This is a genomic window from Pseudomonas sp. GB2N2 (genome assembly GCF_054897705.1).
This window is the reverse complement of sequence record NZ_CM142701.1, coordinates 2,587,415-2,818,100: the sequence shown is the minus strand read 5'-3', so window position 1 is coordinate 2,818,100 and position 230,686 is coordinate 2,587,415. Positions and strand designations below refer to the sequence as shown.

Sequence of the window (230,686 nt, the reverse complement as noted above, 5' to 3'; positions counted from 1 at the left end):
GTCAGCAAGGCGACCCACAACCATTCACTGGCAAACCGGGTGGTCACGCGCGCCAGATCACCCCAGGCGCCAATCGAACACGCCGCCAAAGCGCCGAGCAGCGGCAGCACCAGCGCCGAGCGGGTGGTGCGCACGCGTCCGCCAAGCATCAGGGTGCCGAGGAAAATCACCCCGCCGACTGCCAGCCATTGCGCCCAATACGGCACATTCGACACCGGCCCGGCCAGCACGCCCTTGTCCTGACGGTCCGCATCAAACAGGCCCCAGTAACCACCGACTGCCCCTTCGCTGGCACGTTTCCACGGTTGGTCGAAGGCTTCGATCAGGTTGTAGTGCCAGCCTTCCTGCTCGGCCATGATCACAAAGGCGCGAATGAACTTGGCTTCATTGACCCGGCTCGGCAACGCGGTTTCGCGCTGACGGCCTTCGCTCGGCCAGCCGGTCTCGCCAATCATCACGTCCTTGGGCGCAAATTTGTTGCCGAACACCTGACGCACGTCGCGAACGTGCTGCAGCGCAGCGTCGATGTTCGACGGGTCATCTTCCCAATACGGCAGCAAATGGATGGTCAGGAAGTCCACCGCCGGAGCGATTTCCGGGTGCTTGAGCCAGAACTCCCAGACGTCGGCATAAGTGACAGGCTGCTTGACCTGACTTTTAACCTTGGTGATCAGCTTGGCCAACTGCGCGCCAGTGACTTCTTTGCGCAGCAGCGACTCGTTGCCGACGATCACCGCAGTCACCACGTCCGGGTTGGCGTTGGCCGAGGCGATCAGCATGTCGACTTCTTTGTCGGTGTCCACCGGGTTGCTGTTGACCCAGGCGCCGATCATCAGCTTCAAGCCATGTTTGCGCGCCAGCTCGGGCAGTGCTTCGAGGCCGGTCATGGAGTAAGTGCGAATGCATTTGAAGCGGGTGGCCAGCAGCGCGAGGTCGGCGTCCATACGCTCGGGGCGCAACTTGAACGGCTGATCGAACGGCGACTGGTCTTTGTCGAACGGGGTGTAGGAGGCGCACTGCAACTTGGGTTTATGCGTTGCGTTGGCCACGTCCGCGAGAATTACCGGTTTGCCGAGGCCGTACCAGAAACCGCCAAGGGCAAATAGCCCCAGCAGGCAGGCGAATAAATAAGCAAAAAAAGGAAAGCGCGATGTCGCGGGCATGATCAGGCCGTCTAGAAGCAAAGGCGCGCATGTTACCTGCATTTGCCCCGCGCTTGGTGGCCGGCACGATTTTGACATGCAAAGTTCGGGCGGATTGGCGGAGCTGTTTGAGGTGGTCGCAGTTAATGGCGTTCTGATGTCGTTTCTCGGTGCCTTGAGGTCGCTGACAGCACAGGTTCCGGTTGGCGTCAGGTTGATTATCGAAGCGTCAGTTGCCCCGTTGATAAATCGCGCTGATGATCGAACGAGTTTGCGGTGAGGCGTGGTGGGGGCGCTGAGCACCAAAACAATACGTTGACGCGACTCGGCATCCGCCGGGCGCAGCACTTTCGGGGAAGTAACGATGAAGATGCGACGACTTTTAGGCGCAGGTGCCGCTCTGGTGCTTGCGATGGGTTCCACGATGGCCAGCGCCGAGAGCAAAACCCTGAGCATCGGTTACGTTGACGGCTGGTCCGACAGCGTCGCGACCACCCACGTGGCCGCCGAAGTGATCAAGCAGAAGCTGGGTTATGACGTGAAGCTGCAAGCCGTCGCGACCGGGATCATGTGGCAGGGTGTGGCCACTGGCAAACTCGACGCCATGCTCTCCGCCTGGCTGCCGGTCACTCACGGCGAATACTGGACCAAGAACAAGGATCAGGTCGTCGACTACGGCCCGAACTTCAAGGACGCGAAAATCGGCCTGATCGTGCCGGAGTACGTCAAGGCTAAAACCATTGACGATCTGAAGACCGATGACAGCTTCAAAAAACGCATCGTCGGGATCGACGCCGGTTCGGGAGTGATGCTCAAGACCGATCAGGCAATCAAGGATTACGACCTGACCGGCTATCAACTCAAGGCCAGTTCCGGCGCCGGCATGATTGCCGAACTGACCCGTGCCGAGAAGAAAAACGAATCCATTGCCGTCACCGGTTGGGTGCCGCACTGGATGTTCGCCAAATGGAAACTGCGCTTCCTGGACGACCCGAAAGGCGTGTATGGCGCGGCTGAAACCGTGAATAGCATCGGTAGCAAAGAGCTGGCAACAAAAGCACCGGAAGTGGCCAAGTTCCTGAAGAACTTCCAGTGGGCGTCGAAAGACGAAATTGGCGAAGTCATGCTGGCCATTCAGGATGGTGCCAAGCCTGAAGCCGCTGCGAAGGACTGGGTCGCCAAGCACCCTGAGCGCGTTGCAGACTGGATCAAATGATGTGAGTTGACACGTTTGGTCAGAACTTCTCAAAGCCCCTTGGCTCAACGGCCAAGGGGCTTTTTGTTTTCCCGTAGGCGCCAGGTTTGCCAGCGAAGGTGATGGTGATTACGCCTTCGCCGGCGAGCCTGGCCCCTGCAGAAGTTGGGCTATGCTGGGAATTGGCGATTCTGTCATGTCGTTCTAATACTAAGGTCGTCTGGAACCTGGCCCCCAGCCGCATACAGTGGCTATTGTTCCAACAATAATCTGTGCTGCGAGGATAAAAACAATGAACGACAGCATTTACCTCTCGATTCAAAACAGCCCGCGCTTCAAGGAGCTGGTTAGCAAGCGAGAAAAGTTCGCCTGGATTCTTTCGGCGATCATGCTAGGGCTTTACTCCGGATTCATCCTTTTGATCGCTTACGGGCCGCATATTCTGGGCGCGAAAATCAGCCCTGAGTCTTCGATTACCTGGGGCATTCCCATCGGTGTCGGCCTGATTCTTTCGGCCTTCGTCCTGACCGCGATCTACGTACGACGCGCCAATGGCGAATTCGACGACCTGAACAATGCGATTCTCAAGGAGGCTCAGCAATGATCCGGCGTCTAATGGCTCTGTTGAGCATCGCAGCGTTTGCACCCGGTGCCTGGGCGGCTGAAGCCCTGACCGGCGCCGTGCAGAAACAACCGCTGAACATCGCCGCGATCCTGATGTTTGTGGCGTTCGTTGGCGCAACGTTGTACATCACCTACTGGGCCTCGAAGAAAAACAACTCGGCAGCCGACTACTATGCGGCTGGCGGCAAGATCACCGGCTTCCAGAACGGTCTGGCGATTGCCGGCGACTACATGTCCGCGGCGTCCTTCCTGGGTATTTCCGCCCTGGTGTTCACCTCCGGCTACGATGGCTTGATCTACTCGATCGGCTTCCTGGTGGGCTGGCCGATCATTCTGTTCCTGATCGCCGAGCGTTTGCGCAACCTGGGTAAATATACCTTTGCCGACGTGGCGTCCTACCGCCTCGGGCAAGCCCAGATTCGCTCGCTGTCTGCCTGCGGTTCGCTGGTAGTGGTCGCGTTTTACCTGATCGCGCAAATGGTGGGTGCCGGCAAGCTGATCCAGCTGCTGTTCGGTCTCGACTACCACGTTGCGGTCATCCTCGTCGGTATCCTGATGTGCATGTATGTGCTGTTCGGCGGCATGCTGGCGACCACTTGGGTGCAGATCATCAAGGCGGTGCTATTGCTGTCCGGTGCCTCGTTCATGGCGTTGATGGTGATGAAGCACGTCAACTTCGACTTCAACGCACTGTTTTCCGAGGCGATCAAGGTTCACCCTAAGGGTGAGGCGATCATGAGCCCGGGCGGTCTGGTAAAAGATCCGGTTTCCGCGTTCTCACTGGGTCTGGCACTGATGTTTGGTACCGCTGGCCTGCCGCACATCCTGATGCGCTTCTTCACCGTGAGTGACGCAAAAGAAGCTCGCAAGAGCGTGCTGTACGCAACCGGTTTCATTGGTTACTTCTACATCCTGACCTTCATCATCGGCTTCGGCGCGATCCTGCTGGTCAGCACCAACCCGGCGTTCAAAGATGCGGCTGGCGCGCTGCTGGGCGGCAACAACATGGCGGCGGTGCACCTGGCCAACGCGGTGGGTGGCAGTATTTTCCTCGGCTTCATCTCGGCGGTAGCGTTCGCAACCATCCTGGCAGTGGTTGCCGGCCTGACCCTGGCCGGTGCTTCGGCGGTGTCTCATGACCTGTATGCCAGTGTGATCAAGAAAGGCAAGGCCAACGAGAAGGACGAGATTCGCGTCTCGAAAATCACCACCATTGCCCTGGCGGTGCTGGCGATCGGTCTGGGCATTCTGTTCGAAAGCCAGAACATCGCATTCATGGTGGGCTTGGCGTTCTCCATCGCGGCGAGCTGTAACTTCCCGGTGCTGCTGCTTTCCATGTACTGGAAGAAGCTGACCACGCGCGGTGCGATGATTGGTGGCTGGTTGGGTCTGATCAGTGCTGTTGGCTTGATGGTCCTCGGGCCAACCATCTGGGTGCAGATTCTGCATCACGAGAAGGCGATCTTCCCGTATGAATACCCGGCGCTGTTCTCGATGATCATTGCGTTTGTGGGGATCTGGTTCTTCTCGATCACTGACAAGTCGGCAGCTGCGGAAAAAGAGCGGGCATTGTTCTACCCGCAGTTTGTTCGTTCGCAGACGGGTTTGGGGGCGAGTGGGGCGGTTAGTCATTAAGGTAGCTTCAAGCTTCAAGCTTCAAGCTAGAAGCAACTCCGTAAAGAGAAATACCTCTGCTGAAATGCAGGGGTATTTTTTGCTTGAGGCTTATTACTTGAAGCTTGAAGCTCACTAAATCCCAGCCAAAAAAAACGGCCTCAACAAGAGGCCGTTTTTATTGGCTGGGATTTAGTGCCGATCTTCCAGCTTGGTGATGTCGCGCGACTCGTAGCCGGTGTACAGCTGGCGCGGACGGCCAATCTTGTACGGGCTGGAGAGCATTTCTTTCCAGTGGGAGATCCAGCCCACAGTCCGCGCCAGAGCGAAGATCACCGTGAACATGCTGGTTGGAATGCCGATCGCCTTGAGGATGATCCCCGAATAGAAGTCGACGTTCGGGTACAGCGAGCGTTCGATGAAGTACGGGTCGGTCAGGGCGATCTCTTCCAGGCGCATGGCCAGTTCGAGTTGCGGATCATTGTTGATGCCCAGCTCTTTCAGCACTTCGTCGCAGGTCTGCTTCATGACGGTGGCGCGTGGGTCGCGGTTTTTGTAAACCCGGTGACCGAAGCCCATCAGCTTGAACGGATCGTTCTTGTCCTTGGCCTTGGCGATGAACTTGTCGATGTTCGAGACATCGCCAATTTCATCCAGCATGGTCAGAACGGCTTCGTTCGCGCCGCCGTGGGCAGGGCCCCACAGTGCAGCGATGCCAGCGGCGATACAGGCGAACGGGTTGGCACCCGACGAGCCAGCCAGACGTACGGTCGAAGTCGATGCGTTCTGCTCGTGGTCGGCATGGAGGATGAAGATCCGGTCCATGGCCTTGGCGAGCACCGGGCTGATCGGTTTGATCTCGCACGGGGTGTTGAACATCATGTGCAGGAAGTTTTCCGCGTACGTCAGGTCGTTGCGCGGGTACATCATGGGTTGGCCCATGGAGTACTTGTAAACCATCGCCGCCAGGGTCGGCATCTTGGCAACCAGGCGGATCGCGGAAATTTCGCGATGCTGCGGGTTATTGATGTCCAGGGAGTCGTGATAGAAGGCCGAGAGGGCGCCGACTACGCCGCACATGACGGCCATTGGGTGGGCGTCGCGACGGAAACCGTTGAAGAACGTCTTCAGCTGCTCGTGAACCATGGTGTGGTTTTTCACGGTGCTGACGAACTGGGCCTTCTGTTCTGCCGTCGGCAGTTCGCCGTTGAGCAGCAGATAGCAGGTTTCCAGGTAGTCCGACTTTTCAGCCAGCTGTTCGATCGGGTAGCCGCGGTGCAGCAGAATGCCGTTGTCGCCGTCGATATAGGTGATCTTCGACTCGCAGGAAGCTGTCGACATGAAACCAGGGTCAAAGGTGAAACGGCCCGTGGCCGTCAGGCCCCGAACGTCGATAACATCGGGACCAACGGTGCCGGTTAAAATGGGCAGCTCGACGGGGGCTGCGCCCTCGATGATCAACTGCGCTTTTTTGTCAGCCATGTGGCCTCCTATTTATGCTTGAAATCATCAGACAGACCCCCCACGCAGGGCCCGCACCACTATAGTGAGATAAATCCGAATGTCAATTTGCCTAAAGTCTTGCTCAGCAAGGCTTTAACCGGACTTTTTCCTCGAAATTGACTGCCGTTTACGCCTTTTATCCAACTTGTGCAATGCGCTATTAGGGGAAGGTGAACGCGTTGTCATTAGTAGCCTAACTGTCTATACTCGGCCTCCGACCGCCAGGGGCTTTTGGGCCTGCTTTACTGGGGGTCGCACTCCCTGGGTGGTGGGTACCTGACCAGTGCACTCCCCAACAACTTTGCCCTGATTGTTAGGGGCTCTTCAGTGTGAAAAAAAGCCGTGAATAGCCAACGACCTGTAAACCTAGACCTAAGGACCATCAAACTCCCAGTCACTGCTTACACGTCCATTCTTCACCGAATTTCCGGAGTCATCCTCTTTGTCAGCCTGGCCATCATGCTTTATGCATTGGACAAGTCGCTCGACTCGGAAGAAGGCTTCGCTCAGGTGAAAGCGTGTCTGACCAGTCCGCTAGCCAAGCTAGTGATTTGGGGCATCCTGTCCGCCTTGCTGTATCACCTGGTTGCCGGTGTGCGCCATTTGATCATGGACATGGGCATCGGCGAGTCGCTTGAAGGCGGCAAACTGGGCTCGAAAATCGTTATCGCCGTTTCCGTGGTGGTAATCGTTCTGGCAGGAGTCTGGATATGGTAACTAACGTCACGAATCTGTCGCGTTCGGGCCTCTATGACTGGATGGCACAACGTGTGTCTGCGGTCGTTCTCGCGGCTTACTTCATTTTCCTGATTGGATACGTCGTTGCCCATCCCGGCATCGGCTACGCCCAATGGCACGAACTGTTCGCAAGCAACTGGATGCGTATCTTCAGTCTCCTGGCTCTCGTTGCCCTCGGCGCTCACGCCTGGGTCGGCATGTGGACCATCGCGACCGACTATCTGACGCCAATGGCGTTCGGCAAGTCCGCGACTGCGATACGTTTCCTCTTCCAGGCAGTATGCGGCGTCGCGATGTTCGCCTACTTCGTCTGGGGTGTGCAGATTCTTTGGGGTATCTGATTCATGTCTACTACAGTTAATACGCTTTCGTTCGACGCCATCATTATTGGCGGCGGCGGTGCTGGCATGCGCGCTGCGCTGCAGCTGGCACAGGGCGGTCACAAGACTGCCGTTATCACCAAGGTTTTCCCGACTCGTTCGCACACCGTATCTGCCCAGGGCGGCATCACCTGCGCCATCGCGTCCGCCGATCCAAACGATGACTGGCGCTGGCACATGTACGATACCGTCAAGGGTTCCGACTACATCGGTGACCAGGACGCTATCGAATACATGTGTTCCGTCGGCCCGGAAGCGGTCTTCGAACTTGAGCACATGGGGCTGCCGTTCTCCCGTACCGAACAGGGTCGCATCTATCAGCGTCCGTTCGGCGGTCAGTCGAAAGACTTCGGTAAAGGTGGCCAGGCTGCACGTACCTGCGCCGCTGCCGACCGTACCGGTCACGCACTGCTGCACACCCTGTACCAGGCCAACTTGAAAGCCGGCACCGTATTCCTCAACGAATACTATGGCGTCGACCTGGTGAAGAACGAAGACGGTGCCTTTGTCGGCATGATCGTCATCTGCATCGAAACCGGCGAAACCTCCTACGTCCGGGCTAACGCCACCGTATTGGCGACCGGCGGTGCAGGCCGTATCTACTCGTCCACCACCAACGCCCTGATCAACACCGGTGACGGCGTCGGCATGGCTCTGCGTGCTGGCGTGCCTGTACAAGACATTGAAATGTGGCAGTTCCACCCGACCGGCATCGCTGGCGCTGGTGTACTGGTCACTGAAGGTTGCCGCGGTGAAGGCGGTTACCTGATCAACAAGCACGGCGAGCGTTTCATGGAGCGTTATGCTCCGAACGCCAAAGACCTGGCGGGTCGTGACGTGGTTGCCCGTTCGATGGTTAAAGAAATCATCGCCGGCAATGGTTGCGGTCCGGATGGCGACCACGTCATGCTGAAACTCGATCACCTCGGTGAAGAAGTTCTGCACAGCCGTCTGCCAGGCATCATGGAACTGTCCAAGACCTTCGCTCACGTCGATCCAGCCGTGGCGCCGATTCCGGTCGTTCCAACCTGCCACTATATGATGGGCGGCGTGCCGACCAACATTCATGGTCAGGCAATCACCCAGGACGCTGAAGGCGTCGACCAGATCATCCCGGGCCTGTTCGCTGTAGGCGAAGTGGCTTGCGTATCGGTTCACGGTGCCAACCGTCTGGGCGGCAACTCGCTGCTCGACCTGGTGGTGTTCGGTCGCGCCGCGGGTCTGTTCCTTGAGCAGACCCTGAAAGAAGGCGTTGATTACGCCCGTCCTCGCCAGTCTGACATCGACGCTGCCCTGGCACGTCTCGATGGCCTGAACTCGCGCACCGATGGCGAAGACGTCGCTACCCTGCGCAAAGAACTGCAAAGCTGCATGCAGAACTACTTCGGGGTATTCCGTACCGGCGAATACATGCTGAAGGGTATTGCCCAGCTGGCTGACCTGCGTGGCCGTATCGCCAACGTCAAGATCAACGACAAGAGCCAGGCGTTCAACACCGCTCGAATCGAAGCCCTTGAACTGCAAAACCTGCTGGAAGTGGCCGAAGCCACCGCCATCGCCGCAGAAATCCGCAAAGAGTCCCGCGGCGCTCACGCCCGTGAAGACTTCGAAGACCGCGACGACGAAAACTGGCTGTGCCACACCCTGTACTTCCCGGGTGACAAGCGCGTGACCAAGCGTGCCGTGAACTTCTCGCCGAAAACTGTTCCGACTTTTGAACCTAAGATTCGGACTTATTAAGGGTGGCTGCCATGTTGCAAGTCAGTGTTTATCGCTACAACCCTGATCAGGACGCTGCGCCGTTCATGCAGGAATTCCAGGTCGATACCGGTGGTAAAGACCTGATGGTGCTGGACGTGCTGGCCCTGATTAAAGAGCAGGACGAAGGTTTCTCCTATCGTCGCTCTTGCCGTGAAGGTGTTTGCGGTTCCGACGGCATGAACATCAACGGCAAAAACGGCCTGGCGTGCGTGACGCCGCTGTCTTCTGTCGTAAAAGGTAACAAGTTGATCGTTCGTCCGCTGCCAGGCTTGCCGGTTATCCGTGACCTGGTCGTCGATATGAGCATCTTCTACAAGCAATACGAGAAGGTGAAGCCATTCCTGCAGAACGACACGCCGGCTCCGGCCATCGAGCGTCTGCAGACTCCGGAAGAGCGTGAAAAGCTTGACGGTCTCTACGAGTGCATCCTGTGCGCTTGCTGCTCGACCTCTTGCCCGTCCTTCTGGTGGAACCCGGACAAGTTCCTGGGTCCAGCTGCTCTGCTGCAAGCTTACCGCTTCCTGGCAGACAGCCGCGACACCAAGACTGCCGAGCGTCTGGCTTCGCTGGATGACCCGTTCAGCGTATTCCGCTGCCGCGGGATCATGAACTGCGTCAACGTCTGCCCGAAAGGCCTGAACCCGACTAAGGCCATCGGTCACGTACGTAACATGCTGCTGCAAAGCGGCGTGTGATTCAGCTGCTGTACCCGTAGATGCTACGGCGCAGGCTTCAACCGGCGCCGTAGTTTTAACCTGAGCAGTAGCCCATAAGGCTGCCGCTCTTATTTTGAAGAAATGAGACAAGCAGGGGCATCCGGGCTGGTACCCGGACTATCAGCGTGATCCTAAGTGGCTTGTTTTAGTCGCTGCATTCGGACTTCTGCAAGTGTGCTCGGTGTCGACGCCGGTGGTGTTCCCCTAACCGAGGGTGACCAAGCATGCAAGAAAGCGTGATGCAGCGCATGTGGAACAGCGCCTACCTGTCCGGTAGTAACGCTGCCTATGTGGAAGAGCTCTACGAGCTCTACCTGCACGACCCTAACGCTGTGCCAGAAGAGTGGCGCACCTACTTCCAGAAGTTGCCTGCTGACGGCAACACTGCCACCGATGTTTCGCACTCCACAATTCGCGATCATTTCGTCTTGCTGGCAAAGAACCAGCGCCGCGCACAACCGGTTTCCGCCGGCAGCGTGAGCAGTGAGCACGAGAAGAAGCAAGTTGAAGTGCTGCGATTGATCCAGGCCTACCGTATGCGTGGCCACCAGGCAGCCCAGCTTGACCCGCTGGGGCTGTGGCAGCGTCCTGCACCTGCAGACCTGTCGATCAATCATTACGGCTTGACCAATGCCGATCTTGATACGACCTTCCGTGCCGGCGACCTGTTCATCGGCAAAGAGGAAGCGAGCCTACGCGAAATTCACGAAGCGTTGCAGCAGACATATTGCCGCACCATCGGCGCTGAATTCACGCACATCACCGATTCCGAGCAGCGCCAGTGGTTCCAGCAGCGTCTGGAAAGCGTACGCGGCCGTCCGACGTACTCTGCCGATATCAAGAGCCATCTGCTTGAGCGCGTTACCGCCGCTGAAGGCCTGGAAAAATACCTGGGCACCAAATACCCGGGCACCAAGCGTTTCGGTCTGGAAGGTGGTGAAAGCCTTATTCCGATGCTCGACGAGCTGATCCAGCGTTCCGGTTCCTACGGCACCAAGGAAATCGTTATCGGCATGGCCCACCGTGGCCGTCTGAACGTGCTGGTCAATACCTTCGGCAAGAACCCGCGCGAGTTGTTCGACGAGTTCGAAGGCAAGAAGAAGGTCGAGCTGGGTTCCGGTGACGTTAAATATCACCAGGGCTTCTCGTCCAACGTGATGACCACCGGCGGTGAAGTCCACCTGGCCATGGCGTTCAACCCGTCCCACCTGGAAATCGTATCGCCAGTGGTCGAGGGGTCGGTTCGCGCCCGTCAGGATCGCCGCAACGATCCTACCGGTGAGAAGGTTCTGCCGATCTCCCTCCACGGTGACGCGGCATTCGCCGGTCAGGGCGTGGTAATGGAAACCTTCCAGATGTCGCAGACCCGCGGTTTCAAGACCGGCGGTACCGTGCACATCGTGATCAACAACCAGGTTGGTTTCACCATCAGCAACCCGCTGGACTCGCGTTCCACCGAGTACGCGACCGACGTTGCGAAGATGATCCAGGCGCCGATCCTCCATGTGAATGGTGATGATCCGGAAGCCGTATTGTTCGTGACCCAGCTCGCCATCGACTACCGCATGCAGTTCAAGCGTGACGTGGTGATCGATCTGGTCTGCTACCGTCGTCGCGGCCACAACGAAGCTGACGAACCAAGCGGCACCCAACCGCTGATGTATCAGCAGATCGCCAAGCAGCGCACCACCCGTGAGCTGTACGCCGATCGCCTGACCCAGGCCGGTGTGCTGGACGTAGAGCGTGTTCAGGCGAAAATCGACGAATACCGCAATGCGCTGGACAACGGTCTGCATGTTGTAAAAAGCCTGGTCAAAGAGCCGAACAAAGAGTTGTTCGTGGACTGGCGTCCGTATCTGGGCCATGCCTGGACTGCACGTCACGACACGCGTTTCGATCTGAAAACCTTGCAGGAACTGTCCGCCAAGCTGCTGGAAATTCCGGAAGGCTTCGTGGTCCAGCGCCAGGTCTCGAAAATCTACGAAGACCGTCAGAAAATGCAAGTTGGCGGCCTGCCGATCAACTGGGGTTACGCCGAAACCATGGCGTACGCGACCCTGGCGTTCGAAGGTCACCCGATCCGCATGACGGGTCAGGACATCGGTCGCGGTACGTTCTCGCACCGTCACGCTGTCTTGCACAATCAGAAAGACGCGGGCAGCTACATCCCGTTGCAGAACCTGTACAAGGGCCAGCCACGTTTCGACCTGTACGACTCGTTCCTGTCCGAAGAAGCCGTACTGGCGTTCGAATACGGTTACTCGACCACCACGCCTGAAGCGCTGGTGATCTGGGAAGCCCAGTTCGGCGACTTCGCCAACGGTGCCCAGGTGGTTATCGACCAGTTCATCACCAGTGGCGAGCACAAGTGGGGCCGTCTCTGCGGTCTGACCATGCTGCTGCCGCACGGTTATGAAGGTCAGGGCCCGGAGCATTCGTCGGCTCGTCTGGAGCGTTACCTGCAACTGTGCGCCGAGCACAACATTCAGGTAGCGGTACCGACTACGCCTGCGCAGATCTACCACTTGCTGCGTCGTCAGGTGATTCGTCCCTTGCGCAAGCCGTTGATCGTGCTGACTCCGAAGTCGTTATTGCGTCACAAACTGGCCGTATCGACCCTCGAAGATCTGGCCGAAGGTTCGTTCCAGACCGTGATCCCGGAAATCGATGTTCAAGACCCGAAAAAGGTCGAGCGCATTGTTCTGTGTAGCGGCAAGGTCTATTACGACCTGCTGGAAAAACGCCGTGCCGAAGGTCGTGATGACATCGCCATCGTGCGTATCGAGCAGCTGTATCCGTTCCCTGAGGACGACTTGAACGAAGTCCTGGCTCCGTACACCAACCTCAAACATATCGTTTGGTGTCAGGAAGAGCCGATGAACCAGGGTGCCTGGTACTGCAGCCAGCATCACATGCGCCGCATCGTTGGCAATCACATGAAGTCGCTCGTACTCGAGTACGCCGGCCGTGATGCTTCTGCTGCACCTGCTTGTGGTTATGCATCGATGCACGCTGAGCAGCAGGAAAAACTGCTGCAAGACGCCTTTACTGTTTAACGCCTTCGCGCACCTGAAACCGAATTTAAGGACCCACAGATAATGGCTATCGAAATCAAAGCCCCCACTTTCCCGGAATCGGTTGCCGATGGCACCGTTGCCACCTGGCACAAACAACCAGGCGACGCTGTAAAGCGTGACGACCTGATTGTCGACATCGAAACCGACAAGGTTGTGCTGGAAGTGTTGGCCACCGCCGACGGCGTGCTGGGCGCTATCGTCAAGAACGAAGGCGACACCGTTCTGTCCGACGAAGTCCTGGGCTCCATCGAAGCGGGCGGCGCTGCTGCCGCTCCAGCCGCTGCCGCTGCTCCGGCCGCTGCACACGCTGCTGCTCCAGCCGCTGAAGGCGAAGACGATCCTGTTGCTGCACCGGCTGCTCGCAAGCTGGCTGAAGAAAACGGTATCAACATCGCTTCCGTTGCCGGTACTGGCAAAGGCGGTCGTGTGACCAAGGAAGACGTGGTAGCTGCTGTTGCTGCCAAGAAAGCCGCTCCGGCTGCCGCGCCTGCCAAGGCTGCTGCGCCGGCTGCCGCTGCTCCTGTGTTCGCCGCTGGCGACCGCATCGAGAAGCGCGTTCCTATGACCCGCGTTCGCGCTACCGTCGCCAAGCGTCTGGTAGAAGCTCAGTCGAACATGGCGATGCTGACCACGTTCAACGAAGTTGACATGACTGAAGTCATGGCGCTGCGTTCGAAGTACAAGGACCTGTTCGAGAAGTCCCACAACGGCGTACGCCTGGGCTTCATGTCGTTCTTCGTCAAGGCTGCCACCGAAGCGCTGAAACGCTACCCGGCGGTCAACGCTTCGATCGACGGCGCCGACATCGTTTACCACGGCTATGCCGACGTTGGTGTTGCAGTGTCCAGCGACCGCGGCCTGGTTGTACCGGTTCTGCGTAACGCCGAACTGATGAGCCTGGCTGAAATCGAAGGCGGCATCGCCGCTTTCGGCAAAAAGGCGCGTGACGGCAAACTGTCGATGGACGAGATGACCGGCGGTACGTTCACCATCACCAACGGTGGTACCTTCGGTTCGATGATGTCGACCCCGATCGTCAACCCGCCGCAAGCGGCTATCCTGGGCATGCACAACATTCTGCAGCGTCCTATGGCGATCAACGGTCAGGTGGTTATCCGTCCGATGATGTACCTGGCTCTGTCCTACGATCACCGTCTGATCGATGGCAAAGAAGCTGTGACCTTCCTGGTTACCATCAAGAACCTGCTGGAAGACCCGGCTCGTTTGCTGCTGGATATCTGATAGAAGCAGCTGAAAGCTTCAAGTGACAAGCTGCAGGAACAGGCAGCTTGGCTTGAAGCTTTTGGCTTGAAGCTTTTCGCTTAAAGAGGACTTTTGAATGTCGCAGAAATTTGACGTAGTAGTGATTGGCGCGGGCCCTGGCGGTTATGTGGCTGCCATCAAAGCAGCGCAGCTGGGTCTGTCGACTGCCTGCATCGAGAAATACACTGACGGGGAAGGCAAACTGGCCCTTGGCGGTACTTGCCTGAACGTTGGCTGCATTCCTTCCAAGGCGCTGCTCGACAGCTCCTGGAAATACAAGGAAGCCAAAGAAGGGTTCGCGATCCACGGTATCAATCACGCCGGCGTGACCATGGACGTGGCGGCAATGGTTGGCCGTAAAGCCAACATCGTCAAAGGCCTGACCTCTGGCGTTGCTACTCTGTTCAAGGCGAATGGCGTCACTTCTCTGCAAGGCCACGGCAAACTGCTGGCCGGCAAGAAAGTCGAGCTGACCAAGCCAGACGGCAGCGTTGAAATCATCGAAGCCGAGAACGTGATTTTGGCGTCGGGCTCGCGTCCTATCGACATTCCACCCGCTCCGGTTGACCAGAAAGTGATCGTCGATTCGACTGGCGCTCTGGAATTCCAATCCGTGCCTAAGCGTCTGGGCGTGATCGGCGCTGGCGTGATCGGTCTGGAACTGGGTTCGGTATGGTCGCGCCTGGGCGCTGAAGTGGTTGTTCTCGAAGCGCTGGAGAAATTCCTCCCGGCTGCTGACGACGTCGTTTCCAAAGAAGCCTACAAAACCCTGACCAAACAAGGTCTGGACATCAAGCTGGGCGCTCGCGTTACCGGTTCCAAAGTGAACGGCGACGAAGTCGTGGTGAACTACACCGATGCCAACGGCGAACAGAACATCACGTTCGACAAACTGATCGTTGCCGTTGGTCGCCGTCCAGTGACCACCGAACTGTTGGCTGCCGACAGCGGTGTGAATATCGACGAGCGCGGTTTCGTATTCGTTGACGACCAGTGCGCGACCAGCGTACCGGGCGTTTACGCGATCGGTGACGTGGTTCGCGGCATGATGCTGGCGCACAAGGCGTCCGAAGAAGGCATCATGGTGGTTGAGCGCATCAAGGGCCACAAAGCCCAAATCAACTATGACCTGATCCCTTCTGTTATTTATACTCACCCGGAAATCGCATGGGTCGGCAAAACCGAGCAGACCTTGAAGGCTGAAGGCGTTGAAGTTAACGTTGGCACCTTCCCGTTCGCAGCCAGCGGCCGTGCCATGGCAGCCAACGACACCGGTGGTTTCGTCAAAGTCATCGCCGATGCCAAGACTGACCGCGTATTGGGCGTCCACGTGATTGGCCCGAGCGCTGCAGAACTGGTGCAACAGGGCGCGATCGGTATGGAATTCGGCACCAGCGCTGAAGACCTGGGCATGATGGTTTTCTCCCATCCGACCCTGTCCGAAGCCTTGCACGAAGCAGCTCTGGCAGTGAATGGCGGCGCCATTCACATCGCCAACCGCAAGAAGCGTTAAGACAATAAGAAACCACGGCGGAATGGCCCGTCGTGAGCCTTGCATGCAAGACTCACCGCGGAATATCCGCTGGACGCAGCCTTGCGTAGCTGCACCGGTTGTCCGGAAAGGCTACGCAAGCAGCAGTCACAGGTGGTGCGGCACTTGAACAAGTGCAGCACCGAATGCGCAGTACCTAACGAAGACGGTAATAAGCATGAATCTTCACGAGTATCAGGGTAAGCAGCTGTTCGCTGAATACGGCCTGCCAGTATCCCAGGGTTTCGCCGTAGACACCCCGGAAGCAGCAGCAGAAGCTTGCGACAAGATCGGCGGCACCGAGTGGGTTGTCAAAGCCCAGGTCCACGCTGGTGGTCGCGGTAAAGCGGGCGGCGTAAAGCTGGTTCGCAGCAAAGAAGACGCCAAGGCCTTCGCACAGCAGTGGCTGGGCAAGCGTCTGGTGACTTACCAGACTGACGCAAATGGCCAGCCAGTCACCAAGATCCTGGTTGAATCGTGCACTGATATCGCTAAAGAGCTGTACCTGGGCGCTGTCGTTGACCGTTCGAGCCGTCGCATCGTGTTCATGGCTTCCACCGAAGGTGGCGTGGACATCGAGAAAATCGCTCACGACACCCCTGAGAAAATCCTCAAGGCCACAATCGATCCACTGGTTGGCGCTCAGCCATTCCAGGGTCGCGAGCTGGCATTCCAGCTGGGCCTGGAAGGCAAGCAAGTTGCTCAGTTCGCCAAGATCTTCGTAGGTCTGGCCAAGCTGTTCAAGGATCACGACCTGGCCCTGCTGGAAGTGAACCCGCTGGTGATCAAGGCTGACGGCGATCTGCATTGCCTCGACGCCAAGATCAACATCGACGCCAACGCCATGTACCGTCAGCCTAAGCTGAAGACTTTCCACGATCCGTCGCAAGACGATCCGCGCGAAGCGCACGCTGCCAAGTTCGAACTGAACTATGTAGCGCTGGAAGGCAACATCGGTTGCATGGTCAACGGTGCTGGCCTGGCCATGGGCACCATGGACATCGTCAACCTGCATGGCGGCAAACCAGCCAACTTCCTCGACGTGGGCGGCGGTGCTACCAAAGAACGCGTTACCGAAGCGTTCAAGATCATTCTGTCCGACACTAACGTCGCTGCAGTACTGGTCAACATCTTCGGCGGCATCGTTCGTTGCGACATGATTGCCGAAGGCATCATCGGTGCAGTGAAAGAAGTCGGCGTGAAAATCCCGGTGGTTGTTCGCCTTGAAGGCAACAACGCTGAACTGGGCGCTAAAGTACTGGCAGAAAGCGGTTTGAACATCATCGCTGCAACCAGCCTGACCGACGCTGCTCAACAAGTCGTTAAAGCTGCGGAGGGCAAATAATGAGCGTCCTGATCAATAAAGACACCAAAGTTATCTGCCAGGGTATTACCGGTTCGCAAGGTAGTTTCCACACCCAGCAAGCCATCGAATACGGCACCAAGATGGTCGGTGGCGTAACTCCGGGCAAAGGCGGCACCGAGCACCTGGGCCTGCCAGTGTTCAACACCGTGAAAGACGCTGTAGCAGCCACTGGCGCCACCGCCAGCGTGATCTACGTTCCAGCACCTTTCTGCAAGGACTCCATCCTGGAAGCAGCTTTCGGCGGCATCAAGCTGATCGTTTGCATCACTGAAGGCATTCCTACCCTGGACATGCTGGATGCCAAAGTAGTGTGCGACGAGCTGGGCATTGTCCTGATCGGTCCTAACTGCCCTGGCGTGATCACTCCAGGCGAATGTAAGATCGGCATCATGCCAGGTCACATTCACTTGCCAGGCAAGGTCGGTATCGTTTCCCGTTCCGGCACCCTGACCTACGAAGCTGTGAAGCAGACCACTGACGCCGGTTTCGGTCAGTCGACTTGCGTCGGCATCGGCGGTGACCCGATCCCGGGTTCGAACTTCATCGACATCCTGAAGCTGTTCCAGGAAGACCCGAAGACCGAAGCGATCGTGATGATCGGCGAGATCGGCGGTTCGGCTGAAGAAGAAGCGGCTGCCTACATCAAGGCACACGTGACCAAGCCGGTTGTTTCCTACATCGCAGGTGTGACTGCTCCTCCGGGCAAGCGCATGGGCCATGCTGGCGCAATCATCTCTGGCGGCAAAGGCACTGCAGACGAGAAATTCGCTGCGCTGCAAGACGCCGGTGTTAAAACCGTGCGTTCGCTGGCAGACATCGGCAAGGCCTTGGCCGAGCTGACCGGTTGGGCTGTCAAGTAAGCCTCGCGCTTAGCTGACGCTTCACCAGACAAAGGCCACCTTCGGGTGGCCTTTGTTGTTTCCGCGGTTTGTACTGTCAGTGAAGGCCTGCTCGCGATTACTGACATAGACACGCAACCGACAACATGCAGAAACGCGACATAGAGATGTCGTAGATCGGAATGTTCGCCCTCTAACAGTGCGTTTTCTGCGCAAATTCGTTAGGCTAGCCGCCATTTTTGCGTCCGCGTCCCACAAGGAAGCTTCGCGCTAAAGGGTCTGTCCTACATGGGCTGACAGCATTTCCCTCACACCTCAGGGAAATCCCTCTCTAAATTCCGATTCAGTAGTGTGGTATTTCCTTAATGAAAGTGTTGAAAGGCCAGGACATCCTGGCACTTGGTTTTATGACGTTTGCCCTGTTTGTCGGGGCTGGCAACATCATCTTCCCGCCTATCGTCGGTTTACAGTCCGGTCCTCACGTCTGGATGGCAGCGTTGGGCTTTCTGATCACTGCGGTCGGCCTGCCGGTGATCACAGTCGTCGCCCTGGCCAAGGTGGGCGGCGCCATGGATGCCTTGAGCAGCCCGATCGGCAAGGTCGCCGGTGGCGTACTGGCCGCGGCGTGCTATCTCGCTGTTGGCCCGTTGTTCGCGACGCCGCGCACTGCGACTGTTTCGTTCGAAGTCGGCCTGGCGCCGCTGACCGGCGAAAGCCCGCTGGCACTGTTCCTCTACAGCTCGGTGTATTTCCTGCTGGTGTTCTTCATCTCGCTCTACCCGGGCCGTTTGCTGGACACCGTAGGACGTTTCCTCGCGCCGCTGAAGATCATCGCCCTGGCCGCACTTGGCATTGCCGCGTTCGCGCTGCCGGCCGGTGATATCGGCTTAGCGACGCCTGAGTATGTCGCGGCACCGTTTTCCCAAGGCTTCATCAATGGTTACCTGACCATGGATACCCTGGGTGCGCTGGTGTTCGGCATCGTCATCGTCAACGCCATTCGCTCCCGCGGTGTAGAGTCGCCTGCGTTGATCACCCGTTACGCGATCATTGCCGGGCTGATTGCCGGCGTCGGCCTGGCGCTGGTGTATGTCAGCCTGTTCCGTCTCGGCTCCGGCAGTCATGAAGTGGCCGCGGGTGCGACCAACGGCGCGGCGGTGTTGCATGCTTACGTTCAACACACCTTTGGTTCGCTGGGCAGTGGTTTCCTCGCGGTGCTGATCTCGTTGGCGTGCCTGGTGACGGCGGTCGGTCTGACGTGTGCCTGTGCCGAATACTTCAGCCGCGTGCTGCCACTGTCCTACAAGACGCTGGTCATCATCCTCGCCGCATTCTCCCTGTTGGTGTCCAACCTGGGCCTCACCAAGCTGATTGCGTTCTCGATCCCGGTACTGACGGCGATCTATCCGCCGTGCATCGTCCTGGTGGCGCTGAGCTTCTGTAAGGATTTCTGGAATGAACAACATCGCATCGTCGGCCCGGTGATGCTGGTGTCGTTCATCATTGGCCTGGTCGATGCGCTCAAGGGTGCAGGGCTGGCAGGCTGGATGCCGTCGCCACTGACGACATTGCCGCTGAGCGAACAAGGTCTGGCGTGGCTGGTGCCGTCGGTCATGACGCTGGTCTTCGTTGCCGCCTGTGACCGCGCGATGGGTAAACGCCGCGCCGCGATCGCGTAAGTCGCTTCGCCCGCCACAAACAGGTGTGAGCAATATAGAAATGCCCCGTATCAATCGATACGGGGCATTTTTTATGGGCATCAGGCAGTGTCTTTTCTCCTGCGCTAACGTCGAACCATTGCAAATCTCCCACAAGGGCTCGGTTTTCCTGCAAACACATCACAAGGACCTGCATGTCGTTCATCCACGCCAATCTGATCCACATTCTCGCCGCCGTATGGTTCGTCATTTGCTGGGGTGGCTACACCCGCTACGCGACGTGGAAGGGCCGCGACACCGCCTGCCTGGCCAGTGTGTTGCACCTGTATCGCGAAGACTGGATGCGCCGGATGCTGCTGCGGGACAATCGCATCGCCGACGCCAGTGTGATCGGCAATCTGGAGCGCAACGCGTCTTTCTTCGCCTCCAGCACGCTGATTATCCTGGCCGGCATTCTCACGGTGCTCGGCGCGTCGGAGCGGGCGGTGTCGTTGCTGGCGGATATCCCGATGGTGCAACAAGCCTCCCAAGGTATGTCGGAAATCAAGTTGCTGTGCCTGGCGCTGGTGTTTGTCTATGCATTCTTCACGTTCAGCTGGTGCATGCGTCAATACAACTTCGCAGCAATTCTGGTGGGTTCGGCGCCGATGGTCGGCGAGCGGCATGTCTCGGAGCAGGAACGCAAAGCCTTCGCTGCCCGCGCGGCGCGCGTCATCTCGATGGCGGCTAACCAGTTCAACTTCGGTCTGCGTTCCTATTACTTCGGCATGACCATGCTCGCCTGGTTTGTCAGCCCCTGGTTGTTCATGTTGATGAGCACCGGCGTGGTGCTGGTGCTCTATCGCCGGAAATTTCACTCTGACGTTCTCGATGTCATGGTCTATACCCCTACAGAGGCGCCATTGCCCGAAACCAATAGAGAGGCTGCTTGATGAGTATTCCGTTCTGGTGCGTGTTTATCAGTGCCGTGTTGATCTACGTGGCCCGCATGCCGGTGGCCAGGGCCATGAAAGAGCAGGGCGGTTACAACAATCACCTGCCACGCCAGCAACAGGCACAACTGACCGGTTTGGGCGCCCGGGCGTTGGCCGCCCATCAGAACAGCATTGAAGCGTTCATCCTTTTTGCGGTTGGGGTATTGATGGCGCACACCACGCAGACGGCGGGATGGCTGATTGATTCGCTGGCAATCATCTTCGTGATTGCGCGAGTCATCTACTTAGTGTGCTATCTGCGCGATCTCCCCTCGCTGCGGAGTCTGGTGTGGTTGGTAGGATTAGTGTGTTCGCTACTTTTGATGATTAGTCCGACTTTTAGAACAATTTTGCTCTAGCGAGACAAAACGACAGACAAAAGAAAACCCGCACTTGGCGGGTTTTCTTTATCACGCTAAAAACCGATTAGTTTTTAGGTGCTTCTTTTGCAGCGGCTGCGTTCGATTCAGCCTGAGCTTTGGCAGCATCGGCATTTTCTTTCGCAGCGTCGTTCACTTTATCCTGAGCTTTGTTCATGTCCTGCTGAGCTTGCTCAGCGTGTTTGTCGGCTTCTTGAGCTTTGTCCTCGGATTTTTTATCGCAGGCAGCGAGACCGAGGGAAGCGGTCAACATCAAGGCAATAGCTAAAGTCTTACGCATGGGGTGTTTCTCCTTATGGAATATATCTACTGGCCTTTCGAGCACAGCCGTCAGGGTTAAGTTCCTCAAATCGTTCAGATATATAAGATTAATCCCAACGGAACTTTTGCCGTCTATGACTAGTGCAAAGCCCGGAGACTAAGAAGAGTTTTTATAGAATGGCCGAAAACCCCGTTTTTGAGCGTGCGACGCGATTCTTGTCGGCACTGCGACATTGTCAGGTCCTCGGGCTGCGTGTTCACAGCGCCGGGAACGAAGGGCTCACCGTGATTCTGCCGTACAGCCCACAGATCGTCGGCAACCCGCAAACCGGTGTGATCCACGGCGGTGCATTGACCACGCTGATGGACACCGCCTGCGGTATGGCGACGCTCTGTGTGCTGCCCGAATTTGAAGTCTGCCCGACCCTCGACCTGCGCATCGACTACATGCACGCCGCCGAGCCGCATAAAGATGTATACGGCTTTGCCCAATGCTACCGGGTCACCACTGACGTGATCTTCGCCCGCGGTTTTGCCTATCAGGACGATCCAGAACAACCCATCGCCCACGTCGTGGGTACCTTCATGCGCATGGGCAAAGGCGTCAAAGGTACCAAGGGCTTTGGTGGTGTCATTGCGGGGGCGTCGACATGACCGACGATTTCAAGCAGCAACTGCAACAGGCCCATGAGCAGGGCGATTACGCCTCGCTGCTGCACCTTATCCCCTACGCCAAATTGATCGGTGTCGAGTGTTCGCGGGTCGGCGATGAGCTGTTGTTTCGCCTACCGGCGAACAAGTACAACATTGGTAACCCTTTATTGCCGGCGATTCATGGCGGCGTGATTGCCGGGTTCATGGAGCTGTCCGCTGCCCTGCATTTGCTGATTCTCACCGGTTCGCCGGGGGTGCCGAAGATCATCGACTTCTCCCTCGATTATCTGCGCGCCGGGCAGTTTCGCGATACCTGGGCACGATGCCAGGTCTGCCGTCAGGGGCGGCGCGTCGCCAATGTGGCGGTAACGGCCTGGCAAAGTACCGAAGCCGAGCCGATTGCCACGGCTCGCGCCCACTTCAAAATCGATGAGCCCTTGAAATCCTGAACTCAGCCCCCAACTTTGATGACAACCCGCCGTCGACCCTCTTGGTCGCGGCCACTGCCATCTGATTGGAGTTTGATGACCATGAGTGTGGAAACTCAAAAGGAAACCCTGGGCTTCCAGACCGAGGTGAAGCAACTGCTGCACCTCATGATCCATTCGCTGTATTCCAACAAGGAAATCTTCCTTCGCGAATTGATCTCGAACGCCTCTGACGCTGTCGACAAATTACGTTTCGAAGCCCTGTCCAAGCCTGAGTTGCTGGAAGGTGGCGCCGAGCTGAAAATCCGTGTGAGCTTCGACAAGGACGCTAAAACCGTCACCCTCGACGACAACGGTATCGGCATGAGCCGTGAAGACGCGATCACCCATCTGGGTACCATCGCCAAATCCGGCACCGCCGATTTCATGAAGCACCTGTCGGGTGACCAGAAGAAAGATTCGCACCTGATCGGTCAGTTTGGTGTCGGTTTCTACTCCGCCTTCATCGTCGCTGACAAAGTCGACGTGTTCAGCCGTCGTGCCGGTGCAGCCGCCAGCGAAGGCATGCACTGGTCGTCGAAAGGCGAAGGCGATTTTGAAGTTGCCACTGTCGAGAAAGCCGACCGCGGCACTCGCATCGTCCTGCACCTGAAGTCCGCTGAAGACGAATTCGCCGATGGCTGGCGTCTGCGCAACATCATCAAGAAGTACTCCGACCACATCGCTTTGCCGATCGAGCTGCCAAAAGAAGTGGCAGCCGTTGAGGGTGAAGAGGCGCCAGCCGTTGAATGGGAAACCGTCAACCGTGCCAGCGCCTTGTGGACTCGCTCGCGCACTGAAGTGAAGGACGAGGAATACCAGGAGTTCTACAAGCACATCGCTCACGATTACGAAAATCCGCTGAGCTGGAGCCACAACAAGGTCGAAGGCAAGCTCGAATACAGCTCGCTGCTTTACGTACCGACCCGTGCGCCGTTCGATCTGTACCAGCGTGAAGCGCCGAAAGGCCTGAAGCTTTACGTGCAACGCGTGTTCGTCATGGATCAGGCCGAGTCGTTCCTGCCGCTGTACCTGCGCTTCATCAAGGGCGTGGTCGATTCCAACGACCTGTCGCTGAACGTATCGCGGGAAATCCTGCAGAAAGACCCGATCATCGATTCGATGAAGTCGGCGCTGACCAAGCGCGTTCTGGACATGCTGGAAAAATTGGCGAAGAACGAGCCGGAGCAATACAAAGGCTTCTGGAAGAATTTCGGTCAGGTCATGAAAGAAGGCCCGGCAGAAGACTTCGCCAACAAAGAGAAAATCGCTGGCCTGCTGCGTTTCGCTTCTACTCAGGGCGAAGAAGGCGAGCAAATCGAGGGTCTGGCCGACTACCTGGCACGCGCCAAGGAAGGTCAGGACAAGATTTATTACCTCACCGGCGAAACCTACGCGCAAGTCAAAAACAGCCCGCACCTGGAAGTCTTCCGCAAGAAAGGCATCGAAGTGCTGCTGCTGACCGACCGCATCGACGAGTGGTTGATGAGCTACCTGAGCGACTTCGAAGGCAAGAGCTTTGTCGACGTGGCGCGCGGCGACCTGGACCTGGGCAACCTGGACTCGGAAGAGGATAAGAAAGCTGCGGAAGAAGTCGCCAAGTCGAAAGAAGGCCTGGTTGAGCGACTGAAAGCGGCACTGGGTGATTCGGTTGCTGAAGTGCGGGTTTCGCACCGTTTGACCGATTCCCCGGCGATTCTGGCCATCGGCGAACAGGACCTGGGCTTGCAGATGCGGCAGATCCTCGAAGCCAGCGGGCAGAAGGTGCCGGATTCGAAGCCAATCTTCGAATTCAACCCGGCTCACCCGCTGATCGAGAAGCTCGACAAGGAACAGAGCGACGAGCGCTTCGCCGACCTCTCGCACATCCTCTTCGATCAGGCGGCCCTGGCGGCCGGCGACAGCTTGAAAGATCCGGCCGCGTATGTGCGCCGCCTCAACAAGCTGCTGGTTGAACTGTCGGTTTAACTGCGTTGTACAAAAAAACCCGCTTCGGCGGGTTTTTTTTCTTAACCTGTCAGGCGGTAAAAAACTAAGGCAGTTCGATCCGCTCAACTTCCCCCGGCACCTTCGGCCAATCCCCAGCCGCCCAGCGCCGCCGTGCTTCATCAATGGCCGCCGGATCGCTCGCCACAAAATTCCAGTTGATCCGTCGCGGCCCATCCAGCGGCGCGCCGCCGAATAACACCGCATGACAGTCGCTCGCGGCGAACAATGTCATTTCTTCCCCCACCGGCAACACCACCAGCGAATGCAGTTCCAGCGGTTCGCCATCCAGTTGCGCATCACCGCTCAGCACATACAGCGCCCGCTCTTCATGCTCGGTTGGAATCAGCAGCGTAGTCGCCGTCTGCAGGTTTAATTCCGCGTACAGCGTAGGAGAAAGCACCGGCACCGGCGATTCCAGGCAAAAGCCTGACCCGGCAATCATGCGAATCTTCACCCCAAGGTTATCGCTGACCGGCAATGTGGCTGCCGGGTGATGGCTGTAGTGTCCCGGACCCTGTTCGTGGTTCTTCGGCGACGCCAGCCAGATCTGCAAGCCGTGCATCGTGAAACCAGCGGCCTTCATTGCTTCCGGCGTGCGCTCGACGTGGGCAATGGCGCTGCCGGCGGTCATCCAGCTGACATCGCCCGCCTCCACCACCTGATCGGAACCGAGGCTGTCCTTGTGCTGGATTTTGCCTTCGAACAGGTAGGTAAGGGTCGACAGACCAATGTGCGGATGCTGACGGATATTCATACCTTTGCCCGCCGGATAACGGGTTTGCAACATGTGGTCGAAAAACACAAAGGGCCCGACGCTGCGACATTTGGTTGAGGGCAGTGGGCGAAGAATCGGCTGGCCTTCGACATCTTCGGCGCGGGGGCGGATCACGAGCGGTGTGTTCATGGTGCATTCCAGGCTGAGCGAGTGACGCATGGAGCATAACCCGCTTGCCCGACGCTTGCCGCTATTGGCTGAAGGCACCTTCGGACAGATGGGTTTCGATGCTGACGTCCGTGGTGGTCATCAGCTTGTGCACGGGGCAGCGGTCGGCCACGCGGTGCAACTCGTCGCGCTGGGCGTCGGTGAGCACACCCTTGAGCGTGAGTTTGACGTGCAGTGCGTATTTGCCTTTTTGTTCTTCACTGTTGTCGCGTTTGACCTCGACCGTGACGCCGGTCAGCGGGATGTTTTTCTTTTTCGCATACAGCTTCAGGGTCAGGGCCTTGCACGCACCGAGGGCGGCATCGAAGTAGTCGTGCGGCTCCGGCGCCGAGCCTTCACCGCCGGCGGACGTCGGCACATCGGCAAAGAGTTCATGTTCATCGATTTGTACGCTGTGGCGAAAACCTTCAGCGGAAACGGTATTGACGGTGACGGTCATGAGGAACCTCGGCAGTAGGAAGAATCATTCGATCAAAAAAGACCTCGAAGTTATAGAGCATTGTGCAGTTTGTGCGTTCCACCTTTGTTTTTTGATTAAAAAAAAGCCCCGCAATAGCGGGGCTCTTCGTGTCGGTTTAAATCAGCTGCCTTTAACGGCCTTGCCGTTGACCGTGCCGTCGAGGAGCATGATGTTGTACTCCTTGCCGTCGGTTTCGACTTGTTGCAGGCGGACCAGCAGGTAATCCCAGTCCTTGGCGAACCACAGCACGGTGGTGCGCTTGCTTTGCGTCGGGTCGCGTACGCGCTCGACCTTGATCGCGTCGATCTGGCCAGCCTTGGTGTCGACCTTTTCCGAACCCAGCACGCGGAAGTCATAGGTATCGACTTCACCATCATCGACCACCTGATAGCTCATGCTTTTCTTGCCGGCGGCCACGTCGTGTTGCAGGGCCAGCTGGTAAGTGGATTTGTCGACCATGCCGCGGTTTAGCGGGATCTTGACCGCGTCGCCGCGATCGGTGCCGGTGACCATTTTGGTGGTCCAGTCGAAATCCAGATCAGCCTTCTTGGCTTTGCCCAGACCGCCACGTTCGAAGTGGTAGGACTGCGGCAGCATGGTGTCTTTGTCGAGGGTCAGGGTACTTTCTTCGGTCAGGCTGGCAATCATCATCGATGCCTTGAAGCTGAGCTTCCAGACGCCGTTGGCTTCCTTGACCAGGCTGCGCTCGGCGGTCCCGCTCATGGGCAGCTGCTTCCAGTCAGCGGTGTAGCTGGCGGAGAAAGGTTGAAGTTCCGTTGCCTGTGCCAAAGGCAGGGCAAGCAGAGCGCAAGCGAAGAGCAGGGCGCGACGCATAAAATCTCCTAGGTTCGAATCAAGTGGCCGCTGGCCGCGAGTAACGTGCCATCCAGTAAAGCACCTTGTTCGCCGAGAGATAAACGACCTTCGGCAAACCAGCGTACAGCCATCGGGTAGATCAGGTATTCCTGGGTGTGGACTCGCTGCGCCAGACTCTGCGGCGAATCGTGCAACTCTACCGGTATTACTGCCTGTACGACCAGTGGTCCGCCATCGAGTTCCTCGGTGACAAAGTGCACGGAGCAGCCATGTTCGGTGTCGCCAGCCTCCAGCGCGCGCTGATGAGTGTGTAACCCTTTGTATTTGGGTAGCAGCGACGGATGGATATTGAGCAGGCGACCCGCGTAATGGCGCACGAAGTCAGCGCTGAGGATGCGCATGAAACCGGCCAGGATCACGAGTTTGGGAGTGAAGGCGTCGATCAGTTCGATCAGCGCGGCGTCGAAGGCTTCGCGGCCTTCGAAAGTCTTGTGATCCAGGGAGCGGGTGTCGATACCCGCATCCCTGGCGCGTTGCAGGCCGTACGCGTCGGTGCGGTTGGAAATCACCGCAGCAATGCGAACCGGGCTGTCGCCGGTCCGCGTGCTGTCGATCAAGGCCTGCAAGTTACTGCCGGTGCCGGACAGCAGCACCACGACATCACAGGTGGCAGACATTAGTGCGCCTTAAGGTTCTTCAGTTCAACCTGAGCCGCGCCTTCGGCAGCTGTCGAGATCTGGCCGATGACCCAAGGTTGCTCGCCGGCTTCACGCAAAACGTTCAACGCGGTTTCAACGTGCTCCTGAGCCACGCAGATAACCATGCCGACGCCGCAGTTCAGTACGCGGTGCATTTCGTTTTCGTCGACGTTGCCTTGCTCTTGCAGCCAGTCGAACACCGCAGGGCGGGTCCAGCTTGCAACGTCAACCACCGCTTGCGCGCCTTTTGGCAGGACGCGCGGGATGTTGTCGAGCAGGCCGCCACCGGTGATGTGGGCCATGGCTTTGACCGCGCCGGTGTCTTTTATCAGCTTGAGCAGTGGCTTGACGTAGATACGGGTCGGGGCCATCAGCAGGTCGGTCAGCGGCTTGCCGTCGAGCTGGATGTTTTCGATGTCGGCACCGGACACTTCGATGATCTTGCGGATCAGCGAGTAGCCGTTGGAGTGCGGGCCGGAAGACGGCAGGGCGAGCAGGGCATCGCCGGCCGCAACTTTCGAACCGTCGATGATTTCGGATTTTTCCACGACGCCAACGCAGAAGCCGGCGAGGTCGTAGTCTTCGCCTTCGTACATGCCTGGCATTTCAGCGGTTTCGCCCCCGACCAGGGAGCAACCGGACAGTTCGCAGCCAGCGCCGATACCGGTGACCACCTGGGTCGCGGTTTCAACGTTGAGTTTGCCGGTGGCGTAGTAGTCGAGAAAGAACAGCGGCTCGGCGCCGCACACCACCAGGTCGTTGACGCACATGGCGACCAGGTCGATGCCGATGCTGTCGTGCTTGTTCAGGTTCAGCGCCAGACGCAGCTTGGTGCCCACGCCGTCGGTGCCGGAAACCAGTACAGGCTGCTTGTAGCCGGCCGGGATTTCGCAGAGGGCGCCGAAACCGCCCAGGCCGCCCATGACTTCCGGGCGCGCAGTGCGCTTGGCGACGCTCTTGATGCGTTCGACCAATGCTTCGCCGGCGTCGATGTCTACACCGGCGTCCTTGTAGCTCAGGGAGGGTTGCTTGCTCATGATCCAGGCCTTTAGGGGGGATTCAGGGGTAACGACCGATCCAGCGGGACCGCCGGAACAGACGAAGGCGAGTGCCATGCGCGCTATTCCGACACTGCCCGGCTGTTGCCGGTCTGCGAAGGCGCGCGATTTTATCAGGCTTGAGGGGCAGCGGCCATCCTCAGGCCGACAGCAGGGGCATATCCATACAAAAAAACCGATATTGCCAGTTTGGGGTGCCTCCCGCATGGCTGTATAAGGTATCGCGATTAACCGTCTATCGTTATGGCAGTGTGAAAAACTTAATCGGGGCGTGTGAATGTTTTGCGTCGGGCGATGGTCACAGCCTTGCTCGGTTGTCTTCATGCGGTCAGTTCCAGCCGCTCTTGTCGTCAGGAATCTTCCATGCGTTTTTTCAGAACATTGTTTGTCGGTTGTTTGTCCCTGGTCAGTCTGGCAAGTCAGGCCGAATCGGTCAAAAGCCTTTATCAGGTGCGCGAGCCTGTCAGCAGCCAGGCGCCGGAAGAGCGCGATCAAGCTACCCAGCGCGCGCTCGACACGCTGGTGCTGCGTCTGACCGGCGATCCCAAGGCCGCGCAAAATCCGGGATTGGCGGCGATTCGCAAAGACCCGCAGCAGATTATCAGTCAATACGGTTTTGATGCCGGTCCGCCGGAAGTGCTCAAGGTCGATTTCGACCCGGCCAGCACCGAGCAGGCGTTGCGCCGGGCCGGGCTGTCGTTGTGGGGCGCAAACCGACCGTCAATCCTCGCCTGGTGGCTGAACGACTCCGCCGAAGGTTCGAGCCTGGTCGGTGATGGCCAGGCCAGTGCTGCGCCGTTGCGGCGCGCGGCGCAACACCGTGGCTTGCCGCTGCGTCTGCCGCTGGCGGACCTGAGCGAGCAACTGGTCGCCACGGCGCCGAATCTTGAAGGAGCGGACGCCGCGCCTTTGCGCGCGGCCTCGGAGCGTTACAACGCAGACGCCTTGCTGGCGGTGCATGCCCACGAAGAGGGTGGCCAGTGGCAGGCCAAATGGCATTTATGGCTCGGCGATCAGAAAGAGGCGGGCAGCGTGCAGGGCGGCGATCAGGCCGCCGTGGCCGACGCGGTGTTGCTGGCGGTCAGTCAGCGCCTGGCGCCGCGCTTTGCGGTCAAGCCGGGTGCCTCGGGCGAGCAGTTGCTGGAAGTGCAGGGCATGAACCTGGAACGTTACGCGACGCTCGGGCGTTTGCTCGAACCGTTTGGCGGGCGCCTGCAAAGTGTCGACGCTGACCGGATTCTCTATCGGGTCAACGGCAGCGCCGAGCAGTTGCGTTCGCAGTTGTCGCTGGCGAAGTTGCAGGAGGTGCCGGCGGGTGAGGCGCCAGCACCGGCGGCGCCTGTGCAGCCGGTGGCGGAGGGATCGGCACCGGCTGTTGCACCTGCGCCGGCCCTGGTGCCGCAGTTGCGTTTCCGTTGGTAGGGTTTTCTTTCTTTATATAGAAGCATATGGAGTTGTTCATGGCCGATACGCGGCGTTGGTTCTGGTTGGGTGGAGTGGTTCTGCTCTGCGCGTTTATCTGGCTGTTGCATCCGATTCTGACGCCGTTTCTAGTGGCGCTGCTGTTGGCGTATCTGTTCGATCCGCTGGTGGATCGGCTGGAAAAGGCCGGTCTGTCGCGAACCTGGGGCGTAGTCGCAGTTTTCGCGCTGTTCACTTTGATTTTCACCACGCTGCTGTTGGTGTTGGTGCCGTTGCTCGCCAAACAGCTGTTTCGCCTATATGAGCTGGCGCCACAGATGCTCGACTGGTTGCAGCACAGCGCGTTGCCATGGGCGCAGTCGAAGTTCGGCCTGTCGGATGGCTTCTGGAAATTCGACAAGCTGAAGGCGGCCATCAGCGAACACATGGGTCAGACCACCGACATCGTCGGCGTGGTGCTGAGTCAGGCGACCGCTTCCAGCCTGGCGTTGATCGGCTGGCTGGCCAACCTGGTGCTGATCCCGGTGGTGAGTTTTTACTTGCTGCGCGACTGGGACATCATGATGGCCAAGATCCGCAGCTTGCTGCCACGCGATCGTGAAGAACGCGTGGTGACGCTGGCGGGCGAATGCCATGAAGTGCTCGGTGCGTTTGTGCGCGGGCAGTTACTGGTGATGGTGGCGCTCGGCGTAATCTACGCAGCGGGGCTGATGCTGGTCGGGCTGGAGCTGGGGTTGTTGATCGGCGTGATAGCCGGTCTGGCGGCGATCGTGCCCTACATGGGATTCGTCATCGGGATTGGCGCCGCGTTGATTGCGGGTCTGTTCCAGTTTGGCGGCGACCTTTACCCAATGCTGGGCATCGTCGCGGTGTTCATGGTGGGTCAGGCGCTGGAAGGCATGGTGCTGACGCCGTTGCTGGTGGGAGACCGGATCGGGCTACACCCGGTGGCCGTGATCTTCGCGATTCTCGCCGGTGGCGAGCTGTTCGGTTTTACGGGCGTGCTGCTGGCGCTGCCGGTGGCGGCGGTGATCATGGTGCTGGTGCGCCATGTGCATGATTTGTATAAGGATTCAGATATCTACAGTGGTGCTGACGAACCCGAGTTGTAAGGTTCGCAGATAGCACCTTGCGGGCGGCCGGTTTTATTGCCGGGCCGGCCCGTATCCCTTGCGCTGCTCTGCGCAAAAAACTGTCACAAAACCGGTGTGATAACGCAAACCTTTGATTTTGCTTATGGTCCGCCGCATTGTGCGGTCAGCGTCACGGGTATAAACTTCGCAAACTTTACACAGAGGCCACTAACGGTTCCTTGGGAACTGTTCAGTCAGCATGAAACCGATTCAGCTGCCCCTAGGTGTGCGTCTGCGTGACGACGCTACCTTTATCAATTACTACCCAGGCGCCAACGCCGCTGCACTCGGCTATGTCGAGCGGCTGTGCGAAGCCGACGCCGGCTGGACCGAGAGCCTGATTTATCTCTGGGGCAAGGACGGGGTAGGGCGCACGCACCTGCTGCAAGCCGCCTGCCTGCGATTTGAACAGCAGGGCGAGCCGGCGGTGTATCTGCCGTTGGCCGAACTGCTGGATCGCGGCACCGAAATCCTCGACAACCTAGAACAGTACGAACTGGTCTGCCTGGACGATCTGCAGGCGGTTGCTGGCCGAGCGGATTGGGAAGAAGCGTTGTTTCACCTGTTCAACCGTCTGCGCGACAGCGGTCGGCGTCTGCTGATTGCCGCGTCGACTTCACCGCGCGAATTGCCGGTAAAGCTGGCGGACCTGAAATCGCGCCTGACCCTGGCACTGATTTTCCAGATGCGACCGCTGTCCGACGAAGACAAACTGCGTGCCTTGCAACTGCGCGCCTCCCGTCGCGGCCTGCACCTGACCGACGAAGTCGGGCATTTTATTCTGACTCGCGGTACTCGCAGCATGAGCGCGTTGTTCGAGTTGCTTGAGCGCCTCGATCAAGCTTCCCTCCAAGCTCAGCGCAAGTTGACTATCCCCTTCCTCAAAGAGACGTTAGGTTGGTGAAGCCCCCGTTTTTCGGGGGCTTCGGCATATTTCAGGCGTCAGAAAATCCGCTTTCCTGCGAGGTGCAGGCCGCGCGAACGTCTAAATGGGGCTTAAGCGCTTAGATGTCAGCGCGAAACCGGGAAGTCACATTAAGTTCGATTGAATTTGCAAATCAGACCGATAGTGGGCATAGTCTCGGCTTCTTTATAACTAACAGCCACGGTCGTGCCCATGCTAAAGCGCTTCGCACCCCTCGTGCCTCTCGCACTCGTCACCCTGTTGTTCGGTTGCGCTGCCCACTCTCCAGTGTCCGAGCAAGCGCCGCAACAGCAGGCTAAAAATTCAGTTACCGCTCAATCCTCTTCCATTCTTTTCCAGGAAGAGCTCGCTACTGACAAGGAACTGGCTGACTTCGCCGACGGCAAGTCGTACCAGCTTCCGGTTCTGGCCGACAGCATCCTTGAACGTGGCATGTCCCTGATCGGTACCCGTTACCGTTTCGGCGGTACCTCCGAGGCAGGCTTCGATTGCAGCGGCTTCATCGGTTACCTGTTCCGTGAAGAGGCCGGCATGAACCTGCCGCGCTCCACACGCGAAATGATCAACGTTGACGCACCGCTGGTCGCTCGCAGTGCGCTCAAGCCGGGCGATCTGCTGTTCTTCGCCACCAATGGTCGCCGCGGTCGTGTCAGTCACGCCGGGATCTACCTTGGCGACAACCAGTTCATCCACTCCAGCAGCCGCAAAAGCGGTGGTGTCCGGGTTGATAGCCTGGGTGACAGCTACTGGAACAAAACCTTCATCGAAGCCAAGCGCGCACTCGCAATGGCCCCGACCGTGGTCACAGCACGCAAGTAAATGTTCTGCAGTCGTCACCTCAGTGGCGACAATCGCCGGCGCTGCAACGGAGTAGGCGGACAATTTGTAAGGCGAACTTAAAGTCTTACTTGAAGTTTGGCGTATAGCCGCTAGAATCCTGTCTATTATTGATGGCAAACCGCCTGCGTGCTGCGCAGGCGGTTTTCTTTTCTGTCCTTTCGACGGGAAAAAAGCCGCAGCCAGATCAGGATGTTCTGCAGATGACGATGTCGGCCCGCCTCGCACTCATGTTTTTCGCAGCATTGCTCAGCGCTTGCGCCAGTCGCCCACCGCCGCCTGCGTCGGTGGTCCGCGCGCCGATTGTCTTCAGTTCTTCGCAACCCTTTTCGCCCGAGGCGGAAGACGTGCTGTTTCGCGCGTTGGGCCTTGTTGGCACGCCTTATCGCTGGGGCGGCAACACGCCGGATTCAGGATTCGATTGCAGCGGCCTGATCGGTTATGTCTACCGCGACGTCGCCGGCATCGCCTTGCCGCGCACCACCCGCGAAATGATTAGCATGCAGGCGGCCGACGTCGGTAAAGAAGGCTTGCAAACCGGCGACCTGATTTTCTTCGCCACCAATGGCGGCTCCCAGGTCAGCCACGCGGGGATTTATGTCGGCGAAGGCCGCTTCGTGCACGCGCCGGCGACTGGCGGCACGGTGAAGCTCGACAGCCTGTCCAAGGCGTATTGGCAGAAAGCCTACCTCAGCGCCAAGCGTGTCCTGCAACCTGAACATCTGGCGCGCAATCCTTAGTTCCTGGCGGTCATCGGGCGCTGGCGTTAAACCCCTGTGGGAGCGGGCAACCCCGCTCCCACATTTTTTATGTCTTGAAAGTCGGATCTACTTCACCGCTGACACCCGCCACACCTTGTTCCCCACATCATCCGCCACCAGCAAGTCCCCCTGTTGATCGATCACCACACCCACCGGCCGGCCCATGGCGTCTTCGTCTTTATTGAGGAACCCGGTCAGCACATCCACCGGGGTCCCGGTCGGTTTGCCCGCCTTGAACGGCACGAAAATCACTTTGTAACCACTGTGCGGCTTGCGGTTCCACGACCCGTGCTGGCCGATGAATGCGCCTTCCTTGAATTGCGCGGGCAGCGAATTGCCTTCAGCAAACGTCAGGCCCAGCGACGCCGTATGCGGGCCGACCGCGTAGTCCGGTGCAATGGCCTTGGCCACCAGGTCCGGGTTTTGCGGGTCGACGCGAATGTCTACGTGCTGACCGTAATAACTGAACGGCCAACCGTAGAATGCGCCGTCCTTGACCGAGGTGATGTAGTCCGGCACCAGGTCGCTGCCGATTTCATCCCGCTCGTTGACCGCCGTCCACAGCGCGCCACTCTGCGGCTCCCAGGCCATGCCGTTCGGGTTACGCAAGCCTGACGCGAAGATCCGGTGGTTACCGCTAGCGCGATCGACTTCCCAGATCGCCGCGCGACCTTCTTCCTTGTCCAGACCGTTTTCAGCGACGTTGCTGTTGGAGCCGACGGTGACGTACAGCTTGCTCCCGTCCTTGCTGGCGATGACGTTTTTGGTCCAGTGGTGATTCAGAGGGCCGCCCGGCAGATCGACGACTTTGATCGGTTGCGACTTGATCGCCGTATCGCCGTCTTCATAGTGGAATCGCATCAAACGATCGGTATCGGCGACATACAGGTCGTTGCCGACCAGGGTCATGCCGAAAGGCGAATTGAGGTTTTCCAGGAACACCGTTCGGGTTTCGGCGATGCCGTCGTGGTCCTTGTCCCGTAGCAGCGTGATCCGGTTCGGGCTTGGGACGCCAGCACCGGCGCGGCCCATGACTTTCTTCATGACCCAGCCTTTGATGCCTTTGCCGTCATCGGGTTTCGGTGGCGCGTTGGTTTCGGCGACCAGCACGTCGCCGTTGGGCAGTACGTACAGCCAGCGCGGGTGATCGAGACCTTCGGCAAACGCGGCGACCTGGGTGCCCGCGGCGGCGGTGGGTTTTGCGCCATCGGGCCAGCCGATGGCCGGAGCGATGTTCACCGTCGGGATCAGGGTCTTGTTCGGTTCTGGCAGTTTGGGCGACGGGCCGGTGCCGTCGGAGACTTGCAGGCTGGAGGTTTCACCGCAGGCGGCGAGCCCTCCGGCGAGGGCGATGACGAGAACGAGCTGGGGCTTGCGCATGCTGAACTTCCCTATAAATGCAGTGACCTGATCAGTAGAGAAGCGCAAACCCGCGATGGTTCAACCGGTTAGCCGCGAGCCTCCTTGAGGAGCACGGCAATACCCGGGTGATAGTTGCCGGCTTCGTTGCGCAATTTGCGGTAGGCGTAGGGGAAATACCAGGCGACGGCGCAGGAATGTTCCTTTTGCAGGTCGTCCACCATGTCCTGGAGTTCTTCCGGCGTCGCGCTTTGCTGGGCCTTTTGTGGGGCAACGAACAGGCAGCCGAGCTTCAGGTCGCTGGAGTAGCTGATGCGTTTTGCTTCGCTGGTGATGTCCAGCAACGCCTGAGTCAGGTTCAGGCTATTGACCCGTGGCCAGCGTTGCGTGGTTTGCAGATAAGCGCGTTCTTCGGGAGAAGCGATAAACAGATCGGCGCGACCGTTGCGTTCGCCTTCTTCATTCTGTTTGCGCGTGGGTGTTTGCTGCAGCGTGACCATTTCCGCCATCCAGGCCGCGGCGGAGAGCAAGCCGAGGTTGGCTTTTTCGTCGTACCAGTAAGGGGTGTCGTTATCGCCGCGCACGGCGTTGTAGCGGTCAATACAGTCAAACCACCGTTCCAGCACCGGGCGCAGGAATTCCAGCTTCGGATTGCTGATGATCATGCCTTGCATACGGCTTACCCTTGTTCTTGTGATGTGGGGTTGTGGCTATTTGATATCACTGCTGAGAGTGTGGCACAAAGATTATCATCAGTTAGTTGATCGACGGCAGTTATTCGCCCGGCGGCGCCCCGGCTTTAATTGACGCTCCACCCCCAACCCTCTAACCTTCGCGGCTTGTTTCAGGTGCTCTGTGGCCTCGGTCGACAGAGTGAAACAGGGAAGCCGGTGAGTGCGTTGGTTCAACTGATGAACCGCCACGATCCCGGCGCTGCCCCCGCAACGGTAAATGAGTGAAAACTGCGCCTTGAGCCACTGTGTTTTTATCGACATGGGAAGGCGCGCAGTCCGGCGAAAAGCCGCTCATGAGCCCGGAGACCGGCCTGATCCATCCAGCGGCATCACGGTGGGCGATGCCAGGCTTTTTGCCGTCTATTCTTGTGCCTGCCCGCCGTTATCCAGTCTCAACGGAGAGCTCCCCCATGACTGATACCCCCGATCGTGACGAACGCCACCTGGCGCGCATGCTGCGCAAAAAAGCCGTGATCGACGAGCGCATCGCCAACTCGCCGAACGAATGCGGGCTGCTGCTGGTGCTGACCGGCAATGGCAAAGGCAAAAGCAGCTCGGCGTTCGGCATGCTCGCGCGCTCCATGGGCCATGGCATGCAATGCGGCGTGGTGCAGTTCATCAAGGGCCGTCACAGCACCGGTGAAGAGTTGTTCTTCCGGCGTTTCCCGGAGCAGGTAAGGTTCCATGTGATGGGCGAGGGCTTTACCTGGGAAACCCAGGACCGTCAGCGCGACATCGCCGCCGCGGAAGCGGCCTGGGCGGTTACCCGCGAACTGCTGCGCGATCCGTCGATCGGCCTGGTGGTGCTCGACGAATTGAACATCGCCCTCAAGCACGGATACCTCGACCTCGATCAGGTACTCAGCGACTTGCAGGCCCGTCCACCGATGCAGCACGTGGTGGTCACCGGCCGCGGCGCCAAGCCGGAAATGATCGAACTGGCCGACACCGTCACCGAAATGGGCGTGATCAAGCATGCGTTCCAGGCCGGGATCAAAGCGCAGAAGGGCGTTGAGCTGTGAGTACTATTTTATGAAAAGCCTGCGTCATTGCCCGGCGGTCCTGATCGCCGCGCCGGCCTCAGGCCAGGGCAAGACCACCGTCACTGCCGCGCTGGCCCGTTTGCATCGCAATCAGGGACGCAAGGTTCGCGTGTTCAAATGCGGCCCGGACTTTCTCGACCCGATGATCCTCGAGCGCGCCAGCGGTGCGCCGGTGTATCAACTGGACATGTGGATGGTCGGCGAGCAGGAAAGTCGTCGGTTGTTGTGGGAAGCTGCCGGTGAAGCGGATCTGATCCTGATCGAAGGCGTCATGGGCCTGTTCGACGGCACGCCGTCGAGCGCCGACCTGGCGCGGCACTTCGGCGTGCCGGTGCTCGGAGTGATCGACGGTACGGCAATGGCGCAGACCTTCGGCGCGCTGGCGTTGGGCCTGGCGAAGTATCAGCCGGATTTGCCGTTCGCCGGGGTGCTGGCCAACCGTGTGGGCACCTTGCGCCATGCTCAGTTGCTCGAAGGCAGCCTGACCGAAGGTATGCGCTGGTACGGCGCATTGTCCCGGGAAACCGGGATTGAATTGCCGAGCCGGCACCTTGGTCTGGTGCAGGCCAGCGAGTTGAATGACCTCGATCTGCGTCTCGATGCGGCGGCTGAATCACTGGCCAGCAGCTGCGACGTTGCGCTGCCGCCACCGGTGCAATTCGCTGCGCCCGAAATGATCGCCGCCGAACCGTTGCTGGACGGTGTTCGCATTGCGGTGGCCCGTGACGAAGCCTTTGCGTTTACTTACGGCGCGAGTCTGGATTTGCTGCGGGCGATGGGCGCTGAACTGTCGTTCTTTTCGCCGATTCGTGACACCCAGTTGCCGGAAGCTGACAGCCTCTATCTGCCGGGCGGTTACCCGGAATTGCACCATGTGGCGCTGTCGCAAAATACGTCGATGCTCGACGCCATCCGCGCGCATCACGCGGCGGGCAAACCGTTGCTGGCCGAATGTGGCGGCATGTTGTACCTGCTCGATTCGCTGACCGATATCGAGGGCTCGCGCGCGGAACTGGTCGGTTTGCTCGCGGGTGATGCGGTGATGCAGAAAAAGCTGGCGGCGCTGGCCTTGCAAGCGGTGGAGTTGCCGGAAGGTTCGCTGCGCGGGCATACCTATCACCATTCGTTGACCAGCACCGAACTAGAGCCGATTGCCCGTGGCCTGAGCCCGAATGGCGGGCGCGGGGCGGAGGCGGTTTATCGCGAGGGGCGGATGACGGCTTCCTACGTACACTTTTATTTTCCGTCGAATCCGACCGCGATTGCCGCGTTGTTTGCGCCTGGACATGAGGTCGCCATCGCGAGCAGGCTCACTCCTACATTGGATAGCGCTTTACCTGAAGAAATGCGGTCAACTGTAGGAGCGAGCCTGCTCGCGAAGAGGCCATGACCGACAACGCATTCACTGAAGGCGAACGCGCAGCGGTTTACCGCGCCATCGCCGAGCGCCGCGACATGCGCCACTTCACCGGTGGCACCGTCGAGCCCGAGCTACTTCTGCGTCTGCTAGAAGCCGCCCACCAAGCCCCGAGCGTCGGCCTGATGCAGCCCTGGCGGTTCATCCGCATCAGCGACCGGGACTTGCGCGGCCAGATCCAGTTACTGGTGGAAGACGAACGCATCCGCACCGCCGAAGCCCTCGGCGAACGCACTGATGAATTCATGAAGCTAAAAGTCGAAGGCATCAACGACTGCGCGGAAGTGCTGGTCGCCGCCTTGATGGACGATCGCGAGCGGCACATTTTCGGCCGCCGCACCTTGCCGGAAATGGACATGGCCTCGCTGTCCTGCGCAATCCAGAACTTGTGGCTGGCGTCCCGTGCCGAAGGACTCGGCATGGGCTGGGTGTCATTGTTCGAACCGCAAGCCCTGGCCGACTTGCTCGGTTTGCCAGTCGGGGCCAAGCCCTTGGCGATTCTTTGCCTGGGGTCGGTCAAGGAATTCTATCCGGCGCCGATGCTGGTACTCGAAGGCTGGGCGCAGGCGCGTTCACTCAGCGAGTTGCTGTATGAAAATTATTGGGGAGTGAGTCAATGAGTGTGGCGTTATTGAGTGTCGCCGCAGTTGCGCTGGATGCGCTGCTGGGTGAACCCAAACGCTGGCATCCGCTGGTGGCGTTCGGCCGTTTTGCCGACCGCATCGAACAACGGTTCAATGGCGGCGGTCGCGGCTGGCGCAGTCACGGCGTCACGGCCTGGGTAATCGCGGTGCTGCCGCTGACGTTGCTCGCCACGGCGTTTTCCTGGGCGCCTTATGTCGGCTGGATCGTCGAGATTCTCGCACTGTATTGCGCCCTCGGTTTGCGCAGTCTGGGTGAGCACGTCGGGCCGGTCGCGAAGGCGCTGCGCAGCGATGATCTGGAGGAAGCGCGCAAGCGTGTCGGCTATCTGGTCAGTCGCCAGACCAGTGAGCTGGACGAGACCGAAGTCGCCCGCGCCGCCACCGAATCGGTATTGGAGAATGGCAGCGACGCGGTATTTGCCGCGCTGTTCTGGTTTGTCGTGGCCGGCGCGCCCGGGGTGGTGCTCTACCGATTGAGCAATACGCTGGATGCGATGTGGGGCTATCGCAACGAACGCTTCGAACGGTTTGGCTGGGCGGCGGCTAAGATCGATGACGTCCTCAACTACATTCCCGCGCGACTGGTGGCGTTGACCTACGCGCTGCTGGGAAAAACCCGACTCGCGCTCAAGTGCTGGCGCAGCCAGGGCCCGACCTGGGACAGCCCGAACGCCGGTCCGGTGATGGCGGCGGGTGCCGGTGCGCTGGGTGTCGAATTGGGCGGGGCGGCGATTTATCACGGTGAACTGCATCAACGTCCGCCGCTGGGCGAAGGCGTGCCGGCGGACGCCGACTCCATCGACCGCGGCTGGCAATTGGTCCAGCGCGGGGTATGGTTATGGCTGCTGATTCTCTGCGTGGGGGCTGAATTTTATGCTTGAACACGGTGGGCGCTTGCGTAAGGTAGCGCTCGAATACGGCATCGCCGAAACCGAATGGCTCGACCTGTCCAGCGGCCTCGCGCCCTGGCCGTTTCCGGTCCCGGACATTCCATTGCGCGCATGGGCGCGATTGCCGGAAACCGATGACGGGCTGGAACAGGCCGCCTGCGATTATTACGGCGCGGCGCATGTGCTGCCGGTGGCCGGTTCGCAAATGGCCATCCAGTTGCTGCCACGTTTGCGCCGGGTCGGCAAGGTCGGCGTATTGTCGCCGTGCTACGCCGAGCACGCCGAAGCCTGGCGACGCAACGGCTACATTGTGCGCGAAGTGCTGGAGCAGGAAGTCGACTTCTTCCTCGACAGCCTCGATGTGCTGGTGGTGGTCAACCCGAACAATCCTACCGGCCTGAGCCTGACCCCGAGCCGTTTGCTCGCCTGGCATTCCAGGCTCGCCCAGCGCGGCGGCTGGCTGGTGGTGGACGAGGCGTTCATGGACAACACGCCGCAGCTGAGCCTGGCGCCGTGTGCGCATCAGGTCGGCTTGATTGTGCTGCGTTCCTTTGGCAAGTTTTTTGGTCTGGCCGGGGTGCGGCTGGGGTTCGTGCTGGCGGAGCGCAAGTTGCTCAAATTGCTCGCCGAGCAAGTCGGGCCGTGGGGCGTCAGCGGACCGACGCGAGTGGTCGGGCAAGCCTGTTTGCGGGATACCGAGGGGCACGCCAGGCAACGTGTACGCACCGAACAGGCCCGCGAACGTTTGGCGTTGTTGCTTGAGGTGAATGGTTTCAAACCTCAGGGCGGTTGCGCGTTGTTTCAATGGGTGGTGACCGAGCTCGCGCCAGAGCTGCACAAGTTCATGGCCCGGCGCGGCATTCTATTGCGGCTGTTCACGCACACCACCAGCCTGCGTTTCGGCCTGCCCGGCGAAGAAGCCGATTGGGCTCGACTTGAGCAAGCGCTCGACGCCTTTGCCAAGGAAACCCGATGACCACGTTGATGGTGCAGGGCACGACCTCGGATGCGGGTAAAAGCACGCTGGTGACGGCGCTGTGTCGCTGGGTCATCCGCCAAGGCGTGCGCGTCGTGCCGTTCAAGCCGCAGAACATGGCACTCAACAGTGCCGTGACCACCGACGGCGGCGAGATCGGTCGCGCACAAGCGGTGCAGGCCCAGGCCGCCAAACTTGAACCGCACACCGACATGAACCCGGTGCTGCTCAAACCCAACAGCGACACCGGCGCCCAAGTGATCATTCACGGGCGCGCCGTCACCACGATGAACGCCGTCGCCTATCACGACTACAAAGTCATCGCCATGCAAGCAGTGCTGGCTTCCCACGCACGGCTGAGCGCGGCTTATCCCGTGGTCATGGTCGAAGGCGCGGGTTCGCCGGCGGAGATCAATCTGCGTGCCGGCGACATTGCCAACATGGGATTTGCCGAGGCGGTGGATTGCCCGGTGGTGCTGATCGCCGACATCAATCGCGGCGGGGTCTTCGCGCATTTGGTGGGCACGCTGGAACTGCTGTCGCCGAGCGAGCAGGCGCGGGTCAAAGGTTTCATCATCAACCGTTTTCGAGGCGACATTGCCCTGCTGCAACCGGGCCTCGACTGGCTTGAAGCGCGCACCGGCAAACCGGTGATCGGCGTGTTGCCCTATGTGATGGACCTGCATCTGGAGGCCGAGGACGGCATCGATCAGCGTCAGATCGACAAGGCCGATCAGGTGCTGAAAGTCGTAGTGCCGGTGTTGCCGCGCATCAGCAACCACACCGATTTCGATCCGCTGCGCCTGCACCCGCAAGTGGACCTGCAATTCATCGGTCCCGGCCAGGAGATTGCGCCGGCCGACCTGATCATTCTGCCTGGCTCGAAAAGCGTGCGCAGCGATCTCGCGTACTTGCGTGCCAATGGCTGGGAAACCGCCATCGCCCGCCATCTGCGTTACGGCGGCAAAGTGCTGGGGATTTGCGGCGGCCTGCAAATGCTCGGCGAGCAGGTGCACGACCCGCTGGGCCTCGAAGGCGCGCCGGGTTCCAGCGCCGGGCTCGGTTTGCTGGCGTTCACCACGCAACTAGAGGAAGAAAAGCAACTGCGCAATGTACGCGGGCGCCTGGCGCTGGAAGATGCGGCCGTCAGCGGTTATGAAATCCATGCCGGCGTGACGAGCGGGCCGGCGTTGGAAAACGCCGCCGTGCAACTGGACGATGGCCGTTGCGACGGTGCGCAAAGTCTCGATGGGCAGATTTTCGGCACTTACCTGCATGGTCTGTTTGAATCGCCGGCGGCGTGCAGTGCGCTGTTGCGTTGGGCGGGATTGCAGGACGTGCAGGAGGTGGATTACCACGGGTTGCGCGAGCGTGATATCGAGCGGTTGGCGGATCTGGTGGAGAAACATCTGGATACCCGGCTGTTGCGTGAACTCTGCGGGATTTGAGCTGACTGTGCCGCCCCCTTCGCGAGCCGGCTCGCGAAGGCGTCAGTCCTCACACCGCCAATTAAAAGGTCATGACCCATGTTGCAACTAATCCTCGGCGGCGCCCGTTCCGGTAAAAGTCGACTGGCCGAAAAACTGGCGACAGACAGCCAATTGCAAGTCACCTACATCGCCACCAGCCAACCTCTGGACGGTGAAATGAATGAACGAATCGCCCATCACCGCAGCCGCCGCCCCGCCGAATGGGCGCTGATCGAAGAACCGCTGGAACTCGCCCGCGTCCTGCGCGAAACCGCCGCGGCCGATCGTTGCCTGCTGGTGGATTGCCTGACCCTTTGGATCACCAATCTGCTGATGCTCGACGACACCGCGCGCCTGAGCGCCGAACGCGAAGCCCTGCTGGACTGCCTGGCTGACCTGCCGGGTGAAATCATTTTTGTCAGCAACGAGACCGGAATGGGTGTCGTGCCGCTGGGCGAATTGACTCGCCGCTACGTCGATGAAGCCGGTTGGCTGCATCAAGCCTTGGCCGAGCGCTGTCAGCGAGTCGTCCTGACCGTCGCCGGCCTGCCCCTGACTTTGAAAGGAACTGCGTTATGACTCAATCCTGGTGGCTGAACCCGTGCAAACCGATCGATGCCCAAGCCGTCGAACAGGCGCAAGCGCGTCAACAGCAGCTGACCAAACCCCCCGGCTCCCTCGGTCAGCTCGAATCGGTGGCGGTGCAATTGGCCGGGTTGCAGGGGCAAGTGAAACCGAGCCTGAATAATCTGTGGATCGCGATTTTTGCCGGTGACCATGGCGTCGTTGCCGAAGGCGTGTCGGCGTTTCCTCAGGAAGTTACCGGGCAGATGTTGCACAACTTCGTCAGCGGTGGCGCGGCGATCAGCGTGTTGGCGCGCCAGCTCGGCGCTTCCCTGGAAGTCGTCGACCTCGGCACCGTGACGCCCTCGCTGAATCTGCCGGGGGTACGCCACTTGAACATCGGGGCGGGCACCGCGAATTTTGTCGAAGGCCCGGCCATGACTCACGCCCAGGGCGAGCTTGCCTTGCAGGCTGGTCGCGACAGCGTGCAACGCGCCCAAGCGGGTGGGGCGCAGTTGTTCATCGGCGGCGAGATGGGCATCGGCAACACCACCGCGGCCAGCGCGTTGGCCTGCGCATTGCTGGAGTGCCCGGTGGCGCACCTGGCCGGGCCAGGTACTGGCCTGAACGCGGCGGGTGTCAGCCATAAAGCTCAAGTCATTGAACGCGCATTGGCACTGCACAGTGCACAACGCGGCGATGCGCTGCAAACCCTGTTCAACCTCGGCGGTTTTGAAATCGCGGCGTTGGTCGGGGCGTATTTGGCGTGTGCTCAGGACGGTGTTGCGGTGTTGGTGGACGGGTTCATATGCAGCGTCGCCGCATTGGTCGCGGTGCGGTTGAATTCCGAGTGTCGTCCGTGGCTGTTGTTCGGCCATCGCGGCGCCGAACCGGGGCATCGTCATGTGCTGGAAGCCTTGAGTGCCGAACCGTTGCTGGACCTCGGTTTGCGATTGGGCGAGGGCAGCGGTGCCGCGTTGGCCGTGCCGTTGTTGCGTCTGGCCTGCGACCTTCACGGGCAAATGGCGACATTCGCCGAAGCGGCCGTGGCGGATCGTCCGGCATGACGTTGCATCTGGACCTGCTGCGTCACGGCGAAACCGAACTCGGCGGCGGCCTGCGCGGCAGCTTAGACGATGCGTTGACCGACAAGGGCTGGGCGCAGATGCGTGCGGCGGTGATCGAGCAGGGACCTTGGGATCGGCTGGTCAGTTCGCCATTGCAACGCTGCGCACGGTTTGCCGAAGAACTCGGGTCGCAACTAGGGTTGCCGGTGCAGTTGGACAAGGATCTGCAGGAACTGCATTTCGGTGCCTGGGAAGGACGCAGCGCGGCAGCGTTGATGGAAACCGATGCCGAGGCGTTGGGCCTGTTCTGGGCCGACCCCTATTCGTTCACGCCGCCTCAGGGTGAAACCGTGACCGATTTTTCGGCGCGTGTACTGGCGGCGGTTGGGCGTCTGCAAGTTGCCTGTGCGGGGGAGCGAGTGTTGTTGATCAGCCATGGCGGCGTCATGCGTTTATTGCTGGCGCAGGCGCGGGGATTGCCGCGGGAACAGTTGCTCAACGTAGAAGTCGGCCATGGTGCGCTGTTTTCTTTGCGTGTCGAAGCCGGCGTCGTTCTCACAGAGGCGCACTGATCATGTTGCCGTTCCGGATCGCCCTGCAATTTCTCAGCAGCCTGCCGGTTCGTCTACCGGGCATGCCGGCGCCTGAGGCAATGGGCCGTTCATTGCTGTTCTATCCGTTGGTGGGTTTGCTGTTCGGCGCGATGTTGTGGGCGTTGAACTGGCTGTTGCTCGGTACGCCGCTGCTGTTGCACGCGGCGCTGTTGCTGAGCGCCTGGGTGTTACTCAGCGGCGCCTTGCACCTGGATGGCCTGGCCGACAGTGCCGATGCGTGGCTCGGTGGTTTCGGCGATCGCGAGCGCACGCTGAGGATCATGAAGGACCCGCGCAGCGGTCCGATTGCGGTAGTGACGCTGGTGCTGGTGTTGCTGCTCAAATTCGCCGCGTTGCTGGCGTTGATCGAGCAACAGCACGCCGTGGTTCTGATCATCGTGCCATTGATTGGCCGCGCTGCATTGTTGGGATTGTTTTTGACTACGCCGTATGTGCGGGCCGGTGGGTTGGGGCAGGCGCTGGCAGATCATCTGCCGCGTGTGGCGGGGAAGTGGGTGCTGCTGCTGAGTGCACTGGGCTGCCTGTTGATCGCCGGTCTCAGTGGTGTTTTGGCTGTGGTGCTCGCGGCGCTAATTTTTGTCTGGCTGCGGCAGTTGATGATGCGGCGATTGGGCGGGGCGACGGGCGATACCGCTGGGGCTTTGCTGGAGTTGCTGGAGGTGGCGGTGCTGGTGGGGTTGGCGTTGGTCTAAAGTTTTTTGAAGTCTACTGGCCTCATCGCGAGCAGGCTCGCTCCTACAAGTGAGCGCATTCCAATGTGGGAGCGTGCTCGCGATAACGGCCTCAAAAACACATGTAACTTGATTTAACACACTCGCGGGTATATACACGCACCATGCTCGACTCCCAATGTTTATGCATCAACCTGCGTCGCGCCGCCCGTGGCGTCAGCAGGCATTACGACGGCGCTCTCGACGGCTTCGGGATCAACGTTGCCCAGTATTCTCTGTTGTGTAATCTGCAGCGCCTCAATGAACCGAGTATTTCCACCTTGGCGGAAGCCATGGGCCTGGACCGCAGCACCCTCGGGCGCAATCTGCGGGTGCTGGAGGGCGAAGGCTTGGTCATGCTGATCGAGGGCGAAGACATGCGCAATCGCATCGTCAAACTCACTGAGGCCGGTGCGCAGCGGCTGACAGCGGCATTGCCGGCGTGGGAAGCAGCGCAACAACGCTTGGCCGACCGCTTGGGCGCCGAAAAACGTGAACTCTTGCTGAAGTTGCTGGACGAACTGGCCTGACGCCGGTTTTTCCGATTTTAAGCGGGTATATACCCGCTACCGGAGAATAAAAATGACATCGATGTGGCGAACTTGCGGTTGGATTCTGGTGGGGAGTGCGCTGATCCTCGCGTTGTCTCTGGGTGTGCGCCATGGATTCGGGTTGTTCCTGGCGCCGATGAGCGCCGAATTCGGCTGGGGGCGCGAGACGTTTGCGTTCGCGATTGCCTTGCAGAACCTGATCTGGGGCCTGGCCCAGCCATTCACCGGCGCGCTGGCCGACCGCTTCGGCGCGGCGAAAGTGGTGCTGGTGGGTGGCGTGCTCTACGCGCTGGGCCTGGTGTTCATGGGCTTGTCCGACTCGGCGGTGACCCTGTCCCTGAGCGCCGGTCTGTTGATCGGTCTAGGGCTATCGGGCACGTCGTTCTCGGTGATCCTCGGCGTGGTGGGCCGCGCAGTGCCGCCGGAGAAACGCAGCATGGGCATGGGCATCGCCAGTGCTGCCGGCTCGTTCGGTCAGTTCGCGATGCTTCCCGGTACGCTGGGGCTGATCGGCTGGCTCGGCTGGTCGGCGGCATTGCTGGTGTTGGGGCTGCTGGTCGCGCTGATCGTGCCGCTGGTGAGCATGCTCAAGGACAAACCGTTGCCCGTCCTCGGCCATGATCAGACCTTGTCGGAAGCCTTGCGCGAAGCCTGTTCCCATTCAGGATTCTGGCTGCTGGCGTTCGGATTTTTTGTCTGCGGTTTCCAGGTTGTTTTCATCGGCGTGCACCTGCCGGCGTATCTGGTGGATCAACACCTGCCTGCCACCGTGGGTACCACCGTGCTGGCGCTGATCGGCTTGTTCAACATCTTCGGTACCTACACCGCAGGTTGGCTCGGCGGGCGGATGTCCAAGCCGCGCTTGCTCACCGGTTTGTACTTGCTGCGAGCAGTGGTGATTTCGCTGTTCCTGTGGGCACCGGTCACGACCACCACAGCGTACCTGTTCGGCATGGCGATGGGCTTCCTGTGGCTGTCGACCGTGCCCTTGACCAATGGCACCGTGGCGACCTTGTTTGGCGTACGCAATCTGTCCATGCTCGGCGGAATTGTTTTCCTGTTCCACCAGCTTGGATCGTTCCTTGGCGGCTGGTTGGGCGGGGTGGTGTATGACCGAACCGGGAGCTATGACTTGATCTGGCAAGTTGCAATTCTCTTGAGTGTGTTGGCTGCAGCCCTGAACTGGCCGGTGCGTGAGCAGCCGGTGGCGCGTCTGCAAACCCAACTGAGTGCGACATGAGCAGTTTGTGGCCACGAATTGCCGTGGCTGCCGGCGGCTTTTTGCTGCTGGCCCTGGCCTGGTGGGGTTGGCATCAGGGTGGGCTGGCGTTGATGCAATTGGGCATGGGCGCTTGCTAGCAAAGTGGCTGGGCGAGTAAGTTGGTTTCTGACGACTTCTCAAGGATGCATGGACATGCTGATGCGCTGGCTTGCTGTTCCCGCGTTACTGGTGGCGATTACCGGATTGGCGCAAGCCGCCGAGTGCCCGGAGCTGTTGCAAGGCTCTTTGCCCAAGTTGCGCGCCAAGGAATCCATCGACTTGTGCCAGCGCTTCGCCGGTAAACCGCTGGTGGTGGTCAATACCGCGAGTTTTTGCGGTTTCGCCCCGCAGTTCAAAAGCCTGGAGGCGCTGAACCAGCATTACAAGGCGCAAGGGCTGGAGGTCATTGGCGTGCCCTCCAACGACTTCAAGCAGGAGTCCAAGGACGGCGAGGAAACCGCCAAGGTGTGTTACGTGAACTACGGCGTGACCTTCACCATGACCGAGCCGCAGAAAGTTCACGGAGACGACGCGACTCACCTGTTTCAGGTCCTCGCTGCGCAGAGTGCTGCGCCAAAGTGGAATTTCTACAAATACGTGGTCGATCGCAAGGGCAAGGTGATCGCCAATTTCTCCAGTCTGACCAAACCCGACGATCCTGAGTTTATCGCCGCGGTGGAAAAAGCCCTGGCTTCGCAACCCTGATCGACGCCCATGAAAAAGCCCCGCCTCTGTGCAAGAGAGCGGGGCTTTTTTGATTCATGCGGCGAGGGGTTGAGGCTCGCCGCCGTCATCAGAAGCGGTAAGTTGCGCCGACGCCGAAACCGTTCGCCGAGTTTTCATACTTGGCACTGTAGGTCTGGCGACCGTTGTTGTCGTTGACCTTGACCGACTCTTCGACCAGGTACGAATACGCCAAGTCGATAGTCAGGTCGTCCGTCGGGCTCCAGCCAGCGCCCAGGCTGAAAATCTTGCGATCGCCAGTCGGAATGCGTGGGGAACGGTTTTCGTTGTTGGTCGGCGCCTGATCCACCGAGAAACCGGTGCGCAGGACCCACTGCTTGTTCACCTGGTAGGCGGCGCCGATGGCGTGAGCCCAGGTGTCGTGCCAGTTTTGCTCTTCGCTGATGGTGCCAAAACGGCTGTTCAGTGCAGCAGGAACGCCGCTGTTCTCAACGCTGATTTCTTTCAGACGGCTCCAGCGAGTCCAGGTGCTGCCTGCGTACAGCGTCCACTGGTCATCCAGCTGGTGAGTGACCGAAAAGTCGACCGACTCAGGCGTGGTGATGTCCAGCGAGGCGTCGTACTTCTGGTTCGGGTTTTGACCCAGGCCGGCGAGCACGCTGTAGTTGACCTTGGTGTTGCCTTCGAGCTTGTATTTCACTTTCGAGTGGTAAGTCAGACCGACGCGAGTGCTGTCGGTGGCTTGCACCAGGATGCCGACGTTGTAACCCAGTGCGGTGTCGTCACCCTTGATTTTGACTTGACCGTCCGGCGCGAGCGGACTAGGCGAAATGTTAAGGTTCGATTCCAGCTTGCCGTCAATGCGGTTGATGGTTGGACCGAAACCGATCGACACCTTGTCGTTGAAGGCATAGCTGACGGTAGGCTGAAGTGTGACGATTTTGACTTCGCTCTTGCTGCCAAAGTAACGGCCGGCGAAGTTGTTTTCATAATCGGTCACAAGGCCAAACGGGGCGTATACACCAACACCGAATGCCCAATTGTCGTCGATTGGCTTGACGTAGTAACCCATTGGAACGGCAATGAACGGGACCATGTCGCCGTCATTGCTGCCACCACGGCTGCCGCGTGCGTCGCTGATATCGGTATGTGCATCGAGAAATGCAGCGCCGCCGGTGACTTGTTCGCGCTTGAGGCGAGCCATGCCGGCAGGGTTGCCAAAAATTGTGCTTGCGTCATCGGCAGATGAAGATCGCCCGGCAAAACCTGTACCCATCCCGCTGATGCTTTGTTCGTTGATGGCAAAGCCACTCGCGAAAATCTGGGTGGATGCCAAGGTCACGGCGAGGCTAAGGGTGGTTTTGAGCATTACTTTTTTCATTATTAGAACTCCTGGTGATCACCGGGGCGAAAATTACCAACATTTTCGTCCCAGCGCTATAGGCCGTATGCGTTGATTTAGAGCGGTTTTGTAGGACAATCCGACCGAGTTCGCGGCGGTTGCGCGATCTTTGCAAGCGGGCGTGTCAGCAGGCGACCTGATTCAGCGGTGAAACACAGGTTTGCCAAGCGTAGGTGAAGTCCCTCAGGCGTCCTTGAGGCTGGAAGGTCTGGCGCCAGATACGGGCCATTCCCAGTAGGTCGTCTGCTTCGGGGAGCGGGGTGTTTTGTTCTTCCACCAGCAGCCAGGCGATGGCTGTGGCATAGCGCAGGTTGACGGTGAGTTCGAGGTGCGGACCACTCAGAAAAGCATGTTGGCTGGCCAGGCCGCGGACCAGGCTGGCGCGTTCCGGGTCAAGTGCCAGGTAATGGTCCCAGAGTGCCTGGTGGCGGGGTTCGGCGATTCGGTACAAGCCGTGGCCGCGGCGGTCATGCAAGGCAGAACCAAGGGCTGACTGACTGGCGGCAATGCCCAGCAGCAGGGTTTCGGCGGTTGCGCTATGGCGCCCCAGGTAAATCAATGTCGGGCGGATCACATAACGGCACAGTTCGCTGGCAGCGATACCCATAACACCCTCGGAACATGAAGTGGTCGGCGAGTCCTGAAGGTAGCGTTGGCAGCGGTGGATCGACTCAGGCTCGCCGGAAGCGGATCAAGCCGCTTGAGTTGAAGTGTAGTGTCATATTCGCGCTGTAAAGGTCTGTTTTTAAAATATTTCTGGCGAGCAGTTATAACTGTTATATCGGTTGGTGCTTACGCGCCGACGGCGAAAAGTGAAATATCGGGCAATAAAAAGCCCCGCTATGAAGCGAGGCTTTTGAGGTTTTCAGCGTTTCTGGCGTGTCAGGCAACCAGTGCCTGACGGGTACGCTCGATCACGGCCTGCAGCGGTTCGGCGCTGGAGTACTGATCGGGGTAAAGGCGTTCGCTGTGACGAGCGATGCCGTGTTCGTTGACCAGGGTGAAGCTGAAGCAGCCTTTGCGAGCGGCCATGATCAGGCAGTTCATTGGTGCAAAAGCGTTGGTAAGGGTGCGAATGGCATCCTGAGTGTGGATTTGAGTAGTCATTAAAGGTGTTCCTACAAGCGACACGGATAAGAGCCGTGCAAAATTAAAACGTTCCAGTGACGACGACCACCATTGGTCGAACGAAGAACCCGACTGGAACAAAGCAGCCAGTTTGAAGCGCTGATTAAATTGGCGCGCTTGGGCTGGCAGGTAGGTACTTAGGAGGGCAGGCAACACATCAAGGGCAAAGGTTCTGGGCCCGGGGTGAAGATCCTGATCAATTTGCAGGCTGGTTCGGTCAGAGTAAGTGAGCTTCGCAACACCCTTTGCATTCAATTCAAAGGCAGTGTTGACGCAAGGTTTACCTGGAAACCATCGAGGTGGTCGATCCCGCTTGTTCGGTTGAAGCTTCCTGTGGGAAGGCAGACCGGGGGGAGTTGTTCGACCAGAATTGACTTTCAGCTTGGTACTAACGCCGCGGATACTAACGGATTGAATTGCAGAAGGGAAGTGTGTTAGCCAAAAACATCGTCCGGATGCCGTTATTCAAGCGTGCGTACGTGGCCTTGAGCGCCCGCAACGCACTGCAAAGGTACGAAATCCGACGGTCGGTCGGTGACGTTCATCGGACCGTGAGCGGCCTTCACCAACGATTAGCCACGGTTTATCCCCAGGCTGGGTAACAAAACGCGCCGAAAAAGCACGTCGATATAACGGCTAAGAAGGTAGTTGTACACATTAGTTGCGAGGACTGTCACCCCGTTGTCATCTGACGTCCAGGTACAGTGGGTGCCTGCAACCAAAATTTAAGTCAATGAAAAACATCGCTTTTTTTAACTGGTGAAAAAATCGTCAGTTTGACTGCGAGCCCCATTCCATACGGCTTTGCGAGAGTTCAAGGGCGGTTGTCCACTGACTTATCCACAGCTTCTGTGGATTGTCCCGAGCGCTTGCTCTAGGACGGGCGTGCCGGGATTTTTGAGCTTTACCTGTAAGAAAAAAAGAGTAGAGTGGCGCGCCTTCCGATCTGCCCCACAGTGCTTTATGAAGTTTCGCTCAGTACCCGTTTCTGTTACCTCTACTTCCCCAAGTGTTACCCCTCCCAAGCGTTTCTCGATGCGCGTGGCCGAGTGGCTGTTGGACAGCCCGCGGCTGCGTGAAATCACCAACGTCAAACATTTCGCCGGGCGTTTGCTCAAGCAACCGGCTCGCGAAGGTGTGGTTGCTGCGCAAAGCCGGCTCGGTCAGCTGATGTGTCGCGAATGCGGAAATGCGCGCGACCGTCGTATCGGCCAGGATCTTTTGCGTCAGGCGGCGCGGGCCGGGGATCGACGCGCCCAACAGGAACTGGGTCTGGTCAAAGACTGAGCTGTCCAAGACCTGACGCCTTGGTTAACCTTCAAGCTTTAACGAATGGGCAGGAAAGCCGATGGCTATGGACTTGACCAGCATATTGCTCGGTCTGGCAGGTGCTGCACTGCCTTTGTTAGTACTGGCTTGGCAGCTTCAGCGTCGGGCGAGCGCCGCGCAGTCGGACGTTGCGCTGCTGGAAGAGCGTCTGGCCATGGCTCATCTGGCCCAGGATGGCTTGAACGCCCAACTTGACGCGTGTCGCGATGAAATCGCTGATCTGGGGCAAGCCAACGGTGCCAAGCAGGCGGACCTCGCGGCGGTTCGCCGCGAAGTCGAATTGCTGCAGATCGAACGCGATGACGCCCGCGACGCTTCCCACGCCTGGAACATCGAGCGTGCCGGCAAAGAGGCTGAATTGCGTCGCCTCGACGCGCTGGCCGCCTCCCTCAACGCCGAACTGCGCGAGCAACAGGAAAGCCATCAGCAACGCCTCCGCGACCTGCAAGGCTCGCGTGATGAATTGCGCGCCCAGTTCGCCGAGCTGGCCGGTAAAATCTTTGACGAGCGCGAGCAGCGCTTCGCCGAAACAAGTCAGAAGAGCCTGGGACAGTTACTTGATCCTTTGAAGGAACGCATCCAGTCGTTTGAAAAGCGCGTCGAGGAAAGTTATCAGGCCGAGGCCCGTGAACGTTTTTCGCTGGCCAAGGAACTGGAGCGCCTGCAACAGTTGAACCTGCGCCTGAGCGACGAAGCCACCAACCTGACCCGCGCCTTGAAGGGGCAGAAAACCCAAGGTAACTGGGGCGAGCTGATTCTTGAGCGGGTGCTTGAGCACGCCGGGCTGGAGAAGGGCCGCGAGTACCAGACTCAGGTCAATCTCAAAGGTCCGGACGGCGAGCGGTTCCAGCCGGACGTGATCATTTATCTGCCGGGCGACAAGCAGGTGGTGGTCGACTCCAAAGTCAGCCTGACGGCCTATCAGCAATACGTGGCGGCAGAAGACGATGCCATCGGCCAGATCGCCATCAAGCAGCACGTCCTGTCGCTGCGCACGCACGTCAAAGGCCTGGCCGGCAAGGATTACAAGCGACTCGACGGCCTGCACAGCCTGGATTTCGTCTTGCTGTTCGTGCCGATCGAAGCGGCATTTTCTGCAGCGTTGCAGGCTGAGCCGAGCCTGTTTCAGGAAGCCTTCGACCGCAACATCGTTATCGTCAGCCCGACCACGTTGCTGGCGACCCTGCGTGTGATCGACAGCCTGTGGAAGCAGGAGCGCCAGAGTCAGAACGCCCGCGAAATTGCCGAGCGGGCAGGGTGGCTGTACGACAAGTTCGTGCTGTTCATTCAGGACCTGGACGAAGTCGGCAATCGCTTGCAGCAATTGGACAAGGCCTACAGCTCGGCGCGGAACAAGCTGACAGAAGGCCGCGGCAATCTGGTCAGCCGTAGCGAGCAGCTAAAGTTGCTGGGTGCGCGGGCGAGCAAGAGTTTGCCGGCAGACCTGCTGGAGCGGGCGATGACCGATGTTGATGGCTTGGCCGAGTTACCGGAGTAAGCCGAAAAACATCGTCGGCAAACCGGCTCCTGCAAGAGGTCGGTCAACCGTAGGAGCCGGCTTGCCGGCGATGGCGTCCGTCAAAACAGTGCCGTGCTAAAAATCTGCCGGCCTACAACGGCAAATACCGACTCAACAACGCCCTCAACGCTGCCGGCTTCACCGGTTTCGCCAGATAATCCAGCCCCGCCGCATGCACCTGCGCCACCGTCTCCGGATGCCCGTCAGCGCTGATCACCACGCCCGGCACCGGCTCACCCAGACGAGTTCGCAACCACGCCATCAACTCGGTCCCGGTCTCGCCATCGTCGAGGTGGTAATCCACCAGCGCCAGATGCGGGCGCACGCCATTGCTCAGCAACGCCGCGCATTCATCGCGGTTGCGCGCGGTCCAGACCTGACAGCCCCAGCGGGTCAGCAGGCTATTCATGCCGATCAGGATGCTGTCCTCATTGTCGATGCACAGTACTTGCGCGCCGTTCAACAGTTTGCCATTGAGCTCCGTCACGTTGGTTGGCGCGGCGATTTGCGCATTGGTCAACGGCACGCTGACGCTGAATACACTGCCGCGTCCCGGCCACGAACGCACTTGCAAGGTGTGGCCGAGGACGCGACACAGCCCGTCCGCAATTGCGAGGCCCAGCCCCAGACCCTTTTCGGCGCGGGTCTGGTGGCTGTCGAGGCGTTTGAACTCTTCGAAAATCACTTTCTGCTTGTCTTCCGCAATTCCCGGGCCACGGTCCCAGACTTCCAGGCACAGTTCACCCTGACGGCGACGAACGCCAAGCAACACTGGCCCCTTGGCGTAGCGGAAAGCATTGGTCAGGAAATTCTGCAGAATCCTGCGCAACAGTTTGATGTCGCTGTTGACCCGCAAAGTGCTGCCCCGAACCCTGAATTTGAGCCGTTGGTCACGGGCAAGGGCCTTGAATTCCGCACCGAGGGTGTCGAACAGCTCATTGAGTGCGAATGGCTTTGGATCGGGATTGATCTTGCCGTTTTCCAGGCGGGAAATGTCCAGCAGGTCGCTGATCAGGTCCTCTGCCGAGCGCAGTGACGAATCGAGGTGATGCACCAGTTTCTGCGCTTCGCCGGACAAGCCATCGTCCTGATGGGAAAGGGCCGCGGAAAACAGCCGCGCGGCGTTCAGTGGTTGCATCAGGTCATGGCTGACCGCCGCGAGGAAACGTGTTTTTGACTGGTTGGCCGACTCGGCGGTGCCCTTGGCTTCAGTGAGGGCGACGTTGAGTTGCGACAGCTCGTGGGTGCGCTCGGTCACCCGTTGCTCCAGGCCTTCATTGGCTTCGGTCAGCGCCTGCTCGGCCTGTCGAAACGCGGTGATGTCGGTAAAACTCATGACGAAACCGCCGCCCGGCATCGGGTTGCCGATCAGCTCGATCACACGGCCATTGGGGAAAAGTCGTTCAGAGGTGTGGGCACGTCCCTGACGCATCCAGTGCAAACGGCGGGCAACGTGCACTTCCGCTTCGCCGGGGCCACACAAACCGCGCTCGGCGTTGTAGCGAATGATGTCGGCAATCGGCCGGCCGACGCTGATCAGGCCGTCCGGGTAATTGAACAGCTCCAGATAACGCCGGTTCCACGCCACCAGTCGCAATGACTGGTCGACCACGCTGATGCCCTGCGTGATGTTCTCGATCGCACCTTGGAGCAACGCCCGATTGAACTGCAAAACCTCCGAGGCTTCGTCAGCGATTCGGACCACGTCCTCGAGCTGCATTTCCCGACCTTCGATTGCGGCTTTTACCACTGCACGTGTCGAAGAAGCGCCCAGCACACCTGCGAGCAAACGTTCAGTGTGGGCGATCCACTCACCGTCGGCGTTCTGGTTCGGGTTGAAGCCTTTGCCCTGGCGATACGCGAAGCGGATAAAACTCTGACGGGCGCGTTCTTCACCGACGAACCGTGCCGCCAATTGCAGCAGATCGTCGATCTGCACCGACAGCATTGAGCGGGCACTCGGGCGGGCGCTGATTTCCTGGCCGATGAAACGGCCAGCCTGCCAGTGTTCCGACACCCGCGTCCGCGACAGCACCGACACCCAGGCGAACAGCGTGAAGTTGGCCGCGAGGGACAGCATCACGCCTTGGGTCAGCGGGGTCAGCGGCAGGTTCAACGGATTGCTGTGCAGCCAGGCCAACCCGGGGAAAGTGTTCAATGACACGCCGAGACTGTGCGCGGCAATCGGCAGAATCAGCGTGTAGAACCATAGGAAGGTCCCGGCGGCGAGGCCGGCGAAAACACCGCGACGGTTGGCTTGTTTCCAGTACAGCGCGCCGAGCATCGCTGGGGCCAGTTGCGTCACGGCGGCGAAAGCAATCTGGCCGATAGTTGCGAGGCTTGCAGTGGAACCGAGCAGGCGATAACTGACATAGGCCAGCAGCAAAATCACCACGATGCTGACGCGGCGTACCGAGAGCATCCACTGGCGGAACACTTCGAACGGCCGCTCGGCGTTGTTGCGGCGTAGCAACCACGGCAACAGCATGTCGTTGGAAACCATGGTCGACAGCGCCACACTGGCGACTATCACCATGCCGGTCGCCGCCGAAGCGCCACCGATAAACGCCAGCATCGCCAGTGCCGGATGGGCCTGAGCCAGCGGGAGGCTGATGACAAACGAGTCCGGCAGCACCGAACTGGGCAGCAGCATCTGACCGGCTAATGCGATCGGGACTACAAACAGTGCCGCCAAAGCGAGGTAGGCGGGGAACACCCACTTGGCCAGGCGCAGATCCTGCGGGTCTATGTTTTCCACCACGGTCACATGAAACTGGCGGGGCAGGCAGATGATCGCCATCATCGCCACACCGGTCTGCACCACCATCGACGGCCAGTTGATGGTTTCTTTCCAGTATTCTTCGAGGCGCGGGGCGAGCATCGCCTGGTTGAACAGGTCGTCAAAACCATCGTACAGGCCATAGGTCACGAACACGCCGACCGCGAGAAACGCAAACAGCTTGACCAGCGCCTCAAACGCAATCGCCAGCACCATGCCGCGGTGGTGCTCCGTGGCGTCGAGGTTGCGGGTACCAAACACGATGGTGAACAGGGCCAGCACCAGCGACACGATCAACGCCGTGTCCTGGGCGCGAGTGCCTATGGCGTCGGCGCTGGCACCGATCAACAGATTCACGCCGAGCACGATGCCCTTGAGTTGCAGCGCGATGTAGGGCAGCACGCCGACCAGGCAGATCAGCGCCACGACAATCGCCAGTGACTGGGATTTGCCATAACGGGCGGCGATGAAGTCGGCAATGGAGGTGATGTTCTCCTGCTTGCTGATCATTACCATTTTTTGCAGAACCCATGGCGCGCACACTAGCAGCAGGATCGGCCCGAGGTAGATCGGCAGGAACGACCAGAGTTGTTCGGCCGCCTGGCCGACGGCGCCAAAGAAGGTCCAGCTGGTGCAATAGACGGCGAGCGACAGGCTGTACACCCACGCGCGCACTCGCGGCGGCAACGGCGCGCTGCGTCGGTCCCCGTAGAAGGCGATGGCGAACATGATGGCCATATAGGCCAGGGCGACGGCGGCGATCAGCCCGCTGGACAGCGACATGGGAACTCCAGACAAAAGACACCCGGGACTCCAGCCCGGTCAGACAGTCTCGCACGAGCGTCTGCGTTAGTCAGTGTCGACCAAGGTCGGGGCCCAAGGTCGCGGCCCAAGGTCGCGGCGCCGTGGGGTGTCACTGACTGAACGCAATCTCGATCAGCCGATGTAACGCCTCAACCTCAAGCGGTGCCGGCGAAAACAGAATGCGGAACACCGAAGGCGCGGCCACCAGATTGATCAACTGATCAACGCTCGGGCTGGGCTGGTCCGGATAGCGATCCAGAATCACCTGCAACTGCCCGCCAATGAGTGTCACGCACAGGCCGGGCGTGGGGCTCGATTGCACATCGCGCAGCATATTGCGCCCAGGCTCGGAGCTCATCTCGTCGAGATACTGCTCCGCCCAAGCGTGCACATCCCCGCGCAGGCTGCCGGTATTGGCCGGCTCAGTGTCGGGCTGCATGCGCGCGAGGGCTACATCCGCCAGCAACGCGGACAGATCGCCCCAGCGTCGATAGATGGTCGACGGCGTAACTCCCGCGCGCGCGGCGATTTGCGGGACGGTCACGCTGGATCGGTCCTGTTCTTCGAGGAGTGCGCGGACAGCCGAATGAATCGACTCTTGCACCCGGGCACTGCGGCCGCCGGGGCGTAAACCTTCTTTAATAGCCATGAGTCGGACCTTAACACAAAGAATTTGCTTTAAGCGCAGTCGAGTAGCACACTCCGCAAAAGCAAAAAGTTAGCTTTTGCGGAGTGTGCACATGTCGAATTCAACTTCAAGCCGTTCAATCCTGTGGTTTCTGGCGATCACTCTACTGAGTTTTTTGGCCGCATCCACGGCGCCGACGCCGCTGTATCACCTGTATCAGGAGCAGCTGCACTTCTCGGCAGCGACCCTGACCGTGATTTTCGGCATCTACGCCATCAGTTTGCTGGTGGCGCTGCTGACGGTCGGTTCGCTCTCGGATTACCTGGGACGCAAACCGGTGATTTTCACCGCGGTGATACTGAACATGCTGGCGATGCTGCTATTCATCAATGCCGACAGCGTCGCGTGGCTCATCGGTGCGCGGGCGCTTCAGGGATTTGCGACCGGGATGGCCACGGCGGTTCTGAGTGCCGCGTTGCTGGACACCGATCGCCAGCAGGGGCCGTTGATCAACAGTGTTGCGCCGCTGCTCGGCATGGCATTGGGCGGTATGGGTTGCGGCCTGTTGGCCGAATTTGCGCCGCTGCCGTTGCAGCTGACTTATTGGGTGCTGCTTGCGATGTTTGCGATGCAAGCGCTGTACGTCTGGCGTCTTCCGGAAAGCGTCAGCCCGCAGCCGGGTGCATGGTCTTCACTGCGCCCGACACTGCACGTACCGACTCAGGCGCGCGCCACCTTGTGGCGAGTGTTGCCGCTTAACACGGCAACGTGGGCGCTCGGCGGTTTTTACGCTTCGCTCGCGCCGTCGCTGGTGCGCACCGCCACGGGCTCCACCTCAAACCTGGTCGGCGGTTCGACCGTCGCGGCATTGACGGTGACCGGCGCACTGATGATCTTCACCTTGCGCAATCGGCCCGCCGCCACCGCGCTTTTGTTGGGTGCAACGCTGCTGCCAACGGGGATACTGGTGTTTTTAGCCGGCGTGCACAGCGCCAGCCTGACCTTGTTTTTCCTCGGCACGTTAGTCGCCGGTTGCGGTTTCGGCGCCGGTTTCCTCGGGGCGGTGCGCAGTCTGGTGCCGCTGGCGCAACCCCATGAGCGGGCAGGGTTGATGTCGGCGTTTTTTGTCCTGAGTTACCTGGCGTTCTGTTTGCCGTCGCTGCTGGCAGGCAATCTGGCGCGCACCTTTGGCCTGGTGGCGACCACCGACGGCTATGGCGCGGTGCTGATTATCCTGGCGGTCGGTGCGTTACTGGCGTTGCTGCGCCAGCGACCCCTGCCAGTGTGCAGCGCGACCGGACGCCCATAAAAAAACGGCGCATTTGCGGGCGCCGTTTTTGTGTACGCAGATCAGATCTGCGCGAATCCGCCGTCAACGAACAGCTCGATGCCGTTGATGAAACTGCTGTCATCCGACGCCAGGAACACTGCCGCTTTGCCAACTTCGGAAGGTGTGCCAAGGCGGCCGATCGGCACCTGGCTGGCCAGGTAATCCAGCAGTCCCTGTTGTTGATCTTCGGGCGCAAGTTCAGTCAGGCCCGGTGTGTGGATTGGACCGGGGCTGATGACATTGACGCGAATCCGCCGCGTTTTCAAATCCAGCAACCATGAGCGAGCAAAGTTGCGCACTGCGGCTTTGCTGGCGCTGTAGACGCTGAAATTTTCCGTGCCTTTGGTGGCCGTGGTGGATGCGGTCAGGATCACCGAGCCGCCGTCCTTGAGCAGGGTCAGGGATTTTTGCACGGTAAACAGCAAACCTTTGACGTTGACGCTGAAAATCCGGTCGAAGTGTTCTTCGGTAATCGCGCCGAGTGCCAGCATATCTCCGCCGCCCGCATTGGCGAATACGATGTCCAGATGACCGGCTTGTGCCTTGATCACTTCAAAGATTCGGTCCAGATCGCCAAGGTTCGAGACGTCGCCCTGAATCCCGGTGATATTACGTCCGATGGCGCTGACGGCGGCATCGAGTTCTGCTTGACGACGGCCGGTGATGAACACTGTTGCGCCTTGGTCGACGAAGGCCTGGGCCGACGCGAAGCCGATGCCGGTGGTGCCGCCAGTGATCAGTGCAACCTTGCCTTTGAGGGTGCTGCTCATGAGATGAATCTCCGCTGAGTTATTTAGGACGTTCTTGGCGATGTGTGCGCCGTTGAACAAACTGTATGCCGGAAGATTCAACGGAAAAATCGTCAGAATAGATTTTGTTTGTACATGGCTGTGGATAATACTCAGCGCTCGTCACTTGAGAGCGTCGTCATGAATCAATTACTGGCTATGCGAGTCTTTGCCCGCGTCGTGCAGGCCGGTTCGTTCACCAGGGCCGCCGACTCGTTGAACCTGCCAAAAACTTCGGTCAGCAAACTGGTGGCTGAACTGGAGGAACATCTCGGCGCCCGCTTGTTGCAGCGCACCACCCGCCGCCTCACAGTCACCGCGGACGGAGTGGCCTACTACGAACGCGCTTTGCAACTTATGGTTGAACTGGACGATCTGGACAACAGTTTTGCCAATGCCCAAGGTCATCCGCGTGGCAAGATTCGCGTCGATGTCGGCGGCTCGGTGGCGACCATCCTGATCATCCCTGCGTTGCCGGATTTCTACGCGCGATATCCAGACATCCACATCGAGTTGGGTGTCAGTGATCGACAGGCGGATCTGATCAGCGACAACGTGGATTGCGTGATTCGCGGCGGACCTTTGACCGAACTGTCCATGGCCGCAAGGCCGCTGGGGTTGTCGTCGTGGACCACGTGCGCGACTCCGGCGTATCTCCAGCGATTCGGCACGCCAACCGATCCGCGCGACCTGGAGAATAACCATCGCATGATCAGCTACCAGTCGGCCCGCAGTGGGCGGGTGATGCCGGCGCAATTCGAACGCAACGGAGAAAAACTCGAGATTCGGGGACAGGGGATATTCAGCGTTAACGAAAGTAACGCGCACCTGGCTTCCGGATTGGCCGGGCTGGGTGTCATCCACACCTTCACCTATACCGTGCAATCGCACATCGAGCGTGGAGAACTGGTGCCGATCCTTCAGGACTGGCGACCGGCCCGTTATCCCTTCCATGTGCTGTACCCGCCGAACCGGCACCTGAGCAACCGGGTCCGAGTATTTATCGACTGGCTGGCGCAGTTGTTCGCCAGTATGGGTTAGCCTTGGCACCGCCCTCCCTTTCGACGGACCGCCCCATGAAAGTCATCCGCAGCAAATCCTTCACCGCTGACCGTGCCTGGGGTGCGTTGGACATCGCCAACATGAATGGCATCACCACGCGTTTGCACTGGACGGATAAACCCTATAAATGGCACGTGAATGACGGCCAGGAAGTGTTCGTCGTCCTCGATGGCCAAGTACAAATGCGCTATCGCGACGCAGGCCTGGAAAAAGAAGTGGTGTTGGAGGTCGGTGATATTTTTTACGCCTCGGAGGGCACCGAACACGTGGCTCATCCGTTGGGGGTCGCGAGAATTCTGGTGATTGAATCGGAAGGCAGCGTCTGATTTATATCTACAAAACAGATAACTGTTAGAGATATTACCCGTTATATAGATATTCGATTCGGATCTATCATGGCTTCCACCTCATAGGAGGACTGGAGTTTGCCATGACATGCCCCAACGCCAAACACGCTTTCAAACCCTTCAGCCATTTGCAGCATCCCCGTGAAGTCATCCGCCAGTTCACTCCGAACTGGTTTGCCGCGACCATGGGCACCGGTGTCCTGGCATTGGCGCTGGCGCAGTTGCCCATCGCCAGCCGCGGTTTGCACGCGTTCGCCGAAGCATTGTGGCTGTTCAACATAGTGCTTTTCATGTTGTTCACCGCGTTGTACGCGGCACGTTGGGTGCTGTTTTTCGACGAGGCGCGGCGAATCTTCGGCCACTCCACGGTATCGATGTTTTTCGGCACCATTCCCATGGGCCTGGCGACCATCATAAATGGGTTCCTGGTATTCGGCCTGCCACGCTGGGACGACGGCGTGGTTCGTCTGGCCGAAGTCCTATGGTGGCTGGACGTGGCAATGTCGCTGGCCTGCGGTGTGTTGATCCCTTTCATGATGTTCACTCGCCAGGAACACAGCATTGACCAGATGACCGCGATCTGGCTGTTGCCGGTGGTGGCGGCGGAAGTGGCGGCCGCCAGTGGTGGCCTGCTGGCGCCGCACCTGACCGATGCCCATTCGCAACTGGTGGTGCTGGTCACCAGCTATGTGCTTTGGGCGTTTTCGCTGCCGGTGGCGTTCAGCTTCCTGACAATCCTGTTGCTGCGCATGGCGCTGCACAAACTGCCCCATGAAAATATGGCTGCTTCGAGCTGGCTGGCACTCGGGCCGATCGGCACCGGTGCGTTGGGCATGCTGCTGCTGGGGGCCGACGCGCCAGCAATCTTTGCCGCTAACAGTTTGCCGGGCATCGGCGAAATCGCCGCCGGGCTGGGGCTGGTGGCCGGCATGACGTTGTGGGGTTTTGGCTTGTGGTGGATGTTGATCGCGCTGCTGATTACCGTTCGTTACCTGCGTGCCGGTATTCCATTCAACCTCGGCTGGTGGGGGTTCACGTTTCCGTTGGGCGTCTATTCTCTGGCAACCTTGAAACTCGCCAGCACCTTGAACCTGACGTTTTTCAGTGCTTTTGGCTGTGTGCTGGTGGCGTTGCTGACGGTAATGTGGCTGATCGTTGCCAAACGCACGGTGCAGGGGGCGTGGCGTGGCGAGTTATTTGTTTCTCCGTGTATTGCAGGATTAAACAAATAAGCTGCCAGGATTAGGTAATGTGTGGCCTGGATCGACGCCAGAAACTCCAATAACAGAATCCACGCCACTCCTCATCAATATCAGGGACACACGGAATGAGTCACCCCTCACAGTTCAACTTGCTTCGCACTCGGCGCTTCCTGCCATTTTTCGTGACCCAGTCCCTCGGGGCGTTCAACGACAACGTGTTCAAGCAGTCGTTGATCCTCGCCATTTTGTACAAATTGACCATCGAGGGTGATCGTTCGATCTGGGTCAATCTGTGTGCGTTGCTGTTTATCCTGCCGTTCTTTCTGTTTTCCGCATTGGCCGGGCAGTTTGGCGAGAAGTACGCCAAAGACGCGCTGATTCGCCTGATCAAACTCGGCGAGATCGCGATCATGGCGGTCGGTGCGGTCGGGTTTGTCTTCGATCACTTGGCGCTGATGCTGGTGGCGCTGTTCGCCATGGGCACGCACTCGGCGCTGTTCGGGCCGGTGAAGTACTCGATCCTACCCCAGGCATTGCATGAAGAAGAGTTGGTCGGCGGCAACGGCCTGGTGGAAATGGGCACGTTTCTGGCGATTCTCGCCGGGACCATCGGCGCCGGGGTCATGATGTCGTCCGCGCACTACGCACCGATTGTGGCCACGGCGATCGTCGGCATTGCCGTGCTGGGTTATTTGGCCAGTCGCAGTATTCCACGGGCGGCGGCCTCGTCGCCGCAAATGCGCCTGAATTGGAACATCTTCAGCCAATCCTGGGCCACCTTGAAACTGGGTCTCGGACAAACGCCCGCGGTGTCGCGCTCGATTGTCGGCAACTCGTGGTTCTGGTTTGTCGGGGCGATTTATCTGACGCAGATTCCGGCGTATGCCAAGGAGTGGATGCACGGCGACGAAACCGTAGTAACGCTGATTCTCACCGTGTTTTCGGTGGGTATCGCCCTCGGCTCATTGCTGTGCGAAAAACTTTCCGGGCGCAAAGTCGAGATCGGTCTGGTGCCGTTCGGCTCATTCGGCCTGACCGTGTTTGGTTTGCTGCTGTGGTGGCATTCCGACGGGATTCCCGACAGCGTCACCGGCCATGGCTGGATCGAAATCCTCGGCTTTGGTCACACCTGGCTGGTGTTGTTCGACATTCTTGGGTTGGGAGTTTTCGGCGGTTTCTATATTGTTCCGCTGTACGCGTTGATTCAGTCACGCACCGCGGAGAACGAGCGGGCGCGGGTGATTGCCGCCAACAACATTCTCAACGCGCTGTTCATGGTGGTCTCGGCGATTGTGTCAATCGTGTTGCTGAGCCTGGCCAAGCTGTCGATCCCGCACGTGTTCCTGGTTGTGTCGCTGCTGAACATTGGCGTCAACGCCTACATCTTCAGCATCGTCCCCGAGTTCAGCATGCGTTTCATGATCTGGCTGCTCAGCCATTCCATGTACCGTGTAGAGCATCGCAATCTGGAGGCGATTCCGGATGCAGGCGCGGCTTTGCTGGTGTGTAACCACGTGTCCTTCGTCGACGCGTTACTGATTGGCGGCGCGGTGCGTAGGCCGATTCGCTTTGTGATGTATTACAAGATCTACAACTTGCCGGTACTGAACTTCATCTTCCGCACGGCGGGCGCTATTCCGATCGCGGGACGCCATGAAGATATTCAGATCTACGAAAAGGCCTTCACGCGCATCGCCCACTATTTGAAGGACGGCGAACTGGTGTGCATCTTCCCTGAAGGCAAGTTGACCGCCGACGGCGAGATCAACGAATTCAAGAGCGGGCTGACGCGGATTCTCGAGGAGACGCCGGTGCCGGTGATTCCGTTGGCGTTGCAGGGGTTGTGGGGAAGTTTCTTCAGTCGCGATCCCGACAAAGGCGTGTTCCGTCGGTTGTGGTCGCGAGTGACCCTGGTGGCAGGGCCGGCAGTAGCGGTAGAGGCGGCAGAACCGGCCACGTTGCAAGGTTTGGTCGGGGCATTGCGCGGTGATGCCCGCTAACGAGTGACATCGCGGGCCGCACCTGCGGCGGGCCCGCGCTGGCGCGCTCAGCCCGCCATTGCCAAACGATTGCGTCCTTCACGTTTGGCCACGTAGAGCGCACTGTCGGCGCGACGCACCAGGCTTTCTACGGATTCACCGGGTAACAGGGTCGAACAGCCGAGGCTGACGGTCAGCTCGATCGGCTTGCCATCGGCCGTAAAATCGTTTGCCTGCGCTGCAAAACGCAGGCGTTCACCGACCAATGCCGCCGCTTCACGCCCGGTGTTGGACAGCAGAATCAGGAATTCTTCGCCACCATAACGGAACACCATGTCGACATTGCGTAACTGACTTTTGATCGAGGCTGCAACGGCCTTGAGCACGTCATCGCCGGCACTGTGGCCATGGCTGTCGTTGATGTTCTTGAAGTGATCGATGTCGAGCATCAGCAGCGAGAGAGGTTGCAGATGCCGACGCGACATCTCGATTTCCCGTTGCAGTGTCTGATCCATGGCGATGCGATTGCCGGTGTCCGTGAGCGGATCACGCAAGGCACTCTGGGTCGCCGCGCGGTAGAGCAGAGCGTTGCGCACCGGGTACAGCAACGCGGACATCAACGACTCGAGATGACCTAGTTCCGATTCAGTGAAGCGCTGATTGCGGCGCAACACCAGTTCACCCAAGTGCTCGCCTTCATGGGTGAGGGTGTAGCTGACGGAGTGATGGCCGCGCAGACCGAACTCCAGGCGCAAGTCGCTGGCTTTGTGCTGATAGCTCAGGGCGTCGAGTGGCACGAGTCGGTGAATTTCCCGGAAGAAGATCCCGAGAATGCGTTGTGGCTCAAGACTGGTTTGCAGCTGCTGACTCAGTTGCTGGCGCACCTGCGCAAGACTGACCGACCTTTTCAGAAGCGGGGGCTGTTGACCAAAGCCCAGGCGTTGCAATTTGGCACTGTCGAAGTCAATTGCGTTGGTCTGGGAAGGTGTTTTCATATGGCGGGCCCCCTTAAGCGGTAAGACAGTCTTACAGGCTGGGTGAGAGCGGCTTTGGGCTGCGCGTCGTACTGATCCATCAGTCCCGTAGGACATTTGACGCAAGTCTAGTCTGCTTTACAGAAGATTAGTAACCTATCGACTCGAGAGTCGGCCCGTCTGCTTTCACACGGCGTGTCTGAGCAAATTTAGAGCGAAAGTCGTGCCATTCGGTTCAGTCGATTTAAAAGGCTTGTAAATCAATAGATTGATCAAGGTTCTACACCGCGTCGCGTATTTCATGCCATTTGTTTGACAGAAATCATGCGCAGTTACGACGCTATTTTAGTGCCGCGACGGAAGTTCGCCACGGCACAATTGCGACGCACGGCTTACTGGGCGTTGAATGCCTGGCCGTTGATCCCGGTGCTGTCCGGACCCATCAGGTACAGGTAGACCGGCATGATCTCCTCGGGCGTTGGGTTATGCAGCGGGTTTTCGCCGGGATAGGCCTGCGCGCGCATGCTGGTGCGGGTGGCTCCGGGGTTGATGCTGTTGGAGCGCACCGGGGCCACGGTATCGACTTCGTCAGCCAGGGTTTGCATCAAGCCTTCGGTGGCGAACTTGGAGACGCCGTAAGCACCCCAATACGCACGTCCCTTGCGGCCGACGCTGCTGGAAGTGAACACCACGGATGCGTCTTGCGACAGCTTGAGCAGCGGCAACAGCGTGCTGGTCAGCATGAACATCGCGTTGACGTTCACATGCATGACGCGCATGAAGTTTTCGCCCGACAACTGCTCAATTGGCGTGCGCGGGCCAATGATTGACGCGTTGTGCAGCAAGCCGTCGAGGTGGCCGAATTCGGTTTCGATCATCGCCGCCAATTCATCGTATTGATGGGGGAGGGCGGTTTCCAGGTTGAACGGAATCACGGCCGGTTGCAGATGGCCGGCGGCCTCGATGTCGTCATAGACCTGAGTCAGGTTGGCTTCGGTCTTGCCCAGCAATAGCACGGTGGCTCCGTGGGCAGCGAAAGTTTTCGCAGCGGCAGCGCCGATGCCGCGACCGGCACCGGTGACCAGGATGACCCGATCCTTGAGCAATTCAGGACGGGCGGAATAATCAAACATAAGAAACCTCAAAAAGTCAGACGCGGTCCCTGTAGGAGCGAGCCTGCTCGCGATGGTCGTCAACGATAACGCGACAAACCTGACACCCCGCAGCGTTCTCGGGTTTTTCGCGAGCAAGCTCGCTCTTACAAAAAAAACAGTTCTCAGCAACTGCAAAGTGCGCTATCGAGCACCTTGCGCAACTCCAGCGGATGATCAACCACCACGTCTGCGCCCCAATGCCTTGGGTTATCGTCCGGATGAATGTAGCCATAGGTCACGGCGGCCGTCCTGGTGCCGGCGTCGCGGCCAGATTCGATGTCACGCAGATCATCACCCACGAACAACACACTGGCCGGATCGAGGTCGAGCATCTTGCACGCCAGGATCAACGGCTCCGGGTCGGGTTTGCTGTTCTTCACATGATCCGGGCAGATCAGCAGCGCCGAACGCTCGGCCAATCCCAGCTGCTGCATGATCGGCTCGGCAAACCGCAAAGGCTTGTTGGTGACCACGCCCCAGATCAGGTTGGCTTTTTCGATGTCGGCCAACAGTTCGCCCATGCCGTCGAACAGCTTGCTGTGAACCGCGCAACCGGCGAGGTAGCGCTCCAGAAACTCCAGGCGCAGCGCTTCGAAGCCAGGCGATTCCGGGTCCATGGAGAATGTCACGGCGACCATCGCCTTGGCGCCGCCGGAGATCTCGTCGCGAATGTGCTTGTCATTCACCGGTGGCAAGCCACGCTCGGCACGCATTGCCTGACAAATAGCAATGAAGTCCGGCGCGGTGTCGAGCAGCGTGCCGTCCATGTCGAAAAGGACTGCTCTGATACGCATCGGCTTACTCCTCGCGCAAGGTCTGGATCATGTAGTTGACGTCCACGTCGGAGGCCAGTTTGTAGTGCTTGGTCAGCGGGTTGTACGTCAGGCCGATGATGTCCTTGACGGAGAGGCCGGCCATGCGGCTCCACGCGCCGAGCTCGGAAGGGCGGATGAATTTCTTGAAGTCGTGGGTGCCGCGCGGCAACAGCTTCATGATGTATTCGGCGCCGACGATGGCGAACAGGTACGCTTTCGGGTTGCGGTTGATCGTGGAGAAGAACACTTGGCCACCCGGCTTGACCATTTTGAAACAGGCGCGGATTACCGACGACGGATCTGGCACGTGTTCAAGCATTTCCAGGCACGTGACCACATCGAATTGCTCAGGCATTTCCTCAGCCAGGGCTTCAGCGGTGATCTGACGGTATTCGACGCTCACGCCGGATTCCAGCTGATGCAGTTGCGCAACGGCCAGCGGCGCTTCGCCCATGTCGATGCCCATCACGGTCGCGCCGCGCTGGGCCATGGCTTCACTGAGAATGCCGCCGCCGCAACCGACGTCGAGGACCTTCTTGCCGGCCAGGTTGACCCGTTCGTCAATCCAGTTGACCCGCAGCGGGTTGATGTCGTGCAGCGGTTTGAATTCGCTTTCGCGATCCCACCAGCGATGGGCCAGGGCTTCGAATTTGGCGATTTCGGCGTAGTCGACGTTACTCATGGTTCATCCTCTAAAACTTGAAAAATCCTGTTGCCCCGACGGTGAGTCCGGGGTGCTTACGATTCGGTGTGGCCGCTGATGCGCTGGCCCCAGGCTTTGGCGGTGGCGCTGAGCTGTTGTTCATCGAGACGGGTCAGGCGCCGGTCGTCCAGCAACTGCTTGCCGCCGACCCACAGGTGCTTTACGCAATCCCGGCCGGTGGCATATATAAGCTGCGACACCGGATCGTAGACCGGTTGCTGCGCCAGTCCCGAAAGGTCGAAAGCGACGATGTCCGCGGCTTTGCCGACTTCCAGCGAGCCGACTTCGGCCTCGATGCCCATGGCGCGAGCACCGTTCAGCGTGGCCATGCGCAGCGCGCGATGGGCGTCCAGCGCGGTGGCCGAACCGGCGACGGCTTTGGCCAGCAACGCTGCAGTGCGTGTTTCGCCGAGCAAATCGAGGTCATTGTTGCTGGCGGCGCCATCGGTGCCGACGGCGACGTTGACGCCCGCCTGCCATAAACGCTCTACCGGGCAGAAACCGCTGGCCAGCTTCAGGTTCGACTCAGGGCAATGGATCACGGTGGTGTTGCTTTCTACCAGTAACGCCAGGTCTTCATCGCTGATCTGGGTCATGTGAACGGCCTGGAAGCGCGGCCCCAGAAGGCCCAGTCGCGCAAGGCGGGCCAACGGGCGTTCACCACGCTGCTCCACCGACTGCTGCACTTCGAAGGCTGTTTCATGCACGTGCATGTGAATCGACGCGTCCAGCTCTTCGGCGATCACGCGGATTTTTTCCAGGTTTTCGTCGCCCACGGTGTAGGGCGCGTGGGGGCCGAAGGTGACTTTGATGCGCTCGTGGTGCTTGAGGTCGTTGAACAGTTCGACGCCCTGACGAATGGCTTCGTCTGCGGTGCTGGCGCCCGGAATCGGGAAGTCAAGGATCGGAATGGCGATCTGCGCGCGTATGCCGCTGTTATGTACGCGCTCGCTGGCAACCTTCGGGAAGAAATACATGTCAGAGAAGCACGTGATGCCACCTTTGATCTGTTCGGCGATGGCAAGGTCGGTGCCGTCGCGTACAAAGGCTTCATCGACCCACTTGGCTTCGGCCGGCCAGATGTGGTTTTCCAGCCAGGTCATCAGCGGCAGATCATCGGCCAGGCCGCGAAACAGGGTCATCGCCGCGTGCCCATGGGCATTGATCAAGCCGGGGCTGAGCAACATGTCCGGCAGTTCGCGGACGTCGGTTGCTTCAAGCTTCAGCGCTGCGGCGCGGGGGCCGATGAACACGATGCGCCCGTCGCGGATGCCCACGCCATGCTCTTTGAGGACAACGCCAGCGGGTTCGACGGGTACCAGCCAGGTCGGCAGCAATAACAGGTCGAGCGCAGCGGCAGTGTTCGGCATCGAGGGTCGGTTCCAGTGCTTTTATAAAGGATGGCGAAGTATACCCGAGCGTCTTCGCGGGGGGATCGCTATAATCGGCGGCTTTGTGACTGAGTACGGGGTGTGGGATGCGCGATCGACTGTTGGCTGCGGAGAAGGTGAAGGCCATCGATTGGCGTGATGGCGCCCTGTATCTGCTGGATCAGCGTGTTTTGCCGTTCGAGGAAACCTGGATTGCCTACACCAGCGCTGCCGGCGTAGCCGAGGCTATTCGCTCGATGGTCGTGCGTGGAGCACCGGCGATCGGCATCAGCGCTGCGTATGCCATGGTGTTGTCAGCCCGCGCCCGTATCGCCGAGGGCGGTGACTGGCAGGCGGAATGGGAAGAGGATTATGCTTTATTGGCCGATTCCCGTCCGACAGCGGTGAACCTGTTCTGGGCCTTGAGCCGCATGCGTGACCGCCTCGATCGCCTCAAGGGCTCTGCCGACCCGCTGGCGGCGCTGGAGGCGGAGGCCATTGCCATTCATGAAAGTGATCGCGAAGCCAACCTGACCATGGCGCAGTTGGGCGTCGACCTGATTCGCAAGCATCAGGGCAACGCTCAGACGATCCTGACCCACTGCAACACCGGCGCCCTGGCCACCGGCGGCTTCGGCACCGCGCTGGGGGTGATTCGCGGGGCGTTCATTGAAGGCATGGTCGAGCGCGTCTACGCCGATGAAACCCGTCCGTGGCTGCAAGGTTCGCGGCTGACCGCGTGGGAACTGGCTAACGAAGGCATTCCCGTGACGCTCAATGCCGACTCCGCTGCGGCCCACATCATGAAGACCAAAGGCATCACCTGGGTCATCGTCGGCGCCGACCGGATTACCGCCAATGGCGACGTGGCCAACAAGATCGGCACCTATCAGCTGGCGGTCAACGCGATGCACCACGGCGTGCGCTTCATGGTGGTGGCGCCGAGTTCGACCATCGACATGAATCTGGCCAGCGGCGACGACATTCCAATCGAGGAGCGTGATGGCCGCGAGTTGCTGGAAGTCGGCGGCAAGCGGGTCGGGGCGGACGTCGATGCGTTCAACCCGGTGTTTGACGTGACCCCGGCGGATTTGATCGACGCGATCGTGACCGAGAAGGGCATCGTCGAGCGGCCGGATACGGCGAAGATGGCGCAGTTGATGTGCCGCAAGCGGTTGCATTGATGACTTGTTGGGCCTGATAGATAGCTATCGCGAGCAGGCTCACGCCTACAGGGGGATTTGTGAGCCACAGATCCCGTGTAGGCGTGAGCCTGCTCGCGATAAGGCCTTCAAAGTCAACAAATCCCTTCAAATCAGACCCAAATTTTACATTCAGCACAGCTCTAAGCCTCTCTCGTCCCCTATAAGCCTGCCACCAGTCAACTAACTACACTCCATGCGCATCTGGGGGATAGGTGCGTGGCGGCTCTTGTGATAACATTCGGCAGTTTCCAAGGTGGCCCGATGTGGCTGTCTTTACTGCGCAGATCCATGGCATAACTTGTTGATTTGTCGTAAGTCGGTGCATTGGCAATCAGCCTGCATCGGCGAGCTTCGTTCGTCCCATATGGATGTGACGAGGTTTCACCAGAAAAAGGAATCAGGCTTCTCATGGGCGAACTGGCCAAAGAAATCCTCCCGGTCAATATCGAAGACGAGCTGAAGCAGTCCTACCTCGACTACGCGATGAGCGTAATTGTCGGGCGGGCACTGCCGGATGCGCGCGATGGCTTGAAGCCCGTGCACCGGCGTGTGCTGTTCGCGATGAGCGAGCTGGGCAACGACTTCAACAAGCCGTACAAGAAATCTGCCCGTGTTGTCGGTGACGTGATCGGTAAGTACCACCCGCACGGTGATACCGCGGTGTACGACACCATCGTTCGGATGGCGCAGCCATTCTCGCTGCGCTACCTGCTGGTAGACGGTCAGGGCAACTTCGGTTCGGTGGACGGTGACAACGCCGCGGCCATGCGATACACCGAAGTGCGCATGACCAAGCTGGCGCACGAGCTGCTGGCTGACCTGCACAAGGAAACCGTGGACTGGGTGCCGAACTACGACGGCACCGAAATGATCCCCGCGGTCATGCCGACCCGTATTCCCAACCTGTTGGTCAACGGCTCCAGCGGTATCGCCGTGGGCATGGCGACCAACATCCCGCCGCACAACCTCGGTGAAGTTATCGACGGTTGCCTGGCCCTCATCGACAACCCTGAGTTGACCATCGATGAGCTGATGCAATACATCCCCGGTCCGGACTTCCCGACCGCCGCGATCATCAACGGTCGCGCCGGCATCATCGAAGCCTACCGCACCGGTCGCGGACGCATTTACATGCGTGCCCGCTCAATGATCGAAGACATCGACAAGGTCGGTGGTCGCCAGCAGATCGTCATCACCGAACTCCCTTACCAGCTGAACAAGGCGCGTCTGATCGAGAAGATCGCCGAGCTGGTTAAAGAGAAGAAGCTGGAAGGCATCACCGAGCTGCGCGACGAGTCCGACAAAGACGGTATGCGCGTCGTGATCGAACTGCGTCGCGGCGAAGTGCCTGAGGTGATCCTCAACAACCTCTACGCCCAGACCCAGCTGCAAGCAGTGTTCGGTATCAACATCGTCGCGCTGATCGACGGCCGTCCGCGAATCCTTAATCTCAAGGACCTGCTGGAAGCCTTCGTTCGTCACCGTCGCGAAGTTGTTACCCGTCGCACCGTGTTCGAGCTGCGCAAAGCCCGCGAACGCGGGCACATCCTGGAAGGTCAAGCCGTTGCCCTGTCGAACATCGACCCGGTCATCGCACTGATCAAGGCTTCGCCGACGCCGTCGGAAGCCAAGGAAGCGCTGATCAAGACCGCGTGGGAATCCTCCGCCGTGGTCGCGATGGTCGAACGCGCCGGTGCCGACTCTTGCCGTCCAGAGACCTTGGACCCGCAATACGGTCTGCGCGAAGGCAAGTACTTTCTCTCACCGGAACAGGCACAAGCGATTCTTGAACTGCGTCTGCACCGTCTGACCGGTCTGGAACACGAGAAGCTGCTAGCCGAGTATCAAGAGATCCTCAACCAGATCGGCGAACTGATCCGCATCCTCAGCAGCGCCACGCGCCTGATGGAAGTGATCCGCGAAGAGCTGGAAGTGATCCGCGCCGAATACGGCGATGTGCGTCGCACCGAGATTCTCGATGCCCGTCTCGACCTGACCCTGGGTGACATGATCCCGGAAGAAGAGCGCGTCGTGACCATTTCCCACGGTGGCTACGCCAAGACCCAGCCGTTGGCTGCGTACCAGGCTCAGCGTCGTGGCGGTAAAGGCAAATCGGCTACCGGCGTGAAGGACGAGGACTACATCGCTCACCTGCTGGTTGCCAACAGCCACACCACGCTGCTGCTGTTCTCCAGCAAAGGCAAGGTGTACTGGCTGAAAACCTACGAAATTCCGGAAGCGTCCCGCGCTGCCCGCGGTCGTCCGCTGGTCAACCTGCTGCCGCTGGACAGTGATGAATACATCACCACCATGCTGCCGGTCGAGGAATACACCGAAGGTCACTTCATCTTCATGGCCACCGCCAAAGGCACCGTGAAGAAGACCCCGCTGGAATCCTTCAGCCGTCAGCGCAGCGTTGGTCTGATCGCGCTGGAGCTGGACGAAGGTGACGTACTGATTTCTGCCGCCATTACCGATGGCGAGCGCGAAGTCATGCTGTTCTCCGACGGCGGCAAGGTCACCCGCTTCAAGGAAACCGACGTTCGCGCCATGGGCCGTACCGCTCGCGGTGTGCGCGGCATGCGTCTGCCGGAAGGCCAGAAGCTGATTTCCATGCTGATCCCGGAAGAAAACAGCGAGATCCTCACCGCTTCTGCCCGTGGTTACGGCAAGCGTACGGCGATCAGCGAGTTCCCTGAATACAAGCGTGGCGGTCAGGGCGTTATCGCCATGGTCAGCAACGACCGTAACGGCCGTCTTGTCGGCGCGGTCCAGGTGCTTGACGGCGAGGAAATCATGCTGATTTCCGACCAAGGCACACTGGTTCGTACCCGCGTCGACGAAGTGTCCAGCCTGGGTCGTAACACCCAAGGCGTGACCCTGATCAAGCTGGCCAGCGATGAAACGCTGGTAGGCCTGGAGCGGGTTCAGGAACCGTCGGAAGTCGAAGGCGAAGAGCTGGAAGGTGAGGAAGGTGAAGAGCGTGCGGTGTTCGAGGGCGAAGTCGTGATCGACGACGTGGTTGAAGACCAGCAGCTCGACGCTGCCGCTGACGAAGAACCGCAAGAGTAAGGGGACAAATCAGGGGGCGGATGAAAATTCGCCCCCTTGTTGTTTGTCCGAACGGAAATATCGACGCCCACATTGGATCGGTGTCGACTGATATGTGATACCACCAAATCAGAGCGAGATTGGATGTGAGCAAGAGAGCCTATAACTTCTGTGCCGGTCCTGCGGCACTTCCCGAAGCTGTCCTGCAGCGCGCCCAGGGTGAACTCCTTGATTGGCACGGCAAGGGCCTGTCGGTCATGGAAATGAGCCATCGCAGCGATGAGTTCGTCTCCATTGCGACCAAGGCCGAGCAGGATCTGCGTGATCTGCTGAATATCCCTTCAAACTACAAAGTGCTGTTTCTGCAGGGTGGCGCGAGCCAGCAATTTGCTCAGATTCCTCTGAACCTGTTGCCGGAAAGCGGCACCGCTGACTATATCGACACCGGTATCTGGTCGCAGAAAGCCATCGAAGAAGCGTCGCGCTACGGTCACGTCAACGTCGCCGCCACCGCCAAGCCTTACGACTATTTCGCCATCCCCGGTCAGAACGAATGGAAGCTGTCGAAGGACGCGGCCTACGTTCACTACGCGCCAAACGAAACCATCGGCGGCCTGGAATTCCAGTGGATTCCGGAAACCGGTGACGTTCCGCTGGTCGCCGACATGTCTTCGGACATCCTCTCGCGCCCGGTCGATGTTTCGCGCTTCGGCATGATCTACGCCGGCGCGCAGAAAAACATCGGCCCGAGCGGCATCGTCGTCAACATCGTGCGTGAAGACTTGCTGGGCAACGCCCGCTCGTTTTGCCCGACCATGCTCAACTACAAGGTCGCGGCTGATAATGGCTCGATGTACAACACCCCGCCAACGTTGGCCTGGTATTTGTCCGGCCTGGTGTTCGAGTGGCTCAAAGAGCAGGGGGGTGTTGAAGCCATCGGCAAGCTCAACGACGTGAAACAGCGCACGCTGTATGACTTCATTGATGCCAGTGGCCTCTACAGCAACCCGATCAATATCTCGGACCGCTCGTGGATGAACGTGCCGTTCCGTCTGGCCGACGATCGCCTGGACAAGCCATTCCTGGCCGGTGCCGACGAGCGTGGCCTGCTGAACCTCAAGGGTCACCGCTCGGTGGGCGGCATGCGCGCCTCCATCTATAACGCCGTCGACATCGTTGCGGTCAACGCACTGGTTTCGTACATGGCAGAGTTCGAGAAGGAACACGGCTAATGTCTGAGCAAGAACTCAAGGCACTGCGCGTTCGCATTGACGCCCTGGACACTAAAGTCCTGGAGCTGATCAGCGAGCGTGCACGCTGCGCCCAGGAAGTTGCGCGGGTAAAGATGGCCTCGCTGGCCGAAGGCGAAGTGCCGGTGTTCTATCGTCCTGAGCGTGAAGCTCAGGTGCTCAAGCGTGTGATGGAGCGCAACCAGGGGCCGCTGGGCAACGAAGAGATGGCGCGACTGTTCCGCGAAATCATGTCCTCCTGCCTGGCGCTTGAACAACCGCTGAAAGTGGCTTACCTCGGTCCTGAAGGCACCTTCACCCAAGCGGCGGCCATGAAACACTTCGGTCACGCCGTGATCAGCAAGCCGATGGCGGCGATCGATGAAGTGTTCCGTGAAGTGGCGGCCGGTGCGGTGAATTTTGGCGTGGTCCCGGTGGAAAACTCCACCGAGGGCGCAGTCAACCACACCCTCGACAGCTTTCTCGAACACGACATGGTCATCTGTGGCGAGGTCGAGTTGCGCATTCACCACCACTTGTTGGTCGGTGAAAACACCAAGACCGACAGCATCAGCCGCATTTACTCCCATGCCCAATCGCTGGCCCAGTGCCGCAAGTGGCTGGATGCACATTATCCGAACGTCGAGCGCGTCGCGGTGTCGAGCAACGCCGAAGCCGCCAAACGGGTCAAGGGTGAGTGGAACTCGGCGGCGATTGCCGGTGACATGGCCGCCGGCTTGTACGGGCTGATCCGTCTGGCCGAGAAAATCGAGGATCGTCCGGACAACTCCACGCGATTCCTGATGATCGGCAGCCAGGAAGTGCCGCCGACCGGCGACGACAAGACGTCGATCATCGTTTCCATGAGCAACAAGCCCGGCGCGCTTCACGAGTTGCTGGTGCCATTCCACGACAATGGTATAGATCTGACACGCATCGAGACGCGTCCTTCGCGCAGCGGTAAATGGACCTACGTGTTTTTTATCGACTTCGTCGGCCATCACCGCGATCCGTTGATCAAGGGTGTGCTGGAAAAGATCAGTCAGGAAGCAGTAGCACTCAAAGTGCTGGGTTCCTACCCGAAAGCCGTCCTTTAAGGGGTAGCAAATGAGTGGCAACTTCCTCGCTCTGGCGCAGCCGGGCGTGCAACAACTTTCGCCTTACGTTCCGGGCAAACCCGTGGACGAACTGGCGCGCGAGCTGAACATTGATCCCGCCAGCATCGTCAAACTGGCGAGTAACGAAAACCCGCTGGGCGCCAGTCCAAAGGCGCTGGCAGCTATTCGCGACGAACTGGCCGAGCTGACCCGTTATCCGGACGGCAACGGTTTTGCGCTCAAGACCCTGCTGGCAGACCAGTGCCGCGTCGAGTTGAATCAGGTGACGCTGGGCAATGGTTCCAACGACATTCTCGAACTGGTTGCCCGTGCCTATCTGGCGCCGGGCCTGAATGCCGTGTTCAGCGAGCACGCGTTTGCGGTCTATCCGATCGTTACGCAAGCCGTCGGCGCGACGGCCAAAGTGATTCCGGCCAAAGACTGGGGCCATGATCTGTCGGCCATGCTGACGGCAATCGATTCCGAGACCCGCGTGGTCTTCATCGCCAACCCGAACAACCCGACCGGCACCTGGTTCGACGCGCAAGCGCTGGACGAATTTTTGCAGGATGTTCCGGAGCACGTGCTGGTGGTGCTGGACGAGGCCTACATCGAATACGCCGAAGGCAGTGAATTGCCGGACGGTCTCGACTTTCTGGCCGCTTATCCGAACCTGCTGGTTTCTCGCACATTCTCCAAAGCCTACGGTTTGGCGGCGCTGCGGGTCGGCTATGGCTTGTCCACCGCGGTCGTTGCCGATGTGCTGAATCGCGTGCGGCAGCCGTTCAACGTCAACAGCCTGGCGCTGGCCGCTGCCTGTGCGGCGCTGCAAGACGCCCAGTACCTGGCCGAAAGCCGTCGCCTGAACGAGGCTGGCATGCAGCAGCTGGAAGCGGGCTTCCGGGCGCTGGGGCTGAGCTGGATTCCGTCCAAGGGCAACTTTATCTGCGTCAATCTGGGTCGCGTTGCTGCCCCGGTGTTTCAGGGATTGCTGCTCGAAGGCGTGATCGTGCGTCCGGTGGCCAATTACGGCATGCCGAACCACCTGCGCATCACCATTGGTTTACCGGCCGAAAACAACCGCTTCCTTGAGGCGCTGACCAAGGTTCTGGCTCGTGGTTGATGTCACCGTGCTGCAACCTGCTGAACCTATGATCGGTCGCCTGGTGGTGGTCGGTCTGGGGTTGATCGGCGGTTCGTTTGCGAAAGGTTTGCGCGAAAGTGGCCTGTGCCGCGAAGTGGTCGGTGTCGATCTCGATCCGCAGTCGCGCAAAATGGCGGTTGAGCTAGGTGTGGTGGATCGCTGTGAAGAAGACCTGGCGCTCGCTTGCCAAGGCGCTGACGTGATTCAGTTGGCCGTGCCGATCCTGGCCATGGAAAAGATGCTGGTGCGCCTGGCCGCCATGGAGCTCGGTTCGGCAATCCTGACCGACGTCGGCAGTGCCAAGGGCAATGTCGTGCGCGCCGCGACCACAGCGTTTGGCGGGATGCCGCCGCGTTTCGTGCCGGGACATCCGATCGCCGGTTCCGAGCAGAGCGGTGTGGAAGCGTCGAATGCCGAGCTCTTCTGTCGCCATAAAGTGATTCTGACGCCGCTGGATCGAACTGATCCGGCCGCGCTGGCAGTGATCGACCTTTTGTGGCGCGAATTGGGTGCCGATGTCGAGCATATGCAGGTCGAGCGCCACGACGAAGTGTTGGCGGCGACCAGCCATTTGCCGCACCTGCTGGCGTTCGGTCTGGTCGATTCGTTGGCCAAGCGCAATGAAAACCTTGAGATCTTCCGTTACGCTGCCGGCGGGTTCCGCGATTTCACAAGAATCGCGGGGAGCGACCCGGTCATGTGGCACGACATCTTCCTCGCAAACCGCGAAGCTGTCCTGCGCACACTCGATACATTTCGCAGCGACCTCGACGCCTTGCGCGACGCGGTCGATGCAGGGGATGGGCACCAATTGTTGGGCGTGTTCACGCGCGCCCGGGTTGCCCGCGAACATTTCAGTAAAATCCTGGCTCGCCGGGCTTATGTGGACGCTATGAACTCCAACGACCTGATTTTCCTGGGACAACCTGGTGGCCGCCTGACTGGGCGGATTCGTGTACCGGGCGACAAATCGATTTCCCACCGTTCGATCATGCTCGGCTCCCTGGCCGAAGGCGTCACTGAAGTCGAAGGTTTCCTTGAGGGCGAAGACGCCCTGGCGACCTTGCAAGCCTTCCGTGACATGGGTGTCGTGATCGAAGGTCCGCACCATGGTCGCGTGACTATCCACGGCGTCGGCCTGCATGGCTTGAAACCAGCGCCGGGCCCGATCTATCTGGGCAACTCCGGCACCTCGATGCGTCTGCTGTCCGGCCTGTTGGCCGCGCAGAACTTCGACAGCACCCTGACCGGCGACGCTTCCCTGTCCAAGCGCCCGATGAACCGCGTGGCCAATCCCCTGCGGGAAATGGGTGCTGTGATCGAGACCGCTGCCGAAGGTCGTCCGCCGATGACTATTCGTGGCGGCAACAAGCTCAAAGGCCTGACCTACACCATGCCGATGGCCAGTGCCCAGGTTAAATCCTGCCTGCTGCTGGCCGGGCTGTATGCCGAAGGCGAGACCACCGTCACCGAACCGGCTCCGACTCGCGACCACACCGAACGCATGCTGCGTGGCTTCGGCTACCCGGTCACCGTCGATGGCGCCACCGCGTCGGTCCAATCCGGGCACAAGTTGACCGCGACCCACATAGAAGTGCCGGGCGATATTTCGTCTTCCGCGTTCTTCCTCGTCGCTGCGTCGATCGCCGAAGGTTCGGAACTGGTGCTTGAACACGTCGGCATCAACCCGACCCGTACCGGCGTGATCGATATCCTGCGCCTGATGGGCGCGGACATCACCCTTGAAAACCCGCGTGAAGTCGGCGGCGAACCGGTAGCAGACCTGCGCGTGCGTGCAGCTAAGCTTAAAGGTATCGAGATTCCCGAAGCGCTGGTGCCGCTGGCCATCGATGAGTTCCCGGTGTTGTTCGTGGCGGCGGCGTGTGCCGAAGGGCGCACCATCCTGCGCGGCGCCGAAGAGCTGCGAGTCAAAGAGTCGGACCGGATCCATGTCATGGCCGATGGCTTGTTGGCACTGGGCGTCAAATGCGAGCCAACCCCGGACGGCATCATCATTGACGGCGGCCTGATCGGCGGCGGCGAAGTGCACGGTCACGGCGATCACCGGATTGCCATGGCCTTCAGCGTTGCTTCATTGCGCGCAACTGCACCGATCCGCATCCATGATTGCGCGAACGTCGCGACCTCGTTCCCGAACTTCCTGGCGCTGTGCGCTCAGGTCGGTATCCGCGTTGCACAAGAGGCTCAGTCGTGAATATCAAGCCACCGGTCATCACCATCGACGGGCCGAGCGGGTCGGGCAAAGGCACTATCGCCGGTATCCTGGCCAAGCGCCTGGGCTGGTGCCTGCTGGATTCCGGCGCGCTGTACCGACTGCTTGCCTTTGCCGCGCGCAACCATGGCGTCGACCTGACCAATGAAGAGTCGCTGAAGCTCCTCGCTGCGCATCTGGACGTGCAGTTCGTCGGAGCGACGGAAGGTCATCCGCAGCGAATCATCCTCGAAGGCGACGATGTCACCGACGATTTGCGCAATGAACAAGTCGGCGCATGGGCCTCGCAAGTGGCCGCTCTGCCGGCCGTGCGCGATGCGCTGTTGCAGCGCCAGCGGGCGTTCCAGGAGCCTCCGGGCCTGGTGGCTGATGGTCGCGATATGGGCACCGTGGTTTTCCCGGATGCACCGCTGAAGATATTCCTCACTGCCAGTGCCGAGGAGCGTGCGCGCCGTCGGTACTTGCAGTTGAAGGGCAAAGTCGATGGTGTTAGTCTGTCGAGTCTGCTAGATGAGATACGTGTTCGCGATGAGCGTGACACCCAGCGAGCGGTAGCCCCGCTCAAGCCGGCGGCTGACGCCATTCAGCTGGATTCCACGGAATTATCCATCGATCAGGTGCTGCAACGCATCATGAGCGAGATCGCCATTCGCGATATCGCCGGGTGACCAAGAAGTTTCGCAGGGGACCAGTCAAAGTCTTGCGCAGCTTCTTTAAATGAACGTAACCCACGTCGTCTGGGATGTGGAGATGGGCGTATTCTTCGCCCTTATACTCAGGAATTAAAATGAGCGAAAGCTTTGCGGAACTCTTTGAAGAAAGCCTAAAAACCCTGAACCTTCAGGCAGGCTCCATCATCACCGGTCTGATCGTTGATATCGATTACCAAGCTCGCTGGGTAACCGTTCACGCTGGCCTGAAGTCTGAAGCACTCATCCCGCTTGAGCAGTTCTACAACGACGCTGGCGAACTGACTATCAACGTCGGTGACGAAGTTCACGTTGCTCTGGACTCGGTTGAAGACGGCTTTGGTGAAACCAAGCTGTCCCGTGAAAAAGCCAAGCGCGCTGAGTGCTGGATTGTTCTGGAAGCTGCCTTCGCAGCCGAGGAAGTGGTCAAGGGCGTTATCAACGGTAAGGTTAAAGGCGGCTTCACAGTCGACGTTAACGGCATCCGTGCGTTCCTGCCAGGTTCCCTGGTTGACGTCCGTCCTGTGCGCGATACTACGCACCTGGAAGGCAAAGAGCTGGAATTCAAGGTCATCAAGCTCGACCAGAAACGCAACAACGTTGTCGTTTCCCGTCGTAGCGTCCTCGAAGCCGAGAACTCCGCCGAGCGTGAAGCTCTGCTGGAATCCCTGCAGGAAGGTCAACAAGTCAAAGGTATCGTCAAGAACCTCACCGATTACGGCGCATTCGTCGATCTGGGTGGCGTCGATGGCTTGCTGCACATTACCGACATGGCTTGGAAGCGTATCAAGCATCCTTCCGAAATCGTCAACGTTGGCGACGAGATCGATGTCAAGGTTCTGAAGTACGATCGCGAACGCAATCGTGTTTCCTTGGGCCTGAAGCAACTGGGCGAAGATCCATGGGTTGCTATCAAAGCCCGTTACCCAGAAAGCACTCGTGTTACCGCTCGTGTAACCAACCTGACCGACTACGGCTGCTTCGCTGAGCTGGAAGAAGGCGTTGAAGGCCTGGTACACGTTTCCGAAATGGACTGGACCAACAAGAACATCCACCCTTCGAAAGTCGTACAAGTCGGCGACGAAGTGGAAGTTATGGTTCTGGACATCGACGAAGAGCGTCGTCGTATCTCCCTTGGCATCAAGCAGTGCAAATCTAACCCATGGGAAGATTTCTCTGGCCAGTTCAACAAGGGCGATAAAATCTCCGGCACCATCAAGTCGATCACCGATTTCGGTATCTTCATTGGTCTGGACGGCGGCATCGACGGTCTGGTTCACCTGTCCGACATCTCCTGGAACGAAGTGGGCGAAGAAGCCGTTCGCCGCTTCAAGAAGGGCGACGAGCTGGACACCGTTATCCTGTCGGTTGACCCAGAGCGCGAGCGCATCTCCCTGGGTATCAAGCAACTGGAAAGCGATCCGTTCTCCGAGTACGTTCAAGAGAACGACAAAGGCGCAATCGTTAAAGGCATCGTGAAAGAAGTTGACGCTAAAGGCGCCATCATCACTCTGGCCGACGATATCGAAGCGACTCTGAAAGCCTCCGAAATCAGCCGTGACCGCGTTGAAGACGCGCGCAACGTTCTGAAAGAAGGCCAGGAAGTAGAAGCCAAGATCATCAGCGTCGACCGCAAGAGCCGCGTAATCCAGCTCTCCATCAAGTCGAAAGACGATGCTGAAGAGAAAGAAGCAATCCAGAGCCTGCGCGACAAGCCAGCTTCGGATGCTCCTGCTGCTGGTCCTACCACTCTGGGCGACCTGTTGCGTGCACAAATGGAAAAACAGAACTAAGTTCTGTCAGACCATAGAAAAAGGGCGACTTCGGTCGCCCTTTTTTGTGGGCGCGATTTGATGGGGACGAAACCAATGGCTTCAGTAGGCTGTCTCTTTCTTTAATCGGATCAATCGTTTATTTACGACTAGTCTTAGCCGGAAGCGAACGACCGTCGGGCGGGGCGCCTGGTATAAGGAGGCGAATGAACAAGCTCATAATCGTCTTGTTAGCATTGGCACTGGCGGGTTGTACCACGAGTGCAAAGACCCACGCGGTGCGAGGTGTAAGCGGTATCGAGGTTGATTGCTCGGGACTGGGTTCGGGATGGGAGAAATGTCGCAAGCGAGCCACCAAAGAGTGCAAGGGGAGCGGCTATAAAGTGGTGGCAAGGTCCGATGAAGTGAAAGACGAAGACCAATATCCCTTCGGTTTCAATCCGGCGGGATATTTGACACGCACCATGCTAGTTATCTGCAGGTGAGTGCATACCGTAATGGGATGCTGTGTCTTGAAATCGGGCGACTAGCGGTCGAGAAGATACTTCGAACCTCGGGCTGTTCAAATTTCCTCGGGCATGCTAAAACCTGTGAAGCGCTTTTCCTAGCTGCTTGAAAAAGAAGGGAAAAATATGACGAAGTCGGAGTTGATCGAACGAATAGTCACCCATCAAGGGCTGCTCTCATCCAAGGATGTGGAGTTGGCTATCAAGACTATGCTTGAACAGATGTCCCAATGTTTGGCGACAGGCGACCGGATTGAGATTCGGGGGTTTGGGAGCTTTTCTTTGCATTACCGGGCGCCGCGGGTCGGGCGGAATCCGAAGACGGGGCAGTCGGTTAGTCTGGAAGGGAAGTTTGTGCCGCATTTCAAGCCGGGGAAGGAGCTTAGGGATCGGGTGAATGAAGATGAAGAGGAGGGGGTTTAAAAACCTACTTTCTAAGGAGTAGTTTCATGGGACGTATCAAGCGCCTGGTTCTCATGCTCGTGATGCTGCTATTTATGTTAGTGGTGTTGATTTTTGTGCTTGAAAACCAGCAATCAGTGACTTTGCTGTTTCTTGGCTGGACCGGGCCGCAATTATCTGTATCTGTTGTTGCGGTAAGTGCATTGCTGGTAGGGATGACAGTCGGGCCGCTAATGAGTTGGTTGTGTTCGGGCATCGTGCGAGCGAAACGTAAGCGATTAATATAATCTGATCGAGTACGATTTTTGTATCGTCATATGCGCAAGAACGGACTTCTCTGTGCGCCTGATGGCGTTTTAGTCCTAAATGACGTACTTTCGGCCGTTTAGCCACTGTAACTATTGCTGCCAAGCAAGCTTCCGTTGGTGTTGTAATTAGACTTTAGGAAATGAAACGCTGGAATTCGTCTTCCCTACCGGCAGATGCCAGAGACTAAAGTTTTATTGGCTCAAGCTTCGCTTGGGCTAGAAGACGCTTCCATGCGCCCTTTCTCCTGATGGTTCGCTCCAGGTTTTAGCGAAGAGGTGTCTGCTTGCGAGCAAAGCAGCGAATCAAGGCAATGATCACGCCAATCAGCCCACCAAAAATAATACCAATCGCAATGATGAAGGAGCTTCGTGCCTTGATAGGGCCAAGTGATTCGATTTGTCCTGCCTGTGTGAAGACCGTGAAGTCTTGCGGTTGTACATTGATCGAGGTTAGAAATTCTTTTTGGAATAGGGATTCACGAACCTTGTCGATATACGGGTCGTCATTGGTGCGAGCCTGCAAGCTTGATATCTCGGCTTTTAAAGCACGTGTCCCGCGCAGATAGGCCAGGTTTCCGATTTGGTCAGAGGGTATGAAAGTCGAAATTTTTTCAATGTTAAGGATTTCTGCTATTTTTAAGGCGTCCTGCAAACGAGTGATCAGATCTAATCGTTTGGTCTTTGATAATTCTCGACTTGCATTGATTTCATAATCGTATCGTTGAACTGCAGATTTAACTTCGAACCTCAAGCTGTCTAACATCTTTTGCTTCGCGCTATCGCTGGCTTGTTGCAAAAGACCTTGAAGATACTTCGGTAGTTCGGCAGGCGCCGAGCCCTGAATCGCAATGGTAAAACGACCGGGCGCAGTTTCCACAACAGTAACGTTGCCAGAGAGTTCACCAGCGGAAGTATAAATAGTAGATGGGTGGTCGGCCACGGTTGGCAGATACACATCATTGTAAAGATCTACACGCACGCGGTCCGATTGCAATTCTCGAGTAAACAGTAAATAAACTTCATTGGGTGCGAACTGTTTTAGCCCTGAATAATTGAGTGCAGTCACTTCATTGATTGCTGGTGCGTCGAGGTTGATCCTGGCTACATAGACTGATTTACTGAAGTGGGCATACAGTGCGGCAGCAAGGGCAAAAATGAGAGTGATCGATAAGATAAGTATTTTTTGCTGCCACAAAATTTTCATCAAATCAACGAGATCGACTTCGTTTGCAGGGTTGTGCGGGGTGCCGGAAGTATGGTCGTTCACTAATCAGGTCTACCTTAAAGTTGGACGGCCGAAATAGGCCCCTGTCTTATTGCGGTCTTTTTGTTTGGGTGAAATTCGTTCTGGAAGATCCGAGGCAACGGCAATCGTACTGATTGGCCATTTAGCTATCAAGCACAAAAATTGCAGGAGTTAGCGAAAAACTGTTTATTTGCCCCGATGGTCATTTTTTAGTCGGTGGCAGGGCGCAATCCGCAGTGGAGCGAGCAGTATCGTCTCTCCGCGACGGCCAAGGGTAGCGCTTGAGAGGGAGAAAGCCTGCGCGGATGCTGCGATGTAGCAGATGCGAGTTGCCTTCCGGATCATATATACTGATCGACTTTGTGAGAGGTCCGGCGGAGATGCTGATCTTTAGGGCTCCATGGCGTGCCGATACTGAGGGCAGCAGGTGGCAACCGATTAATGGTCAGCAGCGTTGGCATGGGGCGGTAGTGAGATTGAGCAGCGAATTGGTCCGTTTTGCCAGTGTATTGCCTATTTCCAGCGCAGGCAGGAACTGGCTTTAGCGGGTAGCGTCTGTGCCTTTGAGCTGTACAGAACGGCTCGATTTCGCCATGCTAAGACGTTAGGCCATTTGGACTCGACCTGTTCTCAGGGCTGCACGTTCGAGTATTTTGGCAGCAAAGGTAGTCCAATGTCTCTAGAGTGCTTAAGAGCTTTCACGCATGGAAGAAAAGCCACGCTTTTTTCGCACTTGGGGCAGATGAGTAATTTTATGCCCAGGTCAGCGTCGTATCTTAGTAGGAATTATCAGGAATGATCGAGCAACGAATAGCAACTGGACTGGCAATAGGCTCGATGGTTGCCGGTTGTGGATTTTTGCTTTTAAATCCCCTAAGGCTCGCATTTATTGCCAATACCTTTGTTCCATTTCTTCTATTTAATCTAATGGTGATGTTTCTCTGTGGCGGACTTTTTCTTTTAAGGTCCAACAAAATACAAATACGGCCTGTTGAATTCGTTTTGTGTCTGTTGGTAATAAGTACCGCATTAATGACAAATTACATTGGCCGTAATCCGACTGACATTTTGACCGATTTACTTCGACCTATTCTATTTTTGGCTGTGGTCATATTTTTTAGAAACTATACAGATGTGGATAAATTTAGTGCTTCCAAAGGTGTGCGTTTTTGGTTAAAAGCCACTGGCTGGGTAACCGTGGCGGTAGTGGTGGCGAGTTGGCTGGTAAGTCGATATATCATATCATTGTATCCCGCTTATTCGAGCGTTGATTCTATTTTTGGGATGGGTTGGTTGTTGGCGACCGGGAATATTTTTTTACAAATAGGCTACCTGCTCGTACTGGTTCTTTCGGGCAAGCGTGGGGTGTATTTAGCGGCCTTTCTTGCTTTGCTGATATGCTACAGATATAAAAAATTGTCCTTGCCTTACTGGATATCACTCATAGCTATCGCGAGCTTCATTTGCTTGGCTGCCATCTTGAACCTGGACAAATTGGCAGCATTGTTTTTGAAGAGTAGTACCAGCATACCGTCAGATGTGTCAGGAATTATCAACTTGTTGAGTGGGGGGCGTATAGAAGAGCTTCGTGGTGCCTTGGCCGCCATTCATACTCCGCTTGAATATTTTTTTGGGGCCGGACTAGGTTTTGCGTTCAAGGTTGAAGGCTTTGAGGACGCTTCCGGACTGCATCGAAATCTTCATTTCACACCTGCGAACCTCGCGATATATTATGGCATTCCATTTGTCATGGTCATGATCTATTACTTCGCCGGTTTTTTCCGGGATGCATTGAGCCTCATACAGAAAAACAGTAATCCGGTAATATACAGTTATGCCGTTTACTGCATTGCTTCAATGTTTTTTCTGTTCACCGAATTTAGTGTTTTCGCGTACGTAAATTTTGCAATTAGCTGCGGCATCGTTTCCGGTGCAGCGAACGCACAGCGACTACAAGTTCGAGTCGTAGAAAGTAGCACTCAGCTATCAAATTGATATTTTCTCGTTCTGAGAATCGGACGAGTATGGCATTAGAGAATAAAAGGGGGTTTTTGTGTGCGGTCTTTTCGGTGCTTTGATATATAACCAGGCTACAAATCGTCAGGAATTGTTAGAGCGAATTGAGAAAGCCCAACTAGTGCAAGCTCATCGCGGCCCAGATATGTATGGGCATAAGTTTTATGACTTAAACGATGTTACGGTTGTTTTGGCTCACCAACGGTTGTCAATCCTGGACTTGTCGGACAATGGTCGTCAGCCGATGAGGTCCTCAGGATGTGAACACGAGATCGTGTTTAATGGTGAAGTCTACAATTATAAAGAGATAGCAGTGTCACAGAAGATGACTGATCTTCGTAGCGGCACCGACACTGAAGTAATTTTGGAGTCATTGTCTGGCGGGAACTATGCCGAAGCGTTGGCGGAGTTCAATGGGATGTGGGCCATTGCGCTCCTCGATCTAAAAAATCAGACACTCATGCTTAGCAGGGATCGGGCAGGCGTTAAGCCGTTGTACTATACGGTACGCGATGGAAACTTGTATTTTGCATCCGAAATCAAAACCCTGTTGGTACTAAGCGGTGGCAAATATAGGTTGAACCTCGGCGTTGTCGGCAAATATATTGAGCAGTCGCTGCAGGACGATTCTACCGATACTTTCTTTGAAGGCATACACAGCCTAGAGTCCGGGGAGTTTGTTGTACTTGATTTGAATAAGAAAGACCTCAATATTTTGAGTACGTCGTATTGGACACCTTTCGCTGCTGCAAAGGCATATGACTACGTGAGTCCGGAATCTCAATTTCGCAGTATCTTTGATGACGCTGTCAAATTAAGGCTTAGAGCAGACGTTCCAGTTGGCGTCACCTTGTCTGGTGGCCTCGACTCTTCCTTGATTTGCCAAGCCGTAAAAAGTCAACTTGGGCACAGTGATTTTTTCGTTCTCTCTGCGGTCTCTCCCGGAAAAAAAGGCGATGAGTCGCCTTTCATTGATATCGTGGCCGATCATTTTAATCTCGACGTACATAAGGTGGATCTGGCTTGGTCTGTCAGCGAAACTCTCGCGTTGATGCACAAGGCAACATGGTACAACGACGCCCCTCTTGGGAGTTTGTCTAACGTCGCATTTTATTTGCTGATGTCCCAGGCTAACAAGCTTAATGTAAAGGTCATTTTGAGCGGGCAGGGCGCGGACGAAATACTGTGCGGATACAAAAAATATTTAGGTTTTTACATCAAACATTTGATTAAGAATAAAAAATATATAACCGCGGCCAAGGTACTTTTCTCCTTCGCCCGTACCGGCACGATATTGAATCAATTCGGCTTTGCCGAGGCCAAGCGTTATCTTGAAGGTAAAGGCGTAAGCGCGACCAGCATCATGTCCGATGCGGTAAAAAAGCAGTTTAAGAAAGCCCCTATTGGCGCAATCGGCAAATCCCTCGAAGAGCGTCAGTGGCTCGATTACAAAAAATATTCGGTGCCGTATCTGACTCACTATGAAGACCGAATGTCGATGGCGTTTGCTCGGGAGATTCGATTGCCCTTCCTGGATTACAGGCTGGTCGAGTTTATGCTTAACGCGCCGGCACACCTCAAACTGTTCAAGGGGTGGACAAAATATCTGCTCCGCTCTGCTTATCAGGAATTTTTGCCTAAAAGCATTACGTGGCGTAAGGATAAGCAGGGTTTCACCAGCCCGCAGGATGAGTGGCTGAAACGTGAGCTCAAGCCTGCGATCGAATCCTACTTCTCCTCGTCTGCGTTGATTTATAAATATGATCTCGTGGATCAGCAAAAGTTGTCCGATAAATACAAAGCTTATTGCGCAGGAAACCGGAACGTTTGGTATCGGGAGATCTTTAATCCGTTAGGATTGGAAGTCTGGCTGCGTGAATTTGAAGCCTATATTCGGGCGGACTAAGCGTGATGTTATCTGCTTTTGTGAGCCGCATTGGGCGAAGTCGACTTATGTTGAAATTATTATTAGTCTGGCGTTTGGGTCTGATTAATATATTTAGGGTCGTTCGTCATCGATTGCGCCTCCGCAATAAATTCTACGAAAAAGCCCTGCCGGTAGGCGAGGCTCCGGTTGATGCCGATTTTTGGGTTCCTAGAAATACCTTGGTCCATCCGGCCACTCAATCGCCATTGCAGACGGTCTCAGCGGAACGCGCAGACGAGATCGTCGCTGGATGGTTTCGTCGCTTCGAAGATGAAAAAATTTACGAAGGGAGCCAGCCTCAATGGCACAAGCTCGACTATGTCAATTCGCGGACCGAGCATTTTTCAACGGTGGAAATCAACAAGCGTCCCGGCGTTGATGTGAAACTGTGTTGGGACCTTTCTCGATTCAAGTGGGTCACCCAGTTGGCGGTTGCTGCGGCGCTAGCGACGGAAGAAAACGAACGCCTGCGCTATCAGGAAAGATGCGAGGAATTGTTGCGTTCGTGGGTGATTGATAATGGTTATCACAAGGGCGTGAATTGGGCGTGCGGTCAGGAAGTCTCCATTCGGGGGCTCCACTTGATGGTCAGCACGTTCCTTTTCGAATCGCACTGCGGTAGGCGCCCCGGCGAAGGATTGTTGGCTTTACTCAAGGCTTCCTATGATCGAGTGAAACTGACTATCGACTATTCTTTGGCGCAGGACAACAATCACAGTTTGACTGAAAGCCTGTTTCTCTATTTCTCTTCTCATTTTCTGGAAAGTTACGGAATCAGTGTTGCCAGCCCCTTGGAAAACACGAGTAACTTACGGCGTCTTAATCGCGTGATGAAGCGGTTGATCCAACAGGATGGGTCATTCGCCATGTATTCGGTCAACTACCACCGTGCGGTCTGCGATATTCTGTCCTTATCAAAGGTAATTGATGTTGCTCTGGATCTCGGCTTTTGGCTATCCGCAGAAAATATGCGCCATGTACAAGGGATGCACGCATTCCTGTCGATGTTGGTCGACGGAGCTTCCGGGGGAGCCCCTAATATAGGACACAATGATGGTTCGCTGCATGCAGTTCAATATTCCCCATTCGGCGATTTCTCGCCCTCGGTCGTTTTTATGGGGGCGGTGTTTTCGCTAGATGTTGATGAGATGTTCGAGTCGGCGCGTGGAAAGGTCTTCTGTTTCAGTCGTGAAGTGGAATTTAAGAAATTAGAAAGACCGGGCTTTTCGCAATACGATTCTTTTGGTTTGATCGCTGTGTCAACACCATCATATAGAGCGTTTTTCAAATATCCCGTCAATAAGTTCAGACCTCAGCAGCAGGATTTTTTACACTTTGACCTGTGGGTTAACGGTGCCAACCTTCTACGCGACTCGGGCACCTATAGCTATAACCCCGACGATAACTCGCTGATTGATTATTTCGACGATGCCACGGCGCATAACGTTCCTTTTTTGCACAAGGAAAGATTTGTCGACCGGGTTAGCCGTTTTCTCTATCTCGAATGGCCGAATGCGACCGTTACAGTGTCCAGACGCGGGCGCGACGATGAAGTATTGGCTCGTATAGCTAACGCCAAAGGTCAGACTTTTCTACGTAAGTTGTTGTTTTCAGAAAAAGGCGTATTGATTAAAGACCAAGGGCCTAAGGATTGTGACTGGGCAGTTGTTTATAATCTGGGAGGCACCACGGTCAGAGCAGACTCTGGCGTTACGATTGCGCCTGGCGTCCTGCTGGAATTTGACGTTCCCGTAGAAGATGTGAGCTCGTTGTACTCAATACGCTATCTGGACAAGCAAGTAGGTGCGCGGCTTATTGCCAATGCGAGAGGACGCACTGCGTTGACTACAAAAGTGAGCATACAGGATCTACTATGAAAGTACTCTATTTTCACCAGCACTTCTCAACGCCGAAAGGAGCTGTCGGAATCAGGTCCTATGAAATGGCTCGTAGGCTGATTGCCCGGGGGCATGAAGTTACGATGGTTTGTGGTAGTTACAGTGGTGGTCAGACAGGCTTGAGTGTTGGTTTTGTCTCGGGCAAGCGCAGTGGCATGGTCGACGGCATCAAAGTCATTGAGCTGGACCTCGCATATTCCAACAGCCAAGGGCTCGTCGCGCGTGCCGTGAGTTTTTTAAAATTCGCCTCACGCAGTGTTGGGATTGCATTAACCGAAAAGTACGATCTGGTGTTTGCGACCACTACGCCATTGACGGCTGGAATTCCGGGCGTTTTCGCCCGCTGGCTCCGGAACAAACCTTTTGTTTTTGAAGTGAGGGATCTTTGGCCAGAATTGCCAAAAGCCATGGGCGTCATCCGTCACCCGCTTATTCTTGGCGCGCTGTCAGCGCTGGAATGGGTAAGTTATCGCTCGGCTCACCGGTTGATTGGCCTCTCTCCCGGGATCGTTGAGGGAATTGCACACCGAGGTGTAGCTCGTGAAAAAATTGCTATGGTTCCAAATGGATGTGACCTGGAAATATTCAATACACCCGCGGATCCTTGGCTGCCGGAGGGGGTTGCCCCCCACCACTTGCTGGCGGTATTTGCCGGAACTCACGGGGTTGCCAATAAATTGGACGCTGTGCTCGACGCCGCGCTAGAACTGAAGTCACGACGGCGTGATGACATTCGGTTCGTCTTGGTGGGGCAGGGCAAGCTCAAGCCCGGGCTCATGGAACGAGCTCGCAAGTTGAACCTGGACAATGTCATTTTTCATGAGCCAGTCAACAAAGCGCGGCTGTCCGGCCTCATGGTCTCCGCCGATATAGGTCTTCAGATATTGGCAAACGTTCCCGCTTTCTACTACGGGACCTCACCCAATAAGTTTTTTGACTATATCGCCTCCGGTCTTCCAGTGTTGAATAACTACCCGGGGTGGCTTGCTGAGATGATCAAAGCGGAGGACTGCGGCTATGTCGTTGCCCCCGAAGATCCCAAAGCGTTCGCAGATGCGCTGGAGCAAGCGGCCGATGATCGGGTTGGTCTAAAATCTAAAGGGCTGAAGGGTCGCGAATTGGCGATAAGAGAGTTCGATCGAAAAGTATTGGCTGATCAGTTTGTTGATTGGCTTGAACGTATTCCTCACTGAGGATGCGCGGAACTTGCGAGGCGCCATTCCCATTCAATCAACATTCGGGCTCATCAATGTTCAAACGGTTCATCGACATCATTGCATCTTCATGCGCGCTCATTCTATTGGCGCCGGTCATGGCGATTGTGGCCTGGAAAATCCGTCAAAAACTCGGTTCTCCCGTACTTTTCAAGCAGACCCGCCCTGGCTACTGCGGCAAGCCGTTCCAGATGGTGAAATTTCGGACGATGCGCGACGCTGTCGATGACCAGGGGAATGTCTTGGCAGACGCGGAGCGCATGACCCCGTTTGGGCACACTCTGCGAGCCAGTAGCCTGGATGAACTGCCGGAACTGTGGAATGTGCTTCGAGGTGAAATGAGCCTGGTTGGCCCCCGCCCACTGTTGATGGAATATTTGCCGCTATACAGCGCTGAGCAAAATCGCCGTCATGATCTCCGCCCTGGTGTCACCGGTTGGGCGCAAGTGAACGGGCGAAATGCCCTAAGCTGGGAGGAAAAATTCAAGCTGGACGTTTGGTACGTCGAGAACCAGTCGTTTTGGCTTGACGTCAAGATCATTTTCATGACGCTGAAGAAAGTGTTAGTCCAGGAAGGTATCAGCGCAGAAGGCGAGGTCACGATGACCAAATTCACAGGTAATAAGCGATGAGAACACTGGCAATACTCGGGGCCAGTGGACACGGGAAGGTTGTTGCCGATACCGCGCAATGTTGTGGCTGGGACTTCGTAGAGTTCTTTGATGATGCGTGGCCGGCCCGGACGGAAATTGGCAACTGGTCAATAGTGGGAGATTCGGCAGCGTTACTCGGTCGACTGACGCGCTATGACGGTGTGATTGTGGCAATCGGCAACAATGCCATTCGGTCCGTCAAGCTCGCGGCGCTGATCGGCGCCGGCGCTCCTGTGGTGTCATTGATTCATCCAATGGCGTTCGTAAGCCAGTACGCTAACCTTGGAATTGGTTCCGTGGTATTTGCAGCGGCAGTGGTGAATGCCGATGCGAATATCGGACTCGGGGCGATCCTCAATACAGGTTGCAGTGTTGACCATGATTGCTTGTTGGGTGACGCTGTACATATCAGTCCCGGTGCCAGGCTTGCTGGCGGTGTCAGCATAGCCGACCGAACCTGGGTTGGCATTGGCGCCAGTGTAAGGCAACTGGTGACAATCGGTTGCGGGGTCGTTGTCGGGGCGGGTGCATCGGTGGTGAGCGATCTGCCGGATGATGTATTGGCCGTCGGCATACCTGCAAAGGTTGTTTCAAAGGGTTAAGCGTTGATTAGCTACCACCCTTCAAAGTACGAATCGGATGTACGCGGGTGGTGTTTCTTAATTGTCATTTTGAAAACAATGGATATGAGCTGTGCTGAATTCTCCTTTTTCTCCTTGGCCTTCTTTTTCTGAAGAAGAAGCCAGTGCGGTGCGTGACGTCATTCTTTCCAACAAGGTCAATTACTGGACTGGGCAGGAATGCCGTGAGTTCGAGAAGGAGTTTGCCGTTTGGACCGGCACCCGTTATGCCATCGCCTTGGCAAATGGTACGGTTGCTCTCGACCTTGCGTTTCGGGCGTTAGACATTGGCGCGGGGGATGAGGTCATTGTGACCTCCAGGACCTTCCTTGCATCCGTGTCGAGCATCGTCAACGCCGGAGCGACGCCCGTTTTCGCCGACGTCGACCGTGATTCGCAGAATATTACGGCCGATACAATCGCCGCGGTGTTAACGCCTCGTACTCGGGCGGTCGTTTGTGTGCATCTGGCGGGATGGCCCTGCGACATGGACCCGATCATGACCTTGGCGCACGAGCATGATCTGAAGGTGATAGAGGACTGCGCGCAAGCTCACGGGGCGAAATACAAAGGACGATCGGTTGGCTCGATCGGACATGTAGGCGCATGGTCTTTCTGCCAGGACAAGATTATGACCACTGGCGGTGAAGGAGGCATGGTTACGACCAACGATCGTGATTTGTGGTCGGACATGTGGTCCTACAAAGATCATGGCAAAAGCTGGGAGGCGGTCTACGAGCGAGAACATGCGCCCGGTTTCCGTTGGTTGCATGAAAGCTTTGGGACCAACTGGCGTATGTTGGAAACGCAGGGGGTGTTAGGTCGAATCCAGCTGCGCCGCATGCAGCAATGGCAAGACGTTCGCTTGGCCAATTCACGTAAGATTTGGGAAGCAGCTCAACAGTTGGCTGGTTTGCGAGTGCCCGTTATACCAGCTGAATACTTGCACGCGGCATACAAGTGCTATGTATTTATTGAACCGGACACTTTGAAGCCCGATTGGAGCAGAGACCGGGTTCTCAACGAAATCGCTGCACGAGGGGTTCCGTGTTTCTCCGGCTCTTGCTCGGAAGTTTACCTTGAGAAGGCCTTTGATAATACGGAATGGCGCCCCCTTGAGCGTCTGCGGGTTGCCCAGGAACTCGGTGAAACAAGTTTGATGTTCATGGTGCATCCAACGCTGGCTGCTGTCGAAATCGATAAGACGTGCCGGGTGCTGGGCGAAGTCATGAATGAAGCGATTGCAGATTAATCATGCAATCGCGAATTTGCCATTCTTCCCGTCCGTCGTCGATATACTGATTGTTTCGAATGGATGAAGGCAGAGCCCCATGGCGCAGGTTGTCTTCATGCGTCCTGGGGTTAATGGCTCGCTAGCGCTGACGGCCAGTAGGACTCGCAGGATTAATGTTTAATCCCTTCTACGGGCTGCAGCGCTTCCCTCTTGATGCGAAGCAGCCTCGTTCGGGAGGGTGTAATTAGTTTTGTGTAAACGGTCATTTGGCAGGAAACTGCCTACCCCAAGGAAATCCAATGACCGAGCCAAAACCCAAGCGCGCCAAACGAGTCAAGCCTGATCCTGAACTGGTCAAACTGGCCGACAGTCTGCTGGCCAATTACAAAAAGCCCGAAGATCTCATCGGCGAAAACGGCCTGCTCAAACAGCTGACCAAAATGCTGGTCGAACGTAAGCGATCCACGAACTACACCTACCTCCATATGAGGTAGTCGTTTACCGTGGCATCTCTGGCGAGCAGTTCCATGGCAGCAAGGCTTCGTAGTCCCCAACCGATTGTGCCTGCGGCAGTCTTTCCAGTACGTGGCGCAGCCACGTATAAGGCTCCTGGCCGTTGACCTTGGCGGTCTCGACCAAACTGTAGATCTGCGCACTGGCGGTGGCACCCTTGGGCGTGTCGCTGAACAACCGTAAGCGCTCCATAAACCCCACCCACCTTGAAGTAGGTGGGGTTTATGGAGCGCTTACCGTCGGTGGCGTCAGGCGATGTTTTGAATCGTTCGGACTCGAGGCGCTTGAGCCAAAGGCAGAAGCCGTTGCGCTCCCAATATAAAATCTTCACTCGGTTGCGGGGCTTGTTGAGGAAGACGAAAAGCACGGGGTCGAATACTGCGACTTTAATATCCAGCTCGACCAGCGCAGCCAAGCCGTCGATGGATTTTCGGAAGTCGACCGGCTTGGGGTACAGATACACTTTTTCGACTTTGGCATCGGGTCGCATCATGGCGAGCTGGCTCCTGAGGGAATCGGGAGCACAGCATCCGGGATCAGCTAAGCGCTTTGAATGTGGGGTTCATGGAGCGCTTACTTTTATCTGGCGCTGAACAACATCAGCAAGAAGTGGACAATGCCGATCCGGGACTGGAAAGCGGCCTTGAATCGCTTCAGTATCCAGTTCGAAGATCGGCTGTTGACGGTTTAATAGAAATCCCGTTTACACAAAATCAGGGACACCCTCTCGGCCGGGTGGTACTTATGCTGCTTGGCGATGCATATCTCACACGATTATGACAACCGTATCGCTCTGTAGTCTGTAGACGTACGCCCTACAACTCTGGCGGGTATTCCGACTACAATCGAATTGTCAGGCACATCCGTCAATACAACCGCCGAAGCACCAATCTGGCAGTTGTTCCCTATTTTGATGTCCCCAATTATTTTCGCCCCTGCACCGATGTAGCAGTTGTCTCCTATCACAGGGCACTTATTGACCTCATTGGATACGTATCCTTCCGCTGCGCCGATTGTGATGCCCTGGCCCAGGACGCACCCACTGCCAACCCGTGCATTGGCATGGACTACGACGCCAATCGCGCCATAGGCGAAAACCGAGCCTTTGCCAATGGTCGCAGAAACCGGGATATATGAATTGAATAGCAGAAAAATCACATTTCGAACGATGCTAGGAACGATCGGCACGCGACGCTTGTAGAACCAGTTCCCGATCCGATAAAGCTTAACGGCATTCATTGTCAAAACCTCAATGTGCGAATATCCCCCAGGCGTAGCCGGAGAACCCAGATTGCGATGATCACGAGTGAGCACATATAAAGTGCACCCCACATCGTGCCGATAGTTTCCAACAGTACCGCGAGTGGCGAAAGACAAGCGACCCATAAAATGACGGGGCGACTGTTGCCGGGTTGGCATATAAAGCTAAGCATCAAAAGATAGAGGGAAAAGCCCAGCGCGTAAAAAAGTTCCGCCTGCTTGATATCCTTCACAAATATGAACATACCGACTACTGCGAAAGTGCCCGTGGTCAGGTTGGCGATAATTACCCCTCTCTGAGCACCAGACGCAACAAGGTATCGTTCTGTCACGACCGTCCAGTATAAAACGGGCAGACATGGAAGCAATGTCAGGTAGGGGGAGTACTGCGGGAACAACCAACCCAAAGCGTAGCCGCCTAGGCCAAGTAACGCAAAATAAAGCAGCGCGGTTGACATGATCGTTTTATATTGCTCATGGATCTTGTCTCCCGAAACAAACGAAACAAATACCGATCTGACATTGATCGGGAATAAACTCGTGGCTGATTGAATGATTGAGACAATTACTCTGAATAGCCCCAGATCTCGAACCGGAAGGCTTTTTGAAAGTATGAAGGGGAGAATATTGGTAAAAAGATTAAAAACCAGAGTAATCGACACCATTCTAGGCAGCGCCAGGATCACGTGATGAAGTGCGGCGACAAGTTCTTTACCTATTGGCAGCGTTGCACCCTGTCTGAGTAGTACAACGACAGCAAACAGACAAGGAAAGAGGTTGGTGATGATTAGCACATCCGCGATGCTAAGCGGCAAGATGTTCCGATAACTTGCAAACAAGGACACGAAGAAGGTGCAGAGAAAAATAACCAAATACCCAAAAATGAACCGCTGAAGCCTAAGCGCATATAACGAGAGCAAACAGGCTGAACTCAAGAGCATTACACCCAGTAATAAAGGGCTGCCAATATCAGTTGTGAGATTCACGGCCGTGAATATGGAAAAAATTAACGTCGCAATAAATAATGACGTCACAAAAATGTGTTTGGCCTGCGCAGTGGCAATCAACTGTTCATTAATGATGTCTAACAGTTTTTGAAATAAAAAAACCAGAACGTTCGCTTTGATGAACTCGCCGTACGCCGCTAGGCCGTACAGGCTTGGTATTACAAAATTTACAACCAGACCACTGAATAGAGTTAGAATCTGAATTAGCAGATTGATCATTCTGAAACCTCTTAACTTAGCGTTTTCATAATGCGGCCGCCAGATTTGAAGAGTGCGGGCGCTTTATGATGCGAGGCATAGGTGCTCAACCAGCCACCTATATCTCGGTCAAAATCAAGTCAAGAAGCCGTCAGCTCCAAATACCACGTGTGTCGATAACTTGAATCGAAGCCAGACGGCTTTTCGCAATAGTTTTAAACACGCTATGGTCTACAAGCAAAACGACGACATCGGCGCTGGCCAAGGCCTGATCAATGTCGCTCAGTACAGCGGTTCCTTGCAGTTTTGTAGGAAGATTTTCAATATTGGGTTCTACAGCCAGAACGGTACCCGGGTGAGATTCTGCAATTTGTAGTGTGATTTCGACTGAAGGACTTTCGCGCAGGTCATCAATGTCGGGTTTGAAGGCCAAGCCCAAACAGGCGATTGTGACATCGGCGGCGGTTTTTGTAGGATTGCCTTGAAGATGCTTACCGATCGCGATTCGAACCTGGTCGAGTACCCATTGCGGTTTGCTGTCATTCACCTGCCTTGCCGTACGGATTAATCGAGCTTCCTCAGGTGTTTTACTGACAATAAACCACGGGTCCACGGCGATACAGTGGCCGCCAACCCCCGGCCCCGGTTGCAAAATGTTAACGCGAGGGTGATGGTTAGCAAGACCAATCAACTCCCACACACTGATATCCAGTTTTTCGCAAATAATCGAAAGCTCGTTGGCAAATGCAATATTCACATCACGAAAGCTGTTTTCGGTGAGTTTGCACATTTCTGCAGTGCGTGCATCGGTGATGATGCATTTGCCTTCCACAAATGTTTTGTACAGGCGCATGGCGGCGTCCGAGCACTTCGTTGTCAAGCCGCCAATGATCCGGTCATTTTCAATCAGTTCACGGAGCACATGCCCAGGCAAGACGCGCTCAGGACAATGTGCAATTCGAATGTCCGACTCTTCCCCTTTGGTCTGCGGAAAGCTCAGGTCGGGGCGTGCTTCTGCGAGCCACGCGGACATTTGCTCCGTCGCCCCCACTGGGGAGGTCGACTCTAGGATGACCAAGTCGCCCTTCTTTAATACAGGAGCAATGGCTTTACTGGCGGACTCGATGTAGGACAGGTCGGGTTCATGATCGCCTTTGAAGGGGGTCGGTACTGCAATCAAAAAAGCGTCGGCGGGCTCTGCAATAGTGGTAGCGCGTAGATAACCTTCGGTTACCGCTGCGCGCACAACGATATCCAGATCGGGTTCGATGATGTGTATTTCACCACGATTAATTGTGGCAACTGCATGCGGATTAACGTCGACGCCAATTACTTTTTTCTTGCGAGCCGCAAAAACTGCGGCGGTGGGGAGTCCGATATAGCCGAGGCCAATAACGGAGATTGTTTCAAAATTCATGTCATAGCCTTATTTGATTTGAGCGAGGGTTTCAAGAATCCGGGCGCACGCCTTGCCGTCACCGTATGGGTTGTGAGCAAAGCTCATCTGGCGATAGGCATCGGAGTCTGTCAGCAGACGGCTCAGGTTGCTGGTAATTACGTCGATCTCGGTACCAACCAGCTTCACAGTGCCGGCGGCCACTGCTTCCGGACGCTCGGTGGTGTCGCGCATCACTAGAACCGGTTTGCCGAGAGAGGGTGCTTCTTCCTGTATACCGCCGGAATCACTCAGGATCAAATAGGAACGATCCATGAGATAAACAAATGGCAAATAATCCAGTGGTTCAATCAAATGAACATTATTGATTCCCGCGAGCAGTCTGTTGACCGGTTCGCGTACGTTTGGATTCAGGTGTACGGGATAAACGATTTCCACATCGGGAAAATCTCTGGCGGTATTGACCAGCGCCTGGCAAATTTTTTCAAAACCATCGCCGAAACTTTCCCGCCGATGGCCTGTTACCAGGATCACTCGTTTTCCATCACCGATGAACGAAAACTGTTCATGGAACGTTGCTTGGAGATCGGTGTTGTTGTTGACTCTGCCGACGACATCCAGAAGCGCGTCAATGACCGTATTGCCCGTCACGTGCACGGAGTCAGGATTGACGCCTTCCCTGAGCAGATTTTGCCTGGACGTATCCGTGGGGGCAAAATGCAGGGTCGCCAGTGCCCCCGTCAGTTTCCGGTTAGCTTCTTCTGGCCACGGCGAATATAAGTTGCCTGTCCGCAGTCCTGCCTCGACATGTGCGACGGGTATTTGTTGATAGTAAGCAGCCAGTGTCACGGCGAACGTGGTCGCAGTGTCTCCATGGACCAGGACAATGTCCGGTGTGAATTCAGCGAAAACGCCTTTCATTCCTAGCAGGATTGTCGTTGTAACGTCCGTCAAATCCTGGCCTGGCTTCATGACATTAAGATCGAAGTCTGGCGAAATTTCGAATAGATTCAGCACCTGATCGAGCATCTGGCGATGCTGGCCGGTAACGCATACTTTGGCATCGAAGCGTTCGTCTGCGGCAAGAGACAGTGCCAAAGGAGCCATCTTAATTGCTTCAGGCCGGGTGCCGAACACACATAAGGTTTTTAAGGTCATTGATACACCGCTATTAAAAGTAAAAAAATTCGACTTCTGTACCCAATTACATTAATTAGAAAGGTTGCCTCGATATTCCCCACTCGTGCCCTGAGTCTGGACATGCTCAGCCCGGACTGCAGCAGCAGGGGCATCCGAAATTGAGTCACGCAGGCCAGCCAATGCGATGCTCCTTCGCAGATATTGAGAATCAATACCTTTTTTCCCGAAATAAATTCGGCTGATTATAGCCTTCTTTTCCTGGTCGTTTCCAAGGTTGCGACGTTGAGAAAGTCGCCCGGCCTGTTTGATTTTGATCACGAGTCCCGTCTTGGTGCTGGGCGAAAGCGCGAAGGGCTCAGCCCCTCCCGGTTTGGGGAGCAGCGTCTTGCCGGATCAGCGCCATCAGGGAGGTGCCCGCGCAGGCTCAGCTTGAGATTCAATTTCAAGCCGCTCAGGGGGATTTTCAAAGGACTTTTGGCCCAACCTAGGTATTATAAGTAGCTTCCTGCGCTAAAGCGCGCGGGTGTATTTTTGGCGTCTCGCGAGGGAGCTTGGGAAGCAGCAGGAATGGCATTGGGAACTGACGTCAATCCAAGTCCGCCATTTTTATTCTACGCAGGAAGGTTTTTTTGGTTTCGGGAGCTTGAAAGGTGCTGGATAAGGTTATGGATAGAATAAGATCTTTTTTGTTACACCTCCCCCGCAGACATAAACGCGTTCTGCAAGTAGTTGCAGATATCGTGTTGGTTTGGGTCTCTTTATGGATGGCATTTGTCGTACGTTTAGGGATCGACGAATTGAACAACCCGATCCAACAGCATTGGTGGTTGTTCCTCAGCGCTCCCGTTGTCGCCATTCCTCTGTTTATCCGATTTGGCATGTACCGGGCGGTATTGCGCTATGTTGGCAATGACGCTCTGATTGCTATAGGGAAAGCCGTCAGTCTTTCTGCTCTCATCCTGGGGCTTTTGGTGTATTGGTACAGCAACCATCAAACCATCGTTCCCCGATCAATCGTTTTCAACTATTGGTGGCTCAGCCTTGTGATGATAGGCGGGTTGAGATTGGCTATGCGTCAGTATTTTTCGGGCGATTGGTTTGTTGCCGCGCAGCATGTACCTTTCGCCAACGTCGACGATGGGTTGCCCAGAGTCGCTATTTATGGCGCTGGGGCGGCAGGCAACCAACTTGTAGCCGCGTTGCGAATGGGGCGAGCCATGCGCCCCGTGGCGTTCATTGATGATGACGGAACCATTGCGAGTCGTGTAATCGCGGGTTTGCAGGTGTTTAAACCTAAGCATATCCAACAGATGATTGACACCACCGGAGCTCAGGAGATTTTGCTCGCTGTACCTTCTGCAAGCCGAGGGCGCCGCAGGGAAATCCTGGGTTTTCTAGAACGTTTTCCATTACATGTTCGCAGCGTGCCGGGTTTTATGGATCTGGCGAGTGGACGAGTCAAGGTGGACGATATCCAGGAGGTCGATATCGCCGACTTGCTTGGCCGCGATTCCGTGCCAGCACAAGGGGAATTGCTGGAGCATTGCATTACCCATCAGTCCGTCATGGTGACCGGTGCAGGGGGGTCGATTGGTTCAGAGTTGTGCCGTCAAATCATTGAACTCAGACCGAAAACGTTACTGTTATTCGAACATAGCGAGTTCAATCTTTACAGTATCCTGTCCGAGCTCGAACAGCGCGTGGCACGCGAGTCGCTATCAGTAAAACTGTTGCCGATCCTAGGCTCTGTCCGCAACGAGGAAAAGTTGCTGGATGTCATGAATACCTGGCGTGTTGACACGGTTTATCACGCTGCGGCATATAAACATGTGCCTATGGTCGAACACAATATTGCGGAAGGTGTTCTGAACAACGTCATAGGCACTTTGAATACGGCTCAGGCCGCCCTGAAGGCGGGAGTGGCTAACTTTGTCCTTATTTCTACAGACAAAGCGGTGCGTCCGACCAATGTCATGGGAAGTACGAAGCGACTCGCCGAGATGACGCTCCAGGCGCTCAGCAAGGAGAAGGCTCCAGTGCTGTTTGGTGATCCCGCTTGCGTGTCCCGGGTCAACAAAACCCGATTCACGATGGTCAGGTTCGGCAACGTGCTCGGCTCATCAGGCTCGGTCATTCCACTGTTTCACAAACAGATCAAGGCCGGCGGCCCCTTAACCGTCACGCACCCGAAAATCACCCGTTATTTCATGACCATTCCCGAAGCTGCACAATTGGTCATTCAAGCGGGTTCAATGGGGCAGGGGGGTGATGTTTTCGTACTCGATATGGGCGAACCAGTCAAAATCGTCGAATTGGCCGAGAAGATGATCCATTTGTCGGGACTGAGTGTTCGCTCTGAAAAGAATGTGCATGGCGACATCGCCATTGAATTCACTGGATTGCGGCCGGGGGAAAAACTCTACGAAGAGTTGTTGATCGGAGATAACGTTTCGGCGACGCAGCATCCGATGATCATGACTGCAAATGAAGACTATCTGACTTGGGAAGTTCTCACGGCGAGACTGGTAGAGCTGCTGGCCGCCGTTGACAACGATGATTACGCAAGAGTCAGGCAACTGTTGCGTGAAACTGTCAGCGGCTATGCCCCTGACGGTGAAATCGTTGACTGGATTTACCAGCAACGTCGCCTTGAACCCTGATTGCTTCACATCCTGCAATAACCACGTTTTTGACAAGCTTCACACATCGCCTAAGTTTGGGAGGCAGCTTCGGAAAAGTTGCTTTCCCAATCGATGTTATGGAGCGTCACAATGCGTACTGGCTATTTTGCTTCTCTGATTTTCGCCCTGCTAACCAGCGCCTCGGTCACTGCTGTCGCTGCGCCCTTCGCCAAACCGGAGGCGGGCAATGCGCCGATGGTCATGGATGCCGCACCTCAAGTCCAGTCGGACAAAGTCGACCTGAATCTAGCCGACGCCCCCACGCTCCAGCGCGAGCTTGCCGGTGTGGGCGAGGCTAAAGCCAAGGCAATCGTTGCCTATCGTGACACCAATGGACCGTTTTCCTCGATAGACGAGCTGCTCGAAGTCAAGGGCATCGGCAAAGCTATCCTGGACAAAAATCGCGAGAAGCTTGAGGTGAACTAAGCTTGTAGATCAATCCCACGAGGCCGGTCATTGACCGGCCTTTCTGTTTTCTGGCACCTGCACATTGCAGACGCCTTTCGTCGGCGTAATAAAAATTACGACTATCATATGCGCATTAAATTATGCCTATAATTAATTGGCGCAGGTGTTGAGTACGGCGCTTGTCGTTCATCCTTTGAGGAAGTCATGTCATGAACTCTGTCCAGACCCAAGGCACAGCCGTCGTCACCGGTGCATCCTCCGGCATCGGCGCGATCTATGCTGATCGCCTCGCCACACGAGGTTATGACCTGCTGCTTGTAGCTCGCGACGAGCAGCGTCTCGAAGCCGCCGCCGCCAAATTGCGCGCCGAGCATGGCGTGCAGATAGAGGTGCTCAAGGCAAATCTCACGCAGAAGGACGGCGTGCTCAAGCTCGAACAGCGCCTGCGCAGCGATTCCAGCATCAGCCTGTTGCTGAACAATGCCGGCGTGGCGGCAGATGGTTTGTTGGCTAATACGGACATGGATCAACTGGAGAAGCTGATCCAGCTCAACGTCACCGCGGTCACCCGTCTTGCCTCTGCGGCCGCCGCCAGTTTTGCCAGGGCGGGGCGGGCCACGATTATCAATATTGGCTCGGTAGTGGCGTTGTTTCCCGAACGTTTCAACGTAACTTACAGCGCCAGCAAGGCTTATGTATTGAGTCTGACCCAGTCGTTGAACGCTGAGCTTGAAGGCACCGGCGTCAAGGTGCAGGCGGTGCTGCCTGGCGTCACGCGGACGGAAATCTGGGAACGTGCCGGGATGGATCTGAATCAGATTCCGGCAGACATGGTCATGGACGCCAGCGAGATGGTGGACGCGGCGTTGTCGGGTCTGGATCAGGGGGAGTTGGTAACTATTCCTTCTTTGCCCAACGCTGCCGACTGGCAGGCGTTTGTGGCGGCGCGGCATGTTCTGGCGCCCAATCTGTCCAAAAGCAAGGCCGCTGCTCGTTACAAGTAAACTCCATGAATGGGTATGAGGAATTTGCGGGATGAGTGATCGTCGAGTGGTTGTAACCGGCATGGGTTTGGTATCGCCGCTGGGTAGTGGCGTTGAAACTGTTTGGGCGCGTTTGTTGGCCGGCAGGTCGGGCATCCGCAATTTGCCAGACGACGTCGTGGCTGATCTGCCGGCGAAGGTCGGCGGCTCGGTGCCTTCCATGGTTGAAGATGCCGAGGCCGGTTTTGACCCGGACCGGGCGACGCCACCCAAAGAACAGAAGAAGATGGACCGCTTCATCATGTTCGCGATGGAGGCGGCACGCCAGGCGCTTGAACAAGCCGGTTGGCAGCCTCAAACGGCTGAAACCCAGGAGCGTACGGCGACCACTATCGGTTCGGGTGTCGGTGGTTTCGGTGCGATTGCCGATGCGGTGCGCACGACCGACAGCCGTGGTCCGCGACGATTGTCGCCATTCACCATTCCATCGTTTCTGGTCAACCTTGCAGCGGGCCATGTTTCGATCCAGCACGGTTTGAAGGGACCACTTGGTGCTCCGGTAACGGCGTGCGCCGCCGGCGTTCAGGCGATTGGTGATGCGGCGCGACTGATTCGCTCCGGCGAAGCAGATATTGCGGTGTGCGGCGGTGCTGAAGCGGCGATTGATCGCGTGAGTCTTGCGGGCTTTACTGCGGCTCGCGCCTTGTCCAGCGGCTACAACGACACCCCAGAACGTGCGTCACGTCCGTTCGACCGCGATCGAGATGGTTTTGTGATGGGTGAGGGCGCCGGCCTTCTGGTGATCGAATCACTGGAACATGCGCTGGCCCGGGGCGCGCAGCCGTTGGCGGAACCGGTGGGCTATGGCACCAGCGCCGATGCCTATCATTTGACCGCTGGCCCAGAGGACGGCAGCGGTGCGCGCCGGGCGATGTCATTGGCGTTGGCGCAGGCAGGTGTTTCGGCGGCGCAGGTGCAGCATCTCAATGCTCACGCCACCTCGACACCGGTTGGGGATCTCGGAGAGTTGGCGGCCATCAAGTCGCTGTTCGGCGCGCAGAACGGGATTGCGGTGACGTCGACGAAGTCGGCCACCGGGCATTTGCTGGGTGCCGCGGGCGGCATTGAAGCGATTTTTACGCTGCTGGCGATCCGTGATCAGATCGTACCGCCCACGCTCAACCTCGATAATCCGAACCCTGCAGCGCAAGGTGTCGACATTGTTCACGGTCAGGCGCGGCCGATGGCGATTGAATACGCGCTGTCCAATGGCTTTGGCTTTGGAGGGGTCAATGCAAGCGTGTTGTTTAAGCGCTGGGAAGGCTAGTCGCGGTTTTTCGCGCTGGCGTGAGTACGCTGACCTCGCCAGCATAGATTTGGCACGGATAGTGATTGCTGGTTGGCCTCCAGCAGTTATCAAGGAATCGTGTCATGTACAAAGACTATCCGGCGGCCTACCAGGTCAATGCTGGCTCGGCCTTGCAGGTGGACACGGCGTTTTACGAACGCATCCGCGATGCCAAGGGTGATCGCACGCTGATCGAACAGTTTGAAGTGCCGATCCGCACGGCGCGCGCGTGGAATGTTCCCGCGGGCCATGTGTTTCGCGTGACGACGCCGGTTGGCCCCCAGGTCGGGGATTTCAACGTCTGGAATGCCAACGATCCGCGTGAGCGGTTATGGGCGGCTCGTACCCGGCAACTGCAAGGCGCGCATGTCAGCGTCCATGATCGGCTGTGGTCGAACCTGCCATTCTTGCGTCCGTTGGTGACCATCACTGATGACAGCCTCGCCGGTTATGGCATCGACGAACACGGCGGTCGGCTGCACGATTTGCTCGGCACCCGTTGCGATCCGTACGTGAACAAGATGCTCACGGGCGAAGATTTCCATCATCACTGCCATTCCAACCTGACCCGTGCCGTATTGCCTCATGGCCTGACTGAATTTGACGTGCATGACGTGCTGAATATTTTCCAGTGCACGGGCCTTAACCACGACGACATGTACTTCATGAAAGCCTGTCCGGCGCAGAAGGGAGATTAGCTGGAGTTCTTTGCCGAGATCGATTTGCTGTGCGCGCTGTCGACGTGTCCGGGTGGCGATCTGTCATTGGCGATGTGGGGGCCGGAAGCGCAGGACCCATTGAGCGTTTGTCGCCCGCTGGGGGTCGAGATTTATAAGCTGGAGGATTCGTTGCTGGAGGGCTGGAGTCAGCCGGAACGTGCGGCCTATAAGGAGCTGCATGGCTTGCACATCGCCAAGGCTGACTGGGAAAAATAAGGCGCAGTTGTGGCGAGGGAGCTTGCTCGCGCTCGACCGCAAAGCGGGCGCAGGGATGTGCGAGGGACGTTTAGGGCCGCTACGCGACCCAGCGGGAGCAAGCTCCCTCCCCACAGTTATTGTTCAGCGGTCTTGCGCATCCTTCGCATCCGCTACCGCATTGCGCTTCGCAACACGTTTACGCTGTTCATCCGTCAGATCGACCTTGTTGGCAGTGTCGCGCAACATCATCAAACCACCAACGATCGAGCCAATCGCAACGACCAGAATCAACCAGGCATACCAGGGCATAGGACTCTCCTTGAGGGCAGGCCGATTGGCGGGTTTCGCCAATCGATCGTGCATACCACTTTGAGCGATTGAATTTCGCAGTGGTTCCATTCTATGCCTGATAGGCCAGCGACACTGTGGCTGATTACAACCCTGTCAGCATCGCATCCGCCGGCGCATCCGCACGCAACTGGGCTGTCAGCAGGAAGTACACGAAACCCACCGCCATGAAGCCGAGGAAAATCAGTCCGATCAGTGCGTTGAACCACGCCATCGCCACCAGGCAAACCACCGCCAGTACCAGCGCGATCATCGGCACCAACGGATAGCAAGGCGCGCGGAAGGTGCGCTCGAGGTTCGGTTCGGTCTTACGCAGTTTAAACAGGCTGAGCATGCTCATGATGTACATCACGATTGCGCCAAACACGGCCATGGTGATCATCGCCGCTGTCAGCGTCATGCCGCCCAGATTGATCAAGCCATCGCTGTAGATCGCGGCGATACCAATGATTCCACCGGCGATGATTGCCCGGTGCGGCGTCTGGAAGCGCGAGAGTTTGGCCAGGGACGCTGGCAGGTAACCGGCGCGGGCGAGGGCGAAGAACTGTCGCGAGTAGCCGAGGATGATGCCGTGGAAACTCGCCACCAACCCGAACAGGCCGATCCACACCAGCATGTGCAACCAGCCGGAGCTTTCGCCGACCACGGTTTTCATTGCTTGCGGCAGAGGATCATTGATGTTCGACAGGGTGCGCCAGTCGCCGACGCCGCCGGCGAAGAACATTACGCCCATCGCCAATACCACCAGGGTCAAAATGCCGCTGATGTAGGCCTTGGGGATGGTGCGTTTCGGGTCCTTGGCTTCTTCGGCGGCCATGGCGGCGCCTTCGATGGCGAGGAAGAACCAGATCGCGAACGGAATCGCCGCGAACATCCCGGCAATCGCTGGTGCGCCGAACACGTCGGAACCCGCCCAGCCATTCAAGGCAAAATTACTGAAGCTGAATGCCGGGGCGACTACGCCCATGAACACCAGCAATTCGGCGACGGCCAGCACGCAGACCACCAATTCGAACGTCGCTGCGAGTTTCACCCCGAGGATGTTCAGGCCCATGAATACAATGTATGCGCCGACCGCTGCGTGTTTCGGGTCGAGCCCTGGAAACTGCACGTTCAGGTACGCGCCGATCGCCAGCGCAATCGCCGGAGGCGCGAAGACGAATTCGATCAGCGTCGCCAGCCCGGCAATCAACCCGCCTTTTTCGCCAAAGGCGCGGCGGCTGTAGGCAAAAGGACCGCCTGCGTGAGGAATGGCGGTGGTCAGCTCGGTGAAACTGAAGATGAAGCAGGTGTACATGGTGGCGACCATAAAGGACGTCACCAGGAAACCGAGTGTGCCCGCCACGCCCCAGCCGTAACTCCAGCCGAAGTACTCACCGGAAATCACCAGCCCGACCGCGATGCCCCACAAGTGCAGCGTGCCCAGCGTGGGTTTGAGTTGTGTGTTCATGCGTTTGCTCCCTGAACGGTTTGGAAAGCTCGGGGAAGGGCGTTTGCAGTGGGCGTGCCAGTGTTGGGGTGGCGGTCGTAATAGGCGAAAAGGTGTCGTATCGGGGATGTTTGGCGCTGGATGCAGGCCTTTTTGTGCGCCAGTTGAGGGCGTTGTCGTCTGTTCTGCCGTCATCGCGAGCAGGCTCACTCCCACAGGTTTTAGATCGAACACAAAATGTGTGTACGACAAAAATCCTGTGGGAGTGAGCCTGCTCGCGATGACTTCAGAACAGCCACCACAAAACCCACCCTGTAACGCCCGCATAAACCCACTCTTTACGCTTTCTTTATGCCCCGCCACATCCCTCGGTCTCGTTCCTTTACAGCCTCTGTCCCGACAATAACCCCACACGCGGCAATACGCCGTAACACGGAGAACTTCCATGAGCGTTCTGGACGGAGTGTCACTGCTACTCGCAGTGGGGCTGTTCATTTATCTGTTGGTTGCGCTGTTGCGCGCGGACCGGAACTAGGAGCGGCTATGCACAGTTATGACTATTGGCTGATCCTGGCCTTCTTCGCCGTGGTGCTGATTCCTGCACCGTTTCTCGGGCGGTTCTACTACAAGGTCATGGAAGGCCAGCGCACCTGGCTGACGCCGATCCTCGGGCCGGTCGAGCGCGGCTGCTATCGGGTAGCCGGCGTTGACCCGCAGACCGAACAGAGCTGGCAGAAATACACGCTGGCCTTGCTCGCTTTCAACCTCGCGGGCTTCCTGCTGTTGTTCGCAATCCTGTTGTTCCAGGACCACTTGCCGCTCAACCCGCAAAACCTGCCGGGTCAGGAGTGGACGCTGGCGTTCAACACCGCGATCAGTTTTATGACCAACACCAACTGGCAGGCCTACAGCGGCGAAGCGTCGCTGAGCTACCTGAGCCAGATGGTCGGCCTCACCGTTCAGAACTTCGTCAGCGCCGCCACCGGCCTGGCGGTATTGGTTGCGCTGTGTCGCGGTATCGGGCGCAAATCCAGCAAAACCCTGGGCAACTTCTGGGTCGACATGACCCGCGCCACCCTCTACGGCCTGCTGCCGCTGTGCTTGCTGCTGGCGCTGTACCTGGTCTGGCAGGGCGTGCCGCAAACCTTCGCGCAATACGTGAATGCCGTGACGATGCAAGGCGTCGATCAGGTGATCCCGCTCGGCCCGGCCGCCAGCCAGATTGCGATCAAGCAACTGGGCACCAACGGTGGTGGCTTCTTCGGTGTCAACTCGGCGCACCCGTTTGAGAATCCGACGGCGTGGACCAACCTGTTCGAGATGGCCTCGATCATCCTGATCCCGGTTGCCCTGGTGTTCACCTTCGGCCACTACGTGAAGGACCTGCGGCAGAGCCGGGCGATTGTGGCCTGCATGTTCGCCCTGTTCCTGATTGGCGGCGCAACCTCGCTGTGGGCTGAATACCAACCGAACCCGGCCCTGAACAACGTCGCCGTCGAACAGACCGCGCCGCTGGAAGGCAAGGAAGCGCGCTTGGGCACCACCGCCACGGTGCTGTGGTCGGTGACCACCACGGCGGCGTCCAATGGCTCGGTCAACGCCATGCACGACAGCCTCAACCCGCTGACCGGCATGGTCGCACTGGTCAACATGATGGTCGGCGAAGTGATCTTCGGCGGCGTCGGCGCCGGGCTCTACGGCATGTTGCTCAACGTGCTGATTGCGGTGTTTCTCGCCGGCCTGATGATCGGCCGCACCCCGGAATACCTCGGCAAGAAACTGCAAGCCAAGGAAGTGCAATTGCTGGTGGTGACCTTGCTGGTGATGCCGGTCGGCGTGCTCGTGCTCGGCGCGATTGCCGCGAGCCTGCCCGGTCCGGTGGCGGCGGTGAGCAACCCTGGCCCCCACGGTTTCAGCCAGTTGCTGTACGCCTACACCTCGGCCAGTGCCAACAACGGTTCGGCGTTCGGCGGCTTCAGTGCCAACACCGCGTTCCACAACTTGATGCTCGGTCTGGGTATGTTGATCGGTCGCTTCGGTTACATCCTCCCGGTACTGGCCCTGGCCGGCAGCCTGGCGATGAAGAAAACCGCACCTATTGGCCAGAACAGTTTCCCGACCCACGGCCCGCTGTTCGTGACCTTGCTGACCGTGACCATTTTGCTGGTGGGTGGCTTGACCTTCCTGCCGACCTTGGCGCTGGGTCCAATTGCCGAACACCTGAGCATGGGCTTCTGAGGAGTATTTGATGAATATGCCCGTAGTTAAACCGGTCGCCGTGAAGGCACCGGAACAACCAAAAACCGCGATCTCGGCCCTGTGGCGTCCGGCGCTGGTGCAAGCCTTCGTCAAGCTCGACCCACGGCAACTGCAGCGTGCGCCGGTGATGCTGGTGGTCGAACTGACCGCCGTCCTCACTACCGTGTTGTGCTTCATTCCCGACAACGCCGTACCGACCTTCGTTGCCGCGCAAATCGCGCTGTGGTTGTGGTTCACCGTGCTTTTTGCCAACTTCGCCGAAGCCCTTGCCGAAGGTCGCGGCAAGGCCCGCGCCGACAGCCTCAAGGCCGGCAGCGAAGGCTTGAGCGCTCGACGCAAAACCTCGAACGGCAGCTTTCAAGTAGTGCCGGCGACCAGCCTGCGCAAGGACGATGTGGTGCGCGTCGAGGCCGGGGAAATGATCCCTGGTGACGGCGAAGTCATCGAAGGCATCGCGGCGGTCAACGAGGCGGCGATTACCGGTGAATCCGCGCCGGTGATTCGTGAATCCGGCGGCGACCGTTCGGCCGTCACCGGCAACACCCGGCTGGTGTCCGACTGGCTGCTGGTGCGTATCACCGCCAACCCAGGCGAGTCGACACTGGACCGCATGATCGCGCTGGTCGAAGGCGCCAAACGCCAGAAAACCCCGAACGAAGTGGCGCTCGACATCCTGCTGATCGGCCTGACGCTGATCTTCCTGCTGGTGGTCGTGACCCTGCAACCGTTCGCCCACTTCGCCAACGGCAGCCTGCCGCTGGTGTTCCTGGTGGCGTTATTGGTCACGCTGATTCCGACCACCATCGGCGGTTTGCTGTCGGCCATTGGTATCGCCGGGATGGACCGCCTGGTGCGCCTGAATGTGATCGCCAAATCCGGTCGTGCGGTGGAAGCGGCGGGGGACGTGCACGTTCTGTTGCTGGACAAGACCGGCACCATCACTTTCGGCAACCGTCGCTGCACGGCAGTTTATCCAGCGCCGGGCGTAAGCGCCAAGGAACTGTCCGAGGGCGCGCTGTTCGCCTCGCTGGCCGATGACACGGCGGAAGGCAAGTCCATCGTTGAGTACCTGCGCGGGATTCATCCACAGCCCGAGCCGTCTGCCGACGTGCTGACAGCGGTGCCATTCAGCGCCGAGACACGCCTGTCCGGTGTCGACTATCAGGGTCGCGTGTTCCGCAAAGGCGCGGTGGATTCGCTGCTGGCGTTCGTCGGCCTGAAACGCGCTGATCTGGCACCAGCACTGTCCCGGGAAATCGACAAGATTGCCCAGAGCGGGGGCACGCCGTTGCTGGTCTGCGCAGACGGTAAATTGCTTGGCGCGATCCATCTCAAGGACGTGGTCAAACCGGGCATCCGCGAACGTTTCGCCGAGCTGCGCAAACTGGGGATTCGCACGGTCATGGTCACCGGCGACAACCCGCTGACCGCGGCCGCGATTGCCGCTGAAGCAGGTGTGGACGACGTGCTGGCCGAAGCCACGCCGGAGAAGAAACTGGCACGCATTCGTCACGAGCAGAACGACGGTCGACTGGTCGCCATGTGCGGCGATGGCGCCAACGATGCCCCGGCACTGGCGCAGGCTGACGTCGGCATGGCGATGAACGACGGCACGCAAGCGGCACGCGAAGCGGCGAATATGGTCGACCTCGACAGCGACCCGACCAAGTTGCTGGACGTGGTGCAGATCGGCAAGGAATTGCTGGTGACGCGCGGTGCGCTGACGACCTTTTCCATCGCCAACGACGTGGCCAAATACTTCGCGATCCTGCCGGCGTTGTTCGCCTCGATCTACCCGCAGCTCGGCGTGTTGAACGTCATGCACCTGAGCAGTCCGCAGAGCGCGATTCTTTCGGCGATTGTGTTCAACGCCCTGATCATCGTGGTGCTGATTCCACTGGCTTTGCGCGGCGTGCGCGTGCAAGCGGCGAGCGCTGCGGCGTTGCTGCGTCGCAATCTGCTGATCTATGGATTGGGCGGGATTCTGGTGCCGTTCGTGGGCATCAAGGCGATCGACATGCTGTTGACGGCGTTGCATCTGGTTTAAACGCCGCCCCCTGTAGGAGCGAGCCTGCTCGCGATGGTCGTTAACGATAACGCGCCTTTTCTGACTCGACGTGGCGCTTTGAATTCCATCGCGAGCAGGCTCGCTCCTACAGGTTATCTATCTGAATTCGAGGGTTTTGAAATGTCCACATTGATACGTCCGGCCCTGAGCCTGCTGGTGCTGATGACCCTGATCACCGGCGTCGCCTACCCCTTGGTGGTCACCGGTGTTGCGCAGGTCGCGTTCCCTAATCAGGCCAATGGCAGTCTCGTCCACGATGCCGACGGCAAGGTTCGCGGATCGTCGCTGATTGCCCAGGATTTCGTGGGTGATGCCTGGTTCCATCCACGCCCCTCGGCCGGTGCGTTTGCCACCGTCTCGAGCAGCGCGAGCAACCTGTCGCCGAGCAACCCGGCGCTGGCCACTCGGGTGATTGAGGATGCCAATAAGTTGCGGGTGCCAGGACAAGGTCCGGTGCCGCTGGCGCTGCTGACCACCTCCGGTAGCGGCCTCGATCCGCACTTGCCACCGGCAGCGATTGCCTATCAACTGGCGCGTGTTGCTGCGGCGCGGAATGTGCCGGTGTCTACGCTTCAGCAATTGATGAATGCCCACATCGAACAACCGCTGGTAGGGCCTCCTGTGGTAAATGTGCTGGCGCTGAACATGGCGCTGGAAAACCTGTAGATCGGTGGCGCCGCCAATCGCGAGCAGGCTCACTCCCACAGGAATATGCATTCCTATGCAGGAGTGAGCCTGCTCGCGAAGGCGGCTTAACAATCACCACATCAACATCAGAATTGTGAGACCCCAAGCATGAGCGACTCCGGCCGCGCCGACGCGCTGTTAGCAGACCTGCCCCGCGACGGCCGTGGCCGGCTCAAGGTTTTCCTCGGCGCCGCGCCCGGTGTCGGCAAGACCTACGCCATGCTGCAAGCGGCGCATACCCAACTGCGCCACGGCGTCAAAGTCATCGCCGGCGTGGTCGAAACCCACGGCCGCGCCGAAACCGAAGCGCTGCTCGGCGGCTTGCCACAGCAGCCGCTGGTGCGCTCGGAATATCGCGGCGTGATGCTTGAGGAAATGGACCTCGACGGCCTGCTCGCGGCCAAACCGAAACTGGTGCTGGTGGACGAACTGGCGCACAGCAACGCCCCCGGCAGTCGTCACGCCAAACGCTGGCAAGACATTCAAGAACTGCTCTCCGCCGGCATCGACGTGTTCACCACGGTCAACGTCCAGCACCTCGAAAGCCTCAACGATCAGGTGCGCGGCATCACCGGCGTTCAGGTCCGCGAAACCTTGCCGGACTGGGTGCTGCAGGAAGCCTACGAACTGCTGCTGATCGACTTGCCTCCGCGTGAACTGCTCGAGCGCCTGCGTGACGGCAAGGTCTACGTGCCGGAACAGGCGCGCGCCGCCATCGATGCGTTTTTTACCCAGACGAATCTCACCGCCCTGCGTGAAATGGCGATGCAAACCGCCGCGGCCCAGGTCGATAACGATCTGGCCCAGGGTTATCGCCAACTCGGTCAGGCCGCGCCCGCCGTGCGCGGTCGGCTGCTGGTCGGCGTCGATGGCGATGCGCAGGCTGAACGGCTGGTGCGTCACGCCAGCCGTGTCGCCCAGCGTCGGCATCTGCCGTGGAGCCTGGTGCACGTGGACAACGGCAGCGTGCGCGACGAGCAATCGCGCCTGCGTCTGCAAAGTGCCCAGCAATTGGCCGAACGCCTCGGTGGCGAAGTGGTGTTGCTGCGCGCCGGCGAAGTGGCGAAAACCCTGATTCAACACGCTGCCGAACGCCGCGCCAGTCTGGTGCTGGTCGGCCAGTCGCGGCAGCGTTTGCGTCGGCGACTGTTGGGCGGTGGTCTGGCTTCACGCTTGCTGCGCGATGCGCGCGGACTGGAAATCAACGTTCTTGACAGCGATCACCCACAGCACCAGCCCCGTCAGCGCTCAGCCCAAACGCTGGTGTGGTTCGACTACGCGCTGGCGCTGGTGGCGACGCTGTTGGCCAGTGCCTTGGCCTGGGGCGTGGCGAGTGTCTTGCCGCTGCCGAACATCTCACTGGTGTTCCTCGCCGCCGTGCTGCTGGTGGCGGTGCGCAGCAGCCTCGGCCCGGCGTTGGCCTGTGCGGCGCTGTCGTTTCTGACCTACGATTTTCTGTTCATTCCGCCGAATTTTTCCTTCAGCATCCAGCGCGAAGAAGACGTGCTGACCTTGCTGTTTTTCCTGCTGATGGCCGCGCTCACCGGCAACCTTGCGGCGCGCCAGCGTCGACAGTTGCAGGCGCTGCGCGACACTCAGGAAGAGACTACCGAACTGCTCGACCTGTCGCGCAAACTGACCGCCGCCACCGACCGTCAAGCGGTGGTCAGTGCCGCTGCGCAACATCTCAATGGCTGGAGTGACTTGCAGCTGTGCCTGCTCAACCGCGACGGCCCGGCCGGCTGGAAAGTCGAAACCGGTGGTCCGCTGGAATTCACCGAAGCCGAACGCGCCGCTGCCGATTGGGCCTGGCAGCACGACCAGCCGGCGGGCGCCGGCACCGGCACGTTGCCGATGGGCCGTTGGTGGTGGTGGCCGTTGTCCGTGGAAGACGGGCCGCTGGCGCTGCTCGGCGTTTGTGCCAAAGAAGGCCAGACCCTCAGCGGCCAGCGTCGGCGTTTGCTCACGGCGCTGAGTCAGCCGCTGGCCCAGGCGCTGGCTCGGGCACAACTGGCCGAAGACCTCGAAGCCGCGCGCCTGCACGGCGAAACCGAGCAACTGCGCAGCGCCTTGCTCGCTTCGGTGTCCCACGATCTGCGCACGCCGCTGACGTCCATGCGCGGCAGCATCGACAGCCTGCTGGCGCTCGGTGAAGCCATCCCGTTGGAAGATCGTCGCGAACTGCTCGAAGGCACGCGCGATGAAGCCGAGCGCCTCGACCGCTACATACAGAACCTGCTGGACATGACCCGTCTCGGTCACGGCGCACTGAAGCTTGCGAGAGATTGGGTGTCGCCGGCCGACATTGTCGGTAGTTCGCTCAATCGCCTGCGCGCTGTGCTGGCGCCGTTGCAGGTCAGCACCGAGGTGCCGCCCGAGTTGCCGCTGCTTTACGTTCATGCCGCGCTGATCGAGCAGGCGCTGGTGAACGTGCTGGAAAATGCTGCGCGGTTTTCACCGGTTAATGGGCGTTTGCGCATGCGTGCCGGTGTGGATGAAAACGAGCTGTTTTTTTCAGTCAGCGATGAAGGGCCGGGCATTCCGGAGGAGGAGCGGGCGAAGATTTTCGACATGTTCTACACCGCCGCGCGCGGTGATCGGGGCGGGCAGGGCACCGGGCTGGGGTTGGCGATCTGTCAGGGTATGGTCGGCGCGCATGGCGGTCGGATCAGCGTCGGCGACGGCATCGACGGGCGCGGCACCTGCATCACGCTGCACCTGCCTTTGCAGGATCAACCCGACTTTGAAAGTGAGCGCTGAAAGTGAAGCCTGATACCCTCTGTACATTTCCATGCCGCGATCAGAAACCATGAGCCAGACCGCGACCATTTTGGTCATCGACGACGAACCGCAAATCCGCAAATTCCTGCGCATCAGCCTCACTTCTCAGGGCTACAAAGTGCTGGAGGCCGGCACCGGCACCGAGGGGCTGGCGCAAGCCGCGCTGAACAAACCCGATTTGCTGGTGCTCGACCTCGGCCTGCCGGACATGGACGGCCAGCAAGTGCTGCGCGAGTTTCGTGAATGGTCGACGGTGCCGGTGCTGGTGCTGTCGGTGCGCGCCGGCGAGGGGCAGAAGGTCGAAGCGCTGGATGGCGGCGCAAATGACTACGTGACCAAGCCGTTCGGCATCCAGGAATTTCTGGCGCGGGTGCGGGCCTTGTTGCGTCAGGCGCCGGTGGGCGAGGCGCAGCAAGCGGCGCTGACCTTTGGCCCGCTGACGGTGGATCTGGCCTATCGCCGGGTGCTGCTTGACGGCGTCGAAGTGGCGCTGACCCGCAAGGAATACGCCGTGCTGGCGCAACTGGCGCGGCATCCGGGGCGCGTGATTACCCAACAGCAATTGCTCAAGGACATCTGGGGACCGACTCATACCGAAGACAGTCACTATTTGCGGATTGTGGTCGGACATTTGCGCCAGAAACTGGCGGATGATCCGACGCAGCCCCGGTTTATCGTGACCGAGGCGGGCGTCGGGTATCGGTTGTTGAGTGAGGGTGGCCTGTAGTTTTTGTATTGAATGGTCTGGCCCCATCGCTGGCAAGCCAGCTCCCACAGATGGACCAACGCATAACCTTGTGGGAGCTGGCTTGCCAGCGATGGGGCCCTGACATTCACCCGAGAACTTCAGGAATCCCGATCCCGCTCACTCTCATACCGATCCAGCGTATCCCGCGCAATCTCCCGCCCCAGCGCGATCAACTCCGGCGCTTTGTAAAACTCGAAAAACCGGCACACCCGTTTCGGCACGTTGATCAGGATATCCGGCGGATAACCGGCGATCTTGTACTGCGCCAACGACGTCTGCATCACCTCGAAACTCTGGTTGATCAAATCCAGCAAGGACGCCGGCCCTACGTTGTCGATGATGAACGAACCGGTGGCCGACTTCGGCGCGCCGTCGCGTTCCGGTGCGGCTGCCGGTTGCTGGGCTTCAGGTTCGGCAGAATCGATCCACGGGTTGATCTCGGCCGCGTCTGCACTCAACGCTTCCTTTTCCAGCAGCAGCAATTTCTCCGCCTGCGTGCGGCGGAAGGGTAACTTCGAGCCGACCGAGTTGATCAGGCTGTCGAAGCGGTTCCTGAACTTGGCCGGGCGCTGAATCACCGGCAATTTATAGTGACGCTGGTTAGTGGAATTGAGGTTGACCGCGATGATCAAATCGCAATGACTCGACACCACCGGCACGATCGGCAACGGATTGAGAATCCCGCCGTCCACCAGCATGCGATTGCCCTGCATCACCGGGGTAAACAGGCTGGGGATCGCTGCCGAAGCGCGCATCGCCTGATGCAGACAACCTTCCTGGAACCAGATTTCCTGCTGGTTGGTCAGGTCGGTGGCCACCGCCGTGTAGGGAATGCGCAAGTCTTCGATATTGATCTCGCCGACGATCTTGCGGATCTGCCCGAAGACCTTCTCGCCGCGAATCGCGCCGAGGCGGAAACTGACATCCACCAGACGCAACACGTCGAGGTAATCCAGGCCCTCGATCCAGTTGCGGTATTCCTCCAGTTTGCCGGCGGCGTAAATCCCGCCAACCACGGCGCCCATCGAACAACCGGCGATGCACGCGATGTCGTAACCACGCCGCTCGATCTCCTCAATGACACCGATATGTGCATAGCCCCGGGCTCCGCCGGAACCCAATACCAGTGCGACACGCTTTTTCATGAATCGCCCTCGTCTGACAAGGCTCAACAATGCACCCATCGAGGGGCGTGCTTCAATCGCTAAGGTCGCTCGGCGGGGTGAACGCGTCGTTTTTTCGACAGTTTTTCGATACGTAATTGCGGCAGATGGTTATTCTCCCGAGCGCTATAGTTGGCGCAGCGGGGCCAAGGCACTTTTCACGCGTCAGACCGTCTTACCTGCACGACTGTTTATTTAAACGTGTTATCTGAACTGGAGTTGTGAGTGATGAAAGCCTGGATCTGTGTGCCTTTGATTGCGCTGGCGCTCGCCGGTTGTGCCGGAAAAACCGCTTACCGCGAAAGTTGCGGCAGCGGCATCGATGCGGCGTGGCATGAGCTGGACCTGGCCAAGGCCGAAGGTTTCGCCGGGACGGTCAGCTATTCCAAGGCCTTGTCGCTGCTGACCGGCGCCAAGACTCAGCAGCAGTTCGAAGCCTACGAGGGCTGCACCAGCAAGGCCGAAAAAGCACGCTTCTACATTCGTGAATCCCGCGCCGGTCGCTAACCCGTAGGAGCCTGCTTGCTGGCGATTGGGCCTTGAGTGATGCACCGCTCTCGATGACGCCATCGCCAGCAAGCAGGCTCCTGCAAGGGAGTACATACAATGATCAATCGGTTGGTTGCCCACGTTCTGGGCCTGGAAGTCCGCTTGCTGGCCTGTCAGGCCCGGCTGAACGCACGCACTGACCCTGAAGCGCTGCACGATCTGCGCACCACGGTTCGCCGTTTGCGCAGCCTGTTGCGGCCGTTGCGCGGTTTGCCCGGCGTAGAGCAGCTGGAAGCGGCGGCCTCCGCGGTCGGCACCCAGACCACGCCGTTGCGCGATCGCGAAGTGCTGGCGGCGTATTTGCTTCAGCATGATCAACCCGAGGCGGCGCACCGGCGCATGGCGCAGATGGCCGCGGCCTATCCGGCGGTTGCGGCGAGCGCCGAACTGGCGCAGTTGTTGATGATTCTGGATGCGTTTCCGCGTTTTCTGCGGGCCGCCCAGCGTCAGGGATTGCTTGAGGCATTGGGCAAACGCATCGACAAACGCTTGGATAAACAGTGGAAGAAACTCGATCAGGCACTCCACGATCCGGCGCATGATCGCCACCGTTTGCGTTTGCTGATCAAGCGTGTGCGCTACGGGATCGAGGCTTACCCCGAACTGGATCGCTTGCCGAAACCGGCTCTGCCGAGGCTCAAATCGGCTCAAGCGGCATTGGGTGATTGGCACGACTGCTGGCAGTGGCTGGCCCGGGCTGAGCTGGAAGCCGATCTGCAACCTTGCGTCGCCGAATGGAAGTCCACCATGGCCAAGGCCGAAGCCCGTGCTGATCGTGTCCTCGACAAACTCAGCGCCACCTGCTTCAAATCCTGAGACCAACACAGCTCAAACGTGGAATTTATCGGCCTTTCTGTCAGTCTCTTTGGCCGGAATAAGCGCTGTGTCATCCACGCCGTCTGGTTAACATCCCTGCATCCCTTCCTGCCCTTGAGGTTTTCATGCGCTTTTCCGATTTGCTCGACGCCGTCCGCATTCAGCCGCTGGAGCTGACCATTCCGGCCGAATGGGCGCAGGGTCGGGCCAGCTTCGGCGGCCTGGTCGCGGCGCTCCAATACGAAGCCATGCGCGCCAGGGTGCCGGCGGACCGTCCCGTGCGTTCGCTGGCGATTACCTTTGTCGGGCCAGTCGAGCCCGAGGTGCCGGTCCGTTTTGAAGTCGATGTCCTGCGCGAAGGCAAAGCCGTCAGCCAAGTGCTGGGCCGGGCGATGCAGAAGGGGCAAGTGGTGACGCTGATCCAGGGCAGCTTCGGCGCCTCGCGACCTTCCGAAGTGGCCGTGACAGCGGCGCCAGCGCCTGAGATGAAACACTGGGATGACTGCCAGGAACTGCCGTACATCAAAGACGTGACCCCGGAATTCATGCGTCATCTGGCGATGCGCTGGAGCGTCGGCGGCCTGCCGTTCACCGGCAACAAGTCCCGAGACATGGGCGGCTGGGTGCGCTTGCGTGGAGACGTCAAGGAAGAGTCGCTCAATGAGGCGCATATTCTCGCGCTGGTCGATGCCTGGCCACCGGCGCTGCTGCCGCACCTGAAGAAAGTCGCGATGGGCAGCACGCTGACCTGGACCATCGAATTCGTTCAGCCGTTGCTCGACCTGAGCACACTGGACTGGTGCAAATACCTGGTTGAAATCGAACATGCCGCTGACGGCTACGGCCATGCGGCCGCGAAGCTGTGGAGCGCGCAAGGTCAGTTGATTGCCATGAGCCGGCAGACTGTGACGATTTTTGCCTGATCAGTGACAACGGTAACGCTCACGCCAGGCTGTGACCATGGCGTTGCAGGCCCAATGCCGCGAGCAGGCCGATGACGCCGATTGCGACGGTCGCAAAACTCAGGCTGAACACCCCGGTAACGAGCAAAAGAAACGCGACGATGAACAGCGGCACGGCGATCAGGTGCAGCACCAAATTGTCCGGGTAAGCGCGCCATTGCCAGGCGGGAAGGTTGGGGTGACGTTTGCCCATGATCCTGATCCTCGATCCGTGTTGAACACATGGCTGAAGAATAGGCGTGGCATGGGCGGTGGGCGAATCGAGGTTGGCTATCGATGTGATAGATGATGTTGCCAGCGATTGGGCTCTCAGAGTTTCAACTGTCCTATCGCCTTGCTCAGTTCCCCGGCCAACGCCGCCAACTCATGACTGGTCGTCGCCGAATCCACTGTCTGCTGCACCGTGTTTTCGGTCACATCGCGAATGCTTACTAGCGCCCGGTTCATCTCTTCCGCCACGTGGCTCTGCTGCTCGGCCGCCACCGCAATCTGGGTATTGCTTTCACGCATCTGCGCCACTGCGCTAGTAATTTCCAGCAACGCGGCGCCGGCCTCTTGCGCCTGCTGCACGCAATCGTCGGCCTTGAACGAGCTTTCCTGCATAAAGTCCACCGCGTCCCGGGTGCCAGCTTGCAGCGCCGAGACCATCAGCGTGATTTCATCGGTCGAGGCTTGCACGCGCTTGGCCAGGTTGCGCACTTCATCGGCTACCACCGCGAAGCCGCGACCCATTTCACCGGCCCGCGCCGCTTCGATGGCCGCATTCAGCGCCAGCAGGTTGGTTTGCTCGGCGATGCTGTGAATCACATTGACCACGCCGTTGATCTTCTGGCTGTCCTCGGCCAGGCGCTGGATCATCTCGGCGGTGTGCTGCACACCGGTGGACAACCCGGCAATCGACCTCTGCACACGGCTGACCACTTCCTGGCCGCTGCCCGCCAGGGTGTCGGCGGTTTGCGAGAGGTCGCGGGTGGCGCCGGCGTGCTGGGCGATGTGGTAAACGGTGGCGGTCATTTCGTTGATTGCGGTGGCGGCCTGGTCGGTTTCGCTTTGCTGGCCGAGCATGCCGTGGCGCACCTCGTTCATGCTCGACGCCAGCCGCGTCGTACCTATATCCAGTTGCCGGGCAGTGCTGGCGACGGTGTTGACCACCCGCTGATAACCGGCCTGCATGGCGTTGAACGCACCGGCCATCTGCCCGACCTCATCGGTGCAGGCCAGCGGCACACGGGCCGACAGGTCGCCGGTTTTCTCGACGTGGAGCATCACGTCTTTCAACGTGTTGAGTTGGCTGAGCAGGAAACGGATCAACAATTGCGACGCGCCGAGCATCGCCAGCATCAGGATCAACACGGCGACCGCGTAGTGGGGCAAACGCTCGCCAAACACCTGACTCAGGCTCGGGCCTTGAGCGATCACTGCAACCTTGGGCAACGGTTGCCCGGCCGGCCAGGCGCTGAGCAATTGCGCCTGCGCTTGAGCGGACGCTTGCGATGCGTGACTGCGGGCCTGCTGTTCGAGGTGCACGGCGTACAACACCAACATTAACGTCGTGACGAAGGCGACCGCGTTGACCGCCCAGAATTTATATTTCAGCGAGATGTTGCTAAGCCAGGCACCCATGGAGGTTTTCTCTGATAGCGGAAACAGCATTGGCAAGGTGCCAGTATTGTGCCGCTGCGCGAGGCGCCGGTTCTTGATGTGCATCAACGATCCCGTGCGCTATCCTTCGCGCCTCCAAAATTCCCTCGCTACAGGATTCCGCCCTCATGAAAGCCGCACTCGTCGAACTCATCAGCAAAATCAGCTCCGGGTGCATGAGCGACGACGAAATTCTCAAGGTTGCTGACGAAGCGGTCCAGGCCTACGCCGATCCCGGGGCTTTTATGACAGCCAACCCGGACATCAACTACGACGACACTTTCCCGATTGCCTTGGGCGAGTGGGTCGTCGTCGGCAGCCTGCCGGAAACCGTGCTGTTTCAGGCGGACACTTACGTGGACTTGTTCGCGCAGATCGTCGCCTCGTTTGGTCCGGGGGTGGATTTCAATATCAAACCCAAACAACTGGCGAAGACCGAGGCGCTCACCGCGCTCAATCGCATCCAGGTGCAGATGGGCAGCATGAACAAGGAAAACGGCGGTTACACGCTGATGAACTTCAGCCAGTTGCTCGACGACGAACTGCAAGTGGTGCTGGTCTTCGGTAACGACGTGCCGCGCGTACTCGAGTTGTGCGCCGAGGTCGGTATCACCGCCGCGCCTTCGCTGGAAGCGCTGAAAATCGCCCTCCACGTTTGATGGAATAAAACGGAACCCTCGCCATGGCCGACTATCCTAAGAGTGCACATCACTCTTAGGGAGCGACACCATGGGTTCTACGTTCAACGGCCTGATTGGCCTGATCATCCTTGCCCTCGATATCTGGGCAATCATCAACGTGCTGAAAAGTGGCGCCACCACCGGGATGAAAATCGTCTGGGTGCTGCTGATCCTGCTGCTGCCGGTATTGGGCCTGATCATCTGGGCGATCGCCGGGCCACGGGGCAACGTGCGGATCTGATCCCTCTCGTAAGGTCGACACCTTCCCTGTGGGAGCGGGCTTGCTCGCGAAGGCGTCGTGTCAATTGCCATGAATTTGGCTGGCACACCGCTTTCGCGAGCAAGCCCGCTGCCAAAGGGGATTGTGACGGGTCATCAACTGACGTTCGACCTGTCATCTTCCGCGACGTAGAATGCGCGCCTTTCCCGGGCAATCGAGCGGATCGATTGGCCATCATGGGCGGGTAACCGTCCGTTGCCACCCGCATTCATCGGAGCACTTCCCATGAGCAACACCCCAACCAGCGAGTACCTGGAAACCCTTTACGAAGGCTACGGCCAGCGTTTTCGCATGGAAAAACTGCTGCACGAAGTGCGCACCGAGCACCAGCATTTGGTGATTTTCGAGAACCCGCGCATGGGCCGCGTGATGGCGCTGGACGGCGTGATCCAGACCACCGAAGCCGACGAATTCATCTACCACGAGATGCTCACCCATGTGCCGATCCTGGCGCACGGCAGCGCCAAGCGCGTGCTGATCATCGGTGGCGGCGACGGCGGCATGCTGCGTGAAGTGGCCAAGCATGGCAGCGTCGAGCACATCACCATGGTCGAGATCGATGGCACCGTGGTCGAGATGTGCAAACAATTTCTGCCGAACCACTCCAAGGGCTCGTTCGAAGATCCACGCCTGAACCTGGTGATCGACGACGGCATGCGTTTCGTCGCGACCACCACTGAAAAGTTCGACGTGATCATTTCCGACTCCACCGACCCGATCGGTCCCGGTGAAGTGCTGTTCTCGGAGAACTTCTACCAGGCTTGCCGTCGTTGCCTGAACGAAGGCGGCATCCTCGTGACCCAGAACGGCACGCCGTTCATGCAGATCGAAGAAGTCAAAACCACCGCCGGGCGCCTGCGCAGTTTGTTCCCGGATTGGCATTTTTATCAGGCGGCCGTGCCGACCTACATCGGCGGCTCGATGACTTTCGCCTGGGGCGCGACCAGCACCGCCTACCGCAAACTGTCCCGCGAATGCTTGCAGCAGCGTTTCGCCGGCAGCGGCATTATCACCCGCTACTACAACCCGGAAATCCACATCGGTGCCTTCGCCTTGCCGCAATACGTGCTGCAGGCCGTGAACAAGCCAAGCAACGACTAAACGTGCCACAACCCATGTAGGAGCAGCCGATCGACGCTCCTACATAGGTGTAATCCGTTGGAACGATCAGTCCGGGCAAAAGTCCAGATAGTGGTAAGCCCATTTGCGGGTTTGTTCGAGGAGGCACTGATGCAAAAGTGGAAGATCACCTTCGTGGACGATCATGGCGAAACAGTCAGTGAAGTCTTTGAGTGCGACGAATGCCCGGACAACGAGCACGCCGCCAAACTCATCAAGGCCCGGGTCCTTCCTGTGGCTGCCGAGCTGGATCTCAACGATCTGGAAGGGCGGACCAGTGACGCGTGCGTCAAGGAACTCAGGACCCAGCACAGCATACAAATCCTCGGCATCACTCCCGTCTGATTTCTCTCGTAACACCCTCGTGAAATAACCAGGCCTTGGCAGCGCGTCTCACTTGCGGCTACTCTGCAAGCGAGATCAGCGAATGGATCGCTAAGGTCTGGTCTTGTCAGCTACATGCTTGTTTCCCATCGGCAAAAAATTGCCGCATCGCGTGCACCATTCGGTTGCGGGCGTCGGGAGTACGGAAAGTCTATCCATCGGTTTGAGGAGGACGTTTCATGAGCACAGCCTATCAAGAAGACATCAGCAGCTCGGTGCTGCGCCGCATGAAAGAAGGCGGTTTCGACTTTTCACGATTCCATCCGATCGAGTTCTACGCCATTTTCCCGGACGAGGAGCGGGCACGCAGGGCGGCAGGGCATTACTGCGGTGAATCCATGAATGCACAAATCAGCGTGCGCGACGACGGTGCCTGGGCGCTGGAACTGAGCAAAGTGATGTACGCCACCTACGACGGCATCGGCGACTTTGAGCAGGACTTCGAGGCGGTGGTCGAGCCTTTGGGCGGCATCATCGAAGGATGGGGCGTCAAGCAGGAGGTACGAGGGCTACTCGCATAACACTATGAACAGCGACAACATCCACTAACGGCTGACCTTCGGGTTGGCCGTTTTAGTCTGTGGCGTTAAATCCCGAAACAAAAAAAAGCCGCCTGAACAAGGCGGCTAAATGGGAAGTTCGGTGAGCATTTCCAGCGAATGCGCCGATTATCCGCATCGACTGTCGGGCAGTGAAATCAACTGTGACTATGCTGGTGATAGGCGAAAGCATTGCTTCGCAATGAAGCGGGGGCAATCAGGTTGGGGCGTTTGCTGCACAGGAATGGTGCGGCGTGTCCGCGACGAATATCCAACCGATTGATATCAAAGCGTTTATGCCGATGGCACGGGCCTTGCGAAGGCCTGTATGTCCGGGTGACAAGGAGTACGGCATGATCCGCACCTATTTTGATGAGATGTACGATGCCGGCGGCCAGGTCCGCCCGCATTATCGGGAGTTTGCCCGTTGGCTGGCCGAGACGCCTGACGAGCTCTTGGCACAACGGCGCCGTGAGGCCGATTTGTTGTTTCATCGCGCCGGGATCACCTTCACGCTCTACGGGGACGAGCAGGGCACAGAGCGCCTGATTCCCTTCGACACCATTCCGCGCAGCATCCCTGCCAGCGAATGGCGGATCGTCGAGCGCGGCTGCATTCAGCGGGTCAAGGCGTTGAACATGTTTCTCGCCGACCTCTATCACGAGCAGCGCATCATCAAGGCCGGGATCATCCCGGCCGAACAGGTGCTGGCCAACGAGCAATACCAGTTGGCGATGCAAGGCCTGGATTTGCACCGGGATATCTATTCCCACATCTCCGGCGTCGATCTGGTGCGCGATGGCGACGGCACGTATTACGTGCTCGAAGACAACCTGCGTACACCCAGCGGTGTGAGCTATATGCTCGAAGACCGCAAGATGATGATGCGGCTCTTCCCCGAGCTGTTCTCGGCCCAGCGCATCGCGCCAATCGACCATTATCCGAACCTGTTGCTCGACACCCTGAAAAGCTCCAGCCCGATCGATAACCCGAGCGTAGTGGTGCTGACCCCGGGACGCTTCAACAGCGCGTTTTTCGAGCATGCGTTTCTCGCTCGGGAAATGGGCGTGGAGCTGGTGGAAGGCGCGGACCTGTTCGTGCGCGACGACAAGGTGTTCATGCGCACCACGGACGGGCCGAAAGCGGTCGATGTGATCTACCGCCGTCTCGACGATGCGTTTCTAGATCCGCTGGCGTTCAACCCGGATTCAATGCTTGGCGTCCCGGGGCTGCTGTCGTCTTACCGCTCGGGCAATGTGGTGCTGGCGAATGCCATTGGCACCGGGGTCGCGGACGACAAATCGGTGTATCCATTCGTGACCGACATGATCCGTTTCTACCTTGACGAAGAGCCGATTCTGAAGAACGTTCCGACGTTCCAGTGTCGCAATCCCTCTGAACTTTCCCACGTGCTGGCGAATCTTCCAGATCTGGTGGTCAAGGAAACCCAAGGCTCCGGCGGTTACGGAATGCTGGTGGGGCCGGCGGCGACGGCGGCGGAAATCGAGTCCTTCCGCGCACGAATCAAAGCGAAGCCCCACGCGTACATCGCGCAACCTACGTTGTCGCTGTCGACCTGTCCGACCTTTGTCGAAAACGGCATCGCGCCACGTCACATCGACCTGCGTCCGTTTGTATTGTCTGGCCGCGAAACCCGGGTCGTGCCTGGCGGCTTGACCCGTGTCGCGCTGCGCGAAGGCTCCCTGGTGGTGAATTCCTCCCAGGGCGGCGGAACCAAGGACACCTGGGTGGTCGAGGATTGAAGGAAGCTTGCCATGTTAAGTAGAACTGCCTCGGATTTGTACTGGATGTCGCGTTACCTGGAGCGGGCGGAAAACCTCGCACGGATGCTCGACATCAGCTATTCGCTGTCGCTGATGCCACAGGATGGTCGCGGTGACGGTCTGCACGAACTCGCCATGCCGCTGCTGATCACCGGCACCCTCGAGGACTATCTGGAGCGCCACGGCGAGTTGCACGCCGAACGGCTGCTGCATTTTTTCGCCCTTGATGCGGCCAACCCGGCGAGTATTTACAGCTGCCTAGGTTCGGCGCGGGCCAGCGCTCATGCGGTGCGTGGCCGAATCACCGCGGACATGTGGGAAAACATCAACGCGACCTGGCTGGAAATTCGCGGGATCGCCGAACAGGGTTTGAGTCGCTATGGCATGAGCCGTTTCTGCGAGTGGATCAAGGAACGTTCCCACCTGTTTCGTGGCGCGTCGTACGGCACGATCATGCGCAACGACGCGTTCCGTTTCATCCGGCTGGGGACATTTATCGAAAGGGCCGACAACACTTTGCGCCTGCTGGATGCCCGTTACGAAATGGCCGGCGATCAGGCCGAAGCGGTCAGCGATGGTACGGCTCACGCCTATTACCAGTGGAGCGCTTTGCTACGGGCATTGTCGTCATTCGAGGCCTACACCGAAATCTACCGTGATGCACCTGGTGCCCGGCATGTGGCGGAACTGCTTCTGTTGCGCGCCGACGTTCCGCGTTCCCTGCGCGCCTGCACCGAAGAAATCGACCAGATCCTCGCCCAGTTGCCCGGCGCCAACGGCCGTCCGGCACAACGTCTGGCAGCGGAAATGGACGCGCGCCTGCGCTACACCGGCATCTCCGAAATTCTCGACGAAGGCCTGCACGCCTGGCTGACCGAGTTCATCCCGCTGGTGCGCCAGTTGGGTAACGCCATACACAGTTCCTACCTGGAGGCTGCATGAGACTTTCCATTAGCCACGAAACCACCTATCACTACGAAGATCAGGTGCGGGCGAGCATCCAGTACCTGCGACTGACTCCTCACGACAGCGAGCGCCAGCATGTGCTCAGTTGGCAACTCGACCTGCCGCGCCCGGTGCGCGCGCAACTCGATCCGTTCGGCAACATCCTGCACGTGCTGACCATGGACGAACCGCACGAGGCGATCATCATCGGTGCCCGTGGCCAGGTCGACATCGACGAATTGCGCGAAGCCGAGCACGAGAGCCAGTCAGCGCTGCCATTCCTGCGGTTCACGCGCCTGACGGAACCCGACGAGGCCTTGCGCGCGTTCGCCGAGAAAGAGTGCAAGAAGCGCCGGGACCGCACGGCACTGATTGACTTGATGCATGGCTTGAATTCGCACATGACCTACACGCCGGGCTCCACCGAAGTGGACACCAGCGCGGCCCAGGCCTTCGCCGGACGTTCCGGCGTATGCCAGGACCACACCCACGCGTTCCTCGCGTGTGCACGCAGCCTGGGCATTCCGTCGCGTTACGTGTCGGGGTATTTGTACAGCGAGAATTGCGAACACCTGGCCAGTCACGCATGGGCGGAAGCCTGGCTGGATGACGCGTGGTACAGCTTTGACGTGACCAATGAACTGGCACGGCCGGAGCGTCATTTGAAACTGGCAGTGGGCCTGGATTATCTGGACGCGTGCCCGGTGCGCGGGATGCGTCGGGGTGGTGGCTGCGAGCAGATGCACGCGAAGGTGTTTGTGTCGCCGACGCCGGTACCGTTGCCTGTGATCTCAGTCCAGCAACAATAATCACGAACACCGCACAAACCCCCGTAGGAGCTGGCAAGCCAGCTCCTACGGGGGTTTGCGTCAGGGCTTAACTTTGCGCCCAGCCATATGCTTCAAATACCCCACCAGCATTTCGAGCTCCCCATCCGGCAATACCTGCGCCGAGAACCCCGGCATCTTCGCCTGTGGCCACTGCCGCAAACTCTGCGGGTCCCGAATGTAGCGCTTCAAGAAGTCCGCCCCAAGATACTCCGTCGGATTAAACGGAATATTCAAATCCGGCCCGAACTGCGCGTCCCCGGCACCATTGAGTCGGTGACAGGCCAGGCAGTTCTTCTGAAACAGCGCAAACCCCAGGTTCACCGGATCGTGCGCGTTCAACGCAGGATCAGGCAACAAGGCAGGGAAGCGCTCGGCCACGGGCGCCATGCGTTTGATCGCAGCCACTTGAAAGGGCCACTGCTCAGGGCTGATGTTGCCTGCCTGCGGGTCAGTCCAGACCAGATAAAACGGTCCGGCACTCGGCTTGCCTGCTGCAAGCGCCGGCCACGGTTTGGCGGGATCTTCAATCGCCAGCCACGCGCGCGCACCCTTGGCATTGATCAAAGGCGCTGCCACCATCTCAGCGGCAAAACCATCAAGTGCTACGGCTTGCAAGTGATCGTCCGGCTTGATGCCGGTCAACAACACCGCCAGGGGCACGACGCGATAGCTCATGTCCCGTTTATAAGAAACGTCGTTGCTGACCGTGAGGGTTTGAACCTGAGGATGCTTGAGCAATTCCTCGGTTTGCCAGGTGCGACTATTCTCGCCCAGCTCGAGGTTCAGCTGTGCGGCATAAAGAGGCGAGCCGACCAGCAAAGCCCCCAGCACAATGAGCGTTTTCAAATGATCGCCAACCATGTGGTGAAATTGCCGTAAAGGTTGGCACAGCCACCCTGGCCCGGATAGCGAGCCAGTCACATTTTTGATGAAACAATAGACAACCCTGGCGCCGTATTTTCGATAACAGACTTAACCAATTACCCTCGTCAGGTTCGGCAAAATCAACAACAGCGTAGTTGCGAAAAGAATGAGCCCGGCTTGACGTACTTTCGAATGTTTGAACATGGCTTGACCGCCTTTTTTGTTATTTCCTGATGCCTGCCTGCATATCTCCATGACGGCAGCGCGATTCACTTCCTGTAGAGCGAGCGCCTCGGCAAAACCCGACGACAACTTCGCATATGTTCACCTTAGGGCTCACGTCACTCGTGGCTTAGATCCATTTCATATGGAGAGCTTGCGAAATGCCTTGAAAAAGGCATGAGGCCATGTGCCAGCTTCTTTGCCGCCCTTTTGCTAGACAGCTCCGTGTCCTGAAACGGTTAACCCGGTAGCACACTACCGTCCGTCTGAGCGTGTCCGTCAACGTCAGCGAGCATTGCGGTCATTGAATCGGCGGTGGCTCGGCATAAGGTGAGGGCTCAGCATTAACTCACCGCTCAGGTTCGAGGACGTCATGACCCAAGCTTTAATTTTCGACGCATTACGCACGCCACGTGGCAAAGGCAAGGCCGACGGCGCCTTGCACAGCGTCAAGCCGGTGAACCTGGTGGCCGGTTTGCTCCGGGCGTTGCAGCAGCGCACCTCGCTGGACACCAGCCAGGTCGATGACGTGGTACTGGGTTGCGTGACGCCGGTCGGCGATCAAGGTGCCGATATTGCGAAAACTGCAACGCAAGTGGCCGATTGGGACGTCAGTGTGGCAGGCGTGCAAATCAACCGTTTCTGCGCGTCGGGGCTTGAGGCGGTGAACCTCGGGGCAATGAAAGTACTTTCCGGTTTCGAAGAGTTGGTGGTGGTCGGCGGCGTCGAGTCGATGTCCAGGGTGCCGATGGGCAGCGACGGCGGCGCGTGGGCGCTGGACCCGGAAACCAATCTGCACAGTCATTTCACCCCGCAAGGCGTCGGCGCCGACCTGATCGCTACCCTCGAAGGCTTCAGCCGTCAGGACGTCGATGCCTACGCGCTGCATTCCCAGCAGAAAGCCGCGCGGGCCCGGGCCGACGGTTCGTTCAGCAAATCGTTGGTGCCGGTGCGGGATCAGAACGGCATCCTGCTGCTTGATCACGATGAGTTCATTCGCGCCGACTCCACCCTCGAGGGACTGGGCAAACTTAAACCGAGCTTCGAAATGATGGGGCAAATGGGCTTCGACGCCACCGCGTTGCGAGTCTACAGCCATGTCGAGCGCATCAATCATGTGCACACGCCCGGCAACAGTTCCGGGATTGTCGACGGTGCCGCGTTGATGCTGATCGGCTCCGAGGCGAAGGGCCGCGCGTTGGGCCTGCAGCCCCGGGCGCGAATCGTTGCCACTGCGGTCACCAGTACCGACCCGACCATCATGCTCACCGGCCCGGCGCCGGCCACCCGCAAAGCGCTGGCCAAGGCCGGGCTGCGGGTTGAAGACATCGACCTGTTCGAGGTCAACGAAGCGTTTGCCTCGGTCGTGTTGAAGTTCATCAAGGACATGGCCATCGACCCGGACAAGGTCAACGTCAATGGCGGTTCCATTGCGATGGGCCACCCGCTCGGCGCAACTGGCTGCGCGATTCTCGGCACGCTGCTCGATGAGCTGGAAGTCCGGCACCTGCGCTACGGCCTCGCGACCCTGTGTGTCGGCGGCGGCATGGGCATTGCCACCATCATCGAACGCCTTTGAGCCCCGACCTTAAGGAAACCTGCCATGACTGAAGCCATTCGTTACGAAACGGGCCAGGACAGGATTGTCGTCCTGACCATCGACATGCCGGGCCAGAGCGCCAACACCATGAACGCGGTCTACCGCAAGGCCATGGCCGCCTGCGTCGCTCGCCTGGTTGCCGAGAAAGACAGCATCGCCGGCGTCATTATCACCTCGGCCAAGAAAACCTTCTTTGCCGGGGGCGACCTCAATGAGCTGATCAAGGTCGGCAAACCTGAAGCCGAAACGTTCTATCACATGGTGCTGACGCTAAAGGGCCAATTGCGCACGCTGGAAACCCTCGGCAAGCCTGTGGTGGCCGCCATCAACGGCGCTGCGCTGGGCGGGGGCTGGGAAATTTGCCTGGCGTGCCATCACCGCGTGGCGCTGGACAATGCATCGGTGCAACTTGGTTTGCCCGAAGTCACCCTCGGCTTGCTGCCGGGGGGCGGCGGGGTGGTGCGGATGGTGCGCATGCTCGGGCTCGAAAAAGCCCTGCCGTATTTGCTTGAGGGCAAGAAAGTCCGCCCGCAGCAGGCGTTGCAGGCGGGGTTGATCGATGAGCTGGCGAAGAACGCTGACGAGCTATTGGCCAAGGCCCGGAGCTGGATTATCGCCAATCCCGGGGCGGTACAGCGCTGGGATGTGAAGGGCTATCAAATTCCCGGCGGTACGCCATCGCATCCGAAAGTCGCGCAGATGCTGGCGATAGCGCCGTCGATCCTGCGCACCAAAACCCAGGGCTGCCTGCCCGCGCCGGAGAAAATCCTGTGCGCGGCGGTGGAAGGCGCTCAGGTGGATTTCGACACGGCACACCTGATCGAAACCCGCTACTTCACCGAGCTGACCACCGGCCAGATTTCGAAAAACCTGATCGGCACGTTCTGGTTCCAGCTCAACGAGATCAACGCGGGCGGCTCGCGGCCCCAAGGTTTTATACCTTATGTAACGCGGCGCGTGGGTGTTCTGGGCGCGGGGATGATGGGCGCCGGTATTGCCTTCGTCAGCGCATCGGCGGGGATCGACGTGGTGCTCAAGGACATCAGCCTCGCGGCGGCAGAGAAGGGCAAGGCGCACTCGGCGGCGCTGCTGGACAAGAAAGTCGCACGCGGCCAGTTGAGCGCCGAACAGCGCGATGCGGTGCTGGCGCGGATCAAAACCAGCGAAAATGACACTGATCTCACCGGTTGCGACCTGATCATTGAAGCCGTGTTCGAAGACCGCGAACTGAAAGCCAAGGTCTCATCCGCCGCACAACAGGTCGTTGGCCCGGATGCGGTAATCGCTTCCAACACCTCGACCCTCCCGATCAGCGGGCTCGCCACTGCCGTGCCGGATCAAAGCAAATTCATCGGCCTGCATTTCTTCAGCCCCGTGGAGAAAATGCCCCTGGTGGAAATCATCAAGGGCGCCCACACCAGTGATGAAACCCTGGCGCGAGGTTTCGATTTCGTCCTGCAAATCAAGAAAACCCCGATTGTGGTCAACGACAGTCGCGGTTTCTTCACTTCGCGGGTGTTCGGCACCTTCACCAACGAAGGCATCGCCATGCTTGGCGAAGGCGTTAGCGCACCGATGATCGAAGCGGAAGCGCGCAAGGCCGGTATGCCCATCGGGCCTCTGGCGATCTCCGACGAAGTTTCCCTCAGCCTCATGAGCCATATCCGTCAGCAAACCGCCAAAGACCTGCACGCAGAAGGGAAACCTCTGACAGAGCACCCGGCGTTTGCTGTGATTGATTTGCTGCTCAACGAGTACAAACGTCCGGGCAAAGCGGCGGGAGGTGGGTTCTACGATTACCCGGCCGGTGGCCAAAAGCATCTGTGGCCGGAACTCAAAAGCCGTTTCGAAAAAACCGATGGGCAGATCTCGCCAAAGGATGTACGTGATCGCCTGTTGTTCGTGCAAGCCATCGAAACCGTGCGTTGCGTGGAGGAGGGCGTGCTGACCTCGACGGCGGACGCCAACGTCGGCTCGATCTTCGGCATCGGCTTCGCGGCCTGGACCGGCGGTGCGCTGCAGTTCATCAACCAGTATGGCGTGAAAGACTTCGTCGCCCGCGCCCAGTACCTGGCGGAACAGTACGGCGAACGGTTTGCGCCACCGGCATTGCTGCTGGAAAAAGCGGCGAGAGGGAAGGCGTTCTAAGGGACCGATAACGCACGCCGGGGCTTGCCTTGCCACCCTGTTTAGAGGCAGGCTCTGGGGTGTGCATTATTCCCATCACGTGTCAGGTATTTTTTATGTCGTTACGCATCTGCATTCTGGAAACCGACATCCTGCGTCCGGAACTGGTCGATCAATATCTGGGTTACGGGCAGATGTTCCAGCGTCTGTTTTCGCAGCAACCGATCGCCGCCGAGTTCACTGTCTACAACGTGATGCACGGCGAATACCCAAGCGATGATCAGACCTTTGACGCCTACCTCATCACCGGCAGCAAGGCCGATTCCTTTGGCACCGACCCGTGGATTGAAACCCTGCGAACCTATCTGCTGAACCGTTATGAACGCGGCGACAAACTGCTGGGCGTGTGCTTCGGTCACCAGTTGCTGGCGCTGCTGCTGGGCGGCAAGAGCGAGCGCGCGACGCAGGGCTGGGGCGTCGGTACCCACAGCTACAAACTCGCGGCCAAGGCGCCGTGGATGAGCCCGTTACGTGAAGAGTTGACGCTGCTGATCAGCCATCAGGATCAAGTGACGTCGCTGCCGGAAAACGCGACGATCATCGCCTCCAGCGAGTTCTGTCCGTTTGCCGCGTACCACATCAACGATCAGGTGCTGTGCTTTCAGGGGCATCCGGAGTTCATTCACGACTATTCGCGAGCGCTGCTGGATATTCGCCAGGAAGCGTTGGGCCAACAGATCTACTCGAAAGGCATGGCGAGCCTTGAGCAGGAGCATCACGGCACCACCGTTGCGGAGTGGATGATGCGATTTGTGGCGCATAAGCCGGAAACGGTTTAACGCTCCAAAAGCATCAATGGCAAGCCAGCGCCTACAGAAGATTGCGTATTCCTTGTAGGAGTTGGCTTGCCAGCGATTGTCACAGACGACGCGGTGTCGGCTACAACCAGCCCGACTTCTTGAAACTCCCCCACAAACCCACACACCCCACCGCAATAAACCCCAACACCGCGAAGTACCCGTAGTGCCAGCTCAATTCCGGCATGTTCTGGAAATTCATCCCGTAGATCCCGGCCACCGCCGTGGGGAACGCCAGAATCGCCGCCCACGCCGCAAACTTGCGCTGCACCACGCTCTGGCGTGAAGCCTCCAGCAACACCCCGACCTCGATGGTCTGACTGGCGATATCCGCCAGGGTCGTCAGGTCTTCCATCTGCCGTGTCACATGGATTTGCACATCGCGAAAATACGGGCGCATGTTCTTGTCGATGAACGGAAAACTGAGCTTCTGCAACTCCTCGCTGATCTCCACCATCGGCGCCGCGTAACGACGCAAGCGCACAACATCCCGACGCAGGCCATGGAGTTTCTGAATGTCATGCTCATTCAGGGCGCTGCACAACACGTTGCGCTCAAGCTCATCAATCTCGGCATGAATCGCTTCGCCCACCGGCTGGTAGTTTTCAATGACAAAGTCGAGGAGGGCATAGAGTACGAAATCTTCCCCGTGCTCAAGCAACAGCGGACGCGCCTCACAACGTTGTCGGACATAGGCGTAGGACGCTGAATGCCCGTTGCGTGCGGTAATGATGTAGCCGTTGCCGGCAAAGATATGAGTCTCGATGAACTCAAGCTTTCCTTCGTGACGGATCGGCGAATACGTGACGATAAACAGCGCGTCGCCAAAGGTTTCCAGCTTCGGTCGGCTGTGTTTTTCCAAGGCGTCTTCGATGGCCAGTTCATGCAGCTTGAATTGGCGTTGCAGGTTGGCCAGTTCCTGAGCGTTAGGCTCTTCGAGGCCGATCCAGACAAAGTGGTCTGGCTTGGCAGCCCAGGCAGCGCCTTCGTCCAGGGTGATATTGGAGACTTTCTTACCAGCGCTGTAAACGGCAGCAGCAACAACTCGACCCATGATTCAGATTCACTTCTTATTAGCAGGTGGCAGGCAATATTGAGCTTAGCCTTGTCTGCTGCTTCAGAGTCAGTGAAATCTGTAGAGTTCGCCGTAAAGGTGACTTTAAAACGCGCTCTTAACTGCAGGAGCGAGCTTGCTCGCTCCTGCAGTTAAGAGCGTGGGTTTTGTTTATGCGGTTTGCAGTTGCCGATCCATCGAAGCGATGCACTCGCGCATCTGTTCGCGGCATTGGGCGATCAGCATCGGCATGTCGTCCAGGCTCAATCCAGCCGTAGGAATCGCCGGCAGCGAACGGATCAGAATTTTCCCACTGCGCCAGCGGTTCAATCGCATGTGCTTGACGTAAGTGCTGACACACACCGGCACGATTGGCACGCCGGCGGCGATCGCCATCTGGAACGCGCCTTTCTTGAAGGGCAGCAGTTCCTCACCGAGATTACGCGTGCCCTCCGGGAACACCCAGATCGACGTATCTTCATGCTGCAAGGTGTGCGTCGTGGTCAGCATCGACTGACGCGCCTTGTGTGCGTTACCGCGGTCGATCAGCACATTACCGGCCAGCCAGAACAACTGCCCGAACAGCGGCACCCACTTCAGGCTTTTCTTGCCGATGCACACGGTACGGCGCGGCACCACGTTGCCGAACACAAACAGATCATAGTTGGACTGGTGGTTGGCGATGATCACGCAGCTCTCAGTCTTGTTCATCAACTGACCGACTTCAGCCTTCAGGCGCAGACGCAGAATACACATCGCCGGCCACGCATATAAACGTGCGCACACACGGCTGTTATCCGGGTTGAATGGCCGGCACAAGCCGAGTATCACCCCCAGCACACCGGCCAACATAAAGTGCAGGCCCATCAATAGCATACGAATCACAAACAGCATCTGCAGGACCCACCGCAATAAAAGGTGGCGCAGTGTACGGATGTGCACTGTATTCGGCAATTGTAGCTACAGTGGGAGGAGATAGGCGATGTTTGAGCGCATGTTTCCGACTTGTTGGTCAGACCTGTCCTAGAGCGGTTACAGGCTTTTCAACATTGCACGTAAGAAAAAGCCCGACACGACGGTCGGGCTTTTCGGTGCGTCAGGCTGGTTAACCCAAATGCTGCTGATCCTGAAGGATGGCGGCATCCAGAGTTTCCAGCAATGCCTTGCGCACTTTCAGCTTGGTGTTCTTGTGCGCCGTCATATTGATCTTCTTCAACTGACGAGCCGCCGCCAGAGCGGCGCCTTGCAGTTCTTCGGCGGACACCACAAGGTCGAGGAAACCGGCATCCACGGCGCTCTGCGGATTAAACATCTCGCCATTGATTACCGAGCGGTGCAGCGCGGCTTTGCTCAGGCGATCGCGGGCGATCTCGATGCCAGCGTGGTGCATGGTCATGCCGATCTGCACTTCGTTCAGGCCGATGCTGAACGGACCGTCGACCCCAATTCGGTAATCCGCCGACAACAACAGGAACGCACCCTTGGCCACCGCATGCCCCGAGCACGCGACAATCACCGGGAACGGGTGCGACAGCAGCCGACGCGCCAAGGTAGAGCCGGCCGTGACCAGCGCCACGGCTTCTTTAGGGCCCGCCGTCATCACCTTCAGGTCGTACCCGCCCGACAGAATCCCGGGTGTACCGGTAATGATCACCACCGCACGATCAGTCACCGCCCGATCCAGCGCAGCATTAAACGCGGCAATCACGTCCGGTGAGATGGCATTGACCTTGCCATTGCTCAAGGTCAGGGTCGCGATACCGTCTTCGAGGTGGTAGGAAATCAACTCACTCATGACGCTATTCCTTGTATGAAAGTTGAGGCAGACGTTACCCACCACTGCAGCCCAGGTAAAGCGCCGTGACTGACCCGCCAGTCACCCTTTTATCCTCCGGGCAAGCTCCGCCAACCCCGTCCGCCGCACGTGTACCTCTATAGTGAAGAGAGCTCGACGCCGAAGATTGGCAGGTTTGCCTTGCCCCGAAACCTGCTGAACCGCTGAATCGCTAAGCGCATGAAAATTCTGCAAAAAAAATTTGCCATCGGAAAAGGTTTCGACTACATTAGCGCGCCTCGACAGACAGAACATGTTTGATGAGATACGGTGAAGTGTCCGAGTGGCTTAAGGAGCACGCCTGGAAAGTGTGTATACAAGAAATTGTATCGAGAGTTCGAATCTCTCCTTCACCGCCAAATTCGTTGTAACCAAAACCCCTGATTTCGAGAGAAATCAGGGGTTTTGTGGTTTCTGGGGTGGTTTTTACGCAGCGCCAGGGCATTTGTGAATTTGATGTAGGAGATTTCCCTGGCGTGTGGGGCGTCATGCTGCAAACTTAGGTGGTTAGCGTTGCCATGGGAAGTAGCCTACATGCGCTATGTAGCCTGAGCCTTGTCCAATTGCCTTGGCATTCCTTGGTGGAATTAGCAGTAGGCGGCGTCGGCCATTCGTCGGTGGTTTGAAAATCGGAATAACAAGTCTGGTAATGACCGGCTAGTCTCAAAATCTTGGTGGTCGATATGATTCGGGCAAATAGGGCTTGCCGGTGTCGATCCCGCATTTGAGAGGGGCGAAAAGATGGCTGATCCGTATATCGAAGACGACGGTGCTGAATTTCCGATCAACAATTGCGTGCAGTGTGGCCAGACGGAATATGTGGTGGCTTACGGTGACGATCAGGTCAAGCTCGGCAAAATGAAATCCATGGCGCCCCGAGGGCCGAAAGCGAAATTTTTACCCAAGGTAGCGGCACCCGCGAGAAAATAATCAAACACCCCTAGGCCCGTTTAAACGGGGTTTTTTTACGGCTGAGCGATTTCGCGTAGTCCGGGTTTTATTTCACAAAGTTTTCACAAGGCCTTACGTAGTCTCAGCTCATCCGTTAGAAAGCAATACCTGGCCCGTCTCCCCAGCGGGCTTTTTTTTGCCTGTCGTAAAACCTTTCCCCAAAACGCTGTCCAACCGTCGCCGATGGCGGGGTCGGGTTCGTGCGTCTGGACTTTCTCGCCGCTAAAGCATTCAATCGCGACCCTTTTTTGATTTCCCCATTTTTGAGGTTCTTGTCATGCGTTTAACACTGCCCGCTCTGGTTTTGGGGCTTTTGGTTGCTCAAGGTGCAATGGCTGCTGGCGATGGCACTGCCGCGCTGGGCGGCGGTCTGGGTGGCGCCTTGGGTAATGTGGTCGGTCAAAACATGGGTGGCAGCACCGGCGCAGCAATTGGTGCCGGCGTTGCGGGCGCAGCCGGCAGTGCCGTGGCAGCACGCAAGGGCAGCCGCACCAAAGCGGCGATCGGCGGCGGCGTGGGTGCTGCGGGTGGCTCGGTGATCGGTAACAGCCTCGGCGGCAAGACCGGTTCCACCATCGGCGCTGGCCTGGGCGGAGCGTTGGGCGGCGGCGTCGGCAGCAACCTGGCCAAGGGTCACAAGCGTCACTGATCCTGAGCGATCAACCGAAAAGCCCGGCGTGATGCCGGGCTTTTTGTATCTGCCTGTTTCTCTTTCGCGGATGTGGAATCTTTCGCGGTCCAACGCTCAACGCTGGCCGGATTCAGTGGGGCAGGTGCTAGACTCCGCGAATCCGCAACGCGTCCTTTTCCCCGATGCGGAATTAGAGGTTCTTCTCATGCGTTTGACATTGTCCACGTTGGTTCTGGGACTTTTGGTGGCTCAAGGCGCAATGGCGGCCGGTGATGGCACCGCTGCTGTTGGCGGCGGTCTGGGCGGTGCGTTGGGTAACGTGGTCGGCCAGCAGATGGGCGGCAGCACCGGTGCGGCGATTGGTGCCGGTGTCGGCGGCGCAGCGGGCAGCGCGGTAGGTGCGCCGAAGGGTAGCCGCACTGCAGCCGCCGTCGGTGGTGGGTTGGGCTCGGCGGGCGGCTCGGTGATTGGTAACAGTCTCGGCGGTTCGACCGGCTCCACTATTGGCGCCGGCTTGGGCGGTGCGGCGGGTGGTGCGGTGGGGAATAACCTCGGCACCGACAGTGGCGGTTCCCATTCTGGAAATGGGCATAACAACAAACATAAGAACAAGCACAAAAACAAACATCGCTAACCGTATCGAATGACACTGAAACCCGGCCCCGTGCCGGGTTTTTCGTATCTGTGCCCTGGTTTCCGGAACGTTTAGCCGTTGGCTGCCTCGAAACCTCATACACCCCTGACTATCGCGAGGCCTGTCATGACACCTGAAACCGAAGGCAAGGAAGAGAAAGGCCCAAGCGGCCTGCCGTTTATCAACGACCCTGGTAATGAAGATCCGGGATCACTGATGGATGACGCGACGGTGCCGCTGAATGATTCCGATGATGCGGGAGATGTCGGGCTGACGGAGCTCGAAGACGAAGATGATGACGAGCAGTAGTTTTTTGCCATTCGACCGATCGTCATTTTTATCGAACTGCACCTCTGAGAGGGTCATCGAAATACCAGGACCTGTATTTCAGATCCCTTGAGAGGTGCTATATGAACGCTGACACCAAAGACGTCAATTTTGACGATACCCCTGAATATCCACTGCCTTCGCCCACCGATTCTTTAAGCCGGGACCAGCGTCCGCCGGATGATGAGAATGGCGTGGAGCAGTTGCCGAATGATGAGGTGACGCGCACTAGGGATGTGGAGGCTGACATTGAGGATCCGGATATTGCGGGGGATGATTGTTCTGGGGAGCCGAGTTGATCGATTTTTTCGCACTTGCAATGGCCGTGCTTTATGGAAATAACGTGGGTAAGCCACGTTATTTTTTGTCTGATTCAATCCATCTTCTATAAAAATTTCTTTGTTCATTCGGATCATTCGTCAGGTTGTCTTCGTCATAGTCAAAAATGTAAATGACATCTTCTATCGACGCTGGCTTGCCTAGCGTTAATTCGTATGCCTTCAGCCCAAGAGACATCTGTGAAGACATGCTGGAAGGGTGGACATTGATTTTTGATCCTTTGCAAAGAAACTGTATCTGGGGATTGTCTGCACGAACCCGTCCGAAACACCTAAAAAAATCAGTATCGGCATACGTTTCGCGGAAGCCATTTTCCATCACGAAAGTGATAGAAACGGTTGCACTGTCGCAAAGAAGTTGAGCTGCTTCCTTTGCGCTATCAATACTGATTATTATCTCAACTTCAGACTTCATTTCCTGATTTTCCTGTTTGGATTTGGGATCGAATAGCCAAACTCTTTACCATTATCAATGATCAACGTTGCTCCAAGGATATCTTCATTTTTGATCCGATTTGGGATGGCAATCTCCTTCTCCCTGTCGAACTGATACATCGTACCGAGCTCTTTTTTCAAGTCGTAACCTGGAATTTTTTGGAGGGTGTAGAGATAACCCATTTTCGTATTAAATCCAGTGGCAAAAGTTTTTCCCATATCTCGGGAGGTCGACGTGCTAATAAAATTGCTCGGTGGGTGATCACTGTCGATGGAGTGGAGTAATAGGTCATTGCTTTTACCTTTACTTTTAAAACCATTTTCGAATACATCATCAGGCTCTCGTTGATCTCCTCGGTACAGGTAGTCAGCCTCTCCTTTCGGCTTGGGTAATTCAGTCTGAGTCCCTTTTACTGCTGCCTTTTTGGTCGGATCCTCAACCTCCTCAGCCCCCCCGCACTTCCCACCCCCCGGACACTCACTCAACCCCAACGGATCAACCCACCTCGTCGGACTCCGCGTATACCGATACTGATTCAACCCACCCGCCAACCCGCTCGGATCCGGTGTCAGATACCGGCCAACATCCGGCTGGTAATACCGATGTCGGTTGTAGTGCAGGCCACTCTCCGCATCGAAATACTGCCCCTGAAAGCGCAGCGGTTGGTCGAGGACCTGGTGGGTGTCGCGGTTAAGGCGGGTAAGCCGCCCGTACGCGTTGTATTGGGCGGCCCAGACGATGTCGCCGCTGTAGTCGGTGAGTTCCTGCGCAGTGCCGAGGTGGTCGAGTTGGTAGTAGAACGGGCAGGCTTTGCGCGGGCCTTTGCCGTCGAGCATGGCCAGGGGGCGGAAGCTGCCGGGTTCGTAAACGTAGCTGCGGTAATGTTCGCGGCTGCTTTCGGCGACGACTTTGTTGCCTTGCCAGAAGAACTCGGTGGTTTTGCCGTCGACGGTTTTGCTGATACGACGGCCGAATGCGTCGTAGCGGTAGCTTGCGGAGCGTCCCTCTGGCGTGGTGAGGCCGATCAGCCGGTGCTGGCAGTCGTAGCGATATTCCGTGACGAGGGTTTGCGCGGCGCCACGGCGTTCGCGGATCAGGTTGCCGAAGGCGTCATAGTCATAATGGCGGTCGCCTTGCATCAGCAGGCGATTGCCAAGCACCTTTGTTCCGCCGGCACGGTCCTGCATCAGCAGGTTTCCGGCGGGATCGTGGGCGAAGCTTTCCGGTTGCTGATCGCGGGTGTGGCGGACGCGGATCAGCCGGTCGAGCGCATCGTAGCGATAGCTGCGCTGGCCGTGGCGGGTGTCTGCGACGCTGTCGAGATTGCCATTGGCGCTGTAGGAATAGTCGCGGCGATACAGCGTTTGTTGCTGCTGGCTGATGGCGTGGGCTGTCAGTCGCCCTTGGTCGTCGTATTGATATTCGCTGAGCAGCAGGCCCTGTTGGCGGTTGTGTTCTCGATCGGCAACAAATATATGCGACGTCAGGCGCGTGCCATTAAGGTCAATTGCCGTCAGTGCGCCGCCCTTGGCGTGGTGGTAGTCGAGTTTGCTGGCGTCTGGCAGGCGCAGATGATTGAGTTGTCCACAGGCATCGTAGCCATAACGCAACGTTCCCCAAGCCTGATGTTCGGTGATCAGCCGGTCCTGGCTGTCGTACTCAAACTCCAGTGGATGATCCTGACCGTCATCGACGCTGACCAGCCGGCCCAGGCTGTCATAGCGGTATTCGACCTTGATGCCATCCGGCAGCGTCTTGACCAGCAACCGTCCGGTAGAGTCCCGTTGAAAAGCGCTGACCCGCTGCGAGCCGTCGTCACCAAACTCGGTTTTTTCCAGCAGTTGACCGTTGAGGTCGTAGGCATACGCGGTGCGTCGGCCATCGAATCCGATTTCCTGTCGGATCAATCCATTGGGTGTGTAGTCCAGCTGATATTTTTCGCCGGATTCGTTTTCAATTTCGGTCAGCAACAGCCGCGCGTTGTCGTGGCGATAACGCAGTTGGGTGCCATCGGGATTGATCCGCCGGCTGATCAGGTGCAGATCGTCGGCGTACTCATAACGCGTGACCCGACCCAGTTCGTCGCGTTCAGCGGTGACCTTGCCGTAGGCGTTGTAGCTGAAGGCGCGAGTGGAGCCCGTGGGAAAAGTCTTCTGGATCAGTCGTCCAACGGCATCCCATTGGTAACGGGTGACAGCACCCTGTGCGTCCTGACGTGCAGTCTGCCGCCCAAGCAAGTCGTAGGAAAAACGACGCTGACTACCGTTCGGTAGCGTCTCTTCGATCAACTGCCCGAGGGAATTGCGGACAAACAGGTGACGGCTGTTGTCCGGATATCGAATGGATAGCGGCTGGCCTTGCCTGTCGTAGTGATAGTGGGTGACGTGGCCTTCCGGATCGCTCGCCTCGGTGACGTCACCCTGGGCATTGCGCTGATATTTCCAGACCGCTTTGCCGCGATACCGCGCATGCAGGAAGCCGTTGCGGTACTCGTAGGATGTTGGCTCACCCTCTGAAGGAATCAGAGCCGTCAGCCGTCCGACTTCGTCATAACGGTATTCAGTGACGGCACCGAGCGGATTCCGCTCGGTGATCAGTTGGCCCTTATCGTCGTATGCCTTGCGAGACTCGCCGCCTTCCGGACTGACACTGCGCACCAGCCGCGCCCGATCGTCGTGCTGATAAACCTCTTCGCTGCCATCAATATTCAGGACGGTGACGCTGCCCTCGTCATCCCAGACATACCGTGTGTCCATTTGCGAAAAAGACGCCCAATGTCGGACACATCGCGCAGCCTTGCCGGACTTTTCCCACTCCCAGAAGAAACTCGCGCCGCCACCTAGTTGCCGCTGCAAAATGACGTGTTGATCGTCGTAGTCGTAGCGCTCGCTTTCGCCAATTGCATTGGTCGCTTCGATCAAGCGATGGCAGGCGTCGTAGCGGTAAACAACCAAAGTCTGCTCGGTACGCCAGGCATCTACCAATGTGTCAGCGGGGTGAAAGCTCTGATACTCGACGGCGGCCAGGTGGCGGCGGTCATAGCGCAATCGCAGCGAACGCCCGGCGCCATTGTCGAGGCGCATGATTCTGTCGGCCGTATCCCGCTGGACTGTCAGACGATTGCCATAGGCATCGCTGATGGCAGTCAGGCGGCCTGTGCGAAAGTGGTAAAAACGCGGCCTCTCGCCAGCCTGGCCAAGGATCAGTTCTTCCGGCTCATCGCCAAGGTAGATCGCCGCTCGGGACAGACTGTTGTGGATCGCCGCGCGTTCACTGTTCGGCAACGGAAAAGGCGTGCGACGGTTTTCGTGGTCGATCCAGATGACCGTATCGCCGGTGATCTCCAAACGATGCGCCAGGGAATGACTCCAACCAAAACCGAGGCCACCGTCGATCTCGACGGCGCTGGTGCGATACACGCGTGTGAACTCGAACGGTAGCAATCCATCCAGCGTGCCATCGGTCAGGGTCAGCAGTTCCTCGCCGGTGACCATGGAGACCGGGCAGCCGTTGGTGCAGGTCAACGGTCCGCAATCGACACTTTGATCATTCGGGTTCTTCCCCGAATCAGGGACATCATCTCGATGTTTCACGCGGCTCAGGCGTGTCGTCGCTGCGGATTTTGTACGGGCGATGGCGAGGGGATTGTTCACCCGTAATGCTGGTGAACCACTGGCGGCAATCAGTAACGGAACGGCCGGGGTCGGTGTGATTTGCGCATTTCGACCGCTGATCACCAGCGGTTTAAGCACGCCCGCGTGAATACCCAAATCAGCACGGGCGGTCAGGCTCGCCAAGCGCAAACTCGCCGCCGCCAGCCATTGGCGCGCACGCTCGGACCTGACCTTGGCCAGCACTTTGAGACTGATGCCGATCTTCAAACCCGCAAGGCCGGTGAGGCACGCCAGCAGGAAAGCGATCAGTATTTCCGTGCGAATTTCCGCCACCACCTCGGCGATGTATTGCGGTGGCAGCATCCGCAACCAACTGGTAAAGGCGGCGAGATGGATGAACAGCAGCGGTTCATCACTCAACACCAGCAGCAGTTTCTCGATGGACTCGGTCGAAGCTTTCAGCAGCGTCGCGAGTTCTGCGTCGGTCAGGTACTCGAGCAGTTTTTCGCTGTTGGCGCGCAGGTCCGCGATCAGGGCGTAAAGCTGTTTTACGTCATTCCACACGCCGGTCAGCGAGTTGTCGACTCCCCGCCAATCGGCGCGTTGCAGCATTCCGTAACGTGCAGTGAAACCAGCCTCGGAAAATTCCCGCCACATCGGCTGAAGTTCACGTGTCCACTCGTTACGCAACCATCCTTCAAGGTCGTCGATCACACGTTGATAGGACGCATCAAGCGCGCTGACGTGTTCCTCGGAAACATCGGGAAAGAACGTGATGCGGTAACGCTGGCCGCGCCAGCATGTGGGGATTTCAAGGATGCCGCTGGGGCCGATGACTTCATGAATCGGCTCGCCAAATGTAGCGACGCCGTTGTCCTCGGCGAGTAAAGGTTCAAGCGTGACCGGCGTATTGCCGATCGGCACGAAGCGCGCGGCGTCGAACATGTGCACCAGGGTCAGGGGACCGCTGGCCGGGCAGGTGGCGAGTGTCGAACTGACGGGGGCGGTCGAATCCTTCGGTGCACTTAGCCGGACTTCGTCGCCGACCTTGAACACCTGATCGACATCCAGTGCCCCGTCGATCCAGTGTTTTTCTTTGTTTAGGCAAAGGCGGAAGTCGCTGAACACCTCTTCCACGTTTGGCTGCTTGGGATTCATGGCTGCGACCACAAGCAGACCGATAGCGTTGTTCAAGGCCAGGACCTTGTCAGGTTTGAACATTCGCAGCCTCTCGCGCAGATCGATTTGGAGCGCGAGACTTTGCGGGGGATCAATCGGGAAAGAAGTCGGGAAAGGAGGAGTTTGATGTAGGGCGAATCGCTAAATGCTTGCCAGCGTCGTCATCAGGGTTTCGCTACCGTCGGGAGATTGCACATTGCTCTATGCCGGTCGCGCTCGCTATGCTGCTGAACCCTTTAATCAAATCCGCGACCCAGGTCTGCCTGAGTCGGTCGGAATGTCATTAAAAACGGATCAGATGCGATGAATGCACCACTGAAAGAATTCGGCCCGATCAAAGCCGTGATTTTCGATATGGACGGCTTGTTGCTGGACACTGAGGGCATTTACACCGAGGTCACGTCCCTTATTGCCGGGCGCTACGGCCGCACCTTCGACTGGAGCATCAAGCAGAACATCATCGGTCGTGGCGCGGGCGATCTGGCGCGTTATGTGGTCGAGGCGCTGGAGCTGCCGATCACCCCTGAGGAGTTCCTGCTGATCCGCGAGCCGCTGATGCGCGAGCGCTTTCCGACGGCACTGGCGATGCCCGGTGCTGAGGAGCTGGTTCGGCATTTGAAGGCCAACAATATTCCGATAGCGGTGGGAACCAGTTCGTCGCGTCAGTCCTTCGGCCAGAAAACCACTTTGCATCGCGACTGGTTTGCGCTGTTCGATTTCGTTGTCACGGCTGACGATCCGGAGGTCGGCGCAGCCAAACCGGCGCCGGATATTTTCCTCACCGCAGCGCGGCGCCTGGGCGTCGCGCCGGAGGATTGCCTGGTGTTTGAAGATTCGCCGTTTGGTGTGACAGCGGCGAAGGCGGCGGGGATGACGGCGATTGCGATCCCCGATGCCGCGATGGCTGACGAAAAATACGCACACGCCGATGGCATTCTTCGTACGTTGAAAGCATTCACGCCGAGTGCCTGCGGGTTGCCGGCGCTCGATTGGGCGTGATGTAAAACAATGTGGGAGTGAGCCCGCTCCCACATTGGGTATTGCGTTTAGCTCATCAGGCGCCAAAACCGCCGTCGATGGTCAGGCTTGCCCCCGTGATATAACCCGCTTCCGGACCTGCAAGATAGGCGACGAAACTGGCAATCTCTTCCGCTTTACCGTAACGGCCCACGGCCATCAGCGGAATCAGGCTTTCGGCGAAGTCACCGCTGGCCGGGTTCATGTCGGTGTCGACCGGGCCCGGTTGCACGTTGTTGATGGTGATTCCGCGCGGGCCGAGGTCACGGGACAGGCCTTTGGTCAGGCCGACCAGCGCTGCTTTGCTCATGGCGTACGGGCCGCCACCGGCGAAGGGCATGCGGTCGGCGTTGGTGCTGCCAATGTTGATGATGCGACCGCCTTCAGTCATGTGTTGAGCGGCGGCCTGGGTGGCGATAAATACGCTGCGCACATTGATTGCCAGCGTCTGGTCGAAGTCTTCGAGTTTGAAATCTTCCAGTGGGGCAATGGCCAGCACGCCGGCGTTGTTGACCAGGATGTCCAGGCGACCGAAGGCTTTGACGGTGGCGGCGACAGCGCTGCGAATCGCCTCGGCATCGGCACTGTCAGCTTTGATCGCGAGAGCGTTGCCACCGTTGCCAGTGATGCTGTTCTGCAATTCTTCGGCCTTGGCCGTGGAGCTGACGTAGGTGAAGGCAACGGATGCGCCTTCAGCGGCCAGGCGTTTGACGATGGCTGCGCCGATGCCGCGAGACCCGCCTTGAATCAAAGCCACTTTGCCGCTGAGGTTCTGAGTAGTCATGTCGATCTCCAAAGTCCCGAAACGAAATGTCCCGGTTGATGGAGCCTAGTATCGATTCCGGATTGCACCCTGAGTAGCCGATAACTGCGATAGTCTGTGTAAACCAGAAGTTTATAGTGGTGCCTATGGAAACCTTCAGCAGTATCGAATGCTTTGTGCGCAGCGCGGAGGTCGGCAGTTTCGCCGAGGCGGCGCGACGACTGAGCCTGACGCCCGCGGCGGTGGGTAAAAGTGTCGCAAAGCTTGAAGCGCGGCTGGGTGTGCGGCTGTTCCAGCGCAGCACTCGCAGCCTGACGCTGACCGAAGCCGGGCATCTGTTTCTAAGTGAAGTGAGTTCCAGCCTGCACACGATCCAGAATGCCGTGGCCAATCTGGCGAGCGCTGAAGGGCGTCCGGCGGGAACGCTGAAGGTCAGCATGGGCACGGTGTTCGGCCGTTTGTACGTAGTGCCGCTGCTGGGTGAATTTTTGCGACGTTACCCGGCGATCAACCCGGACTGGAATTTCGATAACCGACAGGTCGACCTGATCGCCCAGGGTTTTGATGCGGCGATCGGTGGTGGGTTTGAACTGCCGCAAGGCGTTGTCGCGCGCAAATTGACGCCCGCCCATCGGGTGTTGGTCGCTTCGGCGCAATACCTGGCTGAGCGCGAAGACATCGTCGAACCCGATGATCTCAAGCAGCACGACGGCATCCTGATTCGCTCGCCGCAGACGGGACGGGTGCGCTCCTGGCAATTAACCAGTCGCACGCGGCAACACAGCCCGCTGATGCTCAAGGCGCGGATGACCATGAGCGATTCGGAGGCGGCGTGTGCGACGGCGGTTCAGGGCTTGGGGATTGCATTGGTGAGCATGCCGTTTGCGTCGGGGTATTTGCAGGCGGGGACGTTGCAGCGCGTGTTGCCGGACTGGTATGTCGACGATGGCAACATCGCCATTTATTACGCGGAGCACAAGTTGTTGCCAGGCAAGACCCGGGCGTTTGTAGATTTCATCATTGAGCAGTTTGCGGAGCAGGGGTTAGGTGCTCGATTCAGTGCGGTTTGAGTCTGGCTTGGGGCCGAGTCGTCCCTTTCGCGGACACGCCACGCTCCCACAGAAAATCTCTGAGCGACGCAAACCAACGCCTCGGCAAAAGTCGGCACCCAGCGGGACTACGCTTTGGATTTGCCGATGATATTCCCCGCATGCAACCCGCATTCTTTCTGCGTCGCTTCTTCCCACCACCAGCGGCCCTCGCGTTCATGCTGATTCGGTAACACCGGACGCGTGCAGGGCTCGCAGCCAATGCTGATGAATCCGCGTTCATGCAGGCTGTTGTATGGCAGCTCAAGCATGCGGATGTAACCCCAGATCTCTTCACTGGTCATTTGTGCCAGCGGGTTGAATTTGTACAGGGTGCGTTCCGGGGTGGAGAACGCGGTGTCGATTTCCAGTACCGCGACGGCGCTGCGGGTGCCTGGGCTCTGGTCGCGACGTTGGCCAGTGGCCCAGGCGGTCACGCTCGAGAGCTTGCGACGCAGGGGTTCGATCTTGCGGATGCCGCAGCATTCGCCATGGCCGTCCTTGTAGAAGCTGAACAGGCCTTTTTCCTTCACGAACGGTTCGAGTTTCGTATAGTCCGGCGACACCAGTTCGATGTCGATCTTGTAGTGCTCGCGCACCTCGTCGATGAAACGGTAGGTTTCGGGGTGCAAGCGGCCGGTGTCGAGGCTGAACACCTTGACGTTCTTGTTCAGCTTCCAGGCCATGTCCACCAGCACCACATCCTCGGCGCCGCTGAAGGATATCCACAGGTCGTCGCCAAACTCGGCAAACGCGAGTTTCAGGATGTCCTGGGCGGATTTGTTGGCATAGGTCGTGGCGAGTTCCACAACATCGAACGATGGGCTCATCAGGGCGGCTTCCTACAGGTCGGTGGCGCTGGGCGCTCTATATGAGCCAGATGGTAACAAAATCCTGCGAACACTGGCGCGCCCTCTGCGTTGCGCAGGGCCGCCCGAGTCGCTAAAGTTCGGCAGTCTTTTGACTCGCTCGACTCAATAATCACTACAAATGGAGTGTCTTGTGGAAATTGCCTGTCTGGATCTTGAAGGTGTGCTGGTCCCGGAAATATGGATCGCCTTCGCCGAGAAAACCGGGATCGAATCCCTCAGGGCCACCACCCGGGACATCCCCGATTACGACGTGCTGATGAAGCAGCGCCTGCGAATCCTCGACGAACACGGCTTGAAACTCGCGGACATCCAGGAAGTGATCGCCACGCTCAAGCCGCTGGACGGCGCCATCGAGTTCGTCAACTGGCTGCGCGAGCGCTTCCAGGTGGTGATCCTGTCGGACACGTTCTACGAATTTTCCCAGCCGCTGATGCGTCAGTTGGGGTTTCCGACCTTGCTCTGCCATCGCCTGATTACTGACGATGCCGGGCGGGTGACAAGTTATCAGCTGCGTCAGAAAGACCCCAAGCGGCAGTCGGTTCTGGCGTTCAAGAGCCTTTATTACCGGGTGATTGCGGCAGGGGATTCCTACAACGACACGACAATGCTGGGCGAGGCAGATGCGGGGATTCTGTTCCATGCGCCGGACAACGTGATTCGCGAGTTTCCGCAGTTCCCGGCGGTGCATACGTTTGAGGATTTGAAGCAGGAGTTCATCAAGGCGTCCAACCGCGCTCTAAGCCTGTAATCCACCCCTGTAGGAGCGAGCTTGCTGGCGGAAACCCCAAGACGCCGGCGGGCGTCAGGTTTCGAGCGTTATCGTTCGCGACCATCGCGAGCAATCGAGCGTCGACCGGCTGCTCCTACAGGTTTTGCAGGGTATCGAGCAGCACCTTCACCTTGGTAATCGACTCCTGATACTCAGCCTCCCACTCAGAATCCGCAACAATCCCGCCGCCACCCCAGCAACACACCTGTCCATCCTTTACCAGCAAGCTGCGAATGGCGATGGAGCTGTCCATCTCGCCGCGTACATCCAGATACAACAGCGAGCCGCAGTACAACCCGCGGCGGGTCGGCTCCAGTTCGTCGATGATCTGCATGGCCCGGATCTTCGGCGCGCCGGTAATCGAGCCGCCAGGGAAACTGCCGGCGATCAGGTCGAATGCATCACGGCCATCCGCCAGTTCGCCAGTGACGCTGCTCACCAGGTGATGCACGTTTGGATAACTTTCCAGGCTGAACAACTCTGGCACCTGCACTGAGCCGATGCGGCACGTGCGGCCAAGGTCGTTACGCAGCAAATCGACGATCATCAGGTTTTCCGCGTGATCCTTGGGGCTCGCCAGCAGTTCGGCGGCGTTGGCGGCATCTTCAACGGCAGTCACGCCGCGTGGACGGGTACCTTTGATCGGGCGGGTTTCCACCAGGCGGTCGCTGACTTTGACGAAACGCTCCGGTGACAGGCTCAGCACCGCGTCACCGTCAGGCAGGCTCTGGAAACCGGAAAATGGGGTCGGGCACGCCGCGCGCAACGCGCAGTACGCGGCCCATGGATCGCCTTCGCATTCGGCGCGAAACCGCTGGGCAAAATTGACCTGATAGCAGTCGCCTGCCTGGATGTACTGCTGAATTCGTTCCAGCGCCTGGCGGTATTGATCCGCACTCAGGTCGGCAACCATCGGTGTTTTCAACTTGAACGGTTCGGCAGTATCAAACGCAGGCTGACTGAACAGCGCGACAAGGCGCTGACGTTCGCTGTCGATCAGAGACGGATGGAACACTAACTGACTTGTCATCAATTGGTGATCGCTGATCAGTGCCCAGTCATAAAGCCCGAACCGCGCATCAGGCAAATGCAGATCGTCTTGTGCCTGGCTCGGCAGGTATTCCAGACGGCGACCGAAATCGTAGCTCAAGTAACCGATCAGGCCGCCGGCGAAGGGCAGGTCGAACGGAACAGCCGCCTCACCCAGTCGTGTCAGATTGTCGCGCAGGCGTCGCAGGTAATCGCTGCCGCTTTCGTCAGGCAGTCCCGCCAGTTGCTCAAGTGGCCAGGCGCTGAGCAGGTCAAAGCGACCGCGATCAGCCGTCGGCCGGCCGCTGTCGAGGAGGACCGCGCCCGGGGCATGACGAATCGCCGCGAAGTAGTCGGCGGGGTTGGCGAGATAGGGCAGCGGATGTACGGAGCAGGTCAACATGGGCGGGGCAGGTCAGCCATTGTGGCGGGGTGGCGATTGTAGTCCCCTTGGGGAATTGGGCCTAGGGGGATGTCGGGGATTGGCCGTTGGGTGGCAAGGTTGAGAAGTGTGATGTCTGTCAGACCGCTATCGCTGGCTTGCCAGCGATGGGGTCGACCCGGTCCCGGATCAGCCCTCAACCGCAGGAATATGCCCAAACATCTCCTGCACAAACGCCACGCGCTCTTCAACCGTTTCGGTAATCCCGCGCGTTTTCAACGCTTCCAGCCGAGCCTCGACCGCATGGGTACGCAACGTCAGCCCGCAATCATTGGCAATCTGGATGTTCAGCCCCGGTCGGGCGTTGAGCTCGAGAATCAGCGGGCCTTTTTCCTGGTCGAGCACCATGTCGACACCGATGTAACCCAGCCCGCACAGCTCATAACAGCCGGCCGCGAGTTTCATGAAACCGTCCCAGTAGGGCAGTTGCACGCCGTCCACGGCATTGGTGGTGTCCGGGTGCTTGGTGATGATGTTGTTCAGCCAGGTGCCGCGCAGCGTCAGGCCCGTGGCGAGGTCGACACCGACGCCGATAGCGCCCTGGTGCAGGTTGGCCTTGCCGCCGGACTGGCGCGTCGGCAGGCGCAGCATGGCCATCACCGGATAGCCCATCAACACGATGATGCGAATGTCCGGCACGCCTTCATAGCTGATGCTTTTGAAGATCTGATCGGGCGTCACGCGGTATTCGATCAACGCGCGGTCGCGGTGACCGCCGAGGGAGTACAGGCCCGTGAGGATGCTCGAGATATGGTGCTCGAGTTCCTCATGACTGAGGATCTTGCCGGACACCGTGCGATAGCGCCCCTCGAAACGGTCGGCCACCACAATGATGCCGTCGCCGCCCGCGCCTTGGGCCGGTTTGATCACGAAGTCGCTGCGACCGCCGATGATCTCGTCGAGCTTGTCGATTTCTTTCTCGGTGGAGATCACACCGTACAGTTCCGGCACATGAATGCCGGCGGCAATCGCGCGTTCCTTGGTGATGATCTTGTCATCGACGATCGGGTACAGGCTGCGCTTGTTGTACTTGAGGACGTAGTCCGCGTTCCGCCGATTGATCCCCATGATGCCCCGGGCTTCCAGGGCCTTCCAGGTCTTCCAGAAGCCGAACATCAGGCGTCAGCCTTCTTCAGGAAAGCCTTGAAACGCACGAGTTCGGTCAGGCGGTAGCCGCGATAGCGCCCCATCGCCAGCATGAAGCCCACCAGAATCAGCAGGATCGCCGGGAAGGTAAACACGAAGTACACCAGTTCCGGGACGCTCATGATCAAGTGCGCCAGGGACGCGGCGAACAAGGTGCCGATTGCCACTTTCATCGCATGCCCGGACCCGCGTTCTTCCCACGTAATCGACAGGCGTTCGATGGTCATGGTCAGAATCACCATCGGGAACAGCGCCACGGACAACCCGCGCTCCAGGCCGAGTTTATGGCTGAACAGGCTGATCGCCGCAATTAACACCACCACGAACGTCAGCACCACCGACAGCCTCGGCAGCATTTGCAGTTTCAAGTGTTCAAGGTAGGAGCGCAGCGACAGCCCCAGCGCGGTGATGATGGTAAACAGCACGATACCGAACCCGAGCTGGGTTTCGCGAAAGGCCAGGGCGATCAGCACCGGAGTAAACGTGCCGAGGGTCTGCAAGCCAATCAAGTTGCGCAGGATCAGGATCACCAGCACGCCGATCGGGATCATCACCATGATCATGAAGGTCTGCTGGGTTTGCAGCGGCAGCCCGTACAGCGAGTATTCAAGGAAGTTGGCGTCGGTGTTTTCGTCGGTCAGTTTGGCCAGGCGAATGGCATTCATTTCGCTGTTGTTCAGGCTGAACGTCACGCTGGCTTTCTTGCCACCATCGACGGTGATCAGGTTTTCATCGCCGGTCCACCACAGCAGGCGGTCGGTCGGCAGGCCTTGTTCGCCGGTTTCCGGGTTGAAGTACAGCCAGTCGGTGCCGTTGAAACTGCGCAGCCACAGTTCCGGCGTTTGCGGTTGATCGGCGACCAGACGGAGGGTGTGGACCTTTTCCACCGGGACGTGGGCGATGGACAGCACCAGTTCGACGATTTTGGCTTTATGGCTGCTGGACGGATCACCGCCGAGCAACAGCTTCACGTTGTCGTCATTGACGTTGTTGACGCGCTTGATCGCTTCGCCGATGAAGGTTTCGACGTCGGCCGAGTGCTGACGAATCGGCGCGAGCAGGGCTTCGGCGGCGACTTTTTCCGCGCCTTCGACCGCGATACTGTCGCGGAAGGTCGGCCCTTTGATCTTGGATTTTTCACCGGTGTAGCGCTTGGTCAGCACCAGGCGGTAATAGAGGGTCTGATTGCCCTTGGCCCGACGCGCCGACCAGGTCACCTTGCGGTTGCCATCGACCCGGTTCACAGCCACGCCGTAATTATTGGAAATAAAGCTTTCGTTGAGGCTGACGTAATCGCGGCTCAGCGGCGGCACGAACATCTGGATCTTGACCGGGTCCTTGGCACTCGGGACGAACTCGACTTTGGCGTCGATGTTCCACAAGTCGTCGGTGGCGTCTTCGGTCACCGGAATGCCAAGCACGAAAATCTGATAGGCCGTAACTGAAATGCCCAACACCACCAGGATGGCGATCAGCAGTTTCAGGTGGAGGGTTAGAGCGCGCATTGGAATTACTCTGCGGTATGTGCGTCGGTGGCGCAGGCGGGTTTGCCAGCAGCGTATTTAAGACTGGGGTCGACCAGCGCATCAAAGCGTTTGAGCGCTTCGGAGCCGATCAGGAGCGGGTATTGGAAGGCACTTCGGTCGGTCAAGTTCACTTCGATGCTGCGTAACGCCGAGCCCATGCAGATATCCAGCTCGATCACCGGACGGGCGGTGTATTTCTTGCCTTCATCCGGATCGAAGTCGCCGGCCCGCCGCTTGATCTTGCTGACGCGGGCCAGTGGCCGTTCGATCGGGTGCGTGTGTGCGGCGTCGATGGCCAGATAGAAACGCACCCAGGATTCGCCATTGCGCTTGAAGCGTTTGATGTCCCGCGCACTGAGTGAAGCGGTTTTCGCACCGGTGTCGAGTTTGGCCGCAACTTCCAGGTTGATCCCGTCCAGCGAGGCGTACTCGTTGAGGCCGTACACGGTTTTTTCTCCGGCGCTGGCGACACCGGGCAGGCAGAGCAGATACAGGACGGTGGGGAAGGGCTTGAGTCTCATAAATCCTGGCGTGCAGCGGTCCGTGTTCGATTCAAGGCCATGGCATCGCTGCGCAAGCTCCCTCGTATGCCTATCAACTGATTGTGACAAACAGTGCAGATGTCACAGACAAATGCGGGCGGCATTCTAGCACGGTGGTTTTATGGCGCCAGCGGTGGGGGGCTTAGGGCGCTTTGTTCGTTCGACCCCTTCAGGAGCGAGCTTGCTCGCGAAGGAGGTCCGGGCAACGCGTTCATTCAGGCACCACGCCTCATCGTTGACGTCCATCGCGAGCAGGCTCGCTCCTACAGGGGAATGCGCAGGGGAATGCGGCCGCACAACACACTCCGGTTATTAGACGATTGTCGACAATACCCATTTATCCTTTGACTATTAGCCCTGTATTCGCTAGTTTTTGCCGAATCGGCTCACAAGGTGTCAACAATATGCTGGATCAGCTTGATCCCCCGGTCATTGCCCAGGACGATTCGGAAACCCTTTCCGAGAACGTCTTCCGGCGCATTCAGGCGGCCATCGTCAAAGGCGAGATCGCCCCGGGCAGCAAAATCTCCGAGCCGGAACTGGCACGCACCTACGGCATCAGCCGCGGCCCGCTGCGCGAAGCGATCCACCGTCTGGAAGGTCAGCGCCTGCTGGTGCGCATACCGCACGTCGGCGCACGGGTGGTCTCGCTCAACCACGCCGAACTGGTGGAACTTTACGAAATCCGCGAATCCCTCGAAGGCATGGCCTGTCGCCTCGCCGCCGAACGCATGACCGTCGAAGAAATCGACGAACTGCGCCGGGTCCTCGAGACCCACGAGCGCGACGCCGCGTTTCAGGCCGGCGTCGGCTACTACCAGCAGGAAGGTGATTTCGATTTCCATTACCGGATCATCCAGGGCAGCGGCAATCGCACGCTGACGCAGATGCTCTGCGGCGAGCTCTATCAATTGGTGCGCATGTACCGCATCCAGTTTTCCACCACGCCCAATCGCCCGCGCCAGGCCTTTGCCGAACACCACCGGATACTCGATGCCATCGCCGACCGTGACGGCGAACTGGCCGAATTGTTGATGCGCCGGCACATCGGCGCCTCCAAACGCAATATCGCCCGTCACTACCAGGACGGCGCTAACCCGACAGCCACTGAACGAGGTGAGTCATGAGTTCCATCAAGAGCACTCCAGGCCAGCGTTTCCGCGATGCGGTCGCCAGCGAACATCCGCTGCAAGTGGTCGGGGCGATCAACGCCAACCACGCGTTGCTGGCCAAGCGTGCCGGTTTCAAGGCGATCTATTTGTCCGGTGGCGGCGTCGCTGCCGGCTCCCTCGGAGTCCCGGACCTGGGCATCACCGGCCTGGATGACGTGCTGACCGACGTGCGCCGCATCACCGACGTTTGCGACCTGCCGTTGCTGGTGGACGTGGACACCGGTTTCGGTTCCTCGGCGTTCAACGTCGCGCGCACTGTCAAGTCGATGATCAAGTTCGGCGCGGCGGCGATCCATATTGAAGACCAGGTCGGGGCCAAGCGCTGCGGCCACCGTCCCAATAAAGAGATCGTGTCCCTGCAGGAAATGGTCGACCGGATCAAGGCCGCTGTCGATGCGCGCACCGATGACAGCTTTGTGATCATGGCCCGCACCGACGCGCTGGCCGTCGAAGGTCTGGAGTCCGCACTGGATCGCGCCGCGGCGTGTATCGAGGCTGGCGCCGACATGATCTTCCCGGAAGCCATCACCGAACTGGACATGTACAAGCTGTTCGCGAGCCGCGTGAAAGCGCCGATCCTGGCCAACATCACCGAGTTCGGCGCGACACCGCTGTACACCACCGAGCAGTTGGCCGGTGCCGATGTGTCGCTGGTGCTATACCCATTGTCCGCGTTCCGCGCGATGAACAAGGCGGCGGAAAACGTCTACACCGCGATCCGCCGCGACGGTACGCAACAGAACGTGATCGACACCATGCAAACGCGCATGGAGCTTTACGATCGCATCGACTACCACACGTTCGAGCAGAAGCTTGATGCGTTGTTCGCCGCGAAGAAGTAAGTCGCGCAACTCCTTAATAATTTCAAGATTGGAGACAGCAATGGCCGAAGCAAAAGTACTCAGTGGCGCCGGGCTCCGTGGCCAGGTTGCCGGGCAAACCGCACTGTCCACCGTGGGCCAGTCGGGCGCAGGTCTGACCTATCGTGGCTACGACGTTCGCGAATTGGCGGAAGGCGCGCAATTCGAGGAAGTCGCCTACCTGCTGCTGTACGGCGAACTGCCGACCGAAGCACAACTCGCTGCTTACGAAGACAAGCTGAGCAAGCTGCGTGACCTGCCGCAAGCCTTGAAAGAAGTGCTGGAGCGCATCCCCGCCGACGCCCACCCGATGGACGTGATGCGCACCGGTTGCTCGTTCCTCGGCAACCTCGAGCCGGAGAAAGACTTCTCCGAGCAGCACGACAAGACCGACCGCCTGCTGGCTGCGTTCCCGGCGATCATGACGTACTGGTATCGCTTCAGCCACGACGGCAAACGCATCAGCTGCGTGAGCGACGAGCCAACCATCGGCGGCCACTTCCTGCACCTGTTGCACGGCAAGAAACCGAGCGAGTTGCACGTCAAGGTGATGAACGTTTCGCTGATCCTCTACGCGGAGCATGAGTTCAACGCCTCGACCTTCACCGCACGGGTTTGTGCTTCGACGCTGTCCGACCTGTTCTCCTGCATCACCGCCGCCATCGGCTCCCTGCGCGGTCCGCTGCACGGTGGCGCCAACGAAGCGGCGATGGAAATGATCGAGCGCTTTTCGTCGCCGGAAGAGGCGGTCAAAGGCACCCTCGGCATGCTGGAACGCAAGGACAAGATCATGGGCTTCGGCCACGCGATCTATAAGGACAACGATCCGCGCAACGAGGTGATCAAGGGCTGGTCGAAAAAACTCGCTGACGAAGTGGGTGACACCGTGCTGTTCCCGGTTTCCGAAGCCATCGACAAGACCATGTGGGAACAGAAAAAACTCTTTCCGAACGCCGACTTCTATCACGCGTCGACGTACCACTTCATGGGCATTCCGACGAAGTTGTTCACGCCGATTTTCGTCTGCTCGCGCCTGACCGGCTGGGCCGCGCATGTGTTCGAACAACGTGCCAACAACCGCATCATCCGTCCGAGCGCCGAGTATGTCGGCGTCGAACAGCGCAAGTTCGTGCCAATCGAACAACGCTGACTGGTGGCGGTCGGCACCGGGATCTGAACCCGATACAGATCCCTGTAGGAGTGAGACCGGCTTGCCGGCGATGACGGACTGACATTCAACATCAATGTCGCCAGTAACATCGCTATCGCGAGCAGGCTCACTCCTACAGTGGAGTGTGTTGAATTCACATTCGGTGCCAGGCCCCACCTTTTGTTATCACCGTGACCGAGTCCTGACGATGAACACTGAATTCCGTAAACCGCTGCCCGGCAGCCATCTGGATTACTTCGACGTGCGTGCGGCGGTCGAAGCCATTCAGCCTGGCGCCTACGACACCCTGCCGTACACCTCCCGCGTGTTGGCGGAAAACCTTGTGCGTCGCTGCGACCCGGCCACGCTCACCGATTCCCTGAAGCAATTCATCGAACGCAAACGCGACCTCGACTTCCCGTGGTTCCCGGCCCGTGTGGTCTGCCACGACATCCTCGGGCAGACCGCACTGGTCGACCTCGCCGGCCTGCGTGACGCCATTGCTCTGCAAGGTGGCGACCCGGCGCAGGTGAACCCGGTGGTGCCAACGCAATTGATCGTCGATCACTCGCTGGCCGTCGAGCGCGGTGGCTTCGATCCCGAGGCGTTCGAGAAAAACCGTGCCATCGAAGACCGTCGCAACGAAGACCGTTTTCACTTCATCAACTGGACCAAAAAGGCTTTCAAAAACGTTGATGTGATTCCACCGGGCAACGGCATCATGCACCAGATCAACCTGGAGAAAATGTCGCCGGTGATTCAGGTACGCGACGGCGTGGCGTTCCCCGACACCTGTGTCGGCACCGACAGCCACACCCCGCACGTCGATGCGCTGGGCGTGATCGCCATTGGCGTCGGCGGCCTCGAAGCCGAGAGCGTGATGCTCGGCCGCGCGTCGTGGATGCGCCTGCCGGAAAGCGTCGGCGTCGAACTGACCGGCAAACTGCAACCGGGCATCACCGCCACCGACATGGTGCTGGCGCTGACTGAATTCCTGCGCAAGCAAAAAGTCGTCGGCGCGTGGCTGGAATTCTTCGGAGAAGGCGCTTCACGGCTGACCCTCGGCGACCGCGCAACCATCTCCAACATGGCCCCGGAATATGGCGCCACTGCGGCGATGTTCTACATCGACCAGCAGACCATCGACTACCTCAAACTCACCGGCCGTGAAGACGAACAAGTGCAGTTGGTCGAGCACTATGCCAAGACCGCCGGTCTGTGGGCCGACAGCCTGAAGGGTGCGCAATACGAGCGCGGCCTGACCTTCGACCTGTCCACTGTCGTGCGCAACATGGCCGGCCCGAGTAACCCGCACGCTCGCGTCGCGACCTCGGAACTCGCCGCACAAGGCATCTCCGGCCAGTGGGATGACGTGCCGGGCCAGATGCCGGACGGCGCGGTGATCATCGCTGCCATCACCAGCTGCACCAACACCAGCAACCCGCGCAACGTGATTGCCGCCGGCCTGCTGGCGCGCAACGCCAACAAGCTCGGCCTGACTCGCAAGCCGTGGGTCAAATCGTCTCTCGCGCCAGGCTCGAAAACCGTGGCGTTGTACCTCGATGAAGCGGGCCTGACAAATGAGCTGGAGCAGCTCGGTTTTGGCGTCGTCGCCTTCGCCTGCACCACTTGCAACGGCATGTCCGGTGCGCTCGATCCAGTGATCCAGCAGGAGATCATCGACCGCGACCTGTACGCCACCGCCGTGCTTTCCGGCAACCGCAACTTCGACGGGCGGATTCACCCGTACGCCAAGAATGCGTTTCTCGCTTCGCCGCCACTGGTTGTCGCTTACGCGATTGCCGGGACCATCCGTTTCGACATTGAAAAAGACGTGCTGGGCCTGGACGCCGAGGGCAAGGAAATCCGCCTGAAAGACATCTGGCCGAGCGACGAAGAAATCGATGCAGTGGTAAAAGCTTCGGTCAAACCGGAGCAGTTCCGTCAGGTCTACATTCCGATGTTCGCCATCCACGAAGACACCGGCCCGAAAGTCACGCCGCTGTACGACTGGCGCGAAATGAGCACCTACATCCGTCGTCCGCCTTACTGGGAAGGTGCGCTGGCCGGCGCGCGTCCGCTCAAGGGCATGCGCCCGCTGGCGGTGCTGCCGGACAACATCACCACCGATCACCTGTCGCCGTCGAACGCGATCATGCTCGACAGCGCGGCCGGCGAATACCTGGCGAAAATGGGCCTGCCGGAAGAGGACTTCAACTCTTACGCAACACACCGCGGTGACCACCTGACTGCGCAACGCGCGACCTTCGCCAACCCGAAACTGTTCAACGAAATGGTCTGGGAAAATGGCAAGGTCAAGCAGGGTTCGCTGGCTCGCGTCGAGCCGGAAGGCCAGGTGATGCGCATGTGGGAAGCCATCGAAACCTACATGGAACGCAAGCAGCCGCTGATCATCATTGCCGGCGCCGACTACGGTCAGGGTTCGTCCCGCGACTGGGCGGCGAAGGGCGTGCGCCTGGCGGGTGTCGAAGCGATTGCCGCCGAAGGTTTCGAGCGCATCCACCGCACCAACCTGGTGGGCATGGGCGTGTTGCCGCTGGAGTTTTTGCCGGGCACCGACCGCCACACGCTGGCCATCGATGGCAGCGAAACCTATGACGTGATTGGCGAGCGCACACCGCGTGCGCAATTGACGCTGGTGATCAACCGCCTTAACGGCGAGCGCGTCGAAGTGCCGGTGACCTGCCGCCTCGACACTGCTGAAGAAGTGTCGATCTACGAGGCGGGCGGCGTGCTGCAACGCTTCGCTCAGGACTTCCTCGAAGAATCGGCAGTCGCCGTCTAAAACCCGGTTTGCGGGCAAGGGATTTTACGTCCCTTGCTTGCTATGAAGGAGTAACAATGGCTCACGCACCGCAGATCGCCCCTCAAATTAAAATCCCTGCCACCTACATGCGTGGCGGCACCAGCAAAGGCGTGTTTTTCAGCCTCAAAGACCTGCCCGAAGCGGCACAGGTTCCCGGCCCGGCCCGCGACGCGTTGTTGCTGCGAGTGATCGGCAGTCCCGACCCGTACGACAAGCAAATCGACGGCATGGGCGGCGCAACCTCCAGCACCAGCAAAACCGTGATTCTGTCGAAAAGCATCAAGGCCGATCACGACGTCGATTACCTGTTCGGCCAGGTCTCCATCGACAAGCCTTTCGTCGACTGGAGCGGCAACTGCGGCAACCTCTCGGCGGCGGTCGGTTCGTTCGCCATCAGCAACGGTCTGGTCGACGCCAGCCGCATTCCGCACAACGGTGTGGCGGTGGTGCGCGTGTGGCAGGCCAACATCAGCAAGACCATCATCGCCCACGTGCCCATCACCAACGGTGAGGTTCAGGAAACCGGTGATTTCGAACTTGACGGCGTGACCTTTCCGGCGGCCGAAGTGCAGGTCGAATTCATGGACCCGGCGGCAGAAGAAGAGGGCGGCGGTGGTTCGATGTTTCCCACCGGCAATCTGGTGGACGACCTCGAAGTACCCGGCGTCGGGACGTTCAAGGCGACCATGATCAATGCCGGTATCCCGACCATCTTCGTCAATGCCGAAGACATCGGTTACACCGGCACCGAGTTGCAAGGCGCGATCAACGGCGATCCGAAAGCGCTGGCGATGTTCGAAACCATCCGCGCTTACGGCGCGTTGCGCATGGGCCTGATTTCCAATCTGGACGAAGCCACCAAGCGTCAGCACACACCGAAAGTAGCCTTCGTTGCCAAGCCGGCGGCGTACGTTTCTTCCAGCGGTAAAGCGATTGCCACGGGTGATGTCGACCTGTTGGTACGCGCATTGTCGATGGGCAAGTTGCACCACGCGATGATGGGCACCGCTGCGGTGGCAATCGGCACGGCGGCGGCGATTTCCGGCACGTTGGTCAACCTCGCGGCGGGCGGCGTCGAACGTAACGCGGTGCGCTTCGGCCATCCGTCCGGCACGTTGCGTGTGGGTGCTGAAGCCAGCCAGGTGAACGGCGAGTGGACCGTGAAAAAAGCCATCATGAGCCGCAGTGCGCGGGTGTTGATGGAAGGCTTTGTGCGTGTGCCAGGCGATTCGTTCTAACCCATACAAAACCAATGCAGGAGTGAGCCTGCTCGCGATGAGGCCCATAAAGTCAACATTGATGTCGACTGACACACCGCCATCGCGAGCAGGCTCACGCCCACATTTGAACTCCATTTCCAGAACAAGAAAGCAGGAACCGCTGAGATTGCCCTGAACCGAGGTCCCATCAACGAACCACTTCCTGAGTGAATCGAACATGAGCGCCAACGTCGACCTGAACAACCGCCCCGACTACGACACGGTCCTGCAGGACATTGCCGACTACGTCCTGCAGTTCAAAATCGAGTCCACAGAAGCACTCGACACCGCCCGAAATTGCCTGATCGACACCCTCGGCTGCGGCCTCCTGGCGCTGCGTTTCCCCGAATGCACCAAACACCTCGGCCCGATTGTCGACGGCACGGTCGTGCCGTTCGGCGCCCGCGTGCCCGGCACCCGTTACCGTCTCGACCCGGTAAAAGCTGCGTGGGACATCGGTTGCATCGTGCGCTGGCTGGACTACAACGACACTTGGCTCGCGGCCGAATGGGGTCATCCGTCCGATAACCTCGGCGCCATTCTTGCGGTGGCCGATCACCTCTCGCAAAAGCGCCTGGCTCAAGGCGAGACGCCGCTGACGGTGCGCGCCGTACTCGAAGCAATGATCATGGCCCACGAGATTCAGGGTGTTATTGCGCTGGAAAACGCCTTCAACCGTGTGGGCCTTGATCACGTGATCCTGGTGAAAGTCGCCTCGACCGCCGTCAGCGCCAAACTCATGGGCGCCAGCCGCGAGCAACTGTTGTCTGCGCTGTCCCATGCCTTTGCCGACGGGCAGGCGTTGCGCACCTATCGGCATGCGCCGAATGCCGGCTCGCGCAAATCCTGGGCGGCGGGGGATGCCTCCAGTCGCGGCGTGCGTCTGGCCGACATCGCGATGCGTGGCGAAATGGGCATTCCCGGCGTGCTGACCGCCCGACAGTGGGGCTTCTACGACGTGTTGTTCAGCCACAGCAACAACGACCTGGCGCTGAAGCCGGAAGACAAACGAGCCTTCAGTTTTTCCCGCGCGTATGGCAGCTATGTGATGGAAAACGTGCTGTTCAAAATCAGTTTTCCGGCCGAGTTCCACGCACAAACGGCGTGCGAGGCTGCGGTGACTTTGCACCCTCAGGTGAGAAATCGCCTGCACGAAATCGACCGAATCGTCATCACCACGCACGAATCGGCAATTCGCATCATCTCTAAAGTCGGACCGCTGGCCAACGCGGCGGATCGTGATCATTGCTTGCAATACATGACCGCCGTGCCGCTGGCGTTCGGCAATCTGGTGGCCGAGCAGTACGACGACGACTTCCACGCGGCGCACCCGATCATTGATGTGCTGCGCGAGAAAATGGTCATCGTCGAAGACCCGCAATACACCCGCGAATACCTGGAGGTGGACAAGCGCTCGATTGCCAATTCGATTCAGGTGTTTTTCAAGGACGGATCGAGCACCGGCAAGGTGGTCGTCGAATACCCGATCGGCCACCGCCGTCGCCGCGCCGAGGGTATTCCGTTGCTGGAAGACAAGTTCAAGGCCAACCTGGCCACGCGTTTCACCGCTCAGCGCAGTGCCGGGATATTTGCTTTGTGCAAGGATCAGGCTGCGCTTGAGGCCACAGCGGTAAACCGCTTCGTCGATTTGTTCGTGATCTGACGCGAACCTTGTAGGAGCCTGCTTGCTGGCGATGGCGTGTTTGAATCGCCATCGCCGCGGTGCGACGATTCGACAAGCCGGGTTACTACAGGGATCGTGTCAACCATTTCTCCAGCGGCATTTTGGTGATCGCAAAGCCGGTCAACAGAATTGCTGAATACACCATCAATTCCCGGGAGAGGTTCTGTCCCTCATACCACGCGCCCATCACCACAGCGAACACCGGAAAAATGATGAACACAAACGACAAAATGATCGGGCTCAGCCGTTTCAGCAGCAAAAAGTAAACGATAAACCCGCCCACCGACGCCACCAGTCCGAGGAAGAGCAGGGCGCTCCATGAACGCAGGCTGATGGCCGCGAATACCGGCGCTTCGACGTTTAACCCGGCGGTAAACAGCATCAAACCTGCGATGCCGATCGGCAGCGTGTTGTAGGTGATCACGCTGATTGCCGTGCCGTGTTTTTTGGTCACCACATAACACAACGCATGCATGACTGCTGCGCAGAGAATAGCCAGCACGCCGAACAGTTCTGCGTGATCCAGATGCAATCCCTGACTGCGAATAATCATGAACAGACTGCCAAACCCGATGGCGATTCCGAGCACCTGCGACGGGTAGATTTTCTCCCGCAGAAACAGTGCCGAAAACAGCAGGATAAACACCGGCATGCAGCTGAACAGCAGCGCTGTAAGTCCGGACGAAACGTGCAGCTCGCCATAGTTAAGCAAGTAATACGGCAGGCAGAAATACGACAGCGTCACGAACACGAAAAACCAGCGGCTTTTCCTCGGGAACAACAGCGGTTCACGCCGTATCAGGGCGAAGGCGAGGAACAGCGGAAAGGCGATCAGGAATCGCAGCCCGGCAGCGGTCAATGGCGGCACCGTTTCCACCGCGATTTTTATCCCCAGCCATGTCGTGCCCCAACTCAGGCACACGATCAGAAACAGCGCGGTGGTGATCAGTGCTGGCAGCCAGGGCTTCCGAGTACTTGAAAGTGAATGGGTAGCGACGGACATAAGCGTGTTCCTCTTTGTCATCGGAATTGACCTGCAACCGCAAAGGGTCTATCCCTGATTGCACCTGTTTTCAGCACGCTATTCGGGAAGGAAATGACTGTCAAAACAAGTATTGCCATGGTGTCAATCCTGCGCGACGGTCTCGCCAATGGCCTGGGCGTGAAATACAAGCGGCTGGCAGACGCCGTGGGGAAAGGAATCGCTGAAGGCTTGATCGAACCCGGCTGCAAACTGCCACCGCATCGGCTGTTGGCCGACAGCCTGGGGGTCACCATCGGCACCATCAGCCGTGCGTATGGCGAGCTTGAACGTGTGGGATTGGTCGTCGCTCGTGTAGGAGACGGCACTTATGTGCGTCAGCGCGGGATGGAACGCCAGCGGGATGCGGGCTTTCGCAATGTCAGCGATGAACCGCAGGTTTTTTTCGACATGAGCCGCAATCAACCGATACCGGGGCGAGAGGCGCAATTTTTGAGTCAGACCTTGCAGGCGCTGGCCAGCGATCCCGGTACGTTGCAGCGCATCAGCGGCTATACCGCCGACGTCGGTTTGCAGCGCCATCGTGCGGCGGGTGCGCACTGGTTGCGGCATCAGGAATTTATTGCGGATGCCGGGCAAATCATCTGCGTCAACGGCGGCCAACACGGACTTTTATGTTCCTTGATGGCGTTGCTCAAGTCGGGCGATACGCTGGTGACGGAGCATTTGACCTACCCGGGTTTGATCAGCGTCGCACGCATGCTCGGGATTAAACTGATCGGTGTCGGGATGGATGACGAAGGGCTGATTCCCGAAGCGTTGGACGAGGTATGTCGCAATCATCGTGTGTCGGCGTTGTACTGCACACCGACGATCCAGAATCCTACGGCTGCGGTAATGTCCGTCCCACGACGTGAGGCGATTGTCGAGGTCTGTCGGCAGCACAATCTGTTGATCTTTGAAGACGACGCCCACGCGGTGTTGGCTCAACATCGGCCATTACCCTTATGCCATTTTGCCCCGGAACGTTCGGTGCTGATCGGCAGCTTGAGCAAGGTGGTTTCGGCGGGTTTGCGGGTCGGCTATTTGCACGCGCCGCAACCGCTGGTCGGGCGTCTGAGTGCGGCGGTGCGCGGGACGTGCTGGATGGCTAGCCCGTTGACGCTGGAAGTGGCGAGTCGGTGGGTAGAAAACGGTATCGCCGAGCAATTGCTGGGGCAGCAGATTGCCGAGATCAGTCGGCGCAAGTGGTTGGTTAGCGGTGTGCTGCAGGGGCTGGCTTACAAAACCCATGCGCATAGCCCGCACTTCTGGATCGAAGTGCCCGAGCCGTGGCGGGCGTCGCAGATTGCGGCGGAGTTGAAGGAGAAAAATTACCTGGTCGCCACCGCCGAGGCGTTTGCGGTCGGGCATGGTGCGGTGCCGCAATTTATTCGGGCAAGTGTGTGTAACTCGGCGGGGGATGATGGGTTGCTGATTAGAGGGTTTGAAGTACTGGCTGGGGCATTAGCAGAAACCGGGTAATCGTTCATCGCGAGCAGGCTCACTCCCACATAGGATTTGCGGCGTTCACAAATCTCCTGTAGGAGCGAGCCTGCTCGCGATGGCGGCCTGGCAGGCGCAAAAGAACTACTTGAAGCGCCGCTCCACCCCTTTCTCCACCAGAATCTTCGCCGAAATCTCTTCGACCGAGAAATGCGTGGAATTGATGTGCGCAATGTTCTCCCGGCGGAACAGATTCTCCACTTCGCGCACTTCAAATTCACACTGCGCATAACTCGAATAACGACTGTTGGGCTTGCGCTCGTTGCGGATCGCGGTGAGGCGATCCGGGTCGATGGTCAGGCCGAACAGCTTGTGCTGGTGGGCACGCAGGGCGGCCGGCAGGGTCAGGCGTTCCATGTCGTCTTCGGTCAGCGGGTAGTTGGCCGCGCGGATGCCGAATTGCATCGCCATGTACAGGCAGGTCGGGGTCTTGCCGCAGCGCGACACGCCGACCAGAATCAGGTCGGCCTTGTCGTAATAGTGCGTGCGGGCGCCGTCGTCATTGTCGAGGGCGAAGTTCACCGCCTCGATGCGTTCCATGTAATTGGAGTTGGTGCCGATGGAGTGGGACTTGCCGACAGTGTAGGAAGAATGCTCGGTCAGTTCCTGCTCAAGCGGCGCCAGGAAGGTCGAGAAAATGTCGATCATGAAACCATTGGAGGTCGCAAGGATCTCACGGATGTCCTGATTGACGATGGTGTCGAAGATAATCGGCCGGAAGCCGTCGACGTCGGCCGCCTTGTTGATTTGTTGTACCATGGCCCGCGCTTTATCCACGTTGTCGATGTACGGTCGCGTGAATTTGCTGAAGGTAATGTTTTCGAACTGCGCCAATAGGCTTTGACCCAGGGTTTCGGCTGTGATGCCGGTGCCATCGGAGATAAAGAAAGCAGATCGTTTCATTTGCACCTTGGGCCTTATGTGAGTGTCCTGTGTCACGAGTGCGTACCGTTTTGGCGGCGCCTGTTACTGCCATACTACGTTGCCGCTCCTCGCCATAGCCAGCTATGACTTGTCGCGGCGCCTTGTCTGGCAACAACAGTCACTCGCCAAAACGGCACGCACTCGCGACACAGGACACTTGTGATCATTCTTGGATATGATAGGCGCGATTTGCCGGCCGCCAATGGCCCGCATTCTCACTTATTTTCCAGGTCCAGGCCATACAGCTGGCAAATGCTCTTTATGAGCGCCGGCTTCTGAGCTTTTCCAACACAGTTAGTGGAGAGATCACCTTGGTAGAGTACGTAGTTTCCCTCGATAAGCTCGGCAAACACGATGTTGAGCATGTGGGGGGCAAGAACGCATCCCTGGGCGAGATGATCAGCAACCTGGCAGGTGCCGGTGTATCGGTGCCCGGTGGTTTTGCCACGACAGCTCAGGCCTATCGTGATTTTCTGGAACTGAGCGGCCTGAACGAGCAGATCCACGCCGCCCTCGACGCCCTGGACGTCGATGATGTCAACTCCTTGGCCAAGACCGGCGCGCAGATCCGTCAATGGATCATGGAAGCGGAGTTCCCCGAGAAGCTCAACGCCGAGATCCGCACCGCGTTCGCCACGCTGTCGGCCGGCAACCCTGACATGGCCGTGGCCGTGCGCTCTTCCGCTACCGCCGAAGACTTGCCGGACGCTTCCTTCGCCGGTCAGCAGGAAACCTTCCTGAACATTCGTGGTGTCGAAAACGTCATTCGCGCCGCCAAAGAGGTGTTCGCTTCGCTGTTTAACGACCGTGCAATTTCCTACCGCGTGCACCAGGGCTTCGACCACAAGCTGGTGGCTCTGTCGGCTGGCGTGCAGCGCATGGTCCGCTCCGAAACCGGCACCGCCGGCGTGATGTTCACCCTCGATACCGAATCGGGTTTCCGAGACGTGGTGTTTATCACCGGCGCCTACGGCCTGGGTGAAACCGTCGTACAAGGCGCGGTGAACCCGGACGAATTCTACGTCCACAAACAAACGCTTGAGGCCGGTCGCCCGGCGATCCTGCGCCGTAACCTCGGCAGCAAGGCCATCAAGATGATCTACGGCGAAATCGCCACGGCCGGCAAGTCGGTCAAGACCATCGACGTCGACAAGGCGGATCGCGCACGTTTCTGCCTGAGTGACGCCGAAGTCAGCGAGCTGGCCAAGCAAGCGATGATCATCGAGAAGCACTACCAGTGTCCGATGGACATCGAGTGGGCCAAGGACGGTGACGACGGCAAGCTGTACATCGTGCAGGCCCGTCCGGAAACCGTGAAGAGCCGCACCCAGGCCAACGTCATGGAACGTTACCTGCTGAAAGAAACCGGCACCGTGCTGGTGGAAGGTCGTGCCATCGGCCAGCGCATCGGCGCCGGCAAGGTGCGGATCATCAAAGACGTTTCCGAGATGGACAAGGTCCAGCCAGGCGACGTACTGGTCTCCGACATGACTGACCCGGACTGGGAACCGGTCATGAAGCGCGCCAGCGCCATCGTCACCAACCGTGGCGGCCGTACCTGCCACGCGGCGATCATCGCTCGCGAACTGGGCATCCCGGCCGTGGTCGGTTGCGGCAACGCCACCCAGCTGTTGAAAGACGGCCAGGGCGTAACGGTGTCCTGCGCTGAAGGCGACACCGGTTACATCTTCGAAGGCGAACTGGGTTTCGACATCAAGAAAAACTCCGTCGATGCCATGCCGGACCTGCCGTTCAAGATAATGATGAACGTCGGCAACCCTGACCGCGCCTTCGACTTCGCGCAACTGCCGAACGCCGGTGTGGGCCTGGCCCGTCTGGAATTCATCATCAACCGCATGATCGGTGTGCACCCCAAAGCGCTGCTGAACTACGACGGCCTGCCTCAGGACATCAAGGACAGCGTCGACAAGCGCATCGCCGGTTACGACGATCCGGTCGGTTTCTACGTCGACAAACTGGTGGAAGGCATCAGCACCCTGGCCGCGGCGTTCACGCCGAAAAAGGTCATCGTGCGCCTGTCGGACTTCAAGTCCAACGAATACGCGAACCTGATCGGCGGCAAGCTCTACGAGCCGGAAGAAGAAAACCCGATGCTGGGTTTCCGGGGTGCTTCGCGTTACATCAGCGAATCGTTCCGCGACTGCTTCGAACTCGAATGCCGCGCCCTTAAGCGCGTGCGTAACGAGATGGGCCTGACCAACGTTGAAATCATGGTGCCGTTCGTCCGCACCTTGGGCGAGGCCAGCCAGGTCATCGACCTGTTGGCGGAAAACGGCCTGGCCCGTGGTGAAAACGGTCTGCGCATCATCATGATGTGCGAGCTGCCGTCCAACGCGATCCTCGCGGAAGAATTCCTCGAATTCTTCGACGGTTTCTCCATCGGCTCCAACGACCTGACTCAGCTGACGTTGGGCCTGGACCGTGACTCCGGGATCATCGCGCACCTGTTCGACGAGCGTAACCCGGCGGTCAAGAAGCTGCTGGCCAACGCCATCGCCGCGTGCAACAAGGCCGGCAAGTACATCGGCATCTGCGGTCAGGGCCCTTCGGACCACCCGGACCTGGCCAAATGGCTGATGGAACAGGGCATTGAAAGCGTTTCGTTGAACCCGGACTCCGTACTGGAAACCTGGTTCTTCCTGGCTGAAGGTCAAGCTCCGGTTTGATTTGTGAATGAAGCCCCGGCCAATCGGCCGGGACTTTAAGATTCAAGCAGGGCGGGCTCTTCTGGATGCCGCCCTTTTTTGTGCAAGAGCATTATGCAAAGCAGCAGCAACCTATTTCCTGTCGCCCTGATCAGCGCCGAACGGCGCGGTGATCTGAGCGAAGACGTTTATCGTTTGAAACCTGGCAACAGCCCCGACGGCACGGTGGAGTTGGCCGTGACCCGCCTGGGCATGGCGGACAAGCCCGCGCACGGCGGTGTGCCGGTGATCCTGCTGCACGGCAGTTTTTCCAATCGACGCTTCTGGTTTTCTCCCAAAGGCCTCGGGTTGGGCGCCCACCTGACGCGCCTCGGATTCGATGTGTGGATTGCGGAGATGCGCGGTCATGGTCTGTCCCAGCGCAACCATAACTACCGCAAGAACCGTGTCGCCGACTACGCCCGTTACGATCTGCCGGCCATTGGCGCATTCGTGCGTGAGCAGAGTGGCCAGGTCCCGCACTGGATCGGTCACTCGCTGGGCGGCATCACGCTGGCGGCGGCGCTGGGTGGGGAGTACATCGGCGAGCCGGTTGTAGCTTCCGCGGCGTTTTTCGGTACGCAAGTCAGCCGTACCTACTGGCCGCTGAAAATTCCACCCGTGGAGTGGGGCGGGCGCTTTATCCTCAAGCGTTTTGCCCAGCTGTCCGGTTCACGGCTCAAGCGCGGTCCGGAGGACGAGCCGATTGGCCTGGCCCTGGAAAGCATGCGCTGGTACGGCCTGTTCGGGCGCTTTGGCGATGCCGACAAGGATTGGTGGGCGGGACTGGCCGAGGTTCGGTTGCCGGTACTGGCCGTGACCGCGGCGGGGGATCATCAGGATCCGGCGTGGGCCTGTCGCAAACTTTTCGATCAGGTCGGGTCCGAGCACAAGCAGTTTATCAACCTGAGTCGTGAACAGGGCTTCGGCGACAACTTCGGTCACGTGGAAATGCTGGTGAGCAAGGCCGCGCAAACCGAAGTCTGGCCGTTGGTGGCGCGCTGGCTGGCGGATCAACAGGCACCGTTGCTCGGTGAAAAACCGGATCTGGCAGCGGCGATCTAAGCTGGATGCTCTATCAAGGGCATTCCGCTCTGATCGGCATGCGGCTAAGCTATGACGCATTACGCTTTTTCGGTCACTTTGCGACATCCTCGATTGTCTTCCTCTTTACAGGAGTTTCTCGATGAACCATTACCTCACGCCTGACCTGTGCGATGCCTATCCGGAGCTGGTACAGGTGCTGGAACCGATGTTCAACAATTTTGGCGGCCGTGATTCCTTCGGCGGCGAAATCGTGACCATCAAGTGCTTCGAAGACAACTCGCGGGTTAAGGAGCAGGTCGAACTCCAAGGGCATGGCAAGGTGCTGGTGGTTGACGGTGGCGGGTCCCTGCGTCATGCACTGCTGGGTGACATGCTGGCCGAGAAAGCCGCGAAAAACGGTTGGGAAGGGCTGGTGATCTACGGTTGCATCCGCGACGTCGATATTATTGCGCAGACCGATCTGGGCGTTCAGGCCCTCGCCAGCCACCCGAGGAAATCCGACAGACGCGGGCTCGGTGATCTCAACGTTGCGGTGACCTTTGCCGGTGTGACGTTCCATCCAGGCCACTACATTTATGCGGACAACAATGGCGTGATTATCTCGCCGAGCCCGCTGAAAATGCCTGAATAAACGCTGGCCCAAGACTTTTTGATTCTGCAATGGGGTGAGGATGTTCGAGGATGAAAACGCGCAGTGGGGGCTGGTGCACGCCCTGGTGCTGGATGGTAAAGGCGGCGCGCGTTCGATAGCCCGGACTGAACTCGATGATTTGCAACTGCAGGCCCATGAAAGCCTGTGGCTGCACTGGGATCGCAGCCACCCCCAAACGCAGACATGGCTACGAAAATCCAGCGGTCTGAGCGAATTCAGCTGTGACCTGCTGCTCGAAGAAAACACCCGTCCGCGCTTGTTACAGCTTACCGACAGCGAACTGCTGCTATTTTTGCGCGGAGTGAACCTGAACCCGGGGGCCGAGCCGGAAGACATGGTTTCGGTGCGGATTTTCGCTTCGGCACAACGCGTGATTTCACTGCGTCTGCGTCCGTTGCGCGCCACCGATGAGTTACTGGTGCAGCTCGGTGAAGGCAAAGGGCCAAAAACCGCCTCTGAACTCATCCTTTATATGGCGCAGTACCTCACCAACAAAGTGCAGGATCTGGTCAGCTGCCTCTCGGAAATCGTCGATGAGGAAGAAGAAAAGCTCGATGCCGACGAACGGTACACACCTGAGCATGGCTCGATTTTGCAGATCCGTCGCAGGGCTGCCGGGCTGAAACGTTTTTTGGCGCCGCAGAGGGATATTTTCGGTCAACTGACGCGCACCAAGCTGCCATGGTTTGTCGAGGATGACGGCGACTACTGGAACGAATTGAACAACAGCCTGACCCGCTATCTGGAGGAGCTGGAATTGACCCGGGAGCGGGTGGGGCTGGTTCTGGAGGCTGAAGACCGAAGGTTGAGCGTGCGCATGAATCGCACGATGTACCGGTTCGGGATCATCACCGGAATTTTTTTGCCGATGAGTTTTCTCACCGGTTTGTTGGGGATCAACGTGGGGGGTATTCCATTCTCTGCCAGCCCTTATGGCTTCCTGATTGCGTGCCTGATGATGGTCTCGGTGGCAGTCGGGCAGTGGTTGTTATTCCGACGTTTACGCTGGGTGTGACGATGAGGCATGTGACCCGTGCAAATCTGGCCGCGTCTTTCACAGACATCACGAGAGGTGCGTATGCACGATCCGTTTGAACAGTCTTTGCGCGACATGCTGAACGCATCACCGTCCACCCGTGACGACGATGCCTGCCTCGGCCGTGTCCTGAAAACCGCCAACCGCCAGGTCGGCGCCGGTGATTTGTTCAGCCTGCTGGGCCGCTGGTTGCCCGCGCTGATGATCGCTTTGAATAACGGATCGGCCCATGTCTCGCCGGTTTCCCGTCACCGTAAACCTACCGTTCGCACTGCTGATAAGGCTGATTGAATATGGAACTTGATCTCTGGACTCAGAGCCTCGTCACTGCAATGACTGCGTTATGGACCAAGGTTGCGAATTTCATTCCGAACCTGTTCGGCGCACTGGTCGTGCTGCTGTTGGGTTTTGTCGTGGCGAAACTTTTGGACACTTTGCTGTCCAAGCTGCTCGCCAAGTTGGGCCTCGATCGTCTGATGGGCGGTACCGGTCTGACAAAATTGCTGTCCCGGGCCGGCCTTCAGGTGCCGATCTCGACGTTGATCGGCAAGATTGTCTACTGGTTCGTTCTGCTGATCTTTCTGGTTTCTGCCGCAGAATCACTTGGCCTTGAGCGAGTTTCAGCTACGCTGGACATGCTCGCGCTGTATTTGCCGAAAGTATTCGGCGCCGCGCTGGTGTTGCTGGTGGGTGTTTTGCTGGCGCAACTGGCCAATGGGCTGGTGCGGGGTGCAGCAGAGGGTGTAGGGCTGGATTATGCCGCCGGGTTGGGGCGCATCGCTCAAGGCCTGGTGATCATCATCAGCATTTCGGTCGCGATCAGTCAGTTGGAGGTCAAGACTGACCTGCTCAACCATGTAATCGTTATCGTATTGATTACCGTTGGTCTGGCAGTTGCGCTGGCCATGGGATTGGGAAGTCGGGAAATTGCCGGTCAGATTCTTGCGGGAATCTACGTGCGAGAGTTGTATCAGGTTGGGCAACAAGTGCGTGTTGGCGAGGTCGAAGGTCAGATCGAAGAGATCGGCACGGTTAAAACCACATTGCTGACCGATGAGGGTGAGCTAGTCTCTCTCTCCAATCGGATTCTCCTGGAGCAGCATGTGAGTAGCCGCTAATCCGGCAAACCCTGCTAATGTATGCCGCCGCAAAATGCCCTGAAAGGGCTGCGGCGGACATTGACCTGACTGTCGGCCCGACTTGTTTTGAATAAAGCTCAATCGCTCTCCACGCGCTACGACCCCCGCGAGCTCTCTGATGAGGAGTTGGTCGCGCGCTCGCATACCGAGCTGTTTCACGTAACGCGCGCCTATGAAGAATTGATGCGGCGTTACCAACGAACATTATTTAACGTCTGTGCACGATATCTTGGGAACGATCGCGACGCAGACGATGTCTGTCAGGAAGTGATGTTGAAGGTGTTGTATGGCTTGAAGAACTTCGAGGGGAAATCGAAGTTCAAGACGTGGCTGTATAGCATCACGTACAACGAATGCATCACACAGTATCGGAAGGAACGGCGAAAGCGTCGCTTGATGGACGCTTTGAGTCTGGACCCCCTCGAGGAAGCATCTGAAGAGAAGATGCCGAAACCCGAGGACAAGGCCGGACTCGATCGCTGGCTGGTGTATGTGAACCCGATTGACCGTGAAATTCTGGTGCTACGATTTGTCGCAGAGCTGGAGTTTCAGGAGATCGCAGACATCATGCACATGGGCTTGAGTGCAACAAAAATGCGTTACAAACGTGCTCTAGATAAATTGCGTGAGAAATTTGCAGGCATTGCTGAAACTTAGTTCGGCGCAAATATCTCTTACGTGTAGGCAAGTTCTGATAGACTTGCCGCCGAGTTGTCCCCCGGTTTGCGGGACTGCTTCACAATCACCAGATGGGGATTTAACGGATGAAACTGAAAAACACCTTGGGCTTTGCCATTGGTTCTCTCATTGCAGCCACTTCGTTCGGCGCGCTGGCACAAGGCCAAGGCGCAGTTGAAATCGAAGGCTTCGCCAAGAAAGAACAATTCGACAGCGCTCGTAACTTCAAGAACAACGGCAACCTGTTCGGCGGTTCCGTTGGTTACTTCCTGACCGACGACGTTGAACTGCGTCTGGGCTACGACGAAGTGCACAACGTGCGTTCCGACGACGGTCGTAACATCAAGGGCGCTGATACCGCTCTGGACGCTCTGTACCACTTCAACAACCCAGGCGACATGGTTCGTCCATACGTATCGGCTGGTTTCTCCGATCAAAGCATCGGCCAGAACGGCGGTGGCGGTCGTAACCGTTCCACCTTCGCCAACGTTGGCGGCGGTGCAAAACTGTACTTCACCGAGAACTTCTACGCCCGTGCCGGCGTTGAAGCTCAGTACAACATCGACCAAGGCGACACCGAGTGGGCTCCAAGCGTCGGTATCGGTGTGAACTTCGGTGGCGGCTCCAAGCCTGCTGCTGCTCCAGTTCCAGCACCGGCTGAAGTCTGCTCCGACAGCGACAACGACGGCGTTTGCGACAACGTTGACAAGTGCCCGGACACCCCAGCCAACGTAACTGTTGACGCTGATGGCTGCCCAGCAGTTGCTGAAGTTGTTCGTGTTGAGCTGGACGTCAAGTTCGATTTCGACAAGTCTGTTGTTAAAACCAACAGCTACGGCGACATCAAGAACCTGGCCGACTTCATGAAGCAGTACCCGTCGACCACCACTACTGTTGAAGGTCACACTGACAACGTCGGTCCTGACGCTTACAACCAGAAACTGTCCGAGCGTCGTGCAAACGCCGTTAAGCAAGTTCTGACCAACCAGTACGGTGTTGAATCGTCCCGCGTTCAGTCTGTTGGCTACGGCGAATCCCGCCCAGTTGCTGACAACAAAACTGAAGCTGGTCGCGCTGTAAACCGTCGCGTAGAAGCGCAGGTTGAAGCCAAAGCTAAGTAATTAGCCCGCAGCTCTGAGAAAAGCCCGGCTTAGGCCGGGCTTTTCTTTGCCTGCGATTTGGGGTTTTGGATCACCGGGATTACCGGTTCTCGGGACTCTTTAATAGCCGGCTTGCCGGCGATGGTCGTCAACGATAACGCGTTAAACCTGGCGCCCCGCGGCGATCTCAGGTTTTTTGTCGGAACGCCGCCCGCACACAAGCTGGCTCCTACAGGTTACTGACTGTGCGGCTACAGCACCGATCACCAGAATCGCAGGGCTTTTCAGCTCAAAGGCGTAGGCATCTTCTTCCATCGCCGTCAGATCGCTCCGGCATTCCCGTTGCTGCGGCAATGAAGCATTTTCGATCATCGCCACCGGCGTATCCGCCACCATGCCCCCAGCCAGCAACTGCTCGCGAATTTCGCTCAGCTTCGCCACGCCCATGTAGACCACCAATGTCGTGCCGCCCTGCGCCAGTGCCTGCCAGTTCAGGCGGCTGCCATCCTGGGTGTGAGCCGTCACCAGCGTCACGCCGCGTGCGACACCGCGCAGGGTCAGCGGAATATCGCATTGTGTCGCCCCAGCCAGCCCGGCCGTGATGCCATTGACCAACTCGGCATCGATCCCACGCTCACGCAACCACTGGGCCTCTTCCCCACCCCGGCCGAAAATGCATGGATCGCCACCCTTGAGTCGCACCACGCATTTACCCTGGCGGGCATACCGCAACATCAGCCGATGAATGAATGCCTGCGGCGTGGAGCGGCAGCCACCGCGTTTGCCCACGGGGATGATCCGCGCCCCGACGCAATACTCGAGCACGGCCTCGTTCACCAGATCGTCGATTAGCACCACATCCGCTTCGCCCAAGGCTCGAACAGCCTTGAGGGTCAGCAGTTCCGGGTCGCCGGGGCCTGCACCCACCAGCCAGACTTTTGCACTCATCGTATTTTCCTCACGAGATAACAGCGATCGGCTGCACGGTGGCGACTAGCAAACGCTTGATTTCTGGTACGCAGGACCCGCATTGCGTGCCGCAGCCCAATTCCTGTTTCAAACCCTGCAGATCCAGGCCTCGACGGATCCCGGCACAGATCGCGCCTTGACTGACGTTTTTACAGTTGCACAGGGTTTTGGTGCTGTCGGTCGATGCGGTGGCGTTACCCGGTGGCGCACTCAGCGGCGCGAGTAACCAGCGCCGCAGTTGTGCGTCGACCCGACCTTCCAGCCACAGCGCCTCCAGCCAGTGTTGGGCAAGGGTTTCGCCAGCGAGGCGAATCGCGGTAATTCGGCCTTGCTCGATCCGCACCCGTTTACCGACGGCGCGCGCGGGGTCGTCATAGGCCAATACCGGCCCGTCGTTTAACCCCAGACACTGGTCGATTTCATTCAGCAGTGGTGGAGCGAGCGCGCAGGCGCTGGCGGCGCGGATGAGCAGCGCAGGGCGTTCGCGGCCAGTCAGGCTGAGGCTGAGGTAGGAAAAGGCCTCGCACAGCGGTCGTAGCGTCTCAAAGTGCTGTTGGACATTGCCTTCGACGAGGGCGAAGAACGTCCATGGCAGGTGCACGGGGTCAATTCGGACGCCGGTGTGCTTCAGTTCCGGCTGTTTCGACAGCGGGTCGAACGCCGGTTGTGTGATCCCGTTGACCCCACCCTTCAGAAAGCGATCACCCCAATGCAGGGGTAAAAACGCCTGGCCCGGCGCCACGCTGTCGTCGTTGCCGACGGCGACAATGATCGCGCCGCGCCGACTTTTCAGGCTGACCAGCTCGCCCTGTTGCAGTCCGTGGCGCTGCAGTTCATCCGGGTGCAGGCTCAACACGGCTTCACTGACATGGCCGAACAATTGCGCGGCGGTGCCGGTGCGACTCATGCCATGCCACTGGTCGCGCAAACGGCCGGTGATCAAGGTTAACGGGAACTGCCCGTCGCGTTGTTCCTTGGCGGCGCGATACGGATCGGTGATGAACCGGGCACGTCCGCTGGCGGTGGGGAAAATCCCGTCCGCGTACAGTCGTGCCGTGCCTTCAGTCGCGCCGTCAGGGAAAGGCCATTGCTGCGGACCGAGGCGATCAATCAGGTCATGGCTGATGCCGGACAGGTCCACATCGCGACCCCGCGTCAGTAATTTGTACTCATCGAAGATCTGCGCCGGGGTGTCGAACGCGAACAGGCTTGCTTGATCAGGGCGCAGATATTTTTCCAGGCGTTGTGCGAAATCTACCGTGATTGCCCAGTCGGAACGCGCTTCACCGGGTGCGCTAACTGCTCGGCGGACGTGGGAAATGCGCCGTTCTGAATTGGTCACCGTGCCTTCCTTTTCACCCCAACTGGCGGCGGGCAACAGCAGGTCGGCGAATGCGGCGGTTTCGGTGGTGCGAAAGGCTTCCTGTAAAACCACGAAAGGGCAGGCTTGCAACGCGGCACGCACGGCGCTTTGGTCCGGCATCGATTGCGCAGGGTTGGTACAGGCAATCCACAGGGCCTTGATGGTTCCGCTGCGCACCTGCTCAAACAATTCGATTGCGCTGAGGCCTGTGGTTTCAGGCAGTCGATCCACGTCCCAGTACGCCGCTACTTGGGCGCGATGCTCGGCATTGGCCGCTTCGCGATGGCCCGGGAGCAGATTCGACAAACTGCCGGTTTCGCGGCCGCCCATCGCATTTGGCTGACCGGTGAGTGAGAAGGGTCCTGCGCCCGGACGGCCGATTTGCCCGGTGGCGAGGTGCAGGTTGATCAGCGCACTGTTTTTCGCGCTGCCAGCGGTGGACTGATTCAATCCCATGCACCACAGCGACAGGAAGCTTGGCGACGTGCCAATCCACTGCGCACATTCTTGCAGCTGTTCAACGCTGATCCCGCACAACTGCGCCACCATCGGCGGGGTGTAATCGCGTACCAGGTCTTTCAGTTCGGCCAGACCCTCGGTGTGCGCCTCGATGAAGTCTCGGTCGATCCAGCCTTCCCACAGCAACAGGTAAAAAATCCCATGGAACAACGCGACGTCGGTGCCCGGAAGAATCGCCAGGTGCAGGTCAGCCAAGTCGCAGGTGTCTGTACGACGTGGGTCGATAACGATGACTTTCATCTGCGGCCGGCGGGATTTTGCTTCTTCCAGACGACGAAACAACACCGGGTGGGCGTAGGCCATGTTGCTGCCGACGATCATCACGCAGTCGCTCGACTCCAGGTCTTCGTAACTGCACGGCGGCGCATCGGCGCCGAGGCTGCGCTTGTAGCCGACCACCGCCGATGACATGCACAGCCGCGAATTGCTGTCGATGTTGTTGGTACCGACCAGCGCTCGCGCGAGTTTGTTGAAGCTGTAGTAATCCTCGGTCAGCAGTTGCCCGGAAATGTAGAACGCCACGCTGTCCGGGCCGTGCTCGGCGATGGTTTTGGCGAAGACGCTGGCGGCGTGATCGAGGGCGGTGTCCCAATCGGTGCGACTGCGCGCCAGGCCTTTGCCCAGGCGCAGTTCCGGGTACAACGCGCGGGCCGCGAGGTCGCCGGTCAGGTGCAGGGTCGAGCCTTTGCTGCACAGTTTGCCGAAGTTGGCCGGGTGTGACGGATCGCCGCTGACGCCGAGAATGCGCTCGCCGTCATGCTCGATCAGCACGCCGCAGCCCACCCCGCAATAGCAGCAGGTGGACGCGGTGATCTGGCGGTTCATCAGCTGACGTCCTGCAAGGTTTCACCGAACATCAGGTGATCGCGCCGCGCACCGATGACGTGGTGCTCGCGAATCTGCCGGAAATACCAACCGCCATCGGCTGTGTCGCCGTACAGGCAGGCGCCGACCAGTACGTCATCCTTGATCACCAGTTTCTTGTAAATCCCGCTGATGGGGTCGGACAAGGTGATGGTTTCGGTGCCTTCGCCGCCCATGAAGTCGCCGACGGAAAACAGGTCGATGCCGGTGACTTTGAGTTTGGTCGAAGTGACCGAACCCTTGTAGGTGGCGAAGCCCAGTTGCGCGAGATGGTTGGCGCAGACTTTCGCCTGTTCGAACAGCGGCGCTACCAGTCCGTAGGCGATGCCGCGATGACTGGCGCATTCGCCGATGGCATAAATTCGTGGGTCGTAGGTTTGCAACGTGTCGTTGACCAGGATGGCGCGGCCGCAGGGGAGGCCGGCCTTCTGCGCGAGTTCAATGGCCGGGCGAATGCCGGCGGCCATCACCACCAGGTCGGCGGGGATGACGTCGCCATTGTTGAACTCGACCGACCCGACCCGGCCATCGCCGCCATCGTGCAGCGCCCGGGTCTGCTCGCGCAGGCGAAAGTGCAGGCCGCGGGCTTCAAGCGCTGTTCGCAGCATATGGCCGCTGACGTGGTCGAGTTGTCGTTCCAGCAGCCATTCGCCGTTATGCACCACGGTGACATGCATACCGCGCAGCATCAGACCGTTCGCCGCCTCCAGGCCCAACAGGCCGCCACCGATGACGACTGCATGGGTATGAGTTTTTGCGCTGCTGATCATCAGCTGCGTGTCGGCGATGTCGCGATAGCCGATGACGCCATACAAGGTATTGCCAGGGATCGGCAGGATAAACGGCGTCGAGCCGGTGGCGATCAGCAGGCGGTCGTACTCGGCCACGGTGCCGTCTTCGGCGATGACCCGGCGTTTGATCCGGTCGATCTCCACGACTTTGCGGTTGAGCAGCAACTTGATGTTGTTGTCCAGGTACCAGTCCAGGTCGTTCAGCACGATCTCGTCGAAATTTTGCTCGCCGGCCAGTACCGGCGACAGCTGGATGCGGTTGTAGTTGGTGTGAGGTTCGGCGCCGAAGACTGTGATGTCGTACAGCTCGTTACTCAACTTGAGCAATTCTTCGAGGGTACGAACCCCGGCCATGCCGTTGCCGATCATCACCAGTTTGAGTTTCTTCATCAGGTTCTCCAGGGCGCTCGGGCCGTGCTCGACAAATGCTGCGCAAACAAAAAAGGCGTCCCGCTAGTTGCCTAGCGAGGACGCCTTTGTCCTGTTCCCGTTCTCGGGAAGCGCAGCCTTCGTCGTTGAAGGCTGGGCTTTATGTAAGTTGGGAGAGGTAATGCAGTGGTTGTGCCAAGTTGTTGGGTGTCCTGTTTACTGGCTTTGATCGGTAGATCAAGCGCCGCTGTTGCACCGGATCGAAGCGTGTTGCTCGCTAATGGGGCGGTCTAGCGATGAAACACTAAAACCAGCAACACCAGATTCACCAGCAACGACCCCAACGCCAACGTCCGCCAGACTTTCACCGGCTCGCGCTCCAACAGTGGCCTCGGACGAACGCTCAAACTGCGCCGCTCGCCTTGCTCCAGCACCAGCAGCCACTCTTCCGCCGTTTCAAATCGTCCACGCGGATCCCCCGCCACCGCGCGCTCCAGAGTCTGCGCGATCCATTCGGGCAGGTCGGGCCGGTAGCGACTGGCGCAGACCGGCACGCCAAACCGTGGGCGCTGGAACGCCTCGATTTCGCCGTAGGGATAATGCCCGGTCAGCAGAAAGTACAACGTCACGCCGACCGCATACAGATCCTGTTGCGGCGACGGCGGATCACCGCGAAAGGCTTCCGGCGCAATAAAACTGGGGGTGCCGGGCAAGACTGAGGCCTGATCTTCAGACAGGCCGGGGCAGTAGGCGAGGCCGAAGTCCAGCAGGCGCAGCTCGCCGTCATTCCCCAGCAGCAGGTTTTCCGGTTTGATATCGCGATGCAAAATCTGCCGTCGATGCAACATGCCGACCGCCCGCAACAGGCGCTCCGCCAAGTCCTGCCATTGAGCCAGCGGCAGGGTTGTGGTTCGTTCTGCCAATTGCGCCAGTGTTGAACCGGAATATTCACGCATCACGTAGTACAAATGCTGACGCTGACTGGCGGCATGGACTTCAGGGAAATGCCGCCCGGCCACGCGCTTGAGGAACCACTCTTCCGACAGCAAGGCTTGCCCGGCCAGGTGATCGTCGCGCAGTGCCTGGGGCAGGGTTTTCAGAAGCCACGGCTGGTGCTGGGCGTCCCGCACGCGATAGAGCAGCGACTGCTGGCTCTGGGCGAGAATGCCCTCGACTTGCCAGCCCTCGAAGGAATGGCCCGGTTTCAGCGCTGGCGGCAACGGCCATTGCTGCAAATGAATCAGCGCATCGCCTATGCTCGTTTCGCCAAGGGCGTCGACCCGCACCAGCAACGCACTCGCGTTGTCCTGACTGCCCGCCAAATGCGCCGCGTTCACCAAGGTGTGCGCGGCACTCTGCAAATCGGGTTGATCGCGCAGAATCGCGGCAATGGCGGTATCGCCGAGCACCGCCCAGATGCCATCGCTGAGCAGCACGAAACTCTCGTTCAGGCGCAACTCGCCATCGAGGAAATCCAGGACCAGATGCTGATCCAGGCCCATCGCGCGTTTGAGCACATGCTGCATACCCGGCTGATCCCAGACGTGATCCTCGCTGACTCGCTGCAACTGATCGGCGTGCCAGCGATACACCCGGCAATCTCCGACATGCGCCAAGGTAAAACGCCTGCCGCGCATCACCAAAGCACTGACGGTGGTGAGCAGCGGTTGCCCTCCGCCATTGGCCTGCAACCAGCGATTCTGCGCCAGCAGCAAACGATCAAGTGACTGGGCCACGCCCCAGGTTTCCGGGGTTGCGTAGTAATCCAGCGCCAATGCCTGCAAGGTCGAACGGGCGGCGAGGCCGCCATCAGCGCATTGGCTGACGCCGTCGGCGATGGCGAACAGGTAACCCTTGCTTGCCGCCAGCGCCGGCGCGGGAGTGACCAGGCGCAAAGCATCCTGATTCTCCTCGCGCGGACCGGTGGCGCTGGCTTCGGCGAAACTCAGTTGCAGGCTCATTCGGCCCTCACACCCGTGCGGCGGTCACAGCGGCCGAGCCCCAAGTGGTTCTCCAGCGACGCTTCACCCCGTGCAAACCAAACCAGGCGAGGACGCCGAGGCTGGCGAACAACCACAGTGCCAGTTGATAGCTGCCGGTGCTTTGCTTGATCGCGCCCATGCCTGCCGCGAGGGCAAAACCACCGATGCCACCGGCCATGCCAATCAGGCCGGTCATCACACCGATCTCCCGACGAAAACGCTGCGGCACCAATTGGAAAACCGCGCCGTTACCTGCTCCCAAACCGAGCATGGTGCAGACGAAGAGTGCCAGCGCCGCGTAGGAACTTGGCAAGTTGAAACCCACCGCCGCAATGCAGATCGCCGCCACCGTATACATCGCCAACAGCGTGCGAATCCCGCCGAAACGGTCGGCCAGCGCACCGCCGAGTGGACGCATCAGACTGCCGCCAAACACGCAGGCGGCGGTGTAGTAGCCGGCAGTGACCGGGCTCAAACCGTACTGGTCGTTGAAGTAGCCGGGCAGGGCGCTGGCCAGGCCGATGAAGCCACCGAAGGTGACGCTGTAGAAAAACATGAACCACCAGCTGTCGCGGTCGCCCAAGGCCTTGAAGTAGTCGGCCACCGATTTGGCTTTCGGCCGTTCAGGGGCGTTTTTCGCCAGCCAGGCAAAAACGATGAGCGTCAGGATCAGCGGGATCAGCGCGAAGCCGAACACGTTGCTCCAGCCAAATGCGGCCGCCAGCACCGGGGCGATCAGCGCTGCCAGCACGGTGCCCGAGTTACCGGCCCCGGCGATGCCCAGTGCTTTGCCCTGATGCTGCGGCGGATACCATTGCGATGCCAGCGGCAACGCCACGGCAAACGACGCGCCGGCCATGCCGAGGAACAGGCCCAGCAGCAGCGCTTGTTCGTAGCTGTGGATGCCGAGTTTCCAGGCGCCAAACAGGGCGCAAATGACGATTACCTGGCCGATCAGCCCGGCGGTTTTTGGCGATAGGCGGTCCGCCAGCATGCCCATGATGAAACGTAATATGGCCCCGGCCAGAATCGGCGTGGCCACGACCATGCCGCGTTGTTGGGTGGTCAAGTGCAGGTCGGCGGCAATTTGCACCGCGAGCGGACCGAGCAGGTACCAGACCATGAAGCTCAGGTCGAAATAGAGGAAGGCCGCGAACAGTGTCGGGACATGGCCGGATTTCCAGAAGCTTGAATTCATCGCGCACCTCAGCTGTTGATCGTCTCGAGAAGGAGTCATGAGCTTGCAGGTGGGGCGCCGCAACGGCCGCACCACCGACCCCGGGCTATGGGGCCAAGACAAAAAAACGCCGCCACCGGATTCGCCATGGGCAAATAAGGTGAGCGACGTCTTTGTCGTAGGTGGGGCAACCGCCGTTGGTTACCTGTGGTGAATGTCTAGCGAGATCTGTGCCAACAGTCCGGAACCGAGTTGCGTCCTTCGCGCGCAAGCCCGCTCCCACAGGGATTTCGGCCGCCCCCAAATGTTGTGGGCACAGAAGATCAACGTGGGAGCGGGCTTGCTCGCGAAGGCGATATACCAGTCACCTCGGTGTTTCAGCCGAGCAGTTCACTCATCGCAATGATCTGCTCCGCCACCTGAATCAGCTTCTGCTGCCGGCTCATCGCTTGGCGGCGCATCAGGGTGTAGGCCTGTTCCTCGTTGCAGTCCTTCATCTTCATCAGTAGTCCCTTGGCTAACTCGATGCGCTTGCGCTCGGCCAGTTGCTGGTCACGGGCGTGCAATTGCGCGCGCAGGGCCTGGTCGCTTTCGAAGCGGGCCATGGCCACGTCGAGAATGGGCTGCAAACGTTGTGCGTGAATGCCTTCGACGATGTAGGCACTGACCCCGGACTTGATCGCCTGGCGCATCACGCCCGGGTCGTGTTCATCAGTGAACATCACAATCGGCCGTGGCTGGTCGCGAGTCACCAGCACCACTTGCTCCATCACATCGCGGCTCGGTGACTCGGTATCGATCAGAATCACATCCGGGCGCACCGTTTCGACGCGCGCGGGCAGGTCGATGGTCAGGCCGGATTCGTCGATCACCTCGAAGCCGGCTTCCGTCAGGGCGGCTTTCAAGCGACCGACTTTTTTCGCAGTGTCGTTGATCAGCAGGATACGCAACATGTTCGCAATCTCCTGTCAGCGGCGGGCGAGTAGGGGCGAGCTGTCGCTCAGGGCGTTGAGCTTGAAACTGCGGGCATAGCCGGCCGGATCGGAACCGTCCCAGATTTTGCCGTCGATCAACTGGCTGCTGCGCATTTCCTCGCTCGATGAGGTGATACCGATCGCGCTGGCGGCCTCACGGTACAGGTCAAGTTGCTGAACCTGACGGGCCACCGCGAGATAGTCCGGGTCGTCGCGCAACAAGCCCCAGCGGCGGAACTGGGTCATGAACCACATGCCATCGGACAGATAGGGCAAATTCACCTCGCCGCCGCCATGGAAGCGCAGCGCGTGCGGGTCTTGCCAGCGATTGCCGAGGCCGTCGACGTAATCGCCGAGCAGCCGCGGTTCGATGCAATCGAGCGGTGCATCGAGGTATTCCGGGGCGCTCAGCAGCTGCGCGGTACTGCGGCGATTCTCGGTGCTTTCTTCGATGAAGCGACTGGCCTCGAGGATCGCCATTATCAGCGCCCGGGCAGTATTGGGGTATTGCTCGACGAACTCGCGGGTGCAACCGAGAACTTTCTCCGGGTGGTCGGGCCAGATGGCCTGGGTCGTCGCCATGGTGAAGCCGAGATTCTGCTTCACCGCGCTGGCGGACCACGGCTCACCGACGCAGAAGCCGTCGATTCGCCCTGCTTGCAGGTGCGCGACCATTTGCGAGGGCGGCACCACGACGCTGTCGACGTCGTTCAATGGGTGAATGCCTTGGCTCGCCAGCCAGTAATACAGCCACATGGCGTGGGTGCCGGTCGGAAAGGTCTGGGCGAACGTGAGTTTTGGGCGAGTTTGGTGCGCGTGACGATCCAGTGCCTCAGGACCGGTCACGCCCAAGGCCTGCAAACCGTGGGAAAGGTTGATGCTTTGCCCGTTCTGATTCAGGCCCATGAGCACCGACATGTCGGTCGGGGCGACGCCGCCGATGCCCAGGTGCACGGCGTAAATCAGGCCGTAAAGACTGTGAGCCGCATCCAGTTCGCCGCTGACCAGTTTGTCCCGCAGGTTGGCCCAGGAGGACTGGCGCTTGAGGTTCAAGGTCAGCCCGTAGGGCTGGGCAAAACCCTGGGTGGCGGCGACCACGACAGAGGCGCAATCGCTCAGGGCCATGAAGCCAAGGTTAATATCGGTTTTTTCCGGGGTATCGCTGCCGTTGACCCAGGCCAGCGGGCCCGCTGTGGTTTCATTCATGGCAAAGCACCTTGCAAAAAAAAGCGTCGTCACAAGCCTTCGCGCGAGCAAAGTCGGGTGACGACGCCTTTGTCTTTCGACTCATCCCGACGTTGGCATGAGTGCTGATATCAATGTGGCTGCAAGGCATATGCCATCGCCCGTTGATTTTGTCGTGCGCCTCGCTTGCGACCCCCATGCGCGGCTATAATCGCCGCCTCATTTCGTCGCCATTCGAGTCAAAGCCGCCCATGTACACCCTGGCCCGTCAGCTGTTGTTCAAACTTTCCCCGGAAACCTCCCACGATCTGTCCCTGGACTTGATCGGCGCGGGCGGACGTTTGGGCCTCAACGGCTTGCTGTGCAAGGCGCCAGCGAAGATGCCCGTGAATGTCATGGGCCTGGACTTTCCGAACCCGGTAGGCCTGGCGGCCGGTCTGGACAAGAACGGCGCGGCCATCGACGGTTTTGCCCAGTTGGGTTTTGGTTTTGTCGAAATCGGCACCATTACTCCGCGTCCACAGCCGGGCAACCCGAAACCACGGATTTTCCGCTTGCCGGAAGCCGAGGCGATCATCAATCGCATGGGTTTCAACAACCTCGGTGTCGATCACCTGCTGGCTCGTGTGGCAGCAGCCAAATACCAGGGCGTGCTTGGCATCAACATTGGCAAGAATTTCGACACCCCGGTCGAGCGCGCGGTTGACGACTACCTGATCTGCCTCGACAAAGTGTACGCCCACGCCAGCTATGTGACGGTCAACGTCAGCTCGCCGAATACCCCGGGCCTGCGCAGCCTGCAGTTTGGCGATTCGCTTAAGCAATTGCTGGCGGATCTGGCGGCTCGTCGCGCTGAACTGGCGTTGCGTCACGGCAGACATGTGCCGCTGGCGATCAAGATCGCTCCGGACATGACCGACGAAGAAACCGCGCAAGTGGCTCAGGCGCTGATCGAAACCGGGATGGACGCGGTGATCGCCACCAACACCACCCTGAGCCGGGTCGGCGTTGAAGGCATGGAGCACGGTGACGAGGCGGGCGGGTTGTCCGGCGCACCGGTTCGTGAAAAGAGCACCCACACCGTGAAGGTGCTGGCGGCGGAGCTGGGCGGTCGCTTGCCGATTATCGCGGTGGGGGGCATTACCGAAGGCAAACATGCGGCCGAGAAAATCGCGGCGGGCGCGAGCCTGGTGCAGCTGTATTCCGGTTTCATCTACAAAGGCCCGGCGCTCATTCGCGAAGCCGTCGACGCAATAGCAGCCTTGCGCTAAATCCCCCTGCTACAAAGCTTGTGTGGGGAGCCGGCATAAAAAAGGGCTCCTCGAAGGAGCCCCTGGGCCGGAGCCCGCCGCCCGGATGGGGCGTGCGTGGTAAGTCGTTACGTCATCAGGTTGTCGTGTCGGAATGTAGCCCTGTGTCAGCCGACGGCGTGAAGTTCGTTGAGTCTGTGGATTCCCGCAGTGCCGGTCATACCGTCCCAGTTGTCGCCGCGTCCTTCTCGCCAGCCGTTAATCCAGGCTTGACGTACCGACGGTAGAGTAAATGGGCAAAGCTCACGGGATTTGCCACCAACGCCATATTGATATCCGCGCAAAAATGCTCTTTCCAACGGATCACGCTTAAGTCTTCTCATAGGGTGTTGCCCTCACTTGTTGACTGTAGTTATCGCGTTGACCTCAATCGAGGTCTGGCAGAAATGTCTGCCATTGGGAGGCTCGCTGCCGGCGTGGCGAGCCAAGGTGTTGACGTCCGTTGTGGCGCCAACCTGTGTTGAGTTCTAACCAATGCGTCACATCGAGGGAATGATCGTTTTGTCATAAGGACGTAACCATAAAGATGCTTAGGCCATAAGTAACACGATGTTGTCCCGTGTTTATTGGTCAAAGCCCTGTATGATCAGCGCCCCGCAGAATGATGGGGTTAATCCTTTGTGAGAATGACTCGTGTTACGTCGAGGCATTATTCGACGAAGGGTCGCCTTATGACATTTTGTTGCATCAACTTTTTTATCTGCCCTTGCATCTAAGCTCTTCTAACCTGAGCAGCACGGGTGGGACGGCACACCTTCGTGCCACGCGGGCGCTCTTTTAGAAAAGCGCCTGATTGAAAACCGGGCCGGCAATGCGTTGCCGCTCCACTTAGCCAAAGGCTCTGAGACTCCAATGTCCGATCAATTTGAAATCTTCCTCACCTGCCCTAAAGGCCTTGAAGGCCTGCTGATCGAGGAAGCCGTCGGGCTTGGCCTTGAAGAAGCACGTGAGCACACCTCGGCCGTGCGCGGCATGGCTACCATGGAAACCGCTTATCGCCTGTGCCTGTGGTCGCGTCTGGCGAACCGGGTGCTGCTGGTGCTCAAGCGGTTCCCGATGAAGGACGCCGAAGACCTGTACCACGGCGTGCTCGACATCGAGTGGCAAGACCACATGCTCAACGACGGCACCCTGGCCGTCGAGTTCAGCGGCCACGGCTCGGGCATCGACAACACGCACTTCGGCGCGCTGAAAGTCAAAGACGCCATCGTCGACAAACTGCGCACCCCGCAAGGCGATCGTCCGTCCATCGACAAACTCAACCCGGACCTGCGCATTCACCTGCGTCTTGACCGTGGCGAAGCGATTCTGTCCCTCGACCTCTCCGGCCACAGCCTGCACCAGCGCGGTTATCGCTTGCAGCAAGGCGCAGCGCCGTTGAAGGAAAACCTCGCGGCCGCGATCCTGATCCGTTCCGGCTGGCCACGTATTGCGGCCGACGGCGGCGCACTGGCCGACCCGATGTGCGGTGTCGGTACGTTCCTCGTCGAAGCAGCGATGATCGCCGCCGATATGGCGCCGAACCTGCGTCGCGAGCAGTGGGGCTTTACTGCGTGGCTCGGTCACGTGCCGGCGCTGTGGAAAAAACTCCATGAAGAAGCCACTGAACGCGCGGCTGCCGGTCTGGCCAAACCTCCGTTATGGATTCGCGGTTACGAAGCCGACCCGCGCCTGATTCAACCGGGCCGCAACAACGTCGAGCGTGCCGGCCTGAGCGAGTGGATCAAGATCTACCAGGGCGAAGTCGGCACCTTCGAGCCGCGCCCGGACCAGAACCAGAAAGGTCTGGTGATTTGCAACCCGCCGTACGGCGAGCGCCTGGGTGATGAGGCGAGCCTGCTTTATCTCTACCAGAACCTCGGCGAACGTCTGCGCCAGGCTTGCCTGAACTGGGAAGCGGCGGTGTTCACCGGCGCCCCGGACCTTGGCAAGCGCATGGGCATCCGCAGCCACAAGCAGTATTCGTTCTGGAACGGCGCGTTGCCGTGCAAGCTGCTGCTGATCAAAGTCACGCCGGACCAGTTCGTCACCGGCGAACGGCGCACCCCGGAACAGCGTCAGGTCGAGCGCGAGCAAGCCGAAGTCGAAGTCGCCGACAACGATGTGGCGCCGGGCAAGTACGAGAAGTACAACAAGAACGGCAACCCGATCAAACCCGCTGCGGTGGTGATCGAGCAACCGCGCTTGAGCGAAGGCGGGCAGATGTTCGCCAATCGCCTGCAAAAGAATCTCAAGGCGCTGGGCAAGTGGGTCAAGCGTGAAGGCATCGACTGCTACCGCGTCTACGATGCCGACATGCCGGAATACTCGATGGCCATCGACCTGTATCAGGATTGGGTCCACGTCCAGGAATACGCCGCGCCGAAATCCATCGATCCGGAAAAAGCGTCGGCGCGCATGTTCGATGCGTTGGCTGCCATTCCCCAGGCTTTGAACATCGACAAGAGCCGCGTGGTGGTCAAGCGCCGCGAGCGTCAGAGCGGCACCAAGCAGTACGAACGCCAGGCGGCACAAGGCAAATTCGTCGAGGTCAATGAAGGTGGCGTCAAGCTGCTGGTCAACCTCACCGATTACCTCGACACCGGGCTGTTCCTCGACCACCGGCCGATGCGCATGCGCATTCAGAAAGAGGCGGCTGGCAAGCGCTTCCTCAATCTATATAGCTACACCGCGACGGCCAGCGTTCATGCGGCCAAGGGCGGCGCGCGCAGTACTACCAGCGTCGATCTGTCGAAAACTTACCTCGACTGGGCGCGTCGCAATCTGTCGCTGAACGGCTTTTCCGACAAGAACCGCCTGGAGCAGGGCGATGTCATGGTCTGGCTGGATGCCTGCCGTGACGAGTTCGACCTGATCTTCATCGACCCGCCGACCTTCTCCAACTCCAAACGCATGGAAGGGATTTTCGACGTGCAGCGTGACCAGGTGCAATTGATCGACCTGGCCATGGCGCGCTTGGCGCCGGGCGGCGTGTTGTACTTCTCGAACAACTTCCGCAAGTTCGAATTGGAAGCCAACCTCACCGAGCGTTACGCGGTCGAGGAGATCACGGCGCAGACCATTGATCCGGATTTTGCCCGCAACGGGAAGATCCATCGGGCCTGGAAAATTACCGCCCGGTAGTAGTTGGACCCCCTGTAGGAGGGAGCTCGCTCGCGATGGTCGTTAACGATAACGCGTGCATTCTGAATAAACGCGTTGCCCGAACGTTTTTCGCGAGCAAGCTCGTTCCTACAGGGGGGATTCAGGGCTGGTCAAATTGATGGCTAATAGCTATAACTCAAGCAGGGCCTGTGGGTTTTCCCGGCACTTGGTATGTTGAGTTTGCCTTTATGTCGTTGCACGCCGTGCGCCCCAAGATCCTTGGTTTTATCAGTGAAGATGCTTCCGCCTGGCTCGTCGCGCTGCTGGTATTGCTGGTTGGCGGGTTTCTAACGGCGCTGCTGGCCTGGTCGACACTGAATCTGTTTCACCATCAATTGCGGCAACGTTTCCAACTGCTGGCCAGTGAGCGTTACAGCCGTATCGAAGAACGTTTCGAAGATCAGGAGCAGCGCCTCGACGGCCTGCGCCGGTTTTTTGCCAATTCCGACGCGGTCGACCGCGAGGAATTCAACGGTTACACCCAACCTTTGCTGCACCGAACCCAGGCGTATTCATTTGCGTTGCGGGTCAGCGGTGCCGAGCGCGCGGAATTCGAGCAGCGGGTGCGTGCGCAGGGATTGGCGGATTTCAGCATTCGTGAACTCAATGCCGACGGCCAACTGCAACTGGCAGCCGAACGCGATGAATACGTGGTGGTCCTTTATAGCCAGACCCAAAGCAAGCTCGGCTCCCCCCTGGGTTATGACTTGCTGGCCCAGCCTCTGCGCCGCGCCACCCTTGACCGGGCCGACCAGCACGGCCTGATGGCGGTGTCGCAGCCGATGCACCTGGTCAGTGTCGAGCCGGCGTATGCGCGCGGCGTGTTGCTGGTCGCGCCGGTCATGATCCGCGACCAGGCGTCGACAAAACCCTACGGCTATGTGATGGCCGTGATCAGCATGCGCCAGTTGCTCGCCGACGGCTTACCGGAAGCCGCCCGCGATTATCTCTCGGTGCGCATCCTCGACTTATCCACAGACGATCAGCACGAAGTGCTGTACGAATCGCCCAACGGGCCGGCCGTCAGTGATTTGTCGGCGACCCGGCTGCTGCGGCTTGCCGACCATGATTATCAAGTCGACATCCAGCCCAGCGAAGCTTTTCTGCAAGCTAACCATTCTTCGGTCAGCAGCCTGGTGGTATTGGGCAGTTTGCTCAGTCTGTTGCTCAGTGCGCTGCTCTACGTGTTGGTCAGCCAGCGTCAACGCGCGTTGAAAATGGTCGAGCAGCGGACCCAGGAGTTGCGCGCTCGCGAACAGGAATTGCGCGGCACTCACGGTCAGTTGCGTGGCGTCCTCAACGCTGCCACCCAAGTGGCGATCATCGCCACCGACCTGCGCGGCGTCATCAGCACCTTCAATGCCGGGGCAGAGCAGATGCTCGGCTACTCCAGCACGGAAGTGGTCGGTCACATGACTCTGGAAAACCTGCACCTGCCCCGGGAGCTGGCGATGCGCTCGGCGGAATTGAGTGCGCGCTACGGCAAGCCGATTCCGACCTGCCAGGCGATGCTGGTCGAGGGCGGCGAGGACGGCGGCCACGAGTCGCGTGAATGGACGCTGGTCCGTGGCGATGGCAGCCACCTGACGGTAAACATGCTGGCGACCCCAGTGCTCGATGAGCAAGGTTTATGGGTCGGGCACCTGGCGATCTGCATCGACGTCACCGAACGCAAGCGCGTTTACGAGGCGCTGGCGGCACGGGACCTGTTGTTGAAGAAACTCAGCGCCCATGTGCCCGGCGGGATTTACCAGTTCAAGATGGAATTCGACGGACGCTTCAGCGTGATCTATGCCAGCGACGGTATCCGCGAGATCTATGAGCTCGAACCGGATGTATTGCTGCTCAACGCCGAAGCGATCTTCACCCGGATTCATCCCCAGGACACCACGCGGGTACGCGCTTCGATCCGTGCCTCGGCGGACTCCATAAGCCCGTGGCGCGAGGAGTACCGCGTGCTCTTGCCGGTGCGTGGCACGCGCTGGGTGCGTGGCGAAGCAACGCCGGAAGAGCTGCCCGGTGGCGGCGTGCTCTGGCACGGCTACATCTCGGACATCTCCGACCTCAAGCGCGTGGAAGAAGAGCTGCGGGCGCTGTCGATCACCGATTCGCTGACCGGAATCCACAACCGGCGTTACTTCCAGGAGCGCCTGACCACTGAAATGGCCCGGGTCGAGCGCGGTGGCGGCGAGTTGTCGGTAATCATGCTCGACATCGACCACTTCAAGCGCATCAACGACCAGCACGGTCACGCGGTGGGCGATAGGGTGCTGCAGGCGGTGTGCGAGCGTATCGGCCATCGATTGCGTCGCACCGATGTGTTCTGTCGCCTCGGCGGCGAGGAATTCATGGTGCTGTGCCCGGACATCGACGGCGAAAAGGCCCATGGGCTGGCGCTGGAGCTGTGGCAAGGCTTGCGCAGTTCACCGATCGACGGCGTCGGCATCGTCACGGCGAGTTTCGGCATTGCCAGTTGGCGCGTGGGCGAGGGCGCGGATGCGCTGCTGCTGCGGGCGGATTCGGGGGTTTACATGGCGAAGCAGGGCGGGCGGGATCGGGTTGAAGGCGAGATGAATTAACCCCGGTTTACACAAAACCTGTGGGAGCGGGCTTGCCCGCGATGGCGGTGTATCAGTCACATTAATGCTGGATGTGCTGCCGTCATCGCGGGCAAGCCCGCTCCCACAGTGTTTCGAGTGTTCTTCAGATCTGCGCTATAGGACCGAAGCCGTCTCCGGCAATTTCGGCTGGCGATACAGGTCCAGCAATACCTGATCCAGTACCGAGGACGCGCCGAACGGGGCCTTGTCGTTGAGGATCGCCACCACCGCCCAGGTATTGCCATTGATGTCGCGGCTGAAGCCGGAGATCGCGCGCACGGTGTTCAGGGTGCCGGTCTTGACGTGGGCTTCGCCGCGCATCGCCGTAGTCTTCAGGCGTTTACGCATGGTGCCATCGGTACCGGCAATCGGCAGCGAACTGATGAATTCGGCGGCGTACGGGCTGTGCCAGGCCGCTTGCAGCATCGCCGCCATTTCCCGTGCACTCACACGCTCGGCGCGAGACAGACCAGAGCCATTCTCCATCACCAAGTGCGGCGCAGTGATGCCCTTCTTCGCCAGCCACTGACGCACCACACGCTGGGCGGCCTTGGCGTCGTCGGCATCGGCATCGGTACGGAATTTCTGACCCAGGCTCAGGAACAGCTGCTGAGCCATGGTGTTGTTACTGTATTTGTTGATGTCGCGGATGATTTCCGCCAGATCCGGCGAGAACGCGCGCGCCAGGACCTTGGCGTCTTTCGGCGTGGCGGCCAGCACATCCTTGCCCTGAATGCTGCCACCCAGTTCTTTCCAGATCGCTCGGACGGCGCCGGCGGTGTAGGTCGCGTGGTCGAGCAGCGACAGGTAAGTCTGCGAGCTGCAGCCATCGCCCAACTGACCGCCGACGGTCACGGTGACGGTGCCATCGGCTTGGGGCACGGGGTTATAACGCACGCCGCCGGTGCATTGCTTGGAGTTGATCGCCTTGACCTGGTTTTCGATGCGGATGCTGGCAATCGGCGGTTCGACCGAGATCAGTACCCGGCCACCGTCGTTGCGCGCGACAAAACGCAGCGCCTTGAGGTTGACCAGCAGCGAGTCGGGTTTGACCAGGAACGGTTTGTTCTCGTCATTGCCGTCATCGTTGAACTCGGGCAGTTGCGGTTGCAGGAAGAAATTGCGGTCCAGCACCAGGTCGCCGGTGACTTGGGTCACGCCGTTGGCGCGCAGGTCGCGCATCAGCAGCCAGAGTTTTTCCATGTTCAGTTTCGGATCGCCGCCACCCTTGAGGTAGAGGTTGCCGTTGAGAATGCCGCCGCTGAGGGTGCCGTCGGTGTAGAACTCGGTTTTCCACTGGTGGTTCGGGCCGAGCATTTCCAGCGAAGCGTAGGTGGTCACCAGTTTCATGGTGGACGCCGGGTTGACCGAAACGTCAGCGTTGAAAATGGTCGGGGTGCCAGGACCGGTAAGCGGAATCATCACCAGCGACAGGGCGTTGTCCTGCAGCTTGCTGGCCTTCAGGGCTTTTTCGACGTTGGGCGACAGCGAGGTATTGAGGGGGTCGGCGGAGACGGGCAGGGCAAGGGGGAGGGCCAAAGGGAAAAGAAGACTGGCCAGCAACAGTGGACGCAAAGATTTGATCATCTGAAATGGAACCCTGCAGTCGAGGGGAAAAAAAGACGAGGGCATGAAGATGGATTCCCTCGGTGGTCATGAAAGTGTCGGCATTATGCCCCAAGGGGTAGCGGCTTGTGCCGTACCCAGGCCGTCTAATCCGCTATTTTTTTACCGACGGTCACTCATCGCACCCAGAGAGTCGGGCAATTGGCGGCTTAAACTGCTAAAGTGCCGCCCGTTATTACTTATGAGGATTGTTCCAATGGCGACTAACCGTTCCCAGCGTCTGCGCAAAAAACTGTGCGTCGATGAATTTCAAGAGCTGGGTTTCGAGCTGAACCTGGATTTCAAAGAAGATTTGGCTGATGAAGCCATTGATGCTTTCCTCGACGCGTTCCTGAAAGAAGCCATGGAAGCCAACGGTCTGGGTTATGTTGGCGGCGACGACTTCGGTCTGGTTTGCCTGCAGAAACGTGGCTCCGTTTCAGAAGAGCAGCGTGTCGCTGTTGAAGCCTGGCTCAAAGGCCGCAGCGAACTGACTGAAGCAACCGTCAGCCCGCTGATCGACGTCTGGTACCCGGAAAAGCCGATCAATCAGGCCTGACCGCAGTTGCAAGCTTCAAGCGTCAAGCTAACCGAGCTTGAAGCTTGAAGCTTGAAGCTTGCAGCTTGCAGCTTATAGCTGCCTCCTCCAATTCAGAACCAGCAGCGTCAACACCCCCGCAACAATCCCCCAGAACGCCGACCCGATGGAAAACAGCGTCAACCCCGACGCCGTGACCATAAAGGTGATCAGCGCCGCCTCACGTTCCTTCACTTCGGTCATGGCAATGCTCAAGCCATTGATGATCGAACCGAACAACGCCAGCGCCGCAATCGACAGCACCAGCTCTTTGGGCAGCGCGGCAAACAGCGCCGCCAGCGTTGCACCGAACACCCCGGCGATCCCGTAGAAAATCCCGCACCAGACTGCTGCGGTATAGCGCTTGTTGCGATCTTCGTGGGCATGTGGCCCGGTGCAGATGGCCGCGCTGATGGCCGCCAGGTTGATCCCGTGGGAACCGAACGGCGCCAACAGCAGCGAGGCGATGCCGGTAGTGGTGATCAGCGGTGAGGCGGGCACGGTGTAGCCGTCAGCGCGCAACACGGCGATGCCCGGCATGTTCTGCGAGGTCATCGCCACCACGAACAGCGGAATGCCGATGCTGATAGTGGCGGCCAGGGAGAAGTGCGGCGTGGTCCAGACCGGCGTCGCCACTTCGAGGTGAAACGCACTGAAGTCCAGCAGTCCCATCAACCCGGACAACGCGGTGCCGATCAGCAGCGCGGCGAGTACCGCATAGCGCGGCGACAGGCGCTTGACCACCAGGTAAGTGAAGAACATCCCCAACACCAGCGCGGTGCGGTGCTGGGCGGCAACGAAAATTTCGCTGCCGATCTTGAACAGAATCCCGGCCAGCAACGCCGCGGCTAGGGACGCTGGAATCTTTTTCACCAAGCGTTCGAAGCTGCCGGTGAGTCCACAAATCGTCACCAGCACCGCGCAGGTGATGTAGGCGCCAATGGCTTCGCCGTAACTCACGCCACCCAGGCTGGTGATCAGCAACGCCGCGCCGGGGGTCGACCAGGCAATGGTGATCGGCGTGCGATAACGCAGGGACAGGCCGATCGAGCACACCGCCATGCCAATGGAAATCGCCCAGATCCAAGACGAGATCTGCCCGCTGCTCAAGCCCGCCGCTTGCCCGGCCTGGAACATCAGCACCAGGGAGCTGGTGTAACCGGTCATCATCGCGATGAAACCGGCAACGATGGCCGAGGGTGATGTATCGGTCAGAGGGCGGAGCAGCGCGTGCGTGGCGTCGTTCATGACGGCGGTGTTCCTTGTTCGTACGAAAATATCCGCTGCAGCGCAGGGGATCGCATTTACGGCGGATTCTGCGGTTAAGCCTAAACTCAAACGTAAGCGATCGTTGCAATACAGCAAAGGCGACAAACAGCCGTACAGTCGTGTTGCCACTGTCCATTGTGTACAATCGCGGTGTTTTTTACGCGATACTTGCCAGCGACCCACTGTGCCGTATTACAGTCACGGTCAATTCGCCGCAGTTCTCCCGACTCGAGTGCCCATGAACGAACAGTTGCAGCCCCTCAAGAAACAACCGCGAGCAGGCAAAGCCGGCCGCAGCGGCACCCAGGACGATATTGTCTACGCGCACATCTTCGAGGCCATCCTCGAACAGCGCCTGGCGCCCGGCACCAAATTGAGCGAAGAAGCGCTGGGGGAAATTTTCGGGGTCAGCCGCACCATCATTCGCCGCGCGCTGTCGCGTCTGGCCCATGAAGGCGTTGTGCTGCTGCGGCCGAATCGCGGTGCTGTGGTGGCCAGCCCGAGTGTGGAAGAAGCGCGTCAGGTGTTTCTTGCCCGCCGTCTGGTGGAGCGCGCAATCACTGAGCTCGCTGTGCAACACGCCACCGCCGAGCAGATCGCCGAATTGCGCCAGATGGTCAACGATGAGCGCGACAGCTTTTCCCGCGGCGATCGCGGCGCCGGTATCCGCCTGTCGGGCGAATTCCACCTGAAACTGGCCGAAGCCGCGAAGAATGCCCCGCTGATCAGCTTCCAGCGCAGCCTGGTGTCCCAGACTTCGTTGATCATTGCCCAGTATGAAAGCGGCAACCGTTCGCACTGTTCTTACGACGAACACACCCAACTGATCGACGCGATCGAAGCGCGCAACGGTGAATTGGCGGTGAATTTGATGATGCACCACATGGATCACATCGACAGCAAACTCAACCTCGATGAGGAAAGCGCGTCGGATGATTTGCATGCGGTGTTCTCGCATTTGTTGCAGACCAAGAAGCCAGGGCGTTCCACCGCCAAGCTTTAAGGCCGATCCCCTGTAGGAGCGAGCCTGCTCGCGATGGACGTTAACAATTACGCGGGGTGTCTGGTGCCCCGCGGCGCTATTGAGTCCATCGCGAGCAGGCTCGCTCCTACAGGGAACAAAAAATCCCCCGGAATCTGATGATTGCGGGGGATTTTTTTATGCCTGCAATTGCTTACCGCTGATGCACCTGATTCCCCGCCGCATATGTCTGCAGCACCGTCCGGTCATCCCCCAGCGTCATTAGCACAAACAACGTCTCGGCAATGTTATTGACCTGCTTCAAGCGATAGCTCAGCAACGGCGTGGCGTTGTAATCCAACACCAGGAAGTCCGCATCGGTGCCCGGCAGCAACGTGCCGATCCTGTCTTCCAACCGCAGCGCACGAGCGCCGCCGAGGGTCGCCAGGTACAGCGATTTGAACGGGCTCAGCCGCGCGCCTTGCAGTTGCATGACCTTGTACGCTTCGTTCAGCGTTTGCAGGAGCGAGAAGCTGGTGCCGCCGCCGATGTCCGTGCCCAAACCGACATTCAGTTTGTGCTTCTCGGCCATCGGCAGGTTGAACAGGCCGCTGCCGAGGAAGAAGTTCGAGGTCGGGCAGAAGGCAATGGCCGAACCGGTCTGCGCCAGTCGCGCACATTCGTCGTCGCACAGGTGCACGCCGTGGGCGAACACCGAGCGCTCGCCCAGCAACTGGTAATGATCGTAAACGTCGAGGTAACCCTTGCGCTCCGGGAACAGCTCCTTGACCCACTCGACTTCCTTGAGGTTTTCGCTGATGTGGGTCTGCATGTACAGGTCCGGATATTCACTCAGCAACTGGCCGGCGAGGGTCAGCTGTTCCGGGGTGCTGGTGGGGGCGAAGCGCGGGGTGACGGCGTAGTGCAAGCGACCCTTGCCGTGCCAGCGCTCGATCAAAGCCTTGCTTTCGACGTAGCTGGATTCGGCGGTGTCGGTCAGGTAATCCGGCGCGTTGCGGTCCATCATCACCTTGCCGGCGATCATCCGCAGGTCCAGCTGCTCGGCGGCCTCGAAAAACGAGTTCACCGATTGCGGGTGCACGCTGCCGAACACCAGCGCGGTGGTGGTGCCGTTGCGCAGCAGTTCCTTGATGAAAATGTCCGCGACTTCGTCTGCGTGGGTCTTGTCGGCGAACTGGCTTTCGCACGGGAAGGTGTAGGTGTTGAGCCAGTCCAGCAGTTGTTCGCCGTAGGCACCGACCATGCCGGTTTGCGGCAAATGGATGTGGGTGTCGATGAAACCGGGAGTGATCAGCGCGTCCTGATAATGAGTGATCTCGACATCCGCCGGCAGCGTCGGCAGCAAATCGCGGGCGTGGCCAACGGCGCTGATCTGGCCGTTATCGACCACCAGCAAGCCGTCTTCGAAATACTCATAGGAGGCTTCGATCCCGACTTCGGCGGGGTCGGCGATGCTGTGCAGGATGGCGGCGCGGTAGGCTTTGCGAGTCAGAGGCATGGTCATTCTCAGTTCATGGCTTGGCTGCGGCGTGAAGCCGGCAGCAGCTTGGCAATCGGTTCGGCGCTGGAGGTTTGCTGGCCGAAATTGGCGTTGTAGGTGGCGATGATTTCGCCAGCGATGGAGATGGCAATTTCCACAGGCAACTTGCCTTTGACTTCGCCAATGCCCATCGGGCAGCGCATGCGTTGCAGCACGCTGCTGTCAAAACCGCGATCGCGCAGGCGGTGTTCGAACTTTACCCGTTTGGTCTTCGACCCGATCAGGCCGAAGTAGGTGAAATCATTGCGCTTGAGGATCGCGGCGGTGAGTTCGAGGTCGAGCTGGTGATTGTGGGTCATGACGATGCAGTAGCTGCCGGCGGGCAGGTTGTCGATTTCATCCACCGGTTCTTCGGCGACGATTTTGCGCACGCCGTGGGGGATCTGTTCCGGGAACTCCGCTTCCCGTGAATCAATCCAGCGCACCCGGCAGGGCAGGCTGGCGAGCAGCGGCACCAGCGCACGACCGACATGGCCGGCGCCGAACACGGCGATCTGCGCCTGGACCTGGCCCATCGGTTCGAACAGCAACACGGTCACGCCGCCGCAGCACTGGCCGAGGCTCGCGCCGAGGCTGAAGCGCTCCAGATGGGTGTCCTGCTTGCCGCTGGCGAGCATCTCGCGGCCGATCTGCATGGCCTTGTATTCCAGGTGCCCGCCACCGATGGTGTCGAAGGTCTGGTTCGCGCTGATGACCATCTTCGAACCGGCGTTGCGCGGCGTCGAGCCGAGCTCTTCGATGATGGTTACCAACACGCAGGGCTCACCCTGGGATTGCAGGTCGGCGAGGGCGTCGATCCAGTTGTACATAATTCACCTCAACATTTCTGTTGTCTGTTCGGGCCTCATCGCGAGCAGGCTCACTCCCACATTTGAAATGCATTCACCTGTAGGAGTGAGCCTGCTCGCGATAGCCGCGCCTCGGTCTTAGAGCGAAGCCAACTCGGTTTCCGCTTCCACGGCCTTCGCCGCCTTCAACTGCCGCATTTGCTCACAGCCCCACAACACCCGCTCCGGTGTCGCCGGCGCATCGATTTTCGGCTGGTGTTTGTAATCGCCCAGGCTCGCCACGGCGTCCTTGATCGCACACCACGAGGCGATGCCGAGCATGAACGGCGGCTCGCCCACGGCCTTGGAGTGGAACACGGTGTCTTCCGGGTTCTTGCGGTTTTCCACCAGCTTGACCCGCAGGTCCAGCGGCATGTCGGCAACCGCCGGGATCTTGTAGCTGGCCGGGCCGTTGGTCATCAGTTTGCCCTTGGCGTTCCAGACCAGTTCTTCCATGGTCAACCAACCCATGCCCTGGATAAAGCCACCCTCGACCTGACCGATGTCGATCGCCGGGTTCAGCGAAGCGCCAACGTCGTGGAGAATGTCGGTGCGCAGCATTTTGTATTCGCCGGTCAGCGTGTCGATGATCACCTCGCAGCACGCCGCGCCAAACGCGAAGTAGTAGAACGGCCGGCCACGAGCCTGACTGCGGTCGTAGAAGATTTTCGGGGTCTTGTAGAACCCGGTGCTCGACAGCGACACCTGAGCGAAATACGCCTGCTGAATCAGCGCCTCGAAGGTCAGAATGTGATCACGCACGCGGACGTGACCGTTGTGAAACTCCACGTCTTCTTCGCTGACCTTGTAGTGCCGCGCGGCAAATTCGACCAGGCGCTGCTTGATGATTTCAGCCGCGTTTTGTGCGGCTTTGCCGTTCAAATCGGCGCCACTGGAAGCAGCCGTCGGCGAGGTGTTCGGCACCTTGTCGGTGTTGGTCGCGGTGATCTGCACACGGTCCATTTCCACCTGGAACACTTCGGCCACGACCTGCGCGACTTTGGTGTTCAAGCCCTGGCCCATTTCGGTGCCGCCATGGTTCAGGTGGATGCTGCCGTCGGTGTAGACGTGGACCAGCGCACCGGCCTGATTGAGGAAGCTGGCGGTGAAGGAAATACCGAATTTTACCGGGGTCAGCGCCAGGCCTTTTTTCAGGATCGGGCTGTTGGCGTTGTAGCGCCGGATCGCTTCGCGGCGCTCGGCGTACTGGCTGCTTTCTTCCAGTTCAGCGGTCATTTCCTCGAGCATGTTGTGCTCGACCGTCTGGTAGTAATGCGTGACGTTGCGCTCGGTCTTGCCGTAGTAGTTGGCCTTGCGCACGGCCAGCGGGTCGAGGGCCAGATGACGGGCAATCGCGTCCATCACTTCTTCGATCGCGACCATCCCTTGCGGGCCGCCGAACCCCCGGTACGCGGTGTTCGACGCAGTGTTGGTCTTGCAGCGATGACCGTTGATGGTCGCGTCGCCCAGGTAATACGAGTTATCGGCGTGGAACATGGCGCGGTCGACAATCGAGTTCGATAAATCCGGAGAGCAGCCGCAGTTACCCGCCAGTTCCAGCTGGATGCCGTGCAGGCGCCCGCTGTCGTCAAAGCCGACGTCGTACTCGACGTAGAACGGGTGACGCTTGCCGGTCATCAGCATGTCTTCAACACGCGGCAGGCGCATTTTGGTCGGCTGGCCGGTCAGGCGCGCAATCACTGCGCACAGGCAGGCCGGGCTCGCCGCTTGCGTTTCCTTGCCACCAAAACCTCCTCCCATGCGGCGCATGTCGACGACGATCTTGTTCATCGACACGTCGAGCACTTCAGCCACCAGTTTCTGCACTTCGGTGGGGTTCTGCGTGGAGCAGTAGACGATCATCCCGCCGTCTTCAGTCGGCATTACCGACGAGATCTGCGTTTCGAGGTAGAAGTGCTCCTGGCCGCCAATGTGCAGCGTGCCCTGGATACGATTTTTCGCTGTCGCCAATGCGCCCACCGAATCACCACGTTCATGGGTGTGGCTGTCCAGCACGAAATGCTTTTTGCGAAAGGCCTCGACCACGTCCAGCACCGGTTCGAGGTCTTCATATTCGATGATTGCAGCCATCGCCGCTTTGCGTGCGGTTTCCAGATCTTTTGCGGCGACGGCGAGCACCGGTTGCCCGACGAATTGCACGTCATCAATCGCCAGCAACGGATCGCCCGGCAACAGTGGCCCGATGTCTTTCAGGCCCGGCACGTCTTCGTGGGTGATGGCGATGCGTACGCCTTCAAAGGCGTAGCAGGGCTTGGTGTCGATGCTGATGATTTTTGCGTGGGCACGGTCCGACAGGCGTGCATAAACGTGCAGCTGATTGGGAAATTCCAGCCGGTCGTCGATGTACTGCGCTTCACCGGCGACATGCTTGGCGGCGCTGTCGTGCTTGACGCTGCGGCCGACACCGGTGGTCAGGTCCTTGGCGAACAGTTCAGCCAGTTCGGCCTGGGTCTTCTCTACGGCGTGATGGTTAGACATAAGCGGTCACCCGAGTTTCGATGTGCGGCGTTTGCAGTTCGATGAAGTATTTGCGCAGCAGGTTCTGCGCGCTGAGCAGGCGATATTCCTTGCTGGCGCGGAAGTCCGAGAGCGGCGTGAAATCTTCGGCCAGTGCGGCGCAGGCGCGTTCAAAAGTGGCGTTGTTGAAGGGTGAGCCGAGCAGTACGGTTTCGCAGTGATTCGCACGTTTCGGAATCGCTGCCATGCCTCCAAACGCCACGCGGGCATCGGCGATAACGCCGTTGTCGATACGCAGGTTGAACGCCGCGCACACGGCAGAGATGTCATCGTCCAGACGCTTGGAAACTTTGTAGGCGCGGAACGTTTGCTCGACGCTGGCACGCGGCACGATGATCTTCTCGATGAACTCGCTTTCCTGGCGAGCGGTGACGCGGTAATCGATGAAGTAATCTTCGATGGCCAGGGTGCGGCGGGTCTCGCCTTTGCAGAGGACAATCTGCGCGCCCAAGGCGATCAGCAGCGGCGGCGAATCACCAATCGGCGAGGCGTTGCCGATGTTGCCGCCGAGGGTGCCCTGGTTGCGGATCTGCAAGGACGCGAAGCGTTGCAACAGTTCGCCGAAGTCCGGGTACTCGGTCTTCAAGGCGTCGTAGCAATCGGAGAGGGCGGTGGCAGCGCCGATTTCCAGGCGATCGTCAAAACGCTCGATGCGCTTCATCTCAGCGACGTTGCCAACGTAAATCATCACCGGCAGCGTTCGGTGGAACTGGGTGACCTCCAGCGCCAGATCGGTACCGCCGGCCAGCAGCCGGGCCTGTGGATAAGCGTCGTAAAGGTCCGCCAGATCGGCCACGGTCAACGGCACCAGGCAGCGCTTGTCGCCACTGTTGAGTTCGCCGATGTCGGTGGGGGCAATCGATTTCAGGCGGGCGATGGTCTCGGCTTCGCGAGCGTCGAACTGGTCCGGTTGTTTGCCGCAGCAGGATTGCTCCGCGGCTTCCAGGATCGGCCGATAGCCGGTGCAACGGCACAGGTTGCCGGCGAGGGCTTCGTGGGCTTTGCGATGATCGGGCTGGTCACTGTTTTTTTGCAGGGCAAACAGCGACATCACAAAACCGGGGGTACAGAAGCCGCATTGTGAACCGTGGCACTCGACCATGGCTTTCTGCACGCTGTGCAATTCGCCTTGGTGCTTGAGGTCTTCGACGCTGATCAGTTGTTTGCCGTGCAGCGACGAAACGAACGTCAGGCACGAGTTGATGCTGCGATAGCGGATGTGTTCGCGGCCCGCGTCATCCGTTTGCAGCTCGCCGACCACCACGGTACACGCGCCGCAGTCACCGCTGGCGCAGCCTTCTTTGGTGCCGGGCTTGCCGACATGGTCGCGCAGGTAATTGAGCACGGTCAGGTTCGGGTCCAGGGCGTGCTCGCTACGGAGTTCCTGGTTTAGTAAAAACTGGATCACGGAAGGCCTCGCAGACTCATTATTGTTGTTAACCGACATGGACCGAATTTATCAGGTCTGACTTTCGGGTCAATGATTTTCTGACTTAAAGGTCAGGAAACGCCATTTTGTCGATCAACGACGTGTTCCTTCATTATTGACCCTTGCGCGATAGCCTGCTTTTTGCGGGATTCGTGCCAAAAACGGCTGAGGGGGCACTCCGCCATGACCCTTCATCTGCGCTACACTGCGCCGCTTGTGCAGATCGAAGAGTTTGAAGGGACAACCATGACGTTCAAGGCGCCGGACAGCCTCGCCGAGCAAATTGCTCACCACCTCGCCGAACGCATCATTCGTGGCGAAATGAAGCCCGGGGAGCGCATCCAGGAACAGAAGGTCACGCTGGCCCTCAATGTCAGCCGCGGCTCGGTCCGCGAAGCCTTGCTGATCCTTGAGCGGCGTCACCTGATCGCGATCCTGCCGCGACGCGGCGCCCACGTCACCGAGCTCACTGCCCACAAGGTGCAGAGCCTGTGCACGCTGATGAGCGAGCTGTACATCCTGCTCGGCAATGCTGTCGCCAGCGGCTGGCAGGTCCAGGCCGACATGGCGCCGTTCGTGCAGATCCAGCAACGCCTGGCCGACAGCTACGAGCGGCAGGACATCCGCACCTTCGTCGACGACAGCTTCAATGTGATGCGCGCTGCGTACCCGTTCGCCAATAACCCGTACTTGCAGGAAACCGTCGAGAACCTGCAGCCGGCCATGAGCCGCGCGTATTTTCTGGCCCTCGACCAGCGCAAGGCGTCGATGAGCGAATTCCTTGAACTGTTCGAACGCTTGCTCGCGGCGGTGCTGGCCCGTGACTTCCCGCAGATCCGCGAAGTGCTGACGGCGTACGCCCAGCGCAGTTGCGATCTGGTGGTTTCCGCCCTGACGGACGCTTAAGCGTGCGGCTCAAGTGCATCAAGCTGGCGGGGTTCAAATCCTTCGTCGATCCGACCACGGTGAACTTCCCCAGCAACATGGCTGCCGTGGTCGGGCCCAATGGTTGCGGCAAATCGAACATCATCGACGCCGTGCGCTGGGTGATGGGCGAGAGCTCGGCGAAGAACCTGCGCGGCGAGTCGATGACCGACGTCATCTTCAACGGTTCGACCAGTCGTAAACCGGTGAGCCAGGCGAGCATCGAGCTGGTGTTCGACAACTCCGACGGCACGCTGCTCGGCGAATTTGCTGCCTACGCGGAAATCTCCATTCGGCGCAAAGTCACCCGCGACAGCCAGACCACGTATTACCTCAACGGCACCAAATGCCGCCGCCGCGACATCACCGACATCTTCCTCGGCACCGGCCTGGGCCCGCGCAGCTATTCGATCATCGAGCAGGGGATGATCTCCAAGCTGATCGAGTCCAGGCCCGAAGACCTGCGTAACTTTATTGAAGAAGCGGCGGGCATCTCCAAGTACAAGGAGCGCCGGCGCGAGACCGAAAACCGCATCCGTCGCACCCACGAAAACCTAGAGCGCCTGACCGACCTGCGCGAAGAGCTGGGGCGTCAGCTTGAACGCCTGCACCGCCAGGCCGAGTCGGCCAAGAAGTATCAGGAATACAAGGGCGAGGAGCGTCAGCTCAAGGCGCAATTGTCAGCCCTGCGCTGGCAGGCGTTGAACGAACAGGTTGGTCAGCGCGAAGCAGTCATCGGCAACCAGGAAGTCACGTTCGAAGCACTGGTGGCGGAGCAGCGCAACGCCGACGCGAGCATCGAACGCTTGCGTGACGGGCACCATGACCTGTCGGAACGCTTCAATCTGGTGCAGGGGCGCTTCTATTCGGTCGGCGGCGACATCGCCCGGGTCGAGCAGAGCATCCAGCACGGCCAGCAACGCCTGCGTCAGTTGCAGGATGATTTGAAAGAAGCCGAGCGCGCGCGACTGGAAACCGAATCGCACCTGGGCCTTGACCGCACCTTGCTGCAAACCCTCGGCGAAGAACTGGACATGCTCACGCCGGAACAGGAAGTCAGCAGCGCCGCCGCCGAAGAGGCCGCCGCCGCGCTGGAAGAGTCCGAAACCACCATGCACGGCTGGCAGGAGCAGTGGGACACGTTCAACCTCACGGCCGCCGAACCGCGTCGCCAGTCCGAAGTCCAGCAGTCGCGCATCCAGCAGCTGGAAACCAGCATGGAGCGTTTGGCGGACCGTCAAAAGCGTCTTGGCGAAGAGCGCGCCTTGCTCTCGGCGGACCCGGAAGACGCAGCGATCATGGAGCTCAGCGAGCAATTGGCGGCGGCCGAAGCCACCCTCGAAGATTTGCAGGCCAGCGAAGAAGCCCAGGTCGAGCGCCTTGAACAACTGCGTCAGGAATTGCAGCAGGCGTTATCGGCGCAGCAACAGGCGCAGGGCGATTTGCAGCGCCTTAACGGGCGCCTCGCTTCGCTGGAAGCCTTGCAGCAAGCCGCACTTGATCCGGGCACCGGCACCGCCGAGTGGCTGCGCGAGCAGCACCTGGCGGACCGTCCGCGTCTGGCGCAAGGCCTGAAAGTCGAGGCCGGTTGGGAGCTGGCGGTGGAAACCGTGCTCGGCGCCGACCTGCAAGCGGTGCTCGTGGATGACTTCGGTGACTTCGACCTGGCCGGTTTTGCCCAGGGCGATCTGCGCTTGCTCAGCCCCGCCAGCGATGGCGTGCGCGTGCCCGGCAGTTTGCTCGACAAGGTCGAGGCGCAGATCGATCTGTCGCCGTGGCTGGGGCAAGTCAAGCCGGTGGAAACGCTTGACCAGGCCTTGGCCCTGCGCGGTCAATTGACCGCCGGCCAGAGCTTGATCAGCCGCGACGGTTTTTGGGTCGGTCGGCACTTTTTGCGGGTGCGTCGCGCCAGCGAAGCGGAAAGCGGCGTGCTCGCGCGCGGGCAGGAAATCCAGGGTTTGACTATTGAGCGCGAAGAGCGTGAAGCCGCGGTCGAAGCCCTCGAAACCCAGCTGCAAAATCTGCGAGCCCAGCAGCGTCAGCAGGAAAACGGTCGCGAACATTTGCGCCGATTACTGCAGGACGAAGCACGTCAGCAAGGTGAATTGAAGGCGCAATTATCTGCCGGTAAAGCCAAGGCTGAACAACTGACTTTGCGCCGCACCCGCCTTGATGAAGAACTCACGGAACTGGCCGAACAACGCGCGCTGGAGCACGAAAACATCGGCGAAGCGCGTCTGCAATTGCAGGACGCTCTGGACGCCATGGCACTGGACACCGAGCAACGCGAGTTGCTGCTGGCCCAGCGCGACAGCCTGCGCGAACGCCTTGATCGCGTGCGTCAGGAAGCTCGCCAGCACAAGGATCACGCCCATCAATTGGCGGTGCGTCTGGGGTCGCTCAAGGCGCAGCATGATTCGACGCGTCAGGCACTGGAACGCCTGGAAATGCAGTCCGAGCGCCTGACCGAAAAGCGCGAACAACTGAGCCTCAATCTGGAAGAGGGCGAAGCGCCGCTGGAAGAGCTGCGCCTGAAACTCGAAGCGTTGCTCGACAAGCGCATGACCGTCGATGAAGAACTCAAGACCGCGCAGATCGCCCTCGAAGACGCCGACCGCGAACTGCGTGACGCCGAGAAGCGCCGCAACCAGGCCGAACAGCAATCGCAGTTGATTCGTGGCCAGATGGAAACCCAGCGCATGGAATGGCAAGCCCTGACCGTGCGCCGCAAGACTCTGGAAGATCAACTGCTGGAAGACGGTTACGACCTGCACGGCGTGCTCGCCACGCTGACCGCCGAGGCCAACGAGAAGGACGCCGAGGAAGAACTCGAACGGATTGCCGCACGCATTCAACGCCTCGGCGCGATCAACCTCGCGGCCATCGACGAATACCAGCAACAATCCGAGCGTAAACGTTATCTGGATGCGCAGAACGACGATCTGGTGGAAGCGCTGGACACCCTCGAGAACGTAATTCGCAAGATCGACAAGGAAACCCGCAATCGCTTCAAAGATACCTTTGATCAGATCAACGGCGGTTTACAGGCGCTTTTCCCAAAAGTTTTCGGTGGAGGCCGCGCGTATTTGGAACTGACGGGCGAAGATCTACTCGATACAGGGGTGACAATCATGGCGCAGCCGCCCGGAAAGAAGAACAGCACCATCCATTTGCTCTCCGGTGGCGAAAAAGCCCTGACCGCATTGGCCCTGGTTTTTGCGATCTTCAAGTTGAACCCGGCGCCGTTCTGCATGCTCGATGAAGTTGACGCGCCATTGGATGACGCTAACGTTGGACGTTATGCACGGTTGGTGAAAGAGATGTCCGAGACGGTGCAGTTCATCTATATCACCCACAACAAGATCGCCATGGAAATGGCCGATCAACTGATGGGGGTGACGATGCACGAGCCGGGTTGCTCGCGTCTGGTGGCAGTGGATGTCGAGGAGGCGATGGCGATGGTGGAGGCCTAGCGGCCAGTTGCCAGCCTCAAGCTTCAAGCTGCAAGTGACGAGGCTTGCACCTTCGAGCTTAAAGCTTGTAGCTGCGAAGCCGCCGGTCGTGCTAGTTTAATGTCAATTTTTCGTATACGTGGGCAAAACGCCTGTCAGAACATAGAGTTGGCGCCACGTTTTAAAGCGGTTTGCGAGTTGTAAACCCCTTATTTTTCAGCATTTTTTATAGAGGCACGGGATTACATGGAAATCGGTCTGCGCGAGTGGCTGATCGTCATCGGCATTATTGTCATTGCCGGTATTCTTTTCGATGGCTGGCGCCGGATGCGCGGCGGCAAAGGAAAACTGAAGTTCCGTCTTGATCGAAGTCTGTCCAATTTGCCGGACGAGGACACCAGCGCCGAGCTGTTGGGCCCGCCCCGCGTGCTGGACAACCACAAAGAACCGCAACTGGACGAGCACGATCTGCCGTCGGTGAGCATGCCTGCCCGGGAACACCGCGAGTCGGGCTCCAAGCGCGGCAAGCGGGGTCATGGCGAACCGTCCCAGGGCGATATGAACCTCAGCCTGGACCTGGACGGCGGCCCAAGCTTCAGCAGCCGTGACGACGATTTCCCGGATGACACCAAGTCGTCGCCTGCGGTCAGTGAAAAAGATCAGCCGCAAGCAGAAGAAGTGCTGGTGATCAGCGTGATCTGCCGTGACGCCGCCGGCTTCAGGGGCCCGGCGCTGTTGCAGAACATTCTGGAAAGCGGCCTGCGCTTTGGCGAGATGGACATTTTCCACCGCCACGAAAGCATGGCTGGCAACGGTGAAGTGCTGTTCTCCATGGCCAATGCGGTCAAGCCGGGCGTCTTCGATCTGGACGACATCGACCACTTCAGCACCCCGGCCGTGAGCTTCTTCCTCGGCTTGCCGGGCCCGCGTCATCCGAAGCAAGCCTTCGACGTGATGGTGGCAGCTGCGCGCAAACTGTCTCAGGAGCTGAATGGCGAACTGAAGGACGACCAGCGCAGCGTGCTGACCGCGCAGACGATCGAGCATTACCGTCAGCGCATCGTTGAGTTTGAACGTCGCGCGCTGACCCAGAAGCGCTGATATTGGCCACCTGCGGGGAATCGTGAATTTCCCCTGGCTCCTACAATGAATCAACACCGCATCAACATTGAGCAGCCTAGGCTGCTCTTTTGCTTTACGAGAGCACACCCATGACCGCCGCCAAAACCCGCATTCTAGAGCTGCGCGCTGAGCTGGATCAGCACAACTACCGCTACCACGTGCTGGACGAGCCGAGCATTCCGGACGCCGAATATGACCGGCTGTTCCATGAACTCAAGGCCCTCGAAGCGGCTCACCCAGACCTCGTCACCAGCGACTCGCCGACCCAGCGCGTCGGCAGCGCGGCGCTGTCGGCGTTCACTCAGGTGCGCCACGAAGTGCCGATGCTCAGCCTCGGCAACGCCTTCGAAGAAACCGACATGCGCGAGTTCGATCGCCGGGTCACCGAAGGTCTCGACTTGCCAGCCGGCGATTTGTTCGGCGGCGGTTCGGCGGTGGAATACAGCTGCGAACCGAAGCTCGATGGCCTGGCGGTCAGCCTGCTTTATCAGGACGGTGTGCTGGTACGCGGCGCCACGCGCGGCGACGGCGCCACCGGCGAAGACATCAGCATCAACGTGCGCACCGTGCGCAACATCCCGCTGAAACTGCAAGGCAGCGGCTGGCCCGCAACCCTGGAAGTGCGCGGCGAAGTCTTCATGTCGAAGGCCGGTTTCGAGCGACTCAACGCGACGCAACTGGAAGTCGGCGGCAAGACCTTCGCCAATCCACGTAACGCCGCGGCGGGCAGTTTGCGCCAGCTGGATTCGAAGATCACCGCCAACCGCCCGCTGGAATTCTGCTGCTACGGCATCGGCCAGATCTCGGCGGACATTGCCGACACGCATATCGGCAATCTGCGGCAGCTGCAAGCGTGGGGCATGCCTATCAGCCGCGAGCTGAAACTGGCCCACGGCATCGACGAGTGCCTAAATTACTACCGCGAGATCGGTGAGCGGCGTAACAGCCTGGCCTATGAAATCGATGGCGTAGTGTTCAAGGTCAACAGCATCGCGTCCCAGCGTGAGCTGGGTTTCCGCGCCCGCGAACCGCGCTGGGCGATTGCTCACAAATTCCCGGCGATGGAAGAACTCACCGAGTTGCTCGACGTGGAATTCCAGGTTGGCCGCACCGGTGCAGTGACGCCCGTGGCACGCTTGAAACCGGTCAAGGTCGCGGGCGTCACCGTGGCCAATGCGACGCTGCACAACATGGATGAGGTCGCGCGTCTGGGCCTGATGATCGGCGACACCGTGATCATCCGCCGCGCGGGCGATGTGATTCCGCAAGTGGTGCAAGTGTTGCTGGAGCGCCGCCCCGAGGGCGCGCGAGCGGTGCAGATCCCGGAGAAGTGCCCGGTTTGCGGTTCCCATGTCGAGCGCACGCAACTGGTCAAGCGCAGCAAGGGGCGCGAGACGGTCACCGAGGGCGCGGTCTACCGCTGCGTTGGACGCCTGGCCTGTGGTGCGCAGCTCAAGCAGGCGATCATTCATTTCGTGTCGCGCCGCGCAATGGACATAGAGGGTCTGGGCGACAAGAGTGTCGAGCAACTGGTCGACGAAGGCCTGGTGAATTCCCCGGCCGATCTGTATGCGCTCAAGTTTGAAGACATCGTCGACCTGGAAGGGTTTGCCGAGCTGTCGAGCAAGAAGCTGTTGAGTGCCATTGAGGACAGCAAAAAGCCGAGCCTGGCGCGTTTCATCTACGCCCTCGGCATTCCCGATGTCGGCGAAGAGACGGCCAAGGTGTTGGCGCGCTCGCTGGGTTCACTGGAGCGGGTTCAGCAAGCGTTGCCGCAGGTGCTCACGTACTTGCCGGATGTGGGGCTGGAAGTGGCCTACGAGATTCACAGCTTCTTCGAGGATGCGCATAACCGACAGGTGATCGCGGACTTGCTCAAGCACGGCTTGCAGATTCAGGATCAGGGCGAGTTGGGCGCCGAGTTTGCGGCCAGCACCACCCTCGGCGGGTTCCTCGACAAGCTGCATATTCCCTCGGTCGGGCCGGGCGGGGCACAAAAGCTGGCGGACAGGTTCGGTTCGCTGGAAGGCGTGTTCGGCGCTGACTGGCTGGACATGCGTCAGGCGTTGCCGGAGAAGCAGGCGAACTCGGTTCGGGAGTTTTTCTCGATTGAGGAAAATCGCCAGATCGCGAAAGCCGCCGAGCAGCAACTCCTCGAATTTGGCATGCACTGGCAGAGCGAAAAGAAAGTCGTCGAAGGCTTGCCGCTGGCAGGTCAGACCTGGGTGCTCACCGGTTCGCTGGAGTTGATGAGCCGCGACGTCGCGAAGGACAAACTCGAAAGCCTCGGCGCCAAGGTGGCGGGCTCGGTGTCCGCCAAGACTCATTGCGTGGTGGCCGGGCCGGGTGCGGGTTCGAAGCTGGCCAAGGCCAATGAGCTTGGGTTGAAGGTGCTGGATGAAGAGGCGTTTGTCGCTTTTTTGAGTACCCACGGCATCTCTGTATGACGCTTTTCGCGAGCAGGCTCGCTCCCACATCCTTACCTCATTCTTGCGCTAAGAACTCGGTTATCTGTGGGCGCGAGCCTGCTCGCGAAAGCGATATCAGCCATCACGCAAAATCCGGGAACGATCGACAACCAATCATGATCTAGTCTTGGCAAGTCCCAGGGAGAGATCGCCATGTACCGCTTCTTCGAACAGCTCAGTTCCCGCATCGCCGCGCCCTTCATTGGCGAGCGTTTGCGCAACAGCAAGGTCTGGCATTGCCGCTGCGGTCAGTCGCTGTTTTTTCGCAACAGCCAGTGTCTGGCCTGTTCGGCGGCGTTGGGTTACCAGCCTGAACAGAGTCGCTTGTCGTCGTTGCAGCCCGGTGTACAGGTCGACACCTGGACGCTCGACGCCGAACCTGACGCGGGGGCGTTCCGCCGCTGCGCCAATCTCGACTCCCCGGCGGCGTGCAACTGGCTGTTGCCAGCCAACGATCACGCTACGCTGTGCATCGCTTGCAGTTTGAATCACACCATCCCCGATTTATCGATTCCCGAGAACCCCGAACGCTGGCGCAAAGTCGAAATCGCCAAACGGCGGCTGGTCGCGCAACTGGTCAGTCTGGGGTTGCAGGTGATCCCCAAAATCGCGGACGAAGAAACCGGCCTGGCCTTCGATTTCATCGGCGTCGACCTTGAAGGCAAACCGCCGACGACGGGCCACGCCAACGGTCTGATCACCCTCGACATCAAGGAAGCCGACGACGCCCACCGCGAGCAAATCCGGGTGCAAATGCACGAACCGTATCGCACCCTGCTCGGGCATTTTCGGCATGAAGTGGGGCACTATTATTGGGATCGGCTGATCGCCAACGGTCAGTGGGTTGAGCCGTTTCGCGCCGTGTTCGGTGACGACCGTGCAAGTTACGCCGATGCCCTTGAACGGCATTATCAGCAAGGCGCGCCACTCGACTGGCAGCAACATTTTGTCAGCGCCTACGCCACCATGCATCCGTGGGAAGACTGGGCGGAAACCTGGGCGCACTACTTGCACATGATGGACGCGGTAGACACCGCCCTCGGTTTTGGCATGAGCGCGCGGGAGATGGATTTCGACTACCAGCCGTTCCCGTCCAGCACCCTCTACGATCCACAGCATCCCGGTGGCGCGGCGTTCCTGTCGTTCGTCAACGCGTGGATCGAACTGGCCGGCATGCTCAACGAACTGTCCCGCAGCATGGGGCAGCCGGATTTCTATCCGTTCGTGTTACCGCCGCCGGTCATTGCCAAGTTGCACTTTATCCACCTGGTGATCCAGCAAGAGGGCGGCAGGGCAGATGAGGTGTTGGCGCAGTAGGGTTTCGGGGATGGCGCATGTCCTTGACCGGGCTCATATTTTTTAATCCGCCCGAACGGTTGTAACTTCGTCTCAGATAGGTACAATGGCGCGGCTCGCCGTCAGGTGAGCGTCGTTATGGTGACCCCATCGGTCCCCCCGCAACGATTACCCGTGAACCTGGTCAGATCCGGAAGGAAGCAGCCACAGCGGGAACATTGTGTGCCGGGGTGTGGCTGGTGGGGTTGCCACCTATCTCTAAATCCTTGATTTTACAAGGATTTGTCAGTTAAAAATCTCGAAGTGTGACAGCGTTTAGGTACACCAAAGTGGTGCACCATAAGCGGCATATTAGCGTCTTTCAATTCTACGCCCAAGCTCGATTCAGTTGATCACAGATAGGCACGGTTAAGTGCTCGTCCGCAGGCTACTAGCGAATTCTGAAGCTCCACAGTGCCCTCTAGGGCTTCCTTGACCCAGCATGCTGCATAGGGTTTGCCCTTGTAATCGAAGCCTTCGACCTTACCGCCCCGGTTTTCATCTATAAACGAGAGCGATGGGCTGTGCGTGACGAGCTGCCTATGCTTTACGATGTTCAAGAAGGCTTGAATGTACGCAAACCATTCGGACGATATCGCAGCGATAAGCTCGTCTTTCAGCTCGCCGGGTGACAGTGCTTGGACAACATCATGCACATACGGATTGCCCTTGCACGGCTTCGGCACCACAAGCTGATTCACGAGTTGCCCAAAACTATCAAACGCGCTTCGTGTGATGTTTATGCAAGCGATGAGATTTGCTTCGCTGATAATCCCTGCGTTCCACAGCACGCCTTCATCATCCACGACGCCGAAGATGTGCTTCGCAAAACTTATTCCATCTGGGTCATTCGTTGCGTTGAAAGCCTCGAACGCGTCACGCGCAAGGCACTTGTGGTAGTCAAAGATTTCGCGGGATCGCCCCAGAGAATTGATAAGTGATACGAGCTCCTTGGCACTGCTGGGGTGTTTGATCTTCACGCCATCGCGTAGCTGGTCAAGTCGCCATCGGGTCGTCACGGTTATTCCTCAAAAAAACTGGTGCAGCAGCGCCGGGAGTTCATCATCAAGACGATTGGGTGATGATCCGGTGTTTCATTGCCAGAGGTAATGGTTAATGTGCAGGAACATCCAAAGTGCGGCTAGTGTGCTTGCTGCTCCCCAGATGAGCGGGATTACGTAGTCTGTGAGCCATGGCGTAACAAATGCTCCTCGAACGATGACGAATGCTTTGATCGGCCAATTGATCATCGCTTGAGGATTGTAGGTGCACAATGAACCCTCCTGCCAAAAGGGGTGCCACTCTCCCTTCGTTCGAACACGGTAATCAAACGAAAGACGCACCTCAGTGCGAAACTCTCTGCTTACATAACGAATGTCTGTCCCTTCTGGGTGGGTCCGATTCGCTTCTTCGATTTTGTGATGGCAGGTCAGCAAGGCTCGACCACGAAAGAACTCAACAGCGTCCGCCCCATTAGGGTCTGTATCGAACATCTCCTGTAATTTCTTCTTCATCGTCTGCGTGTGTAGACGGATTGCCACCCATTTGAGGCTGGCATCGTAAAGGTCCTGCATAGCGTCATCGAACAGCAGCGCCTGAGCCGGTAGTCGCTGATAGTACCGCCACCAGAGGTAGGCGTTAACCAGGCAGAGTACGAGCCACGCCTTGGCGACATTCGCCCCCAACTGAATCTCAGTTCCCATCAGCTGAAACTTTTCCAGCTTCGCCCCGAAGAACCACAGCGCCAGAACGATACCGGAGTATCCGATCAGGAATCCACGTGCCTTGTTAAAATCAGTCGGATCAATATCGTGCATAGCCAGCAACCTCATGAGCGATGGCAGATGGTAGCAGTTGGCCCAAGGGTCATGCACTCAAGGCCTTTTTGACCCATTTCTCAGCACCTGTCCTCTCTCTTGAGCATCCATTTTGCAGTCTGTACTGTGCGTACACACAGTATTGGTTGCGTGCGTGATGGAAGACGATTTGATCGATGACAGTGGGTTTGAATTGGATGTCATCCCGTGAAGAGATGCTGAAGCACCAGTGTGATTTGCTGTGCTCTGAGCTGGACGTTACGCGGCATGACCTTCGGCAAGCCCACAAGAACCTTGCCGGGCTAATCGTCATGTGGCGAGACTGTTCTAAGGAGCTGGCGGCATTGAAGCTGGAACATGAGCGTCTGAGATGGACCCTGAGCGAGATGTACAATCGTGACAAAGAGCGTGAAACGTCGCGGATGGGATATGTATATGGGGACCACACGAAAGACAAGACCTAGTTCCCGATTGAACTCTGTCTTGATAGCAGGGAGACCACAGCACCCGGTAACATGCTTCGATCAATCAATAGGAAGTAAACATGAAGGCATGGGCGGTAGTAGCGTTGTCCCTAATCTGCCAGTCTGGTACCGCTGCTGATTACAGCGTACCGGAAGAACATTGGAAGTTCATGGATGGGTACAAATACGAGTATTCTAACTGTGCTGTGGGATGGAGTGTTAGAACGGCCACATTTCTCCTTAGTGGTGATGGCTGCAACAATATCAGCCCCGCGAAAATAAAAGCGGACGCCCTCAGATCCATTGACTACGTCAAGAATCAAAGCAGTGCTTCCAACTTCTTCGACTACTACACTTTAATCGAACAGGCAAGTAAACCATACAGTACATATGATGCCAACCAAGATGCTTGGAATATATGGGCATCAGGTTGTTCAGATTTCAAGAATGGCTTGAGCGAGGGAGACTTCACGAAGTGGCTAAAGATAGATTCTACCGTTAGTAAGTATCCAAAAATCAAGAACATCCCTGCAACCAAGTTGTACATGGACGGCTGGGAAACAGCACGCCTAATGAAAAGCGTTCTTAATTGCAACGAACTTGCTCCATACCGTACGAAAGACTTCGCGTCCGGTGTCGACATCAAGAATAGCCACTGAAACTAGTCACTCATCTATAGCGACACCTATGGAAAACGGGCTAACGTTTAAAGCACTTAGCACTTAGCACTTAGCACTTAGCACTTAGCACTTTGGTTGGTTAGTCATCTTTCAAGAGGACTGCCTTTCATTCATTCATTCATTCATTCATTATTTTATTGCAGGAACAGCTTGTGCGTTATTGCTATAAGGTAGCGTACACCGCATCGAATTCCTTACATGCCTGATCAACTTTGTACTTCATCATCAGAGATGCAGAAAGTTTAACTAATTGATCGAATAGTAGATGTCCAGACTGAATATTGCAGCAACCAAGGCATTCAGAATTATCCGCCCCATAGACATACACCTTGTAAAACACGCTACTGGCCTCCCGGCTCAATCCAACTGTTAAATATTTAATCGGGTGCAGCACAGACGCCTTACGCAAGGAAAACTCTAGTGCATCTTCAAAAGGCGTAAACATTACCGATGAAGACAAAACAAAGAGGCTAGCGACATCAAGAGCATCTTCAACCTGTTCCATCGTTGGAGTTTTATTTTCGTGCTCCAGAACATTACGTAGCTTTACCGCTTTGCGTAAAACACCGGGAGCCAACAACCCAAGCTTTCTTAATTTCTCAATCTTCTCCTTTACATTCAGCCCTGATGATTTAAAGCCAAAAGAACTCAGCAACCGATCCATTTGACTAACCATTGCTCGCTTGATGTTTGAAGGCGCATTTATTAGTGCCGACTGCCCGCCCCGCTGGAAGTCTTCTTCTGCCAGGATAAGAAACTCAACTGGAGAGACTTCCAACTCGACCAACTCTACCAAACTGAAGCTCCCGCCAATTAGAGACACACCACACTTGCTCATGTCGATAGAGTGTTCAACGCAAAAGGCTTTAATATCCATGTCCCCTCCGGACCAGCAGTTGTCTAGCAGCGAGCGGAATTAGTATACCAGTTAAGAAGTTAACCGAACGCCCGAGCCTAGTCTGGCTTTAATCGCCAGAGACACGTAAGGCAGAATTTCTGAAGACCGTGGCAGGCCAATCGAATATCGGCCCATACAATATACGGTGAAATCTCAATAGGGGGGTTCGGCGGAATCGGCAGAACTGGGCACTATGGAGCGGGCTCCTTGATGGCATTACCGGGCCAACATGCTATCGCCGGCTCAAATCGGCGAATATCTGGGGCATGGCAAAGGCGCAGGAAGGCGACTGTTGAGTGGGCTAAGCTTTGTTCCAGTGACGCTTAACTGTAGCAATGCCTATCTGAAGTTCACCAGCTACCTCAGCCTGCGTCATATCCTTCGCCCTGAGTCGCTGCACTGCTGCCGTAGTAAGCGTCGCCTCTGGGCGGCCCAACTTCTTGCCTTTGCTCTTGGCACGCTGCAATCCTGCCTGTGTGCGTTCGATCAGCAGGTCACGCTCAAACTCCGCGACGGCACCGAGAACTTGCATGGTCATTTTGCCTGCTGCACTGGTGAGGTCCACACCGCCAAGTGCGAGACAGTGAACACGGATGCCAGCAGATGCCAAGTGCTCGACGGTCTGGCGTACATCCATAGCGTTACGGCCTAACCGGTCCAGCTTGGTCACGATCAGCACGTCACCTGACTCCATCTTGCCTAGTAGAGTCTGGAAGCCTTTACGCTCACTGGCGGGGATGCTGCCTGAGATGGTTTCCTCAACTACTCGACTCGCCTGCACATCGAAACCTGCGGCTTTTACTTCTTGCACTTGGTTCTCAGTGAACTGGGTTGAGGTGCTGACTCGGCGGTACAGGAAAGTGCGGGACATGGCGGTGACTCCACTAGTATCACTTAAGGTGGTATCATTGTATCGAGGTATCGTTAAAGCCATAAGGCTATTTTTATGATACTGAATACCGCTCGTCAGGAAGGTGTCGTTTAACGGTCGTTTGATGTGTCCCTGTTATCATCGTCATGATCAGGCGTTTGGCATGCAGGGGGCAGGGAATGGGCATTGATCTTGAAACGCTTCGACCAACTGGCAAGTCGATGATCGTTGACTGTGTGCAGAGCGCAGGTATAGACGTCTCTGAATGGAGTTTTAGAAAATCGGACGGCCGATCAGTAAGCCGGCCTCAATCAAATGGCGGCTACTGTTACGAATGGTCTTTTCGGAGCGCCGACATAAGTACCCTGCTTTTGTGTGTTTGGTGGGAGGGATTGCATGTCGACAGTCAAGGGCGGGTCTGCTTTTCAGAAAATCTGAGAGCGTATGCCGATGCCTTGATCCAGCAGCTTGAAAAATACCCCAAGAATCGAAATCGAACGATCAAAGACCCACGCATCAATCGTGCACAGCATTTCAGCACTACAGTCCACCTAGCCGCCATGAACACGACTCCTGTTCGGGTAGTCATCGTGACAGGACCTGTTCGGGAGCGTGAGACGGAAGATGAAAGAGCAAAGCATGATCGAGCGACGGGACGCCAATTGGATGATCAGCTGTGGTTCGTCGAGTCGTTCGAAGAAGATGGAGTATTTTTACTAGTTCGAGGTAACCAAAATCCATTGAGCATCGTTGCTGAAACGACTGATGTTGAAGAAATTTCTATGCAGTTGGAAATCGCTGTGGTGAGCGATCCTCCCGTTTTAGATCAGTTTGCTACGAATGAGCGGCCGGACACATATATCTATAACGGCGTACAACGTTACCGTGATCTTAACGTTCGTCGGCGGGTGTTGGAGCGTTCAGGAGGTGTCTGTGAGCTAACGGAGGTTCCAGGTTTTCTGATGGCGAATGGTGGCATCTATTTGGAAACCCATCACATCATTCCACTTTCAGAGGGCGGTGCTGATACGGTTGAAAATGTCATAGCCTTAACTGCGGACGCCCACCGCCAAGCCCATTTTGGCGTTGACCGCGATGAGATACGAACACGCTGTTTTGAGATCGTTGCAGGTCGAATTAGTCGAAGGGGTGAGCTATCGCAGAGGACTCTTCGTTGTTAGCAATTATTGACTGAGCTTTAGAATTCCAGCGGTGATAGCAGCCGCGTTCTCATCAAGGGGCTGCAATGCAGTGACGCCGTTCTCATGGGCTTCGCTTGAACCGTTTGATATAGCCCATAGGGCAACGTCCTCGATTGCTGCGGCTAAGGCGTTTGGTTGTGCAGAAGCAAGGTTAGAACTTCTGTTGTGGCTATGTAGGAGTCTGTATTGTCTGGCATATCTGTCGTCCTTGAGGGGGTGGCAATGATCGTAGATCAGTGCGAGGCAGGATGGGGTCTGTGGTATTGGCGGAGGATTCCAGCTGCTGCTACTTTAGCCAGCTCAGACATGGAATCTATCCCAATGGAACGCACCTTACCCTCTCCCCTTGTCACCTACGAATGGGCCCCGGTCCGGGAGAAGGCGTCGTGTATGCTTAATGCTGTTCGTGATGACGTGGGTATCGATAAAAACCCTATATCGTATAACGGCCCGCTCTGAAATTACCTGCCCGTGTTACGGCAACGTCCCTCAGCACAGCTGGGCAAAGTGCGGGCCTACGACTGCCGTAGCGTCATAATCGCATCTGTGATCGCTTGCGCATTTGTGTCCAGGGTTTCCATGGCTGCAATTGCGTTAGCTGCGACACCCCCGACTCCATTTTCTGACAGCCACTTGGTCACTTCTTCAATGGCCGCACCCAGGGCGTGCTGGTTGTGCAAGAGCAATGTCAGTGCGTCCGCTGTGGCGATGTTGGCATCTGGACTATCTGACATGGGTATCGTCCTTGAGTGGTGATGCGGGAAGCCTAGCTCATCTCGCCTCTGGTTGGACTGGCGTGTAATTGCTCAGGCCTGTCCAATGTTCGCGTTCGACCTGACCAGCCCTTTGGACCGAATTAGACCTGCACGTTTCCTGGTTATGACCGGCAGAGGACGACCCAAAGCTGCCCTTCACCGAGGGCAGGAATCGACCCTTTGCAGTCATTGAACACCGGCAGAATCGGCCAGAAAGCCGCCGCTCAATGGTGCGTATCAAACAGTGGGGACGTCACTTCTAATTGCTCTCGGTTTATGGACATAGAAGCGTCTACGAACCTCAAGGCGATTCAGCCTTCTCCTTCACGTCATAGTTTTTTTTCTTCGCAAAGACGCCCCCAACGACTGTCGGCTCTATAAATAAAATTTTTCTCTTGGTAGCTCCAGGGCCATATGGCTGCATTCGAAAATGCCCCTTCCTCCAGTGCGTACGCTTTTCCTTTACATTTCTTGCGTGATCAAATCCTGCATCAGTTTCATAGATCACATTATCCACAGGGCTAATTATTACTCTGTCATAGGTCTTTCGGAGCTTATCTTCAAATTTACGAATTTTACCTATGCCTTTCAACGAGGTTATTTTTTTTCGTAGTTCCTTTCGCTCGTTGAATGCAGTGTCGCGGTATTGCTTGCAATTAGTGAACAATAAAACTTTGGCCATGTGATTTAATGTTTCAGATAAATATCTCATGTCGCCTGTGAAGTCGTCGTCATCGCCGTATCTTTCCTCGACTCGACTGAGCTCCTGCTTTATTGTTCGCATTCCATCCTGTATGTAGAATCCTTGCACTCGCAGTGCATCATCTTCCACATGTGATTTACCCAATGGCGAGCCGGTAAACATCAGATCTAGAATCCTCAACGGCTTGGTCACGTCCACCACTGGGCTGTCGTTATAACGCTTCATCTCCATTGAGCCAGGATTAATCTGGGTCTCACTTATATATACGCCTTCTAGTATGTGCTCATGTGTAGATTCGTTATAGACTTTGAGTGAAGAGGTTCGGCTCTCTGTAAATTCGATGTAACAAGTTTTAAACGGTGGGCGGAGATAATCTACCGGAATGTCGTCGCCAATCTCCGTTTGTTCCAAAATCCCATCAAGAACATTTGATGTTGTCAAGATATTGCCATCTTGGCGCCTGAATTTGTAAGAGTAGAGCGTTGTGCTAAGCGCGATCCCCGCCAGATGATCAGTCAAGCTGGTGGAACGATAAAAAGAAAAAATATCAGGGCGCAGCCTTGTAATCGTCTGCGTCAAGTAGTCTATTGAGCATGTTTCAATATCCAATCCGACGAAGATTTCATCATACATTCGATCCCTCGCCCGTGTGTGCATCTCGGTATATTCAGAGCAGGTCATTCTCACCGGATGCGGCAATTTGTATGTGATGTCCATATTCCTCCAACCTACCAGTAAAACTCAATAAAACCCTGTCGGGCTCAGTCAACGCAGAACGGTGAGATTATGGCATCACTGAAGCCGAATAGCCTCATAGGATGATTCTTGGGCTCTGGGCATGAGGCGATGCATTAGTGCGGACTTTCAGCAGAGACATTTCCATAGACCACTTTTCTAATCAAATACGCTCACCACAAACGTAAATATTCGACTGGCAGTGGCTTTTTTTGGCCGTTCTCTGTCGGTCGTAAACATCCCTTTGAAATCCACTGATACCAACGTTCTTCAGAATCGGTACCTGACCTGAATCGAACTTCACTCGTGAGTCCGTGGCGAAACATCAGGGTAGAGAATGTGGCAGACCAACGGAATTTCTACGCAGGCTGGGTCGAGGTTAAGAGCCATTCCTGTGCCCACCCGCTGTCTGCGGCTACGATTTCAAAATATCACTGGCATGAAATAGCCGCCCGTAGGCGACTAGTGGCGCACAGAGGTGATGTCAAGTTCTGATGCTGAATGACAACTTAAGGCGAGTCATGAGGCGGGATACAGTCATCGGCTGGAATGTCTTCCCTTTGGCCGTGGTGATGCCCTTGGCGTTGAGACACTGGGCAATGGCAACAAAGGACGTGCAACCGTCGTACAGGCACGCCTTGATGTTATGAGCGATTGCGTCGGCCCGATTGTCAGCGTTCTGTTTCTTTGCCTCCAGTGCAGCACTGTTGCCTACTTCCCAAGCCTTCGCACGACCAGCGTCACGACGGGCGATCTTCGCCTGTGCTTCGACATCGCCGTTGGCGGCAAGGGCTTTCAACTCGGCCAGGCCATCCTTGGTACGCTGGCGAATCTTGACCAGCTCTTCTTCAGCCAGCAGCGACTTGATGTTGCGAACGAGGCGACTGCCATGAACGTCCTCGGCTTCGACGATGGTGTACTTCTTCTGGAGAACAGCGAAGTGGGCGTGGTCACGGGTCAGGCGGTCAACACGGTGGATGACTATCGGGCAATCCAAACCCTTCGCCATTGCCAGAGCTAGGCGGCACTGCGGTCGTTCCAGAGGATCGATAGAACCCGACACGCCCTCATCCGTGAACTGGGCGACGATTTGCCAGCTGTGCGTCTCAGCGGCGATCTGGATAGCGGCGAACTGACCGGCTACCGACAGGCACTGATCGTCTGTACTCATCCGTGCGTAAGCAACGACCTGTTTCATGTTCTCGCCTCGTATTCTCGGTTTGACCACATTTAACAAATTGTAGTCGTTCGACAACAATATGTTATGCCCGCTTTTGCCTTTGCCCGTTCGAAGCGATTTCCCTACTGTGAATGTTCGACGGTGGAGGTCAGGATGCATTCCAGACCTACGATGAGCACTTATTACAAGCCAAAGCTATGCTTGGGCGTCAAATGTCCCCTGTGAGGGGGGGCTGTTTGCCAGGGTGTAGGGGAATCGAGGGGCTATACTTGTGTTTTCATTGGGAGTTTAGGTGACAGGGGCATTAGCCCTATCCGCTTGAGAATGGGGACAACTGTCGTTTTTTGCCTGACAGTTAGCTGTGAGTACTTCATGTGCCCCGAGCGTAAGCCATTGAGAAATTTGATCTCCCAGGCAGTCAAGTCCTTACGTTTGAAAGTGAAAGCGTTATCTATTGCCATGAGTATTGTGACTTCGCGTTTAAGAGCCATTATTGGTTCCTATAATGCCTAATTATTTATTTTGATATGTGTATCGCCGCTCAATAGTTCGCGAGTGCAAATAATCGAATGGAAAAATAAAAAGTAGTTTGTGTGTGGCGATCTGCTTGACCCGGCCGTAGTGTAGGCGCTGTAAACAGGGGTTTTGACGCGCTACAAGAACTCAACAGATGCTGCTGGACAACCAGTGTGATTAGATTTTCAATTACTTCCTTGATAGTTTTGCTCAGTGGTCAGCGATAACGTAGAATTGATATTGTCCAACTGAACTTTTCGTTCTCAGATTACACGGACCGCCCAAGTGCTCGTTGGACATCGACAACGGAGCCGATCCAGTTACTTTCACGTTCGTCCATTGGTTGAAGATCAAAGCGTCTACCGAAAGCACTAGAGTTCTCGTTAGCGCTCTCTATGGCAATGTGTTTATAACCAATCTCGGACGCAAGCCCGGTAATCAGCGTTAATAAACGACGACCATGTCCTTTGCGTTCTTCCTTGAAACCAATCCGTGCAAGAACAAGTGTCTCTCGTGGCCAGCCAGCTTCGGGTCTAGGAAAAAGGCGAAGGTAAATATCGTATTTGAGCGTATATGCATTAACTGTCGCGGCAAGTCCTAGGTTCAGATGCTGTTTCACGTACCGCTCTTTGTACCCGAAGCTTTCGACTAAGAACGGAGCGAGCTCTGATATCAGATGAGTTCCACGAAATTTCGCGTAGTTGTTCCAATGGTCATCAGATGCATTAAGGTCGGGTTTTTCGACAGTCACTTTTTGACACTCCTGGTGGGCTGGCTTTTTCTCAAGCTACCCATGAGTCCGCAGGGGTGTCAAGCGGCTCGCTACAATATTTTTTCTCGTGCACTTAAGTTTTTATATAACTAGTTGGTTTTCTCGTGCACTAGTAAAAAGTTCATCTTGCGTTAGTGTGTTAGTTTTCGATTGTACCAAGGATTTTTTAGTGTATGAGATTCTGTTTGATAGGGGCGAAAATTTAATTGAATTGTCCTGATGTAATGACTGGTAAGAGTCTGGCGGCGCCTAGTTATCTACTGTAGGCCAGTGACATCCACAATCATCGCTGTTGGTGGGGATGCCTATGGTGTGTTTGCAGGTGGTGTCTCACCAGCGCCGCCCCATGGATGCGATACCTGTTCGGCTCTCACCTCCTGATGTTGGGCCTACCCTCCTCACGGCGTACATGTAATTGGTGGGGCAGGGGCAGACAAGCCCCACACGCTCTTGATCTGATCCGTGTAGGTATATGGTGACTGACAGTCACGGATAACTCACTTCCAAGTCTATAATTTCCATTCTTCCTACCTGTGTCTCGGGGCACGATTAACAACTGTATAAGTTCCAAGGGAGGAAAGGGGGGTAGCCCCCTCCCGCTTTTTCTTTGAATTGTGTAAGGGGAACTGGTGACTATAGTCACAGCTTACCCTTCAACGCTAATTAATCGTGGCGTATGCGCCACAGCATAAGAGCCTCTACAGTATTCTGCACAGTTAGAGGCAAGATCAAAAGCGGGGAGGGGCTTTTTGCCCCCTCTCTCCCCTTTACTATATAGAGTTATAATTTGTGCCTTGGGCACAGGTTGTTATGCTGTAGCGTCTACGCTACAAGTTACCTATATAAGAACTTAATCTCATACAGTAGCGTGTCCGGCTTTCGCCATACACTTAGGTATGGAGGGCGCGAATTTCAACTCCCGGACAAATGAGAATACTTATCGTCAGACAAAGCTGTCTTCCACTACCTTCAGCCAGCCTTGAGAATCAACGAAATCAAGGGACGGATTTATGCCTTTCGGCTCAGGGTAGTATTCCGGTTTCTAATCTTGCCAGTCACCTTCATCAACTGGCATGGGTGCGTCGGGTGTACCTTCAAGCAAGTCAGTCAGGACAAGCGAACGCTCCAGCAATAAGGCCAGTGGCTCTCCAATACCATAACCTTTGACAGCCATCTTCAGCAGGTGGCGCTCCGCTGCGTAAAGCTGCTTGCGTTGAGCTAGGTCAGCCTCTTCGCTATCCTCTCGCCAGCGTGTGGCGTGGATTTCCATGTATTGGTGCGTGTGGGCTTTAATCCTGAACATCAAGTCGGCAGCAGCAGCTTCCAGGAACTCACGCCCCGCAGTTGGTGCTTCCTCATCCACCCAGTCCATCACGAACAGGACGCTGCAATCTTCCTCTGCTGCCCGGAGTCTCACCTTTTGTTTAACACGCTTGATGGTGCTCTGATCGTAATTGCTGACGTAGTTGCCTGTAGAGGTGTCCCACTCCGACCGGTATTCCTCATGCATGATGTTGCGTAGCTCGTAATCCCGAATGCCGTGCTTTCGTTTAGCTTGCGTGAACACGCGCTCTACTGCCTTGGTGAATGGCGTCTGAGTCTTTTTAACGGCCTTCTTCACCTTGGGGGGCTTAGCAATTTCTTTGGTCAAGTCTTTGACTTTTCGCTCTGGTAGTCCAGTTGCCTTTATGATATCGGCGATAGACATTCCGCCTTTACGAAGCTCGATGGCGGTTTGTTCAACAGGAATTGAATCGATATTGCGTGCTGCGATGGTGCTAAGTTCCATTGTATTTCTCGTAGTTAATTAAATTAGTTTCATAGATAAGCCCTCAATTGGTCGCCGGTTGTTGATTTCCGGAAACGCATAAACCCATATCGCAAACGACAGTTACCCGCTCTGCTCAGAGGCCTAACGGCTTGAACAAGCAAAGTAATGCTCTGGTATGGGTAGTTGCTGTATCCAGCCTTAAAGGGTGCACAGGCTGGTGAAGACGGGCTTTTACATCAGCACGTGATGCGTGTCAACTTCAACTTCCAGCAAGCGCTATCGTTCGATGACTGCGGCACACGTGGTATGTGCTGTAACCGGTTAGCAGGATTACCACTTCCTGGTGTGGCAAGTTGAAGCATGAGTTCTGCTTGCCAATTGATGCTTGGTAATAGCCAGCGTATTTTGCTGCCTACTTCGCCTTCCATGTCAGTTAGCAACTTGCGAATATCCCGAAGGATGGCTTTACGCTGTTTCGACCTTGTTTGTAATCGGCTTAAAAATCAGCCGATTGGATTTCCAGTTCACGTTATGGGTCAATGGCCTTGGCTTGCAGTGGAACGCTATAGTCTGTCTGTAGGATGTCTACTTCCCGGCGGCGCAAGGCTAACTATGTTTGATCCCGGTTTCTGGTGTCTTTGTAGAAACGAGCAGTTTTGCTCACATCGACATGAACCAGATTTGGATCATCTCCTAGCTCCAAGAGCATTGTCCGGATATCGCGTAGAATTTGGGCGTGTTGCTTCCCTGTCTGCTTGTAAATCTCTACGCTGTTCTCGGCCAACGTTTCGCCTTGGTGCCGCAGCGTCTTGCCTGACCGTCGTTCCGGCTCCTGCCAGCGTTCAACCAGGTCAGCAGTAAACTCTGGCGAAATCTCAGCCACAACGATGATCGAGTCACGCTTACCTTGCTCACCCTGGAACAGATACTGCTCAACTGTCTGCCCTTGGGAGTTCGTGACATGCTGCATTGCAGCATGTTGAATTACTCCACGATCCAACAGCCGTTCAATCGATACTTTCACGTTGTTGTGGCGGCTCCCGACTAGATCAGAAATCTCCTGGCTGGTCATCGATGCAGCCTCGTCCAGAAGTTGGTTGATCGGCTTAGCCACCTCAGCTTCCAGTTCCCGCCATCGATCAATGACTGCGGCACGCATGGTGGTGCTGTAGACGGTGAGCAAGATGTCCACTTCCCGGCGAGGAAGGTTGAAGCACGGGAGAGTTTTGTTCTGCTCACTCACGTAGGAGGCTTCAAAATTGAAGGCTCCTACCCCCAAGTCCTCCAGCATTTTGCGAATATCCCGCATGACATTCGCGTGGTCCTTCCCTGTCAGCTTGTGAATCTCGACGCTGCTCATAGTCAGGGTGTCGCCCAAGATTATCGGCTTGGCCAACGCTCCTTCCAGCTCACGAAGGCGAACAACAACCTTGTACCGCAATGGAGCGCTATATCCAGTAATCAGGGTTTCGGTAAGGTCGCGGGGCAAGTTGAAGCACGGTTGCTCCCGCTTGTAGGCGTCCAAATAGATGCCAGCAAAGCTGCTTGCATCTTCACCTCCCAAGTCCTCCAGCATGTTGCGGATGTCACGCATCACATCGGCGTGGTTCTTCTCAGTAAGCTCCGCAATTTCTTTGCTGCTCATCGTCAGGCCATCACCAAGAATAATCGGCTTGGCCGCCTGGGGCACGAGGCTCAGTGTTGGTTGCGAAACCGGTAATTCAAACTGTTCGGCTGGCCAACTATCGTCCTGCCAAATCTCTTTCAACTTTCCGATGTGCTTTGGAGCCAATCGATTCATTACTTCGACTCTGGCCCTGCTCTCCGGTGAAGAGGGCGTTGATGGCGTTACGGGGCCGACGGCGTACGTGCTTATATACGTCAACTACATGGGCATGAAATCCCGATGCGACCCCGTTGGATTGACGTGTTTACAGTTCTATCCGTTTCAGTGCTTCCGCCATGGCCTTTAACGGACTGCGACTACCGTAAATGCTGAAGGTCACCGCGCCATCTTCGTGTCCTGCGATCCGCTTGATGAGCGAGTCCTGAATCCCCGCATCTCGTAGGTCATCAATGAGCGTGTGGCGGAAACTGTGAAACGTCTTCTTCGGGTCAGTGATACCCAACTTCGTCTTGTACCGACCGAACCATTTCGATGGTGCGTGCCCCAGCTTTCCTCGAACTGCTTCCAGCTCAGGGAACAGACGATCTGCTCCAGTGTTCCTGACAAACTCAACATGCTTCAACAACCCTAAGTCGATCAATGCTGGGTGCAAGGGGAGGATGCGTCGGCTGCTGGAGTTCTTCAGGTTCTGGTCTTCACGCCTATCATCGATGCGGATGCACGGGATGGCCTGTTGTTCGATGAAGTCGTCCACGCGCAATTGGCAGAGTTCTTCCAGCCGTGCCCCAGTGGTTCGTCCTAGTAGCGGCAACCAAAAGCGCCACGGATGTTTTCGGGCTTGTGCCTTTAGAGCATTCAGGTCGAGCAGGGTGGTCAGATCGTGTCGATCAAAAGACAGTCGCGCCTCTTTGGCCGATCCCGTCATTACCTTCAGGCCCACCAGAGGATTGTCCGCTACGTACCCGTTCGACCTGCACCAGTTCAGAAACGCAGAGAGCTTGCGTAAGCGATTGTTCACTGTGACGGCGGTGATGGTCTTATAAGTGGTACCGGACTCCACAACCTGCATCAAGGTCTTGCCTTCATATTCAGGGCGTAGGCCGAAGTACTGCGGGCAACGGCTTAGCCGCTCTTTCAGCAGTCGGGCTTGCTGAGCGTCGAAGGCGTCTGCTGGCATGTCACCGATCAAGTCGAACAGATCCCGTAGGGCACGTTCCACCTCAAAGGTGCTGACCTCCCGCCACGTACCGCCCCGTTTTCCTTCTTCTATATAGAGCTTGGACAGAGTGGCGAGAGTGGGGCAGTCGCTGTTCCGCATCACGGTATTGGTTGGCGCCTTCCGTGCAGCAGGTCGGATCGTTGTTGAGGGGGCACAGTCTCGCCACTCCGAACACAGCCTACGCAGCGTCTGGAGGTCTGCCATAGGGTGTTCATTCAGGTGTTTGTGCACCTGCTGAGCTAGTGAGGCGGCGAGGAACTGGGCACTCTGCCGATGTCGGATGTTCAGGCTCAAACGTAAAGTGTGACACCTCGGGAAGAGGTGCTTAGGCAGCTTGAGATTAAGGTAATAGAGCGCTCCGCGCTTGATCAGGTAAGCCATGGGTGTGACACCAAAGTGTTACAGCAAAGTGTGACAGTGCTGACTACACCCCGATTTCTAACAGTCCGTGCAGCAAGCTCGCACGGCAGAGATATTGCAACCCCAAAAGCCTCAAACCCTTACCCCATAAGGCTCGCAACGATTACCGGGCATGCTGGCATGCCACCTGGTCAGATCCGGAAGGAAGCAGCCACAGCGGGAACATTGTGTGCCGGGGTGTGGCTGGTGGGGTTGCCTCCATAACGCCACTTCCTTGATCCCGAGGCTGTGAGCGCGCAAGGCCCATCGCTACATCTGGTTTAAAAAATTCTGAATATGTTTGCCTGCTGCATCGCATGCAGTGGTTTTTTCGTGCCTGTCATTTATGGATTCTGTGCTGCCACCATCATTTGGCAGCACAGAAAGATCAGCGGCTCAGGAAGACTTGCGGCTGAACAACTTACGCACGAAGCCTGCGATCACCACCAAACCCACGACCAGGAATTTCTTGGCGGCCAGCAGGAAGATGCCGATCTTGGCAAACAATCCAGCTTTGGCTGCCAGACCGCCACCCACCAAGGCCGCCAAGCCGTAAGACGCCAGTTTGTCGGTGCCAGGGCTGTAGTCGGTGTACAAGTTGCCATCGGTGAAGTTGGTGAAGGCGATGACTTTCGGCAATTCTTGCTTGATGGTCGCCAGGTCCGCCATGGCGGCGACAGCGTTCAACTCCAGAACGCCCGCCCGGCCGAGCACTCGAATGCTGTAGTTCAGCGTGCTGTCCTGGGCGTCGTCGGCTTTCAGTTCCCGGGCCCAGTACATCTTGTGGCTGGTCTCGTCGTAGCGCGGTTGCTCGGCCCAGCCCAGCAGGTGCAGCCCGGTATAGCCCTGCTTCTGCCGTTGCTTGTTGTCTTCTTCATCCTCTTCCTGCATTTGCTTGAGCAGGTCGGCATAGTCGATTTTTGCCGCGTCTTCGTCGGAAATATGCCCGTCGTCCTTGTAGCTGACGATGACACCCCAGCCGCTGGCGGTCAGAGGGTTGACCGCTTTTGGAATGATCATGCCCAAGGTCTTGTGGCCGGGCGGGTTGCCCCATCCCTCGGTCAGCAAGCGCTCGGTGTCCTTCGGGTCCAGGTAGTAAAACTCGTCATCGAGTTTGAGTGACGCAATACCGGAAGGCAGCGTGATGGTGCCGTGCTGTTGCTTCAGCGATGCTAGAAACTGCTCGGGCGTTTGCTGCACTTGTGCGGCTTCCACAGGTGTTGCGGGAGGGGTCGCCGCCGCTTGCGCGGTGGTGTGAAGCGCGCAAAGCAGCGCTGCCATCAGAATCGGTCGCAGGTGTTTCATCGTATTCCCTTACATTTTGAATTAATTTCGCGCGAATAGTATCGGATGGCCATTATCGATGCACGCTCGCTGTTCTCCGTGGATCGATCACCTCGCTATGCAAAATGTAAAGCGTTTCGTAGAATCGGCGCGCCTAAAGGGTATTGGGTGACCTGTTCTCCGATATTGGCTGCCGGGTAGAGCCACTACCGCAGTCGAGCGGACCACCGCTAGCGACAGAGAGCCTCACTCATGGAAGAGAAATACCGCAGAGCGGTGGATGCCGCCGCGATTTTTTCCGAGACCGATCTGACCGGCCGGATTACTTACGTCAATGACCAGTTCTGCGCCGTGTCCGGCTATAGCCGCGACGAACTGCTCGGGCAAACTCATCGCCTGATCAACTCTGGTGTGCACACCGCTGATTTCTTCGCCGGCATGTGGCGCACCATCGCGCTGGGCAATGTCTGGAAGGGCGAGATCTGCAATCGCGCCAAGGACGGCAGCCTGTATTGGGTCGAGAGCACCCTGGTGCCGGTGCTGGATGACGCCACCGGGCGAATTGATCGCTACCTGTCTATTCGCTTCGACATCAGTGAAAAACGCCAGCTCCTGCATTCCCTGCAATGGCGGGTCGGCCATGACGTGCTGACCGGTTTGCCCAATCGCGCGTTTCTCTCGGATTTGCTGGACCAGGCGCTGGAGTTCTCCCGTCAGGAAAATATTCCGCTGGCCGTGTGCATGCTCGACCTCGACGGATTTAAAGCGGTCAATGACGGTTACGGCCATGCCAGTGGCGATTTGTTGCTGGTGGAAGTGGCCAAGCGTTTGCGCGATATCGTCCGCAGCGAGGATGTGGTGGCGCGCTTGGCCGGCGACGAATTTGTGCTGGTGTTGCGTTATGTGTGCGACGTAGTGGAGTTGCGTGCAGCGCTGAATCGCGTGCTGGGAGCGCTATCCGCGCCTTACTCGCTGCAGGACAAGACCCTGAATGTGTTTGCCAGCATCGGCGTAACGCTGTTTCCCCACGACAATGAAGATGCCGAAACGCTGCTGCGGCATGCCGATCAGGCGATGTACGTGGCCAAACAGAGTGGGCGCAATCGGTTTCATGTGTTTGACGTGTTCCGCGACCAGGAGGTCAAGGCCACGCACCAGACCGTCGAACGGGTTCGGCAGGCGCTGGCCGCCGGCGAATTACGCCTGTATTTTCAGCCCAAGGTGAACATGCGCCGCGGCATCGTGGTCGGCTTCGAGGCGCTGTTGCGCTGGGATCATCCGCAGAACGGCACAGTGTCGGCCCGGGACTTCCTGCCGGCAGTGGTGGAAACCGATCTGATCATCGAGATCGGTGAATGGGTGATGGATCAGGTGCTGTTGCAGCTGGACCGCTGGCAGCAAGCGGGGCAGTGCTGGCCGGTGAGTGTCAACATTGCCGCCCGGCATTTTCAGCGGGCGGATTTCGTCGACCGGCTCAGCATGGTGCTCGCCTGCCATGCGCGCGTCGCGCCGCAGATGCTCGACCTGGAAATCGTCGAGTCGGTGGCCATCGAAAACATCCAGCACGTCAGCGCTTGCCTGGAGGCCTGTCAGGCGCTTGGCGTGCAGTTTTCATTGGGCGACTTCGGCACCGGGTATTCGTCGCTGAGCTACCTGAAGCGTTTGCGCACCCAGACTATCAAGATCGACAAATCGTTTGTCCGCGACATTCTGCATGACCACGATGACCTGGCCCTGACCACGGCGGTCATTGGTCTGGCCAGGGCGTTCGGCCGACAGGTGATCGCCGAGGGGCTTGAAAGCATTGAGCATGGTGAGCTGCTGTTGCAACTGGGGTGCGAGCTCGCCCAAGGCTATTTTATTGCGCGGCCGATGCCAGCGGACGAAGTACCGGGTTGGGTGGCAAGTTTTGTCGCGCCGCCGCAGTGGCGGGTTCAGGGTTTCCCGACGTAGAGCCGGATGATGTCATCAATTTCCCCGGACATTTTCATCCTCAGCAACGTCCGCAGAATACGCTGCACCGGTACGCCCGGATCGTTACGCACGTAGCAGCCGACACTTTGTTCCTCGAGCACCGCCACGCGTTGCAACTGCCGATCGGGCAGCAGGCGTTGGTTGAACCAGTCCAGCGTCCATTGGTTGCTTACGGCGTAGTGATAGCGTCCGGCCTGGAGTTTTTCCAGCACCTGTTCCTGATTGCGCGCGTCTTCGCGGAGCAGGCGGCCACTGTCGAACAGCGGTTGCAGGGTCGGGTAGCTATAACCGAGCACCGTGCCGATGGCCTGTCGCGTTAATTTAGCCGGTATCGCTTCGGGCAGCGCTTTCTGGCGGCTGATCAGCACGTCTGGTTGGGTCCAGAGTGGAATGCTCCAGATGTAGTCGCCGGACTGATTCGGCAGCCAGGATTGCGCCGCGTAGCAACGGACATCGACCTCACCGTGCTCCATGGCGTTTTGCACGCGGGCGCGGGGCAGCACATGAAATTCCGCGGGAACGCCGACCTGGGTCGCGAGGCTGACCATGACGTCATGCAAGATGCCCTGAGTCGGGCGGCCGCGTTCGAGTTGCACCATCGGCATTGCCCAACTGTCGGGCACCACAAAGCGCAATGGCTTGGCGGCCATGGCATCCAGACTCATCAACAGCAGTGCCCCCAAGGCCAACCGCATAAACGCTCCGCGACCGATGAAACCCGAGCCAATATAAAGCCTGCAAAATGCATCTTAGCCAGATTAGACGAGCGCGCCGGATGCAATTTTGGCCTTGCTCCGCTAGCATTAGCCGCTTGTGTTCCTTCGCTGCGACGGTTTTCCATGAGTTATCAGGTTCTTGCACGTAAATGGCGTCCGCGCTCGTTCCGCGAAATGGTCGGCCAGACCCATGTGCTCAAGGCTCTGATCAACGCCTTGGACAGTCAGCGGCTGCACCACGCCTACCTGTTTACCGGGACGCGCGGGGTCGGCAAGACCACCATCGCGCGCATCATCGCCAAATGCCTGAACTGTGAAACAGGTATCACTTCGACGCCGTGTGGCGAGTGTTCGGTATGCCGCGAAATCGATGAAGGG

194 protein-coding genes, 1 tRNA gene, 1 other RNA gene, 8 pseudogenes and 1 riboswitch (2 of these 205 cut by a window edge) are annotated in these 230,686 nt (G+C 58.2%); of the genes and pseudogenes, 128 read left to right on the top strand and 76 right to left on the bottom strand.

The genetic code is table 11. From position 1 onward, the window contains the following. Positions 1–1,205, bottom strand: the 5' portion of a protein-coding gene (locus ACYZT4_RS13025; RefSeq protein WP_461988314.1) for a glycoside hydrolase family 17 protein. 403 nt of this gene lie to the left of the window's left edge; only the first 1,205 of its 1,608 coding nucleotides appear in the window; the start codon lies at positions 1,203–1,205; its stop codon lies off the left edge, out of view. Between the two features lie 301 nt (positions 1,206–1,506). Between ACYZT4_RS13025 and ACYZT4_RS13020 the strand changes: the two genes are divergently transcribed. The 3 genes from ACYZT4_RS13020 to ACYZT4_RS13010 all read left to right on the top strand — a co-directional run bounded on the left by ACYZT4_RS13020 (position 1,507) and on the right by ACYZT4_RS13010 (position 4,596). After that, positions 1,507–2,358, top strand: coding sequence for a glycine betaine ABC transporter substrate-binding protein (locus ACYZT4_RS13020; RefSeq protein ID WP_461988313.1), 852 nt, complete (start codon positions 1,507–1,509; stop codon positions 2,356–2,358). Between the two features lie 271 nt (positions 2,359–2,629). Continuing rightward, complete coding sequence (locus ACYZT4_RS13015; protein WP_095127733.1) at positions 2,630–2,941, top strand: DUF485 domain-containing protein; 312 nt, start codon at positions 2,630–2,632, stop codon at positions 2,939–2,941. Further along, a complete protein-coding gene (locus tag ACYZT4_RS13010; protein ID WP_461988311.1) occupies positions 2,938–4,596 on the top strand; it encodes a cation acetate symporter in 1,659 nt (552 codons plus the stop codon). The genes ACYZT4_RS13015 and ACYZT4_RS13010 overlap by 4 nt, the downstream gene beginning before the upstream one ends. A 171-nt stretch (positions 4,597–4,767) precedes the next feature. Here ACYZT4_RS13010 and gltA read toward each other — a convergent pair whose 3' ends face one another. Next, the gene (gltA, locus tag ACYZT4_RS13005; protein ID WP_373346799.1) at positions 4,768–6,057 is read right to left on the bottom strand and encodes a citrate synthase; all 1,290 of its coding nucleotides are present in this window, start codon (positions 6,055–6,057) and stop codon (positions 4,768–4,770) included. A gap of 363 nt (positions 6,058–6,420) precedes the next feature. Here gltA and sdhC point away from each other — a divergent pair, with 363 nt between their 5' ends. The 12 genes from sdhC (at position 6,421) to ACYZT4_RS12945 (ending at position 20,740) form a co-directional block, all read left to right on the top strand. Then, positions 6,421–6,795 carry a succinate dehydrogenase, cytochrome b556 subunit gene (gene sdhC / locus ACYZT4_RS13000; RefSeq protein WP_461988309.1) on the top strand — a complete coding sequence of 125 codons (375 nt, stop codon included), beginning with the start codon at positions 6,421–6,423 and terminating at the stop codon, positions 6,793–6,795. Then, positions 6,789–7,157, top strand: coding sequence for a succinate dehydrogenase, hydrophobic membrane anchor protein (gene sdhD, locus ACYZT4_RS12995; protein ID WP_027922414.1), 369 nt, complete (start codon positions 6,789–6,791; stop codon positions 7,155–7,157). The genes sdhC and sdhD overlap by 7 nt, the downstream gene beginning before the upstream one ends. A gap of 3 nt (positions 7,158–7,160) precedes the next feature. Then, a complete protein-coding gene (gene sdhA, locus ACYZT4_RS12990; protein WP_461988307.1) occupies positions 7,161–8,936 on the top strand; it encodes a succinate dehydrogenase flavoprotein subunit in 1,776 nt (591 codons plus the stop codon). An 11-nt stretch (positions 8,937–8,947) separates the two neighbouring features. Beyond that, positions 8,948–9,652, top strand: coding sequence for a succinate dehydrogenase iron-sulfur subunit (locus ACYZT4_RS12985; protein WP_157711726.1), 705 nt, complete (start codon positions 8,948–8,950; stop codon positions 9,650–9,652). Positions 9,653–9,897: 245 nt separating this feature from the next. Further along, positions 9,898–12,729, top strand: coding sequence for a 2-oxoglutarate dehydrogenase E1 component (locus ACYZT4_RS12980; protein ID WP_461988305.1), 2,832 nt, complete (start codon positions 9,898–9,900; stop codon positions 12,727–12,729). 42 nt (positions 12,730–12,771) lie between these two features. Continuing rightward, a complete protein-coding gene (odhB, locus tag ACYZT4_RS12975) occupies positions 12,772–13,992 on the top strand; it encodes a 2-oxoglutarate dehydrogenase complex dihydrolipoyllysine-residue succinyltransferase (RefSeq protein ID WP_461988303.1) in 1,221 nt (406 codons plus the stop codon). Between the two features lie 97 nt (positions 13,993–14,089). Next, positions 14,090–15,526, top strand: coding sequence for a dihydrolipoyl dehydrogenase (gene lpdA, locus ACYZT4_RS12970; protein ID WP_461988301.1), 1,437 nt, complete (start codon positions 14,090–14,092; stop codon positions 15,524–15,526). A 196-nt stretch (positions 15,527–15,722) separates the two neighbouring features. Beyond that, complete coding sequence (sucC, locus tag ACYZT4_RS12965) at positions 15,723–16,889, top strand: ADP-forming succinate--CoA ligase subunit beta (protein ID WP_008148602.1); 1,167 nt, start codon at positions 15,723–15,725, stop codon at positions 16,887–16,889. Next, positions 16,889–17,770: a succinate--CoA ligase subunit alpha gene (sucD, locus tag ACYZT4_RS12960; protein WP_128608023.1), complete on the top strand. Its 882-nt coding sequence runs from the start codon at positions 16,889–16,891 to the stop codon at positions 17,768–17,770. The genes sucC and sucD overlap by 1 nt, the downstream gene beginning before the upstream one ends. A gap of 344 nt (positions 17,771–18,114) precedes the next feature. Then, positions 18,115–19,428 carry a branched-chain amino acid transport system II carrier protein gene (gene brnQ / locus ACYZT4_RS12955; RefSeq protein ID WP_461988299.1) on the top strand — a complete coding sequence of 438 codons (1,314 nt, stop codon included), beginning with the start codon at positions 18,115–18,117 and terminating at the stop codon, positions 19,426–19,428. A 173-nt stretch (positions 19,429–19,601) separates the two neighbouring features. After that, on the top strand, positions 19,602–20,339 hold the full coding sequence (locus ACYZT4_RS12950; RefSeq protein WP_461988297.1) for a DUF599 domain-containing protein: 738 nt from the start codon (positions 19,602–19,604) through the stop codon (positions 20,337–20,339). Continuing rightward, positions 20,339–20,740 (top strand): MAPEG family protein, encoded by a 402-nt coding sequence (locus ACYZT4_RS12945; RefSeq protein ID WP_461988295.1) that lies wholly within the window; start codon positions 20,339–20,341, stop codon positions 20,738–20,740. Before ACYZT4_RS12950 ends, ACYZT4_RS12945 begins: the two co-directional genes overlap by 1 nt. Positions 20,741–20,807: 67 nt before the next feature. Here the strand turns inward: ACYZT4_RS12945 and ACYZT4_RS12940 are convergent, their stop codons facing one another. Continuing rightward, complete coding sequence (locus ACYZT4_RS12940; RefSeq protein ID WP_461988293.1) at positions 20,808–21,041, bottom strand: hypothetical protein; 234 nt, start codon at positions 21,039–21,041, stop codon at positions 20,808–20,810. A 158-nt stretch (positions 21,042–21,199) separates the two neighbouring features. On the opposite strand from ACYZT4_RS12940, the gene ACYZT4_RS12935 reads away from it, so the two are divergent. The 3 genes from ACYZT4_RS12935 (at position 21,200) to htpG (ending at position 24,111) form a co-directional block, all read left to right on the top strand. Continuing rightward, the gene (locus ACYZT4_RS12935; RefSeq protein ID WP_461988291.1) at positions 21,200–21,676 is read left to right on the top strand and encodes a PaaI family thioesterase; all 477 of its coding nucleotides are present in this window, start codon (positions 21,200–21,202) and stop codon (positions 21,674–21,676) included. Next, a complete protein-coding gene (locus tag ACYZT4_RS12930) occupies positions 21,673–22,125 on the top strand; it encodes a PaaI family thioesterase (RefSeq protein WP_461988289.1) in 453 nt (150 codons plus the stop codon). Before ACYZT4_RS12935 ends, ACYZT4_RS12930 begins: the two co-directional genes overlap by 4 nt. An 81-nt stretch (positions 22,126–22,206) precedes the next feature. Then, positions 22,207–24,111 (top strand): molecular chaperone HtpG, encoded by a 1,905-nt coding sequence (gene htpG / locus ACYZT4_RS12925; protein ID WP_461988287.1) that lies wholly within the window; start codon positions 22,207–22,209, stop codon positions 24,109–24,111. Positions 24,112–24,175: 64 nt separating this feature from the next. Here htpG and ACYZT4_RS12920 read toward each other — a convergent pair whose 3' ends face one another. The 5 genes from ACYZT4_RS12920 to purM all read right to left on the bottom strand — a co-directional run bounded on the left by ACYZT4_RS12920 (position 24,176) and on the right by purM (position 28,086). After that, positions 24,176–25,036 carry a pirin family protein gene (locus tag ACYZT4_RS12920; protein ID WP_461988285.1) on the bottom strand — a complete coding sequence of 287 codons (861 nt, stop codon included), beginning with the start codon at positions 25,034–25,036 and terminating at the stop codon, positions 24,176–24,178. A 61-nt stretch (positions 25,037–25,097) separates the two neighbouring features. Then, positions 25,098–25,514, bottom strand: coding sequence for an OsmC family protein (locus ACYZT4_RS12915; protein ID WP_461988283.1), 417 nt, complete (start codon positions 25,512–25,514; stop codon positions 25,098–25,100). Between the two features lie 141 nt (positions 25,515–25,655). Continuing rightward, the gene (locus ACYZT4_RS12910) at positions 25,656–26,369 is read right to left on the bottom strand and encodes a DUF3108 domain-containing protein (protein ID WP_461988281.1); all 714 of its coding nucleotides are present in this window, start codon (positions 26,367–26,369) and stop codon (positions 25,656–25,658) included. Between the two features lie 8 nt (positions 26,370–26,377). Further along, positions 26,378–27,028 carry a phosphoribosylglycinamide formyltransferase gene (gene purN, locus ACYZT4_RS12905; protein WP_461988279.1) on the bottom strand — a complete coding sequence of 217 codons (651 nt, stop codon included), beginning with the start codon at positions 27,026–27,028 and terminating at the stop codon, positions 26,378–26,380. Beyond that, positions 27,028–28,086 (bottom strand): phosphoribosylformylglycinamidine cyclo-ligase, encoded by a 1,059-nt coding sequence (gene purM, locus ACYZT4_RS12900; protein ID WP_128873302.1) that lies wholly within the window; start codon positions 28,084–28,086, stop codon positions 27,028–27,030. The genes purN and purM overlap by 1 nt, the downstream gene beginning before the upstream one ends. A 384-nt stretch (positions 28,087–28,470) precedes the next feature. Between purM and ACYZT4_RS12895 the strand changes: the two genes are divergently transcribed. The 5 genes from ACYZT4_RS12895 to ACYZT4_RS12875 all read left to right on the top strand — a co-directional run bounded on the left by ACYZT4_RS12895 (position 28,471) and on the right by ACYZT4_RS12875 (position 33,164). Further along, positions 28,471–29,529, top strand: a complete 1,059-nt coding sequence (locus tag ACYZT4_RS12895) for a DUF2066 domain-containing protein (RefSeq protein ID WP_461988276.1) — start codon at positions 28,471–28,473, stop codon at positions 29,527–29,529. A 38-nt stretch (positions 29,530–29,567) separates the two neighbouring features. Further along, the gene (locus ACYZT4_RS12890) at positions 29,568–30,641 is read left to right on the top strand and encodes an AI-2E family transporter (protein ID WP_461988274.1); all 1,074 of its coding nucleotides are present in this window, start codon (positions 29,568–29,570) and stop codon (positions 30,639–30,641) included. Positions 30,642–30,861: 220 nt separating this feature from the next. After that, positions 30,862–31,566, top strand: a complete 705-nt coding sequence (hda, locus tag ACYZT4_RS12885; protein WP_461988272.1) for a DnaA regulatory inactivator Hda — start codon at positions 30,862–30,864, stop codon at positions 31,564–31,566. 213 nt (positions 31,567–31,779) lie between these two features. Beyond that, complete coding sequence (locus ACYZT4_RS12880) at positions 31,780–32,406, top strand: C40 family peptidase (protein ID WP_461988270.1); 627 nt, start codon at positions 31,780–31,782, stop codon at positions 32,404–32,406. Positions 32,407–32,627: 221 nt separating this feature from the next. Next, entirely contained in the window at positions 32,628–33,164 is a 537-nt protein-coding gene (locus ACYZT4_RS12875; RefSeq protein ID WP_461988268.1) for a C40 family peptidase, read from the top strand. 87 nt (positions 33,165–33,251) lie between these two features. On the opposite strand, the gene ACYZT4_RS12870 is transcribed toward ACYZT4_RS12875, so the two are convergent. Both ACYZT4_RS12870 and ACYZT4_RS12865 read right to left on the bottom strand, forming a co-directional pair. Next, on the bottom strand, positions 33,252–34,565 hold the full coding sequence (locus ACYZT4_RS12870) for a PQQ-dependent sugar dehydrogenase (RefSeq protein WP_461988267.1): 1,314 nt from the start codon (positions 34,563–34,565) through the stop codon (positions 33,252–33,254). 68 nt (positions 34,566–34,633) lie between these two features. Further along, positions 34,634–35,218: a hypothetical protein gene (locus ACYZT4_RS12865; protein ID WP_461988265.1), complete on the bottom strand. Its 585-nt coding sequence runs from the start codon at positions 35,216–35,218 to the stop codon at positions 34,634–34,636. A gap of 155 nt (positions 35,219–35,373) precedes the next feature. Next, a riboswitch (cobalamin riboswitch) is annotated at positions 35,374–35,607 on the top strand. Between the two features lie 81 nt (positions 35,608–35,688). Between ACYZT4_RS12865 and cobO the strand changes: the two genes are divergently transcribed. The 14 genes from cobO to ACYZT4_RS12795 all read left to right on the top strand — a co-directional run bounded on the left by cobO (position 35,689) and on the right by ACYZT4_RS12795 (position 47,189). After that, positions 35,689–36,300 (top strand): cob(I)yrinic acid a,c-diamide adenosyltransferase, encoded by a 612-nt coding sequence (gene cobO, locus ACYZT4_RS12860; RefSeq protein WP_461988264.1) that lies wholly within the window; start codon positions 35,689–35,691, stop codon positions 36,298–36,300. Between the two features lie 10 nt (positions 36,301–36,310). Further along, entirely contained in the window at positions 36,311–37,711 is a 1,401-nt protein-coding gene (locus tag ACYZT4_RS12855) for a cobyrinate a,c-diamide synthase (protein ID WP_461988262.1), read from the top strand. After that, positions 37,708–38,358: a 5,6-dimethylbenzimidazole synthase gene (gene bluB, locus ACYZT4_RS12850; protein ID WP_461988260.1), complete on the top strand. Its 651-nt coding sequence runs from the start codon at positions 37,708–37,710 to the stop codon at positions 38,356–38,358. Before ACYZT4_RS12855 ends, bluB begins: the two co-directional genes overlap by 4 nt. Further along, a complete protein-coding gene (gene cbiB / locus ACYZT4_RS12845) occupies positions 38,355–39,263 on the top strand; it encodes an adenosylcobinamide-phosphate synthase CbiB (RefSeq protein ID WP_461988258.1) in 909 nt (302 codons plus the stop codon). Before bluB ends, cbiB begins: the two co-directional genes overlap by 4 nt. Continuing rightward, a complete protein-coding gene (cobD, locus tag ACYZT4_RS12840) occupies positions 39,256–40,248 on the top strand; it encodes a threonine-phosphate decarboxylase CobD (protein ID WP_461988257.1) in 993 nt (330 codons plus the stop codon). The genes cbiB and cobD overlap by 8 nt, the downstream gene beginning before the upstream one ends. Next, on the top strand, positions 40,245–41,696 hold the full coding sequence (locus ACYZT4_RS12835; RefSeq protein ID WP_461988255.1) for a cobyric acid synthase: 1,452 nt from the start codon (positions 40,245–40,247) through the stop codon (positions 41,694–41,696). The genes cobD and ACYZT4_RS12835 overlap by 4 nt, the downstream gene beginning before the upstream one ends. Positions 41,697–41,774: 78 nt before the next feature. Further along, positions 41,775–42,296 (top strand): bifunctional adenosylcobinamide kinase/adenosylcobinamide-phosphate guanylyltransferase, encoded by a 522-nt coding sequence (cobU, locus tag ACYZT4_RS12830; protein ID WP_461988253.1) that lies wholly within the window; start codon positions 41,775–41,777, stop codon positions 42,294–42,296. Further along, a complete protein-coding gene (gene cobT, locus ACYZT4_RS12825; protein ID WP_461988251.1) occupies positions 42,293–43,348 on the top strand; it encodes a nicotinate-nucleotide--dimethylbenzimidazole phosphoribosyltransferase in 1,056 nt (351 codons plus the stop codon). Before cobU ends, cobT begins: the two co-directional genes overlap by 4 nt. Then, complete coding sequence (gene cobC, locus ACYZT4_RS12820; RefSeq protein WP_461988250.1) at positions 43,345–43,920, top strand: alpha-ribazole phosphatase family protein; 576 nt, start codon at positions 43,345–43,347, stop codon at positions 43,918–43,920. Before cobT ends, cobC begins: the two co-directional genes overlap by 4 nt. A gap of 2 nt (positions 43,921–43,922) precedes the next feature. Then, positions 43,923–44,654 carry an adenosylcobinamide-GDP ribazoletransferase gene (locus ACYZT4_RS12815; RefSeq protein ID WP_461988248.1) on the top strand — a complete coding sequence of 244 codons (732 nt, stop codon included), beginning with the start codon at positions 43,923–43,925 and terminating at the stop codon, positions 44,652–44,654. Between the two features lie 143 nt (positions 44,655–44,797). Next, positions 44,798–45,202, top strand: a complete 405-nt coding sequence (locus ACYZT4_RS12810; RefSeq protein WP_461988246.1) for a MarR family winged helix-turn-helix transcriptional regulator — start codon at positions 44,798–44,800, stop codon at positions 45,200–45,202. Positions 45,203–45,263: 61 nt separating this feature from the next. After that, a complete protein-coding gene (locus ACYZT4_RS12805; RefSeq protein WP_461988670.1) occupies positions 45,264–46,463 on the top strand; it encodes an MFS transporter in 1,200 nt (399 codons plus the stop codon). Beyond that, complete coding sequence (locus ACYZT4_RS12800; RefSeq protein WP_461988244.1) at positions 46,460–46,582, top strand: hypothetical protein; 123 nt, start codon at positions 46,460–46,462, stop codon at positions 46,580–46,582. The genes ACYZT4_RS12805 and ACYZT4_RS12800 overlap by 4 nt, the downstream gene beginning before the upstream one ends. Positions 46,583–46,637: 55 nt before the next feature. After that, complete coding sequence (locus tag ACYZT4_RS12795) at positions 46,638–47,189, top strand: glutathione peroxidase (protein ID WP_461988242.1); 552 nt, start codon at positions 46,638–46,640, stop codon at positions 47,187–47,189. Positions 47,190–47,277: 88 nt separating this feature from the next. On the opposite strand, the gene ACYZT4_RS12790 is transcribed toward ACYZT4_RS12795, so the two are convergent. The 3 genes from ACYZT4_RS12790 to ACYZT4_RS12780 form a co-directional block, all read right to left on the bottom strand. Next, positions 47,278–48,549: an OmpP1/FadL family transporter gene (locus ACYZT4_RS12790; protein WP_461988240.1), complete on the bottom strand. Its 1,272-nt coding sequence runs from the start codon at positions 48,547–48,549 to the stop codon at positions 47,278–47,280. Between the two features lie 145 nt (positions 48,550–48,694). Next, positions 48,695–49,177 (bottom strand): hypothetical protein, encoded by a 483-nt coding sequence (locus tag ACYZT4_RS12785; RefSeq protein WP_461988238.1) that lies wholly within the window; start codon positions 49,175–49,177, stop codon positions 48,695–48,697. A gap of 275 nt (positions 49,178–49,452) precedes the next feature. Beyond that, positions 49,453–49,677: a hypothetical protein gene (locus ACYZT4_RS12780; protein WP_008031832.1), complete on the bottom strand. Its 225-nt coding sequence runs from the start codon at positions 49,675–49,677 to the stop codon at positions 49,453–49,455. A 984-nt stretch (positions 49,678–50,661) separates the two neighbouring features. On the opposite strand from ACYZT4_RS12780, the gene ACYZT4_RS12775 reads away from it, so the two are divergent. Together ACYZT4_RS12775 and ACYZT4_RS12770 are read left to right on the top strand one after the other, a co-directional pair. Then, complete coding sequence (locus ACYZT4_RS12775) at positions 50,662–50,985, top strand: sel1 repeat family protein (protein ID WP_461988236.1); 324 nt, start codon at positions 50,662–50,664, stop codon at positions 50,983–50,985. Between the two features lie 175 nt (positions 50,986–51,160). Then, positions 51,161–52,525, top strand: coding sequence for a DNA recombination protein RmuC (locus ACYZT4_RS12770; protein ID WP_461988668.1), 1,365 nt, complete (start codon positions 51,161–51,163; stop codon positions 52,523–52,525). Positions 52,526–52,637: 112 nt separating this feature from the next. Here ACYZT4_RS12770 and ACYZT4_RS12765 read toward each other — a convergent pair whose 3' ends face one another. Next, entirely contained in the window at positions 52,638–56,108 is a 3,471-nt protein-coding gene (locus ACYZT4_RS12765) for a hybrid sensor histidine kinase/response regulator (protein WP_461988235.1), read from the bottom strand. A gap of 130 nt (positions 56,109–56,238) precedes the next feature. Further along, a complete protein-coding gene (locus tag ACYZT4_RS12760; RefSeq protein WP_461988233.1) occupies positions 56,239–56,778 on the bottom strand; it encodes a TetR/AcrR family transcriptional regulator in 540 nt (179 codons plus the stop codon). A gap of 91 nt (positions 56,779–56,869) precedes the next feature. Here ACYZT4_RS12760 and ACYZT4_RS12755 point away from each other — a divergent pair, with 91 nt between their 5' ends. After that, positions 56,870–58,066, top strand: a complete 1,197-nt coding sequence (locus tag ACYZT4_RS12755; RefSeq protein WP_461988231.1) for an MFS transporter — start codon at positions 56,870–56,872, stop codon at positions 58,064–58,066. Between the two features lie 41 nt (positions 58,067–58,107). Here the strand turns inward: ACYZT4_RS12755 and ACYZT4_RS12750 are convergent, their stop codons facing one another. Continuing rightward, the gene (locus ACYZT4_RS12750) at positions 58,108–58,857 is read right to left on the bottom strand and encodes an SDR family NAD(P)-dependent oxidoreductase (RefSeq protein WP_461988230.1); all 750 of its coding nucleotides are present in this window, start codon (positions 58,855–58,857) and stop codon (positions 58,108–58,110) included. Between the two features lie 159 nt (positions 58,858–59,016). Here ACYZT4_RS12750 and ACYZT4_RS12745 point away from each other — a divergent pair, with 159 nt between their 5' ends. The 4 genes from ACYZT4_RS12745 (at position 59,017) to ACYZT4_RS12730 (ending at position 63,486) form a co-directional block, all read left to right on the top strand. Next, positions 59,017–59,916, top strand: coding sequence for a LysR family transcriptional regulator (locus ACYZT4_RS12745; protein ID WP_461988229.1), 900 nt, complete (start codon positions 59,017–59,019; stop codon positions 59,914–59,916). A 35-nt stretch (positions 59,917–59,951) separates the two neighbouring features. Further along, complete coding sequence (locus tag ACYZT4_RS12740) at positions 59,952–60,263, top strand: cupin domain-containing protein (RefSeq protein WP_461988227.1); 312 nt, start codon at positions 59,952–59,954, stop codon at positions 60,261–60,263. Between the two features lie 104 nt (positions 60,264–60,367). Beyond that, entirely contained in the window at positions 60,368–61,516 is a 1,149-nt protein-coding gene (locus ACYZT4_RS12735) for a TDT family transporter (protein ID WP_461988225.1), read from the top strand. A 95-nt stretch (positions 61,517–61,611) separates the two neighbouring features. Next, positions 61,612–63,486, top strand: coding sequence for an MFS transporter (locus tag ACYZT4_RS12730; RefSeq protein WP_461988224.1), 1,875 nt, complete (start codon positions 61,612–61,614; stop codon positions 63,484–63,486). A gap of 47 nt (positions 63,487–63,533) precedes the next feature. On the opposite strand, the gene ACYZT4_RS12725 is transcribed toward ACYZT4_RS12730, so the two are convergent. The 5 genes from ACYZT4_RS12725 to ACYZT4_RS12705 form a co-directional block, all read right to left on the bottom strand. After that, positions 63,534–64,460: a GGDEF domain-containing protein gene (locus ACYZT4_RS12725; protein WP_461988222.1), complete on the bottom strand. Its 927-nt coding sequence runs from the start codon at positions 64,458–64,460 to the stop codon at positions 63,534–63,536. A gap of 371 nt (positions 64,461–64,831) precedes the next feature. Further along, positions 64,832–65,572 carry a YciK family oxidoreductase gene (locus ACYZT4_RS12720; RefSeq protein ID WP_461988221.1) on the bottom strand — a complete coding sequence of 247 codons (741 nt, stop codon included), beginning with the start codon at positions 65,570–65,572 and terminating at the stop codon, positions 64,832–64,834. Positions 65,573–65,715: 143 nt separating this feature from the next. After that, positions 65,716–66,387 (bottom strand): N-acetylmuramic acid 6-phosphate phosphatase MupP, encoded by a 672-nt coding sequence (gene mupP, locus ACYZT4_RS12715; RefSeq protein WP_461988219.1) that lies wholly within the window; start codon positions 66,385–66,387, stop codon positions 65,716–65,718. Between the two features lie 4 nt (positions 66,388–66,391). Then, positions 66,392–67,090, bottom strand: a complete 699-nt coding sequence (ubiG, locus tag ACYZT4_RS12710) for a bifunctional 2-polyprenyl-6-hydroxyphenol methylase/3-demethylubiquinol 3-O-methyltransferase UbiG (protein ID WP_461988217.1) — start codon at positions 67,088–67,090, stop codon at positions 66,392–66,394. Between the two features lie 56 nt (positions 67,091–67,146). Beyond that, positions 67,147–68,481, bottom strand: a complete 1,335-nt coding sequence (locus ACYZT4_RS12705; protein WP_461988215.1) for a TRZ/ATZ family hydrolase — start codon at positions 68,479–68,481, stop codon at positions 67,147–67,149. Between the two features lie 107 nt (positions 68,482–68,588). Here ACYZT4_RS12705 and mtnA point away from each other — a divergent pair, with 107 nt between their 5' ends. The 11 genes from mtnA to ACYZT4_RS12650 all read left to right on the top strand — a co-directional run bounded on the left by mtnA (position 68,589) and on the right by ACYZT4_RS12650 (position 82,096). Further along, complete coding sequence (mtnA, locus tag ACYZT4_RS12700; protein WP_461988214.1) at positions 68,589–69,665, top strand: S-methyl-5-thioribose-1-phosphate isomerase; 1,077 nt, start codon at positions 68,589–68,591, stop codon at positions 69,663–69,665. Between the two features lie 429 nt (positions 69,666–70,094). Then, positions 70,095–72,758, top strand: coding sequence for a DNA gyrase subunit A (gene gyrA, locus ACYZT4_RS12695; RefSeq protein WP_461988213.1), 2,664 nt, complete (start codon positions 70,095–70,097; stop codon positions 72,756–72,758). 125 nt (positions 72,759–72,883) lie between these two features. Next, entirely contained in the window at positions 72,884–73,969 is a 1,086-nt protein-coding gene (gene serC / locus ACYZT4_RS12690) for a 3-phosphoserine/phosphohydroxythreonine transaminase (RefSeq protein WP_461988211.1), read from the top strand. Beyond that, positions 73,969–75,063, top strand: coding sequence for a prephenate dehydratase (gene pheA, locus ACYZT4_RS12685; protein WP_461988210.1), 1,095 nt, complete (start codon positions 73,969–73,971; stop codon positions 75,061–75,063). Before serC ends, pheA begins: the two co-directional genes overlap by 1 nt. Positions 75,064–75,073: 10 nt before the next feature. After that, positions 75,074–76,186 carry a histidinol-phosphate transaminase gene (gene hisC, locus ACYZT4_RS12680; protein ID WP_461988209.1) on the top strand — a complete coding sequence of 371 codons (1,113 nt, stop codon included), beginning with the start codon at positions 75,074–75,076 and terminating at the stop codon, positions 76,184–76,186. A 28-nt stretch (positions 76,187–76,214) separates the two neighbouring features. Beyond that, positions 76,215–78,422 carry a bifunctional prephenate dehydrogenase/3-phosphoshikimate 1-carboxyvinyltransferase gene (locus ACYZT4_RS12675; protein ID WP_461988666.1) on the top strand — a complete coding sequence of 736 codons (2,208 nt, stop codon included), beginning with the start codon at positions 76,215–76,217 and terminating at the stop codon, positions 78,420–78,422. Then, positions 78,419–79,108, top strand: coding sequence for a (d)CMP kinase (gene cmk / locus ACYZT4_RS12670; protein WP_461988207.1), 690 nt, complete (start codon positions 78,419–78,421; stop codon positions 79,106–79,108). Before ACYZT4_RS12675 ends, cmk begins: the two co-directional genes overlap by 4 nt. Before the next feature lie 119 nt (positions 79,109–79,227). After that, positions 79,228–80,922, top strand: coding sequence for a 30S ribosomal protein S1 (gene rpsA / locus ACYZT4_RS12665; RefSeq protein WP_461988205.1), 1,695 nt, complete (start codon positions 79,228–79,230; stop codon positions 80,920–80,922). A gap of 185 nt (positions 80,923–81,107) precedes the next feature. Then, positions 81,108–81,386: a hypothetical protein gene (locus tag ACYZT4_RS12660; protein ID WP_461988203.1), complete on the top strand. Its 279-nt coding sequence runs from the start codon at positions 81,108–81,110 to the stop codon at positions 81,384–81,386. 147 nt (positions 81,387–81,533) lie between these two features. Continuing rightward, complete coding sequence (gene ihfB / locus ACYZT4_RS12655; RefSeq protein WP_461988202.1) at positions 81,534–81,830, top strand: integration host factor subunit beta; 297 nt, start codon at positions 81,534–81,536, stop codon at positions 81,828–81,830. Between the two features lie 26 nt (positions 81,831–81,856). Next, complete coding sequence (locus tag ACYZT4_RS12650) at positions 81,857–82,096, top strand: LapA family protein (RefSeq protein WP_461988200.1); 240 nt, start codon at positions 81,857–81,859, stop codon at positions 82,094–82,096. Positions 82,097–82,382: 286 nt separating this feature from the next. Here ACYZT4_RS12650 and ACYZT4_RS12645 read toward each other — a convergent pair whose 3' ends face one another. Then, complete coding sequence (locus ACYZT4_RS12645) at positions 82,383–83,384, bottom strand: Wzz/FepE/Etk N-terminal domain-containing protein (protein WP_461988198.1); 1,002 nt, start codon at positions 83,382–83,384, stop codon at positions 82,383–82,385. 774 nt (positions 83,385–84,158) lie between these two features. Here ACYZT4_RS12645 and ACYZT4_RS12640 point away from each other — a divergent pair. The 8 genes and pseudogenes from ACYZT4_RS12640 to ACYZT4_RS12605 form a co-directional block, all read left to right on the top strand. Continuing rightward, positions 84,159–85,358: a hypothetical protein gene (locus tag ACYZT4_RS12640; protein WP_461988197.1), complete on the top strand. Its 1,200-nt coding sequence runs from the start codon at positions 84,159–84,161 to the stop codon at positions 85,356–85,358. A gap of 58 nt (positions 85,359–85,416) precedes the next feature. Next, positions 85,417–87,285 (top strand): asparagine synthase (glutamine-hydrolyzing), encoded by a 1,869-nt coding sequence (gene asnB / locus ACYZT4_RS12635; protein ID WP_461988195.1) that lies wholly within the window; start codon positions 85,417–85,419, stop codon positions 87,283–87,285. A 47-nt stretch (positions 87,286–87,332) separates the two neighbouring features. After that, entirely contained in the window at positions 87,333–89,183 is a 1,851-nt protein-coding gene (locus ACYZT4_RS12630; protein ID WP_461988193.1) for a heparinase II/III domain-containing protein, read from the top strand. Beyond that, positions 89,180–90,397, top strand: coding sequence for a glycosyltransferase family 4 protein (locus ACYZT4_RS12625; protein ID WP_461988192.1), 1,218 nt, complete (start codon positions 89,180–89,182; stop codon positions 90,395–90,397). Before ACYZT4_RS12630 ends, ACYZT4_RS12625 begins: the two co-directional genes overlap by 4 nt. Positions 90,398–90,453: 56 nt before the next feature. Further along, a complete protein-coding gene (locus tag ACYZT4_RS12620; RefSeq protein ID WP_461988191.1) occupies positions 90,454–91,050 on the top strand; it encodes a sugar transferase in 597 nt (198 codons plus the stop codon). Next, positions 91,047–91,673, top strand: coding sequence for a NeuD/PglB/VioB family sugar acetyltransferase (locus ACYZT4_RS12615; protein WP_461988190.1), 627 nt, complete (start codon positions 91,047–91,049; stop codon positions 91,671–91,673). The genes ACYZT4_RS12620 and ACYZT4_RS12615 overlap by 4 nt, the downstream gene beginning before the upstream one ends. A gap of 91 nt (positions 91,674–91,764) precedes the next feature. Beyond that, positions 91,765–92,943: a DegT/DnrJ/EryC1/StrS family aminotransferase gene (locus ACYZT4_RS12610; RefSeq protein WP_461988188.1), complete on the top strand. Its 1,179-nt coding sequence runs from the start codon at positions 91,765–91,767 to the stop codon at positions 92,941–92,943. Between the two features lie 281 nt (positions 92,944–93,224). Next, a pseudogene (locus tag ACYZT4_RS12605) lies at positions 93,225–93,401 on the top strand (IS256 family transposase); the annotation flags it as partial. Positions 93,402–93,423: 22 nt separating this feature from the next. On the opposite strand, the pseudogene ACYZT4_RS12600 reads toward ACYZT4_RS12605, so the two are convergent. Both ACYZT4_RS12600 and tnpB read right to left on the bottom strand, forming a co-directional pair. Further along, positions 93,424–93,615 (bottom strand): annotated as a pseudogene (locus ACYZT4_RS12600) (transposase domain-containing protein); the annotation flags it as partial. Between the two features lie 91 nt (positions 93,616–93,706). Beyond that, positions 93,707–93,928 (bottom strand): annotated as a pseudogene (tnpB, locus tag ACYZT4_RS12595) (IS66 family insertion sequence element accessory protein TnpB); the annotation flags it as partial. 74 nt (positions 93,929–94,002) lie between these two features. Here tnpB and ACYZT4_RS12590 point away from each other — a divergent pair. Continuing rightward, positions 94,003–94,218, top strand: coding sequence for a hypothetical protein (locus ACYZT4_RS12590; protein ID WP_461988831.1), 216 nt, complete (start codon positions 94,003–94,005; stop codon positions 94,216–94,218). Here the strand turns inward: ACYZT4_RS12590 and ACYZT4_RS12585 are convergent. The 5 genes from ACYZT4_RS12585 to ACYZT4_RS12565 form a co-directional block, all read right to left on the bottom strand. Then, positions 94,213–94,677, bottom strand: coding sequence for a serine O-acetyltransferase (locus tag ACYZT4_RS12585; protein WP_461988186.1), 465 nt, complete (start codon positions 94,675–94,677; stop codon positions 94,213–94,215). The genes ACYZT4_RS12590 and ACYZT4_RS12585 overlap by 6 nt on opposite strands. 2 nt (positions 94,678–94,679) lie before the next feature. Further along, a complete protein-coding gene (locus ACYZT4_RS12580; RefSeq protein WP_461988184.1) occupies positions 94,680–95,924 on the bottom strand; it encodes a hypothetical protein in 1,245 nt (414 codons plus the stop codon). Between the two features lie 130 nt (positions 95,925–96,054). Then, positions 96,055–97,320, bottom strand: a complete 1,266-nt coding sequence (wecC, locus tag ACYZT4_RS12575; protein ID WP_461988182.1) for a UDP-N-acetyl-D-mannosamine dehydrogenase — start codon at positions 97,318–97,320, stop codon at positions 96,055–96,057. Between the two features lie 9 nt (positions 97,321–97,329). Then, positions 97,330–98,457 carry a non-hydrolyzing UDP-N-acetylglucosamine 2-epimerase gene (wecB, locus tag ACYZT4_RS12570; protein ID WP_461988180.1) on the bottom strand — a complete coding sequence of 376 codons (1,128 nt, stop codon included), beginning with the start codon at positions 98,455–98,457 and terminating at the stop codon, positions 97,330–97,332. Between the two features lie 51 nt (positions 98,458–98,508). Next, positions 98,509–98,757 carry a hypothetical protein gene (locus tag ACYZT4_RS12565; protein WP_461988178.1) on the bottom strand — a complete coding sequence of 83 codons (249 nt, stop codon included), beginning with the start codon at positions 98,755–98,757 and terminating at the stop codon, positions 98,509–98,511. Positions 98,758–99,104: 347 nt separating this feature from the next. Here ACYZT4_RS12565 and ACYZT4_RS12560 point away from each other — a divergent pair, with 347 nt between their 5' ends. The 5 genes and pseudogenes from ACYZT4_RS12560 to ACYZT4_RS12540 all read left to right on the top strand — a co-directional run bounded on the left by ACYZT4_RS12560 (position 99,105) and on the right by ACYZT4_RS12540 (position 104,794). Further along, a complete protein-coding gene (locus ACYZT4_RS12560; RefSeq protein ID WP_461988664.1) occupies positions 99,105–101,099 on the top strand; it encodes a polysaccharide biosynthesis protein in 1,995 nt (664 codons plus the stop codon). A 111-nt stretch (positions 101,100–101,210) separates the two neighbouring features. Beyond that, positions 101,211–101,546: a ComEA family DNA-binding protein gene (locus tag ACYZT4_RS12555; RefSeq protein ID WP_461988177.1), complete on the top strand. Its 336-nt coding sequence runs from the start codon at positions 101,211–101,213 to the stop codon at positions 101,544–101,546. Positions 101,547–101,737: 191 nt separating this feature from the next. Then, positions 101,738–102,532 carry an SDR family NAD(P)-dependent oxidoreductase gene (locus tag ACYZT4_RS12550; RefSeq protein ID WP_461988175.1) on the top strand — a complete coding sequence of 265 codons (795 nt, stop codon included), beginning with the start codon at positions 101,738–101,740 and terminating at the stop codon, positions 102,530–102,532. A gap of 31 nt (positions 102,533–102,563) precedes the next feature. Further along, positions 102,564–103,838: a beta-ketoacyl-ACP synthase II gene (gene fabF, locus ACYZT4_RS12545; RefSeq protein WP_461988174.1), complete on the top strand. Its 1,275-nt coding sequence runs from the start codon at positions 102,564–102,566 to the stop codon at positions 103,836–103,838. A 104-nt stretch (positions 103,839–103,942) separates the two neighbouring features. After that, positions 103,943–104,794: pseudogene (locus ACYZT4_RS12540) on the top strand (urea carboxylase-associated family protein). Between the two features lie 123 nt (positions 104,795–104,917). Here the strand turns inward: ACYZT4_RS12540 and ACYZT4_RS12535 are convergent. Then, positions 104,918–105,085: a DUF2897 family protein gene (locus ACYZT4_RS12535; protein ID WP_461988172.1), complete on the bottom strand. Its 168-nt coding sequence runs from the start codon at positions 105,083–105,085 to the stop codon at positions 104,918–104,920. 124 nt (positions 105,086–105,209) lie between these two features. Continuing rightward, complete coding sequence (gene eat, locus ACYZT4_RS12530) at positions 105,210–106,574, bottom strand: ethanolamine permease (protein ID WP_461988170.1); 1,365 nt, start codon at positions 106,572–106,574, stop codon at positions 105,210–105,212. 424 nt (positions 106,575–106,998) lie between these two features. Between eat and kdpF the strand changes: the two genes are divergently transcribed. The 6 genes from kdpF (at position 106,999) to ACYZT4_RS12500 (ending at position 115,075) form a co-directional block, all read left to right on the top strand. Then, complete coding sequence (gene kdpF / locus ACYZT4_RS12525; RefSeq protein WP_007899818.1) at positions 106,999–107,088, top strand: K(+)-transporting ATPase subunit F; 90 nt, start codon at positions 106,999–107,001, stop codon at positions 107,086–107,088. 8 nt (positions 107,089–107,096) lie between these two features. After that, on the top strand, positions 107,097–108,791 hold the full coding sequence (gene kdpA, locus ACYZT4_RS12520; RefSeq protein WP_461988169.1) for a potassium-transporting ATPase subunit KdpA: 1,695 nt from the start codon (positions 107,097–107,099) through the stop codon (positions 108,789–108,791). A 10-nt stretch (positions 108,792–108,801) separates the two neighbouring features. Next, positions 108,802–110,859 carry a potassium-transporting ATPase subunit KdpB gene (gene kdpB / locus ACYZT4_RS12515; protein WP_461988167.1) on the top strand — a complete coding sequence of 686 codons (2,058 nt, stop codon included), beginning with the start codon at positions 108,802–108,804 and terminating at the stop codon, positions 110,857–110,859. Positions 110,860–111,000: 141 nt separating this feature from the next. Further along, entirely contained in the window at positions 111,001–111,546 is a 546-nt protein-coding gene (kdpC, locus tag ACYZT4_RS12510; protein ID WP_461988165.1) for a potassium-transporting ATPase subunit KdpC, read from the top strand. A 129-nt stretch (positions 111,547–111,675) separates the two neighbouring features. Then, positions 111,676–114,327, top strand: coding sequence for a DUF4118 domain-containing protein (locus tag ACYZT4_RS12505; RefSeq protein WP_461988163.1), 2,652 nt, complete (start codon positions 111,676–111,678; stop codon positions 114,325–114,327). A 49-nt stretch (positions 114,328–114,376) separates the two neighbouring features. Then, a complete protein-coding gene (locus ACYZT4_RS12500) occupies positions 114,377–115,075 on the top strand; it encodes a response regulator (RefSeq protein WP_461988161.1) in 699 nt (232 codons plus the stop codon). A gap of 119 nt (positions 115,076–115,194) precedes the next feature. Here the strand turns inward: ACYZT4_RS12500 and ACYZT4_RS12495 are convergent, their stop codons facing one another. Further along, positions 115,195–116,241: a patatin-like phospholipase family protein gene (locus ACYZT4_RS12495; RefSeq protein WP_461988159.1), complete on the bottom strand. Its 1,047-nt coding sequence runs from the start codon at positions 116,239–116,241 to the stop codon at positions 115,195–115,197. Between the two features lie 246 nt (positions 116,242–116,487). On the opposite strand from ACYZT4_RS12495, the gene ACYZT4_RS12490 reads away from it, so the two are divergent. The 3 genes from ACYZT4_RS12490 (at position 116,488) to ACYZT4_RS12480 (ending at position 118,547) form a co-directional block, all read left to right on the top strand. Continuing rightward, positions 116,488–116,766: a hypothetical protein gene (locus ACYZT4_RS12490; RefSeq protein WP_461988157.1), complete on the top strand. Its 279-nt coding sequence runs from the start codon at positions 116,488–116,490 to the stop codon at positions 116,764–116,766. Between the two features lie 99 nt (positions 116,767–116,865). Then, the gene (locus ACYZT4_RS12485; RefSeq protein WP_461988155.1) at positions 116,866–117,624 is read left to right on the top strand and encodes a CHAD domain-containing protein; all 759 of its coding nucleotides are present in this window, start codon (positions 116,866–116,868) and stop codon (positions 117,622–117,624) included. A 125-nt stretch (positions 117,625–117,749) separates the two neighbouring features. Continuing rightward, positions 117,750–118,547: an acyl-CoA thioesterase gene (locus ACYZT4_RS12480; protein WP_461988154.1), complete on the top strand. Its 798-nt coding sequence runs from the start codon at positions 117,750–117,752 to the stop codon at positions 118,545–118,547. A gap of 25 nt (positions 118,548–118,572) precedes the next feature. Here ACYZT4_RS12480 and ACYZT4_RS12475 read toward each other — a convergent pair. Both ACYZT4_RS12475 and ACYZT4_RS12470 read right to left on the bottom strand, forming a co-directional pair. Further along, a pseudogene (locus ACYZT4_RS12475) lies at positions 118,573–118,779 on the bottom strand (terminase); the annotation flags it as partial. 116 nt (positions 118,780–118,895) lie between these two features. Then, entirely contained in the window at positions 118,896–120,209 is a 1,314-nt protein-coding gene (locus ACYZT4_RS12470; RefSeq protein WP_461988152.1) for a methyl-accepting chemotaxis protein, read from the bottom strand. Positions 120,210–120,355: 146 nt separating this feature from the next. Here ACYZT4_RS12470 and ACYZT4_RS12465 point away from each other — a divergent pair, with 146 nt between their 5' ends. The 8 genes from ACYZT4_RS12465 (at position 120,356) to ACYZT4_RS12430 (ending at position 126,767) form a co-directional block, all read left to right on the top strand. Further along, positions 120,356–120,886: a hypothetical protein gene (locus tag ACYZT4_RS12465; protein ID WP_461988151.1), complete on the top strand. Its 531-nt coding sequence runs from the start codon at positions 120,356–120,358 to the stop codon at positions 120,884–120,886. A gap of 70 nt (positions 120,887–120,956) precedes the next feature. Beyond that, positions 120,957–121,148 (top strand): PLDc N-terminal domain-containing protein, encoded by a 192-nt coding sequence (locus ACYZT4_RS12460; RefSeq protein ID WP_262169451.1) that lies wholly within the window; start codon positions 120,957–120,959, stop codon positions 121,146–121,148. 264 nt (positions 121,149–121,412) lie between these two features. Next, positions 121,413–122,288, top strand: a complete 876-nt coding sequence (gene speE / locus ACYZT4_RS12455; RefSeq protein WP_461988150.1) for a polyamine aminopropyltransferase — start codon at positions 121,413–121,415, stop codon at positions 122,286–122,288. Positions 122,289–122,417: 129 nt separating this feature from the next. After that, positions 122,418–122,651, top strand: coding sequence for a hypothetical protein (locus tag ACYZT4_RS12450; RefSeq protein WP_461988148.1), 234 nt, complete (start codon positions 122,418–122,420; stop codon positions 122,649–122,651). Positions 122,652–122,869: 218 nt separating this feature from the next. Next, positions 122,870–123,211 carry a ribonuclease E inhibitor RraB gene (locus ACYZT4_RS12445; protein ID WP_461988146.1) on the top strand — a complete coding sequence of 114 codons (342 nt, stop codon included), beginning with the start codon at positions 122,870–122,872 and terminating at the stop codon, positions 123,209–123,211. 371 nt (positions 123,212–123,582) lie between these two features. Continuing rightward, the gene (locus ACYZT4_RS12440; RefSeq protein ID WP_017337349.1) at positions 123,583–124,992 is read left to right on the top strand and encodes a circularly permuted type 2 ATP-grasp protein; all 1,410 of its coding nucleotides are present in this window, start codon (positions 123,583–123,585) and stop codon (positions 124,990–124,992) included. A gap of 12 nt (positions 124,993–125,004) precedes the next feature. Continuing rightward, complete coding sequence (locus ACYZT4_RS12435; RefSeq protein ID WP_461988144.1) at positions 125,005–125,955, top strand: alpha-E domain-containing protein; 951 nt, start codon at positions 125,005–125,007, stop codon at positions 125,953–125,955. Beyond that, positions 125,952–126,767, top strand: coding sequence for a transglutaminase family protein (locus ACYZT4_RS12430; RefSeq protein WP_461988142.1), 816 nt, complete (start codon positions 125,952–125,954; stop codon positions 126,765–126,767). Before ACYZT4_RS12435 ends, ACYZT4_RS12430 begins: the two co-directional genes overlap by 4 nt. Positions 126,768–126,827: 60 nt before the next feature. Here ACYZT4_RS12430 and ACYZT4_RS12425 read toward each other — a convergent pair whose 3' ends face one another. Continuing rightward, a complete protein-coding gene (locus tag ACYZT4_RS12425) occupies positions 126,828–127,649 on the bottom strand; it encodes a c-type cytochrome (RefSeq protein ID WP_461988140.1) in 822 nt (273 codons plus the stop codon). Between the two features lie 598 nt (positions 127,650–128,247). Here ACYZT4_RS12425 and ACYZT4_RS12420 point away from each other — a divergent pair. The 3 genes from ACYZT4_RS12420 (at position 128,248) to ACYZT4_RS12410 (ending at position 132,440) form a co-directional block, all read left to right on the top strand. Next, on the top strand, positions 128,248–129,453 hold the full coding sequence (locus ACYZT4_RS12420) for an acetyl-CoA C-acetyltransferase (protein ID WP_461988138.1): 1,206 nt from the start codon (positions 128,248–128,250) through the stop codon (positions 129,451–129,453). Positions 129,454–129,477: 24 nt separating this feature from the next. Continuing rightward, positions 129,478–131,622: a 3-hydroxyacyl-CoA dehydrogenase NAD-binding domain-containing protein gene (locus ACYZT4_RS12415; RefSeq protein WP_461988136.1), complete on the top strand. Its 2,145-nt coding sequence runs from the start codon at positions 129,478–129,480 to the stop codon at positions 131,620–131,622. Between the two features lie 95 nt (positions 131,623–131,717). Next, complete coding sequence (locus tag ACYZT4_RS12410; protein ID WP_461988134.1) at positions 131,718–132,440, top strand: amidotransferase; 723 nt, start codon at positions 131,718–131,720, stop codon at positions 132,438–132,440. Between the two features lie 100 nt (positions 132,441–132,540). On the opposite strand, the gene ACYZT4_RS12405 is transcribed toward ACYZT4_RS12410, so the two are convergent. The 3 genes from ACYZT4_RS12405 to ACYZT4_RS12395 all read right to left on the bottom strand — a co-directional run bounded on the left by ACYZT4_RS12405 (position 132,541) and on the right by ACYZT4_RS12395 (position 135,307). Next, positions 132,541–133,512, bottom strand: a complete 972-nt coding sequence (locus ACYZT4_RS12405) for a magnesium and cobalt transport protein CorA (protein WP_461988132.1) — start codon at positions 133,510–133,512, stop codon at positions 132,541–132,543. A gap of 171 nt (positions 133,513–133,683) precedes the next feature. After that, positions 133,684–134,406, bottom strand: coding sequence for a lysophospholipid acyltransferase family protein (locus tag ACYZT4_RS12400; protein ID WP_461988129.1), 723 nt, complete (start codon positions 134,404–134,406; stop codon positions 133,684–133,686). A gap of 211 nt (positions 134,407–134,617) precedes the next feature. Continuing rightward, positions 134,618–135,307 (bottom strand): crotonase/enoyl-CoA hydratase family protein, encoded by a 690-nt coding sequence (locus ACYZT4_RS12395; protein ID WP_461988127.1) that lies wholly within the window; start codon positions 135,305–135,307, stop codon positions 134,618–134,620. Between the two features lie 308 nt (positions 135,308–135,615). Between ACYZT4_RS12395 and ACYZT4_RS12390 the strand changes: the two genes are divergently transcribed. The 6 genes from ACYZT4_RS12390 to ACYZT4_RS12365 all read left to right on the top strand — a co-directional run bounded on the left by ACYZT4_RS12390 (position 135,616) and on the right by ACYZT4_RS12365 (position 138,188). Beyond that, positions 135,616–135,705, top strand: a tRNA-Ser gene (locus ACYZT4_RS12390). Between the two features lie 382 nt (positions 135,706–136,087). Continuing rightward, on the top strand, positions 136,088–136,276 hold the full coding sequence (locus ACYZT4_RS12385; RefSeq protein WP_461988125.1) for a hypothetical protein: 189 nt from the start codon (positions 136,088–136,090) through the stop codon (positions 136,274–136,276). Between the two features lie 298 nt (positions 136,277–136,574). Then, positions 136,575–136,946 (top strand): bacteriocin, encoded by a 372-nt coding sequence (locus ACYZT4_RS12380; RefSeq protein WP_128873396.1) that lies wholly within the window; start codon positions 136,575–136,577, stop codon positions 136,944–136,946. A gap of 187 nt (positions 136,947–137,133) precedes the next feature. Further along, positions 137,134–137,562, top strand: coding sequence for a glycine zipper domain-containing protein (locus tag ACYZT4_RS12375; RefSeq protein WP_461988123.1), 429 nt, complete (start codon positions 137,134–137,136; stop codon positions 137,560–137,562). Positions 137,563–137,688: 126 nt separating this feature from the next. Next, positions 137,689–137,871 carry a hypothetical protein gene (locus ACYZT4_RS12370; RefSeq protein ID WP_461988121.1) on the top strand — a complete coding sequence of 61 codons (183 nt, stop codon included), beginning with the start codon at positions 137,689–137,691 and terminating at the stop codon, positions 137,869–137,871. Between the two features lie 101 nt (positions 137,872–137,972). Next, on the top strand, positions 137,973–138,188 hold the full coding sequence (locus tag ACYZT4_RS12365) for a hypothetical protein (RefSeq protein WP_461988119.1): 216 nt from the start codon (positions 137,973–137,975) through the stop codon (positions 138,186–138,188). Between the two features lie 58 nt (positions 138,189–138,246). Here ACYZT4_RS12365 and ACYZT4_RS12360 read toward each other — a convergent pair whose 3' ends face one another. Together ACYZT4_RS12360 and ACYZT4_RS12355 are read right to left on the bottom strand one after the other, a co-directional pair. Further along, positions 138,247–138,642, bottom strand: coding sequence for a hypothetical protein (locus ACYZT4_RS12360; protein WP_461988117.1), 396 nt, complete (start codon positions 138,640–138,642; stop codon positions 138,247–138,249). Then, positions 138,639–143,498: an RHS repeat-associated core domain-containing protein gene (locus tag ACYZT4_RS12355; protein WP_461988115.1), complete on the bottom strand. Its 4,860-nt coding sequence runs from the start codon at positions 143,496–143,498 to the stop codon at positions 138,639–138,641. The genes ACYZT4_RS12360 and ACYZT4_RS12355 overlap by 4 nt, the downstream gene beginning before the upstream one ends. Before the next feature lie 261 nt (positions 143,499–143,759). On the opposite strand from ACYZT4_RS12355, the gene ACYZT4_RS12350 reads away from it, so the two are divergent. Next, positions 143,760–144,455: an HAD-IA family hydrolase gene (locus ACYZT4_RS12350; RefSeq protein WP_461988113.1), complete on the top strand. Its 696-nt coding sequence runs from the start codon at positions 143,760–143,762 to the stop codon at positions 144,453–144,455. 55 nt (positions 144,456–144,510) lie between these two features. Here the strand turns inward: ACYZT4_RS12350 and ACYZT4_RS12345 are convergent, their stop codons facing one another. Then, positions 144,511–145,257 (bottom strand): 3-oxoacyl-ACP reductase family protein, encoded by a 747-nt coding sequence (locus tag ACYZT4_RS12345; RefSeq protein ID WP_461988111.1) that lies wholly within the window; start codon positions 145,255–145,257, stop codon positions 144,511–144,513. A gap of 125 nt (positions 145,258–145,382) precedes the next feature. On the opposite strand from ACYZT4_RS12345, the gene ACYZT4_RS12340 reads away from it, so the two are divergent. Then, positions 145,383–146,306, top strand: coding sequence for a LysR family transcriptional regulator (locus ACYZT4_RS12340; protein WP_461988110.1), 924 nt, complete (start codon positions 145,383–145,385; stop codon positions 146,304–146,306). A 107-nt stretch (positions 146,307–146,413) separates the two neighbouring features. Here the strand turns inward: ACYZT4_RS12340 and ACYZT4_RS12335 are convergent, their stop codons facing one another. Further along, positions 146,414–147,154: a phosphoadenylyl-sulfate reductase gene (locus ACYZT4_RS12335; RefSeq protein ID WP_461988108.1), complete on the bottom strand. Its 741-nt coding sequence runs from the start codon at positions 147,152–147,154 to the stop codon at positions 146,414–146,416. 172 nt (positions 147,155–147,326) lie between these two features. Between ACYZT4_RS12335 and thrH the strand changes: the two genes are divergently transcribed. Beyond that, the gene (gene thrH, locus ACYZT4_RS12330; protein ID WP_461988106.1) at positions 147,327–147,944 is read left to right on the top strand and encodes a bifunctional phosphoserine phosphatase/homoserine phosphotransferase ThrH; all 618 of its coding nucleotides are present in this window, start codon (positions 147,327–147,329) and stop codon (positions 147,942–147,944) included. A gap of 115 nt (positions 147,945–148,059) precedes the next feature. On the opposite strand, the gene pabB is transcribed toward thrH, so the two are convergent. From pabB to rloA, 4 genes are all read right to left on the bottom strand, one after another. Further along, the gene (gene pabB / locus ACYZT4_RS12325; protein WP_461988104.1) at positions 148,060–149,397 is read right to left on the bottom strand and encodes an aminodeoxychorismate synthase component I; all 1,338 of its coding nucleotides are present in this window, start codon (positions 149,395–149,397) and stop codon (positions 148,060–148,062) included. A gap of 168 nt (positions 149,398–149,565) precedes the next feature. After that, positions 149,566–150,552, bottom strand: coding sequence for an alpha-L-glutamate ligase-like protein (locus tag ACYZT4_RS12320; RefSeq protein WP_461988103.1), 987 nt, complete (start codon positions 150,550–150,552; stop codon positions 149,566–149,568). Beyond that, positions 150,552–152,087, bottom strand: a complete 1,536-nt coding sequence (gene rloB / locus ACYZT4_RS12315; RefSeq protein ID WP_461988101.1) for an osmotic stress tolerance membrane protein RloB — start codon at positions 152,085–152,087, stop codon at positions 150,552–150,554. The genes ACYZT4_RS12320 and rloB overlap by 1 nt, the downstream gene beginning before the upstream one ends. A 5-nt stretch (positions 152,088–152,092) precedes the next feature. Further along, entirely contained in the window at positions 152,093–152,629 is a 537-nt protein-coding gene (rloA, locus tag ACYZT4_RS12310; RefSeq protein ID WP_461988100.1) for a retropepsin-like aspartic peptidase RloA, read from the bottom strand. Between the two features lie 428 nt (positions 152,630–153,057). Here rloA and ACYZT4_RS12305 point away from each other — a divergent pair, with 428 nt between their 5' ends. From ACYZT4_RS12305 to prpD, 6 genes are all read left to right on the top strand, one after another. Further along, complete coding sequence (locus ACYZT4_RS12305; protein WP_191632395.1) at positions 153,058–153,777, top strand: GntR family transcriptional regulator; 720 nt, start codon at positions 153,058–153,060, stop codon at positions 153,775–153,777. Continuing rightward, positions 153,774–154,664 carry a methylisocitrate lyase gene (gene prpB, locus ACYZT4_RS12300; protein WP_461988098.1) on the top strand — a complete coding sequence of 297 codons (891 nt, stop codon included), beginning with the start codon at positions 153,774–153,776 and terminating at the stop codon, positions 154,662–154,664. Before ACYZT4_RS12305 ends, prpB begins: the two co-directional genes overlap by 4 nt. A gap of 40 nt (positions 154,665–154,704) precedes the next feature. After that, positions 154,705–155,832 (top strand): bifunctional 2-methylcitrate synthase/citrate synthase, encoded by a 1,128-nt coding sequence (prpC, locus tag ACYZT4_RS12295; RefSeq protein ID WP_461988096.1) that lies wholly within the window; start codon positions 154,705–154,707, stop codon positions 155,830–155,832. A gap of 208 nt (positions 155,833–156,040) precedes the next feature. Continuing rightward, complete coding sequence (acnD, locus tag ACYZT4_RS12290) at positions 156,041–158,638, top strand: Fe/S-dependent 2-methylisocitrate dehydratase AcnD (RefSeq protein WP_461988095.1); 2,598 nt, start codon at positions 156,041–156,043, stop codon at positions 158,636–158,638. A gap of 56 nt (positions 158,639–158,694) precedes the next feature. Next, positions 158,695–159,897 carry a 2-methylaconitate cis-trans isomerase PrpF gene (gene prpF, locus ACYZT4_RS12285; RefSeq protein ID WP_461988093.1) on the top strand — a complete coding sequence of 401 codons (1,203 nt, stop codon included), beginning with the start codon at positions 158,695–158,697 and terminating at the stop codon, positions 159,895–159,897. A 199-nt stretch (positions 159,898–160,096) separates the two neighbouring features. After that, entirely contained in the window at positions 160,097–161,581 is a 1,485-nt protein-coding gene (gene prpD, locus ACYZT4_RS12280) for a 2-methylcitrate dehydratase (protein WP_461988092.1), read from the top strand. 85 nt (positions 161,582–161,666) lie between these two features. Here prpD and ACYZT4_RS12275 read toward each other — a convergent pair whose 3' ends face one another. Further along, positions 161,667–162,605, bottom strand: a complete 939-nt coding sequence (locus ACYZT4_RS12275) for a DMT family transporter (protein ID WP_461988090.1) — start codon at positions 162,603–162,605, stop codon at positions 161,667–161,669. A 93-nt stretch (positions 162,606–162,698) separates the two neighbouring features. Between ACYZT4_RS12275 and ACYZT4_RS12270 the strand changes: the two genes are divergently transcribed. Continuing rightward, the gene (locus ACYZT4_RS12270) at positions 162,699–164,108 is read left to right on the top strand and encodes an aminotransferase-like domain-containing protein (protein ID WP_461988088.1); all 1,410 of its coding nucleotides are present in this window, start codon (positions 162,699–162,701) and stop codon (positions 164,106–164,108) included. Between the two features lie 105 nt (positions 164,109–164,213). Here ACYZT4_RS12270 and ppsR read toward each other — a convergent pair whose 3' ends face one another. Further along, positions 164,214–165,032, bottom strand: coding sequence for a posphoenolpyruvate synthetase regulatory kinase/phosphorylase PpsR (ppsR, locus tag ACYZT4_RS12265; RefSeq protein WP_461988087.1), 819 nt, complete (start codon positions 165,030–165,032; stop codon positions 164,214–164,216). 332 nt (positions 165,033–165,364) lie between these two features. Between ppsR and ppsA the strand changes: the two genes are divergently transcribed. The 8 genes from ppsA (at position 165,365) to ACYZT4_RS12225 (ending at position 173,431) form a co-directional block, all read left to right on the top strand. Continuing rightward, positions 165,365–167,740: a phosphoenolpyruvate synthase gene (ppsA, locus tag ACYZT4_RS12260; RefSeq protein WP_461988085.1), complete on the top strand. Its 2,376-nt coding sequence runs from the start codon at positions 165,365–165,367 to the stop codon at positions 167,738–167,740. Positions 167,741–167,833: 93 nt separating this feature from the next. Beyond that, complete coding sequence (locus ACYZT4_RS12255; protein ID WP_461988084.1) at positions 167,834–168,823, top strand: alpha/beta fold hydrolase; 990 nt, start codon at positions 167,834–167,836, stop codon at positions 168,821–168,823. Positions 168,824–168,944: 121 nt separating this feature from the next. Next, the gene (gene rraA / locus ACYZT4_RS12250) at positions 168,945–169,436 is read left to right on the top strand and encodes a ribonuclease E activity regulator RraA (protein WP_461988082.1); all 492 of its coding nucleotides are present in this window, start codon (positions 168,945–168,947) and stop codon (positions 169,434–169,436) included. Between the two features lie 40 nt (positions 169,437–169,476). Next, positions 169,477–170,472 carry a zinc transporter ZntB gene (locus ACYZT4_RS12245; protein WP_461988080.1) on the top strand — a complete coding sequence of 332 codons (996 nt, stop codon included), beginning with the start codon at positions 169,477–169,479 and terminating at the stop codon, positions 170,470–170,472. A gap of 63 nt (positions 170,473–170,535) precedes the next feature. Next, a complete protein-coding gene (locus ACYZT4_RS12240; RefSeq protein ID WP_007944521.1) occupies positions 170,536–170,784 on the top strand; it encodes a hypothetical protein in 249 nt (82 codons plus the stop codon). 2 nt (positions 170,785–170,786) lie between these two features. After that, entirely contained in the window at positions 170,787–171,611 is an 825-nt protein-coding gene (locus tag ACYZT4_RS12235; RefSeq protein WP_008027407.1) for a mechanosensitive ion channel family protein, read from the top strand. A gap of 87 nt (positions 171,612–171,698) precedes the next feature. After that, complete coding sequence (gene sigX / locus ACYZT4_RS12230) at positions 171,699–172,289, top strand: RNA polymerase sigma factor SigX (protein ID WP_461988078.1); 591 nt, start codon at positions 171,699–171,701, stop codon at positions 172,287–172,289. Between the two features lie 107 nt (positions 172,290–172,396). Next, a complete protein-coding gene (locus ACYZT4_RS12225) occupies positions 172,397–173,431 on the top strand; it encodes an OmpA family protein (protein ID WP_461988076.1) in 1,035 nt (344 codons plus the stop codon). A gap of 141 nt (positions 173,432–173,572) precedes the next feature. Here the strand turns inward: ACYZT4_RS12225 and cobA are convergent, their stop codons facing one another. The 7 genes and pseudogenes from cobA to ACYZT4_RS12190 form a co-directional block, all read right to left on the bottom strand. Beyond that, a complete protein-coding gene (gene cobA, locus ACYZT4_RS12220; RefSeq protein WP_461988074.1) occupies positions 173,573–174,358 on the bottom strand; it encodes a uroporphyrinogen-III C-methyltransferase in 786 nt (261 codons plus the stop codon). Between the two features lie 10 nt (positions 174,359–174,368). Next, positions 174,369–177,086, bottom strand: coding sequence for a nitrate reductase (locus tag ACYZT4_RS12215; RefSeq protein ID WP_461988073.1), 2,718 nt, complete (start codon positions 177,084–177,086; stop codon positions 174,369–174,371). Positions 177,087–177,106: 20 nt separating this feature from the next. After that, positions 177,107–178,306: pseudogene (locus ACYZT4_RS12210) on the bottom strand (NAD(P)/FAD-dependent oxidoreductase); the annotation flags it as partial. 269 nt (positions 178,307–178,575) lie between these two features. Then, complete coding sequence (locus ACYZT4_RS12205) at positions 178,576–180,246, bottom strand: protein kinase domain-containing protein (RefSeq protein WP_461988071.1); 1,671 nt, start codon at positions 180,244–180,246, stop codon at positions 178,576–178,578. 7 nt (positions 180,247–180,253) lie between these two features. Further along, the gene (locus ACYZT4_RS12200) at positions 180,254–181,465 is read right to left on the bottom strand and encodes a nitrate/nitrite transporter (RefSeq protein WP_461988070.1); all 1,212 of its coding nucleotides are present in this window, start codon (positions 181,463–181,465) and stop codon (positions 180,254–180,256) included. A gap of 356 nt (positions 181,466–181,821) precedes the next feature. After that, the gene (locus ACYZT4_RS12195) at positions 181,822–182,397 is read right to left on the bottom strand and encodes an ANTAR domain-containing response regulator (protein ID WP_461988069.1); all 576 of its coding nucleotides are present in this window, start codon (positions 182,395–182,397) and stop codon (positions 181,822–181,824) included. Positions 182,398–182,412: 15 nt separating this feature from the next. Beyond that, positions 182,413–183,624, bottom strand: a complete 1,212-nt coding sequence (locus ACYZT4_RS12190; protein WP_461988068.1) for a CmpA/NrtA family ABC transporter substrate-binding protein — start codon at positions 183,622–183,624, stop codon at positions 182,413–182,415. 230 nt (positions 183,625–183,854) lie between these two features. On the opposite strand from ACYZT4_RS12190, the gene ACYZT4_RS12185 reads away from it, so the two are divergent. After that, entirely contained in the window at positions 183,855–184,874 is a 1,020-nt protein-coding gene (locus tag ACYZT4_RS12185; protein WP_461988067.1) for a quinone-dependent dihydroorotate dehydrogenase, read from the top strand. A gap of 146 nt (positions 184,875–185,020) precedes the next feature. Here the strand turns inward: ACYZT4_RS12185 and rmf are convergent, their stop codons facing one another. Further along, entirely contained in the window at positions 185,021–185,236 is a 216-nt protein-coding gene (gene rmf / locus ACYZT4_RS12180; RefSeq protein ID WP_003223300.1) for a ribosome modulation factor, read from the bottom strand. A 529-nt stretch (positions 185,237–185,765) separates the two neighbouring features. Between rmf and rlmKL the strand changes: the two genes are divergently transcribed. Together rlmKL and ACYZT4_RS12170 are read left to right on the top strand one after the other, a co-directional pair. Continuing rightward, positions 185,766–188,036 (top strand): bifunctional 23S rRNA (guanine(2069)-N(7))-methyltransferase RlmK/23S rRNA (guanine(2445)-N(2))-methyltransferase RlmL, encoded by a 2,271-nt coding sequence (rlmKL, locus tag ACYZT4_RS12175; RefSeq protein ID WP_461988065.1) that lies wholly within the window; start codon positions 185,766–185,768, stop codon positions 188,034–188,036. Positions 188,037–188,245: 209 nt separating this feature from the next. Further along, complete coding sequence (locus tag ACYZT4_RS12170) at positions 188,246–190,636, top strand: sensor domain-containing diguanylate cyclase (RefSeq protein ID WP_461988063.1); 2,391 nt, start codon at positions 188,246–188,248, stop codon at positions 190,634–190,636. Between the two features lie 135 nt (positions 190,637–190,771). Here ACYZT4_RS12170 and dacB read toward each other — a convergent pair whose 3' ends face one another. After that, a complete protein-coding gene (dacB, locus tag ACYZT4_RS12165; protein ID WP_461988061.1) occupies positions 190,772–192,244 on the bottom strand; it encodes a D-alanyl-D-alanine carboxypeptidase/D-alanyl-D-alanine endopeptidase in 1,473 nt (490 codons plus the stop codon). Positions 192,245–192,479: 235 nt separating this feature from the next. Here dacB and ACYZT4_RS12160 point away from each other — a divergent pair, with 235 nt between their 5' ends. Further along, the gene (locus ACYZT4_RS12160) at positions 192,480–192,821 is read left to right on the top strand and encodes a YggL family protein (RefSeq protein ID WP_461988060.1); all 342 of its coding nucleotides are present in this window, start codon (positions 192,480–192,482) and stop codon (positions 192,819–192,821) included. 72 nt (positions 192,822–192,893) lie between these two features. Here the strand turns inward: ACYZT4_RS12160 and ACYZT4_RS12155 are convergent, their stop codons facing one another. Further along, positions 192,894–194,087, bottom strand: coding sequence for a benzoate/H(+) symporter BenE family transporter (locus ACYZT4_RS12155; protein ID WP_461988058.1), 1,194 nt, complete (start codon positions 194,085–194,087; stop codon positions 192,894–192,896). 259 nt (positions 194,088–194,346) lie between these two features. Here ACYZT4_RS12155 and ACYZT4_RS12150 point away from each other — a divergent pair, with 259 nt between their 5' ends. Next, entirely contained in the window at positions 194,347–195,111 is a 765-nt protein-coding gene (locus ACYZT4_RS12150; protein ID WP_253438985.1) for a GntR family transcriptional regulator, read from the top strand. A gap of 172 nt (positions 195,112–195,283) precedes the next feature. Here ACYZT4_RS12150 and guaD read toward each other — a convergent pair whose 3' ends face one another. From guaD to xdhA, 4 genes are all read right to left on the bottom strand, one after another. Further along, positions 195,284–196,588, bottom strand: a complete 1,305-nt coding sequence (gene guaD / locus ACYZT4_RS12145; RefSeq protein ID WP_461988056.1) for a guanine deaminase — start codon at positions 196,586–196,588, stop codon at positions 195,284–195,286. A gap of 8 nt (positions 196,589–196,596) precedes the next feature. Next, a complete protein-coding gene (gene xdhC, locus ACYZT4_RS12140) occupies positions 196,597–197,439 on the bottom strand; it encodes a xanthine dehydrogenase accessory protein XdhC (protein WP_461988054.1) in 843 nt (280 codons plus the stop codon). A 117-nt stretch (positions 197,440–197,556) separates the two neighbouring features. Further along, positions 197,557–199,956 carry a xanthine dehydrogenase molybdopterin binding subunit gene (xdhB, locus tag ACYZT4_RS12135; RefSeq protein ID WP_461988052.1) on the bottom strand — a complete coding sequence of 800 codons (2,400 nt, stop codon included), beginning with the start codon at positions 199,954–199,956 and terminating at the stop codon, positions 197,557–197,559. Continuing rightward, positions 199,949–201,403, bottom strand: a complete 1,455-nt coding sequence (gene xdhA, locus ACYZT4_RS12130) for a xanthine dehydrogenase small subunit (protein WP_461988051.1) — start codon at positions 201,401–201,403, stop codon at positions 199,949–199,951. The genes xdhB and xdhA overlap by 8 nt, the downstream gene beginning before the upstream one ends. A gap of 267 nt (positions 201,404–201,670) precedes the next feature. Between xdhA and ACYZT4_RS12125 the strand changes: the two genes are divergently transcribed. The 6 genes from ACYZT4_RS12125 (at position 201,671) to ffs (ending at position 210,931) form a co-directional block, all read left to right on the top strand. Then, a complete protein-coding gene (locus ACYZT4_RS12125) occupies positions 201,671–202,330 on the top strand; it encodes a GntR family transcriptional regulator (protein ID WP_461988661.1) in 660 nt (219 codons plus the stop codon). 2 nt (positions 202,331–202,332) lie between these two features. Then, a complete protein-coding gene (gene smc / locus ACYZT4_RS12120; RefSeq protein ID WP_461988049.1) occupies positions 202,333–205,821 on the top strand; it encodes a chromosome segregation protein SMC in 3,489 nt (1,162 codons plus the stop codon). A gap of 225 nt (positions 205,822–206,046) precedes the next feature. Further along, positions 206,047–206,901 (top strand): cell division protein ZipA, encoded by an 855-nt coding sequence (gene zipA / locus ACYZT4_RS12115; protein WP_461988047.1) that lies wholly within the window; start codon positions 206,047–206,049, stop codon positions 206,899–206,901. A 110-nt stretch (positions 206,902–207,011) separates the two neighbouring features. Further along, the gene (gene ligA, locus ACYZT4_RS12110; protein ID WP_461988045.1) at positions 207,012–209,369 is read left to right on the top strand and encodes an NAD-dependent DNA ligase LigA; all 2,358 of its coding nucleotides are present in this window, start codon (positions 207,012–207,014) and stop codon (positions 209,367–209,369) included. A 174-nt stretch (positions 209,370–209,543) separates the two neighbouring features. Further along, positions 209,544–210,707, top strand: a complete 1,164-nt coding sequence (locus tag ACYZT4_RS12105; protein WP_461988044.1) for a zinc-binding metallopeptidase family protein — start codon at positions 209,544–209,546, stop codon at positions 210,705–210,707. Between the two features lie 127 nt (positions 210,708–210,834). Further along, positions 210,835–210,931: signal recognition particle sRNA small type (ffs, locus tag ACYZT4_RS12100), an RNA gene on the top strand. A gap of 147 nt (positions 210,932–211,078) precedes the next feature. On the opposite strand, the gene ACYZT4_RS12095 is transcribed toward ffs, so the two are convergent. Beyond that, on the bottom strand, positions 211,079–211,744 hold the full coding sequence (locus ACYZT4_RS12095) for a hypothetical protein (protein WP_461988042.1): 666 nt from the start codon (positions 211,742–211,744) through the stop codon (positions 211,079–211,081). A 75-nt stretch (positions 211,745–211,819) separates the two neighbouring features. Continuing rightward, entirely contained in the window at positions 211,820–212,542 is a 723-nt protein-coding gene (locus ACYZT4_RS12090; RefSeq protein WP_461988041.1) for a hypothetical protein, read from the bottom strand. A gap of 544 nt (positions 212,543–213,086) precedes the next feature. Between ACYZT4_RS12090 and ACYZT4_RS12085 the strand changes: the two genes are divergently transcribed. After that, on the top strand, positions 213,087–213,665 hold the full coding sequence (locus tag ACYZT4_RS12085; RefSeq protein ID WP_461988039.1) for a hypothetical protein: 579 nt from the start codon (positions 213,087–213,089) through the stop codon (positions 213,663–213,665). Positions 213,666–213,849: 184 nt separating this feature from the next. Here the strand turns inward: ACYZT4_RS12085 and ACYZT4_RS12080 are convergent, their stop codons facing one another. Continuing rightward, the gene (locus ACYZT4_RS12080) at positions 213,850–214,563 is read right to left on the bottom strand and encodes a hypothetical protein (protein WP_461988037.1); all 714 of its coding nucleotides are present in this window, start codon (positions 214,561–214,563) and stop codon (positions 213,850–213,852) included. A gap of 322 nt (positions 214,564–214,885) precedes the next feature. Continuing rightward, on the bottom strand, positions 214,886–215,455 hold the full coding sequence (locus ACYZT4_RS12075) for a recombinase family protein (protein ID WP_461988035.1): 570 nt from the start codon (positions 215,453–215,455) through the stop codon (positions 214,886–214,888). A 179-nt stretch (positions 215,456–215,634) separates the two neighbouring features. Here ACYZT4_RS12075 and ACYZT4_RS12070 point away from each other — a divergent pair, with 179 nt between their 5' ends. Further along, positions 215,635–216,636, top strand: coding sequence for an HNH endonuclease (locus ACYZT4_RS12070; protein ID WP_461988034.1), 1,002 nt, complete (start codon positions 215,635–215,637; stop codon positions 216,634–216,636). A gap of 536 nt (positions 216,637–217,172) precedes the next feature. Here the strand turns inward: ACYZT4_RS12070 and ACYZT4_RS12065 are convergent. The 9 genes and pseudogenes from ACYZT4_RS12065 to ACYZT4_RS12025 all read right to left on the bottom strand — a co-directional run bounded on the left by ACYZT4_RS12065 (position 217,173) and on the right by ACYZT4_RS12025 (position 227,639). After that, positions 217,173–217,391 carry a hypothetical protein gene (locus ACYZT4_RS12065; RefSeq protein ID WP_461988031.1) on the bottom strand — a complete coding sequence of 73 codons (219 nt, stop codon included), beginning with the start codon at positions 217,389–217,391 and terminating at the stop codon, positions 217,173–217,175. 322 nt (positions 217,392–217,713) lie between these two features. Beyond that, entirely contained in the window at positions 217,714–218,832 is a 1,119-nt protein-coding gene (locus tag ACYZT4_RS12060) for a hypothetical protein (RefSeq protein WP_461988029.1), read from the bottom strand. Between the two features lie 502 nt (positions 218,833–219,334). Further along, on the bottom strand, positions 219,335–220,048 hold the full coding sequence (locus tag ACYZT4_RS12055; RefSeq protein ID WP_461988027.1) for a recombinase family protein: 714 nt from the start codon (positions 220,046–220,048) through the stop codon (positions 219,335–219,337). A 766-nt stretch (positions 220,049–220,814) separates the two neighbouring features. After that, positions 220,815–221,297 carry a hypothetical protein gene (locus ACYZT4_RS12050; RefSeq protein ID WP_461988025.1) on the bottom strand — a complete coding sequence of 161 codons (483 nt, stop codon included), beginning with the start codon at positions 221,295–221,297 and terminating at the stop codon, positions 220,815–220,817. 1,063 nt (positions 221,298–222,360) lie between these two features. Further along, on the bottom strand, positions 222,361–223,107 hold the full coding sequence (locus ACYZT4_RS12045; protein ID WP_461988023.1) for a hypothetical protein: 747 nt from the start codon (positions 223,105–223,107) through the stop codon (positions 222,361–222,363). An 804-nt stretch (positions 223,108–223,911) separates the two neighbouring features. Next, positions 223,912–224,161: pseudogene (locus tag ACYZT4_RS12040) on the bottom strand (Rha family transcriptional regulator); the annotation flags it as partial. Positions 224,162–224,269: 108 nt separating this feature from the next. Continuing rightward, a pseudogene (locus ACYZT4_RS12035) lies at positions 224,270–224,683 on the bottom strand (Rha family transcriptional regulator); the annotation flags it as partial. A gap of 337 nt (positions 224,684–225,020) precedes the next feature. Further along, complete coding sequence (locus tag ACYZT4_RS12030; protein ID WP_461988021.1) at positions 225,021–226,316, bottom strand: site-specific integrase; 1,296 nt, start codon at positions 226,314–226,316, stop codon at positions 225,021–225,023. Between the two features lie 414 nt (positions 226,317–226,730). After that, on the bottom strand, positions 226,731–227,639 hold the full coding sequence (locus ACYZT4_RS12025; RefSeq protein WP_461988020.1) for a DUF2167 domain-containing protein: 909 nt from the start codon (positions 227,637–227,639) through the stop codon (positions 226,731–226,733). 231 nt (positions 227,640–227,870) lie between these two features. On the opposite strand from ACYZT4_RS12025, the gene ACYZT4_RS12020 reads away from it, so the two are divergent. Continuing rightward, positions 227,871–229,571, top strand: coding sequence for a putative bifunctional diguanylate cyclase/phosphodiesterase (locus tag ACYZT4_RS12020; protein ID WP_461988018.1), 1,701 nt, complete (start codon positions 227,871–227,873; stop codon positions 229,569–229,571). Here ACYZT4_RS12020 and ACYZT4_RS12015 read toward each other — a convergent pair. Then, complete coding sequence (locus ACYZT4_RS12015) at positions 229,553–230,287, bottom strand: substrate-binding periplasmic protein (protein ID WP_461988016.1); 735 nt, start codon at positions 230,285–230,287, stop codon at positions 229,553–229,555. The genes ACYZT4_RS12020 and ACYZT4_RS12015 overlap by 19 nt on opposite strands. Before the next feature lie 144 nt (positions 230,288–230,431). Here ACYZT4_RS12015 and dnaX point away from each other — a divergent pair, with 144 nt between their 5' ends. Beyond that, positions 230,432–230,686, top strand: partial view of a DNA polymerase III subunit gamma/tau gene (gene dnaX, locus ACYZT4_RS12010; protein ID WP_461988015.1) — the beginning only. Its footprint extends 1,815 nt past the window's final position; 255 of the gene's 2,070 nt are visible here — the first part of the coding sequence; it begins with the start codon at positions 230,432–230,434; its stop codon lies beyond the right edge, outside the window.

Coding starts and splice junctions, on each gene's coding strand:
- ACYZT4_RS12440 (WP_017337349.1), top strand. CDS start 123,583: ATGATCCGCACCTATTTTGATGAGATGTACGATGCCGGCGGCCAGGTC.
- ACYZT4_RS12585 (WP_461988186.1), bottom strand. CDS start 94,677: ATGAATGCCGTTAAGCTTTATCGGATCGGGAACTGGTTCTACAAGCGT.
- ACYZT4_RS12255 (WP_461988084.1), top strand. CDS start 167,834: ATGCAAAGCAGCAGCAACCTATTTCCTGTCGCCCTGATCAGCGCCGAA.
- cobD (WP_461988257.1), top strand. CDS start 39,256: ATGCTTGAACACGGTGGGCGCTTGCGTAAGGTAGCGCTCGAATACGGC.
- ACYZT4_RS12615 (WP_461988190.1), top strand. CDS start 91,047: ATGAGAACACTGGCAATACTCGGGGCCAGTGGACACGGGAAGGTTGTT.
- ACYZT4_RS12215 (WP_461988073.1), bottom strand. CDS start 177,086: ATGAACCGCCAGATCACCGCGTCCACCTGCTGCTATTGCGGGGTGGGC.
- purM (WP_128873302.1), bottom strand. CDS start 28,086: ATGAGCAAGCAACCCTCCCTGAGCTACAAGGACGCCGGTGTAGACATC.
- ACYZT4_RS12030 (WP_461988021.1), bottom strand. CDS start 226,316: ATGGCTTACCTGATCAAGCGCGGAGCGCTCTATTACCTTAATCTCAAG.
- mtnA (WP_461988214.1), top strand. CDS start 68,589: ATGCGCGATCGACTGTTGGCTGCGGAGAAGGTGAAGGCCATCGATTGG.
- gyrA (WP_461988213.1), top strand. CDS start 70,095: ATGGGCGAACTGGCCAAAGAAATCCTCCCGGTCAATATCGAAGACGAG.
- kdpF (WP_007899818.1), top strand. CDS start 106,999: ATGAGCGTTCTGGACGGAGTGTCACTGCTACTCGCAGTGGGGCTGTTC.
- ACYZT4_RS12445 (WP_461988146.1), top strand. CDS start 122,870: ATGAGCACAGCCTATCAAGAAGACATCAGCAGCTCGGTGCTGCGCCGC.
- ACYZT4_RS12705 (WP_461988215.1), bottom strand. CDS start 68,481: ATGCCGAACACTGCCGCTGCGCTCGACCTGTTATTGCTGCCGACCTGG.
- ACYZT4_RS12385 (WP_461988125.1), top strand. CDS start 136,088: ATGGCTGATCCGTATATCGAAGACGACGGTGCTGAATTTCCGATCAAC.
- rpsA (WP_461988205.1), top strand. CDS start 79,228: ATGAGCGAAAGCTTTGCGGAACTCTTTGAAGAAAGCCTAAAAACCCTG.
- ACYZT4_RS12985 (WP_157711726.1), top strand. CDS start 8,948: ATGTTGCAAGTCAGTGTTTATCGCTACAACCCTGATCAGGACGCTGCG.
- ACYZT4_RS12780 (WP_008031832.1), bottom strand. CDS start 49,677: ATGACTACTCAAATCCACACTCAGGATGCCATTCGCACCCTTACCAAC.
- ACYZT4_RS12935 (WP_461988291.1), top strand. CDS start 21,200: ATGGCCGAAAACCCCGTTTTTGAGCGTGCGACGCGATTCTTGTCGGCA.
- ACYZT4_RS12790 (WP_461988240.1), bottom strand. CDS start 48,549: ATGAAAAAAGTAATGCTCAAAACCACCCTTAGCCTCGCCGTGACCTTG.
- ACYZT4_RS12320 (WP_461988103.1), bottom strand. CDS start 150,552: ATGTTCGGCTTCTGGAAGACCTGGAAGGCCCTGGAAGCCCGGGGCATC.
- ACYZT4_RS12150 (WP_253438985.1), top strand. CDS start 194,347: ATGAACGAACAGTTGCAGCCCCTCAAGAAACAACCGCGAGCAGGCAAA.
- cobU (WP_461988253.1), top strand. CDS start 41,775: ATGTTGCAACTAATCCTCGGCGGCGCCCGTTCCGGTAAAAGTCGACTG.
- ACYZT4_RS12640 (WP_461988197.1), top strand. CDS start 84,159: ATGATCGAGCAACGAATAGCAACTGGACTGGCAATAGGCTCGATGGTT.
- ACYZT4_RS12660 (WP_461988203.1), top strand. CDS start 81,108: ATGAACAAGCTCATAATCGTCTTGTTAGCATTGGCACTGGCGGGTTGT.
- ACYZT4_RS12550 (WP_461988175.1), top strand. CDS start 101,738: ATGAACTCTGTCCAGACCCAAGGCACAGCCGTCGTCACCGGTGCATCC.
- speE (WP_461988150.1), top strand. CDS start 121,413: ATGAGCAACACCCCAACCAGCGAGTACCTGGAAACCCTTTACGAAGGC.
- ACYZT4_RS12235 (WP_008027407.1), top strand. CDS start 170,787: ATGGAACTTGATCTCTGGACTCAGAGCCTCGTCACTGCAATGACTGCG.
- ACYZT4_RS12070 (WP_461988034.1), top strand. CDS start 215,635: ATGGGCATTGATCTTGAAACGCTTCGACCAACTGGCAAGTCGATGATC.
- ACYZT4_RS12450 (WP_461988148.1), top strand. CDS start 122,418: ATGCAAAAGTGGAAGATCACCTTCGTGGACGATCATGGCGAAACAGTC.
- ihfB (WP_461988202.1), top strand. CDS start 81,534: ATGACGAAGTCGGAGTTGATCGAACGAATAGTCACCCATCAAGGGCTG.
- cobO (WP_461988264.1), top strand. CDS start 35,689: ATGACTGATACCCCCGATCGTGACGAACGCCACCTGGCGCGCATGCTG.
- cobA (WP_461988074.1), bottom strand. CDS start 174,358: ATGAGTGCAAAAGTCTGGCTGGTGGGTGCAGGCCCCGGCGACCCGGAA.
- ACYZT4_RS12205 (WP_461988071.1), bottom strand. CDS start 180,246: ATGAGCCTGCAACTGAGTTTCGCCGAAGCCAGCGCCACCGGTCCGCGC.
- rloB (WP_461988101.1), bottom strand. CDS start 152,087: ATGCGCGCTCTAACCCTCCACCTGAAACTGCTGATCGCCATCCTGGTG.
- ACYZT4_RS12745 (WP_461988229.1), top strand. CDS start 59,017: ATGAATCAATTACTGGCTATGCGAGTCTTTGCCCGCGTCGTGCAGGCC.
- ACYZT4_RS12160 (WP_461988060.1), top strand. CDS start 192,480: ATGGCGACTAACCGTTCCCAGCGTCTGCGCAAAAAACTGTGCGTCGAT.
- ACYZT4_RS12370 (WP_461988121.1), top strand. CDS start 137,689: ATGACACCTGAAACCGAAGGCAAGGAAGAGAAAGGCCCAAGCGGCCTG.
- ligA (WP_461988045.1), top strand. CDS start 207,012: ATGACCGCCGCCAAAACCCGCATTCTAGAGCTGCGCGCTGAGCTGGAT.
- ACYZT4_RS12375 (WP_461988123.1), top strand. CDS start 137,134: ATGCGTTTGACATTGTCCACGTTGGTTCTGGGACTTTTGGTGGCTCAA.
- ppsR (WP_461988087.1), bottom strand. CDS start 165,032: ATGAAACGATCTGCTTTCTTTATCTCCGATGGCACCGGCATCACAGCC.
- dacB (WP_461988061.1), bottom strand. CDS start 192,244: ATGATCAAATCTTTGCGTCCACTGTTGCTGGCCAGTCTTCTTTTCCCT.
- ACYZT4_RS12555 (WP_461988177.1), top strand. CDS start 101,211: ATGCGTACTGGCTATTTTGCTTCTCTGATTTTCGCCCTGCTAACCAGC.
- ACYZT4_RS12580 (WP_461988184.1), bottom strand. CDS start 95,924: ATGATCAATCTGCTAATTCAGATTCTAACTCTATTCAGTGGTCTGGTT.
- ACYZT4_RS12355 (WP_461988115.1), bottom strand. CDS start 143,498: ATGTTCAAACCTGACAAGGTCCTGGCCTTGAACAACGCTATCGGTCTG.
- ACYZT4_RS12855 (WP_461988262.1), top strand. CDS start 36,311: ATGAAAAGCCTGCGTCATTGCCCGGCGGTCCTGATCGCCGCGCCGGCC.
- ACYZT4_RS12625 (WP_461988192.1), top strand. CDS start 89,180: ATGAAAGTACTCTATTTTCACCAGCACTTCTCAACGCCGAAAGGAGCT.
- ACYZT4_RS12470 (WP_461988152.1), bottom strand. CDS start 120,209: ATGGGTGCCTGGCTTAGCAACATCTCGCTGAAATATAAATTCTGGGCG.
- wecB (WP_461988180.1), bottom strand. CDS start 98,457: ATGACCTTAAAAACCTTATGTGTGTTCGGCACCCGGCCTGAAGCAATT.
- rmf (WP_003223300.1), bottom strand. CDS start 185,236: ATGAGAAGACTTAAGCGTGATCCGTTGGAAAGAGCATTTTTGCGCGGA.
- ACYZT4_RS12335 (WP_461988108.1), bottom strand. CDS start 147,154: ATGAGCCCATCGTTCGATGTTGTGGAACTCGCCACGACCTATGCCAAC.
- ACYZT4_RS12240 (WP_007944521.1), top strand. CDS start 170,536: ATGCACGATCCGTTTGAACAGTCTTTGCGCGACATGCTGAACGCATCA.
- ACYZT4_RS12755 (WP_461988231.1), top strand. CDS start 56,870: ATGTCGAATTCAACTTCAAGCCGTTCAATCCTGTGGTTTCTGGCGATC.
- ACYZT4_RS12080 (WP_461988037.1), bottom strand. CDS start 214,563: ATGGATATTAAAGCCTTTTGCGTTGAACACTCTATCGACATGAGCAAG.
- cobT (WP_461988251.1), top strand. CDS start 42,293: ATGACTCAATCCTGGTGGCTGAACCCGTGCAAACCGATCGATGCCCAA.
- bluB (WP_461988260.1), top strand. CDS start 37,708: ATGACCGACAACGCATTCACTGAAGGCGAACGCGCAGCGGTTTACCGC.
- ACYZT4_RS12345 (WP_461988111.1), bottom strand. CDS start 145,257: ATGACTACTCAGAACCTCAGCGGCAAAGTGGCTTTGATTCAAGGCGGG.
- cbiB (WP_461988258.1), top strand. CDS start 38,355: ATGAGTGTGGCGTTATTGAGTGTCGCCGCAGTTGCGCTGGATGCGCTG.
- ACYZT4_RS12535 (WP_461988172.1), bottom strand. CDS start 105,085: ATGCCCTGGTATGCCTGGTTGATTCTGGTCGTTGCGATTGGCTCGATC.
- ACYZT4_RS12085 (WP_461988039.1), top strand. CDS start 213,087: ATGAAGGCATGGGCGGTAGTAGCGTTGTCCCTAATCTGCCAGTCTGGT.
- htpG (WP_461988287.1), top strand. CDS start 22,207: ATGAGTGTGGAAACTCAAAAGGAAACCCTGGGCTTCCAGACCGAGGTG.
- ACYZT4_RS12495 (WP_461988159.1), bottom strand. CDS start 116,241: ATGAAAAAGCGTGTCGCACTGGTATTGGGTTCCGGCGGAGCCCGGGGC.
- ACYZT4_RS12795 (WP_461988242.1), top strand. CDS start 46,638: ATGCTGATGCGCTGGCTTGCTGTTCCCGCGTTACTGGTGGCGATTACC.
- ACYZT4_RS12245 (WP_461988080.1), top strand. CDS start 169,477: ATGTTCGAGGATGAAAACGCGCAGTGGGGGCTGGTGCACGCCCTGGTG.
- ACYZT4_RS12895 (WP_461988276.1), top strand. CDS start 28,471: ATGCGTTTTTTCAGAACATTGTTTGTCGGTTGTTTGTCCCTGGTCAGT.
- ACYZT4_RS12200 (WP_461988070.1), bottom strand. CDS start 181,465: ATGAATTCAAGCTTCTGGAAATCCGGCCATGTCCCGACACTGTTCGCG.
- ACYZT4_RS12425 (WP_461988140.1), bottom strand. CDS start 127,649: ATGGTTGGCGATCATTTGAAAACGCTCATTGTGCTGGGGGCTTTGCTG.
- ACYZT4_RS12430 (WP_461988142.1), top strand. CDS start 125,952: ATGAGACTTTCCATTAGCCACGAAACCACCTATCACTACGAAGATCAG.
- rraA (WP_461988082.1), top strand. CDS start 168,945: ATGAACCATTACCTCACGCCTGACCTGTGCGATGCCTATCCGGAGCTG.
- sdhD (WP_027922414.1), top strand. CDS start 6,789: ATGGTAACTAACGTCACGAATCTGTCGCGTTCGGGCCTCTATGACTGG.
- guaD (WP_461988056.1), bottom strand. CDS start 196,588: ATGCCTCTGACTCGCAAAGCCTACCGCGCCGCCATCCTGCACAGCATC.
- ACYZT4_RS12190 (WP_461988068.1), bottom strand. CDS start 183,624: ATGAATGAAACCACAGCGGGCCCGCTGGCCTGGGTCAACGGCAGCGAT.
- kdpB (WP_461988167.1), top strand. CDS start 108,802: ATGAATATGCCCGTAGTTAAACCGGTCGCCGTGAAGGCACCGGAACAA.
- ACYZT4_RS12675 (WP_461988666.1), top strand. CDS start 76,215: ATGATCGGTCGCCTGGTGGTGGTCGGTCTGGGGTTGATCGGCGGTTCG.
- ACYZT4_RS12065 (WP_461988031.1), bottom strand. CDS start 217,391: ATGTCAGATAGTCCAGATGCCAACATCGCCACAGCGGACGCACTGACA.
- purN (WP_461988279.1), bottom strand. CDS start 27,028: ATGTCTGCCACCTGTGATGTCGTGGTGCTGCTGTCCGGCACCGGCAGT.
- ACYZT4_RS12815 (WP_461988248.1), top strand. CDS start 43,923: ATGTTGCCGTTCCGGATCGCCCTGCAATTTCTCAGCAGCCTGCCGGTT.
- sdhA (WP_461988307.1), top strand. CDS start 7,161: ATGTCTACTACAGTTAATACGCTTTCGTTCGACGCCATCATTATTGGC.
- ACYZT4_RS12880 (WP_461988270.1), top strand. CDS start 31,780: ATGCTAAAGCGCTTCGCACCCCTCGTGCCTCTCGCACTCGTCACCCTG.
- ACYZT4_RS12940 (WP_461988293.1), bottom strand. CDS start 21,041: ATGCGTAAGACTTTAGCTATTGCCTTGATGTTGACCGCTTCCCTCGGT.
- ACYZT4_RS12835 (WP_461988255.1), top strand. CDS start 40,245: ATGACCACGTTGATGGTGCAGGGCACGACCTCGGATGCGGGTAAAAGC.
- ACYZT4_RS12420 (WP_461988138.1), top strand. CDS start 128,248: ATGACCCAAGCTTTAATTTTCGACGCATTACGCACGCCACGTGGCAAA.
- ACYZT4_RS12760 (WP_461988233.1), bottom strand. CDS start 56,778: ATGGCTATTAAAGAAGGTTTACGCCCCGGCGGCCGCAGTGCCCGGGTG.
- ACYZT4_RS12125 (WP_461988661.1), top strand. CDS start 201,671: ATGACGTTCAAGGCGCCGGACAGCCTCGCCGAGCAAATTGCTCACCAC.
- ACYZT4_RS12170 (WP_461988063.1), top strand. CDS start 188,246: ATGTCGTTGCACGCCGTGCGCCCCAAGATCCTTGGTTTTATCAGTGAA.
- zipA (WP_461988047.1), top strand. CDS start 206,047: ATGGAAATCGGTCTGCGCGAGTGGCTGATCGTCATCGGCATTATTGTC.
- ACYZT4_RS12950 (WP_461988297.1), top strand. CDS start 19,602: ATGTCGTTCATCCACGCCAATCTGATCCACATTCTCGCCGCCGTATGG.
- ACYZT4_RS12075 (WP_461988035.1), bottom strand. CDS start 215,455: ATGTCCCGCACTTTCCTGTACCGCCGAGTCAGCACCTCAACCCAGTTC.
- ACYZT4_RS12875 (WP_461988268.1), top strand. CDS start 32,628: ATGACGATGTCGGCCCGCCTCGCACTCATGTTTTTCGCAGCATTGCTC.
- ACYZT4_RS12020 (WP_461988018.1), top strand. CDS start 227,871: ATGGAAGAGAAATACCGCAGAGCGGTGGATGCCGCCGCGATTTTTTCC.
- ACYZT4_RS12045 (WP_461988023.1), bottom strand. CDS start 223,107: ATGGAACTTAGCACCATCGCAGCACGCAATATCGATTCAATTCCTGTT.
- prpD (WP_461988092.1), top strand. CDS start 160,097: ATGAGCGCCAACGTCGACCTGAACAACCGCCCCGACTACGACACGGTC.
- ACYZT4_RS12025 (WP_461988020.1), bottom strand. CDS start 227,639: ATGAAACACCTGCGACCGATTCTGATGGCAGCGCTGCTTTGCGCGCTT.
- ACYZT4_RS12920 (WP_461988285.1), bottom strand. CDS start 25,036: ATGAACACACCGCTCGTGATCCGCCCCCGCGCCGAAGATGTCGAAGGC.
- ACYZT4_RS12945 (WP_461988295.1), top strand. CDS start 20,339: ATGAGTATTCCGTTCTGGTGCGTGTTTATCAGTGCCGTGTTGATCTAC.
- ACYZT4_RS12505 (WP_461988163.1), top strand. CDS start 111,676: ATGAGCGACTCCGGCCGCGCCGACGCGCTGTTAGCAGACCTGCCCCGC.
- ACYZT4_RS12365 (WP_461988119.1), top strand. CDS start 137,973: ATGAACGCTGACACCAAAGACGTCAATTTTGACGATACCCCTGAATAT.
- ACYZT4_RS12500 (WP_461988161.1), top strand. CDS start 114,377: ATGAGCCAGACCGCGACCATTTTGGTCATCGACGACGAACCGCAAATC.
- mupP (WP_461988219.1), bottom strand. CDS start 66,387: ATGCGTATCAGAGCAGTCCTTTTCGACATGGACGGCACGCTGCTCGAC.
- ACYZT4_RS12720 (WP_461988221.1), bottom strand. CDS start 65,572: ATGTTTGATTATTCCGCCCGTCCTGAATTGCTCAAGGATCGGGTCATC.
- lpdA (WP_461988301.1), top strand. CDS start 14,090: ATGTCGCAGAAATTTGACGTAGTAGTGATTGGCGCGGGCCCTGGCGGT.
- ACYZT4_RS12185 (WP_461988067.1), top strand. CDS start 183,855: ATGTACACCCTGGCCCGTCAGCTGTTGTTCAAACTTTCCCCGGAAACC.
- ACYZT4_RS12275 (WP_461988090.1), bottom strand. CDS start 162,605: ATGTCCGTCGCTACCCATTCACTTTCAAGTACTCGGAAGCCCTGGCTG.
- ACYZT4_RS12775 (WP_461988236.1), top strand. CDS start 50,662: ATGAAGTTTCGCTCAGTACCCGTTTCTGTTACCTCTACTTCCCCAAGT.
- prpF (WP_461988093.1), top strand. CDS start 158,695: ATGGCTCACGCACCGCAGATCGCCCCTCAAATTAAAATCCCTGCCACC.
- hisC (WP_461988209.1), top strand. CDS start 75,074: ATGAGTGGCAACTTCCTCGCTCTGGCGCAGCCGGGCGTGCAACAACTT.
- ACYZT4_RS12560 (WP_461988664.1), top strand. CDS start 99,105: ATGGATAGAATAAGATCTTTTTTGTTACACCTCCCCCGCAGACATAAA.
- ACYZT4_RS12980 (WP_461988305.1), top strand. CDS start 9,898: ATGCAAGAAAGCGTGATGCAGCGCATGTGGAACAGCGCCTACCTGTCC.
- ACYZT4_RS12725 (WP_461988222.1), bottom strand. CDS start 64,460: ATGAAAACACCTTCCCAGACCAACGCAATTGACTTCGACAGTGCCAAA.
- ACYZT4_RS12750 (WP_461988230.1), bottom strand. CDS start 58,857: ATGAGCAGCACCCTCAAAGGCAAGGTTGCACTGATCACTGGCGGCACC.
- ACYZT4_RS12480 (WP_461988154.1), top strand. CDS start 117,750: ATGCGCTTTTCCGATTTGCTCGACGCCGTCCGCATTCAGCCGCTGGAG.
- ACYZT4_RS12340 (WP_461988110.1), top strand. CDS start 145,383: ATGGAAACCTTCAGCAGTATCGAATGCTTTGTGCGCAGCGCGGAGGTC.
- eat (WP_461988170.1), bottom strand. CDS start 106,574: ATGAACACACAACTCAAACCCACGCTGGGCACGCTGCACTTGTGGGGC.
- ACYZT4_RS12740 (WP_461988227.1), top strand. CDS start 59,952: ATGAAAGTCATCCGCAGCAAATCCTTCACCGCTGACCGTGCCTGGGGT.
- xdhB (WP_461988052.1), bottom strand. CDS start 199,956: ATGTCTAACCATCACGCCGTAGAGAAGACCCAGGCCGAACTGGCTGAA.
- prpB (WP_461988098.1), top strand. CDS start 153,774: ATGAGTTCCATCAAGAGCACTCCAGGCCAGCGTTTCCGCGATGCGGTC.
- ACYZT4_RS12800 (WP_461988244.1), top strand. CDS start 46,460: ATGAGCAGTTTGTGGCCACGAATTGCCGTGGCTGCCGGCGGCTTTTTG.
- ACYZT4_RS12485 (WP_461988155.1), top strand. CDS start 116,866: ATGATCAATCGGTTGGTTGCCCACGTTCTGGGCCTGGAAGTCCGCTTG.
- sucD (WP_128608023.1), top strand. CDS start 16,889: ATGAGCGTCCTGATCAATAAAGACACCAAAGTTATCTGCCAGGGTATT.
- ACYZT4_RS12465 (WP_461988151.1), top strand. CDS start 120,356: ATGAAAGCCGCACTCGTCGAACTCATCAGCAAAATCAGCTCCGGGTGC.
- ACYZT4_RS13015 (WP_095127733.1), top strand. CDS start 2,630: ATGAACGACAGCATTTACCTCTCGATTCAAAACAGCCCGCGCTTCAAG.
- ACYZT4_RS12730 (WP_461988224.1), top strand. CDS start 61,612: ATGAGTCACCCCTCACAGTTCAACTTGCTTCGCACTCGGCGCTTCCTG.
- ACYZT4_RS12195 (WP_461988069.1), bottom strand. CDS start 182,397: ATGTTGCGTATCCTGCTGATCAACGACACTGCGAAAAAAGTCGGTCGC.
- ACYZT4_RS12735 (WP_461988225.1), top strand. CDS start 60,368: ATGACATGCCCCAACGCCAAACACGCTTTCAAACCCTTCAGCCATTTG.
- rloA (WP_461988100.1), bottom strand. CDS start 152,629: ATGAGACTCAAGCCCTTCCCCACCGTCCTGTATCTGCTCTGCCTGCCC.
- rlmKL (WP_461988065.1), top strand. CDS start 185,766: ATGTCCGATCAATTTGAAATCTTCCTCACCTGCCCTAAAGGCCTTGAA.
- ACYZT4_RS12890 (WP_461988274.1), top strand. CDS start 29,568: ATGGCCGATACGCGGCGTTGGTTCTGGTTGGGTGGAGTGGTTCTGCTC.
- ACYZT4_RS12090 (WP_461988041.1), bottom strand. CDS start 212,542: ATGCACGATATTGATCCGACTGATTTTAACAAGGCACGTGGATTCCTG.
- kdpA (WP_461988169.1), top strand. CDS start 107,097: ATGCACAGTTATGACTATTGGCTGATCCTGGCCTTCTTCGCCGTGGTG.
- ACYZT4_RS12015 (WP_461988016.1), bottom strand. CDS start 230,287: ATGCGGTTGGCCTTGGGGGCACTGCTGTTGATGAGTCTGGATGCCATG.
- ACYZT4_RS12105 (WP_461988044.1), top strand. CDS start 209,544: ATGTACCGCTTCTTCGAACAGCTCAGTTCCCGCATCGCCGCGCCCTTC.
- ACYZT4_RS13020 (WP_461988313.1), top strand. CDS start 1,507: ATGAAGATGCGACGACTTTTAGGCGCAGGTGCCGCTCTGGTGCTTGCG.
- ACYZT4_RS13010 (WP_461988311.1), top strand. CDS start 2,938: ATGATCCGGCGTCTAATGGCTCTGTTGAGCATCGCAGCGTTTGCACCC.
- ACYZT4_RS12870 (WP_461988267.1), bottom strand. CDS start 34,565: ATGCGCAAGCCCCAGCTCGTTCTCGTCATCGCCCTCGCCGGAGGGCTC.
- sucC (WP_008148602.1), top strand. CDS start 15,723: ATGAATCTTCACGAGTATCAGGGTAAGCAGCTGTTCGCTGAATACGGC.
- ACYZT4_RS12785 (WP_461988238.1), bottom strand. CDS start 49,177: ATGGGTATCGCTGCCAGCGAACTGTGCCGTTATGTGATCCGCCCGACA.
- ACYZT4_RS12380 (WP_128873396.1), top strand. CDS start 136,575: ATGCGTTTAACACTGCCCGCTCTGGTTTTGGGGCTTTTGGTTGCTCAA.
- ACYZT4_RS12490 (WP_461988157.1), top strand. CDS start 116,488: ATGAAAGCCTGGATCTGTGTGCCTTTGATTGCGCTGGCGCTCGCCGGT.
- ACYZT4_RS12765 (WP_461988235.1), bottom strand. CDS start 56,108: ATGTCGCTGTCCAGCGGGCTGATCGCCGCCGTCGCCCTGGCCTATATG.
- fabF (WP_461988174.1), top strand. CDS start 102,564: ATGAGTGATCGTCGAGTGGTTGTAACCGGCATGGGTTTGGTATCGCCG.
- ACYZT4_RS12400 (WP_461988129.1), bottom strand. CDS start 134,406: ATGCTGTTTGTGATTCGTATGCTATTGATGGGCCTGCACTTTATGTTG.
- gltA (WP_373346799.1), bottom strand. CDS start 6,057: ATGGCTGACAAAAAAGCGCAGTTGATCATCGAGGGCGCAGCCCCCGTC.
- ACYZT4_RS12060 (WP_461988029.1), bottom strand. CDS start 218,832: ATGGACATCACATACAAATTGCCGCATCCGGTGAGAATGACCTGCTCT.
- ACYZT4_RS12360 (WP_461988117.1), bottom strand. CDS start 138,642: ATGAAGTCTGAAGTTGAGATAATAATCAGTATTGATAGCGCAAAGGAA.
- ACYZT4_RS12350 (WP_461988113.1), top strand. CDS start 143,760: ATGAATGCACCACTGAAAGAATTCGGCCCGATCAAAGCCGTGATTTTC.
- brnQ (WP_461988299.1), top strand. CDS start 18,115: ATGAAAGTGTTGAAAGGCCAGGACATCCTGGCACTTGGTTTTATGACG.
- ACYZT4_RS12405 (WP_461988132.1), bottom strand. CDS start 133,512: ATGGGTCGAGTTGTTGCTGCTGCCGTTTACAGCGCTGGTAAGAAAGTC.
- ubiG (WP_461988217.1), bottom strand. CDS start 67,090: ATGAGTAACGTCGACTACGCCGAAATCGCCAAATTCGAAGCCCTGGCC.
- ACYZT4_RS12915 (WP_461988283.1), bottom strand. CDS start 25,514: ATGACCGTCACCGTCAATACCGTTTCCGCTGAAGGTTTTCGCCACAGC.
- hda (WP_461988272.1), top strand. CDS start 30,862: ATGAAACCGATTCAGCTGCCCCTAGGTGTGCGTCTGCGTGACGACGCT.
- xdhC (WP_461988054.1), bottom strand. CDS start 197,439: ATGTACAACTGGATCGACGCCCTCGCCGACCTGCAATCCCAGGGTGAG.
- kdpC (WP_461988165.1), top strand. CDS start 111,001: ATGTCCACATTGATACGTCCGGCCCTGAGCCTGCTGGTGCTGATGACC.
- ACYZT4_RS12460 (WP_262169451.1), top strand. CDS start 120,957: ATGGGTTCTACGTTCAACGGCCTGATTGGCCTGATCATCCTTGCCCTC.
- acnD (WP_461988095.1), top strand. CDS start 156,041: ATGAACACTGAATTCCGTAAACCGCTGCCCGGCAGCCATCTGGATTAC.
- ACYZT4_RS12410 (WP_461988134.1), top strand. CDS start 131,718: ATGTCGTTACGCATCTGCATTCTGGAAACCGACATCCTGCGTCCGGAA.
- ACYZT4_RS12650 (WP_461988200.1), top strand. CDS start 81,857: ATGGGACGTATCAAGCGCCTGGTTCTCATGCTCGTGATGCTGCTATTT.
- ACYZT4_RS12620 (WP_461988191.1), top strand. CDS start 90,454: ATGTTCAAACGGTTCATCGACATCATTGCATCTTCATGCGCGCTCATT.
- pheA (WP_461988210.1), top strand. CDS start 73,969: ATGTCTGAGCAAGAACTCAAGGCACTGCGCGTTCGCATTGACGCCCTG.
- ACYZT4_RS12865 (WP_461988265.1), bottom strand. CDS start 35,218: ATGCAAGGCATGATCATCAGCAATCCGAAGCTGGAATTCCTGCGCCCG.
- cobC (WP_461988250.1), top strand. CDS start 43,345: ATGACGTTGCATCTGGACCTGCTGCGTCACGGCGAAACCGAACTCGGC.
- ACYZT4_RS12930 (WP_461988289.1), top strand. CDS start 21,673: ATGACCGACGATTTCAAGCAGCAACTGCAACAGGCCCATGAGCAGGGC.
- ACYZT4_RS12225 (WP_461988076.1), top strand. CDS start 172,397: ATGAAACTGAAAAACACCTTGGGCTTTGCCATTGGTTCTCTCATTGCA.
- ACYZT4_RS12395 (WP_461988127.1), bottom strand. CDS start 135,307: ATGAGTGAGTTGATTTCCTACCACCTCGAAGACGGTATCGCGACCCTG.
- pabB (WP_461988104.1), bottom strand. CDS start 149,397: ATGTTGACCTGCTCCGTACATCCGCTGCCCTATCTCGCCAACCCCGCC.
- ACYZT4_RS12805 (WP_461988670.1), top strand. CDS start 45,264: ATGTGGCGAACTTGCGGTTGGATTCTGGTGGGGAGTGCGCTGATCCTC.
- prpC (WP_461988096.1), top strand. CDS start 154,705: ATGGCCGAAGCAAAAGTACTCAGTGGCGCCGGGCTCCGTGGCCAGGTT.
- ACYZT4_RS12155 (WP_461988058.1), bottom strand. CDS start 194,087: ATGAACGACGCCACGCACGCGCTGCTCCGCCCTCTGACCGATACATCA.
- ACYZT4_RS12055 (WP_461988027.1), bottom strand. CDS start 220,048: ATGAAACAGGTCGTTGCTTACGCACGGATGAGTACAGACGATCAGTGC.
- ACYZT4_RS12270 (WP_461988088.1), top strand. CDS start 162,699: ATGACTGTCAAAACAAGTATTGCCATGGTGTCAATCCTGCGCGACGGT.
- ACYZT4_RS12590 (WP_461988831.1), top strand. CDS start 94,003: ATGGAGCGCTTACTTTTATCTGGCGCTGAACAACATCAGCAAGAAGTG.
- ACYZT4_RS12630 (WP_461988193.1), top strand. CDS start 87,333: ATGTTGAAATTATTATTAGTCTGGCGTTTGGGTCTGATTAATATATTT.
- ACYZT4_RS12435 (WP_461988144.1), top strand. CDS start 125,005: ATGTTAAGTAGAACTGCCTCGGATTTGTACTGGATGTCGCGTTACCTG.
- wecC (WP_461988182.1), bottom strand. CDS start 97,320: ATGAATTTTGAAACAATCTCCGTTATTGGCCTCGGCTATATCGGACTC.
- ACYZT4_RS12810 (WP_461988246.1), top strand. CDS start 44,798: ATGCTCGACTCCCAATGTTTATGCATCAACCTGCGTCGCGCCGCCCGT.
- odhB (WP_461988303.1), top strand. CDS start 12,772: ATGGCTATCGAAATCAAAGCCCCCACTTTCCCGGAATCGGTTGCCGAT.
- ACYZT4_RS12415 (WP_461988136.1), top strand. CDS start 129,478: ATGACTGAAGCCATTCGTTACGAAACGGGCCAGGACAGGATTGTCGTC.
- ACYZT4_RS12910 (WP_461988281.1), bottom strand. CDS start 26,369: ATGCGTCGCGCCCTGCTCTTCGCTTGCGCTCTGCTTGCCCTGCCTTTG.